Source organism: Paradesulfitobacterium ferrireducens (assembly GCF_017310645.1).
In the GTDB taxonomy this organism is placed as follows: domain Bacteria; phylum Bacillota; class Desulfitobacteriia; order Desulfitobacteriales; family Desulfitobacteriaceae; genus Paradesulfitobacterium; species Paradesulfitobacterium ferrireducens.
In genome coordinates this window covers 1-167,511 of the sequence record NZ_JAFLRH010000015.1, presented here as the reverse complement: position 1 = coordinate 167,511, position 167,511 = coordinate 1, and the positions used below count along the sequence as shown (strand labels likewise).

Annotated in this window: 153 protein-coding genes, 4 tRNA genes, 1 riboswitch and 1 other annotated feature; of the genes, 126 read left to right on the top strand and 31 right to left on the bottom strand. The window is 49.7% G+C overall.

What is annotated here, in order from left to right:
• The first annotated feature begins 521 nt into the window (after positions 1-521).
• The 4 genes from J0X21_RS05115 to J0X21_RS05100 all read left to right on the top strand — a co-directional run bounded on the left by J0X21_RS05115 (position 522) and on the right by J0X21_RS05100 (position 2,104).
• On the top strand, positions 522-779 hold the full coding sequence (locus J0X21_RS05115) for a type II toxin-antitoxin system HicA family toxin (RefSeq protein WP_206811107.1): 258 nt from the start codon (positions 522-524) through the stop codon (positions 777-779).
• A complete protein-coding gene (locus tag J0X21_RS05110) occupies positions 772-1,140 on the top strand; it encodes a toxin-antitoxin system HicB family antitoxin (RefSeq protein ID WP_206811106.1) in 369 nt (122 codons plus the stop codon). The genes J0X21_RS05115 and J0X21_RS05110 overlap by 8 nt, the downstream gene beginning before the upstream one ends.
• A gap of 275 nt (positions 1,141-1,415) precedes the next feature.
• Complete coding sequence (locus J0X21_RS05105) at positions 1,416-1,814, top strand: HEPN domain-containing protein (protein WP_206811105.1); 399 nt, start codon at positions 1,416-1,418, stop codon at positions 1,812-1,814.
• Positions 1,784-2,104, top strand: a complete 321-nt coding sequence (locus J0X21_RS05100) for a nucleotidyltransferase domain-containing protein (RefSeq protein ID WP_206811104.1) — start codon at positions 1,784-1,786, stop codon at positions 2,102-2,104. Before J0X21_RS05105 ends, J0X21_RS05100 begins: the two co-directional genes overlap by 31 nt.
• Positions 2,105-2,296: 192 nt before the next feature.
• Here the strand turns inward: J0X21_RS05100 and J0X21_RS05095 are convergent, their stop codons facing one another.
• Both J0X21_RS05095 and J0X21_RS05090 read right to left on the bottom strand, forming a co-directional pair.
• Positions 2,297-2,455, bottom strand: a complete 159-nt coding sequence (locus tag J0X21_RS05095) for a hypothetical protein (RefSeq protein WP_206811103.1) — start codon at positions 2,453-2,455, stop codon at positions 2,297-2,299.
• Positions 2,442-2,936, bottom strand: a complete 495-nt coding sequence (locus J0X21_RS05090; RefSeq protein ID WP_206811102.1) for a PIN domain-containing protein — start codon at positions 2,934-2,936, stop codon at positions 2,442-2,444. The genes J0X21_RS05095 and J0X21_RS05090 overlap by 14 nt, the downstream gene beginning before the upstream one ends.
• Positions 2,937-3,384: 448 nt before the next feature.
• Between J0X21_RS05090 and J0X21_RS05085 the strand changes: the two genes are divergently transcribed.
• From J0X21_RS05085 to J0X21_RS05055, 7 genes are all read left to right on the top strand, one after another.
• On the top strand, positions 3,385-4,014 hold the full coding sequence (locus J0X21_RS05085) for a transposase (RefSeq protein ID WP_236006076.1): 630 nt from the start codon (positions 3,385-3,387) through the stop codon (positions 4,012-4,014).
• A gap of 6 nt (positions 4,015-4,020) precedes the next feature.
• The gene (locus tag J0X21_RS05080; protein WP_206811101.1) at positions 4,021-5,559 is read left to right on the top strand and encodes a YifB family Mg chelatase-like AAA ATPase; all 1,539 of its coding nucleotides are present in this window, start codon (positions 4,021-4,023) and stop codon (positions 5,557-5,559) included.
• 14 nt (positions 5,560-5,573) lie between these two features.
• Complete coding sequence (dprA, locus tag J0X21_RS05075) at positions 5,574-6,737, top strand: DNA-processing protein DprA (protein WP_206811100.1); 1,164 nt, start codon at positions 5,574-5,576, stop codon at positions 6,735-6,737.
• Between the two features lie 215 nt (positions 6,738-6,952).
• Entirely contained in the window at positions 6,953-7,384 is a 432-nt protein-coding gene (locus tag J0X21_RS05070; protein WP_206811099.1) for a HEPN domain-containing protein, read from the top strand.
• Entirely contained in the window at positions 7,351-7,704 is a 354-nt protein-coding gene (locus J0X21_RS05065; protein ID WP_206811098.1) for a nucleotidyltransferase domain-containing protein, read from the top strand. The genes J0X21_RS05070 and J0X21_RS05065 overlap by 34 nt, the downstream gene beginning before the upstream one ends.
• Positions 7,705-7,876: 172 nt before the next feature.
• Positions 7,877-8,143, top strand: coding sequence for a DUF4160 domain-containing protein (locus J0X21_RS05060; RefSeq protein WP_206811097.1), 267 nt, complete (start codon positions 7,877-7,879; stop codon positions 8,141-8,143).
• 12 nt (positions 8,144-8,155) lie between these two features.
• On the top strand, positions 8,156-8,407 hold the full coding sequence (locus J0X21_RS05055) for a DUF2442 domain-containing protein (protein ID WP_206811096.1): 252 nt from the start codon (positions 8,156-8,158) through the stop codon (positions 8,405-8,407).
• 542 nt (positions 8,408-8,949) lie between these two features.
• Here the strand turns inward: J0X21_RS05055 and J0X21_RS05050 are convergent.
• The 3 genes from J0X21_RS05050 to J0X21_RS05040 all read right to left on the bottom strand — a co-directional run bounded on the left by J0X21_RS05050 (position 8,950) and on the right by J0X21_RS05040 (position 9,889).
• Positions 8,950-9,105: a hypothetical protein gene (locus J0X21_RS05050; RefSeq protein ID WP_206811095.1), complete on the bottom strand. Its 156-nt coding sequence runs from the start codon at positions 9,103-9,105 to the stop codon at positions 8,950-8,952.
• Between the two features lie 198 nt (positions 9,106-9,303).
• Positions 9,304-9,609, bottom strand: coding sequence for a type II toxin-antitoxin system RelE/ParE family toxin (locus J0X21_RS05045; protein WP_206811094.1), 306 nt, complete (start codon positions 9,607-9,609; stop codon positions 9,304-9,306).
• Positions 9,602-9,889: a type II toxin-antitoxin system Phd/YefM family antitoxin gene (locus J0X21_RS05040; protein ID WP_206811093.1), complete on the bottom strand. Its 288-nt coding sequence runs from the start codon at positions 9,887-9,889 to the stop codon at positions 9,602-9,604. The genes J0X21_RS05045 and J0X21_RS05040 overlap by 8 nt, the downstream gene beginning before the upstream one ends.
• Positions 9,890-10,238: 349 nt before the next feature.
• On the opposite strand from J0X21_RS05040, the gene J0X21_RS16175 reads away from it, so the two are divergent.
• The 26 genes from J0X21_RS16175 to J0X21_RS04915 all read left to right on the top strand — a co-directional run bounded on the left by J0X21_RS16175 (position 10,239) and on the right by J0X21_RS04915 (position 39,591).
• Positions 10,239-10,325, top strand: coding sequence for a putative holin-like toxin (locus J0X21_RS16175; RefSeq protein WP_407947628.1), 87 nt, complete (start codon positions 10,239-10,241; stop codon positions 10,323-10,325).
• Positions 10,326-10,689: 364 nt separating this feature from the next.
• Complete coding sequence (locus tag J0X21_RS05035; protein ID WP_206811092.1) at positions 10,690-11,700, top strand: Rpn family recombination-promoting nuclease/putative transposase; 1,011 nt, start codon at positions 10,690-10,692, stop codon at positions 11,698-11,700.
• A gap of 323 nt (positions 11,701-12,023) precedes the next feature.
• Positions 12,024-12,329: a nucleotidyltransferase family protein gene (locus tag J0X21_RS05030; protein ID WP_206811091.1), complete on the top strand. Its 306-nt coding sequence runs from the start codon at positions 12,024-12,026 to the stop codon at positions 12,327-12,329.
• Positions 12,317-12,709 (top strand): HI0074 family nucleotidyltransferase substrate-binding subunit, encoded by a 393-nt coding sequence (locus J0X21_RS05025; protein ID WP_206811090.1) that lies wholly within the window; start codon positions 12,317-12,319, stop codon positions 12,707-12,709. Before J0X21_RS05030 ends, J0X21_RS05025 begins: the two co-directional genes overlap by 13 nt.
• A gap of 1,174 nt (positions 12,710-13,883) precedes the next feature.
• Positions 13,884-14,111, top strand: coding sequence for a BrnT family toxin (locus tag J0X21_RS16170; RefSeq protein WP_206811119.1), 228 nt, complete (start codon positions 13,884-13,886; stop codon positions 14,109-14,111).
• A gap of 1 nt (position 14,112) precedes the next feature.
• On the top strand, positions 14,113-14,406 hold the full coding sequence (locus J0X21_RS05015) for a CopG family antitoxin (RefSeq protein ID WP_206811089.1): 294 nt from the start codon (positions 14,113-14,115) through the stop codon (positions 14,404-14,406).
• Positions 14,407-14,604: 198 nt separating this feature from the next.
• Positions 14,605-15,264, top strand: coding sequence for a Crp/Fnr family transcriptional regulator (locus J0X21_RS05010; RefSeq protein ID WP_206811088.1), 660 nt, complete (start codon positions 14,605-14,607; stop codon positions 15,262-15,264).
• A gap of 139 nt (positions 15,265-15,403) precedes the next feature.
• Positions 15,404-15,904 carry a 4Fe-4S dicluster domain-containing protein gene (locus J0X21_RS05005; RefSeq protein ID WP_206811087.1) on the top strand — a complete coding sequence of 167 codons (501 nt, stop codon included), beginning with the start codon at positions 15,404-15,406 and terminating at the stop codon, positions 15,902-15,904.
• Positions 15,897-17,804, top strand: coding sequence for an anaerobic carbon-monoxide dehydrogenase catalytic subunit (gene cooS / locus J0X21_RS05000; RefSeq protein ID WP_206811086.1), 1,908 nt, complete (start codon positions 15,897-15,899; stop codon positions 17,802-17,804). The genes J0X21_RS05005 and cooS overlap by 8 nt, the downstream gene beginning before the upstream one ends.
• Positions 17,805-17,897: 93 nt before the next feature.
• The gene (locus J0X21_RS15605) at positions 17,898-19,349 is read left to right on the top strand and encodes an NAD(P)/FAD-dependent oxidoreductase (protein WP_206811085.1); all 1,452 of its coding nucleotides are present in this window, start codon (positions 17,898-17,900) and stop codon (positions 19,347-19,349) included.
• Between the two features lie 218 nt (positions 19,350-19,567).
• Complete coding sequence (locus tag J0X21_RS04990; protein ID WP_206811084.1) at positions 19,568-20,398, top strand: ABC transporter permease; 831 nt, start codon at positions 19,568-19,570, stop codon at positions 20,396-20,398.
• On the top strand, positions 20,388-21,779 hold the full coding sequence (locus tag J0X21_RS04985; protein WP_206811083.1) for an ABC transporter ATP-binding protein: 1,392 nt from the start codon (positions 20,388-20,390) through the stop codon (positions 21,777-21,779). The genes J0X21_RS04990 and J0X21_RS04985 overlap by 11 nt, the downstream gene beginning before the upstream one ends.
• Positions 21,767-22,471: a class I SAM-dependent methyltransferase gene (locus J0X21_RS04980; protein ID WP_206811082.1), complete on the top strand. Its 705-nt coding sequence runs from the start codon at positions 21,767-21,769 to the stop codon at positions 22,469-22,471. The genes J0X21_RS04985 and J0X21_RS04980 overlap by 13 nt, the downstream gene beginning before the upstream one ends.
• 40 nt (positions 22,472-22,511) lie before the next feature.
• Positions 22,512-26,618: a glycosyltransferase gene (locus tag J0X21_RS04975; RefSeq protein ID WP_206811081.1), complete on the top strand. Its 4,107-nt coding sequence runs from the start codon at positions 22,512-22,514 to the stop codon at positions 26,616-26,618.
• Positions 26,619-26,643: 25 nt separating this feature from the next.
• On the top strand, positions 26,644-28,617 hold the full coding sequence (locus tag J0X21_RS04970) for a methyltransferase domain-containing protein (RefSeq protein ID WP_206811080.1): 1,974 nt from the start codon (positions 26,644-26,646) through the stop codon (positions 28,615-28,617).
• A 94-nt stretch (positions 28,618-28,711) separates the two neighbouring features.
• Entirely contained in the window at positions 28,712-30,031 is a 1,320-nt protein-coding gene (locus J0X21_RS04965) for a glycosyltransferase family 2 protein (RefSeq protein WP_206811079.1), read from the top strand.
• A 410-nt stretch (positions 30,032-30,441) separates the two neighbouring features.
• Entirely contained in the window at positions 30,442-30,702 is a 261-nt protein-coding gene (locus J0X21_RS04960) for a DUF4160 domain-containing protein (protein WP_206811078.1), read from the top strand.
• Between the two features lie 13 nt (positions 30,703-30,715).
• Positions 30,716-31,009 (top strand): DUF2442 domain-containing protein, encoded by a 294-nt coding sequence (locus tag J0X21_RS04955; RefSeq protein WP_206811077.1) that lies wholly within the window; start codon positions 30,716-30,718, stop codon positions 31,007-31,009.
• A 184-nt stretch (positions 31,010-31,193) separates the two neighbouring features.
• The gene (locus J0X21_RS04950; RefSeq protein ID WP_206811076.1) at positions 31,194-32,033 is read left to right on the top strand and encodes an SPFH domain-containing protein; all 840 of its coding nucleotides are present in this window, start codon (positions 31,194-31,196) and stop codon (positions 32,031-32,033) included.
• A gap of 113 nt (positions 32,034-32,146) precedes the next feature.
• Complete coding sequence (locus J0X21_RS04945; RefSeq protein ID WP_236006075.1) at positions 32,147-32,359, top strand: hypothetical protein; 213 nt, start codon at positions 32,147-32,149, stop codon at positions 32,357-32,359.
• A 90-nt stretch (positions 32,360-32,449) separates the two neighbouring features.
• Positions 32,450-33,106 (top strand): GOLPH3/VPS74 family protein, encoded by a 657-nt coding sequence (locus J0X21_RS04940; RefSeq protein ID WP_206811075.1) that lies wholly within the window; start codon positions 32,450-32,452, stop codon positions 33,104-33,106.
• Positions 33,107-33,193: 87 nt separating this feature from the next.
• Complete coding sequence (locus tag J0X21_RS04935; RefSeq protein ID WP_206811074.1) at positions 33,194-33,769, top strand: Uma2 family endonuclease; 576 nt, start codon at positions 33,194-33,196, stop codon at positions 33,767-33,769.
• Between the two features lie 197 nt (positions 33,770-33,966).
• Positions 33,967-34,575: a TetR/AcrR family transcriptional regulator gene (locus J0X21_RS04930; RefSeq protein WP_206811073.1), complete on the top strand. Its 609-nt coding sequence runs from the start codon at positions 33,967-33,969 to the stop codon at positions 34,573-34,575.
• Between the two features lie 240 nt (positions 34,576-34,815).
• Entirely contained in the window at positions 34,816-38,697 is a 3,882-nt protein-coding gene (locus J0X21_RS04925) for a cell wall-binding repeat-containing protein (RefSeq protein WP_206811072.1), read from the top strand.
• A 262-nt stretch (positions 38,698-38,959) separates the two neighbouring features.
• Positions 38,960-39,397: a PIN domain-containing protein gene (locus J0X21_RS04920; protein ID WP_206811071.1), complete on the top strand. Its 438-nt coding sequence runs from the start codon at positions 38,960-38,962 to the stop codon at positions 39,395-39,397.
• 2 nt (positions 39,398-39,399) lie between these two features.
• Positions 39,400-39,591 carry a hypothetical protein gene (locus J0X21_RS04915; protein WP_206811070.1) on the top strand — a complete coding sequence of 64 codons (192 nt, stop codon included), beginning with the start codon at positions 39,400-39,402 and terminating at the stop codon, positions 39,589-39,591.
• 145 nt (positions 39,592-39,736) lie between these two features.
• Here J0X21_RS04915 and J0X21_RS04910 read toward each other — a convergent pair whose 3' ends face one another.
• Positions 39,737-40,363 (bottom strand): TetR/AcrR family transcriptional regulator, encoded by a 627-nt coding sequence (locus J0X21_RS04910; protein WP_206811069.1) that lies wholly within the window; start codon positions 40,361-40,363, stop codon positions 39,737-39,739.
• A gap of 182 nt (positions 40,364-40,545) precedes the next feature.
• On the opposite strand from J0X21_RS04910, the gene J0X21_RS04905 reads away from it, so the two are divergent.
• Positions 40,546-42,504 carry an efflux RND transporter periplasmic adaptor subunit gene (locus J0X21_RS04905; RefSeq protein WP_206811068.1) on the top strand — a complete coding sequence of 653 codons (1,959 nt, stop codon included), beginning with the start codon at positions 40,546-40,548 and terminating at the stop codon, positions 42,502-42,504.
• A gap of 16 nt (positions 42,505-42,520) precedes the next feature.
• Positions 42,521-45,661, top strand: coding sequence for an efflux RND transporter permease subunit (locus J0X21_RS04900; RefSeq protein WP_206811067.1), 3,141 nt, complete (start codon positions 42,521-42,523; stop codon positions 45,659-45,661).
• Here the strand turns inward: J0X21_RS04900 and J0X21_RS04895 are convergent.
• The 4 genes from J0X21_RS04895 to J0X21_RS04880 form a co-directional block, all read right to left on the bottom strand.
• The gene (locus J0X21_RS04895) at positions 45,633-47,444 is read right to left on the bottom strand and encodes a two-component system sensor histidine kinase NtrB (protein WP_206811066.1); all 1,812 of its coding nucleotides are present in this window, start codon (positions 47,442-47,444) and stop codon (positions 45,633-45,635) included. The genes J0X21_RS04900 and J0X21_RS04895 overlap by 29 nt on opposite strands.
• A gap of 118 nt (positions 47,445-47,562) precedes the next feature.
• Positions 47,563-47,685 (bottom strand): cyclic lactone autoinducer peptide, encoded by a 123-nt coding sequence (locus J0X21_RS04890; RefSeq protein WP_206811065.1) that lies wholly within the window; start codon positions 47,683-47,685, stop codon positions 47,563-47,565.
• Positions 47,682-48,272 carry an accessory gene regulator ArgB-like protein gene (locus J0X21_RS04885; RefSeq protein WP_206811064.1) on the bottom strand — a complete coding sequence of 197 codons (591 nt, stop codon included), beginning with the start codon at positions 48,270-48,272 and terminating at the stop codon, positions 47,682-47,684. Before J0X21_RS04885 ends, J0X21_RS04890 begins: the two co-directional genes overlap by 4 nt.
• 5 nt (positions 48,273-48,277) lie before the next feature.
• The gene (locus J0X21_RS04880) at positions 48,278-48,727 is read right to left on the bottom strand and encodes a hypothetical protein (protein WP_206811063.1); all 450 of its coding nucleotides are present in this window, start codon (positions 48,725-48,727) and stop codon (positions 48,278-48,280) included.
• Positions 48,728-49,056: 329 nt separating this feature from the next.
• On the opposite strand from J0X21_RS04880, the gene J0X21_RS04875 reads away from it, so the two are divergent.
• Both J0X21_RS04875 and J0X21_RS04870 read left to right on the top strand, forming a co-directional pair.
• Entirely contained in the window at positions 49,057-49,581 is a 525-nt protein-coding gene (locus tag J0X21_RS04875; RefSeq protein ID WP_206811117.1) for a DUF2179 domain-containing protein, read from the top strand.
• Between the two features lie 150 nt (positions 49,582-49,731).
• Entirely contained in the window at positions 49,732-50,703 is a 972-nt protein-coding gene (locus tag J0X21_RS04870) for a 2-hydroxyacid dehydrogenase (RefSeq protein ID WP_206811062.1), read from the top strand.
• 90 nt (positions 50,704-50,793) lie between these two features.
• Here J0X21_RS04870 and J0X21_RS04865 read toward each other — a convergent pair whose 3' ends face one another.
• The 7 genes from J0X21_RS04865 to J0X21_RS04835 form a co-directional block, all read right to left on the bottom strand.
• A complete protein-coding gene (locus J0X21_RS04865) occupies positions 50,794-51,744 on the bottom strand; it encodes a DMT family transporter (protein WP_206811061.1) in 951 nt (316 codons plus the stop codon).
• A gap of 92 nt (positions 51,745-51,836) precedes the next feature.
• Positions 51,837-52,616 carry an ABC transporter ATP-binding protein gene (locus tag J0X21_RS04860; RefSeq protein ID WP_206811060.1) on the bottom strand — a complete coding sequence of 260 codons (780 nt, stop codon included), beginning with the start codon at positions 52,614-52,616 and terminating at the stop codon, positions 51,837-51,839.
• Positions 52,613-53,656: a FecCD family ABC transporter permease gene (locus J0X21_RS04855; protein ID WP_206811059.1), complete on the bottom strand. Its 1,044-nt coding sequence runs from the start codon at positions 53,654-53,656 to the stop codon at positions 52,613-52,615. Before J0X21_RS04855 ends, J0X21_RS04860 begins: the two co-directional genes overlap by 4 nt.
• A gap of 88 nt (positions 53,657-53,744) precedes the next feature.
• Positions 53,745-54,725 (bottom strand): ABC transporter substrate-binding protein, encoded by a 981-nt coding sequence (locus tag J0X21_RS04850; protein ID WP_206811058.1) that lies wholly within the window; start codon positions 54,723-54,725, stop codon positions 53,745-53,747.
• A gap of 187 nt (positions 54,726-54,912) precedes the next feature.
• Positions 54,913-55,103, bottom strand: a riboswitch (cobalamin riboswitch).
• A gap of 479 nt (positions 55,104-55,582) precedes the next feature.
• The gene (locus tag J0X21_RS04845; protein WP_206811057.1) at positions 55,583-58,663 is read right to left on the bottom strand and encodes an efflux RND transporter permease subunit; all 3,081 of its coding nucleotides are present in this window, start codon (positions 58,661-58,663) and stop codon (positions 55,583-55,585) included.
• Positions 58,656-59,822, bottom strand: a complete 1,167-nt coding sequence (locus tag J0X21_RS04840) for an efflux RND transporter periplasmic adaptor subunit (protein ID WP_236006074.1) — start codon at positions 59,820-59,822, stop codon at positions 58,656-58,658. The genes J0X21_RS04845 and J0X21_RS04840 overlap by 8 nt, the downstream gene beginning before the upstream one ends.
• On the bottom strand, positions 59,819-60,385 hold the full coding sequence (locus J0X21_RS04835) for a TetR/AcrR family transcriptional regulator (protein WP_206811056.1): 567 nt from the start codon (positions 60,383-60,385) through the stop codon (positions 59,819-59,821). Before J0X21_RS04835 ends, J0X21_RS04840 begins: the two co-directional genes overlap by 4 nt.
• A 331-nt stretch (positions 60,386-60,716) precedes the next feature.
• On the opposite strand from J0X21_RS04835, the gene J0X21_RS04830 reads away from it, so the two are divergent.
• The 7 genes from J0X21_RS04830 to J0X21_RS04800 all read left to right on the top strand — a co-directional run bounded on the left by J0X21_RS04830 (position 60,717) and on the right by J0X21_RS04800 (position 71,051).
• Positions 60,717-61,892: a TolC family protein gene (locus tag J0X21_RS04830; RefSeq protein WP_206811055.1), complete on the top strand. Its 1,176-nt coding sequence runs from the start codon at positions 60,717-60,719 to the stop codon at positions 61,890-61,892.
• Between the two features lie 49 nt (positions 61,893-61,941).
• Positions 61,942-63,108: an efflux RND transporter periplasmic adaptor subunit gene (locus tag J0X21_RS04825; RefSeq protein WP_206811054.1), complete on the top strand. Its 1,167-nt coding sequence runs from the start codon at positions 61,942-61,944 to the stop codon at positions 63,106-63,108.
• Complete coding sequence (locus tag J0X21_RS04820) at positions 63,105-66,230, top strand: efflux RND transporter permease subunit (RefSeq protein WP_206811053.1); 3,126 nt, start codon at positions 63,105-63,107, stop codon at positions 66,228-66,230. The genes J0X21_RS04825 and J0X21_RS04820 overlap by 4 nt, the downstream gene beginning before the upstream one ends.
• A gap of 134 nt (positions 66,231-66,364) precedes the next feature.
• A complete protein-coding gene (locus tag J0X21_RS04815) occupies positions 66,365-66,943 on the top strand; it encodes a TetR/AcrR family transcriptional regulator (RefSeq protein ID WP_206811052.1) in 579 nt (192 codons plus the stop codon).
• A 164-nt stretch (positions 66,944-67,107) separates the two neighbouring features.
• Positions 67,108-68,682, top strand: coding sequence for a S41 family peptidase (locus J0X21_RS04810; protein WP_206811051.1), 1,575 nt, complete (start codon positions 67,108-67,110; stop codon positions 68,680-68,682).
• A gap of 63 nt (positions 68,683-68,745) precedes the next feature.
• Positions 68,746-69,651 (top strand): cell wall hydrolase, encoded by a 906-nt coding sequence (locus tag J0X21_RS04805; protein ID WP_236006073.1) that lies wholly within the window; start codon positions 68,746-68,748, stop codon positions 69,649-69,651.
• Positions 69,652-70,037: 386 nt separating this feature from the next.
• Positions 70,038-71,051: a hypothetical protein gene (locus J0X21_RS04800; RefSeq protein WP_328812278.1), complete on the top strand. Its 1,014-nt coding sequence runs from the start codon at positions 70,038-70,040 to the stop codon at positions 71,049-71,051.
• A gap of 92 nt (positions 71,052-71,143) precedes the next feature.
• On the opposite strand, the gene J0X21_RS04795 is transcribed toward J0X21_RS04800, so the two are convergent.
• From J0X21_RS04795 to J0X21_RS04785, 3 genes are all read right to left on the bottom strand, one after another.
• The gene (locus tag J0X21_RS04795) at positions 71,144-71,317 is read right to left on the bottom strand and encodes a hypothetical protein (protein ID WP_206811050.1); all 174 of its coding nucleotides are present in this window, start codon (positions 71,315-71,317) and stop codon (positions 71,144-71,146) included.
• Positions 71,318-71,333: 16 nt separating this feature from the next.
• Complete coding sequence (locus tag J0X21_RS04790) at positions 71,334-71,930, bottom strand: hypothetical protein (protein ID WP_206811049.1); 597 nt, start codon at positions 71,928-71,930, stop codon at positions 71,334-71,336.
• Between the two features lie 154 nt (positions 71,931-72,084).
• Complete coding sequence (locus J0X21_RS04785) at positions 72,085-72,582, bottom strand: YlbF family regulator (protein ID WP_206811048.1); 498 nt, start codon at positions 72,580-72,582, stop codon at positions 72,085-72,087.
• Between the two features lie 154 nt (positions 72,583-72,736).
• Between J0X21_RS04785 and J0X21_RS04780 the strand changes: the two genes are divergently transcribed.
• Positions 72,737-73,453, top strand: coding sequence for a GDSL-type esterase/lipase family protein (locus J0X21_RS04780; protein ID WP_206811047.1), 717 nt, complete (start codon positions 72,737-72,739; stop codon positions 73,451-73,453).
• A gap of 2 nt (positions 73,454-73,455) precedes the next feature.
• Here J0X21_RS04780 and J0X21_RS04775 read toward each other — a convergent pair whose 3' ends face one another.
• Entirely contained in the window at positions 73,456-74,196 is a 741-nt protein-coding gene (locus J0X21_RS04775; RefSeq protein ID WP_206811046.1) for a ZIP family metal transporter, read from the bottom strand.
• A 216-nt stretch (positions 74,197-74,412) separates the two neighbouring features.
• On the opposite strand from J0X21_RS04775, the gene spoIIR reads away from it, so the two are divergent.
• Entirely contained in the window at positions 74,413-75,111 is a 699-nt protein-coding gene (gene spoIIR / locus J0X21_RS04770; RefSeq protein ID WP_236006081.1) for a stage II sporulation protein R, read from the top strand.
• A 98-nt stretch (positions 75,112-75,209) separates the two neighbouring features.
• Here the strand turns inward: spoIIR and J0X21_RS04765 are convergent, their stop codons facing one another.
• Complete coding sequence (locus tag J0X21_RS04765; RefSeq protein ID WP_206811045.1) at positions 75,210-75,968, bottom strand: LytR/AlgR family response regulator transcription factor; 759 nt, start codon at positions 75,966-75,968, stop codon at positions 75,210-75,212.
• Between the two features lie 245 nt (positions 75,969-76,213).
• On the opposite strand from J0X21_RS04765, the gene J0X21_RS04760 reads away from it, so the two are divergent.
• The 20 genes from J0X21_RS04760 to J0X21_RS04665 all read left to right on the top strand — a co-directional run bounded on the left by J0X21_RS04760 (position 76,214) and on the right by J0X21_RS04665 (position 91,658).
• On the top strand, positions 76,214-76,921 hold the full coding sequence (locus J0X21_RS04760; protein ID WP_206811044.1) for a GerMN domain-containing protein: 708 nt from the start codon (positions 76,214-76,216) through the stop codon (positions 76,919-76,921).
• Between the two features lie 180 nt (positions 76,922-77,101).
• Complete coding sequence (locus J0X21_RS04755) at positions 77,102-77,659, top strand: HD-GYP domain-containing protein (RefSeq protein ID WP_206811043.1); 558 nt, start codon at positions 77,102-77,104, stop codon at positions 77,657-77,659.
• Positions 77,660-77,789: 130 nt separating this feature from the next.
• Positions 77,790-78,485: an ABC transporter ATP-binding protein gene (locus J0X21_RS04750; RefSeq protein ID WP_206811042.1), complete on the top strand. Its 696-nt coding sequence runs from the start codon at positions 77,790-77,792 to the stop codon at positions 78,483-78,485.
• Positions 78,486-78,602: 117 nt separating this feature from the next.
• Entirely contained in the window at positions 78,603-79,487 is an 885-nt protein-coding gene (locus tag J0X21_RS04745; RefSeq protein ID WP_206811041.1) for an aspartate/glutamate racemase family protein, read from the top strand.
• Positions 79,488-79,684: 197 nt separating this feature from the next.
• On the top strand, positions 79,685-80,695 hold the full coding sequence (locus tag J0X21_RS04740; RefSeq protein ID WP_206811040.1) for a 2-hydroxyacyl-CoA dehydratase family protein: 1,011 nt from the start codon (positions 79,685-79,687) through the stop codon (positions 80,693-80,695).
• Between the two features lie 51 nt (positions 80,696-80,746).
• Complete coding sequence (locus tag J0X21_RS04735; RefSeq protein WP_206811039.1) at positions 80,747-81,514, top strand: acyl-CoA dehydratase activase; 768 nt, start codon at positions 80,747-80,749, stop codon at positions 81,512-81,514.
• A gap of 24 nt (positions 81,515-81,538) precedes the next feature.
• Positions 81,539-82,396: a fumarate hydratase gene (locus J0X21_RS04730; RefSeq protein ID WP_206811038.1), complete on the top strand. Its 858-nt coding sequence runs from the start codon at positions 81,539-81,541 to the stop codon at positions 82,394-82,396.
• A complete protein-coding gene (locus J0X21_RS04725; protein ID WP_206811037.1) occupies positions 82,396-82,953 on the top strand; it encodes a Fe-S-containing hydro-lyase in 558 nt (185 codons plus the stop codon). Before J0X21_RS04730 ends, J0X21_RS04725 begins: the two co-directional genes overlap by 1 nt.
• A gap of 272 nt (positions 82,954-83,225) precedes the next feature.
• Entirely contained in the window at positions 83,226-83,441 is a 216-nt protein-coding gene (locus tag J0X21_RS04720) for a hypothetical protein (protein WP_206811036.1), read from the top strand.
• 502 nt (positions 83,442-83,943) lie between these two features.
• A complete protein-coding gene (locus J0X21_RS15600) occupies positions 83,944-84,690 on the top strand; it encodes a nitrite reductase (RefSeq protein WP_206811035.1) in 747 nt (248 codons plus the stop codon).
• Between the two features lie 67 nt (positions 84,691-84,757).
• On the top strand, positions 84,758-85,159 hold the full coding sequence (locus J0X21_RS04710) for a nitrite reductase (RefSeq protein WP_206811034.1): 402 nt from the start codon (positions 84,758-84,760) through the stop codon (positions 85,157-85,159).
• Positions 85,160-85,215: 56 nt separating this feature from the next.
• Entirely contained in the window at positions 85,216-86,460 is a 1,245-nt protein-coding gene (locus J0X21_RS04705) for a globin-coupled sensor protein (protein ID WP_206811033.1), read from the top strand.
• Positions 86,457-87,680 carry an HD-GYP domain-containing protein gene (locus J0X21_RS04700; protein WP_206811032.1) on the top strand — a complete coding sequence of 408 codons (1,224 nt, stop codon included), beginning with the start codon at positions 86,457-86,459 and terminating at the stop codon, positions 87,678-87,680. The genes J0X21_RS04705 and J0X21_RS04700 overlap by 4 nt, the downstream gene beginning before the upstream one ends.
• A gap of 61 nt (positions 87,681-87,741) precedes the next feature.
• Positions 87,742-88,383, top strand: coding sequence for an O-methyltransferase (locus J0X21_RS04695; protein ID WP_206811031.1), 642 nt, complete (start codon positions 87,742-87,744; stop codon positions 88,381-88,383).
• 19 nt (positions 88,384-88,402) lie between these two features.
• Complete coding sequence (gene rph, locus J0X21_RS04690; protein WP_206811030.1) at positions 88,403-89,128, top strand: ribonuclease PH; 726 nt, start codon at positions 88,403-88,405, stop codon at positions 89,126-89,128.
• Between the two features lie 3 nt (positions 89,129-89,131).
• Positions 89,132-89,761 carry an XTP/dITP diphosphatase gene (locus J0X21_RS04685; protein ID WP_206811029.1) on the top strand — a complete coding sequence of 210 codons (630 nt, stop codon included), beginning with the start codon at positions 89,132-89,134 and terminating at the stop codon, positions 89,759-89,761.
• Positions 89,762-89,868: 107 nt separating this feature from the next.
• Positions 89,869-89,946: transfer RNA gene (locus J0X21_RS04680), tRNA-Pro, on the top strand.
• 18 nt (positions 89,947-89,964) lie between these two features.
• Positions 89,965-90,041: transfer RNA gene (locus J0X21_RS04675), tRNA-Arg, on the top strand.
• Between the two features lie 21 nt (positions 90,042-90,062).
• A tRNA-His gene (locus J0X21_RS04670) sits at positions 90,063-90,138 on the top strand.
• Positions 90,139-90,320: 182 nt separating this feature from the next.
• Positions 90,321-91,658, top strand: coding sequence for a hemolysin family protein (locus tag J0X21_RS04665; RefSeq protein ID WP_206811112.1), 1,338 nt, complete (start codon positions 90,321-90,323; stop codon positions 91,656-91,658).
• On the opposite strand, the gene J0X21_RS04660 is transcribed toward J0X21_RS04665, so the two are convergent.
• On the bottom strand, positions 91,597-92,538 hold the full coding sequence (locus tag J0X21_RS04660) for a selenium metabolism-associated LysR family transcriptional regulator (protein ID WP_206811028.1): 942 nt from the start codon (positions 92,536-92,538) through the stop codon (positions 91,597-91,599). The two genes, J0X21_RS04665 and J0X21_RS04660, sit on opposite strands and share 62 nt — an antisense overlap.
• A gap of 188 nt (positions 92,539-92,726) precedes the next feature.
• Between J0X21_RS04660 and J0X21_RS04655 the strand changes: the two genes are divergently transcribed.
• Together J0X21_RS04655 and J0X21_RS04650 are read left to right on the top strand one after the other, a co-directional pair.
• Positions 92,727-93,992 carry a double-cubane-cluster-containing anaerobic reductase gene (locus tag J0X21_RS04655; protein WP_206811027.1) on the top strand — a complete coding sequence of 422 codons (1,266 nt, stop codon included), beginning with the start codon at positions 92,727-92,729 and terminating at the stop codon, positions 93,990-93,992.
• Entirely contained in the window at positions 93,989-94,732 is a 744-nt protein-coding gene (locus tag J0X21_RS04650; protein WP_206811026.1) for an acyl-CoA dehydratase activase, read from the top strand. Before J0X21_RS04655 ends, J0X21_RS04650 begins: the two co-directional genes overlap by 4 nt.
• Here the strand turns inward: J0X21_RS04650 and J0X21_RS04645 are convergent.
• Positions 94,729-96,177, bottom strand: coding sequence for an RsmB/NOP family class I SAM-dependent RNA methyltransferase (locus J0X21_RS04645; protein WP_206811025.1), 1,449 nt, complete (start codon positions 96,175-96,177; stop codon positions 94,729-94,731). The genes J0X21_RS04650 and J0X21_RS04645 overlap by 4 nt on opposite strands.
• 63 nt (positions 96,178-96,240) lie before the next feature.
• Positions 96,241-98,211, bottom strand: a complete 1,971-nt coding sequence (locus J0X21_RS04640) for a putative bifunctional diguanylate cyclase/phosphodiesterase (protein ID WP_328812263.1) — start codon at positions 98,209-98,211, stop codon at positions 96,241-96,243.
• Positions 98,212-98,413: 202 nt separating this feature from the next.
• Between J0X21_RS04640 and J0X21_RS04635 the strand changes: the two genes are divergently transcribed.
• The 12 genes from J0X21_RS04635 (at position 98,414) to J0X21_RS04580 (ending at position 114,415) form a co-directional block, all read left to right on the top strand.
• Positions 98,414-99,691 carry a DUF5667 domain-containing protein gene (locus J0X21_RS04635; protein WP_206811023.1) on the top strand — a complete coding sequence of 426 codons (1,278 nt, stop codon included), beginning with the start codon at positions 98,414-98,416 and terminating at the stop codon, positions 99,689-99,691.
• A 147-nt stretch (positions 99,692-99,838) separates the two neighbouring features.
• Positions 99,839-99,921 (top strand) — tRNA-Leu (locus tag J0X21_RS04630).
• 484 nt (positions 99,922-100,405) lie between these two features.
• Entirely contained in the window at positions 100,406-101,728 is a 1,323-nt protein-coding gene (locus J0X21_RS04625; protein ID WP_206811022.1) for a DNA recombination protein RmuC, read from the top strand.
• A 24-nt stretch (positions 101,729-101,752) separates the two neighbouring features.
• Positions 101,753-102,937: an MGDG synthase family glycosyltransferase gene (locus J0X21_RS04620; protein ID WP_206811021.1), complete on the top strand. Its 1,185-nt coding sequence runs from the start codon at positions 101,753-101,755 to the stop codon at positions 102,935-102,937.
• A gap of 337 nt (positions 102,938-103,274) precedes the next feature.
• Entirely contained in the window at positions 103,275-104,558 is a 1,284-nt protein-coding gene (gene tig, locus J0X21_RS04615) for a trigger factor (protein ID WP_206811020.1), read from the top strand.
• Between the two features lie 42 nt (positions 104,559-104,600).
• On the top strand, positions 104,601-105,866 hold the full coding sequence (gene clpX / locus J0X21_RS04610) for an ATP-dependent Clp protease ATP-binding subunit ClpX (RefSeq protein ID WP_206811019.1): 1,266 nt from the start codon (positions 104,601-104,603) through the stop codon (positions 105,864-105,866).
• A 308-nt stretch (positions 105,867-106,174) separates the two neighbouring features.
• Positions 106,175-106,960: a hypothetical protein gene (locus J0X21_RS04605; RefSeq protein ID WP_206811018.1), complete on the top strand. Its 786-nt coding sequence runs from the start codon at positions 106,175-106,177 to the stop codon at positions 106,958-106,960.
• Positions 106,961-107,091: 131 nt separating this feature from the next.
• Entirely contained in the window at positions 107,092-108,333 is a 1,242-nt protein-coding gene (locus J0X21_RS04600; RefSeq protein ID WP_206811017.1) for a hypothetical protein, read from the top strand.
• Positions 108,334-108,428: 95 nt separating this feature from the next.
• Positions 108,429-110,126 carry an ATP-dependent protease LonB gene (gene lonB, locus J0X21_RS04595; protein ID WP_407947627.1) on the top strand — a complete coding sequence of 566 codons (1,698 nt, stop codon included), beginning with the start codon at positions 108,429-108,431 and terminating at the stop codon, positions 110,124-110,126.
• Between the two features lie 174 nt (positions 110,127-110,300).
• Entirely contained in the window at positions 110,301-112,751 is a 2,451-nt protein-coding gene (gene lon, locus J0X21_RS04590) for an endopeptidase La (RefSeq protein ID WP_206811015.1), read from the top strand.
• Between the two features lie 18 nt (positions 112,752-112,769).
• Complete coding sequence (gene yihA, locus J0X21_RS04585; protein WP_206811014.1) at positions 112,770-113,369, top strand: ribosome biogenesis GTP-binding protein YihA/YsxC; 600 nt, start codon at positions 112,770-112,772, stop codon at positions 113,367-113,369.
• Between the two features lie 47 nt (positions 113,370-113,416).
• Complete coding sequence (locus J0X21_RS04580) at positions 113,417-114,415, top strand: sodium:calcium antiporter (protein ID WP_206811013.1); 999 nt, start codon at positions 113,417-113,419, stop codon at positions 114,413-114,415.
• On the opposite strand, the gene J0X21_RS04575 is transcribed toward J0X21_RS04580, so the two are convergent.
• The gene (locus J0X21_RS04575; RefSeq protein WP_206811012.1) at positions 114,333-115,259 is read right to left on the bottom strand and encodes a DMT family transporter; all 927 of its coding nucleotides are present in this window, start codon (positions 115,257-115,259) and stop codon (positions 114,333-114,335) included. The genes J0X21_RS04580 and J0X21_RS04575 overlap by 83 nt on opposite strands.
• Before the next feature lie 565 nt (positions 115,260-115,824).
• On the bottom strand, positions 115,825-116,562 hold the full coding sequence (locus J0X21_RS04570) for a LysM peptidoglycan-binding domain-containing protein (protein ID WP_206811011.1): 738 nt from the start codon (positions 116,560-116,562) through the stop codon (positions 115,825-115,827).
• A 300-nt stretch (positions 116,563-116,862) separates the two neighbouring features.
• On the opposite strand from J0X21_RS04570, the gene J0X21_RS04565 reads away from it, so the two are divergent.
• On the top strand, positions 116,863-117,546 hold the full coding sequence (locus J0X21_RS04565; RefSeq protein WP_206811010.1) for a TIGR04086 family membrane protein: 684 nt from the start codon (positions 116,863-116,865) through the stop codon (positions 117,544-117,546).
• Positions 117,547-117,641: 95 nt separating this feature from the next.
• Positions 117,642-119,039, top strand: a complete 1,398-nt coding sequence (locus tag J0X21_RS04560; RefSeq protein ID WP_206811111.1) for an FMN-binding glutamate synthase family protein — start codon at positions 117,642-117,644, stop codon at positions 119,037-119,039.
• A gap of 33 nt (positions 119,040-119,072) precedes the next feature.
• On the opposite strand, the gene J0X21_RS04555 is transcribed toward J0X21_RS04560, so the two are convergent.
• Positions 119,073-120,410: a methyl-accepting chemotaxis protein gene (locus J0X21_RS04555; RefSeq protein ID WP_206811009.1), complete on the bottom strand. Its 1,338-nt coding sequence runs from the start codon at positions 120,408-120,410 to the stop codon at positions 119,073-119,075.
• A 202-nt stretch (positions 120,411-120,612) separates the two neighbouring features.
• Positions 120,613-120,829: a binding site (T-box leader), on the top strand.
• Between the two features lie 44 nt (positions 120,830-120,873).
• On the opposite strand from J0X21_RS04555, the gene J0X21_RS04550 reads away from it, so the two are divergent.
• The 23 genes from J0X21_RS04550 (at position 120,874) to J0X21_RS04440 (ending at position 146,748) form a co-directional block, all read left to right on the top strand.
• Positions 120,874-123,531 (top strand): valine--tRNA ligase, encoded by a 2,658-nt coding sequence (locus tag J0X21_RS04550; RefSeq protein ID WP_206811008.1) that lies wholly within the window; start codon positions 120,874-120,876, stop codon positions 123,529-123,531.
• A 241-nt stretch (positions 123,532-123,772) separates the two neighbouring features.
• Positions 123,773-125,122 (top strand): bifunctional folylpolyglutamate synthase/dihydrofolate synthase, encoded by a 1,350-nt coding sequence (locus J0X21_RS04545; RefSeq protein WP_206811007.1) that lies wholly within the window; start codon positions 123,773-123,775, stop codon positions 125,120-125,122.
• Positions 125,123-125,399: 277 nt separating this feature from the next.
• Positions 125,400-126,026, top strand: a complete 627-nt coding sequence (locus J0X21_RS04540; protein ID WP_206811006.1) for a DUF47 domain-containing protein — start codon at positions 125,400-125,402, stop codon at positions 126,024-126,026.
• Positions 126,019-127,029 carry an inorganic phosphate transporter gene (locus J0X21_RS04535; protein ID WP_206811005.1) on the top strand — a complete coding sequence of 337 codons (1,011 nt, stop codon included), beginning with the start codon at positions 126,019-126,021 and terminating at the stop codon, positions 127,027-127,029. Before J0X21_RS04540 ends, J0X21_RS04535 begins: the two co-directional genes overlap by 8 nt.
• A 304-nt stretch (positions 127,030-127,333) precedes the next feature.
• Positions 127,334-128,017 (top strand): hypothetical protein, encoded by a 684-nt coding sequence (locus J0X21_RS04530; RefSeq protein WP_206811004.1) that lies wholly within the window; start codon positions 127,334-127,336, stop codon positions 128,015-128,017.
• A gap of 166 nt (positions 128,018-128,183) precedes the next feature.
• Positions 128,184-128,816, top strand: coding sequence for a redox-sensing transcriptional repressor Rex (locus J0X21_RS04525; protein ID WP_206811003.1), 633 nt, complete (start codon positions 128,184-128,186; stop codon positions 128,814-128,816).
• Positions 128,817-129,179: 363 nt separating this feature from the next.
• A complete protein-coding gene (gene cimA, locus J0X21_RS04520) occupies positions 129,180-130,745 on the top strand; it encodes a citramalate synthase (protein WP_206811002.1) in 1,566 nt (521 codons plus the stop codon).
• Positions 130,746-131,021: 276 nt separating this feature from the next.
• Entirely contained in the window at positions 131,022-131,285 is a 264-nt protein-coding gene (locus J0X21_RS04515; RefSeq protein WP_206811001.1) for a DUF4321 domain-containing protein, read from the top strand.
• Positions 131,286-131,331: 46 nt separating this feature from the next.
• Positions 131,332-131,931, top strand: coding sequence for a Maf family protein (locus J0X21_RS04510; protein WP_236006072.1), 600 nt, complete (start codon positions 131,332-131,334; stop codon positions 131,929-131,931).
• A gap of 19 nt (positions 131,932-131,950) precedes the next feature.
• The gene (gene radC, locus J0X21_RS04505) at positions 131,951-132,631 is read left to right on the top strand and encodes a RadC family protein (protein WP_206810999.1); all 681 of its coding nucleotides are present in this window, start codon (positions 131,951-131,953) and stop codon (positions 132,629-132,631) included.
• Positions 132,632-132,885: 254 nt separating this feature from the next.
• On the top strand, positions 132,886-133,902 hold the full coding sequence (locus J0X21_RS04500; RefSeq protein ID WP_206810998.1) for a rod shape-determining protein: 1,017 nt from the start codon (positions 132,886-132,888) through the stop codon (positions 133,900-133,902).
• Positions 133,903-133,936: 34 nt separating this feature from the next.
• Entirely contained in the window at positions 133,937-134,797 is an 861-nt protein-coding gene (gene mreC / locus J0X21_RS04495) for a rod shape-determining protein MreC (protein ID WP_206810997.1), read from the top strand.
• Positions 134,797-135,303, top strand: a complete 507-nt coding sequence (gene mreD, locus J0X21_RS04490) for a rod shape-determining protein MreD (RefSeq protein WP_206810996.1) — start codon at positions 134,797-134,799, stop codon at positions 135,301-135,303. Before mreC ends, mreD begins: the two co-directional genes overlap by 1 nt.
• A gap of 13 nt (positions 135,304-135,316) precedes the next feature.
• Positions 135,317-137,416, top strand: a complete 2,100-nt coding sequence (gene mrdA, locus J0X21_RS04485; protein ID WP_206810995.1) for a penicillin-binding protein 2 — start codon at positions 135,317-135,319, stop codon at positions 137,414-137,416.
• Positions 137,417-137,558: 142 nt separating this feature from the next.
• Positions 137,559-138,227 (top strand): septum site-determining protein MinC, encoded by a 669-nt coding sequence (gene minC, locus J0X21_RS04480; protein WP_206810994.1) that lies wholly within the window; start codon positions 137,559-137,561, stop codon positions 138,225-138,227.
• Between the two features lie 36 nt (positions 138,228-138,263).
• The gene (gene minD / locus J0X21_RS04475) at positions 138,264-139,058 is read left to right on the top strand and encodes a septum site-determining protein MinD (protein ID WP_206810993.1); all 795 of its coding nucleotides are present in this window, start codon (positions 138,264-138,266) and stop codon (positions 139,056-139,058) included.
• 28 nt (positions 139,059-139,086) lie between these two features.
• Entirely contained in the window at positions 139,087-139,365 is a 279-nt protein-coding gene (gene minE / locus J0X21_RS04470; RefSeq protein WP_206810992.1) for a cell division topological specificity factor MinE, read from the top strand.
• 509 nt (positions 139,366-139,874) lie between these two features.
• Complete coding sequence (gene rodA, locus J0X21_RS04465; RefSeq protein ID WP_206810991.1) at positions 139,875-141,038, top strand: rod shape-determining protein RodA; 1,164 nt, start codon at positions 139,875-139,877, stop codon at positions 141,036-141,038.
• Between the two features lie 117 nt (positions 141,039-141,155).
• Positions 141,156-141,896 (top strand): murein hydrolase activator EnvC family protein, encoded by a 741-nt coding sequence (locus tag J0X21_RS04460; RefSeq protein WP_206810990.1) that lies wholly within the window; start codon positions 141,156-141,158, stop codon positions 141,894-141,896.
• 42 nt (positions 141,897-141,938) lie between these two features.
• On the top strand, positions 141,939-142,814 hold the full coding sequence (locus J0X21_RS04455; protein WP_206810989.1) for a M50 family metallopeptidase: 876 nt from the start codon (positions 141,939-141,941) through the stop codon (positions 142,812-142,814).
• Positions 142,815-142,889: 75 nt separating this feature from the next.
• Positions 142,890-144,746: a TIGR03960 family B12-binding radical SAM protein gene (locus tag J0X21_RS04450; protein ID WP_206810988.1), complete on the top strand. Its 1,857-nt coding sequence runs from the start codon at positions 142,890-142,892 to the stop codon at positions 144,744-144,746.
• The gene (locus J0X21_RS04445) at positions 144,743-145,483 is read left to right on the top strand and encodes a TIGR03936 family radical SAM-associated protein (RefSeq protein WP_206810987.1); all 741 of its coding nucleotides are present in this window, start codon (positions 144,743-144,745) and stop codon (positions 145,481-145,483) included. Before J0X21_RS04450 ends, J0X21_RS04445 begins: the two co-directional genes overlap by 4 nt.
• A gap of 23 nt (positions 145,484-145,506) precedes the next feature.
• On the top strand, positions 145,507-146,748 hold the full coding sequence (locus tag J0X21_RS04440) for an Rne/Rng family ribonuclease (protein WP_206811110.1): 1,242 nt from the start codon (positions 145,507-145,509) through the stop codon (positions 146,746-146,748).
• Between the two features lie 42 nt (positions 146,749-146,790).
• On the opposite strand, the gene J0X21_RS04435 is transcribed toward J0X21_RS04440, so the two are convergent.
• The 3 genes from J0X21_RS04435 to J0X21_RS04425 form a co-directional block, all read right to left on the bottom strand.
• The gene (locus J0X21_RS04435; protein ID WP_206810986.1) at positions 146,791-146,985 is read right to left on the bottom strand and encodes a hypothetical protein; all 195 of its coding nucleotides are present in this window, start codon (positions 146,983-146,985) and stop codon (positions 146,791-146,793) included.
• Positions 146,986-147,479: 494 nt separating this feature from the next.
• On the bottom strand, positions 147,480-148,643 hold the full coding sequence (locus J0X21_RS04430; protein WP_209011289.1) for an iron-containing alcohol dehydrogenase: 1,164 nt from the start codon (positions 148,641-148,643) through the stop codon (positions 147,480-147,482).
• Positions 148,644-148,895: 252 nt separating this feature from the next.
• Positions 148,896-150,617, bottom strand: coding sequence for an aldehyde ferredoxin oxidoreductase family protein (locus tag J0X21_RS04425; RefSeq protein WP_206810985.1), 1,722 nt, complete (start codon positions 150,615-150,617; stop codon positions 148,896-148,898).
• A 413-nt stretch (positions 150,618-151,030) separates the two neighbouring features.
• Between J0X21_RS04425 and J0X21_RS04420 the strand changes: the two genes are divergently transcribed.
• The 17 genes from J0X21_RS04420 (at position 151,031) to J0X21_RS04340 (ending at position 167,256) form a co-directional block, all read left to right on the top strand.
• The gene (locus J0X21_RS04420; RefSeq protein WP_206810984.1) at positions 151,031-152,926 is read left to right on the top strand and encodes a sigma-54-dependent Fis family transcriptional regulator; all 1,896 of its coding nucleotides are present in this window, start codon (positions 151,031-151,033) and stop codon (positions 152,924-152,926) included.
• 73 nt (positions 152,927-152,999) lie between these two features.
• Positions 153,000-154,382: an aspartate kinase gene (locus J0X21_RS04415; RefSeq protein ID WP_206810983.1), complete on the top strand. Its 1,383-nt coding sequence runs from the start codon at positions 153,000-153,002 to the stop codon at positions 154,380-154,382.
• A 36-nt stretch (positions 154,383-154,418) separates the two neighbouring features.
• Positions 154,419-154,661, top strand: a complete 243-nt coding sequence (locus J0X21_RS04410; protein ID WP_206810982.1) for a MoaD/ThiS family protein — start codon at positions 154,419-154,421, stop codon at positions 154,659-154,661.
• A gap of 209 nt (positions 154,662-154,870) precedes the next feature.
• The gene (gene rplU, locus J0X21_RS04405; RefSeq protein ID WP_206810981.1) at positions 154,871-155,182 is read left to right on the top strand and encodes a 50S ribosomal protein L21; all 312 of its coding nucleotides are present in this window, start codon (positions 154,871-154,873) and stop codon (positions 155,180-155,182) included.
• Positions 155,183-155,207: 25 nt separating this feature from the next.
• Positions 155,208-155,540: a ribosomal-processing cysteine protease Prp gene (locus J0X21_RS04400; RefSeq protein ID WP_206810980.1), complete on the top strand. Its 333-nt coding sequence runs from the start codon at positions 155,208-155,210 to the stop codon at positions 155,538-155,540.
• The gene (gene rpmA, locus J0X21_RS04395; RefSeq protein WP_206810979.1) at positions 155,534-155,833 is read left to right on the top strand and encodes a 50S ribosomal protein L27; all 300 of its coding nucleotides are present in this window, start codon (positions 155,534-155,536) and stop codon (positions 155,831-155,833) included. Before J0X21_RS04400 ends, rpmA begins: the two co-directional genes overlap by 7 nt.
• Positions 155,834-155,915: 82 nt before the next feature.
• Positions 155,916-156,473, top strand: coding sequence for a Spo0B domain-containing protein (locus J0X21_RS04390; protein WP_206810978.1), 558 nt, complete (start codon positions 155,916-155,918; stop codon positions 156,471-156,473).
• 5 nt (positions 156,474-156,478) lie between these two features.
• Positions 156,479-157,750, top strand: a complete 1,272-nt coding sequence (gene obgE / locus J0X21_RS04385) for a GTPase ObgE (RefSeq protein WP_206810977.1) — start codon at positions 156,479-156,481, stop codon at positions 157,748-157,750.
• Positions 157,751-157,780: 30 nt separating this feature from the next.
• Positions 157,781-159,055 (top strand): efflux RND transporter periplasmic adaptor subunit, encoded by a 1,275-nt coding sequence (locus J0X21_RS04380; protein WP_206810976.1) that lies wholly within the window; start codon positions 157,781-157,783, stop codon positions 159,053-159,055.
• On the top strand, positions 159,052-160,251 hold the full coding sequence (locus J0X21_RS04375) for an ABC transporter permease (RefSeq protein WP_206810975.1): 1,200 nt from the start codon (positions 159,052-159,054) through the stop codon (positions 160,249-160,251). The genes J0X21_RS04380 and J0X21_RS04375 overlap by 4 nt, the downstream gene beginning before the upstream one ends.
• Positions 160,252-160,325: 74 nt before the next feature.
• Complete coding sequence (gene nadD / locus J0X21_RS04370; RefSeq protein WP_328812245.1) at positions 160,326-161,021, top strand: nicotinate-nucleotide adenylyltransferase; 696 nt, start codon at positions 160,326-160,328, stop codon at positions 161,019-161,021.
• A gap of 5 nt (positions 161,022-161,026) precedes the next feature.
• Positions 161,027-161,284, top strand: coding sequence for an RNA recognition motif domain-containing protein (locus tag J0X21_RS04365; protein ID WP_206810974.1), 258 nt, complete (start codon positions 161,027-161,029; stop codon positions 161,282-161,284).
• A 144-nt stretch (positions 161,285-161,428) separates the two neighbouring features.
• Positions 161,429-162,007: a bis(5'-nucleosyl)-tetraphosphatase (symmetrical) YqeK gene (yqeK, locus tag J0X21_RS04360; protein ID WP_236006077.1), complete on the top strand. Its 579-nt coding sequence runs from the start codon at positions 161,429-161,431 to the stop codon at positions 162,005-162,007.
• The gene (gene rsfS, locus J0X21_RS04355) at positions 161,994-162,338 is read left to right on the top strand and encodes a ribosome silencing factor (protein WP_407947626.1); all 345 of its coding nucleotides are present in this window, start codon (positions 161,994-161,996) and stop codon (positions 162,336-162,338) included. The genes yqeK and rsfS overlap by 14 nt, the downstream gene beginning before the upstream one ends.
• Positions 162,339-162,441: 103 nt before the next feature.
• Positions 162,442-164,952 carry a leucine--tRNA ligase gene (leuS, locus tag J0X21_RS04350; RefSeq protein WP_206810971.1) on the top strand — a complete coding sequence of 837 codons (2,511 nt, stop codon included), beginning with the start codon at positions 162,442-162,444 and terminating at the stop codon, positions 164,950-164,952.
• Positions 164,953-164,986: 34 nt separating this feature from the next.
• Positions 164,987-165,691 (top strand): FadR/GntR family transcriptional regulator, encoded by a 705-nt coding sequence (locus J0X21_RS04345; protein ID WP_206810970.1) that lies wholly within the window; start codon positions 164,987-164,989, stop codon positions 165,689-165,691.
• 308 nt (positions 165,692-165,999) lie between these two features.
• Complete coding sequence (locus tag J0X21_RS04340) at positions 166,000-167,256, top strand: ABC transporter substrate-binding protein (protein WP_206810969.1); 1,257 nt, start codon at positions 166,000-166,002, stop codon at positions 167,254-167,256.
• Positions 167,257-167,511 lie beyond the last annotated feature (255 nt).

Here is a 167,511-nt window from a genome sequence, read left to right as displayed (position 1 = left end):
AGCAGAAGTTAAGGTTTTTGCTTTACGTGCCAGTTCTTCTTTCTGCTTGCTTATCCTCTTAACCAAGGTTTTTTCCTTGCTGGCTTCAAGCACGCTGGAATGAACGACGAGGAAGCTGTGCTCGAGGGAAGGGTCTCCCATTCGGTCAACCCTTCCCCCGGGGTCGTACCCCCACACAATGGGGAACAATTCTGACAATTTAACGAGTCATAAGGGAGCCGGTTCGCCTTCGGGCGGGCCGGCTCCCTTATGACTCCGCGGCGGAGGCTCACCGCAAAAGTTCGACGGACTGGCCGCAAAAGTTTTTCCGACCGGTCCCGGTCGCCGGAAGCCCATACGGCGCAAGGAAAACCACAGGTCGCTCCCCCGGGGTCTGACCCCCTCAAGATTCGGCAAATACTCACAAGAGAGCCGATTTGCCTTCGGGCGGGTCGGCTCTCCTTTTCCGTTTGGGGTCTAAAAGCATGCATTCTTGACGAATGGTTCCTCATTTGGTATCATAGAGTTGAGGCGGTGATGGAGTGACTAAGTTCGATAAGCTATACGCACAGATAGTAAATAATCCAAGGGACGTTAAGTTTGAGGACCTTGATAAGTTACTAATGCGTTATGGTTTTGAGCGGCGACAGCCGAGGCGTGGGTCTAGTCACTACAATTACTCACATCCAGACCTGGCTGAAGTGATTACAATACCCTTCAACAGGCCGGTTAAAGCAGTATATGTAATTCAAGCTATTGAAGCCCTTCGCAAGCTAGAAAGGAGCGAGTACAGTGAGTAAGGACTTCGAATACTACGTCAACCTTGGCTATGAAATTAAAATCAGGAAACTTTCTGAGGAAGAAGGTGGCGGCTGGTTCGCGCAGATTCCACTCCTACCAGGCTGTATGTCGGACGGAGAGACCCCAGAAGAGACCCTAAAAAACCTTGAGGATGCCAAACGCGGTTGGATCGAGACTAACATGGAATTAGGCAGAGCTATTCCAGAGCCAAGCTTGGCGGACGATTTTTCCGGACAACTAAGGGTCCGGATGCCAAAATCACTTCACCGGACGTTATCTGAGCAAGCCAAAGCTGAAAATATAAGCCTTAACCAATTAATTCTTTACCATCTTTCCCGCGGGGCAGGCTTTAAGGGGTAGCGCTTCCCCGAGGGATTTGACAAAAGTTTCGAGGGAGCTTCCTCCGGAATCTCCCCCCGGGGTCTGACCCCCTAAAGATTCGACAAAGTTTGCAAAAGAGAGAGCTGACCTCCGTCGGGAGTATCGGCTCTCTCTTTCCGTTTGGGGTTTAATAATGCTGATTATGTAAGTAAATTATAAATATGAACAATATGGAAATATATACAAGTAAGTAGTTAAATCGGAAATACAATGTGTTATAATAGATTTAATAAGAAATAGTGGGTGGTGAAATAATGCAACGAGAAGAGATCATAAAATACTGGAGAAATTCAGCAGATAATGATTTTCTAACAATGATGAACTTATTTAATAGTAAAGATTATCATTGGAGTTTATTTATTGGTCATTTGGTGATCGAAAAGCTTCTCAAAGCGTTATTTGTGAAGAACAAGGGGAATGAAAACCCACCAAGAACACATGATTTACTATTACTTGCAAGTAAAGCAGAAGTTGCTGTGGATAGTAAAAGAGAAGATATGCTAGACTTGGTAACTACTTTTAATATAAGCAGTAGATATCCTGATTATAAACTAAGTTTTTATAAGAAATGTACAGAGTCTTATACAGCTGATAGAATATCAGAAATAAAGGAGCTCAGATTATGGTTAATTTCGATACTAGAGAGCAAGTGAATAGTATTGTTATGAAATATGCAAGTAGCCTTAAAGAGCATATAAATCTGCATAGCATATATCTTTATGGTTCCTATGCCAATGGTAATTATAATAAAGACAGTGATATTGATATTGCTGTAGTCGCAGATGGGTTTACTGGAGATATTGTGGAAGATACTTTTATGTTAATGAAGATAAGACGTAAAATTGACAAGAGAATAGAACCTCATCCTTTTTCTATTCACGAATTTACTGAGGATAATCCGATAGTAAAAGAAATCATAAATACAGGCGTAAAGGTTATTTAGCCTCATCTTTGCGCGAGGGAGCTTCGCTCCCCCGGGGTCTGACCCCCTCAGGATTAGACAAAACATCACAAGAGAGCCGATTCACCTTCGGGCGAGTCGGCTCTCTTCCTGCTTTTCGGTCAAACATCCATTCAAACGATCATCCAGATAAATAGAAACCCCGCGCTCACAAGAGGAGAGCACGGGGCTACTTTAGATTCCCAATTTTTTTGTACTCATCACTTTAAGTTTAGACTGTGCTGCACGCTTTTTAATACTCCTGATATACTCTTCTCTGCTCATTCCTTTAGTTTCTTCATAATGTCGGTCTCTTATCTTGCGAATCTCCTTCATTGCATCAGATTCCTTCATTTTCATCACCTTCTTCTTCAATAATAATCTCAGGTGTAATGATTTCGATTTCGCTATAGCCCATTAACCGGTTAATGCCATTGACACCAATAATAGTTCTAAGCTTAACTATATGCTTGAAATTCCATGATACGATAGCAGTACAACCTGATACAGAAGCCGCAGCGACATGAGTGGCATCATCCAAATATTTGCTTGAAAAAACTCCCTCCCTGATATACTTCTCTGCCAACGTGGTGATTTCAGCGTCAATCTCAATAATCTCTAAAGGAGCTTCGTCCATCTTTCTTGTCAATAATGATCTCTTTGGTTCAGCGCATTCTTCAATTTCAGCAGCCACAAGATCAGAAATAAATACTCGGTATTCATCGCGCTCAATAAATTCCCAAAACCTAAGCGTTTTTGACATCTTTTCCGGAACATCATCTGCCTTCAAGTGGCTGATTACCGATGTATCTAGATAAATTTTCAGTTTCTTCATTCGTCCGTCTCCAATCTTTATCCTTAGATATATTATATCGGAAAGCGCAATAAGATAAAAGGAATTACCAGAAAATGTTCCTAACGGGTCGCGCGAGAGAGTCGGCTTAACAGCCGCCTCCCCCGGGGTCGTGCTCGAGGGATCGGCCTGGGTCGTCCCCCGGGGTCGTACCCCCGTACCCCCGCACAATGGGGATCAATTCTGACAATTCGTGAAGGAGTCCTGAGACGGAGGTCTCTGAGAGATAATCTCTCGGGGCCTCTTTCGCGTTAGATAAATCAAGATATTGGCTAGAGAAATTCAGCCAGGCAGGAAGACTATGCGCAACCGCAGTTCCGAGAGCGGAGCCCTGCTCGCAGAGCGGAGAACGGAAGAAATAAGGGCGATTGGTAGGAATATGGCAAGATGTGGCGAATAGTACCATTAGAGGAAGAAAGGAGGAAGAGAGATGGCGCGGAAAAAACGGATATGGTGGCCGGGGGCGAGCTATCATATTATGACAAGAGGAAACCATCGGCTGGAGATTTTCCGGGATGACGAAGATCGCCTTTACTTTTTAAGCGTAATGACTCAGGTGCGGGAAAAGTATCCTTTCCACCTGCATGCCTACTGTTTAATGACTAACCACGTGCATCTGGAGATGGAGACAACGAACGTTGACTTAGGCACGGTCATGAAAATGATCAATATGAAGTACGCGATCTACTTTAATAAGAAATACCGGTTTGTCGGACAGCTTTTACAGGGACGTTTTCGGGCAGAGTTAATCATGGACGACCGCTATTTCTTGTCCATTAATCGCTATATCCATCTAAATCCGGTGAAAGCTAGGATCGCAGCTGATCCTAAAGAGTATCGTTGGAGCAGTTACCCGGTTTACCTAAGTGGGCTTTCCACGTCGCTTGTACATACTGATAAGACTTTAGGATACTTCGACGAACCTAAGGTTGCGAATTTCGAGACGTTTACTCTGAATGGTTTGTTAAAAGGGGAGTCAGGATACGATCTTCCTGCAGCCTTACAATTGGACGATGCTGAAGATGAAGAGCCGGTCCCACTGAAGGAAGAGGAAGGGTGACGCCGAATGGCCACAGTCGTTAATGCCTTTGCTTTGTCTGGCGTCAGTGCCTACCCGGTCGCGGTAGAAACAGTTCTACTGCATGGTCAGCCCTCGATCTCAATAGTGGGCCTTGGAGATACCGCTGTGAAGGAAGCGGCACACCGTTTACAGGCGGCGCTGACACATAGTTCCTATGATTTTCCCAAACTCAAGATTGTAATTAACTTAGCACCGAGCGGGGTAAAAAAGAGTGGTTCCCATTTTGACTTAGCTATGGCTATCGGGCTTATTTCAAGCGGCGAAGTTTTATTGCCGCCCGAAGAATTAGCACAAACTGCGTTTCTCGGGGAGTTATCACTAAATGCGGAATTGAAACCGGTCAATGGAGTTCTGCCTATGGCTATGTGTGCCAGAGACTCGGGGATTAGGCGCTTAATTGTCCCGGTAGACAACTTGGCCGAAGCCAGACTCGTGCGAGAACTGGAGGTTTTTGGGTTCGGCACATTGCGGGAAGTTGTCGATTTTCTCCTGGGTACCTTAGAATATGCACCGCCGGATCGCAGCCTAGAACCAGCGTACTCAGCTCTGCCGGCCGTGGATTTTGCTGATGTGCAAGGGCAAGAAGGCCTTCTGGAGTACGTTATCGCGGCGGTTGCAGGCGGACATAATTTTCTCATGCTCGGCTCCCCTGGGTGTGGAAAATCCATGATTGCGAAAAGGATTCCGACCATTATGCCGAAGCTCACGGAAGAGGAGGCTTTGGAAATCACCAAGATCTACAGTGTTACCGGCTTACTGCGCCAACAAAATCGCTTGATTACCGAGAGGCCTTTTCGATCCCCCCACCATAACGCTTCGCTGAATGCCCTGATTGGCGGGGGTAGTCCAGTGGTTCCCGGCGAGATTTCCCTGGCGCACAATGGCGTTCTTTTCCTGGATGAAATCGCCGAGTTTGAGCGGAAAGCACTGGATGCCTTGCGCCAGCCTTTAGAGGACAAAGTTGTCACTGTTTCCCGTGTGAAAAGCACCAGTACTTTTCCGGCCAATTTTATGCTCGTAGCGGCTATGAATCCGTGCCCGTGCGGGTATCATGGCCAGCCTAAATGCCGCTGCACAGACTACGAGGTGGTAAAGTACCGGCAAAAGCTCTCAGGCCCGATCCTCGACCGGATCGATGTGCAAAAGTATGTACAACCGGTGCCTTTCTTAAGCCTGGCGAGCGCCCGCAAAGGGCCGAGTTCGTTGGAATTGCGAGAGCGGGTGCAATACGCACGGGACATTCAAACTAAGCGCTTTGTCCGGAGCACCGAGGTCAGTGCCAATGCGCAGATGACGGAGGCTATGATCAAAGAATTCTGCCAACTTGAGCCGGATGCCCTGAGACTTCTGCAACTGAGTTTCGAACGCTTTCAGTACAGCGCCCGTACTCATAATAAATTCCTTAAAATCGCCCGCACCTTCGCCGACCTGGAGGGTTCACCTCAAATCCGCAAAAAGGATATGGCGGCGGCTTTGATGGCTCGTGACATGGATAAGGAACATACAGGCATGATGGTGTTTTAACCAGGGGGACGGGAATGAAAGTATATTGGCTGTGGCTTGCGGGTCTGAACGGAATCGGGCCCGTGACCCAGAGAAAACTCTTAGAGGCTTTGGAAACTCCGGAAAGGATATATTTAGCATCAGCTGCCGAAATCAGTCAAATCGCTGGCCGGGCCGTGGCGGCTATTTTAACGGCATCGCGCTCGCTGGATTCCGCGAAACGGCAAGAAGAGGCTCTCGACAGACTAGGCATCAGGCTTTTGACCACCGATGATCCCCTCTATCCGGAGCAGGCGAAATGCCTTTCCAATGCGCCGGTTATCCTCTATTACCGGGGAAGGATCAGGCCGAAGGGGCAAAGTATAGGGATCGTCGGCAGCCGCCGCTGTACGCCTTACGGGAAACAAGTGGCGGTGGAGGCGGCCACATACTTGGCCGAGCAAGGAGTAACGGTAATCAGTGGGATGGCTAAGGGCATCGATAGCTATGCCCATACGGCCTGTCTGAAAGCCGGAGGCTATACGTTAGCCTTCTTGGGAAACGGGGTGGATGTCTGCTATCCGGCAGAGCATCGAGGCCTGATGGAGGAAATCATCCACCATGGCGCTGTTATTTCCGAGTATCCACCATATACCCGGCCGCGTCAGGAATATTTCCCCATCCGAAATGCCTTGATCAGCGCCTGGTCTGACAAAGTGTTGATTGTGGAAGCTGCGGAAAAAAGCGGTGCTTTGATCACGGCCCAAAAGGCGATCGAACAGGGCCGTGAAGTCTTTTCCGTGCCTAACAGTATCTATGCTAAGGAAAGTGCGGGCACGAATAAGCTATTAAGCGTAGGGGCAAAAGCTTATCTAGGCCCTGAATTCCTATTCGCCAGCGATCCGGCCCAAACGGCCGATGCTGCAGATTGCACATCACCGGTCAAGCCGCGGCACGCCAGGCATACAAAAAAGCCGTCAAAAAAGCCGTCAAGCATCGCCAAAAACAATACCGGTTTAGCAACCCTTGTCCTGACACCGCTCGAACAAAGAATCCTCAGCCGTCTCACGCAACCTCTGAGCTTGAGCAGCTTGCTGGACCTTACTGACGGGGATATGCAGAGCCTCCTTGATTGGATCTGCACAATGGAATTGGAAGGAAAACTTAAAGTCAAAGGGCAAATGGTCGAAGCTGGAAGCTGGGGTCGTACCCCCAAATAATGAACATCAACTTGTGTGCCCGAGGGGGCTTCGCTCCCCCGGGGTCTGACCCCCTCAGGATTCGACAAATTACAACGAAACCCGGTCACATCAAAGTGGCCGGGTTTCTTGCCTATTGCTTTACATAAGTCCTTTTATGTGTAGCCCGATAGCTTTAGTTGGGCTCACGTTTGTGGTATAATATGGATGTGGAATATCTGAGGGGGTGTTGTTGATTGGATGCTCTTGAAAAGTTTAGGTATTGGGAGAGCAAGGCTACTTACGATCTTGAGACGGCACGTGCAATGCAGAAGACTGGGAGGTACAACTATGTCGTCTTCATGGCACAACAGGCTATTGAAAAGATTGTAAAGGGTCTTTATGTTCTCTTCCTAGAGCGGGAACCAGCACGAACTCACAATATTTGGCTCGTATTTAATGACTTCCTTGAGAACGAAGGAGTCATAATGACGGCAGATGATGTAGCAAAAGCTACAAAGTATAAGCCTTTTTTTTCAGATCTCCTCTTTTATTACATCTCGGAGCGATATCCTGATTACAAACAGCAATTATCTTCAAGTGTTACAGAGACAAAGGCGGAAGAGGTACTTACAGAGACTGAGGAGGTGTACGTATGGCTACTGTCCCTCAGTCGGTACAAGAATTAGTAAAAGATTATTTAGAAAAGGTTAGTCGTCAAATCAAGATTAGTAAGGCGATTATCTTTGGGTCTTACGCACAAGAACAATTTAATAATGAAAGTGATATTGATCTCGCCATCTTTTCGGATGACTTTAAAGGTATGGACCCAATTGATAGGTTTAGATTATTGTTCTTAGCGTCGACTGAATATGGAGTGGATTTACAGCCGTTGCCCTTCACCGTCGATGACTTGGTTGAACCTGCTGGGCTGGTTGAGGAGATTGTTAAGACGGGTGTAGAGATTCCCATTCATGCTCGAGGGAGCTTCGCTCCCCCCGGGGTCTGACCCCCTCAGGATTCGACAAATTACAACGAAACCCGGTCACATCAAAGTGGCCGGGTTTCGTTTACATAAGCGCTATTATCGGATTCCTATCAGAATCATATCTGCTTGAATCTTATTAGTTGCTAAGGTAAAATGTTTGTAAAGGATTCTATTTTTTGGAGGAGTCTTTTTAATGCCAGTTTTGTCTATTTTTTATGGTATTATTGTTAGAATGTATAAGGAAAGTAGTGGCAGACATAATAGGCCACACATCCATGCCGAGTATTCAGGAAATGAGATAGCAATATCCTTAGACGGAGAAATTCTTGAGGGTTTTCTTCCCTCTAACAAGTTGAAACTACTTGAAGCTTGGATGGTTATTCATAATGATGATCTTGAAGCAAATTGGAAATTACTTTCGAATGGAGAGCAGTTCTTTAGAATTGACCCATTAAGATAAGGGGGTGTCGCAATGCTGCAACCTAGAATTTTGAAAGTAGAGCCTATGGAGGCATATAAGCTCAGGCTTAAATATGAGACAGGCGAGGTTAGAATATTCGATGTGTCACCGTATATTGAAGGGGACTGGTATGGCGAGTTGGCGGATAGAGACTATTTCCAAACTGTAAGAGTTGTCCCGGGGGGTTCGGGTATTGAATGGATTAACGGACAAGACATTGCACCACATGAACTCTATGAAATGAGTTATAGCTTCTCAAATTAACAGGGCAGTGGAACGGCGGGTTTACCTATTACAACGAAACCCGGTCACATCAAAGTGCGCGGGGGAGTCGGCCAACAGCCGCCTCCCTCGGGGTCGTACCCCCACACAATGGGGAACAATTCTGACAATTTAACGAGTCACAAGGGAGCCGGTTCGCCTTCGGGTGGGTCGGCTCTCTAGCTCGGGCCGGAACTGGCATCGCAGGAGCCCATTCCTAGTTGCCAGTTATTCCCAAAAAGAGTCTAGTACTTACCGGAATTTGTCGAATCGGTCACGGATAAACTAACGAAAAACAGGCCTCAAAGAGAGAAATCTCTTTCGAGGCCTGTCTTGTCTTGTGGAGAATTGTGATATAATGTATCCGTACAACTGAATTAGGCGGGTGGGCGGCCGAATCCCCTTGAAGGGGGGTGAGGCTTATGACTGTGTTTGAGGCTTTGATGCTGGCAATATCTTTCGCTGCATTAGTTATCAAGATAATCAAAGAAGCGAGAAAAAGCAAGTAGCCCGCCCCTGACCTGAAGGGAGCTACTTGCTCTTGATTAGGTGCCGCCTATCGCGGCCAGTTGTACAAGCCGGGATGTTAGCGCATCCTGGCTTTTAATATACTTTCCACGTTTATTATAGAACATACGGCTTAAATATTCAACATCTTCCCCAGGGGTCGTACCCCCGCACACCCCCGCACCCCCGCACACCCCCGCACCCCCGCACACCCCCGCACAATGGGGATCAATTCTGACAATTCGTGAAGGAGTCGTAGCTGATCCTAAAGAGTATCGTTGGAGCAGTTACCCGGTTTACCTATTACAACGAAACCCGGTCACATCAAAGTGGCCGGGTTTCTTGGGTTTCTTGGCTCTGACTGTGTCTGACTGGCGCCAGGCAAGCGCCTGTCACTTGATAAGTTTGGTCAAATCCATCTTGGCATAGACGATCCTATGAATTTCAACCGTCCGCTCCTTCACCACATAGAAAACAGCATAATTCTTTACTGGTAAAAGTCTATATTCAGCATCCAATGCCTTGATTGGCTGATAAACCTTGCAGGAATAAGGGAACTGTTGTAGCCGGGAAATTGATTCATCCATGGCATCCAGTAAATCCATTGCTGCTTTTGGTGCTTTCAGATGGTCAGCAATATAACTTGCAATATCGTTCAAATCCTTCCTTGCCAAAGGCAAATATCTGATTTCATACATTATCAGATTTTATCCTATCAGAAAGCTTTGCCCTTAATTCATCAAATACATCCTTATGGGAATACCTTTTGCTGGTTGTCTCGGCTTCTAACTCAGCTTCCTTAAGCTTCAAAAAAACTTCACTTTGAAACTGGTGACGCTCAAAAGTTTCCATGCTCATAACAACCATATCTCCATAACCATTTTTAGTCAGGAACACTGGTTCAGCGGTTTCATGGACAACCCTTGAAATTTCAGCAAAGTTATTTCGCAAATCCGATACAGGTCTTATCTGTGGCATAGTATTCTCCCCTTAAACTAGGTTAGCATAATATTATCATAATTATGCTAACACTTCAATTGAATTTTGAAATAACTTTTCAACTGCCTGTTTACGGCGTGTGCGAGGGGGCTTCGCTCCCCCGGGGGGCTTCGCTCCCCCGGGGTCTGACCCCCACACAATTTAGACACAATTCACTAGGACCATCGTCGAAAAGAACCAGGAGAGCAATCTCCTGGTTCTTTGTTGGGCCGAAGGTAGAGAATATTCGCTAAGATTATCGAATACGATGCAACCTCATGGTATAATGCACTTGTACAACTGAATCAGGCGGGTGGGCGGCCAAATCCCCGTGAAAGGGGGTGAGGCCATGACGGTATATGAAGCTATGATGGTGACAATTGCATTTGCTGCTCTCATAGTAGTACTGCTCAAAGAAATGCATAAAAGCAAGTAGCCCAACCCCGTCCTGAAGGGAGCTACTTGCTCTTGTTTGGTGCCGCCCACTGCGGCCAGTTGTACAGCCGGGGTGTTACAGCATCCCGGCTTTTATATGCTTTCCATCTCCATTATAGAACATACAGGAAATCTATGCAATACCCCGCGATCACTCAGTTATGCGTGCGCGAGGGAGCTTCCTTCGGAATCTCCCCCGGGGTCTGACCCCCTCAGGATTCGACAAATTACAACGAAACCCGGTCACATCAAAGTGGCCGGGTTTCTGACGTTAATTGCGCTTATCCTTTATAAATATTTAAGAATCCTCAGAACTACTCCCGACCGTTAAAAAATGGTATACTAGTTAAAAGGATGGTGTTTCTATGTCGGTTGAACTTATTGACCTAAAGATTGATTTCGGTTTCAAACTGATCTTTGGCCGGGAAGGTCAGGAACCCTTGTTAGCTGCCTTTCTGAATGCTATTCTCAAACCTGCGGCGGGCAAACAAATACAATCCTTAACCTACATGAACACCGAACTCAGTAAAGATAATACCGACGATAAAGAATCCAGCCTAGATATCCGGGTGGTCACCAAAGATCAAAGGCAGATCAATATTGAAATTCAGTTAAAAGATGAGCATAATATGGATAAACGCTCTCTCTACTATTGGGCAAAGCTCTACAGCCGTCAATTATCTGAGGGTATGGCCTATGCACAATTAAATTCTACGATCACGATTAACATTCTCAATTATAATTACTTGAAAGAAACAGATGAGTTTCACAGTACCTTTCACTTATATGAGCAGAAGAAACAGTTTATGCTCACCGATGCCTTGGCGATGCACTTTATTGAATTGCCTAAACTTCGTAAGAAGTGGCGGGCGAAAGAGATTACACCGCGTCAAGATCGATTGGTACGTTGGTTGTTCTTGCTGGATGGCAATGAAAATGAGGAAATCCGTAAAGAACTGGAGGCGATTGCCATGGAAGATCCGATGATCAAGCGGGCGATGAAGGATTGGGAGAATATCAGTGGCGATCCTAAGCTGAGAGAACTATATTTTGACAGGAGAAAAGCCGTTTTGGATCGAATGGCGGCTGCTAAGGAGGCGGAGCTGAGAGAGGAAAGGGCAGAGGCCCGAGGTAGGACGGATGCCATTTGCCAATATCTCGAAGCACGCTTTGGCTCAGATTCGCAAGCTCTTCAAGAAACCGTTTGTTCGCTGACAGACTTGAATGTACTAAGCCGAATTATGAACAGGATTTTCCTAGTTACTTCTTTAGATGAGGCAAAGGCGCTCATTCAAGAGCTATTGCGCGAGGGAGCTTCCTCCGGTCGCTCCCCCGGGGTCGAGGGAGCTTCCTTCGGAATCTCCCCCGGGGTCTGACCCCCTCAGGATTCGACAAAAGTTGGATTTGAGGAACCAGATACTTAATGGAGTAGTTCCGTTGAGTTAAGAAACTTAACAGCAATTAACGTGCGAAACCCGGTCACATCAAAGTGGACGGGTTTCTAGTCGTTAATTGCTGTTAGCCGTCCTGTTAGATCACCGTCAGAACTACTCGAAAGCATTAAAAAATGGTATAATATAAAAAAGGATGGATCATTGAAATTCGGCATAAAATGAGCATAACGTGGCTAAACATCCTCTTTAGGAGCAAAACATGGTTAAGCTTAACCTTAACTAACAAACGAGAAAAGGTGTTAATTATGGTCAATGTGGAATGGGAAATACCCTTAAAGCGTGTTTTGTTCCAAGAATTAAACCGGTCAGGGTTTAGTGAATATCAGGTTTTCCTATTTGGATCTAGGGCAAGGGGAAATGCTAGCCCAGTATCCGATATTGATATTGGTATCAAAGGGGCTAGTGCAATTCCTTTTTCAGTGCTTTCTGAATTGAGGGATGCAGTTGAAAACTTGAATTTACCCTTCAAAGTTGATGTGGTTGATATGCATCATGTTTCACCGGAATTTTATCAGCATGCCATGGAAGGAGCGATTTTTTGGAAAAGTTAACTCTAAAAATCTTATCCGCCCAAAATGCTTTGAAAGCTTTAAGCGAAGTGTTGGACTTTGGGGATAACGCGGTTCTACGGGATGCAGCAATACAACGTTTTGAATTTACCTTTGAAGCAGTTTGGAAAGCCCTTAAAGTTTTTTTGGAAGAACATGAAGGTATAATAACGAATTCACCGAAAGCGGTCTTTCGTGAAGCATTTGTTATTAGGCTTCTTACGGAGAGAGAAACAAGAGAATTTCTAGGGATGGTCGAAGCAAGAAATTCGACGGTCCATACCTATAATGAAGTATTAGCCATTGAAATTGCCAAAGCAATACCGGGTTATTATAAACTTATGGCTCAGTTAGTTGGAGAATTAGAAAAACGGATAAATTAGAGTGGGCAAGAGGGAGCTGCCTCCGGAATCTCCCCCGGGGTCTCAAGATTGACCCCCTCACGATTCAGCAAAATCACACAAAGAGAGCCGGTTCGCCTTCGGGCGGGTCGGCTCTCTTTCCATGTGCGCCGCGCATGGCGATTAACTTGACGGTGAAAGTCCGTTATGGGGGAATAGGAATCGCTTTGGACAAATCGGTAAGCCACACTTTAGCAAGGGTCTCCTGATAGTTCTTTAGAATGCGTTTCTTTTTGAGTGATCCTGACCACTTGGAAAACTTGTGTTAGCTCATTGAAGGGTTTGTCATCTCGCTTTGCACCTTTTAGGACTAGTTACATACTCTATAGTAACACCAAATATTACCATATTCCATTGCGCGAAAGGAGGATAGACATTATGGTTGGTTTCAGACGTTCTCCCTTTTTTAGTCCGTTTTTTAGCCCTTTCTTTTTCCCGTTCTTTTTTCCGTTCTTCTTTCCGTTTTTTAATCCATTTGTATTCCGGCGGCGGTTTTAGCTATTAAGAGTTAGGCGCTTATGCCCGGCTCTGCTCTATCCTTGTTTTGCCCAATTCCATCGGTGAATCAAATCATACCAATTTTTAACAATTTCGTTAGACAAAGCATATCATGTACTATCTCTGGAAAAGGAGGATATGCAGATGGCGTTTGGTACTGGCGTTGTAGACGGTTTCCCTCGCTCTATGGCAGGCATCGCGATTGTAGTAGTTATCATTCTTCTGCTTATCGCAATGGGTATCGTATTCTAAATTCGAAAGGAGGAAAAAATTTTGTACGGAATGGGTTTCGTTGGAGCAGGGTGTCCCCCTATTGCCCCGGTTGGTAGGGGCGTTGGTGTAGGTATTATTGCCATTGCTATTTTGATTCTTATTGCGCTTGGCGTAATATTCTAAGATCAATTTATTAGTTCGCTATAAGTAGAAAAGCCATCCCTTGTAAGCCTAAACAAGGAGATGGCTTCTTTATCATTGGCAGCATATCACATCAACATCAAAGTGGCCGGGTTTCTGGCGTTAATTGCCCTTATCATTTTTGAAAAAACTTAAAATATAATCAACAATGTATTGACATTGTAAATACTGGAGAATATATTAACACTAGGTGATGGCTTTGAAAATTAATAGATTTGACTGAAACGATGCTAATACAGATCATATTGCCAGGCATAATGTCACGACCGATGAAGCTGAAGAAGCGTTTCTTGATGCTTTGTTACGCAAGGGCAGGGATGGGCGTTTGCTAGTGTATGGTGTGACTGACCCAGGGCGATATCTATTTGTAGTTGCTGCGCTTAAGCAAGATGGTGTTGTTCGGGTAATCACAGCAAGGGACATGAGCAATTCGGAGAAACGATATTATCTGCGTGAAAAGGGGGTATGGTAGGATGACAAAAAAAGTACCCATATTTAACACTGAAGAAGAAGAAGCCCTTTTTTGGGATGAACACGACAGTACAGAGTTTATTGAGGACTTTGAGCCGCTAGAGATTGAGCTTTCTAAGGAATTAGAAGATGAAATCTTAAGCAAAAGGGAACTTAAAAAGCCAGTCACATTGCGTTTGGAACCAAGTCAGATTGATGCTGTAAAAAAGATCGCTGGTCAGAAAGGATTGCCATATCAGACATTGATTCGTTTGTGGATTACAGAAAAAATTAAGAATCCGGGGTCAGGGATTTAAAATTTGCGGTGACAGGTCGAGGGAGCTGCGCTCCCCCGGGGTCTGACCCCCTCAGGTTTCGACAAATTACAACGAAACCCGGTCACATCAAAGTGGCCGGGTTTCTGGCGTTAATTGCTCTTATCATGAATCTTATCCTAGGACTGTTCTGTTAACGGATAAGCTTGAGGACTCAGTGTACGGAAGGGATGTGGTAGGGTGTCAAGTCAACCGGGTTTTCCCGACCTTGGATTATTTCCGTTATTTAAGGATTTGCCTGATCCTCTGCTCGAATCCTGGAAACCAAGGTTTATACGTGAGCGTTTCGCTAAGCGTCAGCTTTTACAATTTCCTGCATCCTGTCCGGATGTGATCTTCTTTGTTTGCTCAGGTAAAGTAAAAATCTCCTATTATTCAGAAGACGGGAAAGAGTTTACGGTGGCGATCCTTGCAGCCGGCCAAGTATACAGCGAGCACTCCTTGGCTTTGGCCACCGCTCTGGAAGAAACCGAAGTGCTTTATATCAGCATGGCGGAATTTCGCTGGATGATGGAAGAATCTCCGGAATTAGCGCGGCGGCTAATTCGCGTTCTGGGGCAAATTTTACGGATTACTAACGATCTCATTGTTGATTTGGCCTTCCGCGAAGCTGCACCTCGCCTGGCGCGCGTCTTTTTGCGAATGGCCCAGCGCTCTTCCTCTGGCGATAATTATTGCGTTCGGCTTACACACGAAGAATTAGCCTCTCTTAGCGGAACTACCCGCCAGACCGTGAATGAGATTTTGCGCCATTGGGAGCGCCAAGGCATTCTGGCCCTCCAGCGGGGGCAGGTGGTCATTCTGAACCTAGATCGGTTACGGGAGAAACTAAATCCTTAACATCACTCTGGGGCTAATCTATTGTTAGCTTATAATTTGAGTACTGTCGGAAAGCCGACAGTATTTTTCTGAATCTTGTAATATTATAGGATCAGCTGATTTTGTTTATTTACACTTACGCTGAAAGAGGAGGGAGAACGTGAAACAACTGCTCGTACGCTCGGAGAATTGTGTGGGCTGCAAAAGCTGCGAGGTGGCCTGCGCTGTGGCCCATTCGCAGAGCAAGACGCTGTTTGGCGCTGTACTGGAAGCTCAGAGCCCCCGCAAACGCGTCTTCGTGGAAACGGATGGGACCGTAAACTTTCCGCTGCAGTGCCGCCAGTGCTCGGATATGCCTTGTGTTCACGCCTGCATGGCCGGAGCGATGCACCGTGAGCCTGCCACCGGGCTGGTCCAAGTGAATGCGGAAAAATGTGTGGGCTGCTGGATGTGTGTCATGGTCTGTCCCTTTGGGGCGATTGGCGAAAGTCCGGCCCACCAAGCGCTAAAATGCGACCGCTGCCGGGAATTGGATTATAATCCGGCTTGTGTCGCAGCTTGCCCGACCAAGGCTTTGCAATGGGTGGAGGTCGACCGCTTTGCAGCGGCAGGCCGCCGTTCCTGGGTTGAACAGGTGAAGGAGGGGAATTCTCATGCTTAAAACACAGAGCATTGATCCGGCAGCTTTAGATATGCTGAAAAAGGCTGCCGCCGACGGCATTGAAACGGTGTGGGACCGTTATGAAGCGCAGCAGCCGCAATGCGGCTTCGGCAGCCTGGGCATTTGCTGCCGCCATTGTATTCAGGGGCCGTGCCGGATTGATCCCTTTGGGCAAGGGCCGAGCAGGGGAATCTGTGGGGCAACCGCCGATGTGATTGTGGCGCGCAACCTGCTGCGCCAGGTCGCTGCCGGGGCCTCAGCCCATGTCGACCACGCCTATGATGCAGTGGAGGCCTTGGAGCTTGCCGCCCAAGGGAAGATTAACTATCCGATTGCGGATGAACATAAACTGCGCGCCATCGCATCCGGGCTGGGCCTGGATGCAACGGGCGAGGATTTGAATGCCTTGGCCTTGGAAGTGGTAAAGGTAGCGTATGCCGATATGGGAAACCACAGCCGTAAGCCAATGCAATGGCTGACGGCCCATGCTCCCAAGGAACGCCTGGCTGTCTGGGAAAGCCTGGGTATTCTCCCGCGCAACCCGGACCGGGAAATCCGGGAAGCACTGCACCAAACGACCATGGGTATGGATGCCGACCCGGTCAATCTTCTGCTGGCTGCCGCCAAACAGGGATTGGTTGACGGGTATGCGGGCCTTAAGCTGGCTACGGATATGCAGGACATTTTATTCGGCACTCCGGCCCCGGTGGTGACGGAGGCTAATTTAGGGGTATTGAAAGCCGATTATGTGAACCTGATTGTCCACGGACACGTTCCTTTGCTTTCGGAGAAAATCGTCCACTGGGCCAAGGCTTTGGCAGGGGAGGCTGAGGCTGTCGGGGCCAAGGGGATTCAGGTAGCCGGAGTCTGCTGCACGGGGAATGAAGTCCTGATGCGCCAAGGGGTTCCGCTGGCTACCAATTACCTGGCGCAGGAGCTGGCCTTAGTGACCGGGGCGGTGGATGCGATGGTGGTGGATGTGCAGTGCATCATGCCGTCTCTGGCCCAAGTCGCTTCCTGTTATCATACGGAATTGATTACAACCATGCCTATTGTCAAAATCCCGGGGGCGACTCACATTCCCTTCTCGCTGGAGCGGGCTGATGAGGCGGCGCAGGAAATCGTGCGCAAAGCAATCGCAGCGTATGCCAAGCGCGACCCGCGCAAAGTCCGGATTCCGGATCACCGGAGCACGATTATGGCAGGCTTCAGTGTGGAAGCGATCACCGGCGCGCTGGCCCAGCTTGATGCGGAGCAGCCCTTAAAGCCGCTCGTGGACAATATCGCCAACGGCAACATTCTCGGAGTGGTGGCAACAGTCGGCTGCAATAATGTGAAGGTGACGCAGGATATTTTCCATGTGGAAATGGTTAAGGAACTGTTAAAGAATAATGTCCTGGTCGTGGCCACAGGCTGTTCGGCTCACGCCTTGGCCAAAGCCGGGCTCATGAACTCGGAAGGCACCGGGCAATATGCGGGGCCAACCCTGAAAGCGGTTCTCAGCGCTGTCGGGCAGGCTGCCGGCCTGGGAGCGCCGTTGCCGCCGGTTCTCCATATGGGAAGCTGTGTCGACAATTCCCGCATTGGGGACTTGGTCACGGCCATTGCCGCTTATCTTGGCGCAGACACGTCTGCGCTTCCTGTCGCAGCCAGCGCCCCTGAACCCCAGCACGAAAAGGCCTTGAGCATCGGAACCTGGGCCGTAGCCATGGGCATCACCACTCACCTTGGGGTAGTTCCTCCGGTGTTAGGGAGTAAACAAGTGACCGAACTTCTCACTGACGGGCTTACCGGCGTGATTGGCGGAAAATTCTACGTCGAGACTGATCCCGTCCAGGCAGCCCAGGGCTTGATCGCGGATATCCGCGCGAAACGCCAGGCACTGGGGCTAACAAATTAAGGGCTAGAGCCGGGTACTGTTTTAGATGTCATAAAAGAACTAAGGAACTAAGGAACTAAGGAACTAAGGAACTAAGGATAGGGGGAGTCGCTGGTGAAATATATTGTGGTGGGAAACAGTGCCGCAGGCCTTTTCGCCGCCGAAGCAATCCGGGAGCAGGATTCCGGCGCTGAGATTACCGTTCTGACGGCGGATTCTTACCCGTCCTATTCCCGCTGCCTGACAACCTATTATTTGGCCGGGGACATCCCGGAAGAGGGACTGTTCTTGCGCTCGGCTGAGACCCTGGAGGCACTTCACCTTAATATTCGCTATGGCTGCACAGTGACAGGGCTTGACCCTACGGAGCGGGTCATTTTAACCGCTGCAGGCGAGCGAGTTCCATATGACAAATGTCTGATTGCCACCGGGGCTTCGGCAGTCCCCCTCGATGTTCCCGGTTCCACGCTTCCCGGAGTCTTTACCCTGAGGAATTTGGAGGATGCGCAGCGGATCAAAGCCAGATTGGCTCCCGGGCGGCGGGCTGTCATCATCGGCGGCGGCCTGGTCAGCCTCAAATCTGCCTATGCTCTGCTTAAGCAGGGGCTTAAGGTCAGTCTGATCGTGTCTTCGGGTCAGATTCTGTCCCAGATGCTGAATGAGGAAGCAGCCAAACTGATACAGGAGCATTTGGAGAGGCATGGCCTGGAGATTGTGCTTCATCAGGATGTAGCGGAAATTCAGGAGTCAGGATTCAGGAACGAAAGTCTCCGGTGGAGACTTTCGCCGTTCGGCCAAACTCAAGACAAATTCTTCGGCCGAACGGAGCAGGAGTCAGGAGAGAAAATTTGGGAGAACTTAATTGCAGAGAATGAAATAAAAGGGGGCAGCCGGATAGAAGCTGTACGCTTGCGTAACGGGAAACTTTTGCCCGCTGATCTCGTGATTGTGGGCAAAGGGGTGCGCCCCAACATCCAGCCCTTCTTAGATTCCGGTTTGGCGACCCGTCAGGGCATCCTGGTCAATGAACGCCTGGAAACCAATCTCCCGGATGTGTATGCGGCCGGAGATGTGGCTGAAGCCTGGGACCGCCTTCATCAAACCCAGCGCCTGAACCCGATCTGGCCCAATGCCACCATGCAGGGACGGATCGCCGGTGCCAATATGGCCGGACTTCATCTAACCTATCCCGGAGCCATGGGCATGAATTCGGTCGACTTCTTTGGCCTGCGCACGATTTCCGCTGGGATCGTCCGGCCGCCGAAATCTCCCGTGAGCGAGAACGACCTTAATCCGAGTTCGCCCGCCTCGCCCATCTTGCCCACCTCGCCTACCTCGCCTGCTTGGCGGGTTGAGGAGCTGCGCCTGCGTGACGCTTGGGGCCGCCCAAACTACCAGCGCTTGGTCTGGCAGGGAGAGCTCTTGAAGGGATTTGTCCTGGTCGGAAATACGGAGCGGGCCGGGATACTTACGGCCTTTATCCAATACGGTCGGGCGCTCTCGGAGCCGGTGCGTCAGACGCTGGGAAGCGGGAAACGGAGCAGGGCTATTTCACTGAAGGCGTAAGGATTAAACATGTATATCAGGTGATTCTAATCTTGGAAAAGATCACGGTGGAAGGCTTAAAGGTAGCGTTGATAAATCTCAATGGAAGCTGAAAAGTATAGGAAAACAAAGAAGGGCAATCCAAAGACTTGGGTTGCTCTTTTTTGATTTTCAAGGGGTTTAAACTCGACCCGGAAAGTAAAGAATAAAGTGGTAAAAGCGTTAACAGGGGCGTTTCTATGAATTCCAGAATGGTTTATTCCGCTACACCCGCAGCGATGTTTCAAAGCTTCTGGCGTAACCGCGAGCTTATTTTGCAAATGACCCGGCGTGAAATACTGGGCCGCTACCGCGGCTCGGTCATGGGTCTAGCCTGGTCTTTTTTTAACCCTTTGCTGATGCTTGTCGTTTACACCTTTGTTTTTTCCGTAGTGTTCAAAGCTCGATGGGGTGCGGGCGGGGAAGAAAGTAAGGGCGAATTTGCCATTATTCTTTTTGTAGGGATCATCGTACATACTCTGTTTGCTGATATCGTGAACCGGGCACCGGGATTGATCATTGCAAATGTCAATTATGTAAAAAAGGTGGTTTTTCCGCTCGAAATACTCCCGTGGACGGCCCTGGGATCGGCGATCTTTTATAGCTTGGTGAGTATGACAGTTTTGCTCCTGGCTCAGCTGATTATTAAACAGTCATTTCCTTGGACCAGTGTGCTTTTTCCGCTGGTGCTGCTGCCCCTTGTTTTTGCCAGTATAGGTTTCGGCTGGTTTCTGGCGTCTCTGGGGGTTTACGTGCGCGACATTGGTCAGCTTACGGGTTTATTTACAACAATTCTCATGTTCTTATCCCCCGTGTTCTATCCGGTGTCGGCGTTGCCGCAGAAATACCGGGTTTGGCTGCAGTTAAACCCGCTGACGCTCATTATCGAAGAAAGCCGCAAGGTTTTGATCTTAGGAAACTTCCCCGACTGGACATCCTTAAGTCTGGCTTTGTTGGCGGGCCTGGCTATAGCCGCCGCTGGTTTTTGGTGGTTCCAGAAAACACGAAAGGGGTTCGCGGATGTCCTCTAAAGATATTGCCATCCGGGTTAGCAGCCTTTCCAAATGTTATACAATTTATGACCGGCCGCAGGACCGGCTTAAGCAGTCGCTTATTCCGCGTATCAAGCACTTTTTGGGCGGCCAGCCGAAGAGTTATTTTCATGAGTTTTGGGCGCTTCGTGATGTCTCATTTGAGGTCGAAAAAGGAGAAACAGTAGGCATTATTGGCCGAAATGGCTCGGGCAAATCCACCCTGCTGCAGATCATCTGCGGTACGCTGACCCCGACCGGCGGTACTGTGGAAACTAACGGCCGGGTTGCAGCCCTGTTGGAACTTGGATCAGGTTTTAACCCTGAGTTCACGGGGCGTGAGAATGTATATATGAACGGCGCAGTTTTAGGTTTAAGCAAAGAGGAAATGGATGCCCGTTTTGAGGAAATTGTCACTTTCGCGGACATCGGGGAATTTATCGACCAACCGGTTAAGATGTACTCGAGCGGGATGTACGTGCGCTTGGCTTTTGCAGTTTCCGCCTGTATAGACCCGGATATTCTCATCGTGGATGAGGCATTAGCCGTAGGAGATGCCAAATTTCAGGCAAAATGCTTCCGCCGCTTTGACGAGCTTGTTCAGCGAGGAACGACGATTTTGTTTGTAACCCACTCAACTGAACAGGTGGTTCGACATTGTGACAAGGCCATCGTTCTCGATCATGGACAGATTATTAAAATAGGACAGGCACGTGAAGTCGTTAATTTATACATGGATATGCTATTCGGCGTGGATGGTGAAAAAAAGCCTCCCTTAGATATCCGGATGGAAAATAATAAGCTATTTAGTGGCGCTCAAAGTATTGCCAATGATACATTAGGCGCTTACCGGAGTGAAAAAGATCAATTTGAAACCAGAGCCGGATACAATCCTTATGAATACCGGTGGGGAAACGGCGAGGCAGAAATAGTTGATTTCTGTGTTACTTCAGGCGGCCGCTTACATACCAACCGTATTGAAACTGGGCACCCGGTTATTGTTACCATCTGGGTCAAGTTTCATTGCCGGGTAGAGTTCCCCATCTATGGACTCATCGTAAAAACTCCTGATGGTATTACCGTATATGGTTCGAATTCGCGTGATTTTGCCCATGGACCACTGCATTTACCGGCTGACCGAGGGGACGAATATAAAGTCAGGTTTACCTTGCGTGATCAGCATCTGGGAAGTGGCGAATACCTGCTTTCTTTTGGGGTGGCCAAGGATCAGGACGGCGAAATCATACCCCTCGACCGGCGTTACGATGCAGTTTGTGTGCTCGTGGATAATCGTATATCTAAGGCGATTGGCCTGGCGGATTTCTCAATGGAGGTAGAGATTGAGCCGGAGCGGGAAGGTGTGCTTAATTGTTGCAGTTAATGAGAAAAAGCAAGAAGAATTTTCTTGATGATTTAGGTCCGCTATATCACAAATATTCGCTATTTGGCGTGGATAATGAGCAATTGCCGGGTATCTATGAGCTGAACCAGAAAGCTAAAGAACCGATTCTGCTTGCCTATATTGCCTATGCTATCGCCAAGTCAAAAAGCAGTGTCTCTGATCCGGTTTCTTTTACGGAACTATTTTGTGCAGACGGTTTTTATGCGATGACAGCGGCATGGCTTGGATGCCATAGAAGTATCGGAATCGATAATGACAGAGATGGATACTTCAGTAAGGCTAAACTAATTGCCGAGCGGCTAAATCTCAAACAGGTAGAATTCAGGAAAGAAGAAATAACGCCTAGTTCAAGATTTGAGCCGACAGATATTGTAGCCAACGTGGGGGGGCTTTACCATGTCGAAAATCCTTTGCAAATCTTGGACTTATCTTACCGGATGGCCAAGAAATTCTTAATTGTGCAAAGTGCAGTCACCCTGGCAACAGATGATGAAAATTACTTCGAGTCCCCCGCACCGGGATGGACATGGGGGAATAGGTTCAGCAGACAGTCTTTTGATGCGATGATCAGAAGGCTTCCCTGGAAAATCATCGATTTCCATTTTAATGAGCTTGAAGGAAACGAGAGGCCTGAAGATCGAGGCAGTGTTTATTATCTTATACAAAAATAGCGGTTAGTTTGAGAGATTGGTTGAGGTGACATTTAGCGTAATGACATATATTTGGGATGAAGAACTATATCTTTTTCGCCGGAGCGAAGTGGAGCCATTCGCTTATTCCGACGGGACCGAAGTTGAAGAACGCCTCTTTAGCATTATCCGCAATGCCCAAGACCGAAGTACTTTCTCACCCGAGTTAAGCAAAGGGATTACGGATTGGCCGTCGGAATACCATCTCAGCCGATCCCGCCACTGCCTGATCAGGCCGCTCGGAATCAAGCCGGGCGAAAGGGTCCTGGAATTGGGATGCGGCTGTGGGGCGCTTACACGTTATTTGGGGGAAATCGGGGCAGACGTTATGGCCGTCGAAGGGAGTATCGCCCGCGCCCGCATTGCCGCCGAACGTTGCCGTGACCTGGCAAACGTTCAGGTAGTGGTGGATGACCTGCTGCGCTTTGAAACGGAGGCGCGCTTTGATTGGGTTTTACTGGCCGGGGTGCTTGAATACGCACCGGTTTTTTCAGACGCTATCGAACCGGTAGACCATTATTTACGCACCGTGACCCGCTTCTTGGCGCAAGACGGTAAGCTTGTCATTGCCATTGAAAATAAGCTTGGCCTAAAATACTTTAACGGCTGCAGTGAAGACCATTTGAATGTACCCTTTCTTGGCATCCAGGATCTTTATGGCGCAAAAGCTCCTCGCACTTTCGGGCGCAGGGAATTGATCCAGAAGCTTATAGGCTCCGGTCTTAGACCGTGTTATTTTTATTACCCTTTCCCGGATTATAAGCTTCCTTCGGTTGTTCTTTCCGACGATGCCTTAAAAGATCCACAATTCAATGCGGTGGAATTGATTATTAGGTCGCATGCCCGGGATTATTCGGGATCGCCGTACCGGCTTTTTGATGAAGCCCTTGTATTTTCTACGTTGAGCGCGAACGGACTATTGGCGGAGTTTGCCAACTCCTTTTTGGTCGTAGCGACGTTTCCGGATGCTCATCCGTATAGTGCGGGCAGGCTGGCGATGACCTTCGCCGTAAACAGGGTTCCGGAATTTTCAGCCGTAACGAGCTTTTATCGGTCAGATGATGTGATCCGGATTGTAAAAGAACCGGTTTTTCCGGAAAGGCCTCGTCAGCGCCAATTGCAAGACGGTTTGAATATCTTAAATGTCCCAACCGTATCCACCTATTATTCCGGGCGGCTGCTGCTTTGGCGCTTGCTGGCGGTCCGGGCCAACAAAGGTACCCTGGATCAAGTGGTTGCTGAGCTGCGCCCCTGGGTTAGCTATTTGTTTCAATTTGCGCGCTCTGAAGGAGCGCACAAGCCGCATGGAATTGGGGAAGATGAACGTTATAATTTAAAAAACTGGGTTATTTCAGGAAAATATTTAGATTGCACTCCTTTCAATTTAATTGAAACCGGTCAGGGGTTCGTCTTTATCGACGATGAATGGCGGACAGACCGTGATATCCCTCTCGGCTGGGTTATCACCCGAGGAGTCCTATATTCCCTTACGGTGGGCCTTGCACCGGGAAATTCAATCAAAAGTGTCTCTGAAGTGGTTCAGGTGCTTTGCAGGGTTGTGCAACTCTTTACAACAGAAGCCGAAGTTTCAAGTTGGATCGATATGGAAGCACGGCTTCAATCCCTTGTCACCGGGCAAGCCCTGTCTGACATTTGGCGGTGGTTAGGCCGTTTAGATTCTGGCTTAATCAGCCTCAGCCAGGCTTTAACAGACCGGGATGCCCAGATCGCCGGTTTCAGCCAGGCAGTGGCCGAGCGGGATGCCTGGATCGCCGGCTTCAGCCAGGCAGTAGCAGAGCGGGATGCCCAGATTGCCGGCTTCAACCAGGCGGTGGGTGAGCGGGACCGGCAGATCGCCGGCCTCAATCGAATCGCAGCTGAGCGGGAGCGGATACTTAATGCTTTGCTCTCTTCCCGCAGTTGGAAATTAACTGCGCCTCTAAGGTGGGGAGGGCTTCAGATCAGGAGGGTTTTACGGGTTTCCCGGGCTGTGCCCCGGAAAATCCGCCAGGCGGGGGGAGTTAAACCTGCGGCAGCCAAAGCAGTGGTGATCTTTCGGCAAGAAGGACTTGAAGGACTTAGGCGCCGTTTTCGCTGCACGCCAACTAAAGAATCCGGGAAGTCCCGCTTGAACCCAAATTTTCCTCAAAGGAGCGCAGGATCTCATAAACATCATTCGAATGAACTTCCTAACCATCAGGTGAACGTTGATCTGATTGTTTGTGTGCATAACGCTTTAGAGGATGTGAAACGCTGCCTTGAATCCGTAGTGGCCCATACCTTCCCCCCATACCGGCTGATTATTATCGATGACGGAAGTGATAATGAAACCAAGGAGTTTCTGGAAAACTTTGTCGTAGGGCAGCCTGCCCTGCTGATCAGAAATGAAAAGGCTATAGGCTATACCAGGGCAGCCAATACCGGCCTCCGCCACTCGAGTGCTGAAATGGTGGTCTTGCTGAATAGCGATACGATCGTTCCACCAAGATGGCTGGACCGCTTGGTTCGGTGTGCTTTGTCCGATGAGCGCATTGGGCTGGTCGGTCCCTTAAGTAATACAGCTTCTTGGCAGTCCGTACCAGAGATTTTTAATGCTCAGGGCGATTGGGCGGATAACTCCCTCCCGGATGGTTGGAGTGTTAAGGATTTCTCGAATGAGGTCGCAAGCGTCTCAAATTGTATTTTCCCCCGCGTAGGCTTTCTCAACGGTTTTTGCCTATTGATCAAGCGGGGAGTTATTAAGGATATCGGGTTGTTTGACGAGATGACTTTCGCCCGTGGTTATGGTGAGGAAAACGATTACTGCCTGCGCGCTTTCCAGAGGAATTGGCAATTGGCCGTAGCGGATGACTGTTATGTATATCATGCCCAGTCTAAAAGCTACTCTCATGAACTCCGTAAAGAGCTGGCAAATCTTTCGGGGGATGCGCTGGCTGCCAAACATGGACAAAAGCGCATTGATACTCAACTCAAGATGACTCGTGATCACCCGGCGCTGGAGTATATCCGTAAGCGGTGCGAGCAGATCCCCCGCCTAAAACGGTTACGGGATGAAATATCCAACCGTTTTGAAGGGAAGAGGGTTCTATTTCTCTTGCCGGCCGGAACTGCAGGCGGAGGCGGGAATATCGTGCTGCTGGAATGTGCTGCGATGCGCGCGTGCGGTGTCGATGCCTGGATAGCGAACTTAGCCGGGAATCGTGATCTCTTTGAAGAGCATCACCCAGATTTGAAAGTTCCTGTCTTATATTTGCATACGCCTGAGGAACTGCTGGAGTTTGCGCCTCATTTTGATGCCGTGATTGCCACCCTTTATCTTACGGTATTTTGGCTGCAACCGTTGCTGGCGCGGGAACAACGGCCCCGGCTGGGTTATTACATTCAGGATTTCGAGCCTGATTTTTTTCCGGAGGGTTCGCCCGAATATGAGAAGGCTTGGTTGAGTTATACGGCTATCCCAGACATTCGGCTATTCACCAAAACCCGCTGGAACTTTTCGGTTATGCAAGAAAGGCTGGGCTTAATGCCTGAGATAATCGGCCCGAGCTTTGATATTAAGGCTTATCATCCTGCAGCGGACTATCGTGGCAGCCTTTATCCCGTACGGATTGCGGCCATGGTCAGACCAAGTACGCCCAGACGGGCCCCGGAGATGACCCTGCGGGTGTTGCGGCGGCTCAAGCAGCAATTCCAGAACCGGATTGAAATTTCTATCTTCGGGGTTCGGTGCCATGATCATAATTTTCTGGTACTGGAGCGTGCTTTCGAACATCAATGTCTGGGTGAATTAACCGCAGAACAGGTAAAAGATGTATTGATCGAATCGGATATATTTGTTGACTGCTCCGTCTTCCAGGCTATGGGGCTGACAGCCATGGAGTCCATGGCTTGCGGCGCAGTCGTGGTAGGGCCTTTAAACGGCGGCTTAACTGAAATCGTCGAGAATGAGCATACCGGGCTGCTCATTGATACTCAGCAGGAAGATCAAATCTTTTCCGCGGTGGCCCGCTTGATTGAAAATCCTGAATTAAGACAACGAATGCGCCTGGCTGCCTTTGACATTCTCAAGCATTCCCCCATCTTGCCGGTATACCGAATGCTGGCTTATCTATTTACTGAAGTGAATTAAGCTTGAAGGATAGGAGTAAGTATCAATGAGTCATCGTGCTCTTCGTGTGCATGTACTCTATGAGAGTTCTTTTGGTGGCCTGCCGCATGGTTGTGGTGAAATCCGCCTTTTACGGCCGCTATCTCACCCTGCTTTGCAGTCAGATATCGTATTAAGTTCCGGTTTGGAAATGCCCAACGATCCTGTGGATGTTGTAATCATCGAGCGCTTCTGGGATTATTCCGGTAATTTGGAGCAACACGGTGCTTTGTTAGAACGGCTGCGTCAGAAAAATATTCGGGTTATATTCGAGATTGATGATGATCTCCTTAGTCTGAATTCTGAGTCCGGTGAGAGCAGCTCACCAACGATGCAACAAAAAATGTGGCTGCGCTGGATGATCAAATCGGCTGATGGACTGATTACTTCGACCCAAAATCTTGCGAACCGGTTGAACCGCCTTAACTATAATATCGAAATCGTCCCTAATGCCTTGGATGAGCGCTTGTTTGAACCTTCAAGGGAATTCCGTGAACCAGCTCCCGTGGACCGATTGGTTTTCGGCTATATGGGTACTCTAACCCATTTAGAGGACTTAATCTCTATTGTGGGCCCGCTGCGCCGTGTTTTAGCGCGGCACAAAAACCACGTTAGTTTTGAAATTGTTGGTGTCGGCGACCATAAGATCATCGAAACTGTTTTTCGGGATCTCCCCGTTAGAATTAAACAAGTTCCGTCAAACATGGTTTCTTATGACAAGTTCACTGATTGGACGCAGAAGAATTTACGCTGGGATTTTGGAATTGCACCGTTAATTGACTCGGTTTTTACAAGATCTAAATCCGATATCAAATTTTTAGATTATGGAGTGCAAGGAATTCCGGGGATATTCTCGGCTATGCCGGTCTATCAAGATACGGTCAAACATATGGAAAACGGCTTGCTGGCCGGAACAGCAGAGGAATGGGAGGATTGCCTTGAGCGGCTGATTTCGGACCGGGATCTTAGACTAAGGCTCGGACGGAATGTCCATAAAGAGGTTTGGACCCAAAGAATGCTTGCTCATTCGGCATCGAACTGGGCTGTTTCCATCCGCAATCTATTGTCTAAGGCTGATGAAAGTCATAAAGCAGCAGCCGAATTGTTTTCACAGTTAACTCAAAACGCGCCGAATCCAAACGCACCGAATCCAAATCGGACACGAAACGAAAAGCTTCTATATGGTCTGAATTTGACAGGTATCGGGTTGGAAATCGGGGCATCTTACTCCCCTGTTGTCTCCAAGAAAGCCGGTTTTCGGGTGGAAGTTATTGATCATGCCGATGCGGAAACCTTGCGGGAGAAATATAAAAGGCAAGAGGTCGAAATTGAAAATATAGAGGATGTTGATTATGTTTGGTCCGGAGAACCGTTGAACGAGCTAACCGGAAAGACAGATTACTATGATTGGATTATTGCGTCTCATGTGATCGAACACACCCCTGATTTAATCGCATTCCTTCAGCAATGTGAGCAGATGCTGAAACCTGGAGGTATTCTAGCGCTTGCCATTCCGGATCATAGATATTGTTTCGACATTTTTCGTTCGGTCAGTACGCCCGGAGATGTGATACAAGCTCATCTGGAGCAGCGGAAAAGGCATACTCCTGGGGCAATATGGGATCATTTTTCGATGATAGTCCGTAAGGGCGATACAGTCTCATGGGGCAGCGGACATCAGGGAATATTTACATTGATTCATAGCAGAGATGAGGCTAAGTTCATGTTCGAAAAAGCGCTGGCTATTAATGAATATTTTGACGTTCATAACTGGTGTTTCACGCCTTCCTCATTTCGGCTTATCCTGGAAGATATACGCGTGCTTGGGTTTTTAAAAAATATATTAGTTCAGTCATTCTTCCCAACGGTAGGCTGTGAGTTCATTGTTCAGCTGAAAAAAACAATGAATTATGATCCTGTAACTCTTCCCGCTAACCGTTTAGATATGCTAAATGGATGCTTCATGGAGCGTTGTGAATAAAATGGCTGAACAAATGAAGTTGAGTCAGTCTCGTTCCTGGAAACTAACACAGGCATTGCGGTTCGCCTCTCGAATCCTACGTGGTGAATGGGCTTTGGGCACTATTGCAGACAGCATGCGCCCCCATGTTAAGCGTTGGGGGCGCACCATTTACTTGCGCTTACCATTGTCCCCAGCCGCCAAAAATCGATTACTAGAATTTGCATATAAAAATGCTGGCCCGCTTTTCGAGGGTCATGGGTATAAGGATAGTTTATTAGACGAGTTCCGGGGGCAGCCAATCTCCTTTCCCTATGTCGATGAGCCGGTCGTATCAGTCATTATACCCGTATATCGCGGGCTCGATGATCTGCATAATTGCTTGCGTTCACTCGCAGCCTTTATAGAAACCGAGCCGGCCTTAGAGGTTATCTTGGTTGATGACTGTCCTTCAGAACCGGTTACTCATGCTATTCCAGACAGCGGCGGACTGGTTAAGCTTTTCAACCGTGAAAATCTTGGGTTTCTTTTGACGTGTAACCGCGGAGCCGGTAGGGCACGAGGCCGTTATTTGTGTTTCTTAAATAGTGATACCATGGTCACGAAAGGGTGGTTGAGATCTTTAGTCGAGGCCTTTGAGGAAACTTCCAAGGCAGCAGTTATTGGAAGCATGCTGCTGAACCCGGATGGAAGCATTCAGGATTCCGGCTGGCGCATCCTGCAAAATGGCTGGGGGTATCCGATCGGCCGCGGCGGGGATCCGCGTAACGGAGCTTATACTTATAGGCGGATAGTGGACTGTGTAACGGGTGCTTGTTTTTTCGTATCCAAAAAAATTTTCGTAGACTTGGGCGGATTTGATCCGGTGTATGCGCCGGCTTTCTATGAGGAATTTGATTTTGCTTTTCGGGTTCAGGCACAGGGATTAAAAGTAATCTGCGAACCGAGGAGTAAAGTTGTGCACTTAGGAAGCGCTTCCTATGGGGCAGAGATGCGTGATCAACTTTCTGAGCGTAACCATGCGAAGTTCGTCAAGCGCTTTGCAGATACCTTGCCTAAACATCCTACGGTCACAGATGATGAGTTCCAGTTGCGCAAGGAAAGAGATAAGGGGCCGGTAGTGCTGATCGTTGACCTATCAGTACCGCATTCGGACCGCTACGCCGTCGGCATTACCGTGAGCCGATATATACACCAATTGGCCGAGGCGGGATGGCATGTCGTATTTGCACCCTTTGATGGCAAAGCGGATGATTCTGCTGCTGAAATATTAGAACGGCAAGGGATAGAAATTATCAGAAATCCTTGGACAATCGAGGGGTGGCTGGCCGAAAACGGACGGCATGTAGATTATGTATGGCTGTCACGGCCGGATATAGCCGAGAGTCTTATAGAAATAGTTAAAGCTCATAGTTCTGCACGAATTGTGTATTAAAAGGATAAATTACCTTATTAAAAGGAGTCCGGACGGAAATAATCCTTTAGAGATGATGATTAAGCTAGATTGTTGTCATCGAAGCCTTAACTGGATTAGGAGTCTAATAACGGATGAAATTTAGCGGTGATCGGTTTATACCAAATTTCATTTTTCCTGGAAACAAGAGACGAACTGTTTGGGCTAGAATAGCATTGCGTTTGTTAAGAGAGCCTTCTGCGATTCGTATTCACAGGTAAAGAATACGTCATCCAGAAATTTCCCCCAAAATCATGTCAAGAAGCGATTCAGGAAGACTTTGCCTAAAATCCATGTAGCAGCGAGTTTTAATCCCTGTGAGGATTTTCTTACGTGACTCCACGCATCGCCAATGGTATAATATGTATGCAAAACAATCTGGGGGTGGGGCGATGCCGGAGATAAGTTTGTTTTACGGAATAAGAATTACTATGAATTGGAAGGATCATGTTCCGCCGCATTTCCATGCAGAGTATAACGGAAACCATGTTTTAATTGATATTATTCATGGTAGAGTGCTCGAAGGTGGACTGCCAAAACGACAGCTGAGGCTTGTTCTGGCATGGACTGAAATCCACCGAGATGAGCTTATGCAGAACTGGGAATTAGCAAGAGCATTAGAACCATTAAATAAAATTGCGCCACTTGTATAGGGGTGAAAAAAGTATGGAATATTATCCTGAGGTTATCCAGGTTATCCCTACTGAGGATTATCAGGTTTATGTTTACTTTGATGATGGGCGTGTTAAGTTATTTGATGCCAAAGAATTGATAGGTAAAGGTGTTTTTGGACCCCTTAGAGATAAGGAAAAGTTCTTAAAAACATGTAGGGTTCTAAATAACACCTTGGCCTGGGACTTGAAAGGCAATTATAATGAGTCAGAATGCTTAGATTTAGACCCCTTGGAGCTTTACAGAACTTGTCCTGATGTGGAAGAACCTGCGGAATTATTTAAGTAACCACTCATGCTAAATAAAAATAAATACGAATTTGCATATATAACTCGGGATGATTAATTACCCGGGTTTTTCTGTTTACATTATGATATAACAATGATATCATATAAATATCAAAAGTGTATTAAAAGTCGGCTTCTAATTTGCATCATATTTTTTCATCAAAAATAAGGAGGGTTTACTATCTATGAAAGAGCAAAAAGCATGGGCTGTAAACGGTTTTCTTGCTTTAATCCTTGTGCTTGCCTTCTTTGTCTCGGGCACGCTGCTTCTGCTTAAACTTAACTTATGGGGCATACTGCCCTTGGTACTGGGGTTCATTCTTCTGACCGGGATCAAAGTGGTGCAGCCCAATAAAGCGTTTGTGGTGGTTTTTTTCGGGAGCTATATCGGCACCCTGCGTGAACCGGGGATGTGGCTGACGGTGCCTTTTTCTACGCGCAAAGGGGTATCGCTCCGGGTGCGCAACTTTAACAGCAAGACCTTGAAAGTAAACGATGTTGAAGGAAATCCGATTGAGATTGCGGCGGTGGTGGTATTTAAAGTGGTGGATACAGCCAAGGCGATTTTCGATGTGGATAAATATGAGCAGTTCGTTGAAATTCAAAGCGAGACCGCGCTTCGCCATGTGGCGAGCAAGTACCCCTATGATCTGTTTGAGCAGGAAGGTTATTCCCTGCGTGGAAATGCGGAAGAAGTCGCCAAGGAACTGGCCTCGGAATTGCAGCAGCGCCTTGCCCTGGCAGGAGTAGAAGTTTCTGAGGCTAGGCTCACGCATCTCGCTTATTCCACGGAGATTGCCGGAGCGATGCTTCAGCGCCAGCAAGCCAATGCAATTTTAGCCGCCCGCCAAATCATTGTGGATGGGGCCATGGGGATGGTGCAAATGGCGATTGAAAGTCTGGAAAAGGGAAATGTGGTCAAGCTGGATGAAGAACGGAAAGCCGCTATGATTAACAATCTGCTGGTAGCGATTGTCTCCGACCGCTCAGCCCAGCCCGTGATTAATACGGGGACAGTGTACTAGGGGTTAGTAGTCAGGAGACAGGAGACAGGAGACAGGAGACAGGGGTCAGGAGACAGGAGTCAGGAGTAAGAATATACTAATTTGTGGGGAATGCGAATGGTGTGGATGTACTGATGGCAAGTAAAAAGCAGTTTCCCTTGCGCCTTGATCCGAAGCTTTACCAAGCGTTGGAGCGCTGGGCGGGAGATGAGTTTCGCAGTGTCAATGCCCATATCGAGTTCCTGCTGCGCGAGGCCGTGCGGCGGACGGGACGCCTGCGGGAAGGAGATGAAACCCGCTCCGCTGACGATCTGAGGGAGGAACAAGGTACTTCGGACAGTGAATAGAAGCAGAGGGAAACGTAGAGGGAAGATTAGAAGGAATACTGGGCAAGAAGAAAAAGTAAGAAGAAAGAAGAAAGAAAAGGAAGGGCGGTGATGAACGTGGTGCTGAGTCTGCCTGAAGAAATACTTCTCTTGGCATTAAACGATGAGAAAGGCACCTTCAACTGGACGGTCTCGTACAAACTGCCTTATCTTTTAGCGGGAGCTTTAATCATGGAACTTATGCTGCGCAAGCGTCTTGCACTCGAGCCTAAACGCCTCGAGGTGCTCGACCGGACACTTACGGGCCTGCCGCTGCTTGACGAGATATTGCAGTCTATTGATTCCTCGAAGAAGGTAAGAGCGGGGGATTATTGGGTCAGCAAGCTGGGGCGGCGCATCAAACCCATGAAGCTGGCTCTGCTTGAGGAGTTGGTGGATAAAGGGATTATCCACAGTGAGGAACACCGGGTCTTGGGGATTTTCCCAACCATTCGCTATCCCATGCGGGATGACCGGCCTAGAAAAGGGCTTATCTCCGATATCCGTACGCTCGTGCTGCGGGGGGAAACGCCCGACCCGCGTCAAACCATGCTGATTGTACTCGTTTATACCAGCGGGCTGACTCCGATGCTTTTTGACAAAGAAGAACGCCGCGATGCCCGCAAGCGGATGGCTGAGATCGCCAAGCCCTTGCCGGTTACGCAGGCGATTCATAAGGCGATTCAGGGGGCTCAGGCCGGAGCGCAAGCTGGGGCCTTCAGTATTTGAAGAATAGTGCCAAATGACAATTTGTGGTACAATAAGGATGAATTCTTTGGTTAATATATTTGGGGACTTTGCAAAGGAGTAGTTGCCATGCCGCCACGTTCCGAGGAGTTCCAAACCCGTTACAGTTACGCGGATTATCTTACCTGGCCGGAAGCAGAGCGTTGGGAAATCATTGATGGGGTCGCCTATAACATGACCCCGGCTCCTTCTCCCCGGCATCAGGAGGTTCTCGGTGAATTGTTTCGCCAATTCGCCAACTGGTTAAGCGGGAAAGAGTGCAAAGTCTACATGGCTCCGTTCGATGTCAGGCTAACTGAGCCCAACCTGCCGGATCACCTGATTAATCAGGTCGTACAACCTGATCTGGCAGTGATATGTGATCCCGCCAAGGTGGATGAGCGGGGCTGTATGGGCTCGCCGGACCTGGTGGTTGAGGTGATCTCTCCTGCTACTGCCAAAAAAGATTTAAGTATTAAATTGGGCCTTTATGAAAAAGCAGGTGTCAAGGAATATTGGGTTGTAAATCCGCATGATAAAACGGTAATGATTTTCAAGCTAAAACAAAACCAGTACGGGAAACCGGTTGTCTACTCAACTCCGGATCAAATTTCGGTTGAACTTCTCGATGGGTTGACGATTTTGCTTGAGCCTGTCTTTGCCTAGGCCTAAGACATTGCTAATTTTTTGTTTGAGTAATAGCTGACTTTAATGGCCGGGATGTTAACACATTCCGGCTTTTAGCTTGTGCGAAAATATTAACTTGAAATCGGACAACACTCCCTCTATAATGTTAGTTAGTAGTCACAAACATGATACTTGATGCATTATCTTATTTAAGCCAGAGGCAGGAGGGGGAGTTCATGATTAAAAGTGACACGGAAAGAGGGAATAAAGAGGAAAGAGTACGGCATGTGATTGCGACGGCGAAGGAGCAGTTTATCCTTCATGGCTACTCCGGAACGACAACCATGCAAATTGCCCGCGAGGCCGGAATCTCGGAAATGACCCTATTTCGCTACTTTGCCAATAAGCAGGATATCTTCCAAGCTGTTGTGAGTCCCTTAACCCAATTTGAATGGTTTCCGAAAAAAGCCCTGAACTCCGGAAGGCGGTGGCCATATTCCCTGATGGAGTTTTTTAACGAGCTCATTGCTTTTGCGAAGAAGGAACGGAAACTGGTGCGCATGGCTATTATCGAGTCTCAGCTGCAGCCGGATTTGGGCGGGGAATATAACCCGCTTGAAAATGCCTCCAGTCAGTTAAAGAGCAATTTGCGCGCATTCGGAATCGATGAAGAGTCTTCTCAGGCCGTGATTCATTTGATCATGTCCTTAATCCTGACGATAGCCTTTACCCCTTACTATGATGAGGAAACGATCGATTTAACCTCGGAGCTTATGAGGGAGCAAATCCTGGACATCATCACAGCATGTTGCCCCAGCCGTGGTGAAAAAATTATGACAAGCTAAGCGGAAAGAGTTGACAAAGAGACTAACCTTAACTTAGAATGTTAGTAAGTGACCACTAACACTATAGAGCTAAAACGCAACCACTTTTCCCGAGATGAGTGGGGCGCAATGTTCTAAGGATTCAGCATCCCATAAAGGCGGTGATATTAGACATGTGATCGAGGGAAACAGGGTGCTCAGTGTTTACGAGAGACAGGATGTTCAGCGGTAAAAAGTGTTACTGAGAGGAGAAAAGATTACATGAACAAAAGAAAAAAGGTATTTGCTGCTTTGGCTTTGGCCGGTATGGTGCTATCGACCGCACCCATCCAGGTTTTTGCAACAACGACGGCAAGTGCCGGTAGTTCAAGGCTAGCCGGCCTGACGCGGATTGAGACGGCAATCGCCATTGCGGATGCGGGTTGGAGCAGTGCGGAAACGGCTGTAATTGCCCCTTCTGAAGATGAGCATTTAGTGGATGCCCTGGCAGCGGCTCCGCTCGCCGGTCAGGAAAATGCCCCCATTTTACTAACGGAAGGCAACAAACTAAACGGCCAAACTAAAATCGAGCTGGCGAAATTAAAAGTTAAAAAAACGTATGTCGTGGGTGCGATTGATCAAACAGTGGTTGCTGAACTGAATGGCAGCGGAATCACTGCCACTGCCATCAAAGGAAGCGACCGGGTGGATACGGCCACGCAAATCGCAGCCAAACTGACAAATCCGCAAGGTTCGTTTGTGGTTGGCTACGGCGCCCTGCCGGATGCCCTTTCGGTTGCATCTTACGCAGCGGCCAATCATTATTCCATCTTGATTGCCGATCCGGCGGGAAAATTGCCGCAGGCAGAAACGGCTTATGCCAAAGCTCCGGCCTACTTGCTCGGCGGACCGACCCTGGTTGCTGACGGAGCGGTTGCGGGTGCCGCGCGGATTGCCGGCCTTGACCGTTTTGAAACCAACGACAAAGTCATGGCCCAGTTTGCGGATAGCCTTCAATACGAGAAGGTTTACGTGGCCAACGGGGAAGATGCGCACCTGGTTGACTCGCTGGTAGCCTCATCCCTGGCCGGACAAACCAAATCCCCGATTTTGCTGGGTACAACTAAAGAAGTGAAAGCTGCCGCCAGAGTCGGTGAGAAGATGACGGCTGCCAGTCAGACGATCGCCCTCGGCGGGCCAAGTGTTGTTCCGGATTCGGTAAGGGACAGTGTCGCATATAAAGCACCGGAAGATTTGGCTGTCGAATCAGTCAGTGCGATCAATATATCGCAACTTGCTGTAACTTTCAATAAACCGGTTGACGTCGACAGTGCGGAGGATTATAACAACTATACCGTGGAAGATGACGGCGATGAGATCGATGTCGTCCATGACGTGGAGTTTGAAGGGGACGACGTCCTCGACGGCCCAGTGCTTCTGACAGACGGCAAGACGGTGATTATCACGGTCGCCCCGGCCTTTGATAACCCAACCACAGCTTCATTAACAATCGAAGGTGTCAAAGACCTCGATGGCAAGGAAATGCCTGAAACTGAGATCGGCGATATCTCAGTGTCTGACACTGCCATCCCAGAGGTAACTAATGTTGAGGTTTTGGGGTATGAGAGAATGAGGATCACCTTCTCTGAACCCATTACCATGGATCCGGACACTTCATCAGGATATGGTGACCCAATTGGGATGTTTGATCCGGATAACTATGTGATTGACGACGGTGATTATGTTGTCGCAGACGTCGTGCCGGTCGAAAACCTCCCCCAAGTGGAGCTTGAGCTCGGCACGGATCTCACGGACGGCAAGCACACTATTGAGTTCAATGAAGAAGGAACAATGGAAGACGGCGCCGGCTATAAATTGCAAAATGTTGTCAAAGATTTTGAGGTTGTGCCTGATACCAGCCCGATTACGGCGGAGGTGCTATCCGCTGACCAAACTGAAGTAGTAATCAAGTGGAATAAGCCGGTTAAAGTGGACGATATGGGCAACATTAATATTTACCATACCTCATCCAGCTATGAGGGAGAGTTTGATCTGGAGGAATGCGATCCGGAAGACTGGGAGAGTGAATGGACAATCGACTTTACCGAAGATCCGCTTCCTGACGGTAAGGTGACCATCTACATCGAACAATTGGACGAAGAGGATGACCCGATCACAGACTCTTGGGATGTCGAGCTCCACGATGAGATCATCAAACTCTCGGCCACTGTCGAGTTGGATGACGCCGGTCCGACAGTGGAAAGTGTAGAGACGGATGATGGCTCTGACTATACGGAGTTTACCGTGAGCTTCAGCGAGGAAGTCAATCATACCGTAGACGGTGACGACTCTTTCGAAGCGTCGGCGCTAAATGAAGATAACTACAAAGTGGAAAATGCAGACGGCGATGAGCTGGAGCTCTATGATTTTGAATATGATGAAGACACTGACGAGGTGATTTTCAAAGCCCAGGAAGAAGATGAGGATGGCATATGGGGTAAATTACTCGGTGGTGATTATACAATAACGATTGATAGTATCGAAGATACTTCTCCTTTGGAAAATGAAATGGCCGAGTATAGCACCACTGTCGAAGTCACCGATGAAACCTCGCCTGAAGTCGAGGATGTTTACTACTTCCAGAGTGATAAGACCATTGCCATTATCTTCAACGAAGAAATGGCGACCAGCGGTGACGGCTCAATTGCCGACCCGGACAACTATATGGTCAGCTTCAACGGCGGCAAAGGCTATGAAGGACTTGATGACAGCGATGATATTGAGGTCGGACGCGACAATACTTATGTTCTGATCGACCTCAGCGACGGAACACTTGACGGCGTGAGCAGCCCTGCCTGGGATCAACTTTATGTTTCTTTTGCAGGGGTTGAGGATCCTGCAGGCAACAAGGCTATTGCTTGGACCACTATCAATGGCGAAGATATCGCGGTCACCAGTGTCAAAGCTACTGAAGATGTCAACCCCGGTGTGACCGAAGTTGATGCGATTGCCACCGATGAAATCGAGGTGGAGTTTGATACCATTCTTGATGATGTTAATGCCGAGGGAGTATCTTTGGTCATTGAGGACGGCAGCAATGAGATAGATACCGGTATTACCTTCTCTGTCAAAGCGCATGAGATCGATGAAGATGACGATGTTTCCCTGGTCACATTCAATCTTTCGAAAGATCTCAACTATGACGGCACCTTTACCGGGACGGTCAACGGTGTAACATACAACGACCGGACCGTTTACCTGAAGATTGACGAAAACGAAACAGGGCTCGAATCAGTGTTGGGGACACCAGCCGCAACCGTTGGAGACAAGGCCAAGGAAGTGGTCCTGGATGACATCTCTCCCGAAATGGATACGGTGGAAGTGTCTGATGACGGTATGTACATCGTAGTCACCTTTACCGAGCCTATTACGGCCGTAGCCAAAAATGGTTTCAACGGCTTTAAGGTAACCGGTGACGGAATCTTCGACCACTCTTACCTGTATGACCCGGATCTGGACGGAGTAAGCAACAAAGTGTTGCTGGTGGCCGATGACGACGACCTCTTCTCCGGTGACAGCGTGGTCAGCTATGATGCCGACTTGGCAGGCATCCAGGATGACGACGGCAACTACGCCTTAAGCTTCAGCAATGAAGATGTCGATGACCTCACAACCGCGGGAGAGACTGAACTCGCTGCCCTGCTGGCTGTCGAAAAGGCCGAAAAGTCCAAGGCACAAGCGGATGTGGATGCGGCCCAAGACGCGGTAAATGATTTGCCGGCCGGTGCCACGAAGACGGCTTTGCAGGATCGAGTTGACGCCGTTCAGGATCAAATTAACGCGGCCAATGCGGCAGCGGTAGAGGCGGATAAGGCGGCATTAACCTTGTCTCCGGCCGATCCTGCAGCAGCTACTACCACGATTGCTCTCCCGGCTACAGGTGCCAGTGGCAGTACGATCACCTGGGCCAAAGCTGGAACCGGAGTTGCAGAAGGGGATGGTACGGTCACTACTTCAGTTACCACGACGACCCGACCGACCGGTTCGGATCCGAGCTTGACGGCAACCCTAACGGCGACGATTACCAAAGGTACTGCCACTGCGACCCAGACATTCACGGTTACTGTTCCGGCAACAGGTGATATTACCGTAACCAAAAATTAAAAAGTGACTGCAAGAAGCCCAAGGCCTCTGGAGAGCTCTCCAGAGGCCTTGATTACAGATAGAAAGTATAAGTTTTTGGGGTACCTGTCCACTTTTGGGGTACCCCTTATACTTGACATTTCAGAAAGCAGAACTTTTGAGGTAACAAAGGCAGTTGTCCGCAGGGTACATGGGTTCCAATTCCGGCGCTTCCCTTTCAAAAACCTTGTAAATACTACTGCTATTCCCATATAATATAGTTACAAAGTTTGTGGTTGATGGGGTGGTAAAGCTGAAGCTTTATTTGGATAACTGTTGCTTTAACAGACCGTTCGATGATCAGACACAGCTAACAATTTATTTGGAATCACAGGCGAAGCTGTTTATTCAACAGGGAATCTTAAGTGGAACTTTTCAGCTTGTATGGTCTTATATATTGGAGTTTGAAAATGAACAAAATCCTTATGACTTGCGAAAAGACATGATTCGTCAATGGAGAGCCATTTCGGTCGAGAATATAAATGAGTCAGAAAAGATACTTGCCTTTGCTGAAACGCTTGCCGACAGAGGAATAAAAGCAAAAGATGCGCTGCATATTTCCTGTGCGGTCGCGGCAAAGTGCGCTTATTTTCTTACCACTGACAAGAAGCTAATCAATACGCCAATTAAAGAAATAAAGGTGAGGAACCCTATTGAATTTGTCCGGGAAATGGAGGAATAGCTATGAAAAATGATGCCGTTATTAGGATAGAAGGAATGAATGCCCTTCTTGAACATCTTGGTAAGGTTGACGCAGAGCGTTTTATTTCTCTCATCATCAAAGAACCTTTCGACTATACGAAATGGCAGGAAAAACTTTTTGAGGATATAAACGTTCGCGAGTTAAGCAAAATTGCAATGGGCATCAAAGAGTGAAGATTACGGTAAGACTTAATTAAAATTTACCACAAGCCAATTGACAAGAAATAGGGCAGCACTTATACTGTTAGTTAGTGAGCACTAACATATAGTGCTGCTTCTCTCTTTCTTTTTATATAGGCAGGGAATCTGCTATTAGGAGCTAGTCGATTCCCGCCTCTTTTTTTAAGTCCACCACCTGCAGTTGATTAGGAGCTTCCACATTAAGATCAAGGAGTTGAGTGATCTGAGTTTCGATGTATTTTATGGTTTGATCGATGATTTGCTCATCATATTTCGGGGTAAAAGCAATGGTTAGAATGAGGCCCATAATTAGATTCACAATGATGTAAGAAGTTTGTTCATTGATGCCTAATTCCATGAGGAGCTCGCGCAATTGTTTCGAGGATTTGGCCAAGGGATTAAACTCATCATTAAAATCGGGTTGGTATTTTGATTCAATGATCACCAAACGGACTAAATCCCGTTCGCGCTTGGCAAATTCCGCCCGATTGTGCAAGAGGGATATGACGAAGGCCTTCGGCATTCCGTCCGTGGGCACACGGTCCTTGGGAAACCAGTCGAAGCTGGTAAGGGGTGATATCACTTCTTCAAAGAGGTGTTTTTTGGTTGGAAAGTAGCGAAAGAGGGTCATCTCGACAATCCCGGATTCCCGGGCAATCTGCGACGTTGAGGTCGCGGAAAATCCTTGGCGGATAAACAAAGATTTAGCGGTCTCCACAACATGCCGGATGCGTTCTTCCTTGCCCATTCGCTCTTCTTTCAGCACATAGATTCATCTCCTTAATTCACTATTTTCTCCGACATTATACCACATTAACCATTGGCAAGTAATTGCTGACATCACTACCGGAACGTGTTGTTAAACTTACTAAGGAAATGGCTGAATGGGAAATTGTAAACCAAATATGAATGTGCAATAACGCCGGATCAAAGGGGAGAAAAGCTTACATGAATACGAAAATAACCAACGACGAATCTAAGGAGATATCCCAAGAGATATCCAAGGAAAGATCTACGGAAAGATTTACGGAAAGTTATACGGAAAAACCCAGGGTAATAGCTAGGAGAACATCGAAGAAAAAAGCCGAAGGAATGTCGAAGAAAGCGATTGCGATGCTGGCTGTCAGTGCCCTTTCGTTAAACCTGCTGGCTGGATGCGGAACCAAAACGGTTACAGCACCCCCTGCCCCCGCGGCCGTGAAGGTTCAGACGGTGCAAATGGCCCCGATGCCATCAGGGGAAGTGTTTTTAGGTACGGTCACACCCTATGTGCAGACCATGATTGCCCCCTCAATTTCCGGAATCTTGTCTTCTGTTAACGTGCGGGTGGGGGATAAGGTTGAGGAGGGTGAGCTTTTGGCCACTGTTAATACCGATCTGTTGAGCGCTCAGCTTAACCAGGCTCTGGCGAGCCGGGAGTTAGCCCAGGTGCAGCAAGAGGCAACAAGCCAAAAGCTTGACAGTTCCATAAAACAAGCCGATGCCGGTGTAAACGCTGCGCAAATAAACTTAAACAATGCGACAGCGGGCGCGGAGTCGAGCATTGCGGTCGCCGAAAAAAGTCTGGAAGCCCTGCAAACTCAGCTGGATAATCAAGTGGCCGCCGCGGAGAAAGCGGTGGCGGCGGCCGAAGCCCAACTAGCGAATACCAGGGCTATGAAGGAAAATGCCGTCGATCAAGCCGAGAGAGCGGTTGCCTCCGCCGAGTCCAATTTGGAGGCAATCAGAGCCCAAAATCAGGCCGTGTTGGACGCGGATCAAAAAAACATAGACACTTTAAATGCTGCCCTGGAGAAAGCGGAGGCGCAGCTGGACGCGGCCCGGCAGGCAGGGGATGCCACTACGATTGCCAGCGTCCAGGAGGCCGTTAATCAATTGGAGATATCCTTGGCCAATGCGCAAGGCAAACTGGAGATAGACCGGGCCAATAGCGGACTCAAAGCTGCCGAGAACGCCTTAAACACTGCGGAAACCGCCTTGGACGCAGCCGAGAATTCGGAAGCCGTGGCCGCTGCCGAGAAACAGGTGAACCAGGCTGAGCAGGCGCTGGCTAATGCGAAGGCTGCCCGGGACTCCGAACTGGAAAAGGCCCGTGCAAGCCTGGAGGCAACGAAAACAGGTGCGGCTAATACGGTCAAGGGGGCGAGTGCGCAGCTGGCTCAGGCTCAGACGGTGTACGAAGATCTGCTTAGCGATAAGCAGCTTGAGGTGAGCGAGGCCCAGGTTAAGGCGGCGCAGGCCGGGGTGCAAACGCTCCAGGTCCAGATCGACAAGGGCCGCTTAACCTCCCCCATCCAAGGGTATGTGGTGGCGGTCAATGCCCAAGTGGGTCAGGCGGTCGGGCCTCAAGGAGGGTTTATCACGATCTCTTCCATGAATCCGCTGCTGGCGGCGGTGGAGGTTCCGGAATCCAGCATTGCCAAGATCAAACAGGGACTGAACATGACCGTTTTCATTCCTGCCACCGGTGAAACAGTGCCCGGCAAGGTGGCTGCGATCCATCCTGCGCCTGATATGAACAAGAAATATCTCATTGAGGTTGAACTTACGGGCAACAAGCAGGAACTCATTTCCGGAATGCGGGTTGAGGCCTATGCCGCCGCCGAAGGAGCCAAGGGGATTCTAATTCCCGGTGACAGCGTTGTCACTTTAAAAAGCGGTGCCTATTCCGTGTTTGTGGTTGAGGACGGGGTCGCTAGGAACCGGATTGTTAAAGTGGGCAGAATGACCGGATCAGTGTATGAGATCACGAGCGGTCTTGCGGAAGGGGAAGTGTTGGTGGTTCAGGGACAGAATCTTCTCTCGGACGGAGACAAAGTCCAGGCCGTCGGACAAGAGGAACAGACTTCCGGGGACGGGATCCAGCCGGATGCAGAAGAAGCAGAGCCGGTTGCAGAGAGCAAATGAAAGGCGGCAGGAGAAGTTGAAGATCGCTGATATTTCGATTAAGAGACCGGTTACCATCGTGATGATTATGCTCGCGGCCTTGCTTATAGGTACGCTCTCCATGCTCGGTCTGCCTCTGGATCTGTATCCGGAATTAAGCTGGCCCACGGCAACTGTGGTGACGATTTATCCGGGAGCCTCTCCGGAGTTGGTTGAACAGCAGGTGACAAACCCGATTGAAGAGGCGTTGCAGAGTCTGTCCGATGTCGAAGAAGTAAGCTCCGTCTCTATGCAGAATGTGAGCTCGATTACGGTGCAGTTTAAGTACGGGGTCGACCTGAACGCTAAAATCGAGACGATGCGCGGTAATATTAACGGCATTAAGAACAAGCTGCCTTCAGATGTAGAAGAACCGGTAATCAAGGAATTTAATCCCAGCGACTTGCCGATCATGACCGTGGCCCTTGCGGGCGACCGTTCGCTCGAGGAACTTTCAGATATCGCGGACAATACCGTGTATCCCGCGTTACAGCACGTGAGCGGGGTGGGGGAAGTCAATCAGATTGGGAACCTGGCGCGGGAAATCCAGGTGGAAGTGGATGCGAAAAAGCTAAACTACTATAACATAGGGATTCAGCAGGTGACCCAGGCGGTGGCGGCCCACAATACGGCTGTCGATGTCGGGGAATTAAACCGAAACACGCAATTAATTCCCCTCAATATCAGCGGTCAATTCAGCTCCCCCACGGAAGTGCTCGCGGTTCCCATTCAAGTGGGGCCGAAAACAATTACCGTCGGGGATGTGGCCAAGGTTGTCGATGGCTGGGCCGATGTCAAATTGATTTCCAAGCTTGATGGCAGCCCATCCGTGGGTTTTTCCATTAAGCAAGCCAGCGGGGGGAATACGGTCCGGGTTTCGGACGCGGTCCGGGAAACGGTAGCGCAGTTGGCCCAAGAGCTCCCGGAGGGGGTGCATCTTAAAGTTGTAAGCGATAATGCGGAGTCCATCCGGGAAACGGTGAAGGTGGTGAGCGAGCATACCCTCTTTGGCTTTTTCCTGGGCGTCCTCGTGATGCTGGGCATCTTGAGGAACTTCCGTACGACGCTGGTCATTGCGCTCGCGATTCCGATTTCGATCATGACAACCTTTATCCTGATGCGTTCCTATGATTTAACGATTAATACCATTACCTTGGGGAGCTTAGCCATTGCCTTAGGGTCATTGGTTGACTTCTCGGTGGTTGTGTTGGAAAGCATTTTCCGGGCCCGCCAGCGTGGTCTTAATGCCAAAGAGGCGGCCGGTGTCGGGAGCAAAGAAGTCGGAACCGCCGTCATGGTGGCTGCGCTGGCGCAAATTGTGGTGTTTGGCCCGGCCCTGTTTACGAGTGGGATTGCCGGTCAGATCTTCCGGCCGATGTCGCTGGTGGTGGTGTTTTCCCACATTGTGGCGGTGACTGTGGCCCTGACGCTGACTCCGATGCTTGCGTCCCGCCTTTTAACAGGCCCCAGCTTTGCTGAGGAAGAGAAAATTCCGGGAATTAATGCGCCCTTTCGGGCCTGGGCACCCTTTGACTGGTTCGGCAAGGGGATGCACCTACTGACGGAAGGGTACCGCAAGCTGCTGGCGTGGTCGCTTAATCGCCGCCTAATTATTATCGGGGTCTCCTTGTTGATGATCGTGGCGGTGATCCCGCTCTTCCCGCAAATTGGGAAAGAAATGATGCCCCCTGTGTATAATGATCAAGTGAATATTACGGTGACCTTGGCCGGGGGTACAAGCATTGAGCAAACTGCCAAAGCGACGGAAGAGATAGAGAACCGGATTCGCAAGAATATGCCTGAGGCAAGCTCAATTTATGCTCAGATCGGCGGCATTCTGGGAGCGGATTCCGGGACCACGGAAATCTCGAAAATCAGTGTCACCGTGGCTAAGGGCGAGGACGAAACGATGGCCGACGTCTCGGCTAAGTTTGAACAGTTTCTCCAGGACATTCCGGGCGCGAAGGTGATTGTCAAACCCGCCAGTGCCCTGCGCGGGCCGGAAACCGGGACGGTGGAGGTCGTGGTTACCGGATCGGATGCCAATACGCTGGAGCTTCTGAGCGATCAAGTTACCCAGATTATGAAAGGAATGCCTGAGCTCAAGTATATCGACAACCAATTGGCGAGCGGGATTCCTTCGTATAAGCTGCACCTTGATTACAAGGCCTTGGCCCAGTACGGCTTAAGCGAGCAGCAAGTGATCAGCGCCTTGTTTATGGGGAATAAGGGAGCGACAGCATCCACCTTTTATCAGGGGGATAATTCCTATGATATCGTGGTCAAGATGGCGGATGATTACGCCCAGGATGTGGCCAACCTGATGCAGACCAATGTCATGAACAGTTCGGGGCAGTTGATCCCGCTGGCGAATGTGGCCAGCTTAACCCTGGGGGAGCAGCCCACTATGGTCAGCCACTATAATGGCTTGCGGGCCGTCCACATTAAAGCCAATGTCTATCAAACTTCAGTCGGGGAGGCCCAAACCAAAATTCAGAGTGAAATAGATAAACTGCGGATTCCCAAAGGTTATACCATTGAATTCGGCAAGAGCCAAAAACTGCAGGAGGATGCGTTTAAGGCTTTGGGCACCGGCCTCTTGATTTCTGTTATTCTGGTTTACATGATTATGGCCGGGATGTTTGAATCCCTGCTGACGCCGTTTGTGATTATGTTTTCCCTGCCGCCGACGTTTGTGGGAGCGATTCTGGGTTTGTTTATAACCCATAAAACCATCAACATGAATTCCCTCATGGGGCTGATCATGCTCATCGGGCTGGTCACAAACGCCGCCATAGTGCTGGTTGATTATACGAACCAACTGCGCGAGGAAGGTCTGCCCCTTAAGGAAGCCTTGCTGCAGGCCGGGCCGGTGCGCCTGCGCCCGATTCTGCTGACGGTGTCGGCGACAGTGTTGGCGATGCTTCCGCTCCTGCTCTTCGGCGGAACCGGAACGGAAACCTTAGCCCCCATGGCGGCGGTCATCACTTTCGGTTTGACCCTGTCGACGCTGGTCACTCTGGTACTTGTTCCGGTGATGTATGTCAATATGGATCAGCTCATCAGCCGTTGGTCGAAAAAGAACAGGCATTGCAATACGAAGGGAGCCCCTAAGCCTCACCTGCATCATGTTCCTTAAAACTAATATAAAAAGTAGTTCCATTCGCATTCGATTCAAACTCAAACTCAGCCTTGTGCCTGCGCGCAATCCCAATAGAAATGGCAAGACCAAGGCCGGTGCCGGTTTCCTTAGTCGTGAAAAAGGGAGTGCCGATACGTCCCTGAATCTCGGGTGGAATGCCGGGGCCCTGGTCTTTGATGGCCAGAATGATTTTATTTCCTTTTTGATAAGTGCTGATAAAGACGCTTCCCTGTTCAGGGGTGGCTTCTAAACCATTGCGAACCAAATTGAGAATGAGTTGCTTGATTTCATTTTCATTAAGCATGATTTCCGGCAAAATGCCCAGGCTCAGGAACACCTGCTTGTTGCTGTTATAGGCATCCGCTTGCAGCAGAGGGTAGACTTTGTTGATAATCTCATTAATGTTGCGGGGCTTGATGTTGTCTAAGTTTTCTTTGGACAAAGAGAGAAAATCCGTGATGATCAGATTGGCCCGATCGATTTCGGAGATCATGAGTTCCATATATTCTTTTTCATGAGTATATTTAGGTTTAGTTTCAAGGAACTGCAAGAAGCCCCTGACAGTAGTCAGCGGGTTTCTTATTTCATGACTGATCCCGGCAGCCAGCTGGCCGATAAGGTTAAGCCTTTCCAAGTGGGCTAATTCCTCGCGCTTGCGCCGGACGTCCGTGATGTCCCTGAAGAATACGGTCAGTCCCTCTTTGAACGGGTACGCATGGTATTCGTAGTACTGCTCAGAGTTAGTGAAGCTTTCCGCTTCCCAGTGCATGGCTTCATACTTGGTCAATGCCTCTTCGATCTTAGTATAGGTGATCGAATGAATGATCTGGGGGAATACGTCGAATAGGCTTTTTCCCAAAACTACAAGTTTTGTGTCCGCCCGGGAAATCAGGTTCCCGGTTTCGCGGTTAATAAAAGTAAAGCGGTGGCTGCGATCCAAGGCGAAGAAACCGTCCGAGATTCCTTCAAGGATCTTGGTTATCTTAAGGCTGGAAGCCTCCAATTCGAGATTCATGTGTTTCAGTTCATCGGTGTAGTCGCTGATTTTATCCAGGACCGGCTGGAGTTCGGGCAGGCGGGTTAAAAACTGATCATGATCGTAGGAGTCGTCTGTTATTGATTTCGAGAAAGCGTCCAGATGCATTTCAATTTCCCGGATGTTTTTGCGAATAAATATAACGATCAGAACGGAAAGAGTCAAAGCAAGGACTAAAATAATGCTCATTTTTTGATAAGATTTGAAAAAGCTGATATTATATTCCGAATAAGCCCAGACATACCCCACTATTTTCTGTTGATCATATATTGGAAGATGGGAAGATATCAAACGCTTGGAGTTCCAGGAAAGTTTCTGAAACTCATTTTCTGATCCCAGGTTAGGCCGAATAAGCTCAAATGCACTATGCAAGGGGGTATCGTTCTCAATTAAAACATGATCCATTTCAAGGTCGTAATAACCGATAACGATGCTTTTATTCGGCGAAACAGACTTGGTGTCACGAAGCCAAGAGATAATTAATTCATCCAATTTTTCTTTTGAAAAGCTAGGATCCTGTTCATTTGAATTTATTTGGTTTACCTTAGACTGAATCTTCAGTTGAACTGAAGATATGACAGATAAAAGCTCGTAATTTGATCGAAATTCTTCTTTTTCCCAGTAATTTTTGCCGTATAAAAACAAAAGAATAATTATAAAAACAAAAATCGAAATCGTTATTTTAATAAGAGTTGATTGAATTATAGATTGTTCATTAATGTAATTCTTTAATCTATCGATCATTACGAGAGCCTCCAAAGACTTTTGTAATTTCTATGATAAAGTGTTAAAAGCTGGGTTATCCCCAGCTTTTAACCCTATAGTGTAAAATGCTATGTCTAAAACAGTTTAGTGTGCCGCGTTATTTTTGCAGTGCTTTCGGAGTCTTGGGTTGGTACAAGAGCCAACCACAGGCAAATACAGAGGTAGCGCTTGCAAGAAGCAGTAAGACGGAGGAAATAGCCGTGAAAATTACTTTCTTCATAAACCCATTTCACCTCCTTTTTTATTAAACATAGGCAGCAAGGTGATACTTTGACTGAATACACCTAGAACTGCACTAATGTTCACTAAGGAATTTGTACTTATGTAGGTAATTAGAGCCGTTAGCAGAACAAAGACAATCGAGGCTATTTTAAGTTTGTGTCTAAGGCTCTTGGAATGGATTGGTTTCGCTTCACTTTGAACCGGAGACAAAATAGATACAGCCAACAGAGAAGATATTAAAAGAATTAAGAGAAAAGACTGGTTCATAAGATTTAAATTCATGAGTTTAACAGCTAAGAAACCAATCACGCTATACATGAGAGCACCGGAAAACAAGCATTTTAGAGGTGTGTTGAAATGAGCTCCGCCGGAAACTCTGCGCAAAGAACCGCCGAAAGCTGCGGCAATCAGTGCAGGCACCAGGGCATTCAAAAGTAATCCGAATACTAAAATAAGAAATGCGCCGGAGATGGCTAAAAGTGCAGTTTCAATCGCGTAAGCGATAATTTCCCTTTTTTCTTCGTCGTAGTTTAATTGGTTTGTAAGGGCAATCGTAAGTTGTTGGCTCATTTCAGCAAGATTCATGGCTTTCACTTCCTTTTATGGAGGAGCCTGTTTACGAAATAAGCAGATAAAAAGATAAGAATGACTTGAGGTTCACCTAAAAAGATGCGAAGAACGAAGTCTGTCAGAAGGCTCTCCGATGTTATTCCCAAGAGCGGCATTAGAATGGATAAGGAAAGACTCTCGAATAAGATTAAAGCCAAAACACTTAATAAGCTTGCAAGGAGAGATAGACTGATATCCCCTTTGCCTGCCCAGATTAAAGAAATAAACAGCAATATCACGATAAAAATGGTATGCAGTCCGAAAGGTAAGGCTAATAGTCTGATCAGGAATGAAACGATAGCTAACACCAGCCCAATCGGTACAATGAGTTTCCATTTAAGGGGCATCCTCTTGATCACAAAAGCTAAAGTTACCAAGGCAATTTGTTCAGGTATCCCTTGAAAAATTAATGCTAAAATAGGGATATTCAAGCTAAAACCACCATCCAATTATGCAAAAACTTGTAATCTCTAAAGCATACTATTCTACACAATCAAGCAGAAACCTTCCGGAAATAGTAAATTAATCCTAAAAATTTTTACAAAAAACGTAAAAATAATAAGAATCAGATAGCTTCGTTACCGATAAGTTACCTTAAAGTATCGGCTGCCCAAAAAGTGCACGGTTTGCTTGGTCCCCCCTATGCTCAGCACAAGAACTAAGGTAAAATAGCCTTAGGCTTCAATCCCTTAGTAGCATTGATATCGACCATATTATTAGCTAAGTCCGAAGGTGTAGGGAGGGTGCTTGCTTGGAGATCATGGCTGCATATCCGATTTTGAGCTACTTTTTTATTTTCTTTGCCCGTATTGCGGATGTGTCATTGGATGTATTCCGGATTCTGCTTTTGGCTAGGGGATATGCGATCCCGGCGGCGGTGATCGGTTTTTTTGAGATTTGTATTTATGTGGTGGCCTTAAGTACGGTTATGGCCGGAGGACTTAATGATTTCGGACGGATCCTGGTCTATGCGGCAGGTTTTGCTTCCGGGAATTTTATTGGTTCTTATATTGAGAACAGGATGGCCGTCGGCTTTGTAGTGATTCAGGTGTTTCCTTACCCGGATCATGCAGAAGAACTGGTGAGCAAGCTGCGCCAAGTGAATTATGGGGTAACCGTGCTGACAGGGGAGGGACGCTCCGGACCGCGTGAGATTCTGGTAGTAACGGCCAAAAGAAAGGACCAGCCTCGTATTATCACTATCATTAATGAGGTGGCCCCGGATACCTTCTTTAATATTTCGGACGTCCGGTCTTTGCATGGCGGAGTGTTTCCCAATAAGTGAGAAGTTAGGTGTCACTGCTTTGGCTACTTTACCTTGGGCAGGAGCCGGATATCTTTGCCGTCATAAATGAGGTAATACACGAGGGACACTAAGACCACAAGCCCGATTCCGAGAATCAAACATTTAAGACGTCAGGGGAGGCCTTGAGAGATGAAGATCGTTTATCCGGATGCAGATTCTCAATATGTAGAATTGCTTTCTCCGGAACTGCGCGCCCGGCTCCAGAGCTTGGGCGAATTTATTATGTACGAGAAAATGCCGCAGGATCCGGAAGAGTACGTGCGCCGCATCGGGGATGCGGAGGCGGTGATCCAAACCCAGAAGCTGCCTGACAGGGTATTTGACCGCTGCCCCAACCTTAAGCTTATTAATTACCTGGGGATAGGGGCGGGCAACTTTATCAATATCCAAAAGGCCAGCGCAGCCGGGGTGATTGTGACCAATACTCCGGGGTATGGCAACAATACGGTAGCGGAGCATGCGCTGGCCTTGCTTCTGGCCGTGGCCAAACATGTGTGCCGGGGGAATTCGGATTTGAGAGCGGGGATTTTCGATCAATCCCGCATGAGCCTGGAACTGGCGGGCAAGACCATCGGCCTCATCGGGCTGGGCGGGATCGGGGAGCGGATGGCCGTGCTCTGCCGGGCCTTAGGCATGCGGGTCGTGTGCTGGACCAGGCACCCGTCGCCCGCGCGGGCGGAACGGAGCGGGGTCCGGTTTGTGAAATTGGAGGATTTGCTGAAAAGCGCGGACATAATCTCCCTGCACCTGGCTTTGAATGAAGAAACCCGGGGGCTGCTCGGGAGAAAAGAGCTTCAGCTCTTAAAGCCAAACAGTATTTTTATTAATACCGCCAGGGCGGAGCTTGTGGATACGCTCGCTTTGACAGAACTTCTTCAAAGCGGTTATCTTGCCGGGGCCGGGATTGATGTGTTCGACCGGGAGCCCCTGGCGGAAGATAACCCGCTCCTGGGGCTTGATAATGTCGTCATGACCCCCCACACCGGATTTAATTCTCCGGATGCAGTCATTAATATTCTGCACATGACGGTCAGCAATCTGGAACAGTTTGCTCAGGGGAAGCCCACGAATGTGCTAAACCCGGAGGTTATCCGGCTTTGAGTTCGGACGCTTTCGTTTTGTCACTAAATTTACAGAGGTTGATTCTCTGCTTGAGGCCCGCCATGGGGGGCCTCAAGCAGAGTATTTTGTTTAAGACTTAACGGAAGGGCTCTTATGCCGGAGTGTTATTTTTTTGGTTGAGACAGAGAGGTAAATCCCGGCTAAGACCAAGAGCATGCCTATCCAGTGGTAAGGCATGAGTTGTTCATTAAGTATCGCCACGCTAAGGAGAATTGTAAAGATCGGGTTTAGGTTGCTGAAGATTGCCGCTTTGCCGCTTCCGACCATGCTAATTCCTATGAAGTTCACAAATATCGCGAAACCTGTAACAACTACGCCCATGTAGAAGGCACTTGCCCACATATGCCAAGATAAATGCCACACGCCGTGAATTGCATCCCAGACACCGTACGGGATGAGAAAGATGGTCCCAAAAAACAGAGAATAGACAGTCGTCACAAGCGGGGAGAATTTGACCATTATATCCTGGGCGAAAATGTTGAACAGGGCAACAGATGTAATATTGGCCAGGAGGAGCAGGTCACTCGGGCTGAGTTTCAAGGCCAGCAAATGACTTAAGGACCCCTGGCTAAAAACCAGGAGTAAACCCAAAAATGAGGTAGCAATCCCCAAAACGCGGCCCTTCGTGGGTTTTACATGCCAGCCAATGGCAAGTAAGAGGTTGGTTATGGCCGGGTTAGTGGCAATTATAATCGCGGCATTATTGGCCGGGCTGTATTGAATTCCCACCAGGAAAAGCGAGTAAGCTGCGGCGATCCCCCAAAAACCCATGTTGGCCAGGCGCAGGAGGTCCAGCTTGTCGGGCCTGGGTCCGTGCACAAGCTGGTTCCAAGCCAAGGGCACCAGAACGATTAACCCCAGGGCCGAACGTAAGACGGCTAAAGCCCCCGGGGGGATTTGAAAAGAGATAAGGCGGCCTACGATCACATTGCCGGCATAAAGGAAAGCTGCAAGGGCAAGAAATGCATAGGCTTTGATATGGAAAGAAGAAATTTTGGAGTTGGATAACGATAGGTGCATAGGTAACTCTCCGATTTTACTAATATTGTGAGCTCTGATATATTGTGAGTCCTCAACAAAAATACACCTATTTGAAAGAAATAACAAGCACTCTATTTGCTCGTGAGCAAAAACTGAGGCACCCCTAGCACGGGATGTTCGATCATGATCAGGTCCGTATGATAGACTTTGGAGATAATGCCTTCTTTAAGCACTTCGCTCATATCACCGCAGCTGCGGACCTGCCCGTCTTCCAGGAGCAGGAGTTTGGTGCAGTACTGGGCCGCCAGATTAAGGTCGTGCAGAACCATGATGACGGTAATTCCTTGTTCGGCGTGCCACCGGCGCACGTGCTCCATGACCAGGGTCTGATGCCCGATATCGAGATAAGTTGTGGGTTCATCGAGAATCAGGACCTGCGGCTCCTGGGCCATGGCGCGGGCCAGGGACACCAGCTGGCGCTGGCCGCCGCTTAAAGTGGCAATGGACTGGGTGCGGATTTCCCAAAGGCCGAGGGATTTGAGTACATTCCGCACAAGGCCTTGGTCCCGAAGGCTTAAATCAGCCAGTGGCTTGAGCCAGGGGTAGCGGCCCATGGCTACGATTTCTTCCACGGAAAAAGTGAGCGCCGGGGTGCCTTCCTGCTCCAGGACGGCGATTTGACGCGCCAGCTCTTTCTTGGCAATGGCTTTGACCGGGCGGCCGCGATAGCGCACCTCTCCCCGGGTTAAGGAGAGAAGTCCGGTCATGCCTTTAATCAAGGTCGATTTTCCGCTGCCGTTGGGACCGATAATCCCAAAAGACTCGCCTTCTTCAATCTCAAAGCTGACATCTCTTAGCACCGGAGCATTCCCAAAATCATGGCCGGCCTTAACAACTTCAAAGAGCTTCAAGCGCTTTTCCTCCTTAAACCTTTTTTCAGCAGAAAGGCAAAGAACGGCGCACCCACAAAAGCGGTGATTACCCCGATCGGGATTTCGCGGGAAGGGAGCAGGGTGCGGGCCAGGGTGTCGGACCAGAGTAAGAATACCGCTCCGGCGAGAGTTGACAAAGGTAAAAGCACACGGTGGTCCGGCCCCGCGATTAAGCGCATAAGGTGCGGGACGATGAGCCCGACAAAGCCGATGATACCGACAACCGATACGGCGGCCGCTGTAAGCAGGGAACCAATGATCAAGACCCGAATTTTCTTCTTCTCAACATCCATGCCCAAGTAAGTCGCGGCATTTTCCCCCAAGGCGATAATGTTCAGGTCGCGCACCTGCATCGAGAGGTAGGTGTAGCCGAGCCCGAAATAAGGCAAGAGAATCCATAGATCCGTCCAGGAACGGTTGGCGAGCGAGCCCATCATCCAAAAGACAATCAAGTCCATCTGCTGGCCCGAGATGGCGATCAGAAACGAGAGGAAAGCTCCGATTAAAGCCTGGGTTACCACTCCGGCCAGGATTAAGGTTTCGCGTTCGCGCTGTCCTTGGTGCTGGGCCAAAGCCAGGACAAACCAAAGAGAAATCAGCCCGCCGGCAAAAGAGAAGAGGGGGAGGGCAAACTGTCCCCAGCCGGTGGAGTGGGTAAAGAAGATAATGGAGGCGGCGGCTCCGAAGGCTGCTCCGACGGATACCCCCAGGATATAAGGGTCAGCCAGGGGGTTGCGCAGAATGCCCTGAAAGGCCACTCCGGCGGAGGAAAGCATTCCGCCTACGACCAAGGACAGGAAAATGCGCGGCAGGCGCAGCTCCCAGACAATGGAGTTCTGAGCAAGGGTCCAGGTAGGGGTTAGGTCTAGCCCCGGAACGTGCGAAAACAGGATGCGCAGGGAAAGCCCAAACGGGAGCTTGACTGAGCCGATCATTGAGCTGAGCACGACAGAGAGAAGGAGCAGGAAGACAAGCCCCCCGGCAATAGTTATTTTGTTCAGTCTCAGTTTAGCTCTCATGCAGGAACCTTCCTCAGTCAGCTTTGTTAGTATTCAGAAGTCAGGAGTCAGGAGTCAGTATTCAGGAGTCAGGACTAAGAATAAAGCCTTACTTAAAGAGATCTGGGTACAGTGCTTTGGCGATGGATTCGAGACCGTCAACGATGCGGGGGCCGGGGCGGGTGACCATGTCGCTGTCGAGGTCGATGACACGTTTGTTTTTGACGGCTTCGATGTTTTGCCAGCCTTGGCGGGAGAGGATGCCTTCTTTGGCGTCTTTCTGGTAGTAGCTGTAAGTGTCAAAGATGACCTGCGGATTTTTGGAGATCACCTGTTCGCTGCTGTATTGGGCCCAGTCGTTGACATCACCGGCGATATTGATCCCGCCGGCCATGGTCACGAGCTGGTCGAGGAAGGTGCCTTTGCCCGGAGTAAAGAGGTTGGGGTCGACTTCAACAAATACTTTCAGGCGGTCAGCTTCTTTAATAGTGGCTACTTTTTGAGTAATAGCCTGTTCTTTGGCTTTCATGTCCGAGACCAGTTTTTTGGCTTGCTCCTGTTTGTTTGTGATCTGTCCGAACTTCTCAATGGTTTGGTAGGTGGAATCCAGGTTTTGCGGGTTAAAGATGACGACCGGGATTTTGAGATTGCGGATGGATTGAATTGTTTTTTCGTCATGCATGCCGAGAATGATTAAATCCGGGTTGAGTTTCAGGATTTGCTCGGTGTTGGGGTGAAGGCTGTCTTCAAACACATACTCGACTTTTTGCTGCACGCCCTGCGGATAATCGTCATACTTGGTGACGGCTGCTACTTTTCCGTCCAGGCCCAGGGCGAAAAGGGTTTCAGTCGAGCTGGGCACGAAGGAGACGATGCGTTTAGGTTCAGCCGGGAGTGTGACCTCGGTACCGGAATCATCCTTGATTGTTAAGGGGTATGTGCTTTGCCGGGCTGAGGCTGTGCCCGCGCTTTTGTCCGGAGCGGGGGTGTTTTGATTGGCTGTGCCGCACCCGGACAAGGCCAGGGTGAGAAGCAGGGATAAAATAAGTAAGGCGGAAAGGTATCTGTGTTTTAATGTAAGTTTAGACAATTTAATTTCCTCCCTCGTTGAACGAATATCATGTTTTGTTCAATTGATAAGACATTTCAGCGATGGGTGCTAAGCAAAAAATCCTTTTACCCATGAGGATAAAAGGATTTTCAATACTTGCTGCGGCTTACGGGCGTTGGCCTGTTACGCCTGTAAGCGCCTAAGATCCTTTGCCTCGAAGGATTTAAGCCCTTGCTGCGTACAGGCAGGTCTCCTGGCTCCATGGCCCAGCATTCCACGCCTTCCCGTCGAGTGACAGTGGCGTCCTGTGGAAGCTTCCAAGTTACAGTGGCGGGACCGCGCCGGTTTTGCACCGGACTTCCCTTTTCACCTTGTGCGCAAGCGCGCACGAAAGGAACCTGTTCGCAAATGATGCACTTGTCTTAACCTTTATTGTAACGGATTATCTCAAATTAGCCAAGAGGCTGGAGTAGGAATTTTATGGATATCGTTTATGTCGTAAGGAGACAGGAGTCAGACTCCCATGCCGCTATGCGGCACCACTGATGAATGTAACAGGCAAGCTACCTTGCGGAGCGAACCGTAGAGCAGAGGAGCGTCGTGAGCGCAATCGACGAAGCGTAAAGCCGCGCCACGGTTCACTCCAGGTATTACCCAAAGGTTTGGCGCGGTAGCGAGTCGACAAGCGAGCAGCTCCGGCGCGTGGTGAGCGGGCAAGGTAGCTTGCCGGCATGTTACAGGGCAGGAGACAGGAGACAGGAAACAAGAGCCCGTAGCCTATTCTGAGTACTGTTCCAATCGGCCATAGTTATAATTTATAGAAATGGCCTCATGGCGTGAATGTCCCCCGGACATTCACGTTCCTGAATTCTGAGTACTTATTTAGTAACGTAATGTCAAAGTTTTGCCGACTTGTCCGGCATTTGGGTCAGTCCAGAATTCTCCCGGTGAAGCAAGTTGTACACGACCGGGATGATTACTAGGGTTAGAAGAGTGGAGACTGTCAGCCCGCTCATGATCGCGGCTGACATCGGCATGAAGAGTTCACTGCCCGAGAGAGCCAGGGGCACAAGCCCGATAACGGTGGTCATGGCACTTAAGAAAATCGGACGGTAGCGTTTGCTGACAGCGTCAAAACTGGCTTCCCGGATGGACATGCCTTCGGCTCGGGCCTGATTAATAAACTCAATCAGCAGGATGGCGTTTTTGATGACCACTCCCATCAAACTGACGACTCCGACCAAAGCGGTGAAAGATAGGGGCTGGCGGAAGAGAAAGAGACCGGGAATTACGCCGATGAGGGAAAGAGGAATCGTGAGAAAGATGATGAAGGGCTGGAGGAAAGACTTAAATTGCAGCATGAGGATGATATAGATCGCGAAGAGAGTGAAAATGGCAGCAGTGCCGAGATTGCCGAAGTTGTCTTTAATGTCTTTGGCTTCCCCTTGGTAGGAAAGAGTGACCCCTTTGAGCTCATCCCGGTGGGCCGCGAGCTTGGCTTTCAGTGCTTGTTCGATGGCAACTGCACTATATCCGGGTTGAACTTCACTGGAAACGGTGTTGGAGCGCACCCGGTCGTATTTACGGATCGTGGGGACTTGAGGGCTCAGGGTAGTGTGGGAGAACTCTTTGAGAAGCACTTTGTTCTTGGTCACGGAGGATTTAATGGCCAGGTTCCCAAGCGCTTCCGGAGATTGAATGTCGCTTTTGACCATGATGGGATATTCATTGCCCGCTTGGCGCAGGACAGAGGATTCGGCCCCTTTTAAGGCGATGTTCACTTGGCGCTGGATATCGTAGTTGGTAACACCCATTCCGGAGGCCCGGTCGCGGTCAACCTCCACCTTGAATTCATATTCAGCAGCGTCCAGATCGTCATCTACATTCATGGTTCCCGGCAGGGCCGCCAGCTCCCGGTGCACCAGCTTAACAGCCTGAGCGATCTGTTCCCGGCTGTCTCCGCTGATGCGGATGCCTAAAGGAGTGCCGGGCATGGCCTTCTGCAAGAGCTGCACATGCGCTTTGCCGCCGACCAGGTTTTGGTTGAAGAGGTCCTGGAGATAGGCCGCCAGCTCCGGGTTGCTTTGGAAACGCCCGCCGCGCTTAAGATCCACTTTGAACATGATTTGGGCGAAGTCCTGGGACGGTGTGGATTTGGGCAGGGTGATGTAAAACTTGGGTAAGCCGCCTCCGATGGCCGTGGTGTAGGAGAGGACTTCTTTTTGCTGGGAGAGGAGTTTTTCAACTTGCTGGGCTGCGCGTTCAGTATTGTCTAAATTAGCGGCAGTCTCGGCGGTAATATCTACATATAAAATGTTTTTGTCCACTGTAGGAAAGAACATCACTTTCAGGTTGGTGCCCAGGTAGAGCACGGCGGCAAAACTGAGGGCTGTCAGGACGAGGGTAAGGACTTTATGCTTCATGCCAATTTCTAAAAATCCGTTGTAGAAAGCGCGGACCGGGGCACGTTTGGCAGTTTGGCTTGGCTTCAGACGCCCGAAGAAGATATAGGACAAAACAGGGGTTACAAGGAGGGCAACCAGAAAAGAGGCGCTCACGGAGAGGATGACCACCTGGGGCAGGCTCTGCAGGAATTCTCCGGCCGGACCGGGCACGAACAGCATGGGGGCAAAAGCCACGGCGGTTGTGATTGTCGCCGCCAGCATCGGAGTGATCGCCCGCTTTGTGCCTTTGACGCAGGCTTCGAATTTCTCTACGCCTTCATCAATATACACCTGGATGGAATCGATGATGACAATGGCATCATCCACCAGCATGCCTAAGGCGATGATCAGCCCGGCGATCGAGACTTCATGCACCCTGATTTTAAGCAGGTACATGGCGCTAAAGGCGATCAGGATGGATAACGGGACAGCGGTTGAAGCCACAACCGCATTTTTTAGTCCCATGCCGAAGAAAACAACGACTAAGACCAAGGCAATCCCTTCAATGAGGTTTTCGAAGAAGTTCGAGACACTTTGGCTGACATCCTGAGGCTGGTAAGTTACCTCGTCTACCTTAAGCCCGGGGGGAAGCGAGGCTTTCAGGCTGTCCAGCTTAGTGCGCACGTTTTTTCCAATGAGGACGATATTTTTGTTCGGTTCAAAATACCCGCTTAAGAGGATGGCGTTTTGTCCGTCCTGCTTGATGCGATAACTGGAATCGGCCGTTTCCCAGCGTACGTTGGCGATGTCTTTCAGGCGCACGAGCGCGCCGGTCTGGCGGGAGCCGTCGATCACAGTGTTTTCAATATCCGTAAGCGAGGTAAAGACTCCGGGAACGGTGACGTTGATCTTGCTGTGGCCGTCGCTGAGAGAACCGGAGGGGATGGCCATGTTTTGAATCTTGAGGGCATTCATCACATCTTCCGGGGAGAGTGCATAGCGGTTAAGGTCAGCGGTGCGCAGCTCAACCAGGACTTCTTTTTTCTGAACCCCTTCCGTGTCGAAGCGGGAAACGCCCTCAACGGAGGAGAGTTCCTTTTCGAAGGTATCGGCAAAAGCAGCCAGCTGTTCGTAGGAATAGCCGTCGCCAGAGAGGCTGATGATCATACCGGCGGTATCCGCTAAATCGGTATCAACCTGGATGGGGCCGCATTCAGCCGGCAAGTCGCGCTGAGCATCGTCCATGAACCTTCTTAGATCAGACCAGGACTTATCGACATTGGCTTCCGTATTAAGTTCCAGTACTACGACCGCGATACTGTTTTTGGAATAGGAGTAAGAGGTTTTATACCCGGGTACCTCCGCAACCTTATCCTCAATGACGCGGGTGACCAGCTTTTCCACCTCTTCCGGTGCCGCGCCCGGGTAGACGGAGGTTATGATGGCGAAAGGCGGAGTGACATCCGGGCTTTCCTGCTTCGGGATGAGGTAGTAGCTGTAGGATCCGATAAGGATAGCAAGGATTGTGAAGAAAATAGTAAAGGCCCGGTTTTTAATCACTTTCCCTACGAGGCCAAGTTCCTTTTTAGTCATTAACGGATACCTCGCTTGGGTTTGCCGAGTTGCTGCTATTGCCGGAGGAGTTAGAGGCAGGGGCGTCCGGCAAGGTTTTAACGTTTACGGGCGAATCTTCTTTCAGTTCTTTCATACCGGACGTGACCAGGACGTCCCCGGGCTTGAGCCCTTCAACCCGGACGTTGAATCCTTGATGATCCAAGAGGCGGATATTCTTTTTCAGGGCGCGGCCGTTGTCGACCACAAAGACGTAATCCTCCCCGTCATTAAGGACGCTGGAAATAGGGATCCATATCCCTTGCTTCTCCCCGATAGCAAAAGCAACCTTGACCGTGGCTCCGATTTGATACGCTTGGGCGGGCAGTTCCTCACTCAGTGCGATTTCCGCGTTATAGGTCCGGCTTTGGGCATCCGGAACGGGGTCAATGGTTTTGATTTTACCGGCGGCCTTGAGACTTTCTATTGAAACGGCAGCCGCAGTGCCCGGTTTCACTTTCTTGACATCCTCTTGGGACAAACCCACGTTTACAAGCTGCTGCCCCTGCCGTAAGACCACCACCGGGTATCCGGCGGCTGCAACTTCTCCCTCGTGGTTCAGGACATCGACGACATAGCCATCCATGTTTGAGTAGAGGTCAGTATCTTTGAGGGCGCTCTCTTTGGCCTGAGCATCGATTTGGGCTTGGCGGTAGGTGGCTTCTTTGACATCGAGATCGAGCTTGGCTTTGTCCAGATCGCTTTGGGCCAGGCCTCCGGCGGCTGCAAGTTGTTCAAGACGGGTATAGCTCGTCTTGGCTTCATTATAGGCAAGCCCGGCCTTTTGCACAGTGATTTGTGCGGCTTCCAATGCGTAATTCAGGTCGGTTTTATTTAGCTCTGCCAGCTTTTGGCCGGAGGTGACATGATCTCCCTTGTGAACATAGACTTTAGCCAGTTTGCCTGGAACTTTGAAGCTGAGCTTTCGGATTTCGCCGGTGCCGAGGGTGCCGGTATAGGTTAGCTCCACGGGCAGGCTCTGTTCTTTGATTTCTAAGACGCTGACGGGATGGGATTGTTCGGGTTCCGGAGTGGCGTCCGTTTGGGCCGCTGTGCTGCAGCCGGTGACTGCAAGGAGTGAAACTGTAAGGAGCAGGGCAAGAAAAGTGCGCGGGGTTAAATGAGGGAACATCTTTTTCATTCCTTTTCTCCATTTCTATTAAGTAAACCGTAGATAAGGAGCTGTTTCATTTGGTCCATCAGCTGATTGACAGTGATATCATAGGCATCCAGAATTTTTTGCTCCGTGGGAGTCAGAAAAATCTTTTTGAAGGCCAAGGTGACAACCTGAGGGTTTACCCTGGGGTCAATTTCTCCTTTGGCCATCCCCTCCTCCAAAAGAACCAGTGCGATTTGCTCCCTGTATTCCCCGATGCTTTCAATTTGGGCGCGTTCCTGCGGAAAGTAGCGGTTGAGTTCGTCAAGAATGCGGTAGGGCACCGCATTATAGGAGTAAACGGAGAGGAGAGCATTCAGCTTATCAAACCAGTTGTCATACTTTGACATTTCCTCCGTGGCCCGTTCTTTTTCAATGGCCACGGCATTTCCGATGATTTCACTGATCAGTTCACTTTTGGATTCGAAGTATTTGTAGAGAGTCTTCTTGCTGATGCTTAGTTCAGCGGTAATGTCATCGAGGGTAAAGCCGCGCAGCCCGTATTTGATAATCTGGGCGGTTGCGGCTTGAAGAATTTGTGCGCGCATGCCTTCACCTCACGTTAAGTGTCTAGGATGGAGGAAACTATTTTAGTGTCTTCAGTTTCCCAAAAAACGTTAAGAAATACAAGTCTCTTTTCGAAGTTGGCTAGAGAAATTTCTGCGATTCTAGGTCAATCATTCTTAAACGGATGGTTGTTTTTATGTACCCTTCTCTTTTTCCTTGACGCTGCAAAGGGGAAAGGATATGATGTCTATGGAACTGACCGACTGGTCAGTTCTAGGCAGCGAAGTTCTTATTTACTTCTATGATAAGTATTCTATTACATAATTTTATTCTTCAAGACTAAATTAAATAGCTGAAAGAGAGGAGTATCAAATGCGAAAATTGTTATCGGCTTTGTTAGTGAGCTCGTTGCTTTTGATCCCCGCACCGGCGCTGGCAGCAGACACCATTCCTAACGTAACCACGCTTGACTTTGACAAGATTGAACAGGAGCTTACCGAACATAATCCGAGTATTGACTATATTAATGAAGGGGTGGCTGATGGGTCGTCTGATTTAAGCGTTGGGATTGATAAGCTGGAAGATGCTAAAAGTGAATTGGTAACGAATATGAATAATTTAACCGTGTTAAAAGACGGGGACGGCAAAGTAACTATGCCATCGTTTAGTAGCCCTCCAACTACCAATGAACTTCTCATGTATGTTAACTACATAACATACCAAAACTATGCCGCTCAAATTGCTTCCTTCGATAGCCAAATCAATGCCCTCAAAGGCCAACAGGACGACTTCTGGAAGTCCACTCTCCAGGCCGAGATGCAGAAAAAGCAAATTGTGATGGGAGCCCAGCAGCTTTATCTTACCTATAATACCCTCTCCCGGCAGAAGGATGATCTGTTCTTAAACCGTTCGGTCTTGGAGAACAAACTCAGAATCTCGAACATAAAATATACGCTGGGTTTAATTGCGAAATCCGAAATCACGACAGCCGAGCTTGATCTTAAAAATATCAGCCAAGGGATAAAAAACCTGGACGAAGCCCTGGATTCCCTTAAAGGGGAGCTTAACCTGATGTTCGGTCAGGCTTATGATACCGCTTTGGAGATAAAAGCCGTTCCTGATCCCGATCAAACAAAGCTTAACGCCATGGACTACAAGGATGACCTTGAAGATGCACTGGTGCAAAGCTACAACGTCAGGCTTCAGGATGAAGATGACAAGAGGGATGATGAGAAGCGGAAATTCACCAAAGCTTTCCACCAGGCGTATCAAGCGGTAAAAGACAAAGAGGAAGCCCTCGAACTGGAACGCGCCAAGCTGGACAACGAAAAGGATACTTTTAACCGCTTGTCTCTGATGTATAATCTGGGCATGATTTCTAAGTTTAATTGGGACAGCGCCTTTGTACCTTACAACAGCCAGGTGCAGAAAGTTAAGAATGCGGAGCAGGATTTGTTCAAGGCCTATAACGACTATGACTGGATGAAGAAGGGGCTGACGGTATCTTCAAGCTCTGACGCGGCCGCAAGTTCAAGTGCACAAGGGTAATAGGGGAAGAACGACACCAGAGAGATCATACGGAGGAGAGGGAGACTTTTTGAACGATTTCAGGCTTTACTTACATAAGCTTTCCCAACTCAAAAAAGCGGCCGCTGTCTTGGCGGCGTTCCTTTTGTTAGGCTTGGTATCGGGGTGTGGCAGCCAGAGCACTCCGGCCACCGGGAGCAGTGAGAACAAATATATCCCGGTAGAAGTACAGCCGGCGGAGAAGAAAACCCTGACCAGCGTGACCACCTTAAGCGGCAAAGTGCTGGCAGACAAGGATGTGCCGGTGGTGCCGAAGATGCCGGGCAAGGTTGTAGACGTGAAGGTCAAAGTCGGGGATCGGGTGAACCAGGGTGCGGTGCTGTTAACTCTGGACCGGGAAGATTTGCAAAAACAGGTGGCTCAGGCGGAGGCGGGCTTGAAGATTGCCCAAAGCAATCTGGACGCGGCCAAAGAAAAGCTTGACAATGCCAAATTGAATTTGGAGCGGACCAAAGTGCTGTATGAGGCAGGGGAGGTTTCCAAGTCGCAGCTGGAGCAAGCTGAACTGGCCGCCTCGGATAAATCCCTGGCAGTGGTTGAGGCCCAGGTGAACCAGGCTCAAGTCGGGTATGAGCAAGCCTTGTCAAGCCTTAATAATGCAGTGCTTACCTCTCCGATCAGCGGGATGGTGGCCCAGGTAAATGTGGAAGCGGGTGAAATGGCTTCCAACGCCCAGCCGGCCGTGACCATCGTGGCTTCATCCACGGTTATGGTCGAGCTGAATATCACGGAAAATATCGTGAACAGCATCAGCAAAGGCCAAAAAGTAAAAGTCAATATTCCTGCTGCCTCAGATTCTCCCTTTGAGGGGATCATCGAAAGCATCAGCCCGGCCACAGACGCCCGCACCCAGCTGTACCCGGTGAAAATTAAGGTCGATAACCCCGAGGGTCTGATTAAAGCCGGGATGTTTGCCAAAGCGGAACTCACGACCAAAGTCCGGGAAAACGTGCTCAGTGTGCCCAGCGAGGCCGTCATCTTAAAGAACGGAAAACAGGTGGTGTACGTAGTCGTTGGGGAGCAGGCCGTTGAAAAGGAAGTCGGCCTGGGTCTGGACACCGGAACGGAAGTTGAAATAACCCAAGGCCTCAGCGACAAAGAGAATGTCATTATCAAAGGGCAAAATTACGTGGAAGCGGGAAGCAAGGTTAAGGTAGTTGGAGGTAAAGCGTCTTGAAGCTGCCAGAGATATCCGTCAGAAGACCGGTCACGGTGCTGATGATGGTCTTTATCGTATTAATCTTGGGCGGCGTCTCCTTTAGCCGCCTGCCTATTGACTTGCTTCCGGAAATCAAGGTTCCGGTGGCGATCATTTCCACCACCTATAAAGGGGTGGGACCGCAGGAGATCGAAAAGATCGTGACCCAGCCGCTTGAAGAGGCTGTGGGCACGGTGCAAAATATCGACAAGGTGACATCCGTGTCCTCTGAGGGCAGTTCCCTGGTCATTGCCCAGTTCAACTTTGGCACGGACATGGATTTTGCGGCCTTGGAGATGCGGGAGAAGGTTGACCTGGTCAAGAAGTTCCTGCCCAGTGATGCCGATGCGCCCATGGTCATGAAATTCGACCCCAATGCCCAGCCGATTATTCAAATGACCTTATCTTCTAAAGATAGTGATTTGGCAAAGCTGCAGACGATTGCGGATGAAGTGGTCAAGCCCCGGCTGGAGCGGGTAGCGGGGGTCGCTTCAGTGTCTGTAACCGGCGGGTATAAGAACCAGGTACAGATTAGACTCAGCCAGGAAAAAATGCGGGGTTACGGCCTGAGTAGCGATTACATCGCCAAAATTATCGGGGCGGAAAATCTTAATTCTCCCGGCGGGACGGTGCAGAAGGGGAATCAGGAACTCACGATCCGTACGTTGGGGGAGTTTCAGACCCTGGATGACATCAAAGGGCTGCTCATTCCTTTGCCCGCCGGAGGGACGGTTCATCTCTCCGAACTCGCGGAGGTCGAGCTGAAACATGAGGATTTGACCACCATCGGGAAAACCAACGGCAATCTGGCGGTCCTGATCGCAATTCAGAAACAATCCGGCACCAACACCGTGCAGGTGGCGGCTGCGGTTAATAAGGAAGTGGAAACTCTTAAATCCGAGATTGCGCCAACCAAAATTGACATGGTGATGGACCAGTCGGTTTATATCAATAAGTCTATTAAAGACGTGTACAATAATGCGCTGATGGGCGCTGTTTTGGCGGTCTTGGTCCTGTTTTTGTTCCTGCGCAATCTGAGAACGACGCTTATCATTGGGACGTCTATTCCTATTTCCATTATCTTTACCTTTATGCTCATGTATTTCGCCGGGATTACCATTAATCTTATGACCTTGGGCGGGTTGGCCCTGGGCGTGGGGATGCTGGTGGATAATGCGATTGTAGCCCTGGAGAATATTTATCGCTTCCGCCAGGAAGGGAATTCGCGCCTGGAGGCCGCCATCAAAGGGGCTTCGGAAGTGGGGATGGCTTTAACCGCATCCACTTTAACCACGGTGGCCGTCTTTTTGCCGATAGTCTTTGTGCAGGGGATCACGGCCACGATTTTCCGGCAGCTGGCCTTGACCGTGACCATGTCGCTCGCCGCTTCGCTGGTGGTGGCCCTAACCCTGGTTCCGATGCTTTCTTCGAAAATCCTGAAAGTGGATAGGGATAACGGAGGTTCCAAGACCGGGCTGAGGAAGATTTTCTCCTATCCTTTTGATTTGTTCGACCGTTTCTTCCGGAAGGTGGAATCCGGTTATGGCAGGCTCTTGCGCTGGGCTTTGGGCCACCGAAAGTCCACAGTTCTTATCGCCATCCTGGTATTTGTGCTCAGTATGACCTCCGTGGTGAATGTCGGCGCCGAGTTCTTTCCCAAAATGGATGAGGGTCAGTTCACGGTCAATGTTACTCTGCCTGAGGGGGCTGAACTTAAGGATACGGAACAAGTGATGAACCGGATCGAGGGGAAACTGCAGGAATTTCCGGAGATGGACGCCGCTTTCTCAATTATCGGGACCAACGGCATGTATTCCTTTGGCGGGGAACCGGCGAACAAAGGGATGATTTATGCGCGCCTCAAAGAGCTGAAAGAGAGGACGCGCAGTGTGGAACAAGTTGAAGACGAGCTGAGGGGGTTCGTCAAAGATATTGCCGGAGCGGAGATCGAGGTGCAAACCCTCCAGACCTTTTCTATGGGAGAGGGGGGCGCTCCAATCAGCATCAGCATCAAAGGGGATGATCTGGGGACTCTGAAGCGGATTGGGGAAGATTTGAAGAAGCTTGTCGAGTCGGTGCCAGGGACGCGGGAGGTAAAAGCCAACGTTTCCGAAGGCCTGCCTGAGGCCCAAGTAAAAATTGACCGCAAGAACGCCTCTCAATATGGGTTGACCGCCGCTCAAATCGCAGGGGTGGTGAAAGGAACGATTTCCGGGACGACCGCGACCCGGTACAAATACAACGGTACGGAAATTGATGTGGTTATCCAAGGGGATGAGCTGTTCCAGGAAAGCATCTCCAACCTGGAACAGACTCCGATTCAGACCCCGGCCGGGATGATTATCCCCTTAAGCCAAGTGGCGCAAGTGACGATTGAACGAGGTCCGGCCCAGATTAACCGGGAAGGAAAGTCCCGGGTGATCAGCGTGAGCGCCCAGTTTGTCGACCGAGATTTAGGGAGCATTTCCAAGGACATCGAGGGTAAGCTGAAGGCCTATCCAATGCCGGAAGGATATACCTATGAGATGGGCGGGGAAAACAAGGAGCTAAACGATGCCTTCAAAGATTTGTCCCTCGCTCTCGTGCTGGCGGTGATTTTGGTCTATATGATCCTGGCTTCGCAGTTTGAGTCTTTGCTGCACCCGGTGACCATTATGATGTCCGTGCCTCTGGGCTTTTCCGGAGGGATGCTCGGGCTTTTCATTGCCCGCAAGGCCTTGAGTGTGCCGGCCTTTATCGGGATGATTATGCTGGCCGGGATTGTTGTGAATAATGCCATTGTGTTGGTAGACTATATAAATACGCGCCGCAAACGGGGTGAGGAGCGCTCCGAGGCGATCGTCAACGCCGGGCCGATCCGGCTGCGCCCGATTCTCATGACCACGCTCACTACGGTACTGGGGCTTATTCCTTTGTCTTTGGGCATCGGGGACGGCGCCGAAGCCCAGCAGCCGATGGCTGTGGCCGTAATCGGCGGGCTCTCGCTGTCAACGCTGCTCACTCTGGTCGTGGTGCCGGTGGTGTATACCCTTTTCGACGATCTGACGGCTTTCTTGAAGCGGAAGGTGTTTAAGACCCGGAACTTTAATCTCTCGGCTTAAGCAAATAAATAAGTAGTTAGGTAAGATGCCTTGCAGAGTGAACCGTTGGGCAGAGGAGCGTGGTGAGCGGGCAAGGCGTCTTACCGACTAAATTGTTCTATAGATTCATGAGGACGGTTGGACGGAGGTAGGAAATGTCCGGCAAAGAAGAGAAACGGGCAGAGATTTTGAAGGCGGCGGCCCGGGTTTTTGTAGAATATGGATTTGATGGCGCTAAAATTGAAGATATCGCCAAAGCAGCGGGGATTGGCAAGGGCACTGTGTATGAGTATTTTGAGTCCAAGACCGATCTCTTTCGGGAAATGCTTAGAAACAGTGTGGAAGAATACCGGCAGGCTTTGGCTGAGAAAATCGCCCAAGGCCGGGATATTCGGGAGAAGATACTAAACTGCTCCCAATATTCCACCCGGTTTCTGAGCGAGAATCTGGACATGCTGGAGATGGCGTGGCAGGCCAGCACTCTGATGTCTAAGGAAACGCGTACCTGGCTGATCGAGGAGAAACTGTCCATTTTCCGCCTGTTGGAGGATATGGTGAAGGACGGGGTAGCGCGGGCTGAGCTGCGCCAGGGGTTGGAACCGGAGCTGGCGGTCTTCAGTATTCTTGGGACAATTCACCAGTATTATGGGAAGAAAGTGTTTCTTGATGAAGCAGCCCCTGAGAAACTGGATCACGAGGCGGTGGTGGATGTCATTCTGAATGGCCTAAAGTGAGGTTGATAAGGCGTACAAGCCCGAAGATACTATAGAAAGACCGGCTTTGCCGGTCTTTTCGCATTAAGAAAGGCATAGGAACAGGAAAATAGAAACAGCCGTCGAATTCTTCCCAGTAAGGACACTCGGTGTGGTCAGATATGTTGACAACTGGAGGATTTGACATGAAGGCAAGAATACGCGCAAGCCAAGTTTTTCTAGGGGTATTGATAATTATTGTGTGGCTGTTAAGCCCGGCAAATATGGCCTTAGCCGCAGACAGCACCCTGTCTGAGGTACGCTCGCTGCTTGAGTCAGGGTATGTTGACCCGGTATCTCACGATGTGCTCACGGCTTCAACCGTAGAGCAGATGCTTGATCGCTTGGGTGACCCGCATACGATGTACTTTAACGCCCAGGAGTATCAAGATTTTATTAATTCCATGGATAACCGTTTTTCCGGGATTGGGATTCATATCGAGATTGTCCCGGCAGGAGTACAGGTTTTAGGGGTGATCAGCGGGTCCCCGGCAGAAGCTGCGGGGATGAAAGCCGGAGATATTATCGTGCAAGCGGCTGGACAAAACCTAGCAGGCCTGGCGGCGGAGGAAGCGGTTAGCATCTTGCGCGGGCCCGAGGGCAGCCAGGTAGATTTGCAGGTTAAGCGGGGAAATGAAACTGTAAAATTTACAGTGACCCGCCAAAATATAGAAGAGCCGACGGTAAAAGGGGAACTTCTGAATAATCACATCGGCTATATCGAATTAAACTCTTTCGGAAGTACGACGGCGGCGGACTTCGGCCAAGTCGTCAATCAGCTGCGCGCCCAGCAGGCCGACCGCTGGATTATAGATGTCCGCAATAATCCCGGTGGGTACCTAAATTCTGCGATTGATTTAGCCGGGTATTTTATCGGCAAGCAGACAGTCGTTAATATAAAGTACAGGGATAATCAATCCGAGACTTATCAGGCAGTGGATCACGGATTTACTCTGAATCAGCCGGTGTTTTTCCTGACTAATGAGAACAGCGCCAGCGCCTCGGAAATCCTGTCTGCCGCAGTTAAAGACCATGGACAGGCTGTCTTAGTGGGAACCCGGACTTATGGCAAAGGTACGGTCCAAAGCATGTTTCCGCTCTCTAACGGCGGGGTTCTGAAAATGACGGTGGCGAGGTTTTATTCCCCGCTGGGGTATGAGATTAACAAAGTTGGAGTTGCACCCGATCTTCAGTTGAAAACAGCGGATCACGCCAAAGAGGCTGCAGAATTATTACTGACCGCTTCTTCTTCCGCAGCCGGTTCTGACGAATACACAACATTTACTCTGGGAGCGAAAACCTATAATATTTCTCTAGCCCGAGCCCGGTCCGAGAAGTACTGGCAGGCCTGGGGGAGTATGAGCGATTCTTTGATAGATGCCCAGGAACAAGCGGAGCGCTGGCAAGCTTACTATCCCGGCTACCAAGGACTAAACCGGCTCACCGGGATTCCGCTTGATAAAAAGTTCACGGTCCATTTTCGCGGGCAGATCAATTGGGAGAAAGTTAATTCAGATAAGGTAGAGCTAATTGACAGTGCCGACGGCCGGCGAGTGCCAATTTCTTTGGAGCCGCTGGGGGACAGCGATCTAAAGATCGTACCGCAGGAGGCGCTTGAACCCGGAGCGAGCTATTGGCTGGTGATACACCCTGAAATAGAAGACATTCATGGTGTAAAAATGCAGAAAGGCGCACTCGCTGTTGCCGAAACGGTTAAATAAAGTATAAGGAACACCTCTTCTGGGAAAGACTAGAAACAGTCTATGCCTTGAGAGGTGATTTTTTTGCCACACCGACGAAGCCGGAAGTTCTTAGCAATTCTGCTACTCGGAGCAACGCTCGCATTTTTAGAACATGCGCCGGTGTCTCCGGTACAGGGGCAGTTAAGCTACGGCTACCCGGTTAAGCTTGCCAAAGTAACCGGTACGGATATCTCCGGTACGGATATCTCCGGTACGAATACCTTAACCAATCCGAACGGGGATGACAACGAACCGCTCTGGATTACAGTGATGGCTGGTGATACTCTTTCCACTTTGGCTCACAAATACTTTACGACCGTTGAAAACATTGTCAATATAAATAAACTTGCTTCTCCCGACCGGATTAAGGCCGGGCAGGCTCTAATCATTGTGCCGGGGTCCGGCCGGGTATCTGTTGCAGGAAAAAGTATAATCAAGGAAAAAGCCCCCGATGACGAAGGGCTGCTTGATAGCCCCTATGTCACGTTGCTTGAAGCGGAGCAAAAGGCGGATAAGCCTGCTATGGCTTTGGCAGGGAAAGAAGCGGATCAAGCATTGCCCGGCAGTTCCCGCGGGGGACAATTGCTTAAGGTATCCCAGGAAGAACTTGACCTCTTGGCCCGGGTAATCTATGCGGAAGCCCGGGGAGAAGACCTTCAAGGGCAAATCGCGGTCGCGGCCGTCGTTTTAAACCGGCTTAAGGATCCCCACTTTCCGAAAACGATCCGAGAAGTGATTTATCAGCCGCACGCCTTTACGGCGGTAACGGATAAGCAAATCCATCTGGACCCTGATGACCAGGCTTACCGGGCAGCGGCTGCTGCCTTGGCCGGAACGGATCCGACCGGAGGTGCACTCTATTACTACAACCCGCGCACTGCCACGGATAAATGGATTAAAAGCAGGCCGGTTGTCAAACAAATCGGCAACCATACCTTCAGTATTTAACATGGACGGCGTTGGGCTGACCTTGGTGCAGGGTGAAGACAGCCACTTCAGGGGTAGAGCAGCCCTAACTGGGCTTTGGGGTCAAAAGCAGCCGGGCTGCCGGAGGGACTTGCTTTTTGAACGCTTCTGCAGGATTTAACATATTGTATAAAGGAAACTTACTTCAGACGGGGTGTTAACCCCGATCATCCGTGAAGGATGATCGCACTTGTTGGCTGGAGTTTAGTTGACTTATCCTCTGCGGGGATAAAGGAAACTTACTTCAGACGGGGTGTTAACCCCGATCATCCGTGAAGGATGATCGCACTTGTTGGCTGGAGTTTAGTTGACTTATCCTCTGCGGGGATAAAAAAGCCTGCCTTTTGAAGCGATGGGAGGGAAACATTGTGAAGTTCGGCGGACAAGGACCGGGTAATTTGGGCCAGATGGGACCGGGATTTCCTGGGCAGTTACCCGGGGGACAACAGGGACAACCCGGAGTTGGTCCGGGAACGATGGGGCCCGGGCCATACGGTCCCGGACAGATAGGACCGGGGCCATCCCCGGGCGGATCCATTAGGAATACCCTCGGTTCGGGTCTTAAAAGCATGGGGGTCTTTCAAAAAGACGGGCAGATCAACAATTTACGCGGGGGGTTCATCGGACCGAAACAACCCACCGGCGGTTTTCCCGGGGAGTTCCCATCCGGGTATTCCCAGCAGGGCTTCCAGGGATATGGTCAAGGAGCGGTTCCGGGGGCGGGTGTCTGGGGAGAAAACCAGGGGACGGGCGGGGGTACAGGTCCCTTTTCCTTCCTGAGCAAGGGTCCAGGAGCATCTTTTACTCAGCCCCGTCAATTAATCCTGCAAAGTGCACACCCCGGGATTACCGGAAACGGAATTGCCACGATATCCCCTGATAACACTTTTTTGCTAGTGGCAAATCTTCCTCCCCCTGCCAATCTTTTCTCCGGGCAGGGTATTTCCTCCTATGCGGCTTACCTGGTGGATAAAAAAGGAAAAACCGGCTTTTTGGCCGGTGTACTCCGGCCGGTAGGAAACGGTGTGTATCAAACTCAGTTTAAAAGCCCTGTTCCACTGCATCCTTATGAGCGCGTCGTGGTATCCGTTGAGAGTAACGGCCGGTTAGCGCAGGCGCCCAATGGCCCGATCATTCTCAAGGTTCCTGAGCCTAAAGGCCCTTCAGCCGTTATCAATCCTATCAAAAACACCGGGGGGGCAATTTGGAAGAAGGTGATGGGCCTGTTCCAAAGAAGCCCGGAAGCGGCGCCTGTGCCGGAGGGAGCGCTAGCCGGGGCGGCCGGGTCCGTTCTGGGAGCGGAGGCGGGCCAGGTCCTGGCTGCTCCGCCGATAGATGCGGCATTGCCGCCGGCCCCACCGATTCCTCCTTCGCCTAAATAATTCAGACGTAAAAATATCTAACTCCGCACAGTTTTTTCATTTCAGTGCGGAGTTTATTAGTTTGTTTAACGATGAACCATTCTGACTCCTGCTTAAATAACCATCAGAATTAATACAAGGAAAGCCATTAACGCCAGGGTACTTAAGGTGGCAGTAATCCCAAGGGTTTTTAAACTTGCTTGGGCAAGCAAGATGTTGGATGAGAAGGCTACCAGGAAAAAAAGGGCAATGCCTAAGAGACTCGCTCCTATTGGTTGATAAGCCATACTGCATTCCCCCTTCCTACCGGCCACAGCCCGGTGTTCCAATGCCTGCCCGCTCCACCAGAAATTGGGCGAAGAGCAAGCTGACGGCTATAATAAGGTTTCCGGGAGCACCGGGTATTTCAATGAGAGGGACATTAAACGATGTGTCGGGGCTGCCGTCAAACGGGGCAAACGGTGCAGTTACCACGAGGGAAACACTTAAGTTATCCGGAAAGAGGGGTTCATCCCCGCCCACCGGGCCCAGGCCTTGGCCGGTGGGAGAACCGTTTATGGGAGAACCGTTGGCGGGGGAGGGGAGCGGAATTTGTCCGGCTGCTGCGGCCTGCATTAAGCGGGTTAGCTCGGACAGGCTCAGGGTGCAGGGATATAACTCCGGCGCCTGGCGTGCAGGCTCAGGGGGGCGGGCCAATGAACGCTTAAAGAGAAAGGTCATTAAGATGTTCAGTCCGGCGATGATTAATCCTCCCAAATAAAGATCAGTTTTCGCGAGGGGAAATAGCATGGCGCTTACCGGACTGAAAGGAAGATTGCAGCGGATGGGGCTGTCCACCAATATGGAAAAAGAGAAGGGAGCGGTTGGCAAAGAAGGGCAAAACGGGTACAAGTCAGCCAATACTCCTCCCTCCTATCTAAACCAACATCTGATAATAACCCATCCTCCAAGACATAGGACTAGGAGGAAGGCGAGGAGGGTTACAGGATGGGTCACATCATTGATGATCATGGGGCTGTGGTAACTGCTTGGAGGCAATTATCCCCACTTCCTTTTACTGTCCGGGCATTTTGAAATTAGGTGGAAGTTTCATGCCCTGAGGCATTTTGAAGTCCGGCGGGACTTGCATGGAGGGCATTTGGCTGCCATTGCTGATGCCATTGAGAATTTGCTGGGCCATATTTTTTAACTCATCAGGCAGCGGAAGCTGGTCCGCGCTCGGCATGCCGTGAATTGCAGTGGTTAATGCCAGATTAACCATGGCCATCATTTTTTCATACTTTTGCTGCTGAAGAAAGAAAGCTTTAATTAAGGGGTGTTTATTGATTAAGCGAATTTTTAGATCAACCAGGGCCAGAGCATCTTTTTCGGGGACAACTTTACTGAGCATTTGAGCGGCCACGAGTTGGCGTTCTTTTTCTTGGTACTGCTTAAACGCCTCGCTGCTGGGGGGGTCTGCATTAATCGCGGCCTCAGCTGATTTCAGCCCTTGGACCTCAGGAGTCTGGGCCAAAAGTTCCCCCAGTTCCCGCGCTTTATCAATGTAGTTCATAAATGAGATACCTCCTTTTTGGTGAAGAAAAACAGTCTTCCTTCAACCTTATATTAAGGTATGCTCACAAACCTTTGCGGGTGAAAAGCTATGGGTACCGGAGCAGGAAACCGGCTGCTGATGTAGAAACTTATGAGAAAGGGGGTTCGAGGGCATGCGCACTTATCGGCTGCAGGTTCGCCTGCTGCAAACGGCTGTCTTTCTGGCGCTGATTGTACTGATCGCAGGGTTTGGCGGAATGTTTGACGGAGCGGACAAACCAAGCCCGGCAGCTTCCGGGCCAATTTCAAGCGATCAGGAAAGCACTGGGAATAATGCCCAGGTACCTAGCAATCCGAAGATTGTGGCTTTAGGAGACTCGTTTACGTATGGGTATCCCGGAGAACCCGGGGAATCGTGGCCCCACCGGCTTGAGGAATTGTTGCAGGTTCCGGTGGTAAACAAAGGGCAAAACAAGCAAACCGCCCAAGACTTGCTTGCACGCTTTGACCAGGATGTCCTAACCGAAAAGCCCGGACGAGTCATAATTTTTGTGGGGACGGGCGATGCGATTCAGGAAGTCAAGTTAGAGACGTACCAGAACAATGTCAAGGGTATGATTGAAAAGGCCAAGTCCAATCACATTGTTCCGGTGCTGGCATTGCCGCTTCCTTTTCCCGGGTCAAATAAAACAGTGCAAGATTCCATTACTGCTATGAGGGAATGGATGCTTAGTTTATCCCAGTCTGAGCAAATTTTAGTGCTGGATTTTGCCAGTGTCCTTTATGACCAGCAAGGAAAGGGAATCAAGGAATTATTCGCCAACGAGAATTATCCCAATAGCAAAGGATATGAGGAGATGGCGGCCTATGCCGCTCGGGTGCTCAAGTAGGGCTAAGTTGGATGCGCTAAGCTTAGGAAAGCGAAGAAGGTGAAGCCAATGGCGGCGCCGAGGAGCGCGTAACGGGGATGGCGTTCACGGGCGAGCGGCCACAGCTCAGCATAAACCAGAAAAGCCATGGCCCCGGCCGCGAAGGCTAAAAAGAAGGCGAGCGAGTTTTGGACGGCCTGTAAGGCGATGAGGCCCAGAAAGGCTCCGAGCGGCGTAAAAAAGGCGATTCCAAGATTAAGGGCAAGTATTTTCCACGTGCGCAGATTAGCCATGCGCAGGGGTGTAGTGGTAGCCATTCCTTCCGGGAGGTTATGGAGAGCGATTGCCAGGGCAATGAGCAAGCCCAGTTCAGGAGTGGCTTCCTGCCCGACAGCAATTGCCATACCTTCCGGCAGATCATGCAGGGCAATCCCGGCCGCAACCAGAAGACCGATGCGTTTAAGGCGCTGGCGCCTGGTCAGAGGCAATGCACTTCTGGGGCGGTTAATCTGTATATCGGCAACTTTCATAAACGCAAGCCCAAGCATTATGCCGAATAGAACTTGAATACGGGGCCCGACTTCCCAAGCCATAGGCAGTAAATCCACGGAGACCACCGCCAGCATCACTCCCCCTGCTCCGGCCAGAAGAGTGGCTAACACCCTTTCTTCCGGCTTGCCCAAGAGCAGGACAATCACACTGCCCAAGGTAGTAGCTAAGCCTGCAATCGTGCTTATACGCAAAATCTCAAGGATATTGTCCAAGGAAGATTCCCTCCCTGTTAGCCGCCAGTCATATGCTACTGCATATTTATTTAACGGGGGTGCATTTTATCACCTCGGGGGTTTAATTTTACCCAGAAAGATGATATTGAAGATTTTTTCACAAAAATGCCCAAAATGATGTATTAACCTTCTTCTCCACAGGCAAGACTTTAGTTAGAGGCTTAGGAGAAAGAAGGTTTTTAACTTTTGTTTACAATGAAGTACACGCCGGTACATCTTAAATTGGGAGTCATCGCCTTAATCGGTTTTATGCTGTTACTTTTCGCAGGGTTAAACTTAAGTTCCGAATGGAATCTGAGTTCCGGATTAAACTTAAGTTCCGGATTGAACCAAGGGTCTGAAGCAAATGCGCCGGTTGATCCTGAGCAGCCTTTGATCCGTTTCCATGTAATTGCTAATTCCGATAGCAAGGAGGATCAAGCTTTGAAATGGGCGGTGAGGGACCGTATACTGAGTGAGCTGTCCCCGCGTTTGGCCCAGTCTCAATCTTTGGCCGAGTCTCGTAGCCTGCTTGAGGAATTAAGGCCGGAAATGGAGCGCCTGGCGGAAACGGTAGTGCGGGAGCATGGGTATGAATACAGCGTGCACACGGAATTCGGACGGTTTCTTTTTCCGACGAAATCCTACGGGTCGTTTGTCCTCCCGGCCGGGGAATATGAAGCGTTACGGGTGGTCATCGGGCAAGGGCAGGGAGCAAACTGGTGGTGCGTGCTGTTTCCGCCGATTTGTTTTGTAGATATCGAACATTCCACAGCAGTTCCGGTCGATGGCAAAGCCCCCGTGCCACTGAAGCAGGAGCCATCCGGGGAAAAATCAGATGCTAAACTGTCAGATGCTAAACCGGTGGTAAAATTATGGATTTGGGAAAAAGCAAAAGAGATTCTTAGGCGCTAGGCTTAAGAATCTCTTTTACTCATTCTTTAGCATGCTTGGAGCAATTCTCCACACGCTCCCATTCTGACTCCTGGATTCTGAATTCTGACTCCTGTTTATTACAGCCCCAAAATATCTTTAAGCTTACGTGACTGTGTTCGGCTGACCGGGATTTCGCTGCGCTCATGGTCATCAACTACAACGGTATACGTGCCGTTAAAGTAGGGAATGAGCTCGCGCATGCGCTGAATATTCACCAGATAACAACGGTGGGAGCGGAAAAACATGTTTGGATTGAGCCTTAACTCCAGGTCCCGCAATGTAAACCGGGTGAGATAAGAATCCTTTTGAGTTTTAACGTAGACATTGTCTTTATCGGTATAAATATAAATAATTTCATCCTGACGGAGCAGAATCGTCTTTCCTCTTTGTTCTACCGGAATCACTTCCAGGGGCTTGACCCCTGACGTATCAGCTTTAGCAGCCGCAGCCGCTTTCTTGGCAGCGCTCGATCCTTTAAGCTGACGGACTTTGTTTAACGCCTCTTCGAGGCGTTTGGGATGAATCGGTTTGAGGAGGTAGTCTAAAGCATTGACGGCAAAAGCCGGAAAGGCATACTCTTCATGGGCCGTGGTAAAGATGATGGCCGGGGGATCCGGTTTTTCGCGCAACTGGGCTGCCAGATCGATCCCGTTCAAACCGGGCATATCGATGTCAAGAAAAATCACGGAATAATCCACGCTGTTAATCAACTCTAACGCTTCCAGAGCATTGGCTGCCTCACCGACGACCTGTATGTCTTCGAAAGGCTGCAGCAAATAGCGCAATTCTTTGCGGGCAGGTGACTCATCGTCAACCAGCAAGGCTCTAAATTTCAAGTATGATCCCTCATTTCTCCTAGGCATATTCATAGAGACACTCTATTATTTAGACATTTCTGAAAAGAATCCTTTAAGATTGATAAATTTTATTTTATATAATTATACCACAGAAAAGCGGTTGGTGTATTTAGAAGAATTTCCCTTAAATATAGCAATTCTCCACTGAAGAACCTGTACTATTTTTGTGGACAAAGCATAAAGATGTAATAAATTAGGTTCAGTCGAAGAAGGGGGCAAATGAAATGCATGCCAAGGAGAAACGAAAGAGAAATGTTTGGCTTAAACTGCTTCTCACCGGTATTCTTCTAAGCTTCAGTGTGTTATATGCAGGAGGATGTGGAACTTTAGAGACCTTGCTTAAAAAAGATGCCCCTGCCACGAGCTTGGGTCAATGGGTTGGGGGGAAAACAGACACTTTGCCCGCCAATGCGGATGGGAAAACCGTCACCCTTTATTTTGCAGACGCTTCAGGCAAGTACTTAGTTAAAGAAGAAAGAACATTGCCTAAAACGGTTAGCATCGCCCGCGAGACGGTCACTCAATGGCTGAAAGGACCCGCGGCCAAAGACGGAACCAGCCAGCCGGCGGTTGCACCGGGGACGGCTCTTCTTGACATTGCGGTTAAAGATAACGTCGCCATCGTAGACTTAAGCAAGGAATTTCTCCAGCAAAATTCCAAAGTCTCACCGGAAATTACCTTGTATGGTTTGGCTAATACCTTAACTCAATTCCCGACCATTAAGGAAGTAAGAGTCCGGGTTGAAGGGAAAACGCTTAACTCTTTCGGCGGAATTGATATCACGCACTTAGGAAACAAAGCCGGTTTGGTTAAAGGTAACGTAGCGGGTATAAAAAACAGTACGGATAATGTTCAAAATTCCAGTGGCAATGCACTTCCGGATTCCCCCAGTTCCATCAATCTCTTCGCTTATCCGCCGGCTTCCACCTGATTGAACGAGACTTCATTCAGAGACGAAAGTTTGCCTTATTTTTGACCCTCCGAGGAGGGTCTATATTTGTTTTAGTTATTATGGTATCTTGTAAATTAAATCACAAGAAAAAGGTTTTTTTATTTAGATGTAGAATAAAAGCTGTAGAATTTAGAAGTTGTTCAAGGGGGATCAAAGCGTATGGACAGCGGGCAGCTTGAGGATTTTTTAGGAAGGATTCGCAGTAAGGATGATCTCACCTATCAGCACTGTGGTAAGTCCGCGGAATACGCTTTGCGCCTCGGAGAAGTGCTTAACCTGCCACCGGAGGAATTGGCCCGGCTAAAAACCGCAGCCATGCTTCATGACCTGGGGAAAATCCGGGTGCCGGATGAGATCCTGCTTAAACCGGCCGCTTTGACCGAGGAGGAATTCTCCTTAATCCGGTGTCATCCTGCCTGGGGCGCTGAAATGGTCGAAGAGGAAGATGACTCGCACTACCGGGAGGTCGCGGATATCATCCGCCATCATCATGAACGCTATGATGGAATGGGTTACCCCCAGGGACTGGCTTCTGCTGACATTCCCTACCTGGCTCAGATTGTAGCAATTGCGGATGCTTATGATGCGATGACCTCTGACCGCCCATACCGGGCAGCCCTCCCTTTTAATCGAGTTCAGGAAATTTTAGTGGAAGAACGAGGAAGACAGTTCCAGCCGGAATTGGTCGACCGTTTTTTAGAGATAATTTGTGCTTAAAGAATCGTGCAAACTCCCACCGGATGTACTGGGTGGGAGTTTTTCTGCGGATTTAGGGTATGATTAAAACTAATTTCGCCACACTAAATCCAATGAGGTTAAAAATAGCGACGGGAAAGGACATCGGACTTTGATCGGTCTTCGAGGGGTAAGGAAAACTTACAGAGCCGGGGATATCGAAGTGGAAGCACTCACCGGGATTGACCTTGAGGTGCAGGCTGGAGAATTTATCGCGATCATGGGTCCTTCCGGATCGGGCAAGTCGACCATGATGAATATTCTCGGTTGTCTTGACATCCCGAGCGCAGGGGAGTACATTCTTGATGGTATTAATGTGGCGCGGGCTTCCGGGGATGAATTGGCCCATATCCGCAACCAAAAGATTGGATTTGTGTTTCAAGGCTTTAATCTCTTGGCCCGTACAACAGCGGTTGAAAATGTAGAACTCCCTTTGATTTATGCCGGAGTAAGAGGGAAGGAACGGTTTCAGCGCTCCTTGCAGGCGCTTCACTCCGTAGGACTGGGGGACCGGGTCAATCATCGTCCGCAAGAGTTGTCCGGGGGCCAGCAGCAGCGGGTGGCGATTGCCAGAGCCTTGATTAACCATCCGGCGCTCATTCTCGCGGACGAACCGACGGGGAATTTAGACAGCCGTTCCAGTGAGGAAGTTATGGGGATTTTTCAGCGTTTGCACAAGGAGGGCCATACGATTATCCTGGTAACTCACGAGCCGGATATCGCAGAATATACCAGGCGCATTGTGCGTTTTCGCGATGGCCGGATCGAAGGAGATGAGCCGGTAAAGAATCAGCGGCTGGTGCACTAGCCTATATACTTTTCTTTCCGTTTTGAACCTTTTTGCACAAGAAATCATAGTATTAAAGGTGGTCAGAATTCAGGAGCCGGAGTTCAGAATCAGACGTGAAGGGGTGGCGGGGGACTCGTGAAAAAGCAGCGCATCATCGGGATGTTTGACTCAGGGGTCGGGGGCTTAACCGTAATGAAGGAGATTCTTGACCAGATTGAGGATGTCCGGATTGTGTATGTCGGGGATACGGCCCGTGTTCCTTACGGAAACCGGACCTTAGAGGAACTGATTCGTTTTGGGGAAGAAATTATAACTTTTTTAATCAGTCAGGGGGCAGAAATAATTGTTGCAGCCTGTAATACCAGTTCGGCCACCGCTCTGCCGGTGTTAAAGGACCGCTTCGATATCCCGTTAATCGGAATGATTGAGCCGGGCGCACGCTTGGCGGTCAAACATACCAAAGAGGGCCGAATCGGGCTGATTGCTACCGAAGCAACCGTTCGCAGCAAAACTTACGCTTCAGCCGTGAGTAAAGCTTTAGCTAAGGGCGTGCTGCCCCAGGAACAGAGGTTGAGCGCAGCCTGGAAGCAGGGAGAGCAGCCGATCGCTTTAGCGAAGGCCCAGGCGTGTCCGCTCTTTGTGCCCCTGGTGGAAGCAGGTTTGGCCAATTCAGCCGAGGCCAGAGGAATTGCCCGTACTTATCTGGAACCGTTGGTCCAAGCAGAAGTTGATACTTTAATTCTCGGATGTACGCATTATCCCTTCTTGACACCGGTTTTGCGTGAGGTGCTCGGTGACGGAGTGGTGTTGGTCGACCCGGCGCTGGCGGTGGTAGAAGAAGTGCGGGAGCTGCTAAGCCGTCTGGAAGCGCGGGATGAGGCGGTACCAGTGCCCGAACCTGCATCCTCCTGGCGTGTCCGCTATTTTGTGAGCGGAGATCCGGGGCTGTTCCGGCAGGTAGGGAACACCCTGCTTTCCGAGCCGATCGGAGAGGTGCATAAAGTTAGCTGGGGGGAATAAATCCTAAATTCTATATATTGTAAGCGTCTTGCAAGTCTTATAGCATAGGTTTATGATAAAGTAGAAATGATATCAATTGGGTGAGCTAGGGCTCACCTTTAAACATTATCATTAATAGAAATTAATTTGCACTAATAGAAATTAATTAGCACTATGAGAAATTCGGTTTAGCGCTAATAAGAATTCGGGAGTAAATCATGGGTAAGATCGGAATGACGACCACCGTACCTGTGGAGGTGGTCTATGCGGCCGGAGAAATTCCTGTTGATTTAAATAACATTTTTATTACAAGCACGGAAGCGATGAAGCGGGTGGAAGAGGCGGAGCTGTCAGGGTATCCGCGCAATGTCTGCGGCTGGATTAAAGGGCTTTATTCTACGGCTCTGATGAACCCGGATATTCGCCGGATTATTGCGGTCACCCAGGGAGATTGCAGCAATACCCACGCCCTGATGGAGACATGGTCTGTCGAAGGGCTGGAAATTATCCCCTTTGCCTTTCCTTATGACCGGGATGCGGACATGCTGCGCCTGCAGATAGAGAAGCTGATTCAAGCCTTAGGCACGACTTGGGAAGAGGTTCAGGGCCAGAAAGAGCGGCTTGACCGGGTGCGTGCCCGTGCCTGGGAGATTGACCGCCTGACCTGGGAAGACAACAAAGTCAGCGGATTTGAGAACCACCTGATGCTAGTTTCCTGTTCGGATTTTAACGGGGATCCGGAAGGGTTCGCCCGGGAACTGGATGAATTTATCGCTAAAGCCAAAGAGCGCACTCCCTGGCCTGAACGTTCGGGCGGCAATTCTAAGGGTAAACGGGAAGTCCGCCTTGGGTTTATCGGGGTTCCTCCCATTTTCCCCGAGCTTTATGACTTTATCGAGAACCAGGGGGCGCGGGTGGTCTTTAATGAGGTGCAGCGGATGTTTAGCATGCCTTTTGCCACGCCTGATATTGTGGAACAGTACCGGTTATATACTTATCCCTACCCGGTATTTGGCCGGATTGAGGATATTGCCCGGGAAATTGAACGGCGGCAGCTGGATGGGATCATTCATTATACCCAAAGCTTTTGCTACCGCCAGATTGAGGATCTGATCATCCGGAAAAAACTGAATTGCCCGATGCTCACGATCGAAGGAGAAAATCCGACCGGTCTGGACGCCCGTACGAAAATGCGCCTGGAATCTTTTTTGCAAATGCTTCAAGATTAGATGCTTTTTCAGTGTTGGACTGATTGGCCGTAAGAAACGGAGGTGAGGGCTTTGCCCACGACGGTATGCGGAGTGGATTTGGGAAGCAGGAGTGTGAAGCTGGCCCTCATGGAGCCTTTTCGCATCATGCGCCTGGAAAAAATCGACACCATCCAGTTCTACCGGGAGTATGGACGCAAAGAAGAGGGCAAGCTCAAAGTCGATTTCCGCGCGCTGGGGCTTCCGCAAGTGGAACGGGTGATTTCAACCGGATATGGCCGCAACACCCTGGAACTGGCGGGCGGCACGGCCATTCCCGAATTGAAGGCCCATGTCCTGGGAGCAGTGTGGCAGACAGGACTGCAGGATTTTACATTAGTGGACCTGGGAGGACAAGACAGCAAGATTATTCAAGTACTAAAAGGGAAAATGACAGATTTTCTGACGAATGACAAGTGCGCCGCTTCCTCGGGACGATATCTGGAGAATATGAGCACGGTTCTCGGAATTTCACTGGCAGAACTGGGCGGGTACGAAGCAGATCCGGTGGAATTAAGTTCAACCTGTGCCGTCTTTGGAGAGAGTGAGCTCATCGGCCGGATTGCGGAAGGTTATCCGATCGCCAGGCTGGCTGCGGGAGTGAATGCCACGATTATTAAACGCATTTTGCCCCTGCTCCGGTCATTTCCGGGGGAAACCCTGGTTTTCACCGGCGGAGTGGCCTATAATGCGGCAGTGCGCAAGCTGCTGGCAGAAGGAAGCAGGCGGGAGGTGATTGTCCCACCGGAGCCCCAGTTTAACGGAGCGATCGGCTGCTGTCTCTATGGCCTGAAGGAATAAAATTAAGGTGAAAGAGGGAGAAAAGTGAAACAAATTCATGTTAGTGAAATTAGTGACGCGGTGGAAAAACTCTGCATTGAAGCCAATTATGATTTGGGCGCGGATATCATGACCGGGTTTAAAAAGGCTTTGCAAACCGAAAGTTCTCCCTTGGGGCGCGAGGTCTTAGAACGTTTAATTGAAAACGCGGCCATTGCCCATGAGGAAAGAGTGCCGATGTGCCAGGACACGGGTATGGCCGTGGTGTTCGCGGAAGTCGGGCAGGATGTCCACGTGGTAGGCGGATCCTTGACCGAGGCTTTGAATGAAGGAGTGAGGCGCGGGTATGAAAAGGGGTTCTTGCGCAAATCCGTGGTTAATGATCCGTTTGAACGGGTAAATACCGGGGACAACACGCCGGCTATCATTCATTATGATATCGTTCCTGGAGATAAAATTCACATTACCGTGGCTCCTAAAGGGTTTGGCAGTGAGAACATGGGTGCGCTTAAAATGTGCAAGCCTTCCGAGGGCCTGGAAGGCGCGATGAATTTCGTCGTGGAGACGGTGGATAAAGCCGGCGGGAACCCTTGCCCCCCGATTGTGGTGGGTGTTGGGGTCGGCGGAACCATGGAAAAGGCCACTTTCCTAGCGAAAAAGGCTTTGACCCGTACTTTGGGCCAGCCGAATCCGGAGGAGCGCCTGGCTAAGATTGAGCAAGAACTCTTAGAGCGCATTAATAAACTGGGAATAGGACCCCAAGGATTTGGTGGAAACACCACGGCCTTGGCGGTACACTTGGAGGTCTATCCGACCCATATTGCCGGGATGCCGGTGGCCGTGAATATTAACTGCCACGCGACCCGCCATCAGGAAGTAACCCTTGAAGGGAGGAATGAATAATGGCAGATGTTATCCGGATTGAAACTCCTTTCACCCATGAGATGGTGCGCACTCTTAAGGCCGGGGATAATGTCTTAATCAGCGGAGTGATTTATACGGGGCGGGATGCCGCGCACAAAAAAATGATTGAAGCCTTGGCCAGAGGGGAAGAGCTTCCCTTTGACATCCGGGAGCAAATCATCTATTTTGTCGGCCCGACGCCGCCCAAACCCGGACAGGTGATCGGGTCGGCCGGTCCCACCACGAGCGGCCGCATGGACGCTTATTCCCCGACTTTGATCGGCAAAGGGCTTACCGGGATGATCGGAAAGGGCCTGCGCTCTGCTGAAGTTATCTCAGCCATGAAGGAACACGGAGCGGTGTACTTCGGAGCAATCGGGGGCGCAGGGGCTTTGATGGCGAAGCGGATTGTTTCCGCTGAGGTGATCGCGTACCCTGAACTTGGCCCGGAGGCGGTGCGGCGCCTGGAAGTGAAGGATTTTCCGGCGATGGTGATTATCGACAGCCAGGGAAATAATCTTTACGAAACGGGGAAAGCCCAGTACCGCCAGAGCTAGTACGAAGTTCGAGGTTCGAAGTCCGCGGTCCGAGAGAAGCGGAACTAAATATTAAATTGAAACATGCCGCTGCGTACTATGGAAGTTTGCAGCGGCATGTTAATTTTGGGTGTTCAATGAAATTCCCTATTTACTTTTGGCGGCAATCGTGGTATATATGTAAAGTTAGAACCAACTTTATAAAAATTTCACAATTTCTTAACGAAAATTTAACGTTTAATTGGTATAATAAATCCATGTTTCTTTTGGGTTACAGGGAGGAGGAACAAGACATGAGCCGCTGTCCTTTTTGCGGAGCACGTTTGGTAGGGAGAATCGGACGGGAACGGTATTATTGCAGTGAGTGCTGTCATGAGTGGACTGTAGATGAGGGCCATATTAAAATATTCCGGATTTTGGCCGACGGAACGGTGGATTCTCTTAAGCTTGGATCGGATACGGTTTTGGTCAATGCCAAGAGCCGCTTAAAACGGAAGCAGGCTGGATGAATTACTTCCTAAAAAGAATAGAATAGCCACCAATTAGAACCGGCGAGGAATAACCCGCCGGTTTTCTCTACCCCGAAATTGGTCATTATCCCACTTTAACGAAAATTTAGAGTCTCTCCCCGGAATCAGGCAGGACTTTTTTAGAATTAATCGAAATACGTTAATCAATATAGTGTTGCGGTAATAAGGAGTCTGGAGTCAGGAGTCAGACTTCCATGCTGCTACGCAGCACCACTGATGAATGTAACAGGCAAGCTACCTTGCGGAGCGAACCGTAGAGCAGAGGAGCGTCGTGAGCGCAGTCGACGAAGCGTGAAGCCGCGCCACGGTTCACTCCAGGTATTACCCAAAGGTTTGGCGCGGTAGCGAGTCGACAAGCGAGCAGCTCCGGCGCGTGGTGAGCGGGCAAGGTAGCTTGCCGGCATGTTACAGGGCAGAAGTCAGAATAAGTTTCGGGTATAAATCAAGGGTCTTATATCTCAAGAAAGGAGAGAAATCAGCGGTGACTAAATTAGTGCAGGACAGCCGCTTTAGCTGGACGGGGGAGGTGGTTTCGTGTTCCAGCGGAATCACATGGGGTATCGCGGAACAGGCAAATGGACTGATGGCCATTTTGCTCAATGTACCGGGAGGGATTCTTACCGGGAGGCAGGTTAAAGTGATGGGGGAGATTGTCGGGGATGACGGCATCATTAAGAATAGCCGCCGGATGGCTCCCATTCTGCTTATCCCTAAAGAGCGGGTTGCTTCTGCATTGATCCAGCTTGAAGAAGCGAGTTTGCGTCCAGCCTGTCTGAATGGAAGTGTGCGCAATATCGTATCTTGTCCGGGCAAGGGTTTTTCGAAAAATTCGCGTGGGGATACTTTGGAATTAGCTCAGGCTCTGGATGCGGAGTTTTATGGTACTGTCTTGCCCTGGGATTTTAAAATCGGAATCTCCGGCTGCCCGCGCAATTGTTCCGGCGTTCAGTGTCACGATATCGGCCTGATGGCGGAGCCGCGCGGGAAGTTTTCACTTTGGATCGGGGGTACGGAGTCGGGCATGAATCCCCGGCATGGGTCGTTGATCCGCAAAGGGGTCACGCGGGCCCAAGTGCCGGTAGCTGTGCGGCGTATTTTGGAACTGTATGCCGAAGGGGCAGAGGAATACCGGGAAGAGTTGGGAAAGAGAATCCGCCTTTATCATGTCTTGGATAAGACCGGGATGGAGCGGTTTGAACAGGCTGTAGCGAAAGTGCTTGCAGAGTAAAGAGGAATTCTTGCGGACAGATTGAAATAGTTATGGTAGGGATTTTACATGAGAAAGGAAGTTGCTTATGGGCCAGCAGGGATTTAGCAAACTAAGCGCGTATAAAGCGTTTTCCAAGATGGATAAAGCGTGCAAGCCAGGCTGTCATTGCACGGCTCTGTGCCAGTTGTTTATGGCGAAGGAAATCTTAGGAGCCTCGGCTCAGACAGGGGAGAAGTTTTCGGATAAGATTCCGGAAGATATATTCGCAATGTTCCGCAGTGTCCCGCTGGTGGCGGAACGATTTGACCAGATTGAGCTTCATGATGCCTTTCAGGAAGTTCAGAGTATTTGTGATGACTGTGCCATTGATGAACACGATTCGTTCTGTACGGTGAATGTGGTGCTTACAGCCTTAGGAATTTTAGTGTACGGGAAAGATTTTGTATCCGAAAAAGACAGAGAGCAAGAAGCTTCAACTAAAGGGTAAAGTTTGGCAACTGCTGAAAAAAATAGTTTAGCTTTAAGTGAGAGGTGGTTAAAGAAATGTCTGAACTACGTTTTAGTATGAATGAATCATTACAGATGTTAAAAATGGACGCTCAAGAACTGGCTTTGCTGAAAGAACTCTATCCGATTCTCGAGCGTGAGGCGGAGGAAATTGTAGATAACTTTTATCAGCATGTTTTAAAGCTCGGCGGCCTCAAAGACATTGTGGACCGGTTTTCCAGTGTGGATCGCTTAAAGGTAACGATGAAGAAATACCTGCTTACTCTGGCTCCCTCAAAGATTGACGAGGGATTTATCGCTTGGCGTCTCAAAATAGGGGAAGTACATAAGCGCATCGATTTGCCCCCTTTTTATTACTTAAGCGCATATCAGACCCTGTATGATGAGATCGTACCCCGGATTTTCAAGGCCTGCCGCAAGAAGCCGGAACAAGGGATGCGCCTGACACTGGCTCTCTTGCGTATCCTGAGTTTTGACCAGCAAGTGGTGATGGCGAGCTACATTCAGTTTTATATGCAGGAAATCGATAAAAAAACGGAACTGCAAGCGGCCCTCGAGGAACTGGACGCGCTTCAGCGCCGGGTCAGTGAAGCCAGCCAGGCTCTGGCGGCAACTTCTGAGGAAACGGCGGCATCTGCGACGCAAATGCACGAGGCGACGGAAGTTATTTCGAAGACCGCCGGAGAGGCAGCCCAGTTCTCGCGCCAAGTGGATGTCCTGGCCCATGAGGGTCAGCACAAGATCAAGTTGATCTCGGAGAGGATACTGAATTTGGCCCAGATGACTGCCGAGATGAAAGGGAAAATGCTGGAACTGGATCAGAGTTCCGCCAAAATAGCTTCGGTTACGGATGTAATTAAGGAGATTGCATCCCAGACCAACCTTCTGGCCTTAAACGCGGCCATTGAAGCCGCCCGGGCCGGGGACAGCGGGCGCGGTTTCGGGGTGGTGGCAGAGGAAGTTAAAAAGCTGGCCAGTCATTCGGAACAATCCGTGAAAGAGATCAGCGCTATGATTGCCCTCACCAAGCAGAATACCCTAGCCGTTAACCAGGCCATTGCCAAGACCACTGGGGCTATGGAGGAAGCAGCCGCTGAGGCAGGTGAAGTCGTCAGCCGCTTTGATGAAATCATGTCCGCCATTAACTCCAGCATCCAACAGGTGCAACAGATTGCTTCCCAGATTGATGCTTTAGCCTTAACTGCAGGCCAGATCGGTGCGGCCTCCGAAGATGTGGCCGGTTCGGCCACCAACCTGGCTCAGATGGGATTGAGAGCATGATGCTAACAGCACACTATCTTAAAAGGATGTGGAGTTTCGCCAGGGCGCTTGACCTGGCCTTGGTGGATGAAGAGTTTGAACGCGGGTTTCAGTTTCAAATCGGGCGGCAGCATGGGGAGCGTGTTGCCTATATTTCACTATGTCTGGGGAAAATGATGGGCCTCAGGCAAGAGGATCTGTTTCATTTAACGGTGGCCGGCTTGCTCCATGATATCGGGGCAATCGCCGAGTTCAGACAGTGTCACGGAGCCCCCCAGCGGATGCGGGAGCATTCTTTGGTTGGAGCAAAAATGGTTGAAAATTTCCCGGCGGGAGAAATCCTGGCGCCGGCGATCCGTTACCATCACGAGGCGCCTGTGAGGGAACACGGGGTGACCGGGGTCGATGCGCAGGAAGTTCCTCTTTTTGCCCGGATTCTGGCTCTGGCAGACCACCTTGATATTATGATGGAAAGGCGCGTTCAGACCTATGCGGAACGGGAGCGCTTGATCCGCTGGGTCAAGGAAAACAGCGGCCGCTTGGTCTTTCCTGAAGTGGCTCAGGTATTTACCAAGGTGGCCGGGAGGGAAGCTTTTTGGCTTAATCTGGAGCAGCCTGACTTGCCTAATATTGTCCTGGGACAGCTTGAACTAAAAGGAATATCTCTTTCCAACTGGGAGTGGGACCGGGGATTTACTGTTCTATTGGCGGAAATGTTTGCCGGACTCGTCGACCAGAAGAGTCAATTTACGGCCAGGCATTCTCATGCCGTGGCGGAAACAGTACAGGAATTAGCGGCAGCGCTGAGCTGGGACAAAGAAAAACAAAGGGAGATATATCTCGCCGGCTTGCTTCATGATTTAGGCAAACTGGCGGTGCCGAATAAGATTCTGGATAAACCGGGCAAGCTAGAGTTGGAAGAGCTTGAGATAATCCGCACGCATTCCTACTATACGCATCGCCTGCTAACCGAAGCGGGGTTCCCTGCGGAATTGGTCGAGTGGGCCGCTTATCACCATGAACGGATGGATGGCTTGGGCTATCCCTTCGGATTTACAGCGAATGACCTGACTATAGGTTCGCGCTTGATGACGATTGCCGATATTTTTGCAGCCTTAACAGAGGAGAGACCGTATCGGGAAGCGCTGTCGGCCGGAAAAGCGCTGGAGATTCTGGCTAAGGGAGCAGGTACCGGTGTGGATGCCGAACTGCTGCAACTTGCCGGACAAGTGCTGGGGTAGAATCTCCGGGTGGGCCTTACGATGTTCTTTTGATCGGGATGTTAGATAGGGTGTTGGTTCGATGTTATATGCTTTTGAGTTGGAAAGTTATTTAGAAGGTTTACTGCCTGAGCGGCCCGATCTGCTGCAGGAAATGGAACATCTCGCTCTGGAGGAGACCATTCCGGTGGTCACTCCGGCAGTGGGTAATTTTTTATCGATCTTAGTATTAACCCAAAAACCGAAGGCTATATTAGAAATTGGGACTGCGATCGGATATTCTACGGTGTGGCTGGCTCAAGCAGCCCGTGAAGTGGGATGTCAGGTGACAACGGTTGATATGAATTCCGGGCGGCGTGAGCGGGCCTTGGAATTCTTTCGCCGGGCCGGATTGTCGGAGTATATCATGTCTCTGGCAGGAGACGCGCGCAAGGTCTTGCCGACACTGGCACAAACCTTTGATTTTGTGTTTATCGATGCGGCAAAAGGGGAATACCTAGAGTACCTGGAACTGCTCCACCCCTTAATTGCCCCGGGTGGAATGCTGGTGGCCGATAATGTGCTGTTCCGGGGTTGGGTGGTGCCGGGAGCGGTATTTGACCGGAAATATGAGAAAATGGTTCAAACGGTGCGCGCATTCCTTCAGCACTTAAGCGCAGATCCGAGGTTTCAGACGACGGTGCTGCCTTTTGGAGATGGACTGGCGGTTAGCATTAAGAAATAATGAAAAGAGGTTTCATTGGATGGGAAGAACGAATGGTCGGGCCTATGATGAACTGCGTCCGGTTAAAATAACGCGTAATTTTACCAAGGTCCCGGAAGGATCAGTCTTGATCGAAGTGGGAGAGACCAAGGTTTTGTGCACAGCCAGTATCGAGGACAAGGTTCCTCCCTTTCAAAAAGGAAGCGGGCAAGGCTGGATTACGGCTGAGTACAGTATGCTGCCCCGGGCTACCCAGGTCAGGACCCAGCGCGAGGCGAGCAAGGGCAAACTCACGGGCCGGACTATGGAAATTCAGCGCTTAATCGGCCGGGCCTTGCGTTCGGTGGTCGACCTGAGAAAGCTGGGAGAACGCACGATCTGGCTTGACTGTGATGTGCTTCAGGCTGACGGCGGCACGCGCACAGCTTCAATTACCGGAGCCTATGTTGCTTTGGTGGATGCCGTCCGGACGCTGCTTGAGCGCAAAGCACTGGCTCAGACCCCGATCTTGGATTCGATTGCAGCTGTATCTGTGGGTAAGATCAATGGGGAAGCACGCCTGGATTTGGCTTATGAGGAGGATTCTCAAGCTGAAGTAGACATGAACGTGGTCATGACCGGGTCGGGAAAATTCGTAGAGATTCAGGGAACGGCGGAAAAGACAGCCTTTGACCGGGAAGAGCTGGATTGGTTTCTCTTGCTTGCCGAGAAAGGAATTAAGGAATTGATGAAGTTTCAGGGACAGGCATTGGAAGAGGGTAGGTAACCAATGAAGGTTTTGCTTGCGACCCAAAATTCAGGTAAAGTTCGGGAATTAGTAGAGCTTCTGGCTGATGAGGAAATTGAAGTATTGTCGCTTCAAGATGTGGACTCCTGGCAGGACGTTGAAGAGACAGGGGCCACGTTTGCTGAGAACGCGGCCATTAAAGCCCGGTCTGGGGTTCAACAGACAGGACTGATTACCCTGGCTGATGATTCGGGCTTGGAAGTCGACGCTCTGGATGGAGCTCCGGGAGTGTATTCCGCCCGGTTTGCGGGAGAACCCAAAGATGATGAACGCAATAATGATAAACTCTTAGCGCTCTTGGAAAATGTCCCGGATGTCCAAAGAACTGCCCGTTTCCGCTGTGCCCTGGTCATTGCCACTCCGGAAAAAGATGAATACCTGACCGAGGGTACGGTTGAAGGAACCATTCTGAGGCAGCGCCGGGGATCGGGCGGATTCGGGTATGATCCCTTGTTTTTCATCCCTGATTTCGGACGGACGATGGCGGAACTAAGTCTTGCCCAAAAAAATAAGTTAAGCCATCGCGCCTTGGCTTTTCGGAAGGCTGTTCCCATTTTGCAGGATTTGAAACAACGTGCGGCTAAAGAACGTATAGATAAGGAAATTTTTTAACTAAAACTGTAAAAGTTTGAAAAAGTTTGAAAAAGTTATCCGGGATTATGTGAAACTAATTCTTGACGAACATTATTTCTTAAGATATACTAGTCTATGTCACTAAACGGGGCATAGCGCAGTTTGGCTAGCGCGCCTGCCTTGGGAGCAGGAGGTCGGGGGTTCAAATCCCTCTGCCCCGACCAAATCGATGTTCGAAATCGGCGCCTGTAGCTCAGTTGGATAGAGCATCTGCCTTCTAAGCAGGTTGTCGGGAGTTCGAATCTCTCCAGGCGCACCAAACTCGAATACCTGAATCATGGTGGATGTGGCGAAGTGGTTAACGCACCGGATTGTGGCTCCGGCACCCGTGGGTTCAAGTCCCATCATCCACCCCATATAAGCTTAGGACGCACTGGAAGCGAATTTCCGGTGCTTATCTGTTTTAAAGCGATGTTTGAGCTCATTATGTTATAATGTAACTAATGAGATGTAAGGGAAGGATGGTTAGGATCTGATTGTATAATCCTATGAAGCTTGGGGAATTTAGCATTGAAAGCATCTTGCGCATGGGGGTTTGATTTTGACGGGTATAGTTGTTTTAGTGATCTTAATTTTTATAAATGCCTTTTTTGCCGCTTCGGAAATCGCTTTAATCTCGCTCAATGACAATAAAATCCGTTTAATGGCTGAGGCGGGGGACAAGAATGCCAGGCTGCTCAGAAACCTTCTGAGTGAACCGAGCAAATTCTTGGCCACGATCCAGATAGGGATTACTTTTGCAGGATTTTTAGCCAGTGCTTTTGCGGCGGAAAGCTTTTCAGACCGCTTGGTGGAACTTTTGCTGGCTGCGGGGGTAGGCATTTCGCCGGCTGTGCTTAAAGTTATCTCAGTGACTGTGATCACGCTCTTGCTTTCGTATTTTACCTTGGTCTTCGGAGAACTGGTACCCAAGAGACTGGCGATGCAAAAATCGGAGCAAATCTCGAGGGTGGCTGTGCGGCCGTTAATCTATCTTTCTTTTGTGGCCAGTCCGTTTGTAAAACTCCTGACGATCTCTACGAATTTCTTTATCAAGGTTTTTGGCGGAAACCCCAACGCGGACGAAGAAGAGGTTACAGAAGAAGAAATTCGCATGATGATCGACGTGGGGGAAGAGAAGGGGACCATTCAAGAAACGGAAAAAGAGTTTATCAACAACATCTTTGAGTTTGACGATAAGACCGCCTCAGATATCATGACCCACCGGACGGATATCGTCGGCCTGCCGGCAGAAGCCGGTTTGGGGGATGTTTTTGAACTGATACGGAGAGAGAAGTTTTCGAGAATTCCGGTCTATCAAGGGAATATTGACCATATCATCGGGATTCTCCATATCAAAGACTTAATCGAGTTTGCCGGAGTTGACCCCGGTTCTGAATTTAATTTGTCCAAATTAATCAGAGAACCTTATTTTGTGACAGAGTCCAAAGAAGCGGATGAGCTCTTCAAAGAAATGCAGTTTAATAAAACGCATATGGCGGTTGTGATCGATGAATACGGGGGCACGTCCGGGATCGTGACCATTGAGGATTTGTTGGAAGAGATTGTAGGCAATATTTTTGACGAGTATGATGACGAGGAACAAGGGATCGAGCAAGTCGATGATAATACCTTTATTTTTCCGGGTTTAACCGACCTGGATATCGTGGAAAAGCTGCTGGAGGTGGAGCTGCCCACGGACATGTATGATACACTCGGCGGATTTCTGATGGGAGAGCTGGGAAGAGTCCCCGGACCGGAAGAAAAACCGGTGCTTGAATTCAATGAGGTCGTATTTACCGTAGAAGCTATCCAGGAAAAAAGGATTTTGAGGGTTAAAGCCTATAAGCGGGCGTCTGATTCAGAAGAAAATTACCCCGCCGAGATTGGAATTTGATATCTTCCAAGCAAAAGTTCATGAATGCCTTGGCCAAAGGGGTCAAGGTTCTTTTCTTATGATGGGCAAAATAGAATGTCCTTTTGCCGGATAGCTCAGGTATTTGATAAGCGTTGATCAGCTCTTTATCTGCAAAATTGGCAGCGGCAATTGCTGAAATAATTGAAATTCCTATTCCTTCCTTAACACCTTCCATAAGAGTTCCCAAGCTGTCAAAGTGGCCAATTACTTTTAATTCAGAGAGAGGAACTCCGGCGGCGTTCAGCATTTTCTCGAGATTGGCCTGAGTGCCCGAATCGGATTGGCGGAATAAAAAAGGATAATCCAGTAAATCGGTGATTGAAATATCATTTGCAAATTGCAGGTTGGCGGGAGTGATTAGGACTAATTTCTCTTCGATAAAAGGAATGAAGTGAAGCTGGTCCTGGTAGTATTGCTTACCTAGGATTCCGATCTCGGCTTCGCCCTTGATCAGTTTTTCGGCGGCTTTCTCCGAACCGCTTTGCTCCAAGACGAAGGTGATTCCATGATATTGGTTCAGGAATTTGGAGAGCAAGAAAGGAATCACGTATTGAGCCGGAACGGTACCTGCCGCAATACTTAAATGCCCTTCGATTTTCCCGGTCCAGTCTTTCATTTCCCACAGGGCCTTGTCTTTTAAAGCCAAAATTTCTCTGGCCCAGGGATAAAGCGTTTTCCCGAAGGGGGTCAAGACCACCTCTTTGCCTAACCGGTCAAAAAGTTTTTGACCAAAGTTCTTTTCTAAATTGCTGATATGAGCACTTACGGTTGATTGGCTTAAAAAAAGGGCTTCAGCGGCTTTAGTGAAGCTCTCTTTTTCCGCAACTTGCAAGAAAACCTCCAGTTGATGCAGCAACATAAATACTCACTCCAATCTAACTTACGTTGCTTAGTATATCGATATTAACGATAGATATCAATCACCTGTAGCGATAAAAAGTATTTATCATCAACTTAAGCGCTTGCTATAATGAGGGACATAAAGAACCTAAGCGAAGAGCAAGTGCCGAAAAGCATTGCCAAGCTGCGTTACAGGGAGGAAAAAGAATGGAAAACAGAGAACTTTGGGCAGCCCTTGATATCGATTTGGAGAAGCACGATGATTTTCTTGCTCCTTTGCCGGGAGCCTTTACCAGCTTGTTTTTAGAACGGGCAAACCGTCCGCAGGCCATGGCCTATTTTGATAGGGTAGTTGGGGATATTCACGGGATTAGGGTTAAAGAGCTCGTGGACTTAAAAGAAAAAGGCAAAAAAGTGTTTGCGACGTTCTGTGTCTACGTGCCTGAGGAAATTATCGCGGCCACGGGCAGCGCCAGTATCGGATTATGTGCCGGCGCCCAATACACCATCCCGGCCGGGGAAAAAGTGCTTCCCCGCAATTTATGTCCGTTAATTAAATCCGCTATGGGCTTTAAGCTGGAGCGGATCTGTCCCTACTTCCAAGTGTCGGACTGGGTGATTGGGGAAACAACTTGTGACGGCAAGAAAAAAGCCTGGGAGATTCTTAACGATTATATCCCCACATATGTGATGGAGCTTCCGCAAAAGAAACTGGTTCAGGATATAATCCTGTGGGAACAAGAAATACGGGAATTCGCGTCTTTTATCGAGAGAGAAACGAAGGTTCAATTGACCCAAGATAATTTAGCTGAGGGGATAGCCAAGATCAATAAAAAAAGGGCGGCCCTCAAACGCTTAGCTTCTTTGCGCCAAGCTAAACCGGCCCCTATTCACGGTTTGGATGTTTTACTTATTAACCAGTTGGCATTTTTCGACGATCCGGAACGTTTCGCCCATCAGGTCAATCTACTGTGCGATGAGCTGGAAGAAAGAGTAGCCCGCCAAGAAGGGGTGGCTGCGCCGGATGCCCCCCGCATTCTGATTACGGGAACCCCGCAGCCGATTCCTTTCTGGAAGATTCACGCTCTGATCGAACAAGCGGGCGGAGTAGTGGTTGGGGAAGAAACATGTACGGGGGAACGGTATTACCGGGATTTGACCGAACCCGCCGCCGAAGCCGGGGATATGCTTCGAAATATTGCCAAACGCCCTCTGAACGTAAATTGTGCCTGTTTTACCCCTAATAGCGGCCGTATTCAGGATATTATTGCCATGACCGAAAATTTGCAGGCGGACGGGGTGATCGATTTTACGCTCCAATTCTGCCAGCCATATGGGGTGGATAGTTATACTGTGGCCAAGGAATTGGATAAACGCGAGATACCGCATCTCAAATTGGAGAGCGACTTTTCCGAAGAAGATCAGGGGCAGCTTAAGACGAGGATTGATGCTTTTCTGGAGATGCTGAAATGATAGTGGCCGGCTTGGACCTTGGATCAGTCAATACAAAAATGGTCATTCTGGACGGTGACAGAGTCGTCTTCAAAAAAGCGGTTCCTTCCCGGTTCGATCCGGTGTCAACCGGCCGGGAGCTGCTTAGTCTGGCCTCTCAGGAATATGAATTGGCAGAAACAGTCGTTACCGGTTATGGTCGGGTCAGCTTTCCGGAGAGCCGTGTTGTTACTGAAATCACCTGTCAGGCTAAAGGCTGCCATTACTTCTACCCTGATATTTCATATATCCTGGACTTGGGTGGGCAGGATGCCAAGGTGATAAAGAAAAATGCTCAAGGCAAAGTCTTAAGCTTTGTCATGAACGATAAATGTGCTGCTGGTACGGGGCGGTTTTTGGATGTCATCTTGAAGGGTCTTGATTTAACTCCTTCAGATATTGACTTAGCCTTAGAGGCTGAGCCGGTGACGCTTAATTCCATGTGTACCGTTTTCGCCGAATCGGAAGTGATAACCCTTTTGGCCAAGGGGACGCCTAAGCTCTCCGTGTTAGCCGGTCTTTTTAAAAGCACCGCGACCAGACTGGCGCGCTTTATAGAAACACAAGGGCAGCCGGAGATGCTGATTTTTACCGGAGGAGGGGCGTATTACCGGCCCCTTATCCGGTTGCTTGAGAAAGAATTGTCGGCTGAAGTGGTGGTGCCGCCGGAGCCGGAGCTCACAGCCGCTTTGGGCGCCGCACGTGCAGCCAAAAGCGGCTAACGTACCCGCCAGTCTTTGGGATAGTGATTTTTTAACTGCCCCTTGGTGCGCTTGGCCCAGCCGAGAGGGAATTCATCCACTCCGACTAAAACCCAGCCGTCGGGGCCGGAGTCTTCCCAGGATTCTCCGTGCAGAAAACGTTTAAGTCTGGGCTCACTAATGCCCAAGGATAAGTAATATCGGGCGGAAGAGGGGCTTAAGGTAAGGGCCAGACTCTGACCCGGCTGGAAACGGCCGGGTTTTGCCGTGCCCAAATGCAGTCCCGGGCGCAGGATGGAGAGGCCGCTTAAGGGGAGTTCGGGTGCGGGGTTCAAATAGAGATTGGGACCGAACAAGGTGTAGTTAGATTCGTCTGAGGGAATGCGGCCGCCGGCTTCTGAGGTTAAGGCTTCTTCAGCCCAAATCCTATATTGTGTGAGAATGTGGGAGAGTTGGCCGGATTCACTAGGGCTGGTTCTACGACTGGAACTTGTCGTGCGCTTATTAAGCTGTGAACTCCCAGCAGTCTGAGAAGCAGTTTGGGAAAGAGCTAGGTGAGGCTCGGGCGTTTGCTCTGCGCCTGAACGTTCTACAACAGCGATAAAATGACCTTCCCCGCGCAGCTTATGAGGGTATAGCCTGACTGCGGAGGGGAGCGAGGGAGACTGGACCAAGCCCGCAGCCGGAGCGGGCAAGGATAAAGGCTTGAACTCGGGATGACTCTCTAAAAAACGCAAAATGATTTCTTCATTCTCTTCCGGAGCAAAGGTGCAGGTAGAATAGACCAAGCGTCCGCCCGGCTTGAGCAGCTTGACCGCCGATTTCAGAATCAAGCTTTGGCGGGATGCAGCGGCCCTGACTTGGGCGGGGGACCACTCATTCATGGCCTCCGGGTCTTTGCGGAACATTCCTTCCCCGGAACAGGGAGCATCAAGCAGTATCCGGTCAAATGCCGGGCCGAGGCGTTCGGCCAAGCGGTCCGGGGATTCGTTGGACACGATGATATTGGAAGCACCCCAGCGGTCAAGGTTTTGAGCGAGGATGCGGGTTCGACCCGGGTTGATTTCGTTGGCCCAGAGCAGTCCTTGCTCCATCAGGCGCGAGGCGATCTGGGTGCTTTTTCCGCCGGGCGCTGCCGCCAAGTCCAGAATCCACTCTCCCGGCTGGGGATCTAAATAATATACTACAGCCATAGCCGAGGGTTCCTGGAGATAATAGACTCCGGCAGCATGGTAGGGATGCTGGCCTGGTTTCGCAGTGTAATCATAATAAAAGCCGTCTGGAGCCCAGGGGATAGGTTCAAGTGCAAATAAATCCCGCGCGCTCAAAGCGGCGGGGGTGATTTTCAAGGTATTGACACGCAGGCCGTTGGTACGTGGTTGTTCATAGGATGTAAAGAAATCCCGGAATTCTGCACCTAATAGTTCTGACATGCGCTTAAGGAATTCCTGTGGCAAAGCGGGCACGCTGATAATCCCTCCGGTAAGGTTGATTTTTAGCTGGGGATGCGTAAGAGAGAATTTAATAGACTAGCTAAATAAGGTGAGCTGCTCTTCGACCCTGAAATGTTTGCCTTCCCGCATCATAAGTTCGAACTTGGCTGCAGGCAAAGGCCGGCTGAAGAGGTAGCCCTGCATTTCGTCACAGCGGTGCTGCTGGAGGAATGCGCACTGTTCACGGGTTTCCACACCTTCGGCAATGACTTTTAAGTTAAGATTTTGAGCCAGGAGGATGATGGAAGTCACGATTTCTCCGCCTTCCGTCCCGATATCCCCGACAAAGGCTTTATCGATTTTGAGGGTATCGATCGGAAAACGCTTCAGGTAGATCAGGGAGGAAAAACCGGTCCCAAAATCGTCAATCGCCAGCCGGATGCCCATTTGTTTTAATTCTTTGAGAATCTCCACGGTATATTTGACATCATCCATGGCGATGCTTTCCGTGATTTCAAGGGTGAGCCAGCACGGATCGAGCCCGGTCTCTCCAAGGATATCGGAGACCATAGCGACCAGATTAGGCTGGTGAAATTGGCGCGCAGAAAGGTTCACTGCCAGCCGGTGGGGCGGGAGTCCTTGCATTTGCCAGGCTTTGCCTTGGGTGCAGGCTGTACGCAAAACCCACTCCCCAATGGGAACGATGAGCCCGGTTTCTTCTGCGATCGGAATAAACTGGCCGGGGGCAAGCACATTGCCGTCAGGCTGCTGCCAGCGTAAAAGCGCTTCCGTCCCGATAACTTTTCCGGTGTTTAAGCAAATCTGCGGCTGGTAATATAAGACGAATTCTTCACGCTCAATGGCCTTGCGCAATTTATTTTCCAGAGTCAGGCGTTCATTAGCCGCGATATTAAGGGATGCCGTAAAGAACTGGTAATTATTGCGTCCTAACTTTTTCGCATGGTTCATGGCTGTATCCGCATGTTTGATTAAGGATTCACTGTTGTCTCCATCCCCAGGATAGAGGCTGATACCGATGCTGGCAGTGATATAGACTTCATGCGTGTCGAGGGTAAATGGTTCGGCTAAGACCTCCAAAATCTTTTGGGCGACAATGACAGCATCTTTTTCCTGGGATACTTCCGGTAAGAGGATGATAAATTCATCTCCGCCTTGGCGGGCGATGGTATCACCTTCGCGCAAGGACCCCTTTAAGCGGCGTGAAACAGCATGAAGAAGTTTGTCACCAATAGTATGTCCTAAGCTGTCATTGATTAGTTTGAAACGATCCATATCCAGTAAGAGAACAGCCACTTTTTGGCGCTTGCGTTTGCGCCGCCGGGCCTGAGCCAGGGCTTGGGTCAAACGGTCATTGAATAGTATGCGGTTAGGAAGGCCGGTTAAGAAGTCGTGATGAGATTGGTAGCTGAAGGCCTCTTCCGCTTGCTTGCGTTCCGTGAGGTCTCGTGCAATACATAAGATGAGTTGTTGGTCATTAAGAATGGTACTATGGGAACTGACTTCCACCGGCAAGGGGGTTCCGTCTTTGCGCCGGTGGATGGTTTCGCGGGTCTCAGCCGTTGGTTGCTCGTTTTTGCCCAAACAAGCATTAGCCCCTGGGAAGAGCAATTCTTCAATATTCATGCCTACGAGCTCTTCATAGTCATAGCCATAGGCTTGGAGTGCGGCTGTGTTGCCTTCAAGAATTTTTCCGTTTACGTCTAAGAATAAGAATATATCACGGGTATTCTCCGATAATAAACGGTATTGTAAAAGGCGGGCCCTGTCTTGGGCTAACTTTGCATAGGTTTGCTTTAGTTCCTCCATATTCTGCAGGAGTTGCTCTTGGGCTAAGTCAGCCTGGGTTAATCTTCGTTTGGCAATGAGATAGAGAATAACGGTTGAGACCAGCACAAAGAGCCAACTGTGCAGGTAATCAAAATAAGCTATTTTCTGCTGCTCAAGTCTGGGAATGCGCAGGGAAGTAAAGACGGTGATCCAAATAATCCCCGCCAGGGCGTATGCAAAACTTAATTTGAACGGTAGGCTATTGCGGATTTTGAGCACACGGCTTCCCTCGCTTTCAGATATTACCATGTTCGCCAGTCTAAGTCCGGATTCCTGCCGGGAGCCGGCGCATCTTTGAAAATAACATGGTGTACGGCCTTCTGAAAAAATATGGTTGAATTGAGACCCACCCCCTTAAAACCAAAAGCCCTTCCGTAAACATTAGTGAAAGGTAAAACAAGGCAATGAGGGAGCTGATATTATGAAAAAACAAATCGCAATCGCAGTGACGCTGGCGATGCTGGCCCTGCCGCTTAATTCAGGCTTGGCGATGGCTGAGACAACAGTTGCGGAAACGACGGATGTTGCTCTATCCACAGGGGTTTCCGCAGATACGACTACGACGACCGCCACCGATCCTTCTGCGACGACGACCACTGATGCAACTGTGACCGATCCGTCAACCACTACAACGACCGATAGTTCAGCCGACACTACAGTTCCGGCAGACGGTACCGCACCTACAGATGGTACGACGACCACGGATCCAACGGTTCCTCCGGTTGTGGATGAGAATGGGAAAACGGTTGATCCTGGCACTTTACCTGATTCTCCGTTTTACTGGCTGTCCAGCTTAATCGAAAAATTACAGGTCATTTTAACCTTTGATGCTGAAGAAAAGACCGCGCTCATGGAGAAGCTGGCTTTAAAGAAATTAGCAGCAGCCCAGGTAATGACCAAGCAGGGGAAAACTGAAAAAGCTCAAAAAGCGATGACGGAGTATGCAGAGAAAGTTGAAAAGGCTCAGGCTTTCCTGGAACAAGTGAAAGATCCGGAGTCTGATACCTATAAAAAGCTGGAAAGTGCTCTGGCCAATACCAGTGCCAAGAACATCGAAACATTGAGCGGACTTCTGGATAAGCTTCCTCCTCAGGCAGCGGAAAGAGTCGCTTTGAATATCGTGCGCTCCATGGATAAAGCTGTAGATAAGTTGGATAAACAGGAGAAGGCCAAAGTAGAAAAAGAGTTTAAAAAAGCAGCCAAAGCCATTAACCAAGATAAATTAGATGAAGAGACGAAAGCGGCCCTGCAAGAATTCCAGAAATCTCTTGGCCTTAAAGGGAACTCCAAAGACACGGATGAAGAACATCAGCAGGAAAAAGCTCAAAACGGGGCGGATATTCAGGCCGCCAACGGTACGACTTCTCAAGTAAATACCAAGGAACATGATATTGACAATAAGGATGAACAAAATGAGGCTGTAGAATCAAAAGAGGTTAAAGAACAAGAAGAGGTTAAAGAACAAGAAGAAGCTAAAGAACAAGAAGAAGCAGATGAGGGCACTTCGGTTCAAAAGAAGGATAAAACCCAAGTGGAAGAAAGAACCAATGATCAAAATCAGCTTCAGCAGAGCGTACAGCAACAGTTAAAAGCTCAAACGCGGATTGACCAACAAGTTAAGAGCGGCAAGAATCGTTCTAATGATGAGGATAAGGACAAAGCAAATAAAAAAGGGAACTCAGACCGGGAACGCGACTAAGAAATAACAACAGATTTTACACCATTAAGGGGAGTGCTCTAACGGGTACTCCTTCTTATTGCGGATTTTGGACAAAATTTACTTGGTCATTGAGCTTGTCAAATTAGATAGTTTGCGATAAAATCATTCTATTGAAATTTTATATATGCGGGAGTGGCGGAACTGGCAGACGCACTGGATTTAGGTTCCAGCGGGAAACCGTGCAGGTTCAAGTCCTGTCTCCCGCACCATATCGGGATTTGAGGTTAGTTTGGCGTAGATACGCGCTGAACTAACCTTTTTTGTACCAATCAGAAAGCATATATTTCTGGTGGCATAAGTGCAACTAAACAAGTGCGTTAGTCCTTCACGGACTAACGGGCTTCCGCCTGCGCCTTAAGGCTAACAAGTGCGATACTGCCACTGGCAGTATCGGGCGCAAGCCAAGTTTTCTTTACACGTGCGTTGGAATTCTTTGATAAAGTTCCGACTTTTATATATACTTAAAATGCAAACTTCCCGCTAAACTGGTATAATCTTCATGATGCTACGAAATCTGGCTCCGGATTTTGAGTTAATGACACTGGACGGAAGGGCGGTTAACCTTACGGAAGCTGAGAAATATAACTACAGTTAAAATACATGAAATAACTAAGGTTAAAATAAAGGAAATAGTAGGTCGGTGTGGAAATGAATCATTAAACTTTATTAAAGGGTAAGCCGGTGAATGTGGAGATGTCAGATGCTTTGCTAATCATTATCCTAAGTGTCAGCGGGGCCAATTTCATATTGGCCCTTATTTTGCTGCTCAAGCGGGGGGACAAGACCCCTGCGCTTGAGCGTGAGCTCATCAGTTTAAGGCAATACTTAGAGAAACTTGAACGCTTGCTGGGGGAAGAAATGGCCCGCAACCGGGAAGAGTTTGCCGGGAATGCCAGGCTGGGGCGGGAGGAACTCAGCCAATCCTTTCGGACATTGAATGACGGGCTCTTGCTGCGGATGAGGGATACGGCCTCGATGCAAAAAGATCAGCTGGATATATTCAGCGGCCAGTTAGCCAAGCTCACGCAAATCAATGAATCGAAGCTTGAAACCATGCGCTCAGCGGTTGAGTCCCGCTTAAAAGAGCTGCAATCAGATAACAACGCCAAGCTGGAGCAAATCCGGGCCACCGTGGACGAGAAGCTGCATGCCACCTTGGAACAGAGATTGGGAGAGTCATTCAAGTTGGTGAGTGAACGCTTGGAGCAGGTTCATAAGGGTCTGGGAGAAATGAAAACCCTAGCCTCGGGCGTGGGCGACTTAAAAAAAGTTTTAACCAATGTGAAGACCCGGGGCACCTGGGGGGAAATTCAGCTGGGCAGTTTACTGGAACAGGTGCTCACCCCCGAGCAGTATGCTGCGAATGTCGTAACCAAACAAGCCGGAAACGAGCGAGTTGAATTTGCGCTCAAACTTCCGGCGCGTGATCAGAGCAAGCAAACAATCTGGCTCCCGATTGACGCCAAGTTTCCGCTTGAAGATTATCACCGGCTTTTGGATGCCCAGGAACAGGCTGATTTAATATTAATCGAGGAGTCTGGTAAAGCTTTAGAACACAGGATTAAACTCGAAGGCAAACACATTCGGGACAAATACCTTGATCCTCCGGCGACTACGGATTTCGGAATTATGTTCCTGCCAATAGAAGGATTATATGCTGAAGTTCTGCGGCGCCCCGGACTGAGTGAACTGCTGCAGCGGGAATACCGGGTGGTGGTCACCGGCCCGACAACTCTGGCTGCTTTTCTGAACAGCCTGCAGATGGGTTTTAGAACCTTAGCCATTGAACAGAGATCGAGCGAGGTCTGGGCCTTGCTGGGTGCGGTTAAAACGGAGTTTGGCCGCTTTGGGGATATCCTGGATAAAACGCAGAAAAAATTGCAGGAAGCCAGCCATACCATTGAAAATGCCGCCAGGAAATCCCGGACGATCGAGCGCAAACTCCACGGGGTTCAGGAGCTTTCTCCGGGAGAAAGTGAAGAACTCTTAGGCAAGATTGAAGAAGGCATCAGTTGAAATTTGTATCTGGAGGAATGATCTATGCAATCTTTGCGGGTCTTGATTTTTTCGGCGACGTTTGGTGCCGGGCACGTACGGGCGGCAGAGGCTGTGCAGGAGGCTCTCTTGGCCCGTGCACCCCAAACTGAAATCATTCATCTTGATTTTGGGGAGTTTTTAAGTAAGACCATCAATAAAGTGGTCAAAAATACATATATTGATCTCATAAAATATACCCCGAAACTGTGGGGGAAATTTTATTACCGCACGGCCAAGATTTCTTCAGACTCGGTAGTGCAACGCTTGATTAATAAACTCGGACGCCGGGAGTTTCTGAACTATATCCTGAAGCTGCGCCCGGATGTGATTATCTGTACTTACCCTACGGTTGCCGGGATTTTGGCTGAACTGAGGCTGAAAAAAACCCTGCCCGTTCCGTTGATTACCATTGTTACGGATTATACCGTCCATGGGCAATGGATTCACCCGGGGGTGGATGCCTATATTGTTGGCTGTCAGGAGGCTCGCGACCATTTGGTCAATCATGGGATTCAGCCGGAGAAAATCAAAGTGACCGGGATTCCGGTGAGCCCTAAGTTTGAACGCCTGCTGGACAGGGGTAAGATCTTAGCCAAACTGGGGTTAAAAGAAGGAGTGGCCACAGTCTTGGTGATGGGAGGTGCGTACGGGGTTCTGGGCGGGGTTAAACAAGTTTTGAAGTTCTTGGGTGAGAGCAGATACCCGGTTCAGTCCATCGTCGTGTGCGGACGGGATGAGCGGCTGTATAAGTCTCTCGACCAAGTGGTGGCCGAGGCCAACAATCCGATTGTGCGTTTTGGCTTTGTGACCAATGTGGAAGAACTGATGACCGCAGCCGATCTCATTATCACCAAGGCGGGAGGGCTTACTGTCTCGGAATCTTTGACTAAAGGCTTGCCCTTGATTATCTATAAACCCATTCCGGGACAAGAGGAGGCCAATGCCCACTTTCTTATGCGCATTGGAGCCGGGAAGCTGGCGTATACGGAAGAAGAGCTGGAGACAATTCTGGCTGACCTCTTACAGAATCCCAAGAAACTCGGATTAATGAGAAAAGCGGCAAGCGCTGCGATTCCGCGAAGGGCGGCTGAGCGGGCCGTGGCTGAAATCGAAGAGTTGCTTGACCCCTTGATTTCACCAGATAATTTTGATAAAATGGGTCAAGTAAATTTGCCTATGAACCGATAGAGTGCCTTAAGGGGGAACGTACGTTCCCCCTTTTCGAAGTCCGTAAATCTTAAAAGGGTTTTTTTCGGTCAGTAATCAGTAATCAGTAGTCAGTAATCAGTAGTCAGTAGTCAGAATAAGAGCACGACCGCAGAAAAATTTCATTCTGAATTCTGAATTCTGACTCCTGAGTACTTATACTTATTATCCGATCATTATTTTATTGTCCGCCGTTTGTGTTTCAAGTTTTTAGGCAAAAATAGGAAAGTGTTTGAATCCAGCGGGTCGCTGCCGGTTCTCACTCATGAGGGACGCAGGAGAAACGAAGGATAGATAAGTTGTTTAAGGGGGAGCATTTATGTCAGTCAAAGTAGAGAAAATAGAGAAGAACGTGGTGGAACTGGAAGTTACGGTTGAGGCAGGGAAGTTCTCTGCGGCTGTAAATACTGCCGCCAAGAAACTGGCGGGCAGAGTTAATATTCCGGGGTTCCGCAAAGGAAAAGCGCCGCGGCGTTTAGTGGAACAGGCTGTAGGAACAGAAGCTTTGTACAATGAAGCCCTGGATCATTTGCTTGGGCCGGCTTATGCCGAGGCTGTCACTGAAAGCGCGATTGATCCGGTCGACCGGCCGGACGTTGATTTAGTTCAAATTGAAGAAGGAAAAGACTTGATTTTCAAGGCCAAAGTGACTGTGAAGCCGGAAGTTGAGCTCGGGGAATATAAAGGGCTGCAAGTGGAAAAAGAAGCGGTCACGGTAGATGACGCCAAAATCGAAGAAGAACTGAAGCGCAAGCAAGATCAGCATGCCCGCTTGATTACGATTGAAGAGGGCAAGGCAGAAGAGGGAGATACCGCGACCATTGACTTTGAGGGATTTGTCGATGGGGTAGCCTTCCCGGGCGGCAAAGGAGAAAATTACGGCTTAGGGATTGGTTCCGGTACATTTATTCCCGGATTTGAAGAACAATTGGTGGGAGCGGAAATTGGACAGGAAGTTGATGTCAATGTTAAGTTCCCAGATGAATATCATAGTGAAGACCTAGCTGGCAAAGAGGCATTATTTAAAGTAAAAATCCATAAAATCCAACGCAAGGAGTTAGCTCCCCTGGATGATGAATTTGCCAAAGATGTCAGCAATTTCGAGACGTTGGAGGAATTAAAGGAGGACATCCGGAAAAGACTGATAGAAACCGAAGAAAAACGGGTCGAGAATGCTTTCCGCAATGCAGTGATTGCGAAGGCGGTCGATAACGCCAGCGTTGAAATTCCGGAAGTGATGATTGATAAGAGAGTGGATGCGATGGTTCATGACCTGGAGCATAATCTATCTTATCAGGGGCTTAATCTGGAACAATATTTTGCTTACACCAATTCGAACGAAACAGATATGCGCGAGCGTTTCCGCCCTCAAGCAGCGGAAAGCGTAAAAACCGAACTTGTTTTGGAAGGAATCGCTAAGGCGGAAGGAATTCAGGTCAGTGAAGACGAACTAAATGAAGAACTGAAAAAATTAGGGGAGCTTTACAAACAAGATCCGGAAGCACTGAAGCAAAGTCTCATCGCGCGCGGGGAGCTTGAATATTATAAGCAAAGCTTAGTCAATGACAAGACCGTAAAATTTTTAGTTGAAAATAACGCATAAGACGGCGCGCGGAGGGAAATTCTGTGGTAGAGAGGTGAGAGGATGGCAAAATACAGTGAAGAAAAAAACCAACTAAAGTGCTCCTTCTGTGGAAAGACTCAGGATCAAGTGAAGAAACTGGTTGCCGGCCCCGGAGTATATATTTGTGATGAATGTATAGAGCTTTGCAACGAAATCATCGAAGAAGAGCTGAGTGAAGACTTAGGCCTGGAGATTGGGGATATCCCCAAACCCAAAGAAATCCGCTCGATTCTGGATCAATATGTGATTGGGCAGGATGAAGCCAAGAAGGCCTTAGCGGTAGCGGTGTATAATCACTACAAGCGGATTAACCTGGGGATGAAGATTGACGATGTCGAACTGCAAAAGTCCAATATCGTCATGCTGGGCCCTACCGGGTCCGGCAAAACGCTGCTGGCCTCCACCCTAGCTAAAGTGCTGAATGTTCCCTTCGCTATAGCCGATGCGACCTCGCTGACGGAAGCGGGATATGTCGGAGAAGATGTGGAGAATATCCTGCTTAAATTAATCCAAGCGGCAGACTATGATGTCGAGAAAGCTGAAAAAGGGATTGTCTATATCGATGAAATCGACAAAATCGCCCGCAAATCGGAGAACCCCTCCATTACCCGGGATGTCTCCGGGGAAGGGGTTCAGCAGGCTTTGCTCAAGATTCTGGAAGGAACGATTGCCAGCGTGCCGCCGCAGGGAGGACGCAAACATCCGCACCAGGAGTTCATCCAGCTTGACACCACCAACATTTTATTTATCGTGGGTGGAGCATTTGACGGAATTGACAAGATCATTCAAAACCGGATCGGGAAAAAGGTCATGGGTTTTGGAGCGGAAATTCAGAAGAAAAGCGATGTCAAGATCGGTGAGACCTTAAAGCAGATTTTGCCGATGGATCTCTTAAAATACGGACTCATTCCTGAGTTTGTGGGCAGGCTGCCTGTGATTGTGACTCTGGATGCCCTGGATGAAGAGGCGTTAGTCCGGATTTTAACCGAGCCGAAGAACGCTTTGGTGAAACAGTACCAAAAGCTGTTGGAGCTGGACGGGATTGCGCTTGAGTTCAAAGAGGACGCGCTGACTGCCATCTCGGAAGAAGCCATCCGGCGCAATACCGGAGCCCGCGGCTTAAGGGCAATCGTGGAAGAAATCATGATGAATGCCATGTATGATCTGCCCTCGCGTACGGATGTCACCAAATGCGTCGTGACCCGGGATGTGATCCTCAAGAAAGAGGAACCCCTGCTGGTCACCGCCGAAAAGACGAAGAAAAGCAAAAAAGAGGAATCAGCGTAAGCCGGGGTTAACCCCGGCTTTATTTCATTAAATCTTTTATATAAGATAACTGAAAAGTCAAGAAATTTAGTGTATCATTATTGGAGATAGCATCTCCCCCTCTCTCAAGGTAAGGAGTTCTAAAAATATTTCAACGTTTTTTCCGAAAAGATGTAACCAAAATATGTACTCAGTTACTCTATATGGTGTAAGACCTAGAATAATATTTTTAGAAAGGAGGGCTATAAGAATGAACTAGCATTGGTTAGCATCTGTCCCTGTACTTACAGAACTTACGGATTATCATTTATTAAAGGAGGTCATTGTGAATGACAAAATTTCTAAAGACTATGTTGATGGCGTTAGTAATGATGAGCTTATTATTAGCACCGGTAACGGCAATGGCAGATACGAATGTCGTTAAAGAACAATCGAAAATTTTATTTGAATCTAAAGAGATAAAAGATAAAATGGAACTTTTCGAACGTGCTAAGAAGGGTATCTCAGATAAAATAAATCACGGAAACACCGTTTCTACAGCAAAACTTATCGATAACACTAATAAAGCCGAAAAACAAATAAAGACGATCTCTACAACTCAACATCTCAAGACAGTTCAAGAGTCTAATGGAACCTTGAAATATTCATATGCAACAACGACTTTTGCAGTTCTTCCTACTTTAACATATCCTTTTCATGAATACGTTTCACAATCAGGAAGTAAATGGGATCCTGCATGGGGGGTTCTTGTTTATAGCACGACTTATTATGATTTATATTATAAAGACTCAATATCAGTTTATGTACAACATTATAGGACGTCCGGGAGTTGGGACGTATCAGATTTTACTTATCAGTTTTTATCTAGATCAGTAACAATGATGACAATAGGAACGAGCTTAAGTGGACAGCCAGTTATAGAATCTGTGTCAGTTCCTTTAAGTGGATCATTCTCTTTTGATTATGGGACAAATGCCCTATCCTTTATAAAATATGACGTGAACCCTGCTAACCTTGATGATTGTGGAACAACAATTTATACGAAGATACAAAAAGGTAGCAGTATTTGGGATTTCTATGTGACCAATAAAATAATCGGCCCAAGCGATATCTAGATATCTATAGTTAAACGGAAACATCTACTAATTTCCGGGTACTGGCATATAATCAGGTTAAATGCTGTTACCTGGAAATTAGTTTTTCGTAGATTCATTAACTAAATTCACTTTAAAGGACGTGAAAAAGAGTGAGTTTTAAGATTAAGTATGATTTAGTTATATTAAGAATCTTGGCTTTTATAACGATTTGCCTGATACTTTTAACTGGTTGTTCCAGGGGAAATCAGATTTATACTTATCCAAACTTTGATTTACTAATCAGTTCAATTTCTCCTCCGCAAGATGTAAAAATGTTTGCCGATAGGAACATGTTAAGCAATGAGGATTCAACCACTTACATTATTCGTAAGCTTGCTTCAGTTCTGGCAATAAATAAAGATGGAGAGATATTAAGTCTTTTATATGACGAAAACTTTAGCAAAAAATCAAACTTTGCTTTCCGAGTTTACCCAGCAATTTACATATTGGATTCAGCAAGCATTTTAAGAGAGACTATGAAAGGCTTCTCGGCAAGCAAAGTGATTGAGGCAGAACGAGGTTATAAAATAATAAACGCAGATTTTAACAAGAAATGGGTTGTTTGGGTAGAAGCTGATACCGATAAATGGAAAATATATAAGTTTAATCGGAACACAAAGGAAATCAAATTATTGGATGAAGGACAGATATTAAATCTTGCAAATGACGATTTCCCGGTTATCTCCCTTTACGAAAACCAGGCTGTTGTTAATAAAAATGGCAAACTTGATTCTCAGATATTATTATTTAATTTTACAAACAACACTGTTAAAACCCTCCAAAAAAACGATGTAAAAGAAAAGTATTATGGTCCTCCTAAGTTAGATAAAGCGAATATGGTTTGGCATGTTCGGGACTTATCTAATGGTAATTCTAAGATATTTTTATATGATATGACCACTGAAAAAATATCAGAAATAGGTTCAGAACAATTAAATTCAGAGTATCCTACAATTTGGGGAAATTATGTTGCCTGGATGTCGCGCACAAGTCATCAACACGAAATACAGCTTTCGGTCTACGACTTAAAGACTGAGAAAATTGAATTTAATACCATATTAAACATCGAAAATAAATCCTTATATTATAGACCTTCCATCGCAAACGGAAAAATTGCCTGGTATGATCTCTATTCCAGTTATCCGATAGATTGTGATATAAAGTATTATAAGTTTGAGACACAAGAAATAAATATGTTCCGAGTGGCTGATGTACTAGATGGAATATTTCTGCCAAATAACCTAGAAATTCATGATTCATGGATAAGCTACAACCATCCACCAGATATGGTTCCAAATCCTGAACATCCTACCAGAATAGTTGGGACCTTATTTTGGAGAATCAATAAGTAACGCTTGCTGGTTTCTTTTCCTTTTCCCTGGCAATAATATATGATGGACAATGTCACGGGAGGGAAAGACGTTTGAATAGTTTAAGCGGAGTTGTGATGATCGTCCAACTCATTTTTGCAGTAGTAATCGGCTTGTATTTTTGGGGTATGCTTAAATCCCAGCAGGGGACGAAGGTAGCGGTTGAGCGGGAGTCGCGCAAGGAGCTGGAGAAGCTGGAGAAGATGCGCAAGATTGCTCTCACTACTCCTTTGGCGGAAAAAACCCGGCCCCTTCATTTTGAGGAGATTGTAGGGCAAAAAGAAGGAGTTAAAGCCCTGAGAGCTGCCTTATGCGGCCCCAATCCCCAGCATGTGATTATTTACGGCCCGCCCGGGGTCGGGAAAACGGCGGCTGCCCGTTTGGTCCTGGAGGAGGCGAAGAAAAATCCGTTGTCTCCGTTTAAGGAGAATGCCCGCTTCACGGAAATTGACGGGGCGACGGCCCGTTTTGATGAACGCGGGATTGCCGATCCTCTGATCGGTTCCGTGCATGACCCGATTTATCAGGGAGCAGGAGCCATGGGGATGGCCGGGATTCCGCAGCCCAAGCCGGGGGCGGTAACCAAAGCCCACGGCGGGATTTTGTTTATTGATGAGATCGGGGAGCTGCACCCGATACAGATTAATAAGCTCTTGAAAGTTCTGGAAGACCGCAAGGTAATTCTGGAGAGTGCCTATTACAGTTCGGAAGACCCGAATATCCCGGCCCATATTCACGATATTTTTCAGCACGGGCTGCCGGCGGATTTCCGCTTAGTCGGTGCGACTACCCGCAGTCCGGAGGATATTCCGCCCGCAATCCGTTCGCGCTGCATGGAGATCTATTTCCGGGCCTTGCTGCCGAATGAAATCAGTGAAATTGCCCGGGGCGCGGCCGGGAAAATTGAGGTTCCGATCTCGGAAGCTGCGGTCGAAGTGGTCAAGCGCTATGCCACCAATGGCCGGGATGCGGTTAACATGGTGCAGCTGGCCGCCGGAGTGGCTCAGACCGAAGGAAAAACGGAAATTGACTCAGCGATTGTGGAGTGGGTTGCTTCCTCAGGGCATTATGTCCCGCGTCCGGACAAAAAGATTCCGCCTGAGTCCCAGATTGGCGTTGTAAACGGGTTGGCCGTGTACGGGCCGGATCTGGGCGTGCTGACAGAGCTGGAAGTAACGGCCCAGCCGGTGGCTCCCGGCAGCGGCCAGCTCTTGGTCACAGGGATTGTGGAGGAAGAAGAGCAGGGAAGCGGGGGGCATAAGTACCGGCGCAAGAGCATGGCCAGGAGTTCGATTGAGAATGTGTTAACCGTCATCCGGCGGCAAATCGGGCTTGACCCCAGGAATTACGATATCCATGTCAATTTCCCCGGGGGGACCCCTCTGGACGGGCCTTCTGCCGGGATCGCGATTGCGACCGCAGTCGTATCCGCCATTCAAAAACAACGGGTTGAACGCTATGCGGCCATGACCGGGGAATTGTCGATTCGCGGCCGGGTGAAACCGGTGGGGGGAGTGAGCGCGAAAATCGAGGCTGCCCGTCAGGCCGGCTGCCGCAAAGTGTTTATTCCCAAGGAAAATTGGGAAGACCGTTTTGTGGAGATGGCCGGAGGGATGGAAATCATCCCGGTGGAGGAGCTGGCCCCGGTGTTAGCCGCTGTCCTCTTGGATGAGCCAAGCGTTGAGCGGCTGGAGATCAGGCCGCCCTTGGAAGAGGTGCTCTCGCGTCTTGACTTTGTGCGGGGGAGTTTGCCTGAGCAAGGTAAAACATGTTAGAATAGTAAAAGATATAGAATGGCACACTAGCTCTAGTGTGCTTTTTTCGCTAAGCATATCAGAAAGCATTCTTTGAAGGTGCATAAGAAAAACTGTGGCTGCCGCTTCGTCAAGGATTCTGCGCCAGCCGAGTTTTCTTTAGCAGAAGGCTGATTGACAGGGGGGATAATGCCTATGAGCAAAAGACGCGAATTGCCGTTGCTCCCGCTCAGAGGAATTTTGGTTTTTCCATATATGGTGATTCATCTGGACGTGGGCAGGGAAAGGTCAATTGCGGCCATAGACGAAGCCATGCTTGGAGATAGGATCGTGCTTTTGGCTTCGCAAAAGGAGACAGAGATTGATTCTCCCAATCCGGACGATATTTATGGAATCGGAACTTTGGCTGAGATTAAACAGCTGTTAAAACTTCCCGGCGGGACCATGAGGGTGCTGGTGGAAGGGATATCCCGCGGGCGGATTGAGGATTATTTGCAGGAAGAACCGTACTTCAAAGTGGTCATCGAGGAACAGCCGGAGCAAGGACCTGGGGAAACAGCAGATTTAGAAGCCTTGCGGCGCGGGGTAGCCCACCAGTTTGAGGAATATGCCAAACTCAGCAAGAAAGTTCCGACCGAGACCTTAGGCACGGTCTTGGCCGTGGAAGAACCGGGGAGGCTGGCCGACATTGTCGCTTCCCATCTGAATCTCAAGGTTGTGGATAAACAGACGATTCTGGACGCCTTCGATGTGGAAGAACGTTTGGAACGTTTAACCGAACTTATTATGCGTGAGATTGAGATCTTGGAGTTGGAGCGCCGGATCGGTCTGCGCGTGCGAAAACAGATGGAAAAGGCGCAAAAGGAATACTATTTGCGCGAGCAAATGAAAGCCATTCAAAAAGAACTGGGAGATAAGGATGAGCGCCAAGCCGAGGCGGATGAGTACAGGGAGAAGATTGCCAAAGCCAAACTGACCAAAGAAATAGAAGAAAAAGCTTTAAAAGAAGTGGAGCGTCTGGAAAAGATGCCGCTTGCTTCGGCTGAGGGAACGGTGGTCAGAACCTATCTTGATTGGATTATCGCTCTCCCCTGGACCAAGATGAGCAAGGACAAGACCGATTTGACGCGGGCCGAAGAGATTTTGAACGAGGATCATTATGGGCTGGAAAAGGTCAAAGAGCGGATTTTGGAGTTTCTGGCTATCCGCAAACTCACTCCGAAAATGAAAAGCCCGATTCTTTGTTTTGTCGGGCCTCCGGGTGTGGGCAAAACTTCTCTGGCTAAATCGGTGGCCCGGGCTCTGGACCGCAAGTTTGTCCGCATGTCTCTGGGCGGAGTCAGGGATGAAGCGGAGATTCGCGGGCACCGCCGGACCTATATCGGAGCCTTGCCCGGACGGATTATTCAGGGCTTGCGCACGGCGGGTACCCGTAATCCCGTGTTCCTGCTGGATGAGATTGACAAGCTGGCTTCGGATTTCAGGGGAGACCCGGCATCCGCACTGCTTGAGGTCTTAGACCCCGAGCAAAATCATACCTTTGCCGATCACTATCTTGAGGTTCCGTTCGATCTGTCGCGTACGCTCTTTATCATGACGGCCAATACCCTGCATACCATTCCCCGGCCTCTGCTTGACAGGATGGAGGTTATCTCTTTAAGCGGGTATACCGAGGATGAAAAAGTTAACATTGCCAAACGCTATCTGGTACCGAAACAGTTGAAAGCGCACGGGTTAAGTGAAGAGGTCTTCACGATTCCGGATGAAACCTTGGTTAAATTAGTACAGGGATACACCCGCGAGTCCGGGGTGCGCAATCTGGAAAGGGAAGTGGCGGCACTCTGCCGCAAGGTGGCGACCCGTTTAGTGAAAAAAGAGTGGACTGCCCATCCCCTCACGGAAAATGACCTTGAAACCCTCTTAGGGACACCGCGCTTTCAATATCAAATGGCGGCGCTCAACCCGGAGATCGGAGCGGCTACCGGATTGGCTTATACCGAAGTGGGCGGAGATGTGCTTACCATTGAGGTGACGCCTTTGCCGGGCAAAGGCATGCTCACCCTTACCGGCAAGCTGGGAGATGTGATGAAAGAATCAGCCCAGGCCGGTTGGACCTTTGTGCGCGCCCATGCCCGGGAACTGGGGATTCCGGAAGACTTCTACGATAAGGTGGATCTGCATATTCATGTTCCGGAGGGAGCCATTCCGAAAGACGGACCGTCGGCTGGGATTACCATGGCCACTGCGATTGCTTCCGCTTTGGCCAAACGGGCGGTGCGGTCCGACCTGGCAATGACCGGGGAGATTACCCTTAGAGGAAACGTCCTTCCGATCGGCGGGGTGAAGGAAAAGGTGCTGGCTGCACACCGCGCCGGAATTAAAACAGTGCTTTTGCCCGAGAAAAACCGCAAAGATTATGAAGAGATTCCGGAAAATGTGCGCGAACAGTTAGACTTCCACTTCGTCAAACGCATGGAAGAGGTCTTAGATTTAGCTTTGCTGCCGGTGGCGGAGTCAGAGCAATACGCCAAAAATCTTCCGTTAAATCCGGTCTTGGGTCAGGGAGCGCTTCCCAGCGGGGAACCCCGGATTCAGCGGCCGCCTCAGGACTTGGAACTCACGACCTTTAAGGCAGACGGAATATAGTATATTGGAGAGAGTAACATGCTGATTCAGAAGGCTGAGTATGTCGCCTCAGCGGTGAACCCAGCCCAATACCCGGCCGGAGATGCAGTGGAGATTGCTCTGGTCGGGCGTTCAAATGTAGGCAAGTCTTCCCTGATTAACCGGTTTCTCGGCCGCCGCAACTTAGCGCGTACGGGCAACACCCCAGGCAAAACCCAAACCCTGAACTTTTACCGCATTAATGAATCCTGGTTTTTTGTGGATTTGCCGGGTTATGGTTATGCCAAAGTGGCGAAGGGGGTCAAACAAAGCTGGGGCCGCATGATGGAAACCTATCTGGGGCAGAGAACGAACCTGGCGGCAGTGATTCAGATTGTAGATATCCGTCATGAACCCAGCACAGAGGACCGGGAAATGCATCAATGGCTTCGGTTTAAGGGTTTGCCGACTTTGGTAGTGGCTACCAAAGCGGATAAGATCGCCCGGGGGAAAAGGGCCCACCATTTAAGCCTTATCGCCAAAGCGTTTGAACTTCCGGATTGGCACCTGATCATCTCTTTTTCCGCGCAAACGGGAGACGGTGTGGAGGAACTGCACGAAGCGGTTGAGGAGATACTTGCTCTTCGCAGGAGTCAGTAGTCAGGAGTCAGGAGTCAGGAGATAAGTTAAGAAGGAGCAGGAGATTCTTGGAAGATGTAGCAATTCTTATTTTGAGTTTAGGGATTATTCTTATTGGAGCGGAAGGATTTACGAACGGGGTCGAGTGGCTGGGCCAGCGTCTGAATTTGGGCGCGGGTGCGGTCGGAAGTATTTTGGCGGCGGTTGGAACCGCCTTGCCGGAAACCATGGTGCCGATTATTGCATTTATTGGCGGCGGAGGGGGGCATGGGGCCGAGGTCGGTATCGGTGCGATCTTGGGAGCGCCGTTCATGCTTTCAACTCTGGCTTTTTTTATTGCGGGAACATCCGTTTTGATCTTTCGCAGACATAACCGGCCGCTCTTACTTGACCGTTCCGTGCTGCAGAGAGATCTTAGCTTTTTTCTGATCGTCTATTCGATTGCAATTTTGGCTTCCTTTTTGCCCAGCCGTTCCCTAAAGACCGGGGCTGCTTTCGTTTTACTCATCTTTTATGCAGTCTATGTCATTAAGACGTTAAGCTCGAGCCAGGGGGGAGGAGAGGAACATGAAAACCTGCCTCCGTTATATTTGGCGCGGCGGTCACACCATCCGGCGACTGCACTAATTCTCGGTCAAATTGCTTTAGCTTTACTGACCATTGTAATTGGCGCCCACGGGTTTGTGGGTGCCGTGCAGGAAGTGGCCCTGGCCACCGGGATTCCGGCCTTTGTGCTTTCATTAATTATTACTCCGATTGCCACGGAACTGCCGGAGAAGTTTAACAGTGTACTCTGGCTGAGCCGGGGCAAGGATACTCTGGCCTTGGGCAATATTACCGGAGCCATGGTGTTTCAAAGCTCAGTCATCCCTGCCCTGGGAATCCTGTTTACTCCCTGGGTGCTGGATTCACTGGCTCTTTTGAGTGCCTTGCTGGCTTTAGGCGCTGCTTTGATGCCCTATTTGGCCCTGAGGCGCAAAGGGGTTATCTTTCCCGCTTACTTGCTAATCGGAGGCGGCTTTTACCTTGTTTTTCTGATAAACGCGCTCCGCTTTCAGTTCCAGTGAGCTCCGCCAGGAGCATCCCGCTAAGAACAAGGGCTGCGCCCAGAAGGCCGCGATCTGAGAGGACTTCCCCGGCCAGAAAATAGGCGAAGACGGCGGAAAAGACCGGTTCAGAGGAAAAGATAATCGCGGTATGGGTGGGAGTGGTAAATTGCTGCATTTTGGTCTGCAGGAAAAAGGCCAGGGAAGTTGCCGGAATGGCCGTAAGCAGCAGTCCGAACCAGGCGGAGCCAGAGAAGATCAGGGGCGGCTGGGGCAAGATAAAGCTTGCGCCGGCACTTAAGATGCTGACGGCCAGGATCTGGACTGCGGCCAACACCGTGGCATTGCCTTCCGGGGCATAGCGCCCCACCAAGAAGATGTGCAGGGCGAAGCTGAAGGCACATAGAAGCACCATCGCATCTCCCCGGTTCAGGACATAGCCCTCCCCGAGTGAGAGCAAAGCCAGCCCAATGGCAGCACTGGCAATACCAAGCATCATTCCGGGGCGGGGCAGGCTTTTGGTGGATACGGTAACTAAGGCCGGGACAAGCACCACCGACATGCCGGTGATAAAACCGGCATTGGATGCGGTTGTGTATTGGAGCCCGATGGTCTGCCAGGCATAACCGGCAAAGAGGAAGATTCCAAGAGCAAGGCCTTGAAAGACGGTGCGCTTATTCAAATGGCGGCGCTGCAGCCAGACGAAGGGGAGCAAGCTGAGAAAGGCGAGCCCGAAGCGGATGGCGAGAAAAGGAAAGGGCGGCAGATCGGTAATAGCCCGCTTCACGACCACGAATGTCGCTCCCCAGACCAGGGTGACTCCGATTAAGGATAGGTCGGCCAGGTAGCGCCGGTTAGCTTGCATAGATAAAGGTGCTCCTTTCGAGTTGGGGTCGGGGCAGGCTGCACAGCCCGCATCCTTCGCCGCAAAGTGATTCTCCGGGGGATGCGGCTTCGGCGTTTGTCTACACTGTAGACAAACGTACCACGCGCCGGATGCTCGAACAGCGTGAAGCTGTTCGCCGAAGGATCGAGCTCGTCGACTACGCTAACGCATCCGAAACCCTTATGCTTACTGCATGTGCGCCGCGTTGTGTGCCGTCCATGGCACACGTGGCATCAGTCCCGTTAGTCCTTGCCCGGACTAACGCACTTGTTTCCGTGGACTAGTCCCGTCGGTGCGTTTACGCTGCGTCGACTCGCTCGCTTAACGAGTCCTCAGCCGTACAGCATTCTTTGAGAGTAAGCGGTTTCGGCGTAACTCTCCACCGGAGAGTTACGTCTCTGCTCGGACGGTTCGCTAAGCTGTGCAGCCTGCCAACTCATTCATCTAGTAAAAGTCTTTCATTATCTTAATTAAAGACTAAAGCCGTTGCGAAATCGCAACGGCTTTAGTATACCTAATCCGGCGCCAGCTGAAAAGGGCTAAATCAGCCTGCTCCGCCTTCGGGGGGCGGCCCTTGCGGCATCTCGGGGGCCATTTCCGGCATTTCGGGCATCATGGGTACTTGCGGAATGGGTGGGGCGCACTCGACTCCGCAGAACTGGGCTTTGGCGTCGGCGAAACATTGACAGTGGCGGGCTTCATCAGCCGCCATTTGCGAGAGAATCCCCTGGATTTCAGGGATGGGGATTTTCTGGCAAAGATCCAGGTAATGGCGGTGGGCTTTGGCTTCATCCTGCATATCCAGTTCAAGCAGGGTGCAGAGCTCGGTAGTGTAGTTAATGTACTTGGCCCGCCAGTCGACCCAGTGTCCCCGGCTAAAAGCACCATATCTCGGATCGACGCCTAAATGGCGCAAAGCCGTGCCGATTTGATCCAGGTGGCGCATTTCATCGTAGGCAATGGGGCGCAGTAAGGAGTCGAATTCCGGACGATCAAGGACGACTGCTTGATAGAGGTAAGTAGTGATGGCTGTAAGTTCAGAGTCTTGCCCGGCATAAATTTCGTAGAGCCAGGCGGCATAAGTAAAGTTTGGTTCAGGAATTTCGCCGGGCAGTGGTCCCTCCATATCTGCGATTGGGAGTAAGAGCACTTGCCCGGGATAAATGCGGTCAGGATGTTTGAGGTGGTTTAGCTTAATAATCTCGGTCATTTCCACGTTGTAAGCACGGGCGATCTTGTAGATCGTGTCCCCAGGTTGTACTACATATCGTGCGTAGTTCATAGGAATCCTCCTTGTTTGCTGATTTCACTTTACTATATTCAGGGAGCATTTCAGTGGCGCATGGATAAATGTGGCATATCTTGGACAACTTCCTCGTAAATATTAATATAGGTAATCAGAATTCAGGAGTCAGAATTCAGAATTCAGGAGTCAGAATTCAGAATTCAGGAGTCAGAATTCAGAATTCAGGAGTCAGAATTCAGAATGCTTGAGAATGAACTGCGAAATTTTCTTAACCTTTTGTACAATAAGTGCTATTTCGGCAACATCTGCTGAGATATTTAAAAAAGGGGGATTTTAATGGGAACAGCAATTTTACGGGGGATTAGTACAGGCTTACTGGTTACTCTCCTGACCTTGCTCGGGGGAGTGATTTGGGAGACGATGGGGCTTGGCGGACTAAAAGTTACAAGCCTGGTAGATGTCGGGCTCTTCTTGAGCTGTTTAATTGGGGGTTTTCGGGCCGCGCGGGACGGAGGACATTGGATGATCGGTGCGGTTGCCGGTGCGGGCTATGTTGCAGTGAGCACCCTGTTGCTGGCCTTATTTGCTCCGGTGAGCGGTGCCGGTGTTGTTCAGCTTTTAGCGGAAGGAGCTTTGCTCGGTGGCTTGGGCGGAGTGATTGGCACAGGAGTTGGCGGTGGGAGAAAGGTAAGACCTGTAGGGAATAGGGAAAGTTGGAGGGTCAACAGGGAATATGATCGAGAATATGATCGTGAATACGACAGAGAGAACGGCAGAGTGGATGGTAGTTATGAAACGTACAGGAGAAGGGATTACCGGTACGAGGATTCTAACTATGGAGGCAAATCAGATAACGGAAAAGACTGGGCGAATGATTATCCAGACCTGGCAAACGATGATCAAAACCAAGCAAATTCCCTCCAAGACCAAGCCCATGATTACCGGACAGATGCCGTTAACCTGGATAGGACTCATCCCTGGTGGGAGGAGGAAATAGGCGGGATCAAAAGAATCGGTTAAACACCAAAAATGCATATTCTGGCAGACGGGGTCACACACTACGAATGATGCCGGGTTAGGTTACAACCGGAAAATAATCAATGGGGGTGAACTAGATAGATACTGCCCTCTTAATTATCCTTTTGGCGGCTGCCGGTTCATTCGTGGGTGGGGCGATTCTGCTCGTAATCCTATTTGTCAGCGGCAAGATCCTTTTCCGTAAGCTTGTGCAAAGGCTGTTTTCTCTGGTCGTGGGCAGGTTGCTGCAGGATAAGTATTCTGAAAACTTAGCAGAACTCTGGACCGCTCTGGAGCGGGTATCGCTGCGCAATGTAATCGAGCTTGGCCTGCGCGCGGAAGAGGGTAAAATCATTAAGCGTCCCCTGGGTTCCCCGAAACCTTTCCCCGGCTATGACCATCTCATGTTTATTCCGGCACAGATGGCCCGCTTGCCGGTTGAAGGAGAAGTCCCGGTGGATATGAAGGTGACCTTGGGTCCAAGAGCGGCCAAGCCGCTGACCCTTGCGATGCCGCTTCTGATTTCGGGTATGGGTTATGGGGTGGCTCTGTCTGAGGAGGCCAAAAAAGCGTTAGCCAGGGCTGCCAAAGAGTTGGGTACAGCTATTAATTCAGGGGAAGGTCCTTTTTTGCCCGAGGAACGTTCGGAAGCCGGAAAGTATATCTGGCAGATTGCGCGCGCCCCCTGGAGCACAAACCCTGAGGCGATTGCCACTGCAGATATGATAGAAGTGCAAATGGGCCAGGGAGCCCGAATAGGAACCCATTTCATCGACCCGGTTACCATCAAGGGGAGGGCCCAAAAATTGATGGGGATTTCCCCTGTCGAATCCGGGCGGGGAGGGTCGGTGGTGGCCGGTATTACTAATCCGTGGGACTGGCCGAAATATGTGTCCGAGTTGCGGGAGCAAGTGGGGGGAAAACCAATTGGCCTCAAAATGATGGCTGGCGGGCATCTGGAACGGGATCTGGCCGTGGCCATTGAGGCGGGATTTGACATTTTGGTGATCGGTGGCTCACAGGGAGGAACCCACGGTTCCTCCCCTACGATGGAGGATGATTTCGGAATTCCTTCCATTCTGGCGCTGAGCAAGACAATCCGTTATTTACGTGAGCAAGGAGTGCGCCATGAAGTGAGCGTCATTGTTGCAGGCGGATATTTTACTCCGGGCGAGTGCTTAAAAGCGATTGCCCTGGGAGCAGATGCCGTGTATTTAGGGACGGTGCCTCTCTTTGCCTTAGTGCACAAGCAGATCGGGAAGGTTATGCCCTGGGAACCATTAACCCAGCTTGTGTATTATGACTCCAAATATAAAAGCCGCCTCGATGTTGATCTGGCAGCTAAAAGTGTGGTCAATGCGATAAAATCAATGGGCTTGGAAATGGAGGAAGCCGTTCGCGGACTGGGCAAAACATCCTTGGCGGAAGTCGGACCCAATGATTTAGTCGCCCTCGATCAATGGACGGCTGAGGTTACGGGAGTTGAACGGGCGTAATTGAGACAGGAGGATCGATGCACGAGGCAAGAATCATATAAGTTTGAACTTACGGGAGGCAGCTTGCAATTCTTGGGCTGCATTAGACAGCTCTTCGGTGGAGGCGTTAATTTCCTGCATGGAACTGAGCTGTTCTGTACTATTGGAGGCGACTTCCTCGGTCTGAGCGGTCGTTTGCTGGCTGACTGAGGCTACCTGAGTGATTTCTTTGGTAATATGTTCCGAGCGGAGGGCAATTTGTTCGCTGTATCCGGAAACTTCCCGGATGTGGCGGTTTACCTCCTGGGTGCTGTCGACAATGCGGACAAAGGCTTTCTGGGCATCCTCGATCACTTGGGCTCCGCTGAGAACCACTTCTTTTTCAGCATCCATGCTGGTAATGGCCCTACTGACATTTACAGTAATATCATGGATGATCTGTTCGATTTGAGCACTGGAGTGGGTGGACTGTTCAGCCAGTTTCCGCACTTCCTCGGCGACGACACTGAAGCCGCGCCCGTGTTCTCCGGCCCGGGCGGCCTCGATAGCCGCATTGAGGGCTAAGAGATTGGTCTGATCGGAGATGGTTTTAATGGTTTCGACTATGGAGCCGATGGAAGCAGATTTTTCTCCTAACTCACTGATAATCTCCCCGGTTTCAGCCACCGTCTGATGGATGTGATTCATTTGGGCATTCGTCTTGGCGATGGAGTGATTGCCTTCATTGGCTACCTGCAAGGCCACACCGGATGCTTTGTCGGCCTGTGATATGCTTTGTTCGATTTTCTGGATTAAAGCTGACATTTCCGTGACTGCTTCTAAAATGGCCTGAACGCTGTTAGCCTGGGTCTGAGAGCCTAAGGCGACTTGGTTGATAGCCAAGGCGACTTGCTGGGCTGCTTGAGCTGTCGCTTCTGCGCGCTCGGACAGCACTGAAGAAGAATCGGCAAAAATATCCGCGCTGTGGGAAATGTTCCCCACTAAGGAGCGAAAGCTTTCAAGCATCTTGTTCAGGGATTTGCACAGGTGGCCGACTTCATCGTTTTCAGTCATACAGTAAAGATCGGGAGTTAGGTCTCCTTCTGCCACAACCTTGGCAAATTGAACCCCCCGTCTGAGCGGGGTAGCGGTAAGAAAGGCGATATACAAACCGTAAAGAATGATAAATCCGCTTGCGACTGCCGTTAAAATTAAAACCATGCCAATATTGTGCTGGAGGTTTGTTCCTTTTTTAACAAAATAATACACAGTTCCCCCTGCGGCTAAGGTAATTAAAGCGTTAATTGAGAAAGCGATAATGAGTTTAGCCGCCAGACCTAAATTGAACCACCAGCGGACAATGCGGGAGTGTTTAAAAAAGAATTGGCCGAATCGTTCCAGAAAATTTTCCATATGTACGCCTCCTATGCAGGTAACAGGATAAAACGATTATATATGTTAGAATTTTACAGATATACTTGTTTCTCAAAATAATTATAACTTTGCTTTATTTTACCATAGAATATTATGCTTGGGGAGGGGTAGAAACAGAGATTTTGACAAGAAATCAGACCCTGAGTATAATGTTAATATATTTAGGCAAAGATGTGAGATAGAAAACCCGATGAATGTGAGGAATAGAGGGTAAAGGCTGTTGCAGAGAGAAAAACCGTTTTGCTGGAAGGTTTTTCACAGTCGCGCTAGGGTCGCACAGGAGGGGCAGAGGGGAATGGAGTACTCTCTGACGGTCAGCCCGTTAACGCGCTAAGAGTGCCATGAGTTTTTTAACGATTGGCAAAAAAGGTGGTACCGCGGAGCTTTTCGCCCTTTAGAGGGGAAAAGCTTTTATTATTATCAGGGAGAGGGGTTTCAAACTATGTCAGATGCCAGCCATTCGGCTAAGAATTCATTAGAATTATCATCCGTGTATGATCCGGGTTTCGTCGAGGGAAAATGGTACCGCTTCTGGGAGGAAAACGGCTTTTTCAAGGCCGAAGTTGAGGAGGATAAGAAATCTTTCAGCATTGTCATGCCTCCTCCGAATGTGACCGGTTCTCTCCATTTAGGCCATGCGATGGACAGCACGATTCAAGATATTCTGACACGTTTCCGAAGGATGCAGGGGTATAATACACTCTGGCTTCCGGGAACGGATCATGCCGGGATTGCGACCCAAGCGAAAGTGGAAGAACAGCTGGCCAAGGAAGGACTGAGCCGGCATGAACTGGGTCGTGATAAGTTCTTAGAGCGGGTCTGGGCCTGGAAAGAACAGTACGGCGGAAGAATCACCCAGCAGCTAAGGCGCCTGGGGGCTTCCTGCGACTGGTCCAGGGAGCGCTTTACGATGGATGAGGGCTGCTCTAAGGCGGTGCGGGAGGTATTTGTCGATCTTTATAATAAAGGACTGATTTACCGGGGGAACTATATTGTCAACTGGTGTCCGCGCTGCCATACCACGATTTCAGATATTGAAGTCGAGCACGTGGACCGGGAAGGGCAGCTTTCCCACCTTCGCTATCCGGTGAAAGACAGTGATGAGGCTTTGGTGGTTGCCACCACCCGGCCGGAGACCATGCTGGGGGATACCGCCGTGGCGGTACATCCTGAGGACGAGCGCTACCGGCATTTGATCGGGAAAACCGTCATTCTGCCGCTGGTTCACCGGGAAATTCCGGTGATTGCCGATGTGTATGTGGATCGGGAGTTTGGCACGGGAGCGGTGAAAATCACCCCGGCTCACGACCCCAACGACTTTGAAATCGGGCTCAGGCATAAATTGCCGGAAGTCAAAGTGCTGGATAAAGAAGCCCGCATGAATGAAAATGCGGGCAAATACCAAGGGCTTGACCGCTATGAAGCCCGCAAACGGATTTTGGCCGACCTGGAAGCGGAAGGGGCCTTAGTCAAGGTGGAAAAGCACGAGCACGCCGTTGGGGAGTGCTACCGCTGCTCCACGGTCATTGAGCCGATGGTGAGCAAACAATGGTTTGTGAAGATGGAGCCCTTGGCTAAGCCGGCCATGGAAGTGGTAAGGGACGGAAGCCTGGAATTTGTGCCGGAGCGCTTTGCCAGGATTTATCTGGGATGGCTGGAGAATATCCGGGACTGGTGCATTTCCCGCCAGCTTTGGTGGGGGCACCGGATTCCGGTGTGGTACTGTGAGCAGTGCGGGGCGGAAATCTGCGCCAAGGAAGACCCCTTGACCTGTCCCACCTGTGGCTCAAGCAAGCTGGAGCAGGACCCGGATGTGCTTGATACCTGGTTTTCATCGGCTTTGTGGCCTTTCTCAACCTTGGGCTGGCCGGAGCGGACTCCGGAACTGAAGCACTTCTATCCGACCACGGTGTTGGTGACGGGGCGCGATATTATCTTCTTCTGGGTGGCGCGCATGATTTTCACCGCCCTGGAATTTCAGCATGAAGTTCCGTTTAAGCAAGTGATGATCCATGGACTGGTGTTAGATGCTCAGGGACGCAAGATGAGCAAGTCCTTGGGCAATGGGGTGGATCCCATTGAAGTCATCCAAAAATATGGGGCAGATACCCTCCGCTTCATGCTCGTTACCGGAAATACCCCGGGCAATGATTTGCGTTTTCACCCGGAGCGCCTGGAAGCTACCCGGAATTTCGCCAATAAGATCTGGAATGCCTCCCGCTTCGTGCTGATGAACCTGGCGGATTACGCCGAGGGGCCGCGCGGGGAACTCACCCTGGCAGACCGCTGGATTCTTTCGCGTTACCAGGCGACGGCTGAGGATGTGAGCAAGGCTTTGGAACGCTATGACCTCGGGGAAGCGGCCCGTTTGCTCTACGAATTTATCTGGAGCGAATTCTGCGACTGGTATATTGAAGTGAGCAAAATCCGGCTCTATGACCGGGAAAACACCCTGGCCAGACACACCTCCCAGTCCGTCCTGCTCGAAGTTCTGGAAGGGACGATGCGTCTGCTGCATCCGTTTATGCCGTTTTTAACGGAAGAGATATGGCAGCACCTCCCGCATGACGGGGAAAGCATCATGCTTCAGTCCTGGCCGCAGGTTAATGGTTACTGGGATGCGGTGGCGGAAAAAGAAATGGCCTTGCACATGGAAATTATTAAGGCGGTGCGCAATATCCGTGCGGAGATGAACGTAGCTCCCGGGAAAAAAGCAGAGATTATCGTGGTAACTAAAGCGGAACAGGAGACGGTGAGAGCCGGAGAGGATATGATCAAGCAATTGGCCGGGGGCTCAAAAATAGAGATTGTGGGTGCTTTGGAACAGAAACCCGCCCAAGCAGCCAGTGCGGTGCTGCCGGGCGTGGAAATCTTTGTCCCCTTAAAAGGGCTTCTGGACTTGGAGAAAGAGATTGCCCGCCTGGAAAAAGAGATCGCGCAAACGCTCAAAGAACAAGAACGTCTGGCCGGCAAGTTAAATAATCCCGGTTTTGTAGGAAAAGCCCCGGCCGAAGTCGTGGAAAAGGAGCGCGCCAAGCTGGAAAATGTCACCCAGCGCAAAGATTCCTTAGAAACGCGGCTGGCTGAGCTCAGAAAATAAGTAGTCAGTAGTCAGAAGACAGAAGACAGGAGACAGGAGACAGGAGACAGGAGTCAGGGGATGGGGACGTAAGTTCCGGTGACGAGAATCCCGGTACGATCTTGCAGAGGAAGCATACCTTCTGATATTTCCGAAGGTAATGCTGCAGAGAAAGCTCAGGTATTCTGAATACTGACTACTGACTCCTTGAATACTTAACCTACAAAGAGTCACTATATGAACAGCAGGAAGGATTGGAGTCATGGACGAGCGGGAGAAACAGATTGGGGAAGAATACGAAGAGGCCCTTGAATATTTAGTCAGCCTTACGAAATTCGGAATGAATTTTGGTTTGAACCGAATCAAAGGATTGTTAAAGCGTTTGGGGAATCCGGAGCAAAATCTCAGGGTCATTCACGTGGGTGGTACGAATGGCAAGGGGTCAACCACGGCCATGATTGCCGAGATTTTAAGAGCATCGGGCTATAAAGTGGGAGTCTTCACCTCCCCGCATCTTCATGATTACCGTGAACGCATCGTGATTAACGGCCAGATGATTGCTAAGGAAAGATTGACCTCTTTGGTTGGCCGGCTGCGGCCTCATTTGGAAGAGTTGGTAGCCGGCGGAATCGAGCACCCGACGGAATTTGAAGTGAGCACTGCGATGGCCTTGCTTTACTTTGCTGAAGAAAGGGTGCATTTTGCGGTGATCGAGGTAGGGTTAGGCGGGGAGATTGATTCCACCAATGTCGTTTTGCCCCTGGTCTCCGTGATTACCAATGTCGGGCTGGACCATATGGACTATCTTGGTTCTACTCTGGCTGAGATCGCACAGGTCAAGGCCGGGATTATTAAGCCCAATTCGGTGGCCGTGACTGCATCCGACCGCCCCGAGGTCTTGGAAGTACTGCGTGCCCGGGCCCGGGAGGCGGGAGTTCATCTCTGGCAAGTGGGGGAAGATGTACGCTTCGAGGGCCGCTGGAGCGGAGAGCTGGAGCAGGAGTTTGACCTCATAGGAATTCATGGATCTTATCCGAAACTCAGACTTAGTCTTGCCGGCCGCCATCAGCTTGAAAACGCGGCCACAGCAGTTACCGTCTGTGAAATCTTACAGTCCGAATACGGGGCGGCTATTCCCAGAAAGGCAATTTATGAAGCCCTGCGCAAGGTTCAGTGGCCGGGCCGGCTGGAATTAATCTCGCTTAGGCCGAAGGTGCTCTTGGACGGGGCCCATAATGTGGATGGAGCGTCGGTTTTAGCGGAAGCTCTCCCCCGCTATAAACGGTCCCGCTTGGTGCTCTGCCTGGGGATGCTGGCGGATAAGGAACGGGAAAAGGTGGTAGATATGCTGGTGCCTTTGGCCGATGAAGTCATCATCACCAAGCCTGACTCTCCGCGGGCAGGGGATTGGGAGGCTTTAGCCGAGATTGCGCGCAAACACGGACGTCCGGTAGAGTGCATCGAAGATCCCAGAGAAGCCGCGCTTGCAGGCCTGGCCAGACTGGGTGCCGAGGATATGCTGTGTGTCACCGGTTCACTCTATATGCTGGCTGATGCGCGCGCCGCCTTATTGAACGAGACTTCATTCAGAGGGGGATTCAACCCCCGCTGAATGTTAGTCGAGTCCATACTGGACTTAACCGCCCTTTGGCGCCCGCCGACCTATAGAGGCGGGCGACTTAGGGCGGGTTAGTTCAGTGCTGGGAGAATTCAAACGCAATAGCTTATAAGGAATCGGATGAGAACGAATTGAAATATTCAATGCCAAGAGATTAAATTTCGGTTAAAAATTTAACACAAACTTAACAAAAAATTTCACATCCTGCCTTCCGCTTTTGATAAAATACCTTTGGAAAAGAGTATTTACCATACGGGTGGAGGGTTTTTTTATGTTAGGATTGTCGGGAAAAGAAGACAAGTTTTATCAGCTGTTTCGTCAAAGTACCGAAGTCGTGTGTGCTACTCTAAAAAGGGTGGAAGCTCTGATGGAGCTCAGTTCTGTTTCAGCCCAGGAAGTTGAAGAAGTCCATCGCCTTGAGCACGAGGCAGACGCCATTACCACTCAGATTATTGACCGTTTGAATTCAACCTTTATTACTCCCTTGGATCGGGAAGACATTTATACTTTGGCCCAAAGCCTGGATGATGTGGTCGATTTTACGCAAGGAGCAGTGGAGCGGATGATGCTCTACCGCACCGGCAAACCGTCTCCGGCTACTCAAGAACTGGTTCATTTAGCTGCTGCCGCCGGAGAGCAGATTAAGCTTGCTTTCAGTGCCTTGAACAGCATTCATGCCAAGAAGGCAGAGATTCTTGCTGCTACGGAAGAAATTTATCATTTGGAGAGCGCCGGGGACAAGCTTTATCGTCAGGAGATGGCCCGGCTCTTTGAGTATGAAAAAGATCCGATTGAAATTATTAAATGGAAGGATATTCTGGAACATATTGAGACGATTTTAGACCATTGTGAATCTGTGGCCGATCTTCTTAAAGGTGTGGTGCTAAAATATGATTGACAATGGGCTGGTTATTCTGGCAATCGTCGTTGTCAGTGCGCTGTCATTTGATTATATTAACGGGTTTCATGATACGGCCAATGCCATTGCAACCAGTGTTTCCACCCGGGCGCTGACCCCGAGACGGGCAGTTTTCCTGGCTGCTGCGATGAATTTGGTTGGCGCCTTATACAGCACGGGGGTGGCCCAAACCATTGCCAAAGATATCGTCTCCCCGACGATTGCGACCCAGGAAGTGGTGGTAGCGGGGTTGTTCGGAGCCATTGCCTGGAATTTAATTACTTGGTATTTCGGGATTCCCAGCAGCTCTTCCCATGCAATTATCGGCGGCCTGGCAGGAGCGGCTTCGGCCAAAGCGGGCTTCGCAGTCCTGCACTGGCAGGGACTGATTAAGATAATTTCTGCTTTAATCTTCTCTCCGATTACCGGGATCCTTCTGGGTTTTGTGATTATGAAAGGTTTGCAGCTGGCGGTGCAAAAAGTCTCACCCTCCAGGGTGAACCGCGGTTTCCGCAAGCTGCAAATGCTGTCGGCCGCCTTGCTAGCTTTTAACCACGGTTCCAATGATGCCCAGAAATCGATGGGGATCATTACGATGGCCCTGATCGCAGCCGGGGTTCAGGCTCCGACAGTGCTGGCGCCCCCCCTGTGGGTAAAAATAGCGTGTGCCCTGGCTATGGCTGCGGGGACCGCTGCCGGGGGCTGGAAAATCATCCGGACCATGGGCGGTAAAATCTTTAAGCTGGAACCGATCAACGGTTTTGCCGCTGATTTAAGCTCATCGATCGTCATCTGGACGGCTACTGTCTTCCCGGGCTTGCATCTCCCGGTATCAACCACTCACGTTGTCTCCGGCTCGATCATGGGCGTGGGCTCTGCTAAAAGGGTTTCAGCCGTCCGCTGGGGCGTAGCCCAGCAAATGCTCATGGCCTGGCTGGTCACGATCCCAAGTACCGGAGCCATGGCAGCCCTCTTCTATTTTCTGATTTCAAAAGTCTTTTAGCCTGGGTAAAATCCAGGCTTTATTATTCTTTAAAACTCTCAAGCAAGCTGCCTTGCAGAGCGAACCGTCGAGCAGAGGAGCGTCGTGAGCGCAGTCGACGAAGCGTGAAGCCGCGCCACGGTTCACTTCAGGTATTACCCAGAGGTTTGGCGCGGTAGCAGAGTCGACAAGCGAACAGCTCCGGCGCGTGGTGAGCGGGCAAGGCAGCTTGCCAGATATCTTTAGAATGATAATGCCTCTAATGTTCTAAATCCCCTCCTTAGTACATATTTTTAGTAGGGTTGTCCTAAAGGGGGAATGGGATGTGAGACGTTCGCAGCACTTAGCCGTCTGGTTTTTCAGCGGAGCACTCTTGATCATGCTTGGCCTGGCTGTATGGGAAATGGGAGTGCTCTATGTGAAACTGGTTGCCCGGACTACGCCTGTACCTGCTCAAACGCAAGCCCAGAGCGAAAATGGGGTTTTGTCGCTGCCCGGGATCACCTTCTGGACTTCTCAGACAGGGGTGTTTCAGGAAGAGGAAAATGCCCGCCGCCAGGTCCAGGCTTTAGTTCAGCAAGGATGGAAAGCTGAGATTGTGGCAGCAAGCCCTTGGAGTGTCGATATTGGTTTTGCGCGCAAGCCCGAGGAGCTTCAGGAATTGCGCCTCGAATTAAAACAAGCCGGTATTGACACCGTGGTCAAGCAGGTGGTGGTACCGGAACGTTCGTTTCGGATCAGCGGCAGTGGAGCCCAGGAAACGGCTGCTGTTCTCACCGGAGTAAATGCCTTGCTGCGCCAGGGTTATGAGCCCGGCACCCGGGAAAAATATATTGCGGCTATAGAAAAGGGCATTTCCGGTTATACTATAAAAGAATGGCAAGGGTTGCAGGACAGTATCTCGGAGATTCAGGCTGCCCCAAACGCGAATGCCAACATCCAAAGCTTGTTGGCCGTATTTGTGCAATATGAAAAGTTGCTGAACGGTATGAGTACGCGTGCAAAATAATGGAGATCGTTCAAAAAAGATTAAATTTTCTCTTCTGAGTCTCTGAGGCCGTTCGCTCCAAAATTTATCTCCATAAAACGGTAAAAGAAATTGCGTTTTCTTTAGATAGTGATATAATGAACATATAAAAAAGTTGACTATTATCCGTGAGAAATGGGGGATCTTGTTGAAGACGCTGAAAATACCTGAGGCAACGATCATCCGCCTCTCTGTATATTCGCGCTACCTTACTGAAGTTGACCGTAAAGGAATAGTAACGATCTCTTCCGGTGAAATAGCGGAGGGAGTAGGCGTCAGTCCTGCTCAGGTTCGGAAAGATCTTGCTTATTTTGGAGAGTTCGGCACCAGAGGTGTCGGCTATAATGTCAAAGATCTTCGCAGGCATATCTTGAAGATTTTAGGCTTGAGTGTGGACTGGAGCGTTACTCTGGTTGGGTTGGGCAACTTGGGGCTGGCGCTGAGCACCTATAAAGGGTTTCGTGAACGGGGTTTCATTATCACGAGTATTTTCGATAATGATCCGGAAAAGGTCGGAACCAAAATTAACGGAGTAGAGGTATTGCCGTTAGAGAATCTGGTTGAAGTCGTGAAACAAAACCGGACGCAGATCGGCATTATTACCGTTCCCTCCGCAGCGGCCCAAGATATTGCGGACATGATGGTCAAAGCAGGGGTACAGGCCATTTTGAACTTTGCCCCGGTCGTTTTGAACGTTCCGGCGGAAATCGAGTTAAGAAATGTGGATTTGGCCGTAAACCTTGAGGTTTTGACCTTCAACATCGGAGCCCAGCGTTTTTAGTTATAATATTCCAGGATCATTATTGAACAAAAACTGTTGTATATAACAATAAGCTGTATTAGAATAAGCTTAATTGAGCCCGTGGAAGTTCACTAGAACGGCCAGGGGCTTTAAAAATACGTTTTTCAACCCGGGAGGTTGAACGAGACTTCATTCAGAGGGGGATTCAACCCCCACTGAATGTTAGTCGAGTCCATACTGGACTTAACCGCCCTTTGGCACCCGCATCCTCGCCGAATGAGAAATTTGTGAGTTTGCGGCTCGGCGAAAACATCTGCAAGATGCTTTCGGCCTATAGGGGCGGGGGACTTAGGGCGGGTTAGTTCAGTGTTAGAAAAAAGCAGCACGAAAGAGGGGAAGGGAATGGCTGAGACAAAAGTTGTCGTCTATGACACGACTTTAAGAGATGGAGCCCAGGGTGAGGGTGTGCATTTTTCAGTTAAGGATAAGTTGCTTTATGTTCAGAAAATGGCGGAAGTCGGCATTCCATATATAGAAGCCGGATGGCCGGGTGCCAATCCCCGGGACGAGGAATTTTTCCAAGAAGTCAGCAAAATGACTTTTCCCCGTACAAAAATCGCGGCTTTCGGAAGTACGTGCCGGGTGATGGAGGCACCGGAAGAGAGCGATATTCTGGCGAAGCTTTTAGCTTCCGGGGCATCTACGATTACGATTTTCGGCAAGTCCTGGGATTTGCATGTGCGGGACGTGCTTCGTGGCTCGCTGGAAGACAACTTGAGAATTATCCGGGAATCGGTGGCCTACTTAAAAGCGGCCGGCCGCGAGGTGTTTTTCGATGCTGAACATTATTTTGACGGGTTCAAGGAAAACCGGGCTTTTGCCCTGCAATGTGTGGAGGCGGCGATAGAAGGAGGAGCTTCTGTCATCATTCTCTGTGACACGAACGGCGGGACTCTGCCTGAGGAAATTAAAGAGGCAGTCAATGCCGCCAAAGCTTTAGCCGTACCCAGCCTGGGCATCCATGTCCATAATGACGGCGGCCTGGCGGTGGCCAACAGTGTGGCCGCCGTGGAAGCGGGGGTTACCCAAGTGCAGGGGTGTTGGAACGGATTCGGCGAACGGTGCGGCAATGCTAATTTAAGCGTGCTCATCCCCTTGCTACAATTAAAGAAAGGGTATGAAGTGATCGATGAATCCGCACTCCCGCAGATTACGCATCTTTCACGTTATGTTGCGGATCTGGCCAACTATCCTTTTGATGAGAAACAGCCGTTTGTGGGACGGAGTGCCTTTGCCCATAAAGCGGGAATGCATGTGGATGCCATATTGAAAAACAGGCGAACCTTTGAGCATATTGAACCCAGTCAGGTGGGAAATGAACGCCGCATCTTAGTCTCTGACCAAGCGGGTAAGGCCAACATCTGGGAAAGAATGCGCCGCTTTGAGCCTGAGATTCGGAAAGAGGATGCACGGGTTGAAGTGGCTATGACTCAGATTAAGGAACTCGAGAACCAAGGATTCCAGTTTGAAACCGCTGACGGCAGCCTGGATCTCTTGTTGATGCGGGTGCTGGATAAATTTGAGCCTCCTTTCCACCTGCTCGAGTATCACGTCTGGAGTGATCCGTTGCGCGGAGAGTTAGATTCTGTAGCTGTAGTTAAGGTACAGGTAGGTTCGGAAACCGTGCATATCGCGGCGGAGGGCAACGGGCCGGTTCATGCCTTGGATGAAGCCTTGCGCCAGGCCTTGCGCACCTTCTTCCCGGTGATTGAGGAAAGTGAGCTGATCGATTATAAAGTACGGGTTTTGGACGGCTCCAGTGGAACTGAGGCAGTGGTCAGAGTGATTGTGCAAACCCGGCTCGGACATTCGGACTGGGGTACCATCGGAGTTTCTTCCAATATTCTGCGGGCGAGTGCCCAGGCATTGCTCGACTCCCTTTATTTAGCGATTGGTTTGGGCAAATAATCAGGCAGAAGGAGAAGGGGCATTAATATGCGTTTAGAAAAAGACTTGCTGGGAATGTGTGAGGTTCCGGATGATGTCTATTATGGGATTCAAACCATGAGAACTGGATGTTATCTTGAATCCTTATGAAATGACGGAACCGGGTATCGCCGGAGCCGAGCTTTTACACGGAAATTCGCATTAACTTGCGATTCAAGTCTAAAGATGTTAAACTGAAATTGTTCAGCCAGGTGCTTACGGCCCTGGCTTCATTTCTATGGGCGAGGGGATTGGAAGATGGCTGTTGGGCGTAATTCATCGGGAGCGGGCAGGATGGTTCTCCTGATTCTGACGGGCGCTGCTCTGGGCACGCTTTTTGGATTTGGCCTGGATAAATACGGGATTTTTGCACCGTTTTTGCGGCCGGCAGTGATTGATATCCCTTCGCATACTTACCTGGATTTTTTCTTCCTCTCTTTTTCCTTTGGTTTGCGCTTGAATATTACGGCGGCTACCCTTTTAGGAGCATTGGGAGGATATTACCTGTCAAGGAAGTGGTAACCGCATGCTCGTTCTGGCTTCATCTTCCCCCCGGAGAGCAATGTTAATGAGCGAGTGGGGATATAAGCCTGAAATTATTAAAGTTGATGTGGACGAAACTCTTCCTCCGAAGTCAGACCCTTATGCCGGAGTAAGAATGTTAGCCGAACGGAAAGCGTTGGCGGGCTTACAACTTTGGCAGGAAGCCGGCGGGAAAAAAGGTGATGTGGTGATTGGGGCTGACACAATGGTGGTGCTCGACGGACAAGCCTTAGGCAAACCCGAGAGTAGGGAAGACGCCGAGAAGATGCTTGAATCTTTAAGTGCCAAGGAACATTTGGTGCTGACAGGGCTGGCCCTGGTCCGGGGAGCAGCCACCGCAACCACTGATGCAGCGGGAACCGCTGCGATCGCATCCTCTGCGGCTTGGGAGATAGCTTCGGAAGCGGCTGAGACTAAGGTCCGCTTTCGGCGGCTGCTGCCGGCGGAAATCAAAGCCTATGTTGACAGCGGGGAGCCGCTGGATAAAGCGGGGGCTTACGGAATCCAGGGAGAGGCCCGTAAATTCGTGGCATCTTATCAAGGCTCTCTGAGTAATGTGATTGGGCTTCCGATGGAGCTGCTGACAGAGATGCTTAAGGCGTGGGGAATTGAGCATGGAGTTTAAATCCTGCGCGAGGTGATATATGAATTACAGGCTAAAAGATTTGCCGGAAGAGCTGTTGCCGCGTGAACGGTTATATAAGCTGGGACCGGAAGCTCTCTCAAACCGGGAAATGCTGGCTATTCTGCTTAGGACAGGGGTCAAAGGGGAAAACGTTCTGGATTTGGCCGAGCGCCTGCTGGCTGATTCCGGAGGGCTTGCGGGACTGGCGCGGCTGAGTGTGCACGAGTTAAGCCAGCTGCACGGCTTGGGACAGGCCAAGGCTGCCGGACTGAAAGCAGCCTTGGAGCTTGGAAAGCGTTTGGCCAGCGCTGATCCTGCGAGCCGGCCGGTAGTCAACTCTCCCCAGGATATTGCCCACTTAGTCATGGAGGAGATGCGGCACCTGGACCGTGAACACTTCCGGGTTGTGACTCTGAATACCAAGAACCACGTCCTGGGGATCTCCCCGATTTCCGTAGGTTCGCTGAATTCCTCTCTGGTACACCCGCGCGAGTGTTTTAAGGAAGCGATTCGCCGCAATTCCAACGCGATTATTTTGGTGCATAATCACCCGAGCGGCGACCCCACACCCAGCCGGGAAGACATTGAGGTGACCAAGCGGCTGGCGGATGGAGGAAAGATCCTTGGCATAGAAGTATTGGATCATGTGGTTATCGGGGATAACCGGTATATTAGCCTGAAAGAACGAGGAATATTATAGCAGGAGTCAGAATTCAGGAGTCAGAATTAATTAGAATCAACCTCGGACGGGAAGTCATCTCTTGGGATAGAATAAATCTTCCTCGAACGGTAAATATTCACCGTGGAAGTGTCCTCGGCAACGACATTGTCACTAGATGTCACCGCCACCGGAGATTCATGACATCGCGGACTTATCTCCTGACTCCTGACTCCTGTGTACTGACTACTTACTCTTAAGAATCACCCTAAATTAGAAAGGAGCCCACAGTACTTATGTTATTTACACGCGATTTGGGAATAGATCTAGGAACGGCGAACACGCTGGTATATATGAAGGGGAAAGGAATCGTTGTGCGGGAGCCGTCGGTAGTAGCCATTGATGTTGAAAAGAAGACGCCCCTGGCCGTGGGGGATAAAGCAAAAGAAATGATCGGTCGGACTCCCAGCAATATTGTTGCGATTCGGCCGCTTAAAGACGGGGTAATTTCAGACTTTAACGTCACCCAGAAAATGCTGAAATACTTTATTTCCAGGGCTCAAGGTTCCGAATCTCCGTTTGTGCGGCCGCGGGTTGTAATCTGTGTGCCTTCCGGCGTAACTCCGGTGGAAGAGCGGGCAGTCAAGGAAGCGGCCCTGGCTGCCGGAGCGAAAGACCCAATTATAATGGAAGAGCCGATGGCTGCCGCGATCGGAGCGGGGCTTCCGGTCAGTGAGCCCACGGGAAACATGATTGTGGATATCGGAGGGGGAACCACAGAAGTGGCGGTAATCTCCCTGGGCGGAATTGTGACCAGCCGCTCCATACGGGTTGCCGGGGATGAGATGGACGATTCAATCGTGGCGCATATCAAACGCCGCTACAACCTGATGGTGGGTTACCGTACGGCTGAAGATATTAAAATGGAGATCGGAGCCGCCTACCAAGCCCAGGATGGAATCAGCTACTCTGTACGCGGACGGGACTTGCTCACCGGTCTGCCCAAGACCGTAGAAATCACGGCGGTCGAAATCGAAGAAGCGCTGCAGGAGCCTGTCATGGCGATTGTGGAGGCGGTAAAATCCTGTCTGGAGAAGACCCCGCCCGAGCTGGCTGCGGATATTATGGACCGGGGGATTGTTCTGGCCGGAGGCGGGTCACTCCTGCGCAACCTGGATCGGCTTTTGGCGGATGAGACAGGCATGCCGGTGCACCTGGCGGAAGATCCGCTCTCGTGCGTAGCCCTGGGAACCGGCCGTGTCCTGGAAGACTCAGAGATCCTCAGAAAAGTAGCCGCTCTGCAAAAAAGCTAGCCGAGGGTAACAGTAACACGGGGAGGAAGTTTCAGTGGGGAAAAGAGTGAATGCGACGGGAATCGCGGTACTCGTTTTCTTTCTCTTATTAGGTGTCCTCATCAGCATTCGCTTAACTGGTTTGGACAGTCGCTTCCCCAATCCTATAGGCGGGGCCTTGCAGCGCGCCTTAAGCCCGGTGGAAAAGACCCTGCTCAGTTTGGGGAGCGCCATTAAAAACAATACCCGAGCTCTTTGGAGTTTTCATGCAGTAGAGCAGGAAAACCAAGCTTTACGCGAAAAGGTAGAGCAGCTGACAGGGGATAATCTTAAGCTTAAGCAAGAGGTGTTGGCCGGACTTAGATTCCAGGCTTTAGATGAAGGAGTGTTCCGCAGTCCTGATCTGGATAAATTTAATAAAGTCGGGGCAACTATAATTAACCGCAGCCCGACTTCTTGGTACCAGACTTTGACCGTTAACCGCGGGAGTACGGATGGAGTTAAGATCAATGATCCGGTTGTGGCCAACCTCGGGTTGGTGGGCAAGGTCGTCTCGGTTACCCCGACAACGGCCGATGTTCTCCTCATTCTCGATGGGGAGGGCCAGGTGAGTGCGATGGTACGGGGGAGTGCCGGGGAGGCTACCTTTGGGATTGTTCAGGGAACGTATAAACGCGGTTCCCGGCTTTCGTCAGATGGTAATTTGCAGATGATGCTGCGCCGCGATGATAATGTGAATGTGGGAGATTTGGTTTTATCCTCCGGATTGGGCGGGGTTTACCCTAAAAATATTCCGGTGGGAAAAATTAAGGAGATTCAGCTGGACCCGACGGGACTCCTTAAAACGGCGTTCATTGAGCCGCTGGTGAATTTTGACTCCCTGGAAGAAGTTTATCTTGTCACGGGAGGAAAATAATGCGATATTTATTGATTGCCTTTTTATTCCTGCTAAGTTTGATCTTACCCGGCACGGTCTTTTATTTTTGGGACTGGTCCGGAATTAAGCCGGATTTGATGATGCTTTTGGTGATTTACCTGGCATTGCATCATCGCCTCCTGACCGGGGTCATCTGGGGGTTGGGTGCGGGGCTTGTGCAAGACCTTTATCTGGGCAGATATATTGGAATGTATACCCTGACTCTGGCTGTGGTGGCCTTGTTCAGCAGCTGGCTGTCCCAACGCTGGTACCGGGACAACTTCCCGCTGATGACTTTGCTGGTTTTCCTGGCTTCAGCCTTAGGTCAGCTGCTGATCGGATTTTTATCCCTGGCAGCAGGACTGGCCTGGTCCGGGCAGGATATTATCCGCCTGGTATTAGGGATAGGAATTTATAATGCAGTCTTAGTTCCACTCACCTATCCCTGGATTCACCGTTCTTTTATGTACGGTTGGCTGCGTTATCGCCCGAAATACGAACAATAGGAGCAAGATGTTTATGGAGGAGAAAGAGCGGAAAACGTTTGTCTTACGCTTTCGCGGTATGGGAGCGGTAGTGGTCTTAGTGTTTCTGATCCTTGCCTTTAACCTGTGGCGGCTGCAAATTGCCCAGGGATCCTACTATTCCGAAATGGCCCGCACCAATTACACTCAGACCGTGCCTCTGCCGGCGACACGCGGCGATATTATTGACAGCAAGGGGAAACTACTGGCAACCAGCGTGCCGAGGCTGGCTTTGACTCTGGATTGGCTCGAACTCCAAAATGCTAAGGGTTCACAGTGGAAAGACGTCATTAAAAGTTTGGCCGTATATATTAAAGGAGAATGGCCCAATCAAAACCAATCCCCGAATTCCATTACGGAAGATATCCTGGCAATGATTCAAAACCATCAGTGGGAGCGTTACCGTCCGGTGACGATTCTGACTGATGTCAGTAACGAGCTGAGGGCTACCATTGCGGAGCACCAGGAAGAACTCCCGGGTGTCAGTGTGGTTGCTTTGCCCGTACGCTCCTATCCGGATAAGACGATAGCCGGACAAATTCTGGGATATGTCCGGGAGATCAGCGAGGAAGAGATTGACCAATTTAATAAAGATCCATTGGCCCAAAAGGACGGATTTCAATATAGCCAGGGAGATTTAGTGGGCAAGATGGGCGTGGAAAAGAGTTATGATTATTGGCTGCGAGGCCGCGAGGGAGTACAGGTGGCGGAGGTGGACAACAATAACCGCCCCATTATCAAGAAAGTACTGAAGCCTGCGGAAGTGGGCAAAACCGTGCAACTGACGCTTGATGCCGACCTGCAAAAAGTTATGCAGGATGCACTGGATAATGTCATTAAAACCGTAGTGCAGCCGGAGCACCCGGATGTGCAGCAGGGCGCGGCGGTGGTGATCGATGTTAACACCGGCAAGATCCTGGCCATGGTATCGCGGCCCTACATGGACCCCAATGACCTGATTGGGACGATTTCCGATGAGATGGCGGACAAGTATTTCACCAGCAAAGATGCCGCTTCTTTTAACCGCGCTCTTTCCGGAGTTTATCCTCCGGGTTCTACCTATAAGATGATCACGGCGATGGCGGCCTTGCAGTCAAAAGTGACCACGCCCAATGAGTATGTGTACGATGATATGAGCTCGCTCGGGAGCAGGGAGGCCCAGAAATCCGGCTTCGCGGAATGGGGCAACATGAATTTCGGAAGGGTTAATCTGACCCGGGCGTTGGCCAAGTCCTCCAACATTTATTTTCAGGTTATGGGACGGCGTGTGTTTGACGCACAGCCGGAGCTGATGCGCCAGATTTCCAACGAGTTCGGCCTGGGGGTTGTGTCAGGGGTGGATATTCCGGGGGAAGCTAAAGGGATTGCTCCCTCAGAGGAGTGGAAAAAATCCTATTATAAACCCACCTATGACAAAATGCGGGAGCAAAAGCTGGCGGCCATTGAAAGCGACTATAGCGTACGCATAGCACAGGCAGCCGATGATAAAAGCAAAAAGAAGCTTGTGCAGGAACGGGATCGCAAGAAGGCCGAAGTTGAAACCTGGTATAAACAGATGCTTTCAGAGAACGTGGACTGGCACCTTTATGACAGCTTTAATAACTCGATCGGTCAGGGCTACAATGCCTATACCCCATTGCAGCTGGCAAATTATGTGGCGACTATAGTCAATGGCGGCAAACATATGCGCCCATATATAGTGGATAAAATAATCGACCCGGTGAACGGTTCCGTAGTGTATCAGAATAAGCCGCAGGTTCTTAATACAGTTTCAGTCTCTCCGGAAAACTTGGAGATTGTTAAGGCGGGAATGCGTGAAGTTACGCGCGGGGAGGGCACTGCCAATTTTATGTCGATCCAAATCCCGGAATTTACTGGGGGAGGCAAGACAGGCACCGCCCAGATCGGATCCAAGGATACCGTGGCTGGGAACCTGTACAACGGGTTGTTTGTGGCTTTTGCCCCTTATGATAATCCCCAGATTGCTTTTGCCGGGGTAGTGGAATATGGAGGTCATGGCGGGACAACGGCAGGTCTTGTCGCGAAAGCGGCTTTCATGCAGTATTTTGGCTGGAAGTCAACGAATGGTGGATAAAATCGGTAGGAAGCCAACGAATAGGGGTTAAAAAACGAGGAAATTGGTCCTCGTTTTTTTTATAAGTAAAAAGGGAAATTCCCTTAGTCTGTAGAATCTATTAAGACGTTCGGAATTTGCCAAGCACTGGAGGATTAGACTTTTGACGCGGACAGAACATGTGGCCCTAAAAGGAACCCGTGACGGACTTGTACTATACTTAGATCCAGCAGCGGATTTTAAGACGCTGCTGGGTGAACTTGACCAACACTTGGGAGAATCTGCTGAGTTCTGGCGTGGAGCCAACGTTCGCTGTTATGCCGGGGGACAAGCCTACTCTCCGGAAGAGCAGCAAGTATTGACTGACCTTTTGAAGAAACACGCTTTGGAATTAAGTGGATGGTTAAGTGAGAGCGAAGTTTATGTTCCCGGTAAAAGCCAGGAAAGCCAGGAAAACAGAGGTGCTGCTATTCCTGAACATGAACAGCGCGTGGATGAGAGCCAGTCGGAAGGGAAAGCACTCTTTGTCAATCGGACGCTCCGTTCAGGGACAAGCATTCAATTCGATGGACATGTCATCATTATGGGAGATGTTAATCCTGGGGCTGAAGTGATTGCGACGGGCAACATCGTGGTGATGGGCGCCTTACGCGGAGTAGCACATGCCGGGGCCATGGGTGAGCGCAAGGCGATTGTGAGCGCACTTCATTTGGCTCCGACTCAGTTGAGAATAGCGGATCTGGTGACCCGGGCTCCCAAGGATGAAGGGGGATCAGGGGAACCTGAAGTTGCCCGCATAAAGGACAACCGTCTAATCGTAGAAGGGATTTAATTTAATTTCTATTACGTTTGAAAGGCAGGTCTAGGTATGGGAGAAGTAATAGTGGTGACATCCGGTAAAGGGGGAGTAGGCAAGACGACGACGTCTGCCAATTTAGGAACAGGGCTGGCTTCGGCCGGGCATAAGGTAATTCTTGTAGACACGGATATCGGCCTGCGTAACCTGGATGTAGTCATGGGACTCGAAAACCGGATTGTATATGATATCGTCGATGTGACCAGCGGAAACTGCCGCTTAAAGCAGGCGTTAATTAAGGATAAACGGTTCGAGAATCTATACCTCCTGCCGGCAGCCCAAACCAAAGACAAAACAGCCGTAAGCCCTGAGCAAATGCGGGCCCTGTCTGCAGAACTGAAGGAAGAATTTGATTTTGCGGTCATTGACTGTCCCGCAGGAATTGAGCAAGGCTTTCGCAACGCCATTGCCGGAGCGGACCGGGCCGTGGTGGTAACCACTCCGGAAGTAAGCGCCGTCAGAGACGCTGACCGCATTATTGGGCTTCTGGAAGCCAATGAACTGCGCAATCCCAAGCTGATTATCAACCGCATCAGACCACAGATGGTCAAGCGCGGAGACATGATGGATATTTCGGATATCCTGGATATCCTGGCCATTGAACTTTTGGGTGTGGTACCGGAAGATGAGAGCATTGTCATCTCGACCAACCGGGGCGAACCCGCGGTGATGGATCATTCTTCGAAAGCCGGAGAAGCGTACCGGAGAATTACCCGCAGAATCCGGGGGGAAGAGGTTCCCTTGATGAACCTGGATGTGCCTGATGGCTTGATGGATAGACTGAAAAGGCTGATAGGAATTAGGTAGCCATGGGTGCTGAGAGGAGGAATGCTCTTTGTTAGAATTCATCAACCGGATGCTCGGCCGAGAGAACAGTTCCAGCAAGAATGTGGCGAAAGAGCGGTTGCGCCTGGTTCTGGTCCATGACCGGGCCAGTATCTCTCCCCACATGTTAAATCAGCTTAAAGAAGATTTGATCAAAGTGATTTCTAATTATATGGAAATTGATGAGAGCAGCCTTGAAGTCAATCTCAATCAAGATGACCGTGAAGTTGCCCTTGTCGCCAATATTCCGGTTATTAAGATGAAACGGGATTATGCGGCCAGGGGGTAAGGGCAAGAGCTCATAGTAAGGACACAACTGTAATAATGCCTGCACGCAGGAAATTGTAAGATGAAAACCCCGGGTTTTTATGAGCCCGGGTTTTTCTGTTACGGCGATGGTGTGATATACTTGAGAGCAGGAATCAGTACACAGGAGTCAGTATTCAGAATAAATTTAGGTGTCCTTAAGGGTAAAACCTCTTTAGGGATTCAAAACGTCCTCCTGGCTCTTGGCTCCTGACTCCTGCCCTGTAACATGCCGGCAAGCTACCTTGCCCGCTCACCACGCGCCGGAGCTGTTCGCTTGTCGACTCGCTACCGCGCCAAACCTTTGGGTAATACCTGGAGTGAACCGTGGCGCGGCTTCACGCTTCGTCGACTGCGCTCACGACGCTCCTCTGCTCTACGGTTCGCTCCGCAAGGTAGCTTGCCTGTTACATTCATCAGTGGTGCTGCGTAGCAGCATGGAAGTCTGACTCCTGAATTCTGAATACTGAATACTTATTCTGAGGTATTGACATGCTTGATAAACGGACACTGCGCAATATCGACTTCTTGCTGGTATTTATTATTTTTTTGCTCCTGGGAGCAAGCCTGCTTATTCTAAGCACGGCTTCGATCAATGTGATTAAAAGCGAACCTTACCATTACGTAATCCTGCAGGGGGTATGGATTGGGAGCGGTCTGGTTTTGGCTTTGTTCATGGCAATCATTGATTACCAAAAATGGCGGCGTCTCAGCTGGTGGATCTATGCTTTTAATTTGGGTCTTCTGTTGGCGGTCATCTTAGTCGGTGCAGAAGCCAAAGGGGCGACTCGTTGGATTCCGATTACGTCGAGTTTTGCCATTCAGCCGTCCGAGTTTGCCAAAGTGTTTATCATCATCACGTTTGCCGATTTTTTGGCCCGCCGGGAAGGGAAACTAAACCGTTTCCGGGATTTTATTCCGCCTTTTCTGTATGTTGCTGTGCCTATGGCGTTAATCTTTAAACAGCCGGACCTTGGCACTTCTTTAGTCTTTGCGGCAATTTTTATTGGAATGATGTTCATTGCGGGGGCAAATCCCTGGAAATTCGGGGGGCTCTTGCTGGGAGGAGCGCTGTTGCTGGGAATTGCTCTCTGGCTTCACTTTTCCACGAACTTACCCGGATGGCTTAAATTTGCCCAGGGTCTTCCGCTTCCTCTTCAAGATTATCAATTAAAGCGTTTGGTGATTTTCATGGATCCGATGTCCGATACGTCCGGAGAAGGATATCACATTATCCAGTCCCTGTGGGCCATCGGTTCCGGTGGTTTATGGGGGAAGGGATACCGCAGCGGAACCCAGGGCCAGCTTAACTTCCTGCCGGAGCACCATACTGATTTTATCTTCTCGGTATTTGGTGAGGAGTTTGGATTTATTGGAACGGTCACGCTTCTTTTCCTCTTCTGTATCTTTATCTTGCGTGTCATCAGTATTGCGATGAAATCCAGAGATCTTTATGGGATGTTGGTCGCCTCCGGTATTGCCTCAATGTTTACGTTTCATATCCTGGTGAATGTCGGCATGACCTCAGGGATTATGCCGGTAACCGGAATCCCGCTGCCGCTTATCAGCTATGGAGGGAGCACGATGTGGGCGAATATGATTGCGCTTGGATTGCTTCTCAGTATTAATATCAGGCGGGAAAGACTGATGTTTTAACTTTAACGGTACTTTCGGGCGGTCTCTTACGGGAGGCCGTTTTTTTATGTTCTATTATCTAATAATCCTGCGTAAGCATGAGTAAGTAGGATTTGTCCAACAGAGGGGGTAATGGGTTTGAACCCGTTTGAACGCTGGGATGACTGGGAATGGGAACGGGCTGCCCAGGAAGTAGGCAAAGAGAGAGGATATGTTAACAACTGGCAAGAAGGGCAGCGCGTTTCGAACAGCCGCTTCCGCTGGGAGAAGTTCAACTGGACGGGAAGGCAAAAACAAACACTGATGGCTGCTTTGCTGTTTTTAACGATCTTTTTTAGTGCGCATAACAATGATCCGGTGTCGAAAGCAGTTCATGGAGTTTACCGGAGCGCGATGGAATCCGGGAATTATTACACCGCTTTGAATGGAATGGCCAAAGAGGCGGTAGGTCTAGGGATATCTCCTGAAAGTATGCCGGTGGATGTCAAGATGCAGGGGAAATTCCAGCCTCCTTTATCCGGAGCTGTGATGGCGGAGTTTGGCAGCAAGGATTCTAACGGGCAGATGCACAACGGGATTGATATCGGCAGCGCTCTGGGAACACCGGTGGCTGCACCTTACACCGGAGTGGTCGTGCTGGTGGGGGAAGAGTCACAGTTAGGGAGGCTGGTCAAACTGGATCTGGGGGCCGGGTGGACGGCAGTGCTCTCTAACTTTGGTGATATTGCGGTGGCTCAAGGGCAAAAAGTGGAGAAAGGGCAGTACCTAGGGACCGTGGGACTTTCCGCCGCACTGAAAAAACCATGGCTGCATTTTGAACTGCGCAAGAACGGCAAAGCGGTAAATCCTATGCCTTATCTCTTACCGACGGCGAACTGAAGAGGTATAGGATAACCTAAATTCGCAGGCAGGTGGTCATTGTTGTACGTGGGAAAAATTGCCGGGATGGAGCTGCGCATCCATCCGAGTCTGCTGCTGGTGTTGGCACTGTTTGGAGCTCTGGGCTTAATGGTCCAGGCTCTTATGGTCTTCGCCCTGGTGCTGGGACATGAAGCGGCTCATTTATTGACGGGGAAGGCCTATGGGTTTAAAGTCATAGGGCTCGAATTATTTCCGTATGGAGGGGCAGCGTATTGTGATGATCTGTTTGAGGGTAGAAAGTGGGAGGAAAGCATCATGGCCTTGGCAGGGCCATTCTTTAATCTGGTCTTGCTCTTTGCGGTTCAATTCGCACGCTGGCAGGGACTTTTGGCAGGAGGATGGGCGGAGGATTTTGTAAGGTATAACTTATACTTGGCTGCTTTTAACCTTTTGCCGGTGCTGCCCCTGGATGGAGGGCGTGTAGTAAGGGCTGTGCTGGCCGAGAGCTTGGGTTTCGTACGGGTCACAAAAGTCCTCGCTTGGGCGGGAAAGTTCACTGGGGTGGCTTTGGCTCTGGCCGGATTGGTCTTAGCGGTAAAAGGGGCTTGGAGTGAAGGCCCGCTCACCCTAATGATTCTGGGAATCTTTTTCTGGCTGGCAGGGGGGAAGGAAGTTGCCACAGCCAGAATCACCTTTTTGAGGCAGCTCAGCCGCAAGAAAGAAGAACTCGCTGCCAAAGGAATGATGAAGAGCAAATGGATCACAGCCCGGGCGGATACTCCCGTGGTCAGAATCGTAGAGGAGCTTACTCCGGACCGTTATACCCTGATTTCCCTGGCGGATGAAGACTTTGAATTGGAGAAGACCTTGACAGAAAGCCAAGTCCTAGAAGGAATGCTGCGCGAGGGGATATATTACCCCGTCGGAAGACTGTAGCTGAACTGGAAATAGTCTCCTGCTTGTGCTATAATATGAATTCATGATAATCAGCACGAGGAGGCAGGCTTCTCAATGAGCATAATGACCGCGGCGGAGATTCGCCGTGAAATGGAGCGGTTTTTGCCGCAGGTGTCCAAGCCTAACCGCTATTTAGGGACAGAATGGAATTCCATCCATAAGGATTGGCAACAAACAGCCGTCCATATGGCGTTTGCATTCCCGGATGTGTATGAAGTGGGAATGTCGCACTTAGGGACGCGCATTTTATATCATTTGGTCAACTCTTTTCCGGAGTTTTTATGCGAGCGTACCTTTGCTCCTTGGGTCGACATGGAGGAAAAGATGCGGGACCGCGGGATTCCGCTCTATGCCTTGGAATCTTTTGAGCCGCTGAAAAAATTTGATGTCATTGGGTTTACCCTTCAATACGAAATGAGTTTCAGCAATATCTTAAATATGCTGGACTTAGCCGGGATTCCTGTGCGCAGCGCGGACAGACAGGCACAGGATCCCTGGATTATCGCGGGCGGCCCCTGCGTCTATAACCCGGAACCCTTGGCTCCGTTTATTGATTTTTTCCTGATTGGGGAGAGCGAAGAACAGCTTCCTCAGGTCCTGGGACTGATCAAAGAGCAGAAGGAAAAACCGCGTGAGCGGCGGGAGTTCTTGCAGCGGGTAGCCCAGGTTCAAGGCGTGTATGTGCCTGAATTGTATGACATTTCCTATAAGCCGGATGGCCGGATTGAAAAAATTGTCCCTGCCCCGGGTGCTCCTGTGGTCGTGGAAAAAGCGATCGTGACCGATTTGGATCAAGCTTTTTTTCCAAGCAATCCGATTGTGCCCTATATGGAAATTGTGCATGACCGCATTATGCTGGAAGTCATGCGGGGTTGCTCCAGGGGCTGCCGTTTCTGCCAAGCAGGCATGATTTACCGGCCGGTGCGGGAACGTTCTCCGCAAACCTTGATGCAGCAAGCGGAAGAGCTGGTGCGCTCGACCGGGTATGAGGAAATGTCCCTAACTTCGCTTTCGACCGGAGATTACAGCTGTGTTCAGCCCGTGATCCAGGAGATTGTCGCTAAGTATGGCCCGCAGGGGGTTGGGGTGTCCCTGCCGTCCCTGCGGCTTGATTCCTTCGATGTGAAGCTGGCCGAGGAAGTACAGAAAGTGCGCAAATCGGGTCTGACCTTTGCCCCGGAGGCGGGTACCCAGAGACTGAGGGATGTCATCAACAAAGGAGTTACGGAAGAGAATCTGCTGGAGACGTCTGAGGCTGCCTTCAAGGCGGGTTGGTCCTCGATTAAGCTATACTTTATGATCGGCCTGCCGACGGAAGTGCAGGCTGACCTGGACGGGATTGCGGATTTGGCCAAAAAGGTAGCGGACTTAGGCACCAAGAACGGCCGGCGCAATGTCAAAGTCACCGTCTCGACCAGCTCTTTTGTGCCAAAAAGCCATACTCCGTTCCAGTGGGAACCGCAGGAAGGCATGCGTTCCCTGGAGGAAAAACAGCAGTATTTGCGCAGTAAGCTTAAGGACAGGCGCATTAAATATAACTACCATGACGTCCAAACCAGCTTTCTTGAGGCAGTTTTTGCCAAGGGGGACAGGCGGCTGGCGGAGGTGCTGGAGTGGGCATTCCGGCACGGCTGCCGTTTTGACGGCTGGTCGGATCAATTCCGGTATGACACTTGGCTTCAGGCTTTTCATGAACTTGGCATAGATCCCCATTTTTACGCACACCGTGCCATGGATTATGATGATGTTTTGCCCTGGGATCACTTGGACAGCGGGGTGAGCAAGCGCTTCCTGATTGAGGAGCATCACCGCGCCCTCCGGGGCACACGGACATTGGACTGCCGCCATACGGACTGTACCGGGTGTGGAATCTGCCCGGGCAGAGGAGTTCAGGTTGATTTGAAAGGGTGAATGCAATGAGGGTGAGAATTGCCTATAGTAAATTGGAGGAATCCAGGTACATCGCTCATCTGGATCTGGCCCGGGTATTCGAACGCGCTATGCGGCGTGCCGAAATTCCTATGGCCTATTCTGAGGGATTTAACCCCCACCCCAAGATTTCTTTTGGCTCCGCCCTAGCGGTGGGGGTTGAGGGAGAAAAAGAATATGTTGACGTGGAACTGCAGCAGGAAATGGACATTGGGGAAGTCTTGGGCAGGCTCCAGGAACAACTCCCCAAAGGAATCCGGCTCCTTGAGGGCAGGGTTCTGGCTGATGGGAGCAAAGCCCTCATGGCCGTTTTGAATTCCGCCAGCTACCGGGTACGGCTGGCGATGGCCTTGCCGATTACCCGGGTACGCTTGCAGGAAGCGCTTGACTCCTGGCTGGAGCGCGAACATGTCACCTACTCGCGCTATAGCAAAAAGGGTCCGACGGAGAAGGATATCCGCCCCCTGGTCAAGTCTCTTACCGGAGAAATTAAAGGAGAAGAAGTTATTTTCGATTTAGAAGTTGAGGTGGGTTCCCAAGGCGGGGTGCGCCCTGAAGAAGTGGTGGGCAGCCTGCGGGAGCTCGAAAGCCTTCCTCTGGATATGGAAAGTATTCACATTAAACGGACGGGGATTTACGTCAGTTATCAAGGGCAAAATCTTTCTCCTTTTGAGCATGATCAGATTCAAAGAGGACGTTCAAAGCAGGAGGCCAGGTAACTTCATTGCCGAGGGTGCGAGCCATGAAAGAGATTATCCTGGAACAATCGGATAAACGCCTGAGGGCTGCTCTCCTTGAAAATGGGGTGCTTATGGAAGTGTACGAGCAAGAAGGAGAGCACTCCAGGCTGGTCGGTAATATTTACAAAGGACGGGTGGAAAATATTCTGCCCGGGATGCAGGCGGCCTTTGTCGATATCGGGCTGGAGCGGAACGCCTTTTTGTATGTCGGGGATGCGGTTCCCGCACGCTACCAGGAGGATGAAAGCACGTTCCATCCGGATGAGGCCAGGGTAGAACTCATTTTAAAGCCTCGTCAGGAACTCTTGGTTCAGATTCTCAAAGAGCCTGTCGGAACCAAAGGGGCTCGTGTTTCAACCAACCTGGCCATCGCCGGGCGCTATGTGGTGTTTATGCCGAACCTCGATTATGTGGGAGTCTCGCGCAAGATTCAGGAGGGCGAGGAACGGGAACGCCTGCGCACTTTGGCTGCTTTGCTTAAGCCCCCGGGAACGGGAATTATTGTGCGTACTCTGGCGCAAGGGTTAAGTGAAGCGGAACTGGAACATGATATCACCCACCTGGCTGGGCTGTGGACGGACATTCAGTCCAGGATTCAGCATGTGTCCGTGCCCGGATTGGTGTACCAGGATTTGGGCTTGGTTGAACGCCTGGTTCGAGATTTGATCGACCGGGATGTGGAGCGGATTACAGTGGATCAGGATAGGCTTGCGGCCCAGCTGCGCGCATCTTTGCGTGAGATTGGGCATGCTGCGGCCAAGTCCGTCTATGTGGATATGCGGGGGAAGCTCTTTGAACGCTATGAGGTGGATTATGAGATCAAAAAGGCTCTTCAGCCAAAGGTGTGGCTGAAGAGCGGGGGCTATCTGGTGATTCATCAGACCGAGGCTTTGACCACGATTGATGTCAACACCGGCAAATATGTGGGAAAGCATTCTTTGGAAGAAACAGTGTTGCACACCAATTTAGAGGCGGCTGCGGAAATCCCGCGCCAGCTCAGGCTGCGCAATCTGGGCGGAATCATAATTATCGACTTTATCGATATGGCCTTGGAAGAAGACAAGAACCGGATCATTGAGGCGTTAAAGGCTTATTGCGAGCGGGATAAGACCAAGTGTGACGTGCTTGGGCTTACCCGGCTGGGACTGGTAGAGATGACACGCAAAAAAGTTGGGCAAACACTGGCCGCCCGTTATACTAAGCCTTGTCCTGCTTGCGGCGGGAGCGGAAGGCAGCCCGGTTAGCCTGTATGCCCTATAGTTTGAGGATGCACGAAAGTGTATTTGCTACTTACGCCAGATTCTCCCGCGGCTTAGAAGGACCACTTCAATGAGTTTGAGAGTGGCAGTATTCAGACTGCATTTTGGACACTGGTATTTTCCTTCCTCCAAGGTAATCCATTGGTAATCGTAGGAAATTTGCCGACAATGGGGACAGCGGTAGCCGGATAGTTCCTTGTAACCATTAACCGCATAAGCCATTTTCGATACCCCCAATTCTTATAAATTTCCGACATTGTCCCAATGATTTAATAAACCGAAAACTATGCAGATATTATTTACCAAAAAATGAAAAGTAAATCATCTGAAAATGCCTGATACGAAAATTGGGGTGGCAAGTCTAACGAGAGACTTTCCACCCCAAAAGCCTGAAGGCCTTGAATACGAACTTGATGTCCGCTTCAACTCGAACAAACGTATTTATAATAATCAGAATATACTGATTATTAACTGAATGTTCAATAGATTAAACATTCTAATAAATAAAGTAGAAAATTAAAGTGGGAAATCTTAATAAAAAGACTTCCCACCCCAAAAGTCTGAAATTCCTTGAACGCGAATACATTCGCTTCAACACGTTTAACCGTATTTACTTTGTCTTTAAGATACCACGAAACTTGCTCATTGTCAAGGGATTTTTCAGAAAAAATTGTGAACTTGGGGTTGTACTGGGGGTTGTGTCTCCCCTTGAAGTATTAAAGTGCGTTTTTATAGATTTGAATAACATCCTCAAGAGTAGCGATCCGGGGATTCGTGAGCATGCAGGCATCTTTCATGGCGTTTTTGGCCATAATCTCCAGGTCTTCTTCTTTCACGCCAAGTTCGGTTAAGCCCTTGGGAATTCCGATGTCTGCAGACAGTTTTTCGATTGCTGCCAGTGCTTTATCAGCAGCCTCACGGGCTGAGAGAGCTTGCACATTTTCGCCTAACGCTTCGGCGATATCGACGAAACGCTCGACATTGGCAATCAGGTTAAAGCGTTCCACATGGGGAAGCAGAATGGCATTGCAGACACCGTGCGGCAGGTTGTAGAAACCGCCGAGTTGGTGCGCCATGGCATGCACGTAACCCAAACTGGCGTTGTTGAAAGCCATCCCGGCGAGGAACTCCGCATAAGCCATTTTATCGCGGGCTTCAAAATCGCTGCCATTGGCTACCGCGCGGCGGAGGTATTGGCTGATTAACTGAATGGCCATCAACGCTGCCGAATCTGTGACCGGGGTAGCAATGGTGGAAACATAAGCTTCCACAGCGTGGGTGAGAGCATCCATACCGGTGGCAGCGGTTAAAGCCGGCGGCTTTTTCATCATTAACAGCGGGTCATTGATCGCTACGTTAGGAGTGCAGCGCCAGTCAACAATTGCCATCTTCACATGGGTATCAGTATTGGTGATAATGCAGAAGCGGGTCATCTCACTGGCGGTGCCGGCGGTGGTGTTGACGGCAATCAGCGGAACCATGGGTTTGGTTGATTTATCGACTCCCTCATAATCCCGGATGTTCCCGCCGTTTCCGGCAACGATACCGATACCTTTAGCGCAGTCGTGGCTCGAACCCCCGCCTAAAGAAACAATTAAGTCGCACTTCTCATCCTGGAGGACTTTTAAACCGTCATGCACGTTTTTATCGGTCGGATTCGGTTCTGCACCAGGATAAATTGCAACTTCGATGCCGGACTCCTTTAAGTTGGCGGCAATTTCATCGGCCATGCCTACTTTGTACAAGAAAGCATCGGTAACGATCAGCGCTTTTTTTGCTCCCAGACTTTTAGCTTGCGCTCCAACTTGTTTCGCCGCTCCGGCGCCCATTAGATTGACGTTGGGCATGAAATAACCATAAACTTCGTGAACAATTGACATTAAAATCTCCCCCTCAATCATCTTGTTTTTGTGACATCTGACTTTTATATATAGCAAGAGCTGTGCCAATAGTCAGAAATATTATCTTAATCAGTGATATTGCCGATTAAGACGAATTAGCAGTACATTCTTAAATGTTTGCGAAGTCTGAATCTCGGAAAAACCAAACAGAAAAGTGCTCCAGCTTGGAGCACTTTTCTGTTAAAGCAGCAAATGCTGATGTAAAATGGCGCACTTAAAACAAGCAACACTTTAAAAGTTTAATACTTCATCAATCTCTTCATCTGTGAAATCCCAGGTGGTATTGTGGGGCGCACATTCTTCGGCAAAGAATTCAGGCAAACGATCGTGCTTTTCTGTAAAGCCAGCTGCCTTGTTGAAAGCCCGCTCCGTGCGCAAGACGAATTTCCCTAGTTCTGTGACATCATCCGCAGTAAGGGATAAACCGTACTGGGCATTGATCATGTCAATAATTGCTTGGAAAGCTTCCGGGATATCCAAAATAGCAAAAGCCACGAAGAGACACAAACCAGTACTATCAATGGCTGCAGTGGCAATTTGGAGATTGCGGGAAAGCTCGACATTCCCTTCTTTACCCAAAGGATCCACATAGCCGCCGACTTTGAGAATGTTCGTAGTGACTGCATATCCTGCCGTATGGTCTGCTCCCATGGGGGTAGTAGCGTAGGTTAATCCGACTCCTTTTACTGCCCGTGGATCATAAGCCGGGATTCCTTGTCCCTTAACAGTCGGTACCCTGGTTACGCCAAGGGCTTTCCCTGTCATAGCGGCTCCGTTGCCGAGTATGCGGCCAAGATAGCTGCCTTTTTCAATTTCTTTTAGAAGATTGAGCATACCCGGTCCGTCACCAAAGGGAATGATTTGTCCCTCCATTGCGACCTGCATGGTTACAGCTGCTTCGATGGAGTCGATGCCCATGTCGTCACAGAGGTGATCAGCTTGAGCAATGATGTCCAAGTCGTCAATTAAACAGCCGGCCCCGAATCCCCAAATTGTTTCATATTCAAAGCCTGCAGTGACATAATTGCCGTCTTTGTCATTATAAACCTGGGAACAGCGGATAACACATCCTACATGGCAGCCATGGGTGGGTTTCCCTTTGCGGCTGACAATCGTGTCATGCATGGTTTCGCCACTGATCTTTTCAGCTCCGGCAAAATTTCCCCGCCGGAAATTCTGAGTCGGCAGTCCGCCGGCCTCATTAAGAATATTCACAAGGACGTTCGTTCCGTACTGGGGAAGGCCTTGGCCGGTAACCGGATGGTCGAGGAGAGCCTTGCCAAAGACCTTGGCTGCTTGTTTGAATTTTTCTGGATCGGCCAGTTCGATGCTTCCGGTCTTACTGTCATCAATTGTGATATATTTAATTTTTTTGGAGCCCATGACTCCGCCTAAGCCCCCCCGGCCGGCACTGCGGATATTGCCGTCGGGGTCTTTAACGGAAATATTAGCTGCGGACATGCGGTTTTCTCCGGCCTGCCCAATCGTGAGCACACCGATTTTCTCCCCGAATCTGGCGATGAGTTTGCCGATAACTTCGTAATTTCCTTTGCCGATGAGTTCGGTTTCCTCAGCAATGGATACTCCTTCTTCATTGACATGCAGGCTGTAAAAGCCATCTCCCTTAGGCTGCCCTTCGATGATTAATGCTTTAACTCCGAGTTTAGCTAATTTTTGCGAAGCTGTTCCACCTGCATTGCTCTCTTTGATACCCCCTGTAAGAGGGCTTTTGGCTCCGACTGAGAGACGCCCGGAATTCGGCGCCGTGGTACCGGTTAATAAGCCAGGCGCAAAGACAAGTTTATTGTTGGGACCTAAAGGATGGCACGTTGGGTCAACTTCTTCAGCTACGATAGCAGAGGTGAGAGCCCTCCCGCCGAGTCCCCTCCATTTTTCTGGAACTTCTTCGACAGAGGTGGTCAGGGTGGTCATGTTGACACGATAAATTTTCATACTCGTCCTCCTTTTAATTCTCGTGCAATGGTTTTAGCATTTGCGATTTGTTATTCTGTTCGAACTATTATTGCAAAATGTATACCAGCTAATTTCTTGCAAAAAGAATCTTGCGCAATATGCGATAAATCCCACAAAAGAAAAAAATATGACTCTTTTTTTTATGATGAATAAAAGTGTTCCAAAAATAAAAAACGCTAAAAAGTGCTCTAAAATAGTACATATTATGGATTGTTGTTTCAAGTAAATGTTCATGATATCCTTATAATAGTTAATCTTTCAGAAAGTACTCAGTACTCAGGAGCCAGAATTCAGAATGAGACTCGCATCGATAACATTTTGCAGACATATTCTCTTGACATTCTGACTACTGAATTCTGAATACCTCGGTTTAGGAAAGAGGAGGGGTTATCGTGGAAAACGCTTGGCAGGCATTTATCAGTGGGCGGGAACATGTTCCGGCTGAAGTTCATATTAGCCGTTCTTGGCAGCGTAGTAGGGATTTCCGTGTCAGCCATGAAAAAGTATCCACAAATGATCTGCTTCCTGCTAACCTTTTACAGGAAAGATATGCTCAAAATGAAGATTTGGTGCGGGCTTCCAAAAATGTGCTGCCCCTTATGTTTAATTTTTTGCAGGGCCAGAACTATTTGGTTCTCTTAAGTGATGATAGCGGCTATGTATTAGAAACTTTAGGGGATCCTCCTTTTCTCACCAAAGCGCAAACGGTGCATCTCTCCCCTGGGGCTAATTGGCGTGAAGAAGTTAAAGGCACGAATGCCATTGGCACGGCCTTAACCGAAAACATCCCCCTCAAAGTTCTGGGAAGTGAACATTATGTGCGTGAAAATCATTTCTTAGCTTGTTGGGCGGCTCCAATCCATGACAGTCAAGGAAAGCAGCTTGGTGTCTTGGATATTAGCGGGGTAGCAAGTAAAGCAGAAGAACGCCTTCTCGATATTGTGATCATGGGAACCAGGATGATTGAATATAATCTCCGGCTTTTAGAATTGGAGCATAGCTACGGGATTTACCGGGAAGGCTTGAAGCTAGCCGGTTCCCTCTTGATTCAAGGGGATATAAAAATAGATAGTCATGGACTAATCACTGCAATTACGCCGGCGGGGATTAATTCCATCGGACGACGGCGGGAAGAAATTCTCGGACGTTTTGTCGGGGAGGTTTTTCAAAGTAAGCCCTTGCACAAGGGAGGTTCCCATACTGAAGTTTCCGCAAACTTCATGGATTTTGGCCAGTTTTCCCGCTCTTCTTTAATGAGTGATGTTCCTGTTTTTCCGTCTCCGTCAGTAGTACCTTCTTCCGGAACCCTTTGGATTGGCAACAGCGAGGCAAGCCGTAAGGTTTTACAACGGGCAGCTAAAGTTGCTTCCACTCATTCTTCGGTTCTCATTCAAGGAGAAAGCGGTACCGGAAAGGAAATTATCGCGCGGCATATCCATTTGCTCGGTCCGCGCCGGGACAAGCCTTTTGTCCCTCTAAACTGTGCTGCACTGCCGGATTCCCTCATGGAAAGTGAACTATTCGGTTATGTAGACGGTGCTTTTACCGGAGCCAAGCGGGGAGGTCAACCCGGCAAATTTGAAATTGCCCAGGGCGGTACTATTTTTCTGGATGAGATTGGGGATATTTCTCCGAATGTTCAGGCAGCCCTACTGCGGGTTCTGCAGGAGAAAGAAGTATACCGGATTGGGGCAACGAAAGCCCAAAATTTGGACGTGAGGGTCATCGCGGCAACCAATAAGGATCTGGCAGCTCTGGTTGCCGAGGGGAAATTTCGTCTGGATCTTTATTACCGGTTAAAAGTCGTGACTGTGGAGCTGCCTCCTCTGCGGGAACGGACCGACGATATTTTTGATCTCATTCCTCACTTCATTGAGAAATGCAGCGCGGCTTTGGGTAAACCTCCGTTGCAGGTTGTTCCGGAAGTCTATTCCTGTTTGCTTTCATACTCCTGGCCGGGGAATGTGCGGGAATTAGAAAATTGTATTGAAGGAATGGTTGCTTTAGCTGACGGTCCGGTCTTAAACGTTTCGGACCTGCCCCCAGAATTATCCCGCAAAAAGATTCAGGATCCCAAACTCTTAGGGCAGGAGATGACTGCCGGTGCTCAATGGATACCTGACGCCAAGTCTGAAAGCTCTCCCGGTCTCTTGCAGGAACAGACCAGGGAAGCCATTATCAAAACGCTGAACCGTACAGGAGGAAAAATCGCACCGGCTGCCCGCTTGCTTGGAATTGGACGAAATACTCTTTATCGGAAAATGAAAGAGTTAAATATTACGCTTTAAGTTAATGATGTCCATGTGGTAAAATTAATCGTTGTGTCAGATCTTGAATATTAACTTTTGTGGAGGAAAAAAGATGCTTACGGTGGAAAAGATCGGCGGCACATCCATGACCCAATTTCATGATGTGCTTCAGAATATAATCGGGTTGCCAGGTTCCAAAGGATTTCGCTATGGAAGAGTTTTTGTTGTTTCGGCTTATGGTGGCGTGACCAATTTGCTGCTGGAAGATAAAAAAACCAAAGCGCCTGGCATTTATCAGCACTTTATTAAGGGTGAGGATTATGCGACTTCTCTCGACAGCTTATTAAATAAGCTCCTTAACATTAATGAATCGTTTACGGGGATTGGTCTGGATTATCATACCTGCCGTGAATTTCTTACCGAGCGGATTATGCAAGTAAAGGCTTATCTGAGCAGCATGGAAGACATAATTGCTTCCGGGTATGTTGCACGGGACAGCATTTTCTCGGCGGCCAGGGAGTTGCTGGCATCGATTGGGGAGGCTCATTCTGCGTTTAATACCGTAAATATTTTAGCAAATAACGGGATTTCTGCCAAAATGGTTGATTTGACCGGATTTCGCGATTCTAAACAACTCACGATAAGCGAACGTATTGAGAAGTCTTTCAAAGATATAAATCCATATGATTCAATTATTGTGGCTACAGGGTATACTAAAGGAAAAGAAGGAATCATGCGTGAATTTGACCGGGGTTACTCGGAGATAACCTTTTCTAGGATTGCTACTTATCTTAAGGCGGATGAAGCGATTATTCATAAAGAATATCATTTATCCTCGGCAGACCCTAAAATAGTGGGTGTGGACAAAGCTGTACCGGTGGGCTGGACCAATTACGATGTAGCTGACCAGCTGGCCGATATCGGCATGGAGGCGATCCACCCCAATGCGTCCAAACCCCTCGAAATGGCCGGAATCAATTTACGCATCAAGAATACCTTTGAACCGGATCACCCCGGAACGGTCATTACGAAGGACTATATCGGACCGGAAGCAAAGATTGAAATTATTGCCGGTTCAGATAAAATCGCCGTTGTGGAAATTCATGATACTTCCATGGTGGGAGAGATCGGATTTGACATGGAACTGATGGAGATTCTTAAGCACCATAATATCAGCTATATTATGAAAGCCACCAATGCCAACAGCATCTCCGTCGTGATTTGGGAAACGGATTTAAGCGATGATTTCATCGCGGAACTCGAGAACAACTATCAAACAGTTACAGTGGAAAAAGCAGCGATCGTGTGTGTGATCGGTTCCAACATTGCTATGCCGAAGATTTTGGCCCGGGCTACCAATACTCTGGCCAAGAACGATATTAATGTTAACTGTGTGTCTCAGTCGCTGCGTCAGGTGAATATGCAATTCGTGATTGACCGGGAGATGTACAAGAAGGCCATTATCAGCTTAAACGAAGATTTGTGTTTGGCGTGATCCAATGGGTAAAAAGCAAGGAAAAAGTTGATGCAAATGAGTAAAACGGTTGCAATTAAGCTTAATTTAACACTGCAGAAGTATGCTCCTGCCGGAGCCGGAGGGACTGTCGAACTTGAGATGGATTTCCCGTGTACAGCGGGAGATGTTCTCAGGCGTTTGCATATACCGGAGCAGGAGCCGGTGCTTATTACCCTGAATGGCCGCCAGGTTCTGGCGGATGAACCGGTGCAAGCCGGTGATGCTCTCAAGCTCTTTCCGCTTTTGGCCGGGGGATGAGAAAATTATTTGACATACTGACTGAGCCGGTGCTAAAATATTAAAATGTGGTGGCTCTCTGCCGCAACCGCTCGTAACAGGCATAGAAACTGACTAACGCTGCTAAATCGACTCAGTTTGCTAATCAGCAAGTATCACGAAATTTACTGAGTTGCTTTTGCAAGTTAGCCGGCCTGGAGAGGCGAGTCTAGGATTTGGGAGGTGTAAGAATGTACGCAGTGATTGAAACAGGTGGCAAGCAATACCGGGTGCAAGAAGGCGATGTGCTCAAAGTCGAAAAGCTGGATGCCAATGTTGGGGATACGGTTACGATTGACCGTGTTCTGCTGGTGGCCCAGGACGGAGCAGTCAAGGTCGGAAGCCCTCTGGTAGACGGTGCCAAGGCTATGCTCAAAGTGGTGGAGCACGGTAAAGGGGAGAAGATTATTGTCTTCAAATACAAACCGAAAAAGAACTACCGCCGCAAGCAAGGGCATCGCCAACCCTACACGAAGGTCCGTGTCGAAGCACTCCAAGCGTAAACCGAGTCAAGCTCAGGGAATTCGCTTGACCTTATGGCTCGATCAAGAAGACAGGGTCCGTGAGTTTGAATTCAGCGGGCATGCAGGGTATGGGGCTTACGGCGAAGATATTGTGTGCGCTGCAGTCTCGGCTTTAAGCATCGCCGCAGCCAACGGGTTGGAACACTACTTGTCCAGACTTCCGCAAGTGGAAGGGGAGGACGGTTATGTAAGGTGTGTTCTTCCTGAACTTAGCGAACCCGAGCTTAATCAGGCCCAATGGATTTTACACACCATGAGCCAAGCGGTTGAAGAAATCCAGCAGACTTATGGTGACCGGTATTTAATAATAGAGCGGAGGAGGTGGACTCCATGCTAAAAATGAATCTGCAGCTTTTCGCCCATAAAAAAGGGGTGGGAAGTTCGCGCAACGGCCGTGATAGTGCGGCTCAGCGCTTAGGAGTTAAACGGGGAGACGGCCAGTTCGTCACCGCCGGCAACATCATCGTAAGGCAGCGCGGCACCAAGTTTCATGCAGGCAAAAACTGCGGGCTTGGCAAAGATGACACCTTATTTGCCTTGATAGACGGATATGTAAAGTTTGAACGCAAAGACCGCAACCGCAAACAAGTCAGCATCTATGCAGAGCGCCCAGCAGCGCAAGCTCAATAAGACATCACCCCTGGGTTAACCCCAGGGGTTTTTTTAGGCTTATTAGATTAATGTGTACTAATACTGTGAAAGGGAAATGGATATGCCTCAAGTGGATAAACTACTAATCGGAGAGCTGTTAGAAGCCTACCGGCTTCAACGCCATGATTTCCTTAATCATTGGCAGGTGGTAACCGGCTATCTCCAGTTGAATCACGCGGAAAAAGCTTTGCAATACATACGTACCATGCTGCCGGAGTTTGAGGCAGAACAACTGGCAGGCTTAATTCCGGAAAAGTCTGCCTCCGCATGTATTTTGACTCTAATCGTTAAATTACATAAAGAGGGAATTCCACTTGAACTTAAGTTAGCCAAAGAATGGAACGAAGAAGAATTTTGGTCGAAATATTGGCGGGAGGAATACCTTCAAGCCTTGTACGGGTACACTAGCGAATGTCTGGAATTAAGCTTGCACTCACAAGAGTTGCCGTTAAAAACCGTGCTCACCCTCGGACGGGAACCGGGAGATGCTGAAGACAGCAAAGCAGTGAATGAGGCTGGACTCAGCTTTAAGTTTGAGTTGTACCCCCCAACCGGAGAAACAGGAAAGAAGGCAGGGGAGCAAAAGGCCACTGCCATTGAACTTATTTTAGGGGAGTAAAAAATATGTTTTACGATCAGGCAAAAATTTATGTTAAGGGCGGGGACGGAGGCGCCGGAGCCGTGGCCTTCCGCCGGGAGAAATATGTTCCGGAAGGCGGCCCCAGCGGCGGGGACGGCGGCCGGGGCGGGAGCATTATCCTGGTGGCGGATGAGGGCTTAAGAACTCTGGTGGATTTTCGGTATAAACGGCATTATAAAGCTGACCGCGGCAAGCATGGGGAAGGAAAAAACATGCATGGCAAAGGGGGGGAAGACCTCGTTTTGCGCATTCCCGCCGGAACCTTGATTAAAGATGCCGAAACCGGAGAAATTCTGGCTGATCTCACTGAGAACGGACAGAAGGTGGTCGTGGCGCGCGGGGGCCGGGGAGGACGGGGTAATGCCCGTTTCTTAAGCAATACTAACAAAGCCCCGACCTTGGCCGAAAACGGTGAGCCTGGGGAGGAACGCTGGCTGCTGCTTGAACTGAAACTCTTGGCTGATGTGGGCTTGGTAGGGTTTCCGAATGTCGGTAAATCGACCTTGATCTCCCAGGTGTCGGCCGCGAAGCCGAAAATTGCGGATTATCCCTTTACCACGCTGGTCCCTAATTTGGGAGTGGTAGATTTTGAAGACGGGGAAAGTTTCGTCATTGCCGATATCCCTGGGTTGATCGAAGGAGCACATACCGGGGCCGGTCTGGGTCATGAATTTTTGCGCCATACGGAGCGCACCCGCCTTATACTCCATGTTTTAGATATTTCCGGTTCCGAAAACCGCGATCCGCTGGAAGATTTCCGGATTATCCGGGAAGAACTGCGCTTATACAGCCCTTATCTGGCGGAACGCCCGATGCTGGTCGTCGCTAATAAAATGGACATTCCGGGTGCCGAGGACAACTTAGAGCGTTTGCGTGCGTCGCTCAACGATCAATATGAAATTTTCGCAGTGTCAGCCGCCACCGGTGACGGGTTAGAACCGTTAATGTTCCGCATCAAAGAGCTGTTGCCCAATATTCCTTTGCCTGGGATAGTAGACCGCAGCAGCCAGCACCGGATGACCAAAGCCGAACCGCAGGAGCGCTTCCGGCTTGATCAGGAAGAAGGCGTTTTTGTCCTAAGCGGCAAGGAATTGGAGAAACATGTAATCATGACGCATTTTGAAAGCGAGGAAGGCCTACATCGCTTCCAAAATATTTTAAAGGTTATGGGGGTGGATGATGCTCTGCGGGCCCAGGGGATCAAAGAAGGGGATTTGGTTCGGATCGGGGAGCTCGAGTTCGAGTGGCAAGATTGACATAACGGACGAAATCGAGGTGATCTCAGGATGAAGCACAAAGCCGCGTGGAGTGCAGCAGGGATTATTGCCCTGGCCGCGCTCGGATGGGGAATTTGGAGTGTCTATGGCAAGCCTGAAGATCCTATGCAAGTATCAGTGGTTGTGGTCAAGCCTACTGCCCTGCAAGAGGTGGTTCATACCAGCGGGACAGTCAAACCGGAGAAGACTCAGGAAATAAGGACCCTAAGCCCGGCCCGGGTTGTGAAAGTAGCGGTTAAAACCGGAGACAGCGTCCAAGCGGGAGCTGCGGTGATCGAACTGGATCCGGCATTGGTCAATGCCCAAATAAATCAAGCCCAAGCTGCCCTTGACGCGGCCAAAGCCAACCGCGATTTGGCCCAGGCAAACCTTGACGCTGCGAAATCAAACCCAATTCAGTCAGTGATGTCAGTGCCTGATACCCAAACGGCTTCTGTGAATCAGCCTAATCCCGCAGCGATCAGACAGGCGGAAATGGCCCTAAACCAAGCGGAGGCCGCAGTCAAACAGGCTCAGGCCGGCGTAAACGCTGCCCAGGCCCAACGGGCTCAATTAACCCTCAAAAGCTCTTTGAGTGGGACCGTGCTGGAAGTGAATGCTCAGGAAGGAAACCTGGCCTCAGTACAGGCGCCGCTGGCTGTCATTGGGGATTTAAGCAAGTTAAATATTGATCTCAGCCTGAATGAGGTCGATGCCGCCCGGGTGCAACCCGGGCAAAAAGCCGAAATCAGAGGCCGGCTGATTAAAGAGAGCTTTCTTCCCGGAACTGTAGCCGATGTGGCGCTGCAAGCCCAGATAGCCCCCGGGCTGCAAACGAACCCTGCCCCTGCAGTCAAGGTGAAAGTCGTTCTTGAACAAGCATCATCCGAGCTTAAACCCGGTTTTAGCGTCGATGTGGATATTCTTGTAGCTGCGAAAGCAAACGTGTTGGCGATTCCCCAGGAAGCCTTGTTTCAGGAACAGAATAAAAATTTTGTCTACCGCCTGGAGGGGGGGAAAGTTCGCAAAACGGAAGTGAACTTGGGCATCGCAGGCGATAACAATCAGGAGGTGGTCAGTGGGCTGAAAGAGGGCGATCAGGTGGTCTTAAATCCCACGGACCAATTTTATGAAGGGATGCCGGCCCGGGTTAAACGAGACTTCACTCTGAGGGGGTTTCAACCCCCTCAGAATGTTAGTCGAGTCAATACTGGACTTAACCGCCCTTTGGCACCAGCCGCCTATAGCGGCGGGGGACTAAGGGCGGGTTGGTTCAGTGCTAAATCAGGAAGTGAGGGCGGATGAACTTCTTGGAAGGCCTGAGTGGAGCTGTGCGCAGCCTGCGCATCAATAAAATGAGGGCTGCGCTTACTATGCTGGGAATTGTGATCGGAATAGCTGCAGTGATTGCCGTGGTCAATATCGGCCTGGGCGGAAAAGCTGCGATTATGCAAGAGATGGAGAAAACCGGAGTTAATTTGTTTGTGTTATATGTTAAGGCCGTGGGACCGGGAGGGCCGACGGACAATGACCGCTTTAATTCGAGGGACGTCGATAGCCTGCGCCGGGCTTTGCCTCAGATAAAATACCTGGTTCCGGCCAGCATTGAATATGCCCAATTGGATGTGAGCCAGAAAAGAAGTTCTGCAGTTGTGGTCGGTACGGCTTCAGAGTTTGCCGGGTTGCGGCGGCGTGAAGTGGCTAAAGGTAGGTTCTTTTCCGCAGAAGATGTAATCAGTGCTCGAAGAGTGGTGGTGATCGATCAAACACTGGCTTCAGACTTGTTCGGAGCGGGTAACCCCTTGGGACAGCAGGTGATTATCCGCAATGTTCCCTGCCGGGTGATCGGAGTGCTGGCCAAGGATCAATCGGCCTTTGCCCAGTTCGATGTCGGGCCTCAGAGTAGTTTTGCCTATATGCCTTGGAATACATGGACGGACGTCTTTCAATCGGAGCGCATTGACCAGCTTGAAGGGTCAACTCATCGTGAAACCGAACTTGAAACAGTCATCGCGGGAGCTAAAAAGATCTTAAATGCACGGCACGGAACGACGGACAAGTATGAAGCGTTTAATGTGCAGCAGCTGGTGCAGGCTGCCAATAAAATTACCCGTATTCTTACCGCCATTATCGGGGTGGTGGCAGGAATTTCGCTGCTGGTGGGCGGAATCGGAATTATGAACATCATGCTGGTGTCAGTGAAAGAACGCACCCGTGAAATCGGGCTGCGCAAGGCAGTCGGCGCTCGGGAAAACGATATTTTAGTCCAGTTTTTACTGGAAGCAGTGGTGCTTTCATTCATCGGCGGTCTGATTGGGATGGCCTTGGGCGTGGGAAGTGCGCTCTTTGCCTCCCATCTGCTGCGTTGGCCGCCCCTTTTATCCGGATGGGCCATTGCGCTGGCAGTCTCTTTTTCCATTGGGGTGGGTCTGTTCTTCGGCTTCTACCCGGCACGGCAGGCCGCCAAGCTGGAACCGATCGCAGCGCTGCGATATGAGTGAGCAAGGGAGTGACTTTGCCCGGACTCTTTGATATACTTGAACTATTATAGCTTAATGTAGGGGTTGGGGTTATCGTGGCCACAGATAGGATAGCGGGTGATAAGGCGGAGAACGTGCGTACTCAGCGTTTAGGGGTTATGGGAGGAACCTTTGACCCGATCCATTACGGCCATTTAGTGGCAGCTGAGATGGCACGCAACGAGTTTAACCTGGAAAAAGTTCTTTTTGTTCCAACAGGCAATCCGCCGCATAAAAGCGGACGCCGGATAAGTCCTGCTTCCTTGCGTTATGAAATGGTTAAACGCTCCTTGGCCGATAATCCCTTTTTCGATATATCGCCTCTTGAAATTGAACGGAACGGCCCTTCTTACACCGTAGATACTTTGCGCCAACTACGGCGGGAGTGGCCGGATTATGAACTATACTTTATTACCGGGATGGACGCTTTACGAGAAATCTTTACCTGGCATGAATCCGAAGAGATCTTGAACCTGACCCATTTTATCGGAGCCTCACGGCCCGGTTTTGAAGCCGGAGATTTTTTAATCAAGTCACAGCATGAGAATCCGCAGGCACTTCATAAAATTCATCTTTTAGAGGTTCCGGCCTTGGCCATTTCTTCCACAGATATCCGGGTGCGGGTGGCAGCGGAAAAGTCTATTCGTTATCTCCTGCCGGAAAATGTACGTCAATTTATTGAAGAAAATGCCCTGTATACTCCAACCAGAATTGCTCATACTAGAAACGAATCCACTTTAGGCAAGAGGTGACAGAAATGACACGCACACTTTATGTAGGAAACCTCCCATGGAATACGAGCACGGAAGATATTAGCGAATTTTTCCGCGGGTATGGGGAAGTTTACAGCAGCCGCATAATTACTGACAGAGAAACAGGGAGGTCGAGGGGCTTCGGTTTTGTCGAGGTCTCTGATGAGGATGCTGAAAGGATGGCCCAGGAATTAAACGGCAAGGAATTCGGCGGGCGTCCGCTGACCGTTAATGAGGCGAAACCGAAACAGGGGCCCGAATAAGGCTTCAAAGATAGTCTCTGAAGCTGAATGAGTTTCAAACGATTTGGAAGCTTAGAGGCCCACCCTCCGTGCCTGGGGGATCAGGGTCTCTTTGTTTTGGTTAGACTAGAGAAAGGAGAACCTAGAGTGGAGCAGGGGCAGGGATTGAATCTGGAGCAAGCGTTGGATTTAGCGGCGCGCACTCTTTCCGCAGCCAGGTACCGGCATACGTTAGGGGTGGCCGCTTTGGCTGAGGATGTGGCCCGCAAACATGGATTGAATCTGGAAAAAGCCCGATTGGCGGCATTAGTTCATGATTTAGCAAAGGAGATTCCGATTGAGTACCAGCTGCGGCTGGCCAAGCGCTGGCAGATCCTGCAGTATCCGGAGGATGAACAGGCTCCGGCTGTGCTTCATGGTCCTCTGGCAGCTTATTGGTTAAAAAAGTATTACGGTTTGCAAGATGAAGAGGTTCTGGCCGCTGTGGCTCATCATACCCTGGGGTATCCGGGCATGTCCCCGCTGGAGATGCTTATCTACAGTGCGGATTTGGTGGAGCCGAATAGAAACTTTCCTAATGTAGACAGTTTGCGTCAAGCCTTGTATGATAATATCGAGCAAGGAACGTTGGCTTGTGTTGAACATACACTTAATTATCTTAAACAAGGGAAACGAATGATTCATCCCATTACCCGTTTAACCCATGAAGATTTACAAAGGAGGTTCAAATTTGGAGCTAAGTGAAAATCAGCTGAAACAAGTGCTAAATTTGGTAGAGGAAAAAAAGGGAAGAGACCTGGTACTCTTAAATCTTAAAGGAGTATCGCCGGTTACGGATTATTTTCTGATCGCTACCGGAAATTCAGTGACTCAAGTGAAAGCAATCACGGATAACTTGCAGGAAAAGCTGCCTGATCTAGGGATTCCGCTGCTGCGGGTCGAGGGCATGCCGGAAGCCCAGTGGGTCTTGGCGGACTGCGGCGATTTGGTCGTGCATATCATGACTCCGGAAACCCGGGATTTTTATAATATAGAACGTCTGTGGAGTGATGCTGAAATCATGTCCTTCTCTTGACAAGAGGTAACGATTTGTTAGAATGGGAAGGGCTCTCGCCCAATGGGGCGGGGGTTTTCTTTGGTTTTCGTAAAATGTTGTATATGTTGTAGGGGGAAAGGTTATGCAAGATAAGTATTCTTTTGCCGAGATTGAAGCCAAATGGCAAAAGCGCTGGCTGGAGGAGAAAGCGTTCAAAACGGGAGACGGGACAGATAAACCGAAATTTTATGCCCTGGCGATGTTTCCGTATCCATCCGGGAATCTGCACATGGGGCATGTCCGCAATTATTCGATCGTCGATGTGATCGCGCGTTACAAGCGCATGCAAGGATATAACGTCCTGCATCCGATTGGCTGGGATGCCTTTGGACTGCCGGCGGAGAATGCGGCAATCAAGCACCAGACCCCTCCGGCGGAATGGACCTGGAAGAATATCGCCAACATGAAGCGCCAGCTGCGCGAGATGGGAATTTCCTATGACTGGGACCGGGAAATGGCAACTTGTCATCCCGGGTATTATAAATGGACTCAGTGGATGTTTCTCGAATTCTACAAGCACGGCCTGGTGTATAAGAAAAAGGCTGCAGTCAACTGGTGCCCGTCCTGCGCCACCGTGCTGGCCAACGAGCAGGTGGTGGAGGGGGCCTGCGAGCGCTGCGACACCCTTGTCACGAAAAAAGACCTGGAACAGTGGTTTTTCAAAATCACCGATTATGCCGATGAACTGCTGAAAGACCTAGACAAGCTGCCGGGCTGGCCGGAAAAAGTCAAAACCATGCAGCGCAACTGGATCGGGCGCTCGGAAGGGGTGGAGATTTCATTTTCCCTGGAAAACCGCCCGGATAAAATCACGGTCTACACCACCAGAATCGATACCGTGTTTGGGGTAAGCTATGTGGTGCTGGCTCCGGAACACCCGCTGGTGCAGGAACTGGTGGCAGGGACTGAGTATGAAAAAGATGTACACGCCTTTATTGAGAAGATGCACGGACTTAACGAGATTGTCCGTACTTCCACCGAGACTGAGAAGGAAGGCATGTTTATCGGGAAGCATTGTATCAACCCGCTCAACGGGCAGAAAGTCCCGATTTGGATTGCCAACTATGTCCTTTTGGAATACGGGACCGGTGCGGTCATGGGCGTGCCGGCCCATGATGAGCGCGACTTTGAGTTCGCCAAGAAATACCGGCTGCCGATTACGACGGTCATCCTCCCTAAAGATACATCCATTGAGGATAAGGACAAGCCCCTGGCTGCGGCTTTTACGGAAGATGGGGTGATGGTCAACTCGGGCAAGTTTGACGGCCTCTCCAGTGAGGAAGGCTGGGAGCGCATCGCCGATGAAGCGGAGCGGTTGGGTGCTGGGGAACGCAAAGTGAATTTCCGCCTGCGCGACTGGCTTATTTCCCGCCAGCGCTACTGGGGTGCGCCCATTCCCATGGTTTACTGTGAGAAGTGCGGCACGGTTCCGGTTCCGGATGACCAGCTGCCGGTGCTCCTGCCGGATGATGTCGTCTTTAGGGCCGGGGAAAACCCGTTAACCACTTCCCAGTTTTTTGTCAATACGACCTGCCCTGAGTGCGGCGGGCCGGCCCGGCGGGAGACAGACACCATGGACACGTTTATGTGCTCGTCCTGGTATTACCTGCGCTACACCGACCCCAGGAACACGGAAGCTCCGTTTGCCCCGGGAGCGGTTGACCGCTGGATGAATGTGGACCAATATGTAGGCGGAGTGGAACACGCCATCCTGCATCTCTTGTATTCCCGTTTCTTTACCAAGGCATTAAGGGATTTTGGGCATCTAAAAGTGGGTGAGCCCTTTGCTAACCTGCTCACTCAAGGGATGGTCTGCATGGACGGATCCAAGATGTCCAAGTCCAAAGGGAATGTCGTAAGCCCGGAAGAAATTATCGGGCGATTCGGGGCGGATACTGCCCGCCTCTTTATCTTGTTTGCAGCTCCGCCGGAAAAAGACCTGGAGTGGAGCGACCAGGGTGTGGAAGGGTGCTACCGCTTCTTGAACCGGGTCTGGCGGCTGGCTGTCCAGTATGAGCCGATCCTTAAAGAAGATAACGCCGGCGGTGCAGGCAGTAAGGGCGGGAATGACGGCCGCGCTTCCTTGGACCTTGATGCGGATGCCAAAGAAATGCGCCGGATAACGCATACTACGATTCAGCGGGTTACGACGGACATCGGCACGCGCTTTAACTTTAACACCGCCATCAGTGCCGTGATGGAGCTGGTGAATGCCCTCTATATCTACAAAGAAAAGCCGAATTCCAAGGTGGCGGTGGCCCGGGAAGCCCTGGAGAGCATCTTAATCCTGCTGGCGCCCTTTGCGCCCCATATTACGGAGGAAACCTGGAGTGAACTGGGGCATCAGGACAGCATCCATACCCAGCCCTGGCCTGAGGTGGATGAGCAGGCCTTAATCCAGGATGAGGTGACCGTGGTGCTGCAAGTGAACGGAAAAGTGCGCGAGCGGATTCAAGTTCCGGCGGAAATCTCCGCCAAGGATCTGGAGGAGCGGGTGCGCAGCCTGCCCAAGCTTGCTGACTGGACCCAGGGCAAAGAGATCGTTAAAGTGGTCACGGTCCCGGGGAAACTGGTCAATGTGGTCGTGAAATGAGCATAGGAAAATAGAGGTTAGACGGCGGTGAAATATGGAGTTAAATAAGGTCAAACCCCATAGGATTTACGAAGATGTTGTGTCACAAATTAAGGAGCTTATGCGTGAGAATAGACTTAATCCCGGGGACAGACTCATGGGAGAGCGGGAGCTGGCTGGCGCCTTGGGCGTCAGCCGGACAACGCTGCGTGAGGCTTTGAGAACCCTGGAGATTCTGAACTTAGTAGAAGTAAGACCCGGGGACGGCACATTTGTAAAGGATCACCATGTTAACCAAATTATTGAGCCCTTAGCTTTAGCGCTAAGCGTAGAATCAAATTCCTTTGATGAACTTTGGGAGGTACGCATCGCTCTTGAAGTGGAATGTGCCGGATTGGCAGCCAAACGAGCGGATGCAGAAAATTTAACCTTTATTGCTGATGCCTTGGGAGTTTTAAGACAAAGCAAATTTGAGAATTCAAAAGGTTATTCGAAAGCGGATGTATATTTTCATTATATGATTGCGCAGGCTTCAAAAAATACGATGATAACCCGACTGCTTCAAACCTTTGCGATCCATATTCATAAAATGATCGAACAAGCAAGCCGTTACGATTTTGTACAAGATAGTGAGAGAATACGTGTTACCAATGATCATAGCAAAATTTATGAAGCAATTAAAAATCATGATGTTGCGGAAGCGCGCCACTCGATGAAAGAACATCTGGAATGGGCCAGATTAAGGTACAAAAATATTTAAGGATATTTTACAGAATTATCTAATTATGGGCTGGAATCAGAATCGGATTTCTGCGCAGGTTATTTTAATGAACTTCAAAATATTTCAAATAGACCAAATTCAATAAATTATTTTGGAAGTACGGAAGGAGATTTTTTGTTTCGTGGCGAAATGATTATTAACACTGGTCCAACCAGTACCAAACATTAAAGATAAAGAATATTCAGAAGAAGGTAATTTCCCTGGACCGAATCAATGAAGGAGGTGAAAACCGTCTCTTAATATTTATAAAATGACCAAAACGCCAGATTGATGGAGGGGGACGAAAATTGAAAAAGAGAGTTGGTTTCCATTATTTTGCTTGGACATTGATTGTGATCCTGGCTTTGGGGGTTTTTCTGGCAGGTTGCGGACAGACAACACCCACGGCGAAGTCCGGAGATACGGGCGGCTCTCAGCTTAAGGTTAAAGTAGGATATATTGACAGCTTATCCGGGCCGGCTGCTGCCTATGGCAAAAGTACCGAAGCCGCAGTCAAGCTTGCCGTTGATGAGGTGGCCAAAGCAGGCGGGCCGGTGATTGAGGTCGTGGAGCGGGATGATGCGTTCAAACCCGACCAGGCTGAAGCGGCGGCTAAGGAGTTGGTTATGAACCAGAACATAAATATTCTGATTGGGACTATTAACAGCGCTTCTGCTTTGGCAGTTTCTAAATATGCCAAAGATAATAAGGTTCTGTTTATTAATTCTGATTCCATGAGTGAAAAAATTACCGGTGCTGAAGGCCACCGCTATGTCTTCAGCACGATCGGGAACACGGCGATGATTGGCAAGGCCGGGGCTTACCAAATGTCCCAGATGCCTTATAAACGCTATTGGATTGCCGGCAGTGACTATGAGTTCGGGCGTTCCGTGGCCAACTCGGTTTGGACAAATCTGAAGCAATTAAAGCCCGATGTTGAAAAAATTAACGAATCTTGGTGGAGAGTAGGAGAATCAGACTTCTCTTCCTACATCAATGCCATCCGGGCGGCTAAACCGGATGCCGTTTATGTCGCAGCCGGCGGGGGAGATATGGTGGCGTTTCTGAAAGCGCTTAATCAGTCCGGTTTGAACAAAGAGGTTCCGGTGTTCGCGCATGCCGCTACAGACCATGACAGTCTGCGCCCACTGGGTCAAGACGCTCCGGAAGGGGTGTACGGAACAGCTTTCTATTTCTATTACTTCCCGGATGATCCAAATACCAAGTCATTTGGGGAAGCGTTCAAGAAGGCCACAGGCAATTACCCGGGTTTTGCCGGGCTTAACGGCTATTTGACCATTAAATTCCTGGCTGCGGCCATTGAAAAAGCCGGAAGCACAGATACAGAAAAGATCATTGATGCGCTTGAAGGGCTGGCCCTTGATACACCGCTGGGCAAGGGCACGATGCGCAAGGAGGATCATCAACTCGCGCTGCCCATGGTCTTCGGCAAAACTGTGAAGTCGAAAGACCTTCCCTATCTTATTACTACGGACAATGTACTTATACCTGCGGATAAAGTCATGCCTTCCGTTGACGAAGTGTTGGCAAAGCGGAAGAAGTAACTTTAGGTAGGAGTCAGTAGTCAGACTTCCATGCTGCTACGCAGCACCACTGATGAATGTAACAGGCAAGCTACCTTGCGGAGCGAACCGTAGAGCAGAGGAGCGTCGTGAGCGCAGTCGACGAAGCGTGAAGCCGCGCCACGGTTCACTCCAGGTATTACCCAAAGGTTTGGCGCGGTAGCGAGTCGACAAGCGAGCAGCTCCGGCGCGTGGTGAGCGGGCAAGGTAGCTTGCCGGCATGTTACAGGGCAGGAG

Excerpts from the sequence above, each read along its gene's own strand:
- J0X21_RS04390 (WP_206810978.1), top strand. The coding sequence starts at position 155,916 with ATGCCTCAAGTGGATAAACTACTAATCGGAGAGCTGTTAGAAGCCTAC.
- J0X21_RS04830 (WP_206811055.1), top strand. The coding sequence starts at position 60,717 with ATGCGAAAATTGTTATCGGCTTTGTTAGTGAGCTCGTTGCTTTTGATC.
- J0X21_RS04885 (WP_206811064.1), bottom strand. The coding sequence starts at position 48,272 with ATGAATCTTGCTGAAATGAGCCAACAACTTACGATTGCCCTTACAAAC.
- J0X21_RS04535 (WP_206811005.1), top strand. The coding sequence starts at position 126,019 with ATGATTGACAATGGGCTGGTTATTCTGGCAATCGTCGTTGTCAGTGCG.
- mrdA (WP_206810995.1), top strand. The coding sequence starts at position 135,317 with ATGGAGGAGAAAGAGCGGAAAACGTTTGTCTTACGCTTTCGCGGTATG.
- J0X21_RS04875 (WP_206811117.1), top strand. The coding sequence starts at position 49,057 with ATGGCTGCATATCCGATTTTGAGCTACTTTTTTATTTTCTTTGCCCGT.
- lonB (WP_407947627.1), top strand. The coding sequence starts at position 108,429 with ATGATCGTCCAACTCATTTTTGCAGTAGTAATCGGCTTGTATTTTTGG.
- J0X21_RS04895 (WP_206811066.1), bottom strand. The coding sequence starts at position 47,444 with ATGATCGATAGATTAAAGAATTACATTAATGAACAATCTATAATTCAA.
- J0X21_RS04555 (WP_206811009.1), bottom strand. The coding sequence starts at position 120,410 with ATGGAAAATTTTCTGGAACGATTCGGCCAATTCTTTTTTAAACACTCC.
- J0X21_RS04415 (WP_206810983.1), top strand. The coding sequence starts at position 153,000 with ATGCTTACGGTGGAAAAGATCGGCGGCACATCCATGACCCAATTTCAT.
- J0X21_RS04795 (WP_206811050.1), bottom strand. The coding sequence starts at position 71,317 with ATGGCTTATCAACCAATAGGAGCGAGTCTCTTAGGCATTGCCCTTTTT.
- leuS (WP_206810971.1), top strand. The coding sequence starts at position 162,442 with ATGCAAGATAAGTATTCTTTTGCCGAGATTGAAGCCAAATGGCAAAAG.
- J0X21_RS04440 (WP_206811110.1), top strand. The coding sequence starts at position 145,507 with ATGAAAGAGATTATCCTGGAACAATCGGATAAACGCCTGAGGGCTGCT.
- lon (WP_206811015.1), top strand. The coding sequence starts at position 110,301 with ATGAGCAAAAGACGCGAATTGCCGTTGCTCCCGCTCAGAGGAATTTTG.
- J0X21_RS04935 (WP_206811074.1), top strand. The coding sequence starts at position 33,194 with ATGCCGCCACGTTCCGAGGAGTTCCAAACCCGTTACAGTTACGCGGAT.
- J0X21_RS04430 (WP_209011289.1), bottom strand. The coding sequence starts at position 148,643 with ATGTCAATTGTTCACGAAGTTTATGGTTATTTCATGCCCAACGTCAAT.
- J0X21_RS05065 (WP_206811098.1), top strand. The coding sequence starts at position 7,351 with ATGGCTACTGTCCCTCAGTCGGTACAAGAATTAGTAAAAGATTATTTA.
- J0X21_RS04410 (WP_206810982.1), top strand. The coding sequence starts at position 154,419 with ATGAGTAAAACGGTTGCAATTAAGCTTAATTTAACACTGCAGAAGTAT.
- J0X21_RS05015 (WP_206811089.1), top strand. The coding sequence starts at position 14,113 with ATGACAAAAAAAGTACCCATATTTAACACTGAAGAAGAAGAAGCCCTT.
- J0X21_RS04810 (WP_206811051.1), top strand. The coding sequence starts at position 67,108 with ATGAAGGCAAGAATACGCGCAAGCCAAGTTTTTCTAGGGGTATTGATA.
- yihA (WP_206811014.1), top strand. The coding sequence starts at position 112,770 with ATGCTGATTCAGAAGGCTGAGTATGTCGCCTCAGCGGTGAACCCAGCC.
- J0X21_RS04760 (WP_206811044.1), top strand. The coding sequence starts at position 76,214 with ATGCATGCCAAGGAGAAACGAAAGAGAAATGTTTGGCTTAAACTGCTT.
- J0X21_RS04815 (WP_206811052.1), top strand. The coding sequence starts at position 66,365 with ATGTCCGGCAAAGAAGAGAAACGGGCAGAGATTTTGAAGGCGGCGGCC.
- J0X21_RS05045 (WP_206811094.1), bottom strand. The coding sequence starts at position 9,609 with ATGTATGAAATCAGATATTTGCCTTTGGCAAGGAAGGATTTGAACGAT.
- J0X21_RS04870 (WP_206811062.1), top strand. The coding sequence starts at position 49,732 with ATGAAGATCGTTTATCCGGATGCAGATTCTCAATATGTAGAATTGCTT.
- dprA (WP_206811100.1), top strand. The coding sequence starts at position 5,574 with ATGAAAGTATATTGGCTGTGGCTTGCGGGTCTGAACGGAATCGGGCCC.
- J0X21_RS04845 (WP_206811057.1), bottom strand. The coding sequence starts at position 58,663 with ATGACTAAAAAGGAACTTGGCCTCGTAGGGAAAGTGATTAAAAACCGG.
- J0X21_RS04345 (WP_206810970.1), top strand. The coding sequence starts at position 164,987 with ATGGAGTTAAATAAGGTCAAACCCCATAGGATTTACGAAGATGTTGTG.
- J0X21_RS05085 (WP_236006076.1), top strand. The coding sequence starts at position 3,385 with ATGGCGCGGAAAAAACGGATATGGTGGCCGGGGGCGAGCTATCATATT.
- J0X21_RS04575 (WP_206811012.1), bottom strand. The coding sequence starts at position 115,259 with ATGCAAGCTAACCGGCGCTACCTGGCCGACCTATCCTTAATCGGAGTC.
- J0X21_RS04635 (WP_206811023.1), top strand. The coding sequence starts at position 98,414 with ATGAAAAAACAAATCGCAATCGCAGTGACGCTGGCGATGCTGGCCCTG.
- J0X21_RS04545 (WP_206811007.1), top strand. The coding sequence starts at position 123,773 with ATGGACGAGCGGGAGAAACAGATTGGGGAAGAATACGAAGAGGCCCTT.
- J0X21_RS05030 (WP_206811091.1), top strand. The coding sequence starts at position 12,024 with ATGGTCAATGTGGAATGGGAAATACCCTTAAAGCGTGTTTTGTTCCAA.
- J0X21_RS04955 (WP_206811077.1), top strand. The coding sequence starts at position 30,716 with ATGGAATATTATCCTGAGGTTATCCAGGTTATCCCTACTGAGGATTAT.
- clpX (WP_206811019.1), top strand. The coding sequence starts at position 104,601 with ATGGCAAAATACAGTGAAGAAAAAAACCAACTAAAGTGCTCCTTCTGT.
- J0X21_RS04855 (WP_206811059.1), bottom strand. The coding sequence starts at position 53,656 with ATGAGAGCTAAACTGAGACTGAACAAAATAACTATTGCCGGGGGGCTT.
- J0X21_RS05060 (WP_206811097.1), top strand. The coding sequence starts at position 7,877 with ATGCCAGTTTTGTCTATTTTTTATGGTATTATTGTTAGAATGTATAAG.
- J0X21_RS04755 (WP_206811043.1), top strand. The coding sequence starts at position 77,102 with ATGGACAGCGGGCAGCTTGAGGATTTTTTAGGAAGGATTCGCAGTAAG.
- J0X21_RS04785 (WP_206811048.1), bottom strand. The coding sequence starts at position 72,582 with ATGAACTACATTGATAAAGCGCGGGAACTGGGGGAACTTTTGGCCCAG.
- J0X21_RS04780 (WP_206811047.1), top strand. The coding sequence starts at position 72,737 with ATGCGCACTTATCGGCTGCAGGTTCGCCTGCTGCAAACGGCTGTCTTT.
- minD (WP_206810993.1), top strand. The coding sequence starts at position 138,264 with ATGGGAGAAGTAATAGTGGTGACATCCGGTAAAGGGGGAGTAGGCAAG.
- spoIIR (WP_236006081.1), top strand. The coding sequence starts at position 74,413 with ATGAAGTACACGCCGGTACATCTTAAATTGGGAGTCATCGCCTTAATC.
- J0X21_RS04865 (WP_206811061.1), bottom strand. The coding sequence starts at position 51,744 with ATGCACCTATCGTTATCCAACTCCAAAATTTCTTCTTTCCATATCAAA.
- J0X21_RS04500 (WP_206810998.1), top strand. The coding sequence starts at position 132,886 with ATGTTATTTACACGCGATTTGGGAATAGATCTAGGAACGGCGAACACG.
- J0X21_RS04740 (WP_206811040.1), top strand. The coding sequence starts at position 79,685 with ATGGGTAAGATCGGAATGACGACCACCGTACCTGTGGAGGTGGTCTAT.
- J0X21_RS04710 (WP_206811034.1), top strand. The coding sequence starts at position 84,758 with ATGGGCCAGCAGGGATTTAGCAAACTAAGCGCGTATAAAGCGTTTTCC.
- J0X21_RS05100 (WP_206811104.1), top strand. The coding sequence starts at position 1,784 with ATGGTTAATTTCGATACTAGAGAGCAAGTGAATAGTATTGTTATGAAA.
- J0X21_RS04950 (WP_206811076.1), top strand. The coding sequence starts at position 31,194 with ATGAAAGAGCAAAAAGCATGGGCTGTAAACGGTTTTCTTGCTTTAATC.
- J0X21_RS04700 (WP_206811032.1), top strand. The coding sequence starts at position 86,457 with ATGATGCTAACAGCACACTATCTTAAAAGGATGTGGAGTTTCGCCAGG.
- J0X21_RS04925 (WP_206811072.1), top strand. The coding sequence starts at position 34,816 with ATGAACAAAAGAAAAAAGGTATTTGCTGCTTTGGCTTTGGCCGGTATG.
- rph (WP_206811030.1), top strand. The coding sequence starts at position 88,403 with ATGGGAAGAACGAATGGTCGGGCCTATGATGAACTGCGTCCGGTTAAA.
- J0X21_RS04510 (WP_236006072.1), top strand. The coding sequence starts at position 131,332 with ATGAGCGAGTGGGGATATAAGCCTGAAATTATTAAAGTTGATGTGGAC.
- J0X21_RS04725 (WP_206811037.1), top strand. The coding sequence starts at position 82,396 with ATGGCAGATGTTATCCGGATTGAAACTCCTTTCACCCATGAGATGGTG.
- radC (WP_206810999.1), top strand. The coding sequence starts at position 131,951 with ATGAATTACAGGCTAAAAGATTTGCCGGAAGAGCTGTTGCCGCGTGAA.
- J0X21_RS04835 (WP_206811056.1), bottom strand. The coding sequence starts at position 60,385 with ATGCGCGCACAAATTCTTCAAGCCGCAACCGCCCAGATTATCAAATAC.
- J0X21_RS04375 (WP_206810975.1), top strand. The coding sequence starts at position 159,052 with ATGAACTTCTTGGAAGGCCTGAGTGGAGCTGTGCGCAGCCTGCGCATC.
- rplU (WP_206810981.1), top strand. The coding sequence starts at position 154,871 with ATGTACGCAGTGATTGAAACAGGTGGCAAGCAATACCGGGTGCAAGAA.
- J0X21_RS05055 (WP_206811096.1), top strand. The coding sequence starts at position 8,156 with ATGCTGCAACCTAGAATTTTGAAAGTAGAGCCTATGGAGGCATATAAG.
- obgE (WP_206810977.1), top strand. The coding sequence starts at position 156,479 with ATGTTTTACGATCAGGCAAAAATTTATGTTAAGGGCGGGGACGGAGGC.
- J0X21_RS05035 (WP_206811092.1), top strand. The coding sequence starts at position 10,690 with ATGTCGGTTGAACTTATTGACCTAAAGATTGATTTCGGTTTCAAACTG.
- J0X21_RS05090 (WP_206811102.1), bottom strand. The coding sequence starts at position 2,936 with ATGAAGAAACTGAAAATTTATCTAGATACATCGGTAATCAGCCACTTG.
- J0X21_RS05040 (WP_206811093.1), bottom strand. The coding sequence starts at position 9,889 with ATGCCACAGATAAGACCTGTATCGGATTTGCGAAATAACTTTGCTGAA.
- rpmA (WP_206810979.1), top strand. The coding sequence starts at position 155,534 with ATGCTAAAAATGAATCTGCAGCTTTTCGCCCATAAAAAAGGGGTGGGA.
- J0X21_RS04620 (WP_206811021.1), top strand. The coding sequence starts at position 101,753 with ATGCAATCTTTGCGGGTCTTGATTTTTTCGGCGACGTTTGGTGCCGGG.
- J0X21_RS04365 (WP_206810974.1), top strand. The coding sequence starts at position 161,027 with ATGACACGCACACTTTATGTAGGAAACCTCCCATGGAATACGAGCACG.
- J0X21_RS04970 (WP_206811080.1), top strand. The coding sequence starts at position 26,644 with ATGAGTCATCGTGCTCTTCGTGTGCATGTACTCTATGAGAGTTCTTTT.
- J0X21_RS04550 (WP_206811008.1), top strand. The coding sequence starts at position 120,874 with ATGTCAGATGCCAGCCATTCGGCTAAGAATTCATTAGAATTATCATCC.
- mreD (WP_206810996.1), top strand. The coding sequence starts at position 134,797 with ATGCGATATTTATTGATTGCCTTTTTATTCCTGCTAAGTTTGATCTTA.
- J0X21_RS04905 (WP_206811068.1), top strand. The coding sequence starts at position 40,546 with ATGAATACGAAAATAACCAACGACGAATCTAAGGAGATATCCCAAGAG.
- J0X21_RS05105 (WP_206811105.1), top strand. The coding sequence starts at position 1,416 with ATGCAACGAGAAGAGATCATAAAATACTGGAGAAATTCAGCAGATAAT.
- J0X21_RS04515 (WP_206811001.1), top strand. The coding sequence starts at position 131,022 with ATGGCTGTTGGGCGTAATTCATCGGGAGCGGGCAGGATGGTTCTCCTG.
- J0X21_RS05080 (WP_206811101.1), top strand. The coding sequence starts at position 4,021 with ATGGCCACAGTCGTTAATGCCTTTGCTTTGTCTGGCGTCAGTGCCTAC.
- J0X21_RS04985 (WP_206811083.1), top strand. The coding sequence starts at position 20,388 with ATGTCCTCTAAAGATATTGCCATCCGGGTTAGCAGCCTTTCCAAATGT.
- J0X21_RS04570 (WP_206811011.1), bottom strand. The coding sequence starts at position 116,562 with ATGAACTACGCACGATATGTAGTACAACCTGGGGACACGATCTACAAG.
- J0X21_RS04685 (WP_206811029.1), top strand. The coding sequence starts at position 89,132 with ATGAAGGTTTTGCTTGCGACCCAAAATTCAGGTAAAGTTCGGGAATTA.
- tig (WP_206811020.1), top strand. The coding sequence starts at position 103,275 with ATGTCAGTCAAAGTAGAGAAAATAGAGAAGAACGTGGTGGAACTGGAA.
- rodA (WP_206810991.1), top strand. The coding sequence starts at position 139,875 with ATGCTTGATAAACGGACACTGCGCAATATCGACTTCTTGCTGGTATTT.
- J0X21_RS04720 (WP_206811036.1), top strand. The coding sequence starts at position 83,226 with ATGAGCCGCTGTCCTTTTTGCGGAGCACGTTTGGTAGGGAGAATCGGA.
- J0X21_RS04695 (WP_206811031.1), top strand. The coding sequence starts at position 87,742 with ATGTTATATGCTTTTGAGTTGGAAAGTTATTTAGAAGGTTTACTGCCT.
- J0X21_RS04990 (WP_206811084.1), top strand. The coding sequence starts at position 19,568 with ATGAATTCCAGAATGGTTTATTCCGCTACACCCGCAGCGATGTTTCAA.
- J0X21_RS04650 (WP_206811026.1), top strand. The coding sequence starts at position 93,989 with ATGATAGTGGCCGGCTTGGACCTTGGATCAGTCAATACAAAAATGGTC.
- J0X21_RS04945 (WP_236006075.1), top strand. The coding sequence starts at position 32,147 with ATGGCAAGTAAAAAGCAGTTTCCCTTGCGCCTTGATCCGAAGCTTTAC.
- J0X21_RS04605 (WP_206811018.1), top strand. The coding sequence starts at position 106,175 with ATGACAAAATTTCTAAAGACTATGTTGATGGCGTTAGTAATGATGAGC.
- J0X21_RS04890 (WP_206811065.1), bottom strand. The coding sequence starts at position 47,685 with ATGAAGAAAGTAATTTTCACGGCTATTTCCTCCGTCTTACTGCTTCTT.
- J0X21_RS04540 (WP_206811006.1), top strand. The coding sequence starts at position 125,400 with ATGTTAGGATTGTCGGGAAAAGAAGACAAGTTTTATCAGCTGTTTCGT.
- J0X21_RS04655 (WP_206811027.1), top strand. The coding sequence starts at position 92,727 with ATGGAAAACAGAGAACTTTGGGCAGCCCTTGATATCGATTTGGAGAAG.
- J0X21_RS05095 (WP_206811103.1), bottom strand. The coding sequence starts at position 2,455 with ATGAAGGAATCTGATGCAATGAAGGAGATTCGCAAGATAAGAGACCGA.
- J0X21_RS04565 (WP_206811010.1), top strand. The coding sequence starts at position 116,863 with ATGGGAACAGCAATTTTACGGGGGATTAGTACAGGCTTACTGGTTACT.
- J0X21_RS04625 (WP_206811022.1), top strand. The coding sequence starts at position 100,406 with ATGTCAGATGCTTTGCTAATCATTATCCTAAGTGTCAGCGGGGCCAAT.
- cooS (WP_206811086.1), top strand. The coding sequence starts at position 15,897 with ATGCTTAAAACACAGAGCATTGATCCGGCAGCTTTAGATATGCTGAAA.
- cimA (WP_206811002.1), top strand. The coding sequence starts at position 129,180 with ATGGCTGAGACAAAAGTTGTCGTCTATGACACGACTTTAAGAGATGGA.
- J0X21_RS04450 (WP_206810988.1), top strand. The coding sequence starts at position 142,890 with ATGAGCATAATGACCGCGGCGGAGATTCGCCGTGAAATGGAGCGGTTT.
- J0X21_RS04960 (WP_206811078.1), top strand. The coding sequence starts at position 30,442 with ATGCCGGAGATAAGTTTGTTTTACGGAATAAGAATTACTATGAATTGG.
- J0X21_RS04915 (WP_206811070.1), top strand. The coding sequence starts at position 39,400 with ATGAAAAATGATGCCGTTATTAGGATAGAAGGAATGAATGCCCTTCTT.
- J0X21_RS04930 (WP_206811073.1), top strand. The coding sequence starts at position 33,967 with ATGATTAAAAGTGACACGGAAAGAGGGAATAAAGAGGAAAGAGTACGG.
- J0X21_RS04840 (WP_236006074.1), bottom strand. The coding sequence starts at position 59,822 with ATGAAAAAGATGTTCCCTCATTTAACCCCGCGCACTTTTCTTGCCCTG.
- J0X21_RS04425 (WP_206810985.1), bottom strand. The coding sequence starts at position 150,617 with ATGAAAATTTATCGTGTCAACATGACCACCCTGACCACCTCTGTCGAA.
- J0X21_RS16175 (WP_407947628.1), top strand. The coding sequence starts at position 10,239 with ATGACGGTATATGAAGCTATGATGGTGACAATTGCATTTGCTGCTCTC.
- J0X21_RS04705 (WP_206811033.1), top strand. The coding sequence starts at position 85,216 with ATGTCTGAACTACGTTTTAGTATGAATGAATCATTACAGATGTTAAAA.
- J0X21_RS04660 (WP_206811028.1), bottom strand. The coding sequence starts at position 92,538 with ATGTTGCTGCATCAACTGGAGGTTTTCTTGCAAGTTGCGGAAAAAGAG.
- J0X21_RS04380 (WP_206810976.1), top strand. The coding sequence starts at position 157,781 with ATGAAGCACAAAGCCGCGTGGAGTGCAGCAGGGATTATTGCCCTGGCC.
- J0X21_RS04940 (WP_206811075.1), top strand. The coding sequence starts at position 32,450 with ATGAACGTGGTGCTGAGTCTGCCTGAAGAAATACTTCTCTTGGCATTA.
- J0X21_RS04435 (WP_206810986.1), bottom strand. The coding sequence starts at position 146,985 with ATGGCTTATGCGGTTAATGGTTACAAGGAACTATCCGGCTACCGCTGT.
- J0X21_RS04975 (WP_206811081.1), top strand. The coding sequence starts at position 22,512 with ATGACATATATTTGGGATGAAGAACTATATCTTTTTCGCCGGAGCGAA.